This window comes from Streptococcus hyointestinalis (genome assembly GCF_011039275.1).
Lineage (GTDB): Bacteria > Bacillota > Bacilli > Lactobacillales > Streptococcaceae > Streptococcus > Streptococcus hyointestinalis_A.
Genome location: NZ_JAAKGB010000001.1, coordinates 515,612 through 746,297, shown reverse-complemented (window position 1 = coordinate 746,297; position 230,686 = coordinate 515,612). Strand labels below are relative to the sequence as shown.

Sequence of the window (230,686 nt, the reverse complement as noted above, 5' to 3'; positions counted from 1 at the left end):
TGGTAGACACTCGCTGCTGAAAACTCCTCAAAAAGCTCTGTCGGCACACAAAAATACTCTACTTCCGTCATGGCCTGCGCTGAAAAGCGGTTTACCTCATCCTCAAAAAGCCCCTCATAAGGAAAGATATTGTGCGACGTGATAAAGTCTGTGTAGGTTTACGTCCCCTAAGTATCACTGTGCTCGTTACGCACATAACCTGTTACGACGATCTCCAGCCTATCTCTAACATCCCCCTCAAAAATGAGAATGTGCTCCTTGGGCACTTTTCGTTTTTTGATCTGCAAAGCCAGCTCATCAATCTGTTCATTAGGAAGAAGTCTAAAATCATCTAAATTCCGTAAAAAGCGGTAGTCCTCTTTCGTTATCTTGCCTTTATCTTATCAAAAAAAAGCGCTTTTATCAAAAATCTTTCCATTCTCTAGTCCTAAAAAAGCGCTTTTTCACTTTTATGACGTTTTTTGTTATACTAAAGAAAACAAGAGAAAATTCTCTGAATAGAAAAGTATCCAGACAACTACTCATTAGACTTGTTATTTGTGAAAATACCATCCATACCCAACATGAGCCACAAGAAAAGCTCAATGACACCTGCGTTCATGTTACGCAAGCCTCACTCTCTCGTGACATGAAAGAGCTTTATCTGGCTAAAGTTAATGACAACGGCACTCCTTATTATGTGATTCTGAGCGTCTCCCTCTCACACTGGGAAAATCGCTTGCGCCTCTACATGGAAGCTGCCCTGGTCATGCTACAGGTTGTCCAAAATCACATCATCCTCAAAACCCTTCCTGGTCTTGCCCAGTCTTTTGGTTCTTTCCTTGCTTCTATCGAAATCGCTGAACTCGTAGGAACGGTCTGTGGAGTCGACACTTGTCTCATCATCTGCGAAGACCATGAAAAAGCCTAAGCCTGCTTTAACATCCTTTCTCAGTATACCCCGCCCTTCTTTTTCAGTGATAAGAGTGAATCATATAGACTTCCAAAAGGAAGTCTTTTTTGATTATTTTGCGTTTGAGTAATCTGAAACTTGTTTTTTATCACGTCCTTTTCGTTCGATACGCCCTACACCTTCAACTTTTGCAAAAAGTGTATCATCTCCCCCACGACCACCTATTACACCTGGATAGATGTGTGTACCCCGTTGACGGTAAAGGATAGTACCGCCTGTTACAGTTTGACCGTCTGCTGCCTTAGCACCAGGACGTTTGCTCTCAGTGTCACGTCCGTTTGATGTTGAACCTCCACCCTTTTTGTGGGCGAAGTATTGTAAGTTTGAAAGATTAAGTTTAATCTTGAGTTTTTCCTTTCGTTGAACAGTGCCGAATGAGGGGTGTCGCTACATAGTTACTTTCATTTTCAGCGTGATTCTCAGGCCCTCTCACCACTGATTCAAAAAGCGTCTGCCTCACCGTATCATCTGCTCTTGTCAGGTTATGTGGCTTTTGAATAACCAAATAACCACCATCGTCTACCATTTCCACCTGCGGCATCTTCCGCGTCACTGCTTCAACAGAATTAGCAAAGTTATGAGCCAACATGGACACCGAGGCGCATCTCACATCAAAGCCATGCTCACCGCTACCAGCTTGTCCTGTGATAGTCATCTCAGACCAGTCAGAAGCTTCCTCTGTAAATATTGCTTGCATCATTGTTATTATGCGTTGCTAACGTTGATAACAACCTTTGTATTAGGTTGACAATGTCCTTGTTTACGGTGTCTACCTTTTTTAGGTTTGTATTTGTAAGTAACAACTTTCTCTTGTTTGCCTTGTTTTTCAACAGTACCAACTACGCTAGCACCCTCAACGATTGGAGTACCAACTTTTGTTGTTTCACCACCAACCAGAACGACTTGGTCTAATGTTCCCTCTGCTCCTGCTTCAACATCAAGTTTTTCAACGTAGATCGCTTGACCTACTTCAACTTTTACTTGTTTACCACCAGTTTTGATGATTGCGTATGCGCTCATGATGCACCTCCTATAAAAATTTCAGTGATGACTCGCCTAGCACTGTGAGCCTTAGCTACTTAGATACAGTGGTCGTGCGGTTGCACAGGATGCGCATTAGTCAACTTCTCAAGTATACTATATTTTTCTAGCTATGACAAGAGAAAATGTCTAAAAACACTTTCTTTGACAGCTTTTAGCTTCTATCGTTCTATAAAAGCACATCATTGTAAAAACAAGGAGTATATGATGTTTACAGAAAATGCTACCCTAATGCTTTATGTTGAGAATGTCCAGGCAGAGTATGACTTTTGGAAGGATGCTAGTTTTGAGATACTATCTAGGGACACCATCTTGGATTTTGATGCTTTTGATCTGAAACCACATGCAGTTAGCACTTTAACTTTTTAGGTTTACGACAAAGCCTTCATCAAGCACATGTCGCCTGAAGTCGCTGACTTTCAGTCTAGTGTCTTGTTTGAGACACAGGATATTACAATACTGCATGAGCGCATTTCTGGCTTAACTGATAACACCAGTCCGATTACTTCTACTCCCTTTGTATCTTTTTACCTTGCCAGTCCTAGTGGTATCTACTTTGCTGTCAAAGAAAACTAAGACTCTACATGAGAACAAACTACCTACCGCAAGGAAGGTATTTTATGAATAGTCGTTTTCTTTACGCCAGAAGTCTGTTATAGCACCTTTTGCGGAGCTTGAGACAATGTGGGCGTATTTCCCGTGGACTCCACGGGAATCATGTGGTGGTAATGCGGTTTCTGAATGGCGTTTTGCCAGCTCTTCTTCAGAGACTTTCATGGTGCTTTCTTTGGTATCTTGGTAGACAATGACAATATCACCATCTCGTAGATAAGCACTCGGACCGCCATCTTGGGCTTCTGGGGCAATGTGCCAGACAACCAAACCATGAGTACCACCTGAGAAGCGACCATCTGTCATGAGACAGACAGACTCCCCCTGTCCTTTTCCAACAAGGATAGTAGAAAGTGAGAGCTTCTCTGGCATACCTGGACCACCCTTTGGTCCCACATTACGCCCTACAACACCCTCTCCGTCAACAACCTCATCAGCCAGCACGGCATTCACAGCGTCCTCTTCGCTGTTATAGACTTTTGCTGGACCTTCGTGTCTGCGGACTTTAACCCCAGATACCTTGGCAACAGCGCCGTCAGGTGCGAGATTCCCACGAAGGATGATAAGAGGTCCATCCTCCCGTTTTGGCTTATCAAGAGGCATGATGACTTTTTGACCTTCCTTGCGGTCTGGGGCATCTGCTTGATTCTCTGCCTAAGTCTTACCAGTACATGTCAAGCACTCTCCGTGCATTTAGCCGTTTTGCTAGAGGTATTTCTTGACAGCTTGCACACCACCGACATTGTACAAGTCTTGGAAGACATACTGACCACTAGGTTTATGGTCATCTAAATGAGGCACACGGGCTTGAAAAGCATTGAAGTCATCCAAAGTCAACTCCCCATTTGCAGCGTGTGCAATAGCTAAAAGGTGCAAAATAGCATTTGTAGAGCCACCATGTGCCATGACAACGGTGTTAGCATTTTCAAAAGTCTTGCGTGTCATGATGTCTTTAGGCGTGATACCCATCTCAAGCACTTTGACACCTGTACGTCCTGCTTCTTCAACGTCTTTTTTCTTCTCAGCGGATTCTGCTAGGTGAGAAAAGGAACCTGGGATACTCATCCCCATAGCTTCGATAGCGGACGCCATAGTTTTGGCCGTGTACATACCACCACAACCACCAGGGCCTGGGCAGGCGTTGCACTCAATGCGACGGACTTCCTCAGCACTCAAATCACCGTGGCTCCATTGACCAACCCCTTCAAAGACTGAAACAAGGTCAATGTCTTTGCCGTCAAGATTTCCCGGTGCATTGGTACCACCGTAGACAAAGATGGCTGGAATACCAGTGTTTGCTATAGCAACCATAGAGCCTGGCTTGTTCTTGTCCCAGCCACCAATAGCAACCAAGGCGTCACAGTTGTGCCAGCTGATAGCTGCCTCAATAGAGTCTGCGATAATGTCCCGAGACGGATGTGAAAAGCGCTTACCTGGGGTCCCCATAGCGATACCATGCGCAACGGTGTTGGTACCAATCTGAACTGGCCTAGCGCCTTCTGATTTGACACCTTCTTTGGCCAGTTTTCCAAAGTCATGCAGGTGAATGTTACACGGTGTGTTTTCAGCCCAAGTCGAGATTACCCCTACGATTGGCTTTTCCATATTGTCCTCCTGCATACCTGTTGCACGCAGCTTGGCCCTGCTTGGTGAGCGCACCATCCCATCATAGACATGGCTTCTGATACGAAAATCTCTTGTTTCTTCTGTCATTTTTTCCCCTTTCTTGAGTCCGTAGTTAGGACTGATACCTAGTGGGATACGACCTAGACGACTGAGACGTGTCATCTTCCAGACAGGTGTCCAGACAACCTCTACCGACACAGAAGTAAAAGCTTCATTGCTAGTGAGCGCCGTAACTATATCTGCTAGCAAGGTGTCTACCCTAGTACATCCTGCCTCGGTAATGGTACTCACCACTTGACTATGCCCTGCCGCGTCTAAGTTAATCTCATAAACCAATCCCAAATTATAAATATCAAGTTCAATCTCGGGATCATAACCTGCTTGTAATTTTTCTACCAACTGGTCACTTATAGCCAGTGCTCGGTCGTTTATCTTAATGTCCCCTCTTATGGCACCACCTCTTTTTGACTTATTACTATCTGTTATACCACAAATATTTGACTTGTCAGAAAAATCTTAATTCTGTCAACTTGACAGGCACCATATAGCATTTAGCCAGCTTAAACAAGGTCTCTAACTCCCTTTCATCAAGGTGGTCATGTGTTACTAAATCTGTGTAAAATTCTCTACCCTCGTGATAAGTATAGGACGTTTCTTTAAATCCATTACGCTCATAAATAGCACGAAGCTTCAAGCGCTCGTCACAGTTTTTAACGTCGCTCTCTCTAGGCTCAACGGTCCTAACAAGCGCTCGCTAACCTGCTCGCTCCTTGAAACCCTCCAAAATAGCACTGCCGTTGCCTTTTCCTCTCTGAACACCATTCACCGCTAAAAACATGATATTGACTGCTTCTTTGGACTTGACTCTATAAGTAAAGCCTCAAAAAACGTCGCCATCATAGGAAACGTCTAAATGTGTGTGTTTCCGTGTAGCTTATAGCACCAATGGTAAATAAGGAAGGCGCTCATAAGCTGGAAAGGTACTTTCATCATGTTTTTTGACTTTCTTGAATTCTCTTGACAATAGTCTAACTGGTCGTTTTTTCATCTCACCACTTGAGAATGACATGCTCTACCATTTCTTTGCAGGCTGTATCTACTCTTTCTTTCATTGCTGCGTCCTACTCATCCCGGTATTTGCCACCCTCGTTAAAGTCCCCTAAGCTAAATATACGGTAATTATAAAGTTCATAACCTTCTCTACCGTTGGTTCCTTTACTCCAGGCCCTGACACGTGTTGGATGTGCCTTGACCGTCTGATTGGTTGTTTTCTTTCCTTTTTTCCTGAAGGTCACATCCATCAAAAGCCCTCGCTCAATCCACTTGGCATTTTCAACCCCATCCATGGCCTCGTTACGCTGGTTGGACCAGAAATTGCCCATAGTATAAATGATGAACTTCTTATCACCGTCCTCTGTCAGCGTCTCGGCAGGCTCGACCCCGTGCGGATGTCCACCAATGACACCCTCAGCTCCCCAGTCAATCATCTTATTATACTAAGTTCCCTGCTCATCTGTTGGCTTCAATTGGTACTCTACACCCATCTGTGGCTTGACTATGGTAACATCTGCTTCCTTTTCAGCGTTCTGGATTTCTTTTTTCATCTTCCTTTCATCAAGGTCAGACTGATGTTTTTCATAGTCATCAGTGCTGAGACTTTCTTCTAGCCCATTATAGCCATGAGTTTAGCCCAAAATCGCAATTTTAATGCCGTTGACTTCCGTAATTATGATATCCTCTTTTTGGCGATGCTTAGAGTCGAAGCCGATAGTGTCTATACCAAGATTATTAAATATTGACTTGGTATTATGCGCCCCAGCAAGTCCAGTGTCTAGGATCTGATTGTGCGCTAGGTCAACCACACCATAGCCCGGGTCCTTGATAGCCTGCGCAATGCTCTTTGGCGCATTGAACAGCGGATTGCCAGCTTAGTCCTAGTCATCACTAATCGTCACCTCCTAGTCACCGATTGCCATATCAGCTTCCGAAATCCAGTCCGTAACATACTTAAACTAAGGATTGAAACCATAGCTGCCATCTGTCTTTTGCGCACTGGCATAGTGGACTTTATGGATGAAGCTGTCACCATTTGCGACCACTCGTGCTGTCTTGACCGTCTCTCTTGACGTCTGTTTCTGTGAAGAATTAACCACATCTGATGCTGCCCCAACTATCAAAATTGCTGAAAGACTAGCAAGCGAGCTGGCCGTTGTCCACTTGAATTTCATCGTATCTCCTTTCGCTACTCTCATTATAGCATGTGAGACGATAAAGCCTAAGTACAATCCTAGAAATAATCAGAAAAGTAGTGACAAAATAACCTGAGAATTTCTCAGGTTTAAAAGGTATTATTTACCATGTTTTGCCTTAGCTGCGTCAGCAAGAGCTGTAAATGCTGCTGCTTCGTTTACTGCCAAGTCAGCAAGCATTTTACGGTTTACTTCGATTTCAGCTAATTTCCATCCGTGCTTCAATTGTGAGTATGACAATCCATTCATACGAGTGGCCGCATTGAGACGTGGGATCCCCATTTTGCGGAAGTCCCGTTTTTTCTGACGACGGTCCCGGTATGCATAGGAGCAAGAGTTTATTACTTGTTCTTTTGCAGTACGGAACAAGCTGTGTTTTGCACCATAGTTACCTTTAGCTAATTTTATAACACGTTTACGACGTTTGCGTGATACTACGCCACCTTTTACACGAGCCATTTATATATCCTCCGAAAATCTTAATTCAGGAAATGCGTTGCTAATTTCATGTGAGTTAGCATTGACTTGATACGTTTGAAGTCTCCTGAGCTTTCCATAGTAGCGTTACGATGGTGACGACGTTGTTTTTCAGTTTTTCCATAGAAACGGTGTGAAGTGTAAGCACGGATGCGTTTCAATCCACCATAACCTGTACGTTTAAACCGTTTTGCTGATGCGCGGTGTGTTTTTTGTTTTGGCCTGCTAAATTTCTCCTCTTTATAATAGTTAGTGACAATTACTTTTTGTCTGGCATTGGTGCAAGTTGCATGAACATTTGACGTTCATCCATCTTAGCTCTTTGCTCAATAATCGCAATATCTTGCGTTGCTTCAGCAAAGTCCGCCAACCCTTTTGCTCCAATATCTTCGTGAGTATTCATACGTCCTCGCATACGTAGTGAAACTTTTACCTTGTTTCCTTTTTGAAAAAACTTACGACCGTTACAGAGTTTTGTCTCAAAGTCACCTTTATCAATAACAGGACTGAGACGAATTTCCGTAACAGTCACAACGCCTTGTTTCTTGCGTTGTTCTTTACGTTTCTCTTGATACTCTAATTTGAACTTTCCCTAGTCCATAATTTTCGCAACAGGTGACGTAGCTTGCGGTTGGATAAGTACCATATCGACATTAGCTTCATCAGCGATAGCTTGTGCCTCTGACACCTGCTTGATACCTAGCTGTTCACCATCTAGCCCTACTAGACGAACTTCACGAACGCGAATTTCTTCATTAATGTATAGATCTTTTTCAGCTCTGATCTTCACCTCTTCATATTTTATGAGAAAAACGTTAGCGGACTTGCCAACACAAATCCGCACTACGAGTTATATTTCTTGACTGAAACCTGACTTGTAGAGCCTGACACCTATAGTCACAAGGCGAGTAACTCTCACTCCTGCTTTTCTTATTATTAGCATTATAGCATGACTGAGTTAGGCTGTCAATCTTTTTCTGTGCTTTTTCCTGAATAAATTGCACAACGTCTTCGATTGGGATACCGCTAGTGTCTAATGTGATGACGTCCTCAGCTGCTTTTAGCGGAGTAACCTTACGATGGCTGTCTTTGCAGTCCCGCGCAGCACTTTCTTCTTTTATGCGTTCATGATTGGTCTCAATGCCTTTTTCCTGATTCTCCTTATCCCTGCGCTCTGCTCTTTCATCACCTGAGGCAACCAAAATAATCTTGCGTTCCGCATTTGGTATTACGACTGTGCCGATGTCCCGATCATCCATGATAATAGCGCCTTTTTCAGCGATACGGCGCCGTTGAATGACAAGCTCCGTACGTACTTCTGGGATGGCAGCCACCCATGAGACGTTGTTAGTCACATCGTTTTGACGTATAGCAAGTGTCACATCCTCATCACCGACAAAGACTGATTGAGTACCATCTTCCCGTCGTCCAAAAGAACTCGGATACTTCGCTAACAAGTCTAAACTAACGTCTACTTCCTTTTCCGTCAGTTGCTCTTTTATGGCTAACTAAGTTGCCGAGCGATACATAGCCCCAGTGTCTAGGTTAGTATAGCCAAGATTTTATGCAATAATCTTGGCTACTGTACTCTTACCACTAGAAGCTGGACCGTCTATAGCAATACTAATGGATTTCATAAAGACCTCTCTAGTTAATGTTGACTTGGTCACCTGGATTTGCGTACCAGTTACCATGTGTCCTGTGATCAGGATTGAGCTCTTGCAGTTTAGAGACATAGATACCTGCACGAGCAGCGCTAGAGGCTGCCCCTTCTCCGGCCAGGACGGTAATGGTCTCACCGCTACCTTGTGTTAACGATGACTCTTCTGTACTTGATGAACTCTCAGGAGTACTTTCGCTCGTTGTACTCTCACTACCTGCGGTGCTCTCTTGCGTAGCAGACGAAGCTTGGCTAGACCTTTTCCCTACAGATGACGAGCTAGCAAAACCAGCCGTTTCGCTTGCTTAATTGCCACCTCGGTTTGAAGTGTAAATGACACCTAACAAACTAACAACGATAATGATAAAGACGAAGCTTAAACTACCTGTATTCCAGGACGTACTTATAGTATTACGCCTTGAGCGTGCTCCCTCTCTGGCTTCAACGATTTTTTCCTCCCATGGCTCCTTAGCCATGTTATCCCCCTTATTAAATAGGTAAAATCATATTACAATAGGAGTATGAAAGTGAGAATTACTCCAGAAAAATGTATTGCTTGCGGGCTTTACCATACGTATTCAGCGTTACTTGACTGTGATGACGAGGGACTCGTTGTATTAGCAAATACAGACGCTAAAGAATGCCCTATCGCCCCAGATGACAGCGATACTATCACTGCCGTCAAGTCATACCCACCCTAGGCTCTTACGATTTTGTAAGAGCTTTTTTCTTATTTTCATAAATCTTAAAATAGTCTAGCTTGATGAGCTTGTCCACTAGTACAACCTCGCCGTGAAAGGCTGGATCAACCACCAGCGCTTCATTGAAGTATTTTATAGGCCACTTGCGCTTGTAAATAGTGCGCTTGTCTTGATTTTTGACATACAGTGTCCCAGCTGACTTGGTCACTTCCCCTTTGGTGATGTCTTCTAGCGGAATATGAGATTCACTATAGATATTTAAAGAAACAATCCCTAGCTAACCGTTTTCATTGACTAAGTAGCGGTGAATCCCTGCGCCAATCAAAACGATAAATATAGCAAATAAATTCATGACTTGCCTTGATACTGTGAGATTTTCAATAATCAAAGAGGCCCCCAGTTAGATGGGAATAAAGGCGATAGTCCAATAGATTATCACCCTAGACTACTCAGGTTACCATTGGTACCTTTCCTTTCCCAAGAGTTTTATCATGTAACTCTCCTTTAGACCTGTGGCTCTTGGACCATACCGATTATCACATCAACTGCTTTTTGCATGGCTTCATGACTGACAAACTCATTACGTCCGTGCTTGTTCTCACCACCTGCAAATAAGTATGGCGTTGGAATTCCCATGAAAAAATTTTTAGAGCCATCTGTTCCCCCACGAATCGGCTCGTTGATTGGCTTGATCTCCAACTCTTTCTTGACCTTTTCAACGATGGTGCTAGGTGTCCTGTCTTTTTCGATGACTTTTTTCTTGTTATAATATTGGTCATAGTGGTTGTCTTTGACACGCTCTGTATCTTAGTTCGCATTCATCTTGCTAGCAATAGTCTCACCCTACTCTTTTCGTTTTTTGAAGTCCCCGTCCTCAAAATCACGGATGATATAGGCACTTTTTGCCTCTTCGACTGTTCCCTCTAATGAAGCTAAATAGAAATAACCTTGGTAGCCGTCTGGCAGCTCTGGACGGTCAGCGTCTGGCAATTGATTATGAAAAGCAATAGCTAACTGTAAAGCGTTGACCACTTGATTATTAGCTGTTCCTGGGTGGACATTGCGCCCTAAAAATGGCAGCTCTAGCCCTGCAGCACTGTTAGTCTCGTACTGCAACTCACCAAGAGGTCCACCGTCTACAGTGTAGGCAAAGTCGACGTCTTAGTCTTCAACGTCTTACTTATCTGCTCCAACACCTATCTCCTCGTCTGGCCCAAAACCTACACGAATCTCACCGTGCGGAATCTCAGGATGTTCAGCTTAGTAAGCCATAGCTGTCATAATCTCTGCAATCCCTGCCGTGCCGTCAGCTCCTAAAAGCGCTGTGCCGTCAGTTGTTATAAGCGTGCGTCCGACATTACCATCTAGCGCTGGAAAAGCAGTAGGCCTAAGAACAAAACCTGAATCGTCTAAAACGATGTCGCCACCTGTAAAGTCAATTACCTGTGGATTTACACCTCCTGCGTTGATGGCAGCGGTGTCCATATGAGCGATAAAGCCGATTTTGCGGGTCAATGCGGTGCTAGTTGCTAGTAACGTCCCTACCAGATTACCATTTTCACGCAAATAATGCACGTTCTTTAGCCCAATGGCTTCCCTTTCTAGCGTTAGGACATTGAGGGCAAAGTCTACCTGGCTTTGTGTAGTTGGGGTTGTCTCACTCTCTGGATTTCGACGTGGGTTTACTTTGACATAGGTCAAAAAACGTTCTTATAATTGTTGATCTGACATAATTCACCTCATTTTTATTCTCTCCTATTATAGCAGAAATTCTGAAATCTCTGTTATAGATTTAGCAAAATTTTGCGAAGAAATATTATAATCTTCCTCTAAAGCTTTGTTAACAAGAGGTCCGTAGCTGCGATGTAGAATGCGACTATCTGGATTGACTACTGCAGCTTTTTGCTGCGGTCGTCTCTGGGTCCTGCCAATAGCGTGTTTTATTTTTATGACTGCTAAAGGAAGGAAATAGTCCCAAAAAGGCTGTTTGCCTTGCGCTTTTATGTGCGTATCTAATTTTTTGGCTAAGGGGTCTTTTGGATTGTCAAAGGGCATGCGAGTTACTTGCTCAATCATGTGGTCGGCCTGCACAAAATCAACGCCCCCCCAGTTAGCGCCTGTCCCAAGACGAACGGTGCTATCGCCTCTATCTTAGCGCTTTTTAAGCTGATAAGGCGTGCCGTTCTTGATTAGAGTGTGGTGCTTGATGGCCCAAATATCCAACTACTCAGAAACCAAAAACATCATCTGCTTTCGAGTAAATAAATCTAGTACAGACTGATTGAGACTTATTAGCTGCTCGATGCTTTATGCAATCTCAAGGGCATACTGATGTTCGCTAACATCAGACGGCATGGGCATGCTACTGTCCCCATCCAGACGTTGCTAGCGTGCTTTATGTCGGGGAAGAGTGCTAAATGTCCCTGTCTCAAAGTCTAACAACTCAGCAAGATCGACCTTGTCGCTAATCTCATGAGTGGCTGAGATACAGTAGAGTTTCTGCGTCTCAGGCAGTTACTGCTTAAAGTCTAGCAAGTCTTAATTGCCAGCTTTTAAATAGATATGGCGTTTATCACTTTCTGCGTCGTAGATGGTGCTAAGCCAAAAGTCGCTATAATGCGACAATAGCAGCTCTTGAAGCGGTCTTACACAAGCTAGAGACAATTCCGACAACGCCTGCCGTAACAGGGCTAACTCGTTCCCTTCAAGCCGTTTAATGCCTTTATAGCGGTGTTTATCTTAAGCTTGCTCGACCCTACGAATGTGCTCAATGCTAATCTCCTCAAGACGAAGCCTATCAAGTAGCTGCTCTGTTTCAGTCAGCGTTTTTTGAATATCTTGCAAGACATCCTTGCCCTCTAGCTGCTGACGTGAATCAGTATCCAGCTCTTACACTAAACGCTGCGCTCCGTCAAACTCAATGCACTGGCCCTTAGCAAAAGTCTTGTCCTCCTGCACACGCTCTAAATAGTAAGCGTGTTTGATCCCTAGTAGTTTAGAGATTTTCGCTCTACCATAGCGCCGTTGCCAAAAGTCCATAGCCTGAAACATAGAGTCGGCAGTCAGCTGGCCATCGTGCTTTTAACTCTCAAACTAACTCTCAAACCGGCGTTTTTGCTTGTTTTCATCAAGGTCGCCAGTCCCTGTCTCCATGAGCCAGACCAAAAGTTGCATTTTACTACGAATGACAAGAGCGCTGTCAGTCTGAGTCCTCAAGCTCTGATAAATCGCATGCAGCTTGATGTAGCTACCAGGTCCCTTTAGCCTACAAGCCTCTATACCAAACACACGCTGGATGGCCTTGTTTTCTTGTGCCATCATCTGGTCTTGTAAAATCTTCGTCGGCACACAAATGATAAGCTGCTCTAGCTCTTTTTTGGCTAGCAAAGGTTACAGATTACCGTTGGTCTTGCCGCGACCCGCTTGCGCTTCGATAAATGTTGGTAGGGCTTGGTCAAAGGAAGCTGATACTTCCTGTGCAAAGACTTCTTGTGGCTTACGCTCCTCGCGTTCCAAGAGCTGTCTGTTATTCTCAAACTGTTGCGATAGCTGCTTTTCTGCTCCAACTTCCTGTTCACGACGTAAAATCAAGCCATGACGCAAGTGCTATTCCGAGCTTACCATAGGCTTTGCTGTTCTATAAGCATCATCACCCTACTTCCGACTCTCAAACAAAAGAGCATGCGCAAAAGGCAGCATTCTCTCTAGCTGTTCTTTTGGCCAGCTCTCTCTCTTTGCCTTTAACTGTAAAATAAGCTGCGCCGTCGCATAAGCGTCATAGATAGCCGTGGGCACCTGCGACAAATCAAGGTCCAGCACTCCTGCCAAGTAGCCAAGGCCATATTTTTCAAAGCTGGGATAAATAACCTGTGACAGCTCCACCGTATCCACACGAGGTGGGCACAGTCCATAGCCCTCAAAAAACAACTGCTCGGCTAAATGAATGGCGTCTTACTTAACATTGTGCGCTACAATAACACAGTCCTCAATCTGCTCAATAATTTCTCTAGCCACTTGGGATAACTCAAGCGCCGTTCGCAACTGCTCATCAGTGCTACCTGTCAGCTGATTGAAATTATCCTCTAAAGCTTGGTGCGGAATGACATCTGTAGAGTTGGTCTTTTCAATCTCGTCGTTTTCGATGTTGACTATGCCGTCTTGTGTGATGACTGCGTTGCTTCCTGCTGAGGTAGCCTCCAAGTCAACGACAACTCATGCTCGTTTTGCATTCTCGTACATTATACCTCCATTATAGCATGCTTTTATCTTTATGGATAATCTCGTCTCTAAATTGAAGCACTTTTGCGCTTTTTTTGGTAGCCTATGGATATGGAAATAAATAGTACATTATATACTATCGCACGTGAATCCACTTTCGACCTGATCAATGACAGTCCCGTCCTCCTCGTTGACCCAGGGAGTGACTATGCGAGTATCTGTGAAACGCTTGTGTCTATCGGAAAGCCGCTGGCTGCCATTTTACTGACCCACACGCACTACGACCACATCATGAGGATCGACCTGGGGCACAGGGATTATGGCAATCCTCCTGTCTACGTCTCTGAAAAAGAGGCAAGCTGGCTAGGCTCTCCAGTGGATAATCTCTCTGGTCTTCCTCGTCACGATGACATGATCGTTGTTATCTTCAAGCCTGCGGATTACTTTTTTGAGCTTGGCAAAAGTTACCAGCTAAATAGCGTGGCCTTTGATGTGCGTGATACACCTGGGCACTCGTTTGATGGTGGGTCCTTTGTCTCTGAAAGAGAAGAGCTAGTCATATCTGACGATGCGCTTTTTAGAGTGTCTATCGGACGTTATGATTTGCCGCCAAGCATCCGTGTGGTGCTTCTTAAGAGTATCTTAACACAGCTCTTTTCTCTACCAATCCACTACCAGGTCTCCCCTGGGCACAGTTTTGACACCACTATCGGACATGATAAGCATTTCAATCCTTTCTTTGCAGCCTAATCTTCAGCCGTCTTTGTTCGGCTTTTTCAGGATTCTCATTTCATTAAATAATTGACAAACGTCATATCTAAGCATAAATTATGTGTGGTTATTAACTATTAAATACTCATTTTTTGTTTTTATGATTATCATTAGTATAGGAGACTCAATGAACTCAATAACTACCTGTGATTTTCATGGCTAGCCCTACAGCCGTACGCTGATGATTTTGCTTTTATTAGTGGCGTCTTTTGCGGGGGTTCTCAATCTTACGACCTTAGGGACTGCCATTCCGACTTTGATGATAAGTTTTCATAGCAGTATGGCGACCGCTCAAAAGGCAACGACCTGGTTCTTGCTAGCAAATGGGATTATTATTCCTGTTTCTACCTTTTTAGCCACACGCTTTTCCCCCAAATAGCTCTATATCTGGGCTTATGCGCTTCTAATTATCGAGCTGTTGTTGACTACATTAGCCCCTACGTCTAGCTGAACGATTTTATTGTTAGGACGTATCATCCAAGCCTGCGCCGTCGGGATTACCTTGCCCCGTATGCAGGTTATCTTGTCCAATGTCTTTCCCAAAGAGCATCTAAAAACTGCCATGGGACTCATTGGTCTGGTTGTGGGACTAGCCCCTGCTGTTGGACCTACATTAGCGGGTTGGATTTTAAAAGAGGACTTTGTCATCGGACCTACCCATCTCATGTGGCGTGCAATCTTTATCCTTCCGCTTATCATTTTACTCGTTTCCTTGATTTTATCACCTTTTCTTACCTAAGATGTTATTGACATTGAAGCGATAATACTGGATATGTTATCCCTTAGCCTGTCTACTGTAGGATTCGGAAGCTTTCTTTGGGGCTTTTCCAATGTCGCTAGTCATAGCTGGGGCGTTTGAGTTTATGTGCTGGCTCCTATAATTATCGGGATTATCATTATCACTCTCTTTGTCCTCAGGCAGGCGCATACGAAAGAGCCCTTTCTTAACGTTACTCTCTTTAAATACATAGAGTTTTCTGTAACGACTCTTTCTATCGCCCTTTCTGTGATGACGATGATGGGGGTTGAGCTGATGTTGCCACTCTATCTCCAAGATGTCCCCGGCTTATCTACTCTCAACTCAAAGCTAACGCTGCTTCCTGGGGCCTTGTTGATTGGGACTGTCAGTCCCGTTGCTGGATTTATCTGTGATTAGGTCGGCTCCAAGCGCTTGGCTTTGGTTGGATTTTTCATCTTGGGTGGGGGGACTGTTCCCTTTATCTTCCTGTCAGCGTCAACGGCTGACCCCTTCATCACGCTTTTGTCTGCTGTTCGTATGTTTGGGATGGCCCTTATCCCAATGCCGCTTACTGCAAGTGCCATGGGAGCGTGGCCTGCTGAAGCAGCTTCGCACGCTACTGCTACCTACCATACCGTCAGACATATCGCATCTACGGTCGTTGTGGCTTTGTTCTCTAGCGTCACTCAAAATGTCAGCCCATCCAACAATCCTGCAGCCACCCTCAAAACTCAAGACCCCATCGCCGATGCTGCAAAAGTTATCGACGCTAGTCTAAATAGTTTGCACGCTTCCTTTGTTCTTGGCTTTGTCTTTGTGGTTATCGGATTTATAGTCACTCTTTTCCTACGCAAAGGAATGATTGAGGAAACATAGAAGGCGGACAAATGATTATTGCCATTATCGCAACGACTACGATTTTGACCTTTGTGACCTGGACACTGATTAAGTCACCTGTTTGGCGCACTATTTGGGGAATTATGTCGCTTTTAGCCTTCGTCGGCTCCGTTTATATCTTAACAGACCCCTTTATCTATCACACAGGGCTTTCCATTAAAAGTGCGGTCACACGCCAGTCTATCTACACAGCTGATGTGCCTAGCCTGCCGTATGGCATTCTTACCTATTAGCCACTTGGCCCCAACTCAGACCTTAAAGTACTGGTTTTCCACTCTGATTAGAAGGCTAAATAAGCCAACACCCACTTTGTGCCAACTATGAAAAAGTCTATACAGGCAATAAATAAGACTTCTATTTACACCTTTTCTGACGTCACAAAAGTCACACTTGTTACAGCCCCCTAGCGCTACGCTTGGCCCTCAAAGCGTGACGAGATTTTATACGGCTTTGCGGGAGAGGGAGGCAGCCTTGTCTCTCAAAAAAGCACGGTGGAATTGCCAGATATAACATGGCTAGCACTTTCCACCTAACAAGCGCTACCACTGGCACATATCGCCATAACACACAGCCAACGCGCAGCGTCTTCCGATGAAGAAGAAATGGCCAAAAGCGACCCTCTAGCCGATGCTGAACTCCATGTAGTGGCCATAAAGAATATACTCCATCTCACGAATTAAGAAAAATTCCCCTAGTCATATGACCTGTGGAATTTCTTTTTCTGTTCTGAGATACCGGCGCATAGAGAGGGTTAATGCAAAAGCTCCGATTATAATCCCAAAGGAAAAGAGCCCACCGATACCATACGGTAAACAGCCTTGGGGGGTTTAGAACACCACGCCCTTGTAGCTTGATACCAAGTCTTCGTAGACAAACTGATTACCAAAATACAGGATGATAGCTGATAAAATAGCACCAACGAAGCCTATCCTAGCCCCTTCAAAAAAAAATGGACCCCGTACGTCAGAGCTCTTGGCCCCACCCTAGCGCTTGACTTCAATAGCACGCTTACGTGCCCTAATAGTGAGGCGCACGGTGTTTGATGTGCGGAGAATAGCTATGATGATAAAGGCAATCACACCGATTATACCCCAGAGACGAACGCCACGCATGAAACTCAGCATCTGATCAGCGTCATAACCGCCTTAGGTCACATCCTCAACGCCTGAGATTTTCTTACTCGCCTTGGCTACGGACGTGACCTGGCTATCCTTACTCACCTTGATCTAGTAGACGTCTTGAAGCGGAATGGCGTCACCTTCAAGTGACTTATAGATATCTGACGATGTCTTTTGCAGTTTTTTCAACTCTTGGTCCTTACTTGAGTAAGTGCTAGACGTGACACCGTCAATGGCCTTGATTAGATCGTCAATCTTGGGATAGCTGGCATTTGCACTGGTTTGTCCGGCCAGGTCTGTGACTTCTTTTGCGCCATCTGTTGAATCATAATCAAGGTATACACTGATTTGCACCTTGTCCTCAGCGTTTGAAGCGACTTTTTCGACATTGAGCATAACCGCTGATACCACACCCGGCCAGGTCAGCGTAATTAACATGGATGTGCTAGAGGCAAAAGTCATCCAAAAGTTACACTTTAAGTTCTTGATGGATGGCCACACAGGGCTATAGAAATATCTAATTACGGTAACCGTAGCCTCCTTTCTCTCCGTCACGGCCAATACGTCCATCCTCAATCGTCACACCACGATGACGTAGCTGGTTAACGATTTGGCTGTTGTGCGCTGCCATGATAACTGTTATCCCTTGATGATTGATACACTCTAGCCCCTTCATAATCTCCATAGAGATTTCAGGGTCTAGGCTTCCCGTCGGCTCATCGGCAATTAAGAGCGTAGGATTGTTAACGATGGCCCGGGCAATAGCCACACGCTGTTGCTCACCACCAGAGTGTTGATTAGGAAAAGAGCGCTGCTTGTGCTTTAGCCCGACCAGCTCTATGACCTCAAAAACACGCTTTTTGATGTCCCGTCTTCTGCTTCCGATTACCTGCATGGAAAAGGCAACATTTTCATTAACAGTCTTCGTCGGCAGCTACTTAAAGTCCCGAAAGACCCCGCCGATTCTGCGTCGTAATTTTGGAATGTTGCGACATTTGATTATGGTGCGGTCGACATGGCCAACCTTTAACTGTCCATAGGTTACTTCTTCCTCACGGTACAAGAGTTTGATGATACTGGATTCACCTGCCCCAGACGGTCCAACAAGCTAGACAAACTCTCCTTGATTGTCCGTGTGGTTGATACCTCTTACTACGGTTGAAGCGCGACGGTATTTCTTGGTCCCGTCTCGCATTTCAATTAAAGCCATATGTTTTCCTTTATCTGGATTTTATAGTCTTCGCTTATATGCCATTTGAGCTAAGCGTCAATTAAGCCATCAATAGCGCCATCCATGACCTTGTCCACCTGTGCGACTCCATAGCCTGTGCGGTGGTCTTTGACCATGGTAAATGGGGTATAGACATAAGAGCGAATTTGGCTGCCCCATGTGCTTTCTTTTATGTCCCCTTTTAGCGCATCAACTTCTTGTGCTTTCTTTTCTTGCTCGAGTTGCTAGAGTTTGGCTTGGAGCATTTTCATTGCACAGCCACGGTTGCCGTACTGCGTTCTATCAACGGTAGAAGTCACACCTATTCCTGTTGGGATGTGGGTCTAGCGCACACCCGTTGACACCTTGTTAACATTTTGCCCACCGGCCCCACCACTCCGGAAAGTGTCCATCTTGATGTCGTCATCACGAATCTCAACCTCGACAGGATCGTCAAGCTCTGGCATGCCCTCATCAGAGGTATAGAAGGTGTGACGGCTCTCAGCCGAGTCATATAGTGAGCTACGCACGAGCCTATGGACACCCGTTTCTAATTTTAAAAGCCCGTAGGCATTTGGTCCTTCAAAAGCTAGAGTTACAGCCTTGACCCCAGCCTCATCCCCTGCTTGATAGTTAAGCACTTCAACCTTAAATCCTTTGGCATGGCCATAGCGGGTGTACTTGCGATGTAGTATAGCGCCCCAATCCTGAGCTTCTGTCCCACCAGAGCCTGGATGAATCTCTAATATAGCATTGTTGTGGTCGTAAGGCTCAGAGTGCAAAAGCGTCTTCTCGTAGCTTATCTTAAGCTTATCAAGCTTATCAAGCGTCTCCTCAAGCTCTGGCATGAGACTCTCATCCTCATCCAACATCTCTAGCATTAGCTCACTCTCTTCTGAGAGCCCCTGCATGGTGTTATAGATATCTTAGGTCTGTTTGAGCGCGTTGAGCTCTTGAGAGACCTTTTGCGCTGCTTGATTATTACCCCATAACTCAAGCTCGGTCATGTGGTTTTCCAAAAGCGCAATCTCTTCCTCCAGCCGTTCTTAGTCAAAGAGACCTCCTGAAGCTAGTCAACTTCTCTGTGTTTTCTACTATTTTATGGCGTGTTTCTACCATATCCATAAAAAAATACCTCGTTTTTTATATAATCTTCTCTACTTTATCATAGGACGTGCCATTTTACCCTTTCGGGAACTCACGCCTGCTACTCAGCTTTATCGTCAAGAAAAATTAACTCAGATACAAGTTAAACTTTTGTTACATAGATACGACAGCTAAAAAGCTAGGCACTACCTAGCTTTTTCGTGTATCTAAATAATAAGTTGGTTATCTTTTATGTTTAGACCACAGTAGCTTTTTAGCTAACGCTGTTATAACTATAAATGATTTAGCGTTTAAAAGCTTCTACCATAAGGACATATCCTTGATAAATGAAAGCGCTAGCTCCAATGGCGGCTTCGACAATGCTGGCTAATAGCGGATTAAACATCAAGACAATTCCTAAAATAATTACCCCACTAGCTGTCCAAAGAAGATAATTACTTAACTCTGGTATGCTCGTTGATGTGCCACTAGCTTGGAATTAACGCACAATCCCTATAATCAATAGCCATAAACCAATCACAGTCGGCATGAGAATAGGCCAGGTCAAGAAATAACCTGACAGTAAGTAAATCCCAAAAATAGCGGAAACAATGGCGGCACATAAGCCCCCGATTCTGCGACAGCCTCCACTCTCGCTAAAATAGTAAATAATCTCTGCTCAGGCTCCTACTAATAACGCTACAGCTCTTAACCAGCTAAGAGAGAAGAGATTAAGAGACGGTACATATAGGAGATAAATCCCTATAATGGCTCGAATGACACCTGCTACGAAAGAGAGTGCTCGACTTGTTTTCATAAGCGCCCCCTATTTGTCCTCCTTAGTCGCATCGTTAGTTAAGTGGTCTTTTACTTGATTGTGACGTGCTTTCTTCCTAGCTTTTATCTACTCTCTGGCTTCTCTCTGAAAGTCTTCTTGCATTTGGTTGGCTAGAGTCTTCTCGTCTCTGACTCCAGAAGCGTCATAGCGAGTTGCTCTTGACTCACAGCTGGCCATAATATTACCATAACTACGGTCAACCTGCTCTGTTCCAAAAGTCACTAGCGTAACGCCATCAGCTCAGATAATATCTTGCATGACCTGCTCATTGAGAAGCGACTCATTGTCTTCAGCAGTATTACCAATAGCAGCCCCAGTAAGAGCCCCACTCGCTCCACCTAACAAAAGCCCGATAGGACCAGCTAGCATTCCGATGAGTCCTCCGACTATTCCACCTACCATTGTCTCATCATTTGAGGCATTGTCCACCTCGTGAAGAATCTTTACGCGTCCATCTCCCTTGCTCACAAGAGCATCTTGAGAGCTACTAGACTAGGGAGTGACCCTGCTGTTTTTAAGGTCTGATAAGGCTTGCTAAGCCTGACTCTCTACAGCGACAGCTGTCACAATAATGGCTTCCATAAAAATACCTCAGCTCTAACGGTTGCAGTATTACACTTGTCTCAGCTGTTTATAATTTATCTTTCAGCTGTTTATCATTCTTTTAACGACTCACAAGTTTCTGTCTAACCTGTGCCTTTTCAAAATAACGCATACACCTTGTCCACTAGCTTTATGCGACAATAGAGCTATGGCAAAATTAGCGATAATGAGTGCTTTACACATTGCCCTCAATCCCTTTGGACAGTCTGATACAGAGTGCTTAAGAGAGCTGCTCAGAGAAGACCACTTAGAGCCCCTACTTCTAGCTGGCGTTAACGCCATTGACTTTCACCAACCGGCGCTGCCGTTTATCAGAGTACTGCAGAAATATCTCCCGGTTACCTATAATCTGGGTAATCCCGCTATGCGTCTTCTATAGAAGAAGCAAATCGAGCAGTTGGATTATCAGCTCTACGACCTTGGGCAAAAGCTACTGCTTGCTTTCCACGGTTGGTATGATTACTCCTTTAACGATAGCGCTAGCTTAGTGGCGTTTGTCTAGCGCAATAAGATGTTTTGGTTTGTCCGTAAGCTGGAGCGTACTTTTGATGCCCATACGCTTACCGAGCAGCCACTTAAATAACTGGTGCCTAGCTTGCAAGCTCTTGATGGGAAAAATGTCAGTGTCGCTATGCACTTCGTCACTCACGGACGCTTTATCATGACCCATGAGCGCTTCTAGCCGTTTACTAGCTTTCTAGGCAGTCAGCCTTTTCATGAGGGGTTGCAGCGGTATGGGGTTGGTGCCGTGGTCTTTGGACTTGCGTATAGGAGGTTTGGTAGGGTAGCTTTAGACGGAGTGACCTATCACTCCCATCCTCGCGGCTTCAGGCGTGAGTGGCTACTGAGGATCGACTTTGTCCAAAAGCACCCAGAGTACATCCCTCCATCCACTTGGAATTTAGCCATACGCGACAATGCCGTCAAAGACCTAACGAGCTTTAAAGCTTACCCCATCCAGCACTCCAAAGAAGAAATGCGACCAGCTACGACCGTGTTAGTTCTGTAATATCGGACATAAATCATTAAAAATAGTGGTTGATAACGTTTGTCTCAACCTCTTTGTGTTTAGAACTTTCAGCTTGCTCAGCTTTCTTTGGCGCTGTTTTTGAGCTCTTCGACTTTAGCTTTGTGGGCCTCTTTGCGTTCTACTTTGAGCGGTGCTTTGGCTTGGTTTTGATGGTTGACTTAAACCCTGGCTGCCTCTCCAATCTCAGTAGCTACCGTTGCACTATTTCAACGCATGATTTGTGTATCGTGTTTGGCAAAGTACCTGTCTAGAACCTACTCATCTTTTTCCTGCACGAGGGCAACGACTGCTGTCTCTCCTGCTCGGCGTTTTTTAGCTACGACATCAATCTTACCCGCTTCTGCTGGATCGACAGCAACGCCAGTTGCTAGTCAGTAAAGACTGCCTGCGCTATTACCCAAGACCTTACCGAGTGGACCCGCCAAAAGCCCCTCAAGACCACCTATAAGCCCACCTTCTACAGCTTTGTTGGTTGTTAAATCCTCATAATCAAAGAGGTCTTTTTCAACGAAACGCCCAGCTTCAGTTTCCACTAAGGCAATTTGAGCGACTTTTGGGCGCTCGCTTTACTTGATAGACTTTAGCTCAGTTAAGGCTTGCTAGGCGTCGCTTTCGGTTTTAAAAATAGTGACGTTTACATCTTCCAAAAATTCCTCCCCCTTTTTCTAGGCTCTTTGTCCACTTAAAGTGAACTTTTGTTAACGTTTTAGACACCAGACGGCTACATTTCTAGCGGGGCTAGATACCTCTCCAAAGCCGTCCTCATCTATGATGCCCTCGCTACTGTCAGGCTTTATCTAGTCATAATACCTCTGTCCGACGTAGTTCCTGCCTCCGTACTTGCGCTTACTTGGGGTTTGGTGGTTACTGAGGACATCCGCAATTGGAGCGCTTGTTTCATTACCAAGGCGCACCCTAGCAATGCAACTTTTCTTACCAAAATAATCCACCTGCTCACTATAGGCAATGTCCCGTCAGCTACGCTACCAGGTCTTCAATCCAGCCTTGATGCTTGCTTGCCCTTGCGCCCCAGATACACCACGATAATCACCGTATACGTCACAAGGCAGACCATCTTTGTGCACTAATATCGTCGCATAAGCAATCGGCTTAAACCAATCTGCCACAACAGACTCCTAGGCGTGACCCCTTTGTGTATCTTGACTTTCCCCACTAGTCGCCGCCTTATCCAGCTAATGCGTGACCCAGGTCTTACCAAAAAGCTGGCACAGGTCATCCTTTTCCCCCGCTAGCCCCTCTCCAAAAAAGTTGTAATGCAAACGGGTATCTATCAAGGCAAAGCGAATATAGATATTTTCCCGACAATGCCGTTTGTCCTCCAACTCACCGTTCCACTACTCACCAACGAAGTAAAAGTCCTCGCCGTAGCGCTCCTTGATACGGCAGCTAATATAGTTCATGAAAAAGGCATCACTATGCGTGACAGCATGCAGTCGAAAGCCCTCTACACCAGTGCTATCACTATACCTCCGTGCCCAATCCCGTAGATTTTGCACGACCTCTGGGTGTTTGATGTCAAGGTCAGCATTCATGAGCTAATCGTAGCTGCCATTTCCCTTATCCACTAACTCGCCTAGCGCCCAGCCTTCATTGTTCCCTTGGCTTTGGTAATTGCCCCGGCGGATGCGCCTAGCGTTATAGTCCGTTCCTGTAATATGATACCAGTGCCTATCAAAATCATCGTCAGCTTTGTTGCGCCCTGGGACGGTAAACTGTGTCCATCCCTCAAGCTCATAAGGCTCCGTCAAAACCTTGGTGCGATCCTCGCTGTCCACCTCTACGACCGTGAAAGTCTCCAGCGCATCGGCACTCGCTTTATGATTTAGGACAACATCGGCAATTGACGAGATACCACTTTCTTTTAGTGTTTGGATGCGTTTTAGATTCTCGTCTTTAAAGCCGTGTTTGGTGCGGACAGTCCCTTTTTGGTCATACTCACCTAAATCATCCACTTCCTAAATACCATAGCCCACATCGTGGTCGCTCGTTACCTTCTAGGCGGGCGGTAACCACATGCTCGTGACACCTAGCTCAGCAAAATGAAGCGCTTCCTCTGTGAGTCACATCCAATGCTTGCCGTCAGCTTTTAAGTACCACTCAAAGCCCTGCTCCAATGTCTCATTTGTCCTAAATGTCCTCTCTCCTAAATGGCTTTGTCTTCAGTTTCGTTTTATTATTACACATTAAGCTACCGAATGCCCAATATTTGGGAACCTTTTAAATCCACTCGTCTAATGAGTGGTTTTATCTTTATAACTAGTACTCCGCATCACGGACCTGCGCCCCCAGCTCCACATCACGGCTTATGATGCGTACAGCCTTGCCAGCCCCTTTGAGCTGGCTGACTTGAGCTATTAAGGCTTGGAGCTGGTCGCCGTCTAGGATGCTAGTCAGCTCGTCAAAGCTAAAGACCTACGCGTCCGACAAGAGACTGGCTGCAATCATTAGCCGCTGCTGCTCACCGCCTGACAACTCCTGCAGGTGCCGCTCAAGTAACTCAAGCTAGCCTAGACTGACGAGTTGGTCTTCTGGCTGGTCTTTTCTCTTTTGTTTCAAGTTCAATTCCTCTTTCACGCGGGCAGTGATGAGTTTCAGGCGCACGTCTTGCAAAACGCGGCTGACCACCTTTAGCCTGTCTTTTGGCTTCAGAGTGAAACCCTGCCAAGTGCTTTGCCCCTGCCTTTCCCTCCTAGCGCCTGCTAGGCTTTGCGCCAAGGTATACGCGCCTCGTCCGTTATGTCCCATCAAGCCTAGGCCCCTACCTCAAGGGATGGATAAAAATGGCAACCTACGTAAGCCATCTGGATACAGCGCTTAGTCCTTGACTAGTAAATCTGACGACTGGCTAGCTGCCCTGTCCTGACTCTTTTGCTCAAGGTGGGCCTGACTAGCAAACAAGTCTAGCTGACGTAAGCCTAGCTGCTGTCTTTCTTGCGTTGACAGTGCTTGTAGCTGACTCGGTGACCAATCATAGAGCAGTCTACCATTGTTAATTTAGAACACCCTGTCCTCCAAGGCCATAAGATACGCCAGTATAGGCTCGGCGTTGAGAAGGGTCTTGCCAGCTTTTATCAGCTTGGTGCTTTGCGAGCGCAGCTAAGCACTACTAGCAGCTTCTAGCTGACTGGTCGGCTCGTCTAGGATAATTTCAGGCGTATCCTGCATGACAGCCACCGCCATAGCTAGTCGCTGCTGCTCACCACCTGACAACGCCTAGCAATCCCGCTCCAGCACGTGTATCAAATCAAAGGCAGCTGCCACTTCTGTCTGACATTTTTGGATAAGCTCAGCTGGCTAGCCGTGACTTTCCGCTGGAAAGACCAGCTCATGTTTGACTCTTTGGTGGAAAAATTGACGAGCTGGCTCTTGAAAGGTGCTGGCTACTTGACGAGAAAAAACTGCCGTTGTCTCTCGTCCATCCCTACAATTCCCGCCCTCAACAGTCCCTACCTAATGGCTCTCCTCATCTAGCACTAGCCCTCTCAGAAGCCGTGAAAAGGTCTACGCGCCAGCACCAGAGCGTCCAGTCTCCAACACCCACTCACCAGAAGAAATAGTCTCATCTACCACTTGATCAGCAGGCTTTTTCGCACAAGTATAGGTGAGGGCGACATGCTTCAATGAAATCTGAGTATGACCCAGAGACTGCTCAGTAGATAGTATAGGCAATAACTCCAATCTTCAGCATAATACCGCTGAAGCTAGGCGGTGCTGACCTTTTTCTCTAGTGCTAAGCCCTTAGTTATGACAACTGTGGTCAAGTCCTCTTCTTGAGCCAAAAGCGTAATGAGAAAAGGCACGATGAGGTAGCTGCCATAGCGATGAGGGTAGCGCAGATAGTTTCAAGGACTGGTAATCCAGCCCCTCAGGCGCAAATTGCGGTGTAGCTGGCGGCGGGTTTGCCCAATCATGGGCAGATACCGCAGACACCCCGCCAAGGTCAAGAGCAGACTCTCTGGCTGGTGCCATTTCCTATGACCGTGCCCTAGGTCGTAGCTGGTCGTCGTGCTAAGAAGAAGCCCACCCGCCATAAAGCTAGGCAAAAGTCGTCTAGTACCTACCTCCACTATCGCATGACCGTCTGGCATACTCATACTGCCAACGCCCGCATAGCTGAGACTAGCGTGATAACTCAGCAGACAAACCAGCACCTTCTGCCCCGGTCCGTAGCTGCTTTGGAGCAGTAGGAGACTAGCGAGAAGAGTGTATTCTAGCACTCCTGTGACATCGTCGAGAATGAGAAGGTTGCATAAGATACGTCAGAGGATTATGGTTCTGACATCAAGCGCCATTGGCCACCCTTTCTATGAAATGTTTCTTGGTCATACGCGGCCCTAGCCAGCCACCCAGCAAAGCGCAAATAACGAAAAAGCCTGCTAAGTAAAGGCCATTCCCCAGAGTGAAATCCACCATAACTCCCGTGACATAAATCATGTCCTTACCCCGCTCAAGGAGCTTTTGAATATAGGCGTCACGCATTAACCACATGTGATAACTCGGACCGCGACTGCCATAAGATACGTTAACATAGGACCAACGACTGCGCCCCGGGCTCTTGTAATTGCTAGACTTTGCCAAAAGGTCTGCCAGGAATCCGCAGATACGTCGAGGGAAAAAGGCCAAGCTAATATGCCCTGACAAAAAGAATAAGACTGCCATGATAGCGCCCTTGAGAAGCACCGCACAGACCTTTTGCACCCTAGCGATAAGGAGCATTTAGACCACACAGCAAATCTGGGCGGCTACCGCTGGCACTTCGACCATGTTTGCCGAGCGAAAGATACGTACAGCTCAGAGCGTCCCGAGCCCCACACCGAAACTGTAGAGGGCAGACAGGGTGCCTGTAAGAATCATGTCTTTAACAGTGAGTTGTTTCTTGATACCCTCGCTTTAGTGTTTGAGTAGGAGTTGACCAGCTTTGTCCGCATATACGGTCTCTGCTGAGGGGACCGTTGATGCACAGTGACTTACGAGAATGACAGTGCCTGTAAAGTGGGTCTCGATCAGCTGGATAAAGGCAGCTTCGCTAAGGGCATCCCGACTGCTGGGTAGCTCGTCAAAGATATTAACTTGAGCCTCTTTGAGCCGGGCACGCATTAGCTCCTAGCGCTGACGCTCACCCTCTGACTACTGGCTTGGACTTACGACTGTGTCCATCCCACTTTCTGCCTCTTTCAAGCGTCTTGTCCTACCACATGCGTCCGACACCTGCCAGATGTCCTCATCTATGATGGCTGGACTTGCCACTACCCGACTTTCCCTAATAGTTTGGTTGATCATCGGCGCCGTCTGTGGGATATAGGCACTGTGCGCTTGCTTACCCTGTCTATCATGCCTACGAATGTCTGTTTCAGCTTGATTGTGATTACCAGACTCTACATCGTACCAGCTCAGAGTGTGCCTGACTAGCGTCTACGTACCAGCACCAGACTGCCCGCCTATTCCAAAAATGACAGGCTGGTCATAGTCAGCTTATTCCTTATCTGAAACCTGCTGACTGCGCTTGTTATAGGCACTACTGACCTCGTCTCAGGCGATAGGAGTCTCCGCATCCTGCACAGCCGTGGCAGTCGTAGCTGGCTCAGCTTCGTCAAAGTGCCCAATGACATGGCATCCTGCATGCATGGCCCGTTTAAATCCAATCGGCAACCGGCTAAGTTCCAAACAGGGAGCAAAGGAAGCTAAGACTACGACAATCATAGCTACAGCGTCTGACAGCTCTTCTCCACCATCCTGCGCCCTCATCAAGCTGACCACAGCCACCAGCACTATGGACAAACCTACATCCAATAACGTCCTAGCCTGCGGCATGATGTTGACTTGCGCCCCCTCCCGCTCCAGCGGATTGACCTGCTGGCTTTCTGCCTGCTAATGCTCAAATGTTTCTGTTGTTTTATGGTATTGCACCTAGTCAGCTGCTCCACGCAGGCTTTCTGAAAAGTCGCTGGTGTAAGCTTTTCTGACCTGACTTTGCTTAGCCAGTTTTGGCGTCAAAACCTAGGCAATAAGAATAGGAAGGACCACTGCAAGCAGCAGATAAGTCACAAAAGCATGACCAGCATCGAGGAGCGAATATTGCCCCAGATAGACCAGCATAATTTGCGCTGTAATGACAACTGTGCCGATAGGAGCTCAGGTGTAAGCTAAGATACCCTCCAAGGCCTCAATGTCCTCACCCAGCAGCTTAATCAATTGCCCGCTCTCTGTTCTGTGAAGCTTGCTAGGTGCCTAGCGGCGCAATGCGTCAAAGACTTGATTTCTGAAATCCGCCAAGGTAGGAAAAGCTCCCCAGTGTCCAAACTAGTGCTCTCCGTAGCGTAAGAGCCCACACTACAGCGCAACGACTAGAAGAATAACAAGGCTGGTAAGCTCTGGTTTCTCTGCAACTAGCGCTGCTAAGGTCAGTCTGACGTGTAGCACTGGAATAGCCCCGGTCAGGACAAAGCCCAGCACAGCAAAGATACTCGCCGGACCAATGGCTGGTTCACGGGGCTTCAGCTCAGCCAAAAGTCGTGGAATCAGCTGTCTAGTTGACGTTGTTTCCATTAGAATCCGCCCTTTCTAAATTGACTTGCGTATCGACCTAGTCCTTGATGCTCGCCACAGTCTCATCTATAACCTCTGGACTGTCAATACGACTGCCCTGCTCGTCTAGGAAAAACACCCTAGGCTCATTCATGACCTGCGCCATCTTGGGCGTAATGCCTATGACCAGAGCTTCTCTTGCCACCAGCTGGATGCGGTCGTAAATGGCCCGCTCTTTGTCTCTGTCCACATTTGAGGTCATCACGTCCTAAAAGTAAAGACTGCGCTTGGCTCGAACGCCACGTGCACAAAGAATTTGCTGACGCTGACCTTGCGAGAGGCCGCTCCCACTTTCACCGACAAGAGTATCAATACCTTCTGGAAAATCATGGAAGTTCTGAATAACACCGTGCTTGTCCGCCCAAGCCTACACTTCCTTCCTGGTCATGGTACGTCCCAGGACTTGATTGTTATAAATGCTCTGGTTAAAGAGATAACTCACGCTTGAGACATGGACCACTTCTGTTGCGCTGGTCTACGCGTCAAGAATGGAAATGGCCAGGTCTTCTAGGAAAAGCTCACCACCATTTGCCGCTAATCGTCATGTCAACAAACCAGCATGAGTCATTTTCCCTTGCCCAGACTGCCCAGCAACAGCTAGCCCCTGTCCTTTTTCTAGGATCAAATCTAGCCGTGACAGCACTTTTATGTCGTCTGTGTAATTAGAAGAACGACTTTCCACACTCAATCGTGAAAAGGCGGGCAGTGTCTTGCCCTCTTTGTCTTCATCCTCTTTGACACGATCTAGAACGGTAAAAATCCTATCCGCCATCTTGGTGTTCATCATGACCAAGTGCATGCCGTAGCCCAGCTCACGAATAGGCGCAAATAACTCGGTAGCAATGAAGCTAAAGAAAATCATGGTGAAAAGACTAATCTGACCTGAAAGCAGCGGCGTCGCCGACACGAAGCCCGACAAGCCTACACCCCGATTCATGACCGCATCCATCTAGCCCACCGACTGCAGCGGATACCGCAGCAACAATATAGACGCCTGCCTGAAATCCTCTTCCTGTGTGGCACTATCCTTGACGTACTTTTCATCTACCTAATAAGTATAAAGGGTATTAGGACCAAACAAATCGTCCAAAAAGCGATTTCCTACATCCATAAAAGACCCCCTGTAGCAGTTCATGAGATGGCACGAGCGCTTTTGCATGAGAATGATAGAACTCGGAATCAAGGGTAGGCCCAATACTGAAATAGCTCCGCCCAAAGGATATAGTAAAGGGACTATCAGCATAACCGTCGCACAGTTAAAGTACGCCCGCAAGGTCTGATTGCGGTAGGGACCGTAGTAGGCGTCAAGAATGTCAACCCCTCGTGAGGCAACCGTCAGCACGTCCGTTACACTCGTTTGGCCCTCATTCTGAGCGGACTTGACTTGATCAGCTTCAAATAACTGTGTTTTGAGCTGGTTTCTAGCGTATTGTGACGCTAGACCTTGCAAATTTTTAGCGTAACTTGCGACTCCACTACCGAAAAGATTGAGCCCTGAAATAGCTAGGACAAAGAAAATCCAGTTGAGCTGGTCAAAGCCCCTCTCAAAGCCTGTCGCCACATAGTAGGCGATGAGTGCACTACTGGCCACCCGCATTAGTAACTGGATCCAAGATAGGATGGCTGATCTATAAATCAAGCGCTGCTTGGCTAAATCTTGCTCTTTGAGCCGTTTCAAGAGCGCTTTTTTGCGTTCACGTGACATTTTCTTTGGCTGTAAATCCACCACGATAACCCCCTTTAGGACATTGGTACCCTTTACATCGTCACCTTTTTCGACCAAACTGTCTACACAATTTTCTGAAAAGAGACTTTCGTTAAGCAAACGCGAATCACTACAAATAAGAAGCTCAGCATGCTTAACTCCTTTCGTTTGATAATATAGCTTTTATGTCCTGTCCTGTAGCACGTTGGATAGCTTTGTCAATACCACCAAGCACTACCTTGAGGAGACTTCCTACGTTAACAACTCCCCATTGGGTCAGAGAGAGTTGAGACACGTGGAATAACTCGTTAAATCCAAAAATGGCCATGGCTGCCATCACTAGCACAAAGGCGACAAAAATTGCCCAGTTAAAGTGCCTACTCTTAATGAGTCCAACGGTAAAGATAGACTGGTAGTCTGACTTGACGTTAATGGCATGGACTAGCTGGAAAAGACCAAGCGTCGCATAAGCCTTGGTCCATGCATCCTCGTGCAGAGCGTGGTTACTGCCAGCGTGCTCTGGGAAAAGCACTGCCCAGTCGTTCACGCCTAGCACAAGCAAAGTTTGGAATATTCCTTAATAGCTGAGAGCTCCCAGGACACCCCCTGTGAAGAAGCTGGACTTGCGTGCACACGGTTTGGGCTTCAGGACACCAGGCTCAGCTGGCTCTTCCCCTACTGCGCTGGCAGGCAAGGTATCTGTCACACGGTTAATCCAAAGCAAATGCCCAGGCTCTTACACATCCCAGTCAAAGAAGGTAGCAAAGAAGATGGTAATGACCTCTGCCATGTTGGCTGAAAGGAGATATTGGATGGCTTTTTGAATATTTGTGAAGCCCTTACGCCCTCCCTCATCCGCTCCTATGATGGTTGCAAAGTTGTCTTCAGCCAGCACCAGATCAAAAGCCCCTTTAGACACTTCCGTTCCTGGAATTCCCAAACCTATTCCAAGATCAGCTGTCTTAAGAGACGGTGCGTCATTGCCACCGTCGCCGGTCATAGCAACGACCCTACCTTCATTTTGCCTAGCCGTAACGATACGTACCTTGGGCTCTGTAGACACCCGGGCATAGTCTGAGTATTGCTTAATGACTCTTTGGACGTCCTCACCGCTCATCTCATCCAACTCAGCACTGGTAATGACATGTTCCTCAGTGTCAGTAGGGTCAATGAAACCAAGACGCTTAGCACTAGCTGCAGCGGTATCTTGTTGGTCCCCTGTCATCTTGATTGGGCGGAAACCCTCTCCTTTTGCGACTTAAACCTCTCGCGCAGCTTCTGGACGCTCTGGGTCAATCAAACCGACAAGACCTGTAAAGATAAGGTCTTGCTCAACAGTTTCATTTGAGACTTCCTCTGGCTGCTCGTCAATAATCTTGTAAGCACCGGCTAGGACACGCAGTGCTTGGTGCGCCATAGCTGAGTTACTTTCGGCGATAAGGTCTGTAATGTCTTGTGTAATTGGTGCTTTCTCGCCAGCATCGTCCCGTGTTGTACAGCGTTATAGGAGCTGGTCTGTAGCACCCTTTACGGCAACCCGATTTTGTCCGTTTGGCAATTGGTGAATGGATGACATGTGCTTACGCTCTGAATCAAACGGCACCTCTGCTATCCTAGGGTAAGCCTCAATATTAGCCGTAACATCATAGCCCTCGTCAAGCGCCTACTGGATAAAGGCAGTCTCTGTTGGGTCTCCAGTGTGCCTACCTTCTTGGTCAATCTTGGTATCATACGCCAATACATCTGAACGCAGCCGTGGCAAATCAAGTCCGCGAGCTATAGTCTCATCCGCTTCGTGCCATCTACCGTCGTAAAAGACTTTCTGAAATGTCATCTAGTTCATGGTCAATGTTTCAGTCTTGTCTGACGCAATAATCTCTGTGAAACCAAGCGTCTCAACGGCGGGCAGTTTAGAAACGATGGCATTACGCTTAGCAAGGGTCTGTGTACCTAGCGAGAGGACATCCGTCACTATAGCAAAAAGCCCCTCTGGGAGAGCTGCTACCGCAAGGGCAACGGCTGTCTTCAAACCAGCAATCGGCACACCACCACGCAATAACACGCCAACCGCAAAGTTCAGAGCTGCAATTACGATAACCACATAAGTCAGCACTTTTGTGAGCTGGGTACGGTTTTGTTTGAGCAGTATGTCCGTCTCATCAGCGCTCGCTAACCTACCGGCGATATGTCCTACCTCAGTGTACCTACCAGTGTTGGTTACATCCCCAACGCCTCGTCCGTACGCAACGTTTGAGTTTTGGTAAGCCATATTGTGCCTATCCCCAATCCCAGCGTCGGCCGCAACCTCGGCGTCTGCCTCCTTCTCAACAGGAACAAACTCACCCGTCAGCGCTGCTTCTTCGATTTTGTGCGAAGCTGTTTCTAAATGGCTCAGATCAGCTGGGACAACATCCCCCGCCTCAGGTAATCCAATATCTCCGGGCACCTAGTCATTGGAATCCACTTCGACCACATGCCCGTCACGGCACACCCTAGCAAGTGGGCTCGACATGCTTTTCTGGGCTTCAATGGCGGCTGCAGCTTGTCCTTCCTAATAGCCACCAAAGGCAGCGTTTAAAACCACAACAGTCAATACGATCAGAGCGTCTGTCACACCCTCACCCCCTACGATTAGGACAAACAAGACTGCCGCTACCAGCAATACGATCATCTTCAAATCTTTAAACTGGTCCAAAAATACCGCTCCAAGAGAGCGCTTCTCTGCTTCTTCTAGCTCATTATGTCCATAGTCGTCTCAGCATGCCTTGACTTCTTGATTTGTGAGTCCGTCAATACTTGACTCAACAACTTCTAGCACGTCTCTTTGACTCTGAGGATATCAGCTTGCTTTCTTTCGTTCTTTCGCCACTATCCTCTTCCTCCATTTATACTTTCCACCGGGCTCCAAAAAAGAGACCTGTTTTAAACGACTAGTCACGCTGTTTAGGACATAACCGGACATTTCTTTCATTAGGACGACCATGCCACAATGTTTCTCGACTACTGACCCAAAAGTCTAGCAAGCTCCGTCTGCCACCCCCTCGATATGCGGTCTACTAAACCAAATACCACCCCACCAAACACGAACTACGACGCTTCTCTTTGGACACCTTAGCCCCAAGAACGGCTGATACGGTCAGAAGCAAAGCTAGCGCCATTTTCCTGTGTCAGCTTCTAGTGAATGGAGAGTTTGTTCTTGTGCATATCGCGGTGCTCATACTCGGTCGCTGTCGCTCAGCACTGGAAACCAAGAGGTGTTGGAATCATGACCAGCGCTGGCTCTTTGTGGTGAAAGCTCAGGACCGACTTCGGGCTCGAACTACGGGTCATCACCAGGGATTCGGGGTTAAATACCACCACCACCTTTTCCCTTTCATCTTTGTGGTAGGTCCGATAGGCAAAATCACCCCTTTGGATAAAGTCACAACTGTGCACCTCATGGAAAAGCTCTGTCTGGTCTTCCTGATTGTTTTCATTATTCAGTATTAATTGCATGTTTCTTTGTCCCTTCTCTTCCTCTAAACTGTATCAATTTCTGATGAAAGTTGCAATTTTTGCTATAATATCAGCAATGAATGAAAAAGTCTTTCATGTTCCGATTCACAACTATAGCCACGTTAATCACAAAGTCATCTCCTATCTTATCACTACCAGCGAATTACAGCTCTCGCTCCGTATCAAGCAAGTGCCTACATCAGCCTTCACCTTTCACGGGGCAGAGCACAGTCGTTTTTCACATTGCCTAGGCGTCTATGAGATCGCAAGGCAAGTCATTAGCCTTTTTGAGCAAGATAATAGTGACATCTGGAATGCCGCTGAAAGTCTCCTTGTCATGGTGGCTGCGCTCTTATACGATGGGGGGCACAGTACTTACTCGCTCACTTTTGTGCGTCTCTTTGAGTCCGACCACGAGCGCTACACACAGGACATCTTCACTAGCCCGGATACGCTGATCTATAGCTTCTCGCTCCAAGGGGCACTCGATTTCCCAAACAAGGTAGCAAGCGTTATCATCCACACTTACCCAAATATCCAGGGGGTTGAGCTCATCTCAAGTCAAATCTACGGCGACCGCATGGACGATCTGCGGCGAGACTCCTACTACACCGCCGCTCACTACGGGCAGTTTGCCCTTACCCGCATTTAACGTGCCATCCACCCTCTCGAAAACGGCATTGCTTTTGCTAGAAACGGCATGCCCGCTGTTGAGGACTACATCGTCAGTCGTTTTCATTTGTACATGCCGGTCTACTTTCACCCTGCTAGCCGGGCTCTGGAATTACTCTTACAGCAACTGCTAAAGCGTGCCAAGGAGCTCTTTCAATAACAACCTAGCTTTTTTGAGCAAACGTCGCCGAATGTGCGGCCCTTTTTGACGAAAGAAGAGACTTTAGCCGTTTACTTAGCGCTCGATGACAGTATGATGAACACTTACTTTCAGTCTTGGATGCCCTCAAGCGTCGTAATCCTATCCGACCTTGCCAGCCATTTTATCATCCGTAAGGTCTTTAAGTCTGTGACTTTTGATGAAAAGGCTGAAGCCCTACTGGATGGGCTTCGCAAGTACGTTGCTCAAGTGGGCTTTGTTCCCAATTACTACACAGGGATTCATATTAATTTTGATTTGCCCTATGACATTTAGCGCCCTGAAACGGCTGATCCTAGTACGCTGATTGTGATTTTGCAAAAAGACGGCAGTCTAGCTAAGCTATCTCCCCTCACGCCTCTTGGGCGTGCCATTTCTGGGGAGACTGATGGCAGCCGAAGGTTTTACTTTCCAAAGGAAATGCTCTCTGAAGCTGACTTGTTTGCTAATGTCAAAAAGAGCTTTCAAGCGCACCTCATCAACGACCATTTCATAGGAAACTAACTGGCACACCAGGACAAAGTTGCTTTTTTTTAGTAATCTAGTAGTTGAGTGTTTAGAAATATCAGATAGAGAGGTCATTTATGTCTATCATACTCGTAGCTGTTGATATCGCTGGCACCTTGCTCGACTATAAATAAGAATTCACCCCTACGGTTTGTTCAGCCATTCAAAAAGCCAAACGACTAGGGGTGAAGGTAGTGACTGCGACAAAACGTCCTATCGCAGGCGTTGAGGGCTTGCTAGAATAACTCAATCTCAAAGACCACGGCGATTATGTCAGTACCTTAAACAGTAGTTTGGTGCAATATTCCACAAATGGAGAATCTCTTGGATCCGAAGAGCTTAGCAATGACGTCTACCTCGACTTTGAGTTCCTGAGTCGAAAGCTTGGTGTCCACATGCCCGCTATCCCAAAAGAGGGGATCTCCCCGGCTAAGCGCTTTCTCGGTAAGTACACTGTCCTTGAGTCTAGTCTAGTCAATATGTCGATTTTTTAGCGCTCACCTGAAGAGCTGGCAGAAAAAGCCATTATCAATACGATGTGCATCGCTGAACCAAAGACTTTGGACGCTGCTATTGTCCTGATTCCTAAGCACTACCACGAGCGCTTCAATCTAGTCAAATCAACACCATTTAACCGCGAGCTACTCCCTATACCGGTAAGCAAGGGCCATGCCCTTCTCCATCTGGCTGAAACGATGGGCTGAGACATAGAGCAAACGATGGCTCTCGGTGACGTGGAAAATGTCCGGGCTATGTTTGAGGTTGTTGGCTACCCTGTTGTCATGGAAAACGGCAACCCAAAGCTGAAATAACTCGCCAAATACATCCCACTATCAAACGACGAAAGTGGCGTGGCGCACGCTCTTAGTGAGTGGGTGCGGTACTTAGGTATACTTCCACTACTGGACTCTCTGCCATAGAGCACGCCGACTATGTCAAAGCCTCAGACCATACCAATCTTCTCCAATGCTCAAGCTGGGCACACATCAAGGACAATTGGGGTAATTTGCGCCTCGGCTTTTACTAGTACGATGTCCTAGTCGCAAGCGCCAGTATACTCATCAAGTCTCTGCCCCGTGGCTTTACCATGCTCTTCATGCCACGTGGACCTATCATGGACTACCCGGATCAAGTGCCAGTTGCCTTCGTCCTATCGTCTCTAAATGCTTACGGTCAGACCACGAAAGCACTCTTTATCATGGGCGACCCTATGTTGCTTTTGCGTGAAGCTAAGCTCAGTGAGTTTGATTCTGCTAAGGTCAGGGCAGAAACGCTTGAGGCGATTGATACCCTTGAGGCAGCTGGGGTAAGCTGGACAGGGTGTACACCAGCCTTAGCAGAATCTCTTCATCCAGGCTTTGAAGCTAATCTCTATGTTGAAAGCTCCGACGTGAGCAACTTTGCCAATAAACCATGACAATCGCTCAGAACCGCTCGCAATAAAGGCGTTGCGGTACAGTTTGGTGGGAGCGAACTGTTACCTGACTTTGCTAAGCTGATGAAAAAGACCGAAGTACGTAAGGGCATGCATCGGCGAGGCTGAGACTATTATCCTAAAATGCTTGCCGCTGATCCTACTGATTCCTATGTCACTTTGGCGACCCTCAATATCCCAAAGCTCCTAGTGACACTGCAATAACAACTGGAAAAAGCGCGCCGTGAGAGGGTAACCTTCACTGACAATACACGCCAAACTAAGGTCACTTAGAATCAGCCGTCCATTTTGCGCTTGGACCACGAAATCGCCTTTCTCACAAAGAAAAAAGAGACTGCTAAACGAGACATCGTCCCCCGTGCGGCGACCATTTCTCTCGACTTTGGAGATACATCGGGAAATATCTCCTCTGGTATGGATGACGTCTCCAAGACCTATCATCCTGCCCACCTCATATAGTGTGAGACTGGCAGTCACGCCTTTGAACGCCAAAAGACTTGGCACTATATGGGAGGCATGGATACCGGTCTAGACAGTAGGCTCTTTCTGTTCAAATCCTACTTTGAGCCAACCAGAGAGGAGTTCGTCGGAGTGTTCAACCTTCCTGTCACCAAACCACTCTATGTCCTGTCCAACCTCGCCTACACCGTACGTAAATAACTAAGGAGTTCACTCTAATGACTTTGGACATTTTAGGGGACCATGAGTATCAAAATTACTTTGACACTTTGGAGTGCCACCCCACCTTTCAGCCGACGCTGATGGCTGCTCTGTTGCAAAAAAGAGGCAAGGAGCCGACTAACCTAGGCTTGCGTGTAAAGGGAGTGCCTACTGTTGCAGGGCTTGTCTTTACCCAGCCCAGGACAGGCGGGCAGTATAGGGAGCAGTACTTTGGACCCAATGTAAAAGACTACGCCTATCGGCAAGATACCTACCTACATCCAAGTGATTATGCTAAGGCTAATGGCGTGCTTGAGTTGGTCGGTGACCCATATGAGAGCTATCATGAGTTTGCCACCAACGGCAACCCTCTCGGCGAGTCTGATGAAAAGCTGATAAATACACGGACAAATCTTGGCTTTGAGTATGAGGGCTGTAATCCAGGCTAAACCGACGGGCGTTGGCTCTATGTCAAAGACCTATCTGCTTTGACAGCAGACACGCCTCACAAGTCCCTTTCTAAATAAGGGCGTCCGCTAGTCAAAAAAGTCCTCAGTTTTGGTATCAAAGTACGTCCTTTGACCCTAGACGAACTGCCGCTTTTCAAGGACATTTCCTCATCAACATCTGTCCTCCGTAACTACGCTGACAAGCCACTGTCTTACTATGAGTATACCTACTATAGCTTTGGTGAGCAAGCTGAGTTTATGGACGCAACGCTTAATTTCAAAGACTACTTTGAGCACTTATCAGCCGACCAAGACAAGCTGGCTAAGAAAATCTAGTAACCCCAAAAAGCTTTGGAGACAATCCCAAACTCTGAAAAATCACTCTACCAACTCAGTGAGTTTACTAGCCAGTTCTACACCTTCACAGTACGTAAAGTGGAAGCCCAAACCTTAATTGATAAGTACGGTGCTGAAGCCGTCATCCTATCTGGTAGTCTCTTGGTCTACACGCCTGTTGAGGCGATTTCCCTCTTTTCAAGCTCTTATACGGAGTTCAACAAGTTTTATGCTCCTGCTGACTTGCCAGCCTATGTCAGGAGAGAAGCTATCAAGCGCAATATTCCTTTCTACAACTTCTTTGGGATCCTTGGCAACTTTGTTGGCTCTGAGGGCGTTTTGCGCTTTAAGCAAAATACCACCGGCTAAATCATTCTCCGTCCAGGGCTTTTCCGCTACGATCCTTACCCTCCACTATACAAAGTCATCAGCACTATCAAAAAAGTGCTTAGTCGTAACAATACATCCTGCTCATAGCAGGTTGTTTTTTTAGGTTTATTCACGAAAGGCATCATGGATAACTTTAAATTCTTCTTTGGTGAGTGTGCTGCCTTTACCCATCTTGGTGTGGTCAAAACCCCAAGTGCGAATGTAAAATTTTGGTACTGCCCCGTTAAAGCTCACCCGGTTTAGTTCTTTCGTCCATCCCTTGTCATTTTCGGAGAGTACTTAGAATTCTTCTACGTTTTCAAATGTGAATTCTGCCATTTAATTTCCTCCACTGATTTATTCGGACTAATTTTTGATACCGGGACAACTTTTTTAAATATTTGTGCGATCTTCTATAGCACGTGAAAGTGTCACTTCGTCTGTGTACGCGAGGTCAAAGCCGACAGCGAGACCTCTGGGAAGTCGTGTCACCTCGATACCAGCTGGCTATAGGACACGTGATTTGTACATAGCAGTCGCTTCTCCATCGGCATTAGCATGGGCTGCGATGACAACCTCTGAGACCTCGCTATCCATCAAGCGTGTAATCAAGGACTTGAGGTCGATGTCGTCTGGTCCCCCACCATTCCTCGGTGATTTAAGCCCTTGCCGGAGACGGTAAAGTCCTTGGTACACTTGGATCTTTTCCATAACCGAGACATCCGTGCGGTCTTCTACGTCTCAAATCGTTGACTTGTCTCTGGTCTCCTCGGTACAACTACCACCCGGGTCGGCTTCTGTGAGATTGCCACAAATGGAACAATAAGTCAGCTCACGCTTTGCCGTCAGGAGATTTTTCGCCATCTCATTCACATCCTCACCGCTCATGTCAATCGTGTTATAGGCTAAGCGTGTAGGATTTGTTATTCCAGTACCCGGCAGTTTTGACAATCTCTCAATGAGTTTAGAACTCGGTGTTGGATAAAACACATTGCCCTCCTTTTGTGATTAGTTCGTGCGCGAGCTGCTAGAGCCATATTGGTTTAGAATATCCCTAGCAATCTGTTGGTGACTGTAGGTGCGGGTTGAGGCTGCTTGTGGGTACTTGACCACTACAGCGATGGTTTTACTTTCATCATAAGCGACAGCGTTGAGGTTTAGATTTGTTACAGCTGTCGCGTGAGCGTTTTGCGTGTAAGTTTCGGCCGTACTGGTTTTTCCGCTAATGGTAGTGACACTACTTCGCATTTGGCTCCCTGTAGCGTTGGCCGAGCTGCTCTTCACCACATTGTAGAAACCTTCTTGGATCAGCGCCATATCTCCGTCAAAAAGACTTACGGTCTTGAGCGTTGCTCCTGTGCTCTCTTTTGTCTTGTGCCCATTTGCGCCATCTTTGTTACTATATATGCCCTCATCAGGGTAGGTGGCTACCCGGTTACCACTGTTAGCCACTGTAGCGACATATTACGCTAACTGGAAAGGGCTGTAAGCGTCATATTGTCCAAAGGACTCAGACAAAGTTTCACTAACTGTTAAGCTGGGGGGGATCTAGCCTTCTGCTTCTGGCAAATCAAGTCCTGTCGAGGTTCCAAGACCTTACTCTGCATAGGACGCACGCAGTTTTGCCATAGCATCTTTGTAGCCTTTACTTTAGAGCGTTGAGCCTGCGGTGTAGTTTTGCCCCATGAGTGTGTACGCTATTTGCTCCATGTAGGTATTTGTGGAATATTCGAGCGCCTGTTCAGCAGTGATAGGCATGCTCCCTACGGTATACCAAGACTGAATTCCTGAAATACCTTGGTCGGAGAGGACTTCGTTGCCTGAGAGGACTCTGTTTTGCCAAGGCGCTCTGAGCGTTGCCCCCTTGACCACTGACCCTGGGGTGAAGTCGTAATTGATATTGTCTCAAATGTCGGTCGTGGCAGTGCTTGAGCCAACTTCGTGCTTGAGCCCCGCCATAGCCAGCACTTTACCTGTTGCCGGCTCAATCGCTCCTGCGGAGATACCATTTGATTTGTCCTCCTCACCATTTGTGTTCTCGGTACTGTATTCGTGCGGCAAGCTGGAATGAACTTTACTTTGGACATCATGGTTGTTGGTCTGCCTAAGGGAATTACCTGAGGAGCCTTTTTGAGTCACCTAGTCGCTGACAATTTAATTGTTTCGGTCATCCAGAAATGTCCTCACCGTTCACTCACCTTGCAATTCACTCTCGTAAGCTTTTGCGAGTTAAGCCGTTCCCACCCGGTCATTTTGCGACTAGCCTTTTTTGCGGTAGCTTCTAGCATCGTCTTTTGGCAGTCCTGTCTTTTCAAAGGTGATACTCCCCACTAGAATGGCTTTACTCGTATCTGCCACGTCCCGGTCCCAAGTCTTAGAGCTGGCTAAGCCTTTTAGAGCCGACTAGGCAGCCGTAATGGCAGCCATTTGCTCATCTGTAAAGTCCTCTGTAGTGATATTGTCCGGGGCAAAGTCCTGCACAGCATTCATCACGGTAAAGGCATGTACGTCACACTACTCCTCATCCGAGTAGTCACTAGCAGAGTCCGGAACACGAGCAGCCGAATTCCTATATATGGAGGCTTGAGAAAGGGAATTCCCGATAGAATCCACTTTTTTAGACTTTGGCAGCTCCTCATCCACCACTGTATAAGTCTCCGCAACTGCTAACTAGTAGTCCTTTTCGTCCCGGGTGCGGACAAAGGCGTCATCAAGTGTTACATAGTTTGGCAAGTGCGGCGCCAACTCCTCGATGTACTGAGTAGTCTTGGTACTGCTCCGTGTTATGGTAAATACATTTTTTGCGACATTGCAGACTAGGGCTGTCCCGTTGGCATCGTGGATTTGCCCCCGCTGGGTAGCCATTTCAACAGTGTAGGACGTTGCTGCGGTTAGCTTTTTATGGTAAAAAGTAGATTTGTCGAAATGCAACTGGACTAGCCGATAGAGCACTATAGAATCCAACTACGCTACTGCCATAACTAGAGCTTTCAAGCGAAAAAACTGATTAGTCCTGCGCTTAATCGTCTTTTTATGTTGTCGTTTAATCATTCACATCTCCATCTAATTCCATAGATTTTTTATCTCTTCCCAAAATACTCTGCTTACTATTTTATCACAAAAGGGGCAAAGTAGACTGATCCTTAAAGAAAATTCAGACAATACATTTGAACCCTAAAGAGTACCTGTTAAAATTCAGTTATTCACTGGGTTTTACAATTATTTGTCGAAATTTTCCATATCCGCCATGCAGGCTTTTGTAGCGTCATATTTAGTGTGGTAGTCGGCTAGTTCGTCCCGGTCTTTTTGGACGATACCTGGCTAGGCGTTAGCTACGCTACGCTCATTTGAGAGTGTGCTAGCGACCCTATCGAGTTCTTTTTGCTATTTGGCAAGTTCTTTACTAAGTCGTTCTAGCTCTTCTTCGAAATTGAGCAAGTCAGGCAGTGGCCGATAGATTACAGCTCCTGTGCTGACAGCACTCATGGACAGCACTGGTGCGGTCGTGTTGCTTGCAATCTCCAAGGGCTCTGAGGTCGTGAAGCGCTCGATGTAGTCGACATTATCGGCCACGAAAGTCTCAAGCGTTGGGTCTGTAGTTTTCTCCATTTGCGTGATAGGCTTGCTTGGTGCCATATTGACTTCGCTCCTAGCATTACGCCCTACACAACTAAGGTCTTTGAGTGCCTCAACGCCTGCGGCAGCTGCAGCATTTTCAAAGTCAGCACGCACTTCTGAGGAGCTAGCTGTGCCAATGGTGCTCTCAGTGATTTGCTCAAAAATACCCTGAGTCACAAATGGCATAATTGGGTGAAGCAAACGCAAGCTTTGGTCATAGGTGCATAGAATAACAAAGCGGGTCTTGACCCTTTCCGCCACGTTGTCGCTATTGAGCACTTCCTTGGTCTGCTCGACATATCAGTCCGCCATCTCATCCCAAATGAAGTTGGAGAGGATGTATCCTGCCCCACCAAACTCCACCTTGTCAAAGTCCTGAGTCACCTAGGCAATAGTCTAATTGAGGTTGTGGAGAATCCAGCGGTACGTCACGTTACCCGCTTGACTCGCTGCTACTTTCACTACATTTTCACGCGCTGCATCCAGCGTCTAGCCTTCGTTATTCATACGACTGTAGCTAGTAATGTTCCATATTTAATTGATGAAGTTCCAGCTGGCGTCCTTCTCTTCATAGCTGCAGCGCACGTCTTGTCCTGGTGCAGAGCCATTTGTTAGAATCCATCGTAAAGCGACTGCCCCATACTAGTCAATCCCTTCCATCGGATCATTCCCATTACCTAGTGACTTGCACTTCTCGCTCCCTTGTTCGTCCCGGATCAGACCATAACTAAGGACTCTTTCAAATGGACGGCACTCAGTGATCTCTATACTTTGGACAATTATGCGAAACATTCAGTAGAATACGATGTCATAGCCTGTCTCCATGGTTGCCGGTGGGAAGTAGCGCTCGAAGTCCTCTGCTTCTGTGTCAAACCAGCCCAGGGTTGAGATAGGCCACAAGGCTAAGCTATACCAAGGGTCTAGCACATCCTCGTCCTGCGTCCAGCCATCTCCTTCTGGCGCTTCTCCGCCCACGTGAATCTCTCCTGCTGCAGTATAGCAAGCAGGGATTTGGTGTCCCCACCCAAGCTGGCGAGCAATTATTCAGTCGTGGACATTTTCCATTCAGGAGAGTACAGAATCATTGCAGCGTGGTGGGTAGAGGTTGTCCTTGTTGTCTGTCTTTTAGTGTGCGATGGCATTTCTAGCCAACTCGTCCTTCTCGACTATCCATTGAGGAGATAAACGAGTCTCTACGGGCACACCTGTTCACTCAGAGTGTCCCACTCTGTGGACACGCCTTTCAATCTCGTCCAGATTGCCCAGCACTTGCAATCTAGCCACCGCTGCTTGTCGTGCCTCAAAGAGGTCAAGTCCTGCCATCTCACCAGCAAGCAGGTTCATAGAACCGTCGAGGTTCATGCCGGTGACCTGAGGAAGATTATGGCGTTGCCCCACATGGAAGAGGTTTGGACCGTGGGCTGGCTAGATTTTCACGACACCTGTCCCAAACTCTGGAACAGCTTGCTCTTCTGCTACGATTGGGATTGGTTTGTTGAGGATTGGGAGGATGCCGGTCTTGTCAATCAAGTCCTTGTAGCGCTCGTCCGCTGGATTGTCCGCCACTGCGTCATCCCCAAAGACGGTTTCTGCACGAGGGGCTGCTCCTTGCCGGTAGCCTGAGCCATCCTCGAGGGCGTAGTCGATAGGGTAGAGGGCACCTTCGACATCCACATGGACAACCTCGTTCTCTGAAAGCTCCGTGCGAACTGCTGGATTTCAGTCGATGTTGATCTCACCACGGTGAATCCAGCCTTTCTTGGAGAGTGCTACAAAGACCACGCGCACCACCTTTGACAGCCCCTCGTGGAGCGTGAAACGCTCACGTGCATAGTCAAGCGACAGGCCCATCTTACACCACTGTGACTTGAGGGTTGAGGTATACTCGTCCTTCCATTCCCAAACTTCGTCATGGAATACCTCATGTCCATGGTATTAGCGAAAAATGTTCTGCTCACGCAAGCGCGCCTCAACCTAGGCTTGCAACGCATTCCCTGCGTGGTCCATCCCTGGCAACCACTGTGTATCAAAGTCCTGCCTGCGCTTGTTACGCTTGATACTGACTTGCAGCGAGGTGTCCCCTGCGTGCCCCAAGGGGAGTTTACCAGTCATATTTGGTGGTGGAATCCCTATAGAGCAAGGTTTAGCCTTCTTGTCGCCAGACGGCTTTCACTCATCCTCGTCCAAGGACACTGTATAACGCCCGGCTTCAACCTGAGTCGGGTTGTATTTTGGTGAAAGTTCTTTCGTCTTGCAATTGCTCCTTTATTTTAGTTTTGTTTGCAACTGTAGCTAATCAATTATCAAAGTCGATTAGCTATAATGAACAGCTATACCGCTCCCACTCCTCTCTCCTATTCCCCCAAGTCTCATCACGGCACACGCGCCCTGCAGGGACTTGGATCTCCTCGCTGACCCTTTCAAGGGTGAAACCGAGTTTTCTGGCGACAGCTAGGCTTTGCTTGTTGTAGTCGTGGCAACTAAGGATAATTTTACCCAAAGCAAGCAGTTGTAATCCATCCTTGAGCATGGCACGTTCTGCCTGAGGCCCTATATCTTGACCCCAGTAGTCAGGGTGTAGCCGATAGCCCATCTCCAATACCCTATCGCCATGTCGGTGCGGAAAGTCGATTGAGCCAATGTCCTTGTTTGTGCCTTCCAAGGTAATGCCATAGCCACTGGGAATATTTTCCTTAGCCCAATTGCACGGATCAATTTGCTCTTTGTAGTAAAGCTCTTCTGCTACCGTCTCAACAGCTGGATAGCCAGCCGGTATACTCTCCTCTGGCAAACTAGCATAAGCAACGATGTCCACAGCTTCTGCCCTTGTGCGTTGACGTAGGTAGAACCGAGCCGTTTCGTCATCTGGCAAGTGATTAGTACTCATTTGTCCCCTACTCTTTACCATGGGTGTACTCCTCTCTCTAAAGCCCCAAGACCTAGCTATCATGACAACCATCTGTCTTTTTCATTTAAGCCCGTGGCCTTGTCTCTTGGGTAAAACCGAGCTCGTGAGCAAGGGCGAAACGGGCTTGGTTGTCGTCCCCGATGTTGAGGACTTTCTCGCTCAAGCCGAGGCGGTATAAGCCGTGGCGGATAAAGGCACTAGCCGCCACAGTCCCAAAGCCCTGTCCCCAATAGTCAGGGTGCAGCACATAGCCCATCTCTGCCATGTCCTCCTCACCAGACACGTGCGGGTGAAAGTCGATGGCTCCATTCACTTGGGCTCTGTCCTTTAGCTAGATGGCATACCTCCTGTGTATGCTGGATCTAGCGAAATTGTCTCTTATGATACTCTGGAGCTCAGCAGTAGAATGTTTAAACGGAAATCCTGCTAAGTTTGCGACTCGCTCCTGACTGGCATGGGCAAACATGGCAGGAGCGTCTGCCATTTCCACTGCACGTGAGCTTAGCCGCTCGGTTTCATGTACAGGCGAAACGGGCTGTTTAGCCCGTTTTTTCATCCTAGCAGGCTTCTTAAAACTACCCAAAGGCATGCTCCTGTCTGTCAGTTGGCGGTGAATCCGTTCTTTCCCAACTCCCATATAGACAGAGGGCGATAGCTTCCCATAGTCCAAGGGGCCATCCATCAAGTTGTTATCAGCCACCTTGCGGTTGCCAATCTTGGCCACGAAATGCCCGATAGTACCCAAGACGTCCTCCTGCTCCATGTCACTAAATAGAGTGAGGAGACTATCCATCATGATAGGAGCATCAATCTCATCCGACACTGCAGAGTCTTGCTTCGTCTTGGTCTGCCTATCCCAGTACGTACCAAAGCCCGCCTGCTCAACCTCGGCCATTATGGGCTTCGTCGGTGAATTTTGCGTGAACGTACTGTACTATCTGATTTGTGGCATCGCAGTATTCTGAGAAAAAAGCCCAATGCCAATGGTATCTGCCAAACTTTAAGCCGAGGCAGTGGTAGTGATATTACTGCCCCACTGCTCGAGCTGATAGCCCAGCACTACCACTGGATAGCCCTAGGAGAGTGTGTCTGTTTCCTACTCTTGCATCGCCTACTCCTAAATACCATAACTTCCTGCCAAACGACAATGACAAATATTTCTCATCCGCGGTACTACCCAATTTCGGGTGGAAGTCCCACTACTCAACTCTCTTGCTCACCATCTGCAAGGAGCTGTGCGGCATCCTGCAGACTTCTCAACACTACCGCTGTCTGTGAGACTGCGTGCCCCAAAACTCCTCTGAATAGCTTTATTGTAGCATAATTCTTCCCAACTAGCAACTAGTACTATCGTTGATCAAAGAGCCCAACTGGCAGGTCAGGAGAATCTTAAAACTCTAGACGAACATTGTAATCCAATCAACACATTGATTCCTTGACAAAGACTAATTATACTCGGGTTTCTCAAATTCACTATCCATATACTAGAGAGCTGATACTCTTACTAAATAATCAATGTTCGTTTTTCCTAAATAACTGATAAGTTGACTATTGATAATCACTATGAGTAGATGATACGGTCTAAATAGTTTATCTAAAAGCGTTCCTTTATCAATATTGTTAGGGACTAAAATATAGGGGACTAGTTTAATTAGGAGAACACTATACTCTATCTACCAAATTATTGTCCTCAATTTTAGTGTGCGGTATCTTCTTCTCAAAAACCTTAGAAAATTAAAACAGCCGATTATCTTATCAGTAAGCCCAAACAATACGTCAGATAGATGTTAACAAAAATTGTTATCGTTGAACAACAGTGTATTTAAAGCACCTATTAGTAAAACAATTCTTATATAATGAAAGCACTATAAGTCTAGATTATATTGCAACTCACGTTTTGATTCCTCCCATTCATGTTTCCACTGTTATTGCAGGGATGCTACTACTCAATTAGACTTTGAATCAGTTAGATGGCTATTAGAATTAAATAGTTCCCAAATGTATCCATCATTCAATAAAAATATATCAAAACTATCCTTTAATATATCAAAACTATCCTTTTCTGAATTTTTTCCGGATGGTTAAATTAAAAATTTGTGTCCCGATAAAGAATATCTAGAACTTTTTTTAGTTTGAATATCTCCTATAATCTTTTGAATATCCTTTCGCCTAGAATACCTCACGGACACAATATAGTCGATGCTATTCCTCCTAGTACTACTTACACTCCCTTAACTAGCACTTAGAATTGCTCCATTCCCTCCTGTACCCATTATCGTTTCATAGTCGATGATTGTAATCCAACTCTTTGTCCTTTTCTCACTCCTATTTGATACCTAAATTGATACCTGTTTAATCCAACAACTGTCCACTAGTACTATCGTTGACCTTAAAGCCCAACTGGCAGGTCGGGAGAATCTTTTTTGGCAGACTAGTTGGCCACCTTGTCCTGCCAGAAACGGTCTACGTCTTGCTTACTATCGTGGCGGACAGAAGCGTCCGCTGCTCGCTCATCCACATCTTCTTCGACGATTCCTTTCGCCTGAGGCATCGCCACTGCAGTATCCATCACTTGTTTGTTCATCCACTCTTCCTACTCTTTTGATAATGTTTCCTCGTAAATCATGACAACCTCTGTTTTTTATGATACCTCGATTATAGCATATTTTGATAAAGTACGTTTTCGGCAAATAAGCCTTGTCTCAAATAAGGCTTCATGATATTACTGTAAAGTAGCCGCTATAGTTAAATGGTATACTAGAGCTATGGTAATGCTCAGTTCCGAGTTCAATTCTCGGTGGTGGCTTTTTTCAACCCTTACAAAGCCCTATCTAAAGGGCTTTTTTGCGTTTTTTGTAGAACCCTTTCAATGTTAACAGAACCCTATTCATGGTTCTTTTGTTTTATGCTATTTGTTTAAGTGTTTACTCAAAAACTCTGCTCTCTGATTAACTACTGAGTCGACTAACTAGTCTTTACTGTTATGGTATAGGTGCAATGCACCTTTTACATCGACTAAATCTTCGGCTAAATCTCCTGCTAGCTGGACAGCTTGTTCTGCAAAAGGTGGTGCAACTGCTTTACTTCCTGTGAAGTCGAAAAGCTTATGACTCCATATTTCTGAGACCATGTCATAAGCATCGTGGCGTAACAGCTTGTCAAAACATGAACAGCCTATTTGCCCTGTGGAGCATGGATGTTCCTTGACGCCACGGTATTCAGTCCGGGCTTCACGTAACAGCCTATGTTCTGTGAATTGCTTAGTTGTTGCATCAACTGCTGCTCCTGTTTCCATTATTTGCACTACAGCTCCGTTTACTTCTGCGGTCCACCGATTAGCTGCAGCTGTTAACGTAGCACCAAATGTTTCCTTGCTAGGCTGCCTTTCTCGCATGCCAGCACCCATATTAACTGGGACTACAGCTGAGAATGCCGTAAAGCGTTTTTCAGTTTTAGCAGCATCAATCACAGAAGCGCCACCAGCACAACTGCCTTAGCCAGAAATCTCCCCATTATCAAATTCAGCAAGTGTTGTTAACTAATCAAATAATGTCCGAATATCTTGTACACGCTGAAAAAACTCTGTCGTGAAGTGAGGTTCTCCCTCGCTCTCACCCATATAAGCACCATCTAAAGTCAAGACTATATATCCATATGAGGCTAATTTTTCAGCTTAAGTTTCTGGTCCTTGTTCTTTCCCAGCACCTTCTGGATACGCTCTCACAATTGCTGAGGATGATTGATGCCTATCAAAGTCCTCTGGATAGAATAAATCACCAGCCATAGTCATCGTCTAATTTTTAACAGCAACTGATTGTTTCTTAAAATCTTTTCCTTTCTCTTGTTCGTGTTCGTATATATGATTTGACTCACAATAACTAACAGTTAACAATGGTGGTTTACTTTCGTTTATAGTTACTGTTAACTAAGGACTACTAGAACTAGTAACAATTTTCACTCACCTTTCTAATTATTTTTTAGCTACCGCTAGAGAGGGCAATATCACCCGAGGCGCCCAGCAACTTTTCGTCTCTCATCCGACCCTATCAAAGCAAATGCCAGATTTGGCAAAAACGTTAAACAAACTACTCTGCATCCGTGTTAAACGTCAAAATACACTCGCCGAAGATGGGGAATTCTTTAACAGCAAGGCTACGGAAATCCTACAGCTAGTAGAACTAACAGAATCTGCTTCTAGTAAAATAGAATAGATTTTGGCTGGGGATATCTACATCGGGACTGCTGAAGTCCCCTCAATGGAAAAAATAGCTTATCTAATCTAAAGTTTTCATGTAAAACAGGCTCACGTTCGTTTTCATTTTACTAGCGGCGATGCCCTACAGATTTCCGAGGTCATCTAATCGGGTTTGGGAGATTTTGGATTGTTTTTAGATTTAGCGGTTCAATACAGTTTTGACTACTTAAAGCTTCCTTTGCATCAAGGTTTAGTCATTCTCAGACCAGAAGTCCATATACGAACCCAGCAATACAGAATTTCACCCGCTGAGGTCGCCGATTCTGCACTTATTGCCCCACAGCAATTTCAATAGAGTGTAAAGCGAATTGAACTTTTGGGTCCTTTGGCAGATAAACTTCCTGTTGTCGCCACTGATAACCTTTTATATAATGTTCTTTACCTAGCACTATCTAGTGTCGGACTCTTAACAGCTCTTGCAGGTTTGGCGGATCTAATTGAGTCCGATTTGACCCTTCGTCCACTAGAGCCTAGTTTAAATACACAACTTTCTTTGGTCTCCCATAACTACAAACCTCATTCTCCCGCTATATAATCCTTTTTAAAGCAGCTTCCTACTATCGATTGATGATTCGGCCTCATCTAAAGCACGCTAACATTTTATGAGTAAGCTTGTTTTTTTCTTTTTACTACCTTTTTTATCACATTAACTAGACTAGTATTATTTTATCGTTATTTTTTTCATTTTTGCGAGGATTTTGGGTTGACTTTTTCTCATGATAAGAGTCTAGTATCAGTCAGAGGGTAGTTGGACAACCTCAATATTCGCGTTATCATGACTCCTCTCATAATGACAGGATTATTTAAGTCGGTGATCCACCTAAATATACACTATCGTAGACTAGTATCATTTTGACAAACGAGGAATATACTTTGGCCAATTAGTATTATGGACGTGATCATTTTGGAAGTATGGACGACATTTTCATCCAACTCATGGGCATCATGGGAGGCTACATCGCCGAACGTCGAGGTTACTTGTTAAATGGGCGTGAAATCACACCTGAAGAATTTGAAGATTCGCGTAAAACAGGAAAACTTCCTGGGCTAACAGAGCAAGCCGCTCCTGCTGCAAATGCTCCTTAAGGAAACGGTATCCTTGCAAAACTAGGAACAAACCACGCTATTAAAGCACGTAAAAACGAGCTCGACCCCGCCATTGCACGTGACAAAGAAATCCATGATACTGCTGAAATCCTAGCACGTTCTACAAAGAACAACCCTGTTCTTGTCGGGGCCGCTGGGGTTAGGATGTCAGCCATCGTTGGAAGTTTAGCGCAAGCCATTGTGCTCGGTGCCGGGCCTGCTGCTCTCATAATTAAAGAAATCACCTCAATTGATATTTCTGGGCTTGGAACTGGTACACAATATCGTGTTAGCTTTAGAGCTACTATCGTAATCCTCATCAAAGTGGTATAAGGAACTGGTAACATTATCCTCTTCTTTGTTGATAGCCACCCAATTTTAAACGCTGGCTCAACGGGTAGCTAGAGCGGCTCTTAAGGCTAGGCTGATATGATGAATCCTGCCCTTTCTCGTGGTGTAGTATTTGTTATCGGTGCTACATCGCAATACGATTCGCGCAATACCTTTTTGAAAAACGTTGCGCTGGCACTTCGTTTCTACGTAGTCATAGTCATCGCTCCTTCTGCTCATGATACGTTTAACATCTTGAGGGTTATTCGTAATCGGTATGTAAAACAGGACAATGTAGTCCTTCCAGATACTGTCACGATAGCAGCAGTTGACTTCCCTGTTCAATACTTCCCACAGCGTTGCCTTCCCGATAAAGCAGTTGACTTAACCGACTTGTCCGCAGCACACTTGGCCGCTCATCACTCTGTCCCCGATGTCAAAACTATCACAGCTGATAGTATCCAACTAACAGATACGCAATACACTACAGTAGCTGATGAAGATTATGAAGCTGCGCGCAACGTTCAGACACGTATCGCAGAGCTGCAAAAACTAACAGCCAATCACAAAGACGACCTTAAAGTCAATGCAGCCGCCAATGCCGGGGCTAAATCGGTCGAACGTCTAAGTGGTGTCCCTGTCTCTCAAATGGGTGCCAGCGACATCGAACGTCTCAAAGAAATGAACGCAGGTCTTAATGGCCACGCCATCGGGCAATACGCTACGGTCGAAGCGGTCTCTCGTGCTATCCGTCGCAACCATACAAGTTGTTACGCTAGCAACCGCCCATTCGGAAGCTTCCTCTTTGTCGGACCAAGTGGTGTCAGCCTAACAGAGCTGGCTAAACTACTCACTCAAGACATGCTAGGCTCTTAAGGAACCTTCATCAGCTTAGACAAGTCTAAATTGAGCAGCCGTACTGCTGTCTCAAAAAGCATCGGTACATCCGCTGGCTATGTCAGCTCCTATGACAATAGCATCACTCTGAATGTCCGGGTACTTCGTGATCCACGCGCTCTCATCTTGCTTGTTGATAGTATTAAAGCCAGCCCTCAAATCATCACACTTCTTCTTCAAGTGGTAGATACTGGAGGTCTGAGAGAAGGTCATGGTATTCGCGTTGACTTTAAGAACGCCGCCATCATCACTACATCTAAGGCAGGCTTTGGTAACGACCGCTCGACTGGGGATGAAGATAAAGACATGAAGATTATGGACCGTACCGCTCCTTACTACAGTCCTGAGTCCTTGAACCGCTGCAACGTTGTTATTGTGTCCACACATTTGACCAAAGACGACCTTAACGACATTGTTGACCCTATGTTGAATGTAGTCATCCAAAGCACCGCTAAGAAAGGCATGGACTTAGAATTGAATGTTGCGGCTAAGGCACGCCTCATCACAGCTAGCTCCTATGAAGCGATGGGGGTCCGCCCACCGCGTGGTGCAATTTTCCATCAAAACAGTGACCTCATCGCCGATTACTTTCTCGACCACCTGTATAGCACTCCCTTGTTTGCTGTCGTTGTTGATGCCACTATCGTTACTAGCGAACGTCAAGAATTCCATGTAATTAAAGACTAATCGCGTCACACTCCCTTTCTGCTTAAACAAAAAGTGTTTTTTTCTTCTTCTACATCTGAAATATTGTTACTAGCGTCGTGAATAGTTTCACCCACTACTAGAGAGTGAGGCACTGTATATTCTTTATGGAAATTCCCATAGTAATCCCCAGGCGCCAAGATTTCCACCATTGTAATCAAGTCCAGTCCGCTGGTTCCGATTATTTGATCAGCTAGCCAGACACAGTTAGTGCGGAGAACAAAGTAGGTTGTAAAGCGAGATTCGATAAATTGATAAGTTACAGCTTAGAACCGCTCGACCATCAAACCCATATAGCTGGCTTTCTGGGTTTCCGAGGTCAACTCCCTACTGGCCGCCATGTCCTCAAGCTCTTTTAGCTTCTTCTCAAATGCTTCCTGCTGCTGCTTGGGCAAAGGCACTCAATAGCGAAAGAGGGTCTTACTATACTCCAAGCAATAGGTGATATAGTCCTTCTCATCCCGCTTAAAGAAACTACCGTGCGCTCGCGTTATAATCACTCACTCAGAATCCATATCGTATGAGCCATAAGAATAAACTCTACACTGATAACTCAAGTCCCCACGCCCTACAGAACCGAGAATCCCCTCACTCACGTGGATATAATCCTTGAGTACAGGACCGTTCTTGACTTTCTTTCTCACTTGTTATATAAGCGTGCGCGCAACTTCCTCTGGGCTACGCTCGAGGTTTAGCGGGTAGTTGACTTTCGTATAAATATCAGCTGGGATACGCATGTTAAAGACGACAATGACACCGACTCACCAGCGAGGTCTTTTGCGTTGTTTAGTCTTATCCGTCCCGAGGTAGTCCCTAGCGTCATCCAAGCCAGCAATCCTAAGGAGAATCGCGTGAATCCCTACTTAAAGCCAGGTATCTCGTACAGAACGGGTGCTCAGCATAGTTTTAATTTTCCAATAGAATGTAAGGAGACAAACAACCAGCCCTTTGAGGCTCCCCTTAGCACGGTCTTTTTGCAAGAACTAGTAGGTACACTAATTGACCAGTGCCATCATACGCTGATTGAGCCCAACGGGAAAGCTAAGCAGCTTTGCCGCCTCTCCCCTCCAGGTCTTGCCAATCGTCCCTAGGATAATGTGCGCGAACGCACTAGCGAGATTGTTCAAGCGAGCTTTAATGCCTTGCGCTTTATGCTTAAGGATGTAATCCTCAACCGCATGTAACAGTCCAAGCCAGGTCAGCACACTCCCCGGCCACCCAGTAACAGGTACAACTAACTACGTAGTAAAGAATAGTAAGCCAACGCCCAGCACGCACATGAGATTCGCGTTGACCAAATGTCCTCAATTTTGTAATCGTGTCCATATGTTCATGAACCCAATTCCTCCTCAAGTAGCGCCATCACTACCCTATAGCCCGAATAGTTCAAATGCCCTCGGTCTTTTGTATAGTCTGACTTTAATAAGCCCGCTGCTCCGACCAGCCTACTTTAAGCGTCAAAGAAATATGCACCTAGCGTCCACAAATAGAGATTAGCCTCAGCAATCTCATGAGGCAGTGCGGCTCCGGATAACTCAAACGGGCGTCTCGGTTAAAGGCTCTCAAGATAAAGCTGAGCCATGGGAAACTTTTGTCTTAAAAGCTCTTAACTACGGCTGATACGCACCTGTACATCCTCCACCGACTCACCCAACATCAAATCATTTGTCCGAATGTAATGGCCGATGCTTTTAAACTCTCAATTGGGAGTACGAGTATCGCGGTGCTCGAGTACACTACGTGTGTCAAAGCCTCAGATACCGTGATTAACTAACGGAGCTGCAATTGCTAGCTTATTGGTTGGGAGAAACTCAACCCAGGTTTCTCCTAAATTAAGTATGCTGTCAGCCGGTGCTTCGCTCCTCTGATAATCGTCTTATAAATGTCCTTGAATATCTTCTAACGTTTTCATTTCTATCTTTCTTCACGGCAAAAACAGGTCTCCCAAGACGTGCTCTTTCTATCTATCGGTGCTAAGTCTCTCTTTGGCTATACCTTTTCTTTCCCAATATTTGGCTCTCTCGCTTTTGTAACATCCCTTTGGCTAAGCTGTCGAAAGCATCTATCAAATCAGCGAATTTCATCCCCATTTTGTCCGAAAGGAGAAGATACTTAAGCCACTGCGTGAATCCTGGCATGGTATTGTTCTAATTGAGGAAGATGTGACCTCCCTCTGTCAAATTAAAGTCCCTACGTACCAAGCCAAAGCCGCCAATTGCCACGATAGCTTTGCTAGCGAAATGGCGCATTTTTTCGGCCGTTTCTGCTGACACTTCAGCTGCTCGTGCCCTAGTGATTCTACTGTCAAAGAATTTCGCCCTATAATCTTTAAAGGCAAGGTCTTTGTCCACTTCTCCTGGCATGGTGGTCTTACCGCGTGTTTTGCCAAAAATTCCAGCCTCAATCTCACGTGCCACATCCCCTTGCGCGAGGAGGCTTCGACTGTCGTACTGAAGCGCGAGTGTAATCGCTTCAAGGAGGTCGCCGCCATTTTCTGCACGTGAAATTCCAGCACTTGTTCCCATGTTGGCTGGCTTACCAACGACAATATAAGTCGATGTACCATGGACACTAGCCAATGCCTCATCAAGGCTATCGCCCTCCATATAAGTCGCGTTGGCAACCTGAGTCTCATCTATGCTCTCAAGAATGTGTTTAGTGGTACTCTTGTGCACTACACCGCTCGATGAGCGGATATTGGTGCCGCCTTAAGTCATTTTGTAATCCTCAAGATAGCCTTGTAGAGAGCCATCCTCACCCATCGGTCCATGTAGAATTAGAAAAACTACAGCTCCTTCTTCGTAAATAGCACTTGGGCAAATGGCTGTGCTTGCATCTATGGTGCAATTGGGCATCTACCTTTCGCCCTCTGCAGGCGTTTCTGTAAACTCCTGAGTCTCGATAAAGCAGCCGTCCAGAGCGATAAAGTAGGTCTTACCAGCCAACTTATCATAAATCACCGCATGCATGACTCTCTCAGGTGTCCTAACAGTTACTTCAAGCTCTGCAGAACGCCCACTATACACAATTAGTAAGGCTTCTTTAGACATAAAATGTACTATTCCTAACTCTATCGTTTTTCCTAATTATAAGACCAGAAATTGCTTGTACAATCAAAGTGACTTGTTGTTATCAGCACACTACGTCTTAAATCTTTTTAAACGCTTTTTTGTTCGATAGTAAAGACATCAGTCAAGTTTTCGGCCATGGTTGGAGGGTTAAAGACTTGGTTTTTGATGTGAGTGTATGGAATGTAGTTGTGCACCGCCTTTTTGATGCGGTTGATAATCTCTTGTACGCCCTGTCCAAAGTGGGTCGCTCCTTGGATTTCATTGGTTTCTGGGCTCACGTTGACCCTATAACTACCAGGCAGGTCATTGTTGCCGGGTGCTCCAGTCTTAGCAGGCACTCACACTTCATTGGTCTTGTAGGCAATGCCTTTTGCCACGAGTTCGGCATCTTTAGATCCGACGCTAAATAGTGCTGGCTCGCTGAAGGTTGTATTTGGCACGTTTTGACGCTTAGAGAGAAGATAGCCGCAATTTCCAGTACGACGCCCATAGACACTACGGAAATCACCTAGTGAGGTGTAAGGATAATGCAAGCCGCCATTGTCCTCTCCCCCAGCATAGACAGGAGGTACACTAGTCTCACAATAGTCCTCCACCTGAATAGCACGGCGCTCTGTGAAGGCAATGTTTGTGTTTTCAAGACCCATACCTTCGATATGAGGCACGCGTGGAGTAGCGGAGAGTAGGACGCCAACGGTATAGTCCCCATCCTCAGCACTTAGGGCAACCTGATCAGGAGTATTTCTAACAGGAGGCACTCAGGCAATTGTCTTACAAATAATGTTATCTTCTTCGAGGAAGTCTCTCGCTAACTGAGGAACGCCTAGCTCTTCACGTGTTAAAATCTTGTGCGCGGCATCATAGACTGTGACCTTTGTCCCTAGCTTGCTTTAAAGACTAGCAAACTCTAGTCCGATATTACACCCGTCTATGATACGTAGGCTAGCTGGCGGTCTGTCATGGTTTTGGATACCTGTGCTGTCAACGACATGCTAAGTCTCTCGTAGCCCTGGGATAAGTTGGACTTTGGGCCGGGGCGCGGTGTTGATGCCAATGGTTACAGCTGTACGCTGCGCAATGTCACTACCTGATGTGATTTCTACGACTTTGTTTGCGACAAAGAGTGCTTTGGCATTGTAAATATCAACACGTGCGCTTGCTACTGTACCATAGTTCTACTCACGTGAGCGGGTCGTCTCCCCATCTTTTCGCGCCTTGGTCTCAGGTAATCCGAGATTCTGCTCTGCTGCGCCAATCTTGGTCTTGGTTGGATTCGAGGCGAAATTGATACTAGTACCACTGTACATCTTGCTGTCTTGCGCAACAAGCGCAACCTTTTCGCCCAGCTGACTCATCTTGGCCGCCAAGGTTTTCCCTGCCACGCCAAAACAAACAACCAATATATCGTAGGTTCTAACCATCTTTTCCTCCACATAAGTATTTACCCACACAGTCTATCTAGTATACAAAATGTTGTGTTTTGGTTAGTTCTAATTATATCAAGTTCCAAATGACTTTGTCACAAATCTGCTACGGGCTGATTTGTGGTAGCGAAAAACCTCAAATGTTAAGTCATTTGTTGTTATAAGATTAGTCTTAGCCTTTAACGACATTAACGACATTTTCAAATATAAAGCCATAGTTGTCACTACCGGTTTGTGCTGGCGCCGAAGCAATGAAATTACCGACACCGATAACTGCACCGTCAAGTCGAAAATATGAGGACCAGCTTGGTGTTGCTACCATTTCCACAGCTACACGACGGCGGATGTTGTTTAGTTGGATTTCTTCTTTGTGAGCAGCATCTTGTGCGTCAAAGTGGTACGTTGATGGGACAGTTACCACGCGCACTTTAGCACCTTCTTCGGCTAAACCTTTGGCTGTTGTTACGGGGAAATTCTCCTCTGAACTTGACGCAAAATGGATGGTGCGAAAGTCTGCTGCCCTTTCGTAAACGACATAAGCTACTCTAGCCACCTTCTCAAAGTCTGTGCCTTCTTCGACAGTCAAGTTTTGACGCGGGAGGACTACTGCAGATGGTGTAAACGGGCTCCAGAGTACCTAGAACCCAGCTGATTGGGTTTCACGAGCGTACGGTGGGCGAAAGACATTGTTGTTTGGCATTGCACGAAGTCCCGCCAAGGGTCCAATTGGCTCATGGGTAGGTCCATCTTCTCGAAAAGCTAGAGAGTCGGGGTTAAAGACATAAGTCCCTAGTAGACCCTACAACGTTGACTAGCTCTTAGCAGCTTTCACGCAGTCAGTTAAGACATAGAATGTACCACTGTAAACACGAAGTCCCCCATATACAAAAAGTACGTTCTAACTAATTCCCATGGCAAACTCACGCACAGGAAATTGGATGTTGCGGTTAAGTGGATACGCACTGTCTTGGAGACCATCTACCTGTATATAAGTTATGTTTGAGTGGGCAAAATCAGCTGAACCACCCAGGTAGTTTGGCCTCAAGCTAGCCGCCACGTTCAAAGAGTCTCGTGATTAGAAACGAGTAGCTTGTACGTAGCCTGCTTCAAGTGGTGGGAAGTCTTCTGATTTGATTTCTACAGGGTCTTTTCCTTCAAGGATAGCAACTGCTTCTTCGGCCAATTCTGGGTAAGCTCGGTTGTAGTCTTCCACTCATTTGACCCTAGCTTCGTGAGCTGCTTCAGGACGCTGAGGAACGTTGGTCGTAAAGTCTGCCTAGACTTCTTCTGGCACTCCAAATGGTGGGTATCCCCAAGCCAGGTTTTCACGAGTCGCTCGGGCTTCTTCAGCACCCAGAGGAGCCCCGGGAGTAGCATTTGTGCCTCGGTTGTTTAGAGAACCACAACCAATCGCCGCTTTCTCTTCGATAAGAGATGGTATTCCAGTTTCTTTCGCTTCTTCTACAGATACGTTAATAGCGTCAACGTCAGTACCATCTTCTACGAAAGCAATATGCCAACCGGAAGCGTCTTTACGTTCACGTACATTTTCTGTAAAGGCTCCCTCTGTACCACTATCCAAGCAGATTTTGTTTAGATCTTTAATTCCTATGAGATTGTCTAGCTTTTGAAGACGTGCGTATGACGCCGCTTCAGGAGACACACCTTCCACGAGGTCTCCCTCTCCCCCGATGACATACGGATGGTGGCGAAAGATTTTGTAACCTTCACGGTTGTGCTTAGCGGCAAAATTACGCTGAGGTTGCGGTAATCCAGTTGCTGTTGAGATTTCTTGACCCAGAGGTCCAGTTGTTGTGTCTAGTCCAGCTGTGTGACCGAATTCTGGGTGACCTGGGGTTCTAGAACCTCACTAGCGGTAGTCCTTGATTTCTTAGATCGATACGTCTTTATAGCCTGAGAAGTGTAGAATTGCATAAAGCACCATAGATCCGGGTCCAGCTGAGCGGATGCTACGGTCCCGGTTAATCCAGTTAGGCGGTCCAGGATTGATACGCATTTGCTTAGTGAAAAGGCTGTGAACCTTAGCTGCAGCACCCATGACTACACCTGGGTGTCCAGTTTTTGATTAATCAATCGCATCTACACCCCAAAAACGAATCGCATTAACAGATAAATTAGACAAGAATTTCTCCTTTTTTTCGTTTACTTAACATCAGACCATCTTTTTGGCATCTTTCCTACTATCCGCATATCGTGCGATCTGCAGATATCAATCGTTTGGTTTTCAGGACTAGCTTGTCCCCATACACACGGCAAGTTACTTCAATCTCTTTTATAGGCTGGATTGGTCCTACTAGAGGGAGAGTTTCTGATAGAAGAGCTCTGAATTGGATGTGAGAGTCGGGTCCAAAGTCATCGTCAAAACAACGTGGGTGGTGGTATTCTATTCTGTCTTTGTCTCGTGGATAGGTGTACTTGCCACCAACTTCCCAAATGAATGGGTGGAAATCACATTGGAGACTTTCTTTTCTCATCTTCCAAAGACGTAAGATTGCATCTGTTGATGCCTTGTAGTTTGTCCAGATGTCATGGTGTACTGGGATACTGACTTTAGCACGAAGATTCTGAGGCATACGAAGAAGGTCGATTGACGTCATCTTGTCTTGGATACCAAGTGGGTTGTCCCCATAGTTGTTGATAGCCACATCAATATCAAAGTCTTTTCCGGGTCTTGGAAAGTAGTTTGCGAAGTGTGAGTCTGCACCATGGTTGATTGTTCCACTAGTAGAATCATAGACATAGTTAAAAGCCACGCGTACCATTTCTTAGTCTGTTCGAGGTAGACCCTAAAGGTTGTCGTCATTTCCTTTAGCTCCTTCGACTGTTCGTCTTACAAGACAAGGACGGCGAAAGGATTCTACAGCTGTTCCTTTCAGATCTTTTACTTCAAAGATGTCGCCTGGTTTGATGCCGATGATCCGGTCTTCTGGCACACCTCACTATTTCCCAATTTCTCCCCATTCGTATGGTCCCACTAATTTCACGTGGTCAAGTTTTGGATTGTTGCCAATCGCTGCTGCGGTGTTGATGTCAATATGGTCACTGTGGCAGTACGATACTAACTAGTAGTCTACTTCATAGATGGCAAATGGACCGACAACCATTGGTTGTGCACGGAGGTTTGGTTGCAATTTACGCACAGGAGGCATGTTTGCCTTTTGGTGTCCCCAAACTATGTCTTTTACTTCCTTCGTAACTTTTCCCCGGTTTGTCCACAAGTCCATAACAATGCTAGCGCCACCTGGGGTCTTAATCCAAACACCACAGTTACGTAGCCACTACATGGCAAAGTTGCGTTTTGGCACAACTTCTTCTTCGATTTCTTAGTTAAGCGTAGTTTTCCATCCTGGGAAAGTTACCAGAATCCACGATTCTCTTGTAATTTCTTTCACGCTAGCCATTTGCTAAATCCACCTGTAGAATTATTACTTTTTCCTTACACTATTAGTATATCTCTTGGAAGCGCAAAGCAAAAGACCCATACACACACAATGATGTGTGCATAACTAGACTCTATTATAAATCACACATCCTACAAATGTTTAGAAAAATTCCAAGCTTACTTTGAATCGCGTTATAAATCATCTCCAAAACCTTTTTCTATTTGATTGCGCAGAACGTGGCGCTGAGACTCATCCTTCACGTGGTGTCCTTAGAGCTGATCCCAATCCAGAGCGTAGTCCTCGTACGTTCGCTTACCGTTTGATTATACAAAAATTACGAGGCGAATGATGTCCTAATTGGTGAGTACAGGATTGTCCACTAGCACCTGCAGTTTCGTCTCAAGACCATCACTCGTTGCTATCACAACGTCAGCCGCCACAATATCTGGGACACTATTGTACTGCTGAGAAGTGAATAATGCCTCAATCCGTGCCTGTGGCATATAACGTTGGCATTGCCAGAGCAGAAACTTGCGGGATCCGCTTCCCTCGTCACACACTATGCTTACCTTTGGCTGACAACGATTCTGGGCACCGATCTGATTGAGCGCCCCTCCTAGATGAATGGTCAAATAGGCAATGTTATCGTCATTAAGCTGGATAAACCAAGCTTCCTCCACAATGTACGCACAAGAATTGGTCATGGCAAAAAGATTGCCGTACTTGGACTTTACTTGATCTGTCATCGGATCTAGCGAAAAACTACCATAGGTCTTGCGGTACAGCATAGCCTTACAATGCGTCAGCACTTGGTTAATCATCTCGTCCTCGGGGCGAAAGGAGAAGTCATAGCGCTTTTCCACTACGTCTTAGAAAGAATTAATCACCTCCCGCATGGCGTCAAAGTATGAAATGTCGTTGTACCTGTGCCTGACCTGACGAAAAGAAAGGAGCACCATAGCGATGATCCTGATTTCGATATCGTCATAGGCAAGGTACAACTTATCCTAAAAGCCCTGTGCCCTACGCTCGGCGATGTGATCCTCACTACGCTCTTTTGCTAGTCAAAACTCTTTTTCTATACGTTTTCTCTCATCAAGAATGTTGTCCATATTGCGGTAGCGCAGCAATATTTAAGTCAATATGTTAAACATAAACTCGCTATCTTGCGGGTCTAGCTTTTTACCGAGCTCTTTCTAAGTCTCATCTAGCACCTGCGGCAGGTAATCCAGCTTGGCTGGGCCAAAATACGTTTCGTAGTCTGTGTACGCCACGATTCTATCGTACAAGATTTTTTGAAAACTATCAGACTCCGTGGTGTAAATATTGTAGAGCGTGCGGTGTACAAACCGCATTCTAGCCAACGGGTGCGCTTCTAGGTAATTATCTCTTGCGTTTGTACCATGAATTTGGACATTATACTGCTGCCAGGACTAGCTCTCGCGTTGGCTATTGTTGTCCTTAAGCACGGTATTTCTCGATACTTCAGTCAGCTACAAGAGCTGCTCTAGCGTCCCGCGACTATCCGCTACTGCGAGGTAAGCTAGCTTTAGCAGTAGACGCTCATAGCTACTCATGACTTAGCTATAAGCATCCACCTCTTCTAGCACTTGCTTACACACTTCTTTTCGCTCCTCGTTTAGGGCAATTCCAGCCCACGGAAAACTCACTATCTTTTCCACATCACATGGTTTCGCTTCATAGATCTTATCCAAATGATAATAAATCTTTCGTCGTACCTGTGCCAACTGCTCTGAAACCGCCTTGTCCGTCTCAGGTTCATCCAGAGAAATCAAATAAGACAGCAATACAAAACTTTCCTTCTCAAGCCCAATCTTTATGGGTCCACCTGAATCTGAAATCACTTGCTGTATATTATGTTTTTGGTACAAATGTTTACAATATGACTCAGAGAATGAAAAGACTTTTCTCCTAGGTAGCGAAAGATAATCCTGGTACTAGCGCGAAAAGGGCTTATTTTTTGAAGGCTTCCCAGTCTTTCATTACGTAATCAATCCGTTGGTCAGTCAATGGGTGTGAGATTAGAATTGCAAAGACTGTACCTGGGATAGTTGCAATGTGTGCACAACGTTTTGCCACACCTTCCACGTACGGAAGTCCTCAGATACTTGCTACACTGATTTCAAGATCTTTACCGGAGAAGTCAATGACATTGCGGTAGTCCTCGATAAGAGCGGAAGCGCGTGTTCCTATGTCTTCTAGACGTCCGATAAATGGAATGATGTGAGTAGCAGGAGGCTGAACAGCTGAAAGTCCCAGAGAAAATATAAAGATAAGTGTCCCGTTTGTCTCGATACCTTCTTTTGAAAGCACGTTAACCGCCGCCAAGCCTTCTTCTGTCATTGGATTTTTGATGCTTACATTGTCTGCTCACTATGAAATGTTACGAGCTTATTCGATCACTTCTTCACGAGTACGACCAGTCACTACGGCGCTACCAAATCTATGAACGATAGTCCAACTTTCTTCGAGAAGTGAATCAAAGTCACGTCCTTCACGTACGATGATGGTAGGGTTAGTTGTTCCCCCATCTAGTTTCCCAAGTGCTTTGAAGCGCGTGATTGCATCTACATTGGCAGTACCTAAAAAGTATTTCATTTGCAATCCTTTTCACTTTTTGACAATACACTACACGACAATATCCCCATCTCGCAAAGTGGAGATAGTCTTGGTTGCAAAGAGTGTTGTTGAGCGCTTAGAAAGCCACAGCTATCTCACAACAAATTAAAGTTTTCGTGGTTGTCGCCTTTTTGACCCTAGTAAGCTTTTGGTACGTGTTTAGATATATAGTGCTTGTCCACGATGTATTTTGGAGCTGGCTGAAAACGTGGGTTGATTGGTCCAGTGCTACAGTTCACTTTCGCTACTTCTTCAAGAACAACCGCATGGTAAACAGCTCGGGGTGGGTCTTTTCCCCAAGTATATGTACCATGGTTACGCAAAACGATACCAGGAACAGCAAGTGGGTCTTAGCCACGATTTGCAAATTATTCGATGTTGTCCGTACCAGTTTCTGAATCGTGAGCAGAGTTTAGTTCGTCTGCTGTCAATGAGCGTACACATGGCACTGGTCCATAGAAGTAGTCTGCGGGTGTTGTTCCGGAGAATGGCATGTCCCGACCTGATTGGGCCCTACGAAAAGCTTCTGTTGAGTGTGTGTGCACGATACCACCGATTTCGGGCCCTGCTCTGCAAAGCGCAACATGGGTTGGATTGTCCGATGATGGGTTGAGGTCGCCTTCGACGAAATTTCCGTCATGGTACGTTACCACTATGTTTTCCGGTGTGAGATTGTCGTAGTCTACACCTGATGGTATGACAACGATAAGCCCTGATTCGCGGTCATCCTCTGCGACGTTTCCCCAAGTGAATTTTACAAACCCGGGTCCAGGATATAATTTATTGGCATCACAGACACGTTGGCGCCTTTCTGCAAATGATTTTGCCATTTCTATCGTAAACCCGTTTTCTCAATCAATGGGTAAAAATTATCTGGTGTTTTCTTGATTTCTGCACGTGTTACCGCAACCGTTTCAGAATTTTCAAGCCACAAATCAAGGAGGCATGGTACGTTGTAGTTTGTCTCTTTCATTCCATCAAAGCTGGCTTCCCAGTCGACAAAGCCACCGCCAAATGGCACAACACGGAACCGCCCTTGTTTGGTTACAGTACCAGCATAGGTGCCTCGTACGTGTAGAGCTGCGATAGGGCGGTGTCCTTTGTAAAACCCGCTACCATTGTCCTTGCCCCAAGCTGAGACATTTCCTGTACCTGGGTAGACAAATAGATCTGGTGAGTCGATTTCTGAATCAACTACCTAGAATTTCTCAAGAGAGTTCATGAATGGGTCACACATGATTTCTCTAGAAAGAATTATCTGGGCTTCTTCGGCCCTAGTGCAGGCTTCACGTGAGTTTTTGATGCTACACGCACGTGTTACAATATATTTTTCCTCGTAATAAACATCTTTTCCAGCCAACTGGACATTGCTAACACCAATGTCCAGAGCATAGACACTACATTTTTTCATCATGTCCATGGCGCGTACTTCTTTTTCAGGGTCGTTTGCGCCCTTTGGGCTACACCGGTGTCCACTAACGGTAATGGTTGGCACACGGACTCCCGTCTCAAAAACCGCCTTCACGAACCCCTAGCTTTCTTCCTTAAGCCACTCAAGGCGTACCTAGCTCTCGTCTGACTCGTCATTATACAACTCAAGTTAGTCAAAACCTAGTCCTTTGGCAAAATTCTAGCTCTCTAACCACGTGTAGTGCTTAGGCTCTGCCGAATCATAAATTCCGTTTGGGCGTACCTTAGCTGACCCCCTAATACGTTTGATTTCGTCTTCAAATTCACGAGCTGCTGCTGCTGGACCTTCTGCTTCTGTAATTCCACGACCTGCGATTACGTTAAAGACATCTACACCTTCCATTAGAATCAATGTGTCTACAGACAACCCACCTGTTCCAACTGCACGGAAGCCCAAATCAATCAATTTCGTAACCTTGCTCTGGTCTCTTTCTCCCCAAGTTTCAGGAGGTAGAATTGCGTCACGTGTTTGGTGGTAAATAGCTTGTACGATACCAGCGACAAGTCATTGTTGTGTTTGTTCGTATGTCCACTCACCGGAGAGTTCGACTTGGATTTCTCCTTTGTCGCCCCGGGCTTCTTGGATAGCCTAAAGGGCTGTTTTCATGGTTGGGATAGTAGCAGAGCAACTGCATGTCATCCAGTCAGCACAACGCAAAGCTCTGTTTCTAGCGAGTGTACCACTAGCGTACGGTCATTTAGTATCTGCTACGATAACCTTGCGTGGGAAAAGGCTACGAAGCACTTCAACGAGTTCGCTACCTACTTGGAGGAGACAAAGTGTACCTGATTCGATAACATCAACTTCATGTCCGCCAGAAACGGCTGTTTTGATAGCTCCTTACTGGTCTGAGTAGGCTAGTGCAACCTGCAAATTTAGGATTTGTTTTGTCCTTTCTAATCGCTCCGAATCAAATTGCGTTTCTAGCTATTTTAGTCCTTCGTCAAAGTAAAAGCCTTCAAGATCTGGGCTGTTTCTAGATTCGCGAACCAGAGCAAGCCCATCTACAATATCCTGGCAAGCAAGCAAGCGGTCATTAGCTTTGTCCACTTCAAAGTTAGCAATGATTTGTGGGATAGCGAATGATGCGTGATTAGCAGAGCTGGTTGCAGCATTAGGCAATATTCCAACTGCTTCTTCACTATGGGTGAAAGTCCCTAGCTCTGTCAATGCAATCAATGCAAAGTCATCGCGCTGTACACCAGCTCCAGGACGAGCTTGAGGCATTGCCATACCAGGTGTCTAACTGTAGTAAGGACCGGGTTCTTTTGTAGCTACACTGATTGCATCGTAGTATCCTGTAAGAACGGCACCGTTTTCACTCAACGGCTCAACGGATAAATTTACCGCTTCCTGTTGATCTTTTGCTGTCAAACGCTAGCGAATTGCGTTGTTTTCAATAAATGTTGTTTTTAAATCCACGATAACTCCTCTTTTACTTTCTATCTTTCTAATAAATAAGGGAGTGAGTGCTCATCGCCGTATCAGATTACAACTCACTCACCGATTATTGATGCGTCATGGCAAAAGTAAACATCTCACAATGTTTCTATTGTTGTGCCATGTTATCAAAACGCAGCTTCTAGTTTTGTTTTGATTTCTTTATCGTCCACGAGGCTGTCCAGTCCTATCAGTTTGCCATGAGGACGTCCATCCACTTCATGGATACGTTGGTTAGATGCAACCACTATGTCATATCCTACTGCCAACCCCTTGGCTTCACGAACCGCACTAACTGCAGTTTGTACTTTCGATACACCTAAGTGTCGAATTGCGTTTTCGATTTTCACTATGACAACCATTGATGAACCCTTAGCGTTTCGGCCTGCTGTGAGTACTTTGACCATAAAATTTTCCTCCGAAATTGTTTTTTATTACGATTGTACCACTGTTAAGAAATTATTTTCCCAGAGCTTCTCCCCGGTAGTAAGCTTCCTTGCCTCGTGTTTTTGCAAATTGACGTTGTGGAATGATAAGCAAGAACAAACACACTAATTCATCACTAATTACACCGAGTTTTTTGAAGAAGTGAGCAAATGGTACCCATGGCATATCCAAGTCTATGTTTCCATGGTTTCCCCCGACAAGACGTAGCTAGCTACCGGCGATAGCACAAAAGGCAAGTCGAATTACACCTTTGATCAAAACTAGTGTGAGAGCTGTTTTCGTTCCCCCACTTTTGTCTGCGGATAATGCGATTGCCGCTTTGTCAAAGAATACAGGAACTACACATATAATGATGAGAACAGGGTTTTTAAAGACAATTAATATTCCTACTGCAATCAAGTGTCCTATAAGACCCGTTGCAAAACCACAGAGCACGGCACTTGGAGAACCAAAACGAAAGGCTGGTGCAACGTCGACTGGTGGGAATGAACCAGGAAGCAGTTTGTTGGAACTGCGTTGGCTGGCATCTGTCCATTCTCCCACTAACATACGTCCCCCCTGCTTCTAACTGAAGAAGGATAATGAGCAGGTACTGGGTGTTTGAAGCCCATACATGTAGAATGTTTGTTTTACAATACTGCAAAGCGTTCCTGATGTACTGACTTCGGCATTTGACATGATGTGTGGACCTAAGACAAATTGGCTAGCTACCATTAAGACAAACATACGGGTTGCAGACGCTACCGCCGTATCGTGTAAGATGTTCAATACAGTAGGTAAGTCGAGGCTGTCCAGGTTTCCTTCTTTCTTACCAAGTTTTGGTGGGACTTTATCAAGTTACCCAATCGCAAATTGTTGTTGGTGTCCTATGGCAAAACCTCCCCCACCTGTTAAACGTTGGGTTGGCTGAAAAGTCCTGTTTGCGCTGACTGACCCGTAAAGACCACAGACAAGACGAAAAGCAAATGTTGCAACCACTTCATTTACTCGGAAAGCTGCTCTGAGCAGCTCCATAAATATAATTGTCGCCGCTTGCTGTACCATGTTGTGACCTGTACTGAAGAGGGTCTGAAATTTTGTAATCTTACGTAGTGCAACCAGTAAGATGTTAACACAGCTCCCTACCAAGTTAGCCGAGGTAACAACGTTCACAAATTTGGTACATTCTTCGGCAATTTCTTAGTTAGCGGCTGTCAAACGAAAGTAAGGGTCCATCACTGACGGTCCTATGTTAAACTTGTAGTTCAAAGCCGTGAAGATAGGGCGGAAAGTGCTAACCACTCCTCCAGCGGCTGCATCCACAATCATGTTTCCAACCGGTGTTTTTACAATTCCAGCGAAAACATCTTAGCCAGGTTTCTAAAGTAATGCGTATGCCATGACATCCAAGCAAACAACACAGCTAGCCGGTTTCTACAAAATGTTGGGCGAGAACCACTTGAAAATGTCCATACGTACATCCATAAAATTTCTCCTTTTTTCATTTTTTTCGTTGTCGTAAGTCCTTCCTGTTATCGTATACAATAGCATGCGCTTACACAAAAGACCCATACACACACAGATATGTGTGCAAAACTAGACTCACTTTGATCTTTTCTTCATGACATGCAACCTACTAGACTGGACAACCAGTCTTGTATAGGCATATTCTTTCACGTGTTTTCCCATAAGAGCTAACAAAACGATCTGTGAAGCCCAGCTCCACTCACTCTAGCTCATTTGAAAACTCGCGAAAGGATGCTGCATAGTTATTGTCCACCTCCATTAGGCTAAGGGCCTGCTCCATTCTGTGCTGAATGTTAAGCTCCATGCTGCGGTAGCGTTTAGAGCATTGGAGCACTTGATCTGTGAGCAAAGCTCCTGGCACGACCTGATGAGCAGAGCCTTCCAGATTGTGATTAGCTTTGGTGGCGACCTCAGACAGTCAGCTCACCGCCATGATATCAAGACGCTCTCAGCTCTGCTCTTCCATCAGAGCTTCTAATTGTACGCTTGCTGCAAAGAAGAAGCTCCTATTATCTGGAGGCATCCCTGTAAGATTGCGCTTTTCCTTGAAACGCTTGATTACATGTAGACACTCGAGATAGCCGTCTACGTTCTTGCGTGCCACTACTTCGATTTTTTCTAACTCCTTACTCTCATGGTAAAAATCTATGGGTTCATCTTCTACTTCACCCAATTTCTTCCAGGCTTTATCACAGAGCACTTGCTACTCTGCAAATGGCTTTTCTGCTTGGGCCAACGACTCCACAGATGACATACCCTCAAGCTCACTGGCTTCTGACCCACTAACAAAAGGCTGAAAAGTCCATTTGTTATTTTCTGCTAGGATCTAGCGGACAGACAAACGACGGATTTCTTTTTCCAGCTTGGTTGTATTTTCCTTAGCTTGTGCGAGGTAGTTTAGGATAAGTTTAGTGTCCCGCTTAGACACTTTGGGCGCTTCAATTTCAAGCTCACACAGTTGATAGGGCGAGTCAATCTTAGCCTGAATGTTTTCACTATCCTCACGCGCCCGGTCCAGGTCTTAAGTTACTAGCTAAAAGCTATTGGCTGGGACATCACAACGGTCCACTCGGAAGCGTGCCTCAATATCCGAATCAGGTACATGATAAATCGCTTCAAGAAGATGTGTGTAGCCATGATCCCAATCATCGAACCGCTCCGTACAATCATCGTCGAGTTTAGCGAAAATAGCTGGAATCTGACCAGAAATTTGACCCAGAGCACTGGTGCGCTCCTCAGCACGAACTAGGTCCACCGAAGCTTCCATCGGATCTCCAGTCGAGTTCAAAGTCACAAACTGCGAGAACTCCGATTCGATATTGCTCAATTGTTTTTCAATTTCGGGCATAGTTGGGCCAATTTTGCCTCGGTTTTCTTCGAGATTTTTTTGAAGCAAGTCAGCCCAGTCGAGGGCCTGAGTCCCGCGTACACTGTTTTTCTCTTCCTGCTCTTTTAGGCTAGAAAGCGCTTCACGACTAGCTACAATATGCTCTTCACCCAGGTTAAGCTGGCTATCAGCGTTGTCCATTTCATTCTGTGCCTTACTGAAGTTAAACGTATCGTTTAAACTTTCAGCTTCTAAGGTGTGGGCTTCAATTTCTGGAAAGACATTTCTAGAAACGTCTGACCCTTTCTGACTCCACTCTCAGAAAGCCGTCTGACTATGTCCTGTGAGATGACGCTCTTTTAACGAGTCAATTTCGTCCTGTACGGGCAATTCGAGTAGAGCTTGCTTGCGCTCTTCTAGGGTAGCGGTGAGAGTTTGTTTACGCATACGTCTAATCACTCCTGCCAACTAAGCTACTACCACTATCAAGAAAATAGCCAGGAGGTGCAAGATAAGTCCGCTAGACCTGAGTTTCGCCTTCACAACACTGAAGTAGCCTGATGATGCATAGGCTACGTATACTTTCTAATTATCGTTTCCTTCCTAAAATGTAAGTTTAGGTGTATACCATAAATCTGCGGTTTTTTCAAAAAACTTTAGTATCAAATTGCTCGTCTCTTGTACACAGCATGATCCTCGATAAACTCTCAGCGTGGCGCTGCACGATTTCCCATCAGCATATCAAAACTTTTGTCTGCTTCTGCGGCATCATCGCCTGAACCGCGTACCTTCTAGCTGTGATCTGGACCCCTAGTCGTTGCCCAAAGTTGATGGTCACACATCTCACCCAGACCTTTGTAGCTCTGTACAGTTGGTTTTGAGCGTCCACTGGTGTAGCTCTAAATCGCAGCTTGCTACTCTGGTTCTTGGTTGCTACCTGTTTGTATGTACTCTTTGATCTCACTTCCGACCTGAACCCCTTAACTCGGTGGTTGTGCGAGGTAAGCGTTGCCTGCCTCCAGCGCAGGGCGCTTGAAACGATAGAGAAGCGCGAATATTCGTCTCTGTATGTGAGACTCATCGACATCGGCATCGGTCTTGAAGACCAGCTCGGGTTAGCGTGCCTTCACGACATCAAAGGCTGCACAAAAGCCTATTCCCATGGCTGTCCTGAAGCTTCTGACCACATCCTTGGCCAATTTCTTATCGATGCTGGCTTTTTCGACGTTGAAAATTTTCCCGGGAACCTGTAAAACCGCCTGAGACCCACTATTGCGTCCAACCTTGGCTGAACCGCCCGCTGAATTTCCCGCAACACTGAAGAGTTCACTATGTCTTGCATCGGTTGATGAACAGTCTGCTAATTTCCCTGTTAGGTTTGAAAACTCCAGACCTGACTTTGGGCGAGTCACTTCACGAGCACGCTTGGCTGCACTACGAGCTTTTGAAGCAAGAATCCCCGAATCAACGATTTTCTTAGCAATCTGAGGATTTTCAAGGAGAATACGGCCTCTGGCATCGCTCCTGAAGCGGTTAGTAACTTTCTCCCCTTCTGAATTGCGAAGTTTAGGCTCGGTTTGCCCTTCAAATTGTGGAGTTGGGTGTTTGCCTGAACTGACAGCTGACAAGTCCTCACGGACTTCCTCACCGGTCACGTTGTCCTCGTTTTCTTTGAACAGTTTATTTTCCTTCGCGTAGTCATTGATTACACGTGTCCATGCAGTTCGAAAGCCTTGCTGGTGGGTTCCTCGATCACCTGTATGTATGTTATTGGCAATGCTCTTGAAGGTCTCATGCTAGCTAGTCTTGTATTGCACCGCCACTTCCCCTGTGATCCCATACCTCTAGCTATGGGTATAAATAGAGTCTTCAAAGAGAAGACCTGTATTTTCATTGATTACGTACACATAAGAAGCAATCCCACCGTCATCGTGGAAAGATTGCGTTTGATCTTTACCTTCGCGCTTATCGGTAATGGAAAACCTAAGCCCACGGTTCAAAAAGGCAAGACCTGGCACACGTTTGGCTAGCTTATCAAAGTCATAGGTCGCGGTTTCTATGCAAATGGCACTGTCGGGTGTGTAGTGCTCAGTTGTTTCTGGGCGGTCGGTCTCACCGATTACATCTAAGGCTGCTACTACCTGACCTCGCGTATACTCTGGTACATGAAGACGTCCGTTTTTATAAGCCCTTACATCCAGCTGTGTTGAAAGGGCTTTGCCTACGGATGTGCCACCACCGGGTAAGCCACCAGAACCCCTGCAGCCGCCACCGCCCAACTTACCACCGGCGTGAAGCCCGGTAAAGACCGTCTCAACAGCAAGAAGCCCTGTTTTTTCTTGAATATCAACAGGAATCCCACTCCCATCATCACTACCGGTAATGGAATCATCGGGCTCACTAATCACCTCAATATGGGTTGCAATGCCTGCTAGCTCCTCGCGAATGACGTTGTCCACAATCTCCCAATCAAGGTGGTACTGCCCTTCTGACGAGGCTGAGCCAATGTACATCCCAAGAAGCATCTGAAAAGCCACAAGTCCCGCTGATACTTGAATCGGGCTAGCGTTATACTCTTGTGCACGTTCTTCTAACTTTTTTTCTTCGGCCTTTATTTTACTTTCTCCATCAATGCTTTTTTTCCATCAACCACTAAGGTCGCAATGCCTGCGGCTTCTCCAGCTTCACAGTCAATATTGCGGTCCCCAATCGCAATTCCAGTTGTTACGGGTTTTTTGTCCTTCTAATACAGCATACTCTCAGGATCGGGCTTACTAGGTTAGCCACTCTCCAAAGTTTCCCCTTCTGTAAAATAGCCTGAGATACCTGTGTTTTTCATCTAAGAAAGCACTTGCCTGTCCCGGTGTGAGACTCCTAAATGGCGCCCACCAGAAGCTACAATCTTAGCAAGAACTTCCTTTGAAACCGATTCTATTATCGGATGCTCCTAGCTCTGTGCCTCGTCTTCCCTGCAAATTTGTAAAAAATTGTTTTCTTTTTGGGCCAAATGGGAAATCGCTACTGGTGTAGACTGCTGGAACTGATGATACACCACATCCTGAGCAGCTCACAAGCGAAAATGTTCTAGAGCTTTGATTACGGGATGTGTTGACAACTCGCATTTATCGAAAAGCTTACCGCCCTAATCCCAACTATAAGCATCGTGATGCAGATTTACTTGTATACCAGATTTTGCTTAACTCGGGGCTTACGATGCTAATTTCTCCAAAGATGACTGGGCTTTCTAGACTTTTTTCTTGAAAGAATCCTAAAGGGTTGACAGAGTTTGTGTTAAGATGTACAATCCCGTTGTAAACGATTTCATACCCAATGACTTCTGGAAGTTTTGTCCTGAAAGGTGTTGCTGCAAATCCAACTAGCGCGGGTGTTGAAATTGTCGTCCGGGAACTGCCTGAAATTGGCTATAGAGTAGCGTTGGTCACGGTAGAGCATTGTGGGGTTTGCCATACAGAGTTGCACGTGGCGCCCGGTAACTTTGGTACAGTACCTGGGCTTATTTTAGGCCACGAGGGGTTCGGTATTGTGGAACAACTTGGTGACAGATTGACATCACAGAAAGCCGGCGTCCGCGTGTCCATTGCGTAGTTCGTTGAGGGCTGTGGCTACGGCGAATAGTGTACAACAGGACGTGAAAAGCTCTTCCGTTCCGTGAAAAATGTTAGCTACAATGTCGCCGGTGGTGTGAGAGAGCATGCTGTTGTGACTTCCGATTATGCTGTCAAAGTCCCTGATGGCCTAGACCCAGCGAAAGCTTCTTCTATCACTTGTGCAGGTGTCACGACTCAGTTAGCGATCAAAGAAGCTGGTGCAGCTCGAGGCGAATGACTAGCTGTTTATAGATTCGGTGGACTTGGCAATCTAGGTGTACAAGACGCTCCTAAAGCCTCGAATGTTCATGTCGTTGCTGTTGACATCAACCAAGATAACCTTAATTTAGCAATAGCAGTTGGTGGAGATCTTATTGTGCTCGGTCCTGACATCGAAGATGTCCCTGCCTATATGCCAGAACAACCTAGCGGCTGTCCCGGTGTTGTCGTCTCTGCTGTCTCTACAGTGGCTTTCAACCAAGGTGTAGACAGCGTGCGGGCCGACGGAACTGTCGTTTCCGTTGGGCTTCCGTCAGTGTACATGGAACTCAGCATTGTGCTAGCGGCGCTTGATTGCATCCATGGCCTAGGCTCGATCGTTGGTACTCGCAAAGAGCTGGAAGTAGCGTTCGCATTTGGTGGTCCAGGTCTAGTAGTTCCTGTCGATGAAACAGTACCAGTAGACAGCGGTCCCCAAGTCGTTGATGATATGACACAAGGACGTATGCCAGGTCGCAAAGCCCTTAACTTTAGCCTGCAAAGCCCTAATAAGGTAAGTTTTCACCTAGCTTTCTAAATGTTTTCTTCGGGAATAGTTTTGTTTCATTCGGTTTTGATTAGTCAGGTACAGTACCAAGCCGCCACCTCTCATATTGCTAATGAGCGAGCTACCTCCTTGTTTGATCAAAGGATGCTGTATACCCGTCCTTGGCAAGAAGCCCAGGGCAGCTCCGATATTTTCAAAAATGTGATAGCTAAGCATCTTGATTACTCCATGTTTGATCAAGGTGTAAAACCGCTTTTTGGACTTTATAGGACTGAGCAGCTTGTGGTACATGACATGCAGGTAGCGAGGTTAGACACTACTACTTCCCAATTAGCGAAAGTCATCAGCAATCACAGTGATTCTCATATCACTCTCACGGACAGGAACCTCTAAGGCTAGGACATGAAAGCCTTTCCCAAGCTCGCCACAACTCCCGTTAGAAATCATTTTCTGGGTTTGCTGCTAGGCAATTCCTACGGCATACTTAAAGGGGTCAAACCAAGCAACTAATCAGTTGATCTGATAAGTGTCCATACTCATCTTGTAGCGAGACCCTTTACCTCCTGGGACGTCAACAACAATCCAATAAGGAGGTTCCCCCACTACAACCGGGGCAATAACCGGAATCAAAATCCGCCGGTACATACCAGAGAGCAAAACTACACCGGCCAATTTTGCCATAAAGACCCTAGCTATTCCCAAGTCGTTTTGGTTAGCGAGTAAGCTCATAAATAGTAGAGTCACTATGCCATAAAAGTGAAGAAATTGCCTGTCGTCTTTCTAACTATCTACTGCCTGTAAGTTAGGGCGCCACCAGACCGTCCCGATCGCAAGAGCCAAGATCTAGGAGAGTTTCATGAACTCTGAGGGCTGAAACAATAGCGTATTGGCACTGGTCCCGAAGTTTTTGGCACCATGTTTCGCCACAAAAGCCTGACTGTAAAAATTCGAGGAAAGCACCATCAGTACATGTCCCAACACATAGCGATTCAGCGTGGCTTTCCCCTAATAAGAAGTCTTAAACATCTTGTCCAACTAAGGTAAGCCACAACCAAGGAAATTCCAAACGACTCGCTGCGCCAACACGGATATCACTGTCTGCCTGTAATCATTAGCTGTGGAACTATAGATTACAACCAAGCGAATTAAAATCAAAAATCAGACGGGCATGAAAAGACCGTCATCAAGATTTTGCTTAAAAATTTGCTTGAATTTTTTCATTGTTTTCCTCTCTACGTCTTCTAGCAAATTGTATACCGCCATTTCAAAAATTCTTCAACAAATCTTTAGCTTTCCTTCCTAAAAATTCTGCTCCTTTCGAGTTCCAGTTGTAAGTTACGCATCCAATACATGCAGCTCCTACTAGCTACCTTTCGTTTTATTTTCTGTAATATTATTAGTACTGTTTAGGACGTGGGCCAATTAGCGAAATGGCAATCCAGAATGAACCAAGAGCAATAATCACTGCATTTCGTGACTTCCCATCACCTGTAGTTGGCACAATGGGATGTCCTTTCGTTGTTTTATTTACATGTGCTTTCGGCGCCCCTTAAGCCGTGGCGTTACGGGCTGCAGGCTTAGCAACTGTTGGTGGATGTCTGGCGCTTGCTACTTCATCTACGCCAAAAGGTTCCCCTTTACGTTTTTCATTTACAACTGCTACGGCAACCAGGCCCAGAGCTTCACTAGCTGCCGAATGTTTCGCAAGACCAGCTTGGGGTTCTGCTTCCCCTTACCTATCATACGCTTCCGATAAACTGCTGCAAAGAGCTTGTTTTTCATCTTGGGTGTCTGCGAGTTCTGCTAGCAAAGTTTCTTTTTGAGCGAGCACTTCTTCGGAAGCTCTGTGCGCTGCTTGGGCTGGGGCGAGTTTAGCTTGGGGATGTCTGTGCAACTCTGGTGCATTCTTCTAATCAGTAAGAGCTTGTTTTTCTGAAGCCAACTGAACGGTCACGGTTTGTGCTTTAGCTTCCAGATCTGCTACGGCTTGCGTAGCTGCTTCCAGACGGGCTTACAAGTTGGTTAGCTTAGACACTTCAGCATCGTTAGCTGCCGTGGCGCTGTCCAGTACTTCCTGTTTGTCCACAAGCACGTCTTTAGCTGCTTCCAGGTTAGCTTTCTTAGTGTTGAAATCTGCAGTTAGACTCGCTACTACGGCTTGGGCTGCGTCACTGTCTTTAGTAGACTCTGCTAGCTTAGCTTTTGCTTAGGCTAGCTTTTCTTGGGCGCTTGGGGTTTGAACTGCTACTACCTTTGCAGAAGCTAGAGCTACTTTCGCAACGTCACGCGTGTCCTGTGCAGACTGCACTGCCTCTTGCGCTTTAACGTATACGTCTTGCGCTTGAGCATTAGCACTTGTAGCCTGCTCTAAATCTGCTTTAGCTTGATTGTAGCTTGCTGTGATCGCTGCTGCTGTACTGTTATTTTCACTAGGAGTAGTATGTTAGTTATCCTTTGTAGCTTGTTCAACGTCTGTACCATGAAAAGCAATAAAATGTAAGCCACCAAGAAAGCCCTTAGGGCTGGTGAAATCAACACCAAGATAAGTCACCTGAACTTCCTCATCTCTACATGGGACGCCAGCAACTGAGCCGTCATGGTCCCATTCTACGCCACCACCTGCAACACCAGACATTACTTAGACACTAGAACTGTAGACTTCCCTTTACAATTGAGAAAGTGTCGAAGTTTTCCCAATAAAAGTGCCTGCGAAGTTTTCATACAACTGGACATCCATCTCTGTCAATAGTAGCGCGCGGGTGTCTAAAACCTACTTAGCTGCTGCTGCTTTAATCGCTTTGCCATCATGCCCTTTAGTCCATGTATGATGTTTATCTGCAATCTCACTATGGGTTACCAAGTCTGCAAATGGCACGCTAGAGCTTGTACCTACTGTTTCTAGCGTATGAAAGTATGCTCTAATTTGTTTAATCTAATCAGTGGCAAATAAAGAAATCACTGTGATGACTGTACCTGTTAGGTTATGTGTATAGTAAACTGCAGTCACCTCATTTGGATTAGTCTTAAACACATTTGTCTTCGAAACCGGCTGCTCCTGTGCTAGCATCCGATCACCTGCAGCTTGTCTTTCGTCGTCTACTTCGTCGATATGTAACACATAACCGCCAGTTTCATCCACATCATACGAGGTGATGTCTGGGTTGTAAGGCATCTCTAGTGCTGCTGCATACTCATCAGGTAAGGTAAGCATATTGAAAGCCGTGTAGTCTTTTTCATCTTTAGTAAAAACTCCTTACCTAGTGCGTAGTGTATTAGCTGTTTCTGCGGCTTTGGGGTTTGCTGGAACTAGTGCTGCTACTTTCGTGTCCAGGTCGGCTTGGGCTGTGGTTTGTGCTTTTTCTGCTGCGTCACTAGCTTGCGCTTGTTTGACATCGGCTGCCTGAACGTCAGCTAATACGGTTTGCGCTTTCGCAACGACTTCCTTATGGGCATCTCCTTACCTTTGCGGGCTTTCATCTTTATAGTAGTCCGCTTGAGCTTTTGTCCCACACCTACTAGCTTGCGCTTGCTCAACGGATTCCTGTGCGCTATGTACTGCTGTTTGTGCTTTCGAAGCACGGTCTTGCGCTTGATTGCCTGCTGTTTCCTGTGCAGCTCCTGCTTCCTTAGCTGTAGCTTCTGTTTCCTTTGCGTCACTGATGGGATGTCTTTTGTTGGCAATCTCATCTGTCGTTGCTGTGATTGCCGAATCTGCTTGATGAATATCCCCAGGTGTTGGCTTAGCTACATGATCCTCTGCTGTTGCTACTTCTGACTGTAAGCTGTACACTTCGGCTTGCCGAAGAGCAACAACTTCTTGAGCCCTTCCTACTTCAGCTTGAGCTTTGTTCACGGCTTCTGTAGCGTTAGCTGCATCCTCTTTAGCACTAGCCAACGGCTCCTGTGTAAATAGGGTTACTTGCTGTGCTTCTTGACTAGTCGTTTCGTGAGTCTTCACCACATCGGCTTGGGCTTTGGTGGCAAAACCTACCGGTCCCAGCACAAGCGTCGCTCCTCCGATAACTGCAACGGCTTTCGTCATCGAGCCAAAACTCGGCATTTCTTAAATATATCTCCATGATATCCTCACTTTCTGGTGTTTTATAGTTATTTTCGCATACTCTTCCAGTTTTAAGGTTAAAAACTAGACCATCTTGTGTCCGCGCTTATCGTATGTTATTTTGTCCGATGTAATGTTACGCCTCACTGAATCCGTGCTGTACGGGTACACATATCGACGGACTGTATGTAGTCTACGGTGTAGACCTTTCTTAGTTTTGCGAGGGCACGTGCGAGGACGGAAGCGTTACAAGCAAAGTAGTCCAGTTTTACAATTTGGACATCTCAGCTAGTCGCTAGCAACGCGTCATCTTGGCCTGTGCGTAGCGGGTCACCGCTTCTGGCATTGACATGAAAGCCGTCGGCCTACTAGCGAGGGATGATGTCATCAGCTTTTCCTGCTTCGTACACAGCATCGTTTTAGCGAAGGTGTTTGACATTTTTTCTAGCATCTGCACTAGCTTGTGGGAAAATGTCCATGCCCCGCTCTTCAGCCTGCTTGTCCGCTAAGATAAACCCGTTAGTCCCCACACTACAGTAAGAGTCAATAAGTTTGTCGCTTGGTGAGACATCGAGCTCTCTAGCGCCCTCGTTCTCGAAGCGATTGGTTTGATCTGGACAGAGCTGATCAAAATCACTTGGAGACAGCTAATAGCTGTAATTAAGCACTTCTTCTGTGATCGTCTCCTGTTCCCAAAGGATAGTAGTTTTATCGCCATAAATGTCGCTAGTTTTGCTGTTATTGAGATGGACCTCTACCGTTTTTATACGGGTACATTCTCGATTCTACTCGGCAATCGCATGGTGAAATTCTAGCTCCTTGCTGGTGATGATTCTCAGCAATACTTGACTCCTTACCTGTCATTTGGGTATCTTGTCCGGACGCACACTAGCGATGTTACGTTCACTGTAAATAGGATGAAATTAATTATCTAAAAGCTGAATGACTCAGTTGATGATTACCTGCGTCAGCTCATCTTTTAATACACAGTCAGTAAGTGCGTCCGAGCGGTAATTGACCTGCTGATAGGGTCCTGCCTTGTCACTGCCACAAAAATTGCGAGTGCGATACTGCAACTTAGCCCGGTAAGGCCAATGCTTGTCCATGCCAAAATTTGGACGTCTGTCATATGTAGCCTAGCCTTCTAGTTTAAACTTTTTCTGCGCTCGCTTGATTACATCATCGGCCTAGGCAAGCTGCTGGTCCTAGGGCAGGGTCATAATCGGGCAGCCCCCACAAGTCTCATATATGTTGCAGGCAGGCGGCACACACTAAGGTGAGGGGATGTTTATAGGGAGGAAGCGTACCTGCCCTAAATTACGCTTCACTGATACCATGGGACAATAAACTTCCTCACCTGCGAATGTTCCCGCTGCAATAAGGAAAGCCTTTTTATAATAAGGAATGTTCTCGCCATGGAAGCCCATACTCTTTATCTTGAGGGGAAATGGTTGTTTTACCTTTACATTTCTCCTGCTTGTATACCGCAATGCTAGACACTGAGCAAATGGGAAGTTTGTGTTTGAATAAAGGCAAAGTATCATTAAAGGATGAACCATGATTCTCACATCACGGTACAAATAGCAGCGATTTTATACACTAGAGGTAAGCGAAGCTGAACGTCGCTGCATCACAGAGGCCACCGGCGTGCGCTTTCGCCTCTGCATGGCCTAAATCATCAGCCCAGAAGAGTTTGCAGCTATGAAAGACCTTTCTCAGTTTACTTATAGCAATAAGTTGGCACACTAAGCTGGGTCCTACAAGCGACGCACGGAAATAGCAATCCGTGACTATCTTCTCAAGTGTGAGATGGAGGAAGCGGTTATGTGAAAAGTCACAACAAATCTCCAAATAGCCCAATGGGATGTCGTCGCCAAGTATGCTAATACGTATATCTAGGTTAGCGTAGCAACTAGCGACAAATGTGCCTACGTCACACTGCAAAAGACCAAGGTTAAATGCATTTCGCAAGACATCAGCGAAGTAGCGTTGGATTCTCAAGACCTGAACCCTGGGCTTGAACAACCTACGGCCTAGCTAAGCCAAAAATACCAAGCCATTTTGCCTCTAAAAGCTGGCATAAGGAAAGCCAAGGTTAGCGTCCCCACAAAAGGCTTCTCCTGTCCAGAAGCATCACTAGCCGTTGCCTGCCTAGAGCTTGAACGAGACACTGAACAATTGGCCTCACTGATTGTACGAGACTTGGAGAAACTCCATCTTAACTCCTGCAGACGCTATGTAGGCTATGAGCTGTTACAACGCTTCACTCTAGCTCTCATGCGAAATTGCTCTGACTACAGCGACATCAAAAGACACTTTATTGAAGATGAACAGCTTTTGCTATTATTATTCAAGAAATCTGGGACAATCTTACACTTAGGGGTGCGATGTTTTACAAATTGTGATTAACTATAAGGGATAGATTTGAACTGTAAACAGTTGATATGCCTTGTCATAGCCCAATGCTAGCGTTTGTGTTACAAATGTTAGTTATCAACTTGAAGGAAGTTTGAAACACACAAGGAGCGCTACAAAATTAATACAACCTACAGCAAATGCTCTTTTCGGTGTTGATGACCAAGCTCTAGTAAACACAATTGAAGGAAGGTGGCCTGTAACGCGTGAACCTGCGATGGGTTACTTTCCCCAGAAGTATTGGTTCAAGATGGTGGCCACGCTCCGTGACAATCGGATTTCTTACTACTGCAACTTAGCAAGTCCTTATCGGCTTGACGAGGAGGCTCTCAAGTGTATTGTTTATGAGCTTGATGTCTATGTCTTTGCAGATGGTGACAACAAATCGCTTGATGTGGATGAGTATGTAGCGCAGCAGCGTAAGCTTGTATACTCTGCAGACATCGACTACATCTTAAAGGATTCTGTGAAATTCTTGGTAGATTGGATTTGCCACCAAAATCGACCATGATCTTCAGCCGATATCCACATTTGGTACATCCGTTATACTGGACCGCAGCCTCGTTACATGTTTCTAAGAAGCTAGAGCGATATCTCCGTCTCCTTATTAGTCTTAAATCGAGTTTTTTATAGCATTTGTCGTGACTCAGGTAAGCTATGCGGGTTTTTGTATTGCGACATCACTGTCGCAAGAGCTCATCAAGACCATGTGGGAAGTGCTCGATAACTATCTAAAGGGAGTGTTACCGCTGGAGGCAGAGCTGACTTTTGATTTGTTTAGGCGAGTGGCCATTTTCACCATCCAGTATCTTGATCAACAAAACAGCATTAGCATTGTGTTTGTTTATGCGACTTCCGAAGATCCCTTTTTAACTAATCCAGTGTGCCTCATTGAAGAGAGCGGGATGGAAGCGATTTGGTGGCCTTAGGTAGTATACAAAATCAACTTATGTCCCAGCTTTTCGTCTCCTTATATTCACTCCTCAATCAAGTCACACCTAGCGTCGGCGTCTGCTTGAATTTTGATTTCTGTGATGGTGATACCTGCAACAGCTAGCTCCACCTGCGCTTCCGCATGTAAGCGAGCCTCATCCTGCTTGACATGATGAATCTTAAGATTAGGCTTTGGACGGTCTAGCGCTAAGATGTTACAGCACTCCTTAAAAGGCCGAATGGAAATATCCAAAGTATCGATCTTTTGAACGACGTCAAGAATCTCCAGCTTGTCCATGGTCACGACAGGACGGATAAATAGGGTTGTCGTGACGGCATTGAAAGCCGTCATCGACTCGAGGGTCAATGGCGCAAACTGCTCCTAGCTCTCACCGTTGATAATCACAAGTCCTCAGCGTTCTACACGGATACGATGGGCGCTCCGCATCATATAAGGACGTGTCAGTGTCCGGAAGTTAGCTTCTAGCGCATTTGGCTTGATTTCTTCTTGAATATAAGTAAAAGGCACTTCGATCAACTGGACATCGCCGCCAAATTTCGTCAATTTACGTGTCTAATCTTGTGCTTTTTTGTGGGCACCTGTGCTGTTATAAGGTGGGCTAGCAAAGTGCACCGCCTCAATATCCACCCCACTCTTTAGCACAAGATATCCTGGAAAAGGTGAGCCAATTCCTCTCGACAGCAAGAGCATACAAAGCCCTTCCGTTCCTACCGGAAGACCGCCAGCTCCCTTGATATTTTCATACGAGAATTAAGCCGATTCGTTTCGGATTTCAATCTTGGGACTTACATCAGGCGGCTTCATTTGGGCTTTTATTCGTGGCGAGACGGCCAAAACAGCATTTCCCATGACTTGGTAATGCACAGGGCTATCTAGCTGTTAGTTGAATTCACGGGGTTCGCCTGTGATTTTGAAGGTCATGCCGTCCTTTTAACTAGAAGTCAACAAGTCCTGCACTGCCTTTTGAATAGTCGGCACCGGCTTTTCCTGCTTGTAAGCTAGCGAATTAGCTTGAAGCCCAAAAATCGGCTTGAACGACTCTGCTACTAGCTGATAATCCGTGCCATGGAACTAGACGGGCGCCCGGTCCCGGTCAGCCGTTACCGGCACGTCTGGACAATTAGACATAAGGTGCTTCCTGTTTGGTGCGAGTTTGTTACTAAACAGCATCTGTTTTTTACCCTGCGTTGAGAGCTCACCAAGGCATCCAATCATTTGAGAATACTTCCTATTCCCTTCGAACTTTCGGTGTTTTTGCATAAACGGGTGCGATTATCGTTACAAATCGCTCCCCTTTACTCCTGTGGGCGTCATAGTCAAGACCGCTCCGTACTGCTGTTTGTGCTGCTTTTTTGGGCACTCCCATAGCAATCAGAGTCCCAGCAATGGCAGGAGATTTGGAGGCACAAGCAGAGGACGTGGAACTATAGATGTCATGCTCTACAAATGCATGCGCCACCACCACGCGACGCACACTTCGGATACCAAAGGTGATGATATTTGGAGCAAAACCTGCTTCATCTGTGTTAAGGTGCCCACCGGCATAGTCTTCTAGCGCACTGTGGTTGTCCTGCTTCATCTTAGCGATGTTTGACATCACCAAGGCTTCCGTATAAAATGTCATCTGTAACGCACGCGCACTCGCTGCAATACCTGCAACATGATCCGTTGTGTAACGCAAATCGCTTTCTTGCCCGCAAACTGTTTGCAGTGGACCGCTCCGCCTGTTCTCTTTTCTGTAAAGGATACCGCCACCACGCCCACCGTGTAAGTTAAGAGCTGAAATCGACGCTAGGACCACTCGGCAATTCCGCTAGTCGCTAAAAGGAATCTTGCCAATCGCCTGCACCGCATCTACATGAAAGGTGATGGTTGGCTTGTCCGATAGTTTTTCTACTTTTTCTACTATCGATTGCCTATCACCAATATAATTATGTGACGCCATGATAGAGCCCAGAATGGTCTCTGGTTTGAAGAGCTTGGCTAGCGCTGCTGCATCCACATAAGGACGACTATGAAAAGGTGCGTAATCTACTGCAAAACCATGCTCGCTCTGCCTTTTAGTCGATTCTTTAACCGCTGTATGCTCGATAGTCGACACACTGAAGTGCCTGTTCTCCTGCTTTTTTACAAATGCCGTGCCTTTTAGCGGCCAGGCGTCACTCTCTGTTCCTGCTGAATTGAAATCACTCTAGCTTGGCGGAACCCTTAGTAAATCCACCCCTTGCCTCGGGCTCGCGTCCCAGCTACGGGTGTCATCGCTTCCGAGTTTGTGGAGACTTGAGGGATGACCATTCATTGTGGTTGTACATTCTTGATAAGTCCTTATAAGTTCATCATTTTGACTGGTCGTGGCAGCATTGTGAAATTCACTCCTGTTTTTATACCTTCTCCCTTTAAATCTTTGGGCGAGGCATAGTAGTCAATGGCTACTTGTATAACACATCCTACGCGTGCGACCAGCATTTTACAATGTAGTGTTTGATCGGTTTTTAGGTCAGTCACTCCTATAATCAAACCAGTCCATTTTTTTCCTATCAACAGGTAAGGACCAGGTGTTGAGATTAGTTTATCTTAGCCAAATCATCTCAGTCTGTAAGGAGTACCTTCTCCTGTGAGAAAATTATTCCAGACAGGATACAAATGCGAATCACTCCTCGCAATCTCTTTAAATACCTACCTAGCACATCCAGACAAGCTTTTGAGCGCTGCCAAAAACAGTAGCGCTTGTGTGTAGTGTTTTGAGTAACATCGTGGCAAGTATCAGGTTTAGCAATGCCATGAACGGCTCATAGCCCAATGCTTCTAGCGCTACATCCACCTCTAAGACCGTCGTTATCAAAGAAATAGCCTCAAACAGCACTCCTACTACCTCTAGTGATGCCACCTCTAATAACAATCAAACATCCGATGTCGTGGATCAACATCACTATACCAGCAACACAGCGCCCCCGGCTAGCGCTCCTACTGTCAGCTCATCTACGGCTATTGTATTCAGTAGCGCTACAACGACAGTCTTCGACACGCCTACTTCTACTGCTGCTAGCCCTACAGCAGATAGCACGAACCCTTACACCATTTGCAGCTTCACCTGGTTTGATCCGTGTTTGATAGGCCTATACCATGACAACAGAGACTTGTGATCGGATTCATTTTTATCTGGCAAAAATTATACGTCCTTTCTAAGCAGGTTTACTAGCACTGCTAGCAGATCTCGGCAATGGGCAGGATTCATAGCCGTGTATCAATGAATTCGGCACAAATGGTAAAAACTCTCCTACTGCTTACTTACCAGCACACTTACATTCTTGTGACTACCGGGGTGGCACTTTACATTCGCCTTACATACCTTACTTTTAAGAGCGGCTTGCTATCGCCGGCGTGCCTTTTTCTACTGAAGAGCTTGAATTGCTTTGCCAAGCTATGAAGGTGCATTTGGAATCACGGTATTCGCGCTATGGACGCGTTACGGGGTTTGAGCAATTCACGGCGCTACTGTTTTGCTATTTTGCTACAGTAAAGCCGTGACTTGCTATGATTGTAGCGGGTATTGGTGGACTACATGTTGCGACCAACGGCTTTAGCGCGCTGGCTGGCGTCTGCCCCTCTATCAGCTTTGACTCCCCATATACGCTGTGCGACAGTCACAAATCACTCGCAACGCAAACAGTTGATGTTCTTGATCAAGGTGTCAATGTGATGTTTGATGCCTTGGGTTAGGTAGCCCGGGATATTTTTTACGCTTAGGCACATGACATGCGCTCGCGTACTTTTGAGCTGCTTAAAGATTGGGTTCGGAAGCGACAATTGCAGGCTTTTGTTTTGTCTTTTCAAGATTTGGCTTTAGCGAGCATCCAGCTAGCTATGGGAGGAAGGTACCAGCAGGATAACGCTGCGCTTGCTATGATGTCGTCACTAGTCTGTGGCGATTCATTGGGTTAGCCCAATTCCTAGCTCTACCTAGACACGCTGTTAACCGTGCTGTTCGAGGAACGTACGGAGCCGTTGTGCACCAATATAGTCATCGCCGGTGCGCACAATCAAGGTTGTATTAAGGGTCTTCGTGACGGGCTGATAAGCCAATATACAAATAAAGCGGTAGCTAGGCTTTTTGCAAGATTAGGCAGATAGCCCCTTTATTGCTCGCTTGAGCTCCTTGCAAGGTGTGACGTCTCGGTGATAAGATTTGGCTTTTTTGTAGCGGAGCAACTAGACAATGACCCCAATTGCTACCGTCAGGTTGCAGACTGTGAGGCCTGGTTACAAATTGCAAAAGACGACCCTAGCTCCCTTTACATACTGACAAGCTAGCTGTACTTTTGCGGAGAATTGAGCGAGCACTGTTTAGCAGTAAAGAGGCAGCTTTGCAGCTCTTTGGTCACGTTAGCGCATAGCGCCATTTTCTTCTGAACCTGTTAGGTTGAGCTCAACGGTGTTGTGAAATTCTTCCTTAGTGGCGGCCATTTTGATAGCTACTGCAAAACCAGGTATCTTCTCCTCAACGTTCTCGCCGATAGCATTTAGCCCTGCGACTGTTTCTTCCGCGCCTACCGGCAGCAGCTTCATCTGTGCGTAAGGTCAGTGATGGGTTACTTCCGTTTACATCGACGGTTAGCTTGATGTGTAGGCTTTAGCATTGTCCAGGCCATACACTTCATTCGGTTTTAACTTCGACAACCCGTCCGGGCCAATAACAGGGTGCGCGATTATAACATTAGGCACATTAGTGTAGTCCAGTGTTTCTTCCAGTTTGTTGTGTAAGCAAAGCTGGGACAGTCAGCGCCCCGCTGCAATATCCGCGGGTGTCTTGGCAATGGCAGGTTTAGCATCCCCAAAGGCATCAACTGCAGAAACAGAGGAATTTTCATAAGCATCTGTCTCGATCTAGCCAGTGGCTTTTAGCTGAATGTCGGTGTTTACAAGTCCGCTGCTTTGCGTAGCCTCACAAAGACTCCTAGCCCGGCTAAAAAGCTGGGCCTCAATCGTCTCAGCACTTTGCGCTTGTTATACGAGATTACAAAGCTGGGTTTTCGTCAATGTTTTGGGAATGCTTGTGTGGTGCAAATTGATACCTGCAGTCACCATCTCTGCCTTGTCCTGCTCATACTGCATGCTATGTTAGCGACGCAAGATATGGTCACGACGAAAGGCAAGATCTGTCTTTACGGCCAGCTCAGTTAGATCGCGAGCAAGCTCTGCTGCGATCTAGCCAGCTCCTGCGACCAGCACAGAGTTTGAGAGACTTTACGCAGCAAAGAAATCATCAGTTGTCTCAGCCAGCTCACTCCTTGGAGCATGTGGCTCGAGCGGACGCCCATCCGTTGCACTAGTAAGGTGCGGAGCGTTATAAGTCTCACCGTTGCCGCTTACAGTGTGATGACCGACATAAGTCGGTTAGCGATCAATGCGCTCAACGTCGTTACGCTGTTAGTTGTTGGCATAAGACTGGCTCGCACTAGACATCTCGCCGTCTCTGCTTTCTTTAAGTTTACTAAAGTCTAAAGAGCTGGGCTGAATCTCCTAGCCATAGCTACCAGCCTTCTTGTGCCTCGCTTCAGAGACTTGAGCGCCTTACAAAATGTTTTTTTGAGGCACTGCACCCCCGTTGCCACAGGCCCCTCCGTCCGTGACGCCCTCAATCAATTGCACTGTGGCGCCTTACATCGCCGCACTATTGGCAGGCCCGCTTGCGGCACGACCGCAAACACTAACGATATCGTCCTATTGTTTTACCATTTTTATTCCCCAATTCTTTGGGCTTTTGTTCTATTGCAACCCAAAAATAGCGGGTACCCAATTTTTTGCTATGGCAATTTCGTCTACACTAAAACAGCACTTGTGAAATTTTACTGTTTTTCACTGAGCGAAGTTCCTTTAAAGGCACAACAATGTTTTTTTCAATGTCAGCGACATAGACAGACAGACGCTGCTGAACGTCACGTACAGCTTGAAGTGTTGGATTTGCGCTATAGCTCTCAAGTGATGTTTGGTAGTAGTGTCGCTCCTCTTTATTCGTCATTTGACTCGACTGCACAATCATTTGCCAGCGAGTTTGCACTTGTGTATAGTAGTCCCTGAATCTCTTAGCATCGCTAGCATTGTCAATAACAGACTGTGCCTCTAAAACAGCCTCGTACTCTGGCCACTAGCGCAATTCACGCTCCATGTGATCGGCCACACCCTAGATATGATACCTAAATACCTCCTGAGATTTGAGCGAATGGGGTTTGTGTAGCCTGTATGATCGTTGTTGTCCCTTTGCGCAAGAGCTTGGTCTTTAGCATTTTTACATGAAATCGGCACGTACCCGTGCCTATCATCACTGTTTTCTTCATGAATATGCAGATGTGCGTAGGAAGACCCACGGAGCAACTCCAAAAAATTAAGGATAACTTCCTCTTCGTCTGGGACATCGCCATTAATATAGTAATAGCTGTCAACCCCACAAAGTTCGTGGTTTACCATTTCCTTTCGAATGGTCTTAGCATGGTAATAATACTTCCGGCTACAATCATCATCCTACGGCTGAATCTTGTCAGCTCTAGTGTCATAGCTCTCTTTACATGGCTCAATGCGCTCCATAACCGCTTCCTTATTGGTCAATAGGATGCTCGACCACTTGCCTGCCTCACTCTTTGCGCTACGGTTCTTGTCACTAATACTACCAGCCGCACTATGATCGTTCTTCTCCTGTGGCTTAGCCTAGTCGCGAGGTCGCTCCCGGAAGCTCGCCGCAATAACTTGTGGCAAATGCGAAATCGGGCAATTCCCCCGGTCATGCACAGCCGCATCAAGAGTGACAATTGCAGCTTGCATACTCGACAACTCCTCTCTTAGCTCTTCGATGGGGTCACACGTCGTCAATGCAGTGGGCGTAAGGATATCGTTCGTATTTGCCAAAAGTTTAGCATGTGCTGCACTAGCTCCAGACTTGTGACTACCTGCCATCGGACGCGTGCCGACACAGCCTACAGCGTGATCGGCCAGAGACGCTTCAGGTGCTTGAACAAGCTCAAGCTGCGTTGAGCGAGGGTCGGTGACGAGGACGTTTTTCTTTATTGGAAGGTGCGCCAACTCCTCGATAAAGGCACTAGTTCGCTTGCTAGGCCCCGATAGGATAACCACATCTGCCAGTGGCGGCACGCGTGCAAAATCATCTGTCTCCTCGACCAAAAGCCCACTCTCAATTGCGATAGGTCAGGTTTTTTCATTGCGATCATCACCCCAGCTAGTCTAGTCAAGATGGTCACTCTTTATACCCATTGCTCTAGACCCTCCGATAAGTCCCAAACCTGCTACCTAATGGTTTGTGTGAGCCATACCAGGTCGGCCTTTCTGTCACGTGGTAATAAGTTTTTCAGCTAGGTGCGGTAAGCATTGTCCACTTTTTTGAGCTCTTCCATCTGGTCTGACGAAATTTTTTCTGAGATTTCGGTGGCAAGTTAAGGCGCTAAACCAGTCTCAATCACCTCTCCTGCTGCTGTTAGCGCCTTAGGAGGTGAACTCTCGTCCGGGGCTTTATCTGGCTACTGTGTCTCAATATTCCCATACATCAGCGATTTCTAAACAGTGGGAATTGATTTACTGACACTTCGGACGCCAAATGGGCGACCATCGTTCATCCCTGCTTGTTAGCGACCGAGTTTGTTGGTACTGCGAGGCTCGCCGTCCTCTTCATTTCACAAAAACTCGACCATGACTTAATTGACCTTGGGACATCCCACTTTCAAGCCAACTCCAAACTCAACCCCTTTACAAGCATTGAAGGACCCTACTGCTGCGGCGGGTTTGCCATCTAGCTTTTTATACGCTTGCACATATGTGCCTAGACCTGCTGGCACGCCGTCCACCACCGGCTCACCGCCACCACCGCTGGGATGGCGATCTTTTTTGATTTGGTCAATGTAATCCTTTCTTTCTTGCTCACTCTCTTGACTGACAATCGATACCTCTGACGGGCTGGCACGTTTTTTGATGTCTGCGACAGTGAGTTTGACTGGAGCATGCATTGGCTTACCTCCATAGCCTACTACGTTGTTTGCAATATCAATATAAAATTCCACCCAGCTACGCTTAGCGACAGCCACTACTTCCGCTCGCGTGACCAGCTCACTAGGAGAATTGCGCTCATATGAAGTACGCAAATCCAAATCACGCTTCTTCATCCCTGCTTCGAAGGCAGCATACCCAGAACGTTGAGCTGTGCTTTTACGCTGCGTTTGGAAGCGATCCTCTACGTCCTCTAGGGGCATAATATCTATCCGCGTTTGATGGTCACTATTGATGACATGCAGAGTAATATGTGCACCTGCCGTATTACCATGACGCACTGCAGAATTGATTTCGACTTGGTCATACTCGATTTGCCTTCTTCCACCTCGTCAATCACCACCAGGTCAGCGTTACAAGTCTATGTTGATGTCTTCAGGACTCAAGCTCATCCCCGCTGTGACGGCTTCAATAACCGCGTTCGAGCGTAGACCATGTGACTGACCTGCTGTGAACTTTCTCCTATTCTGTCACCAAGTATTCTTTACTCTCTGCTAGAGGCCTTCTATTGCTTCTAGAACGTCCTAACTCAAATATGTTGTCCGGGTTAATGATGGCAGGTCTTGCCTTTTGAGCATGGGTAAGAGCTGGCTCGAGCGGCTCACCATTCCCTGGCTACTGACTAGTGGGCTAGCGAGACTTCTCACGCATGCAGCCTATATCCTATGTGATACTTTGGGACATCTAGCTTGTTTGCTCTGCGGGACGGGCGATTTGCACAATCCCAATGGGACCCGATTCGCCGTGCTTGTCCGTGACGTAACCAGCAGGCGCCTAACCAGCGTGCCCAATCGGGTGCCCAAAGTGGAACTAGAAGCGCTCACAATTATCAAGCTCATCCTCAACAACGACCTTACGCGTTACGTTACAAGAGCGTTAATTGGTACTCTCTGCGTACTTTCAGCTACTTTTTGGGAAACCTTCAATCTGCTGCAACTCATCCCTGAGTTCACCATCATCAATCAAGACGTACTGAATCAGCTCAGCCATACCCTCAATCTACTCACGTTTTCCGAGCGTGTGAAGAGTACCTGGGTCAATCAGCTCACAATCGGGCTGGTTAATTTTACCCCTCATGTTTTGAGCATAGGGAGTATTGCCACCTTTGTTACAAACACTAGAAGAGTCTACTTAGGCAGTCAAGCTAGTTTGGATTTGCAAACAGTGCCTACAAAGCTTATAAGTCGACGCTACAAAGCCTGCGGGACCACCAACTACACCACCTCCATGTGCTACAATGCCATCGCTTCTCGTCATGCCCGCTTTTGCTAACAATTCATAGGCTTTATGTGACGTTGTGAGTTTTTTGCTGGCTGGTCCCTCTATTAAATCAATCACGGCCGCTTGTTAGCGAGGGTCTTCTAGGCTCAGCGTTACTTTTTGAGCCTAGAGACGTCCGAACTGGGCGTCTGTGACGATGACTATGTTTCGTGGTTGTCAAAAACTCTTAAGCCATTGACCTGCCTTGAATAAACTGCCATGCTCGATGTCGTTATCATCGTCATTTCGTGGTAAATCAACGGGTAATAGCTTATCATCTCTCCTCTTCGAAAGGATTCGCGTGTGTCGTAAGTTTTAGTTTGCGCCTGCCAAAACTCCTCTGTTAGCAAATTCCCCCCGGTCGCAGCTTCATAAGCTAGTGCATCAACTTAAAGAAGCATACCTAGTCCATCTAGCTCTGTTAATCCTTTACTTCTCGCATAGGCTAACAACGGTGTCTTAAAAGGCTACTAATGGTCATCCACCTCCATAAGATGTTCGGGGCAGTTAAGATGAGGCTTGATAACCCTAGACTTGCCATCCATACTGACACTTGTGTCATCGCCAAAGAGTGGAAGCTGGGCTGGCTTTTCTTCATTCTTTTCGTGGTCTGCCACTAGCAAGACCTCAAGCTCTGCTTCCGTTTTTTGAGAAATCATCTTAGCATAGGCTTGCGTTCGCTCCCTGACTAGCGTTTGGGCGATTATCGTAATTTTCTTTGCACCGTTTTTGGCAGCTGGTGCGATGATAGCTGTCGCAGCTCCACCTCCACCTAGCCTATTACTGGGTTTGTCCAGGTCATGCAAGTCCACAACAGGCGCTATCCTCCTGAAAATACTCCTACAATCGGTCTGGTGATAAAGCCACTTGCCATCACTGTTGATGACAGTATGTGCGGCATAAAGCCACTACGGTCACTCTGTCTACTCCTCAATCTATGGCTTGTCCGGGTACTTATTTGGCATCGATAATAAGATCCCAAACTTGCCCTAGTGTTGAATATTGTCAAGTCTAGAGTCTACGTCCTCTTCTGGGATATACGCAGCGACATCCCCACCGTTGCCACCAATTTTGTAACTAGCGTCGTTATACATAACTAGCGAAAGCGAATGGTATATCTTTGTCGCATAACCAGCAACTAGACGGGTGTGTCAATCAATCTCCATCTGAGACCTCCTTTAAGAGCTTCATCTGGTTGAACGAAACTTAACTTGGTGCGCTGGCGCCAGCATGACTCACAACATGGCAACTAGTGCCGACCAGTTAAGATTCCGAGCGTAAAATACGTCCCAATTTTTTCTTGGACGTGACCACAAACTCTGGCACTGGATTGGTACTCTTATAAGGACGGGTGTAGTTCAACAAGTCTAGCACTTCCAGCTGGGTCTTTAGCATGGTAGGAAGCTTAACTACACGTGGCGGCAGCGACTTCAACTCTGAAAAGTTTACCATGATGTCCTATAGGATCTTTGCAAAATCGTGGTGAGACAGCACAAGATAACTTAAATCAAGAATCGGTGCAGAGACTTCGGCCTTTGAGTAATACTCAAAATCAAGGTAAGCACTGTGCTAGTTGGCATCAAGCTCACTAATCAAGACGACATATGCCTCACTTGTAAGGACATATTGTCCACCTTCCTTGCTGGTTCTTGTGATTAAGATGATTTACTGACCTGCAAATTTTAAATCACTAGTGGGCGCAACTGTGACGATGTCATCTTTTGGTAAGACATCTGCATTCCGCTCGATAATATCTACTCCGTAAAGGAGAGAGATGGCAAGTACTTGAGCCTCATCTAACCTACGTGGCAGTACTGGTACTACTATTTGCCTTGCTCTACATTTATTGTATAAACTTTTAGAATAAGACTGTGGGGGTCTGTATTATTGCTCGCACTATCGATGGGGCAAGTCTTAAATTGCAATTAGGCATGCTTGACTTCTCCATAACCCTTCTCCGACATCTTTGTGCACTACGCCTTATGGTCATGATCGTCATCGTTCGTGGCAAGCATGACGCCGTTTTCGGTGCGCTTCTCTAAAACCTTTCGCATCAGCGTTTGATAATCCTTTGCGACGTTATCAGATCGCTTTTGAGCAGGAGCATAAGTCGATGGATCAAGTTAGGTCTCCAAATCACGAAAGCCTTTTTTCTTAGCATTTTTACAGTAAGCAGAGACTTCAATCACCACAATAAATTGATTTTCTAAATTAAGACCATTTGCCATCAAATGCGCTTTAGCGAGCTCACTATTGCGCTTTGCCAGTTAACCAGTTGTCGTCTTAAGCAGGCCAGCCATAGGTGCATCCGCTGAAATAGCTGCTGGATCGGAAAACATATGGAGATAGGGTTCGCCTGTCGCAAGACCAGGCACCAAGGTCACTCTCCCATCATGGTGGGCACAGACGTACCCGGTCACAAGACAATCAGTTAGATACATGATACCAGACCCACCGTTTTCTAAAAAATTAAAGGTTTTAGACGCCTACTGGCCTTAGAGATGTTCACTCTCCTAGTCAAGACCCTTACAGCCTATTTGCTCACCAGAGCCGATAAGCTAACTTAAGACCAACTGCAATGCTTCGATAATGATGGGTCTTTGCTCGTAGAAACTAGCCTTGAGCCGTGAAAATAGCTCAGAATCAGCGTAGAGGTCTCTGGGCAAGCCGTCAAAGAGATGGCGATCTCTATTGCAATGGCGATAAGCTGGCGTTCGGCTGGCATTTTTAAAAGCCTGATGATTGTGTCTTGCCTGCTCAAATAGCTCTCTAAAGTTAGTCGCATGCAGCTTCAGGTTTTAAGGCACTAATAAGGAGCCCACACATTTATTTTGCTCATACTAGTCATCCGTGGCTAAAAAAGGAGACTTCCGAGCCTAAACGATAAGTAGTTGTTGTTTCGACTTCGGGGTTGATTTACCTTGTTTGTCAAGTTGTTGGATTCCGCTTGCAAGTTTTTTCTGCAAACTAGCATCGACAACTAGTTTACTCATACCATCCATCATCACAACAATTCAAATATTTTTTCGCTTAAGTTCCAATTTTAAATACTAACTGATCCATAAAGATGTTATACGCAAATGATAGTTTTTGACTTTACGATATTGATAGCATTAGGATGGCTCGATTTTGAAAAAAAGTAAAGACATGATTTGGTGAATTTAAAGCCTACGTCTAGGCTTTGTCCAGACTGTGATGGCCTTTCATCGGCTAAAGACAATGAATTCTTATCTCAGAGCTTTTAGTTTAGAACTGGTTAATATATACCAAGTTCCCTGATCGATCTCCAATTCCATTTCACTAACGCTACTGGTTTTTGGATTGTCTTTGTGTGTTACGAGAACCCAGGAATTTCGTACTCTGGCGCCTGTTAACTTTACCTTACTCAATGTCCTTTTGATTGCTAATGCCATTTACGACCGAGAATTTTTAGCTTTCTTGACGGTCAATGCCATGTTAGCAAGTTCTGAGACTTCAGCAGGGCGCCTGGATTCTGCGCTCAAGGTGATGCGTGTTACAGTTATTAACTTTACCGTCGACTCCATCATCTTGATTGCTTTGTTTGCCTGCAAGTTAATCCACACGTACTAGCTTCCAATTAACAAATGGGGCAGCTTTGCTGGCACTTCACTCTTTGGCATGCTCTTTTTAATCACTCGCTTTTTGATGGAGATGTGCGGTCCAGAGCTTCTCGCCGGAAGATTCTCAAAGTTTTACTTGGTGCGTGGCGCCGTGCTTCCAAGTTTGTCCACCGCATATGGTAAGCATCACTACCTAGCACAATAAGCAGGCAGCCAATCTAGGGGTGAAGAACTCAAGATAGGAATATCCTGTGTTGAAAAACATTACGCCGCACCGCATCCTAAGTCCTGTGATTTTGCTAAGGACCACAATGACATCGTCATCCGCTTAGCGAGCTTCCAGCAATTCTTGACTGACTCCAAACTAAAAATTGAAATTAAAGTGTTCGTGGTCCCACCGTTTATCTACTCACTTTTGCATTCAAACGTTACGCTTGGTTTTAAATCCTCCTGGCACCAAGTTCTGGCACGATAAACTTCGGATGACGCGACCTTGATCGATAAGTCACTCTGTGATGAGTGATATGGTTCTTTACTGGGCAACTACGGTAGTGAGAACCCCCAATTTGCCTGACCAATTACCGTCGCACACAACGGTAGCTACACTAGCTCTGTGATCCACGGAAATGAATTGACTTTCGGAAACCATAACAACGTCTCCAAACAATGTCATTCCTACTACTTATATGACTCAAGCTCTGTCAAATCACGGCACAACGATAAGTCTTTCTCCTACGGTCTTAACGACAAGTCTAGTTTGTTTGACTGTAACAAGTACCTTGAGCATATGCAACAGCCGTTTTACGCTAAGTTTATCACTGTAAATCGCCGCTTGCCATAGACGAGTCTTGAAATTGACTGTCAGGAGCAAGGTTGCCCTCTATCGACAACAAACGACGAAACCATCAACGGCTACCTTGCAACAGCCAACTTTTTGGACTCAACAGAGCGTTCTTTATATGACTATGTAAAGGAATCTGGTCTTTATACTAACTGTAACATCGTCATGTACGGTGGCCCCTGTGATATCAAATCCTGACATAACGCTAGCCTAGCTCCACTTCAACTTAAGAACTCTGAGACTTGGACGGACTATGACAATGCTATGGTGCAGCGGGTGTATTATATGTTTCACATTCCAAGCTACACATTAGGTGGTACCAAGGAAGCTTATGGCTGTGGGACCAATGCTCTGTCAACGCTACTACATCTTCTTGGTACCGCTACCAAGAAGTAAACGCTGGGCGGACAAGACCTGCACTCTACGCAAAACCGTCAGCTTGAGGCGCTGGTGACATCTTGTTACTTTTGCACTGCAGAGTAGACGAGCTACGGTAGACTTCTCTACTACACATTTGACTGTAGAGAAATCATAAAGCCTGATAGCTCATCCGTAGAACAGTTAACAGCTATAAGTGAAGATATTGACGCACACGCAATAGTCTGCGACGCAATTCAAACAGGCGCTTCGATACGCTTGAATATGGACAATGAACTAAAGTGAGTTGCCAGTAGCAAGATTAACTACAAAACAGCCTTGCGTCAGCTGTTAGCGATCGTAAAGTTAATAATTGATCAGTCAACCATCATTTACAGCCAAAATGGCTTCACATCATGGGAAAGTCTTTGCAATGCCCCAAGCTACCTGCAACTGAACGAAACAATCACAAGCTCGAGCACAAGCTCTACATATGCGTCAGCGAGTGCTAGCTTAAGTTCAGCCTACGCAAAAAATATAGTTCATTTAAAGTTACTAGTTTTTTGCTAGCTTTAGAATATCTCTAGTTGAGAATCCCGTCCCATATACTCGGTCTTTAAAGTGTAAGATAAGCGTGCATTAACTAACATATGAACATACTACACTTTTGCTCGTATTGCAATGCCCGCTCGCAGATTTTGATTTATCCTCCAGCATCAAGGTCACATGAAGATGAGCGTCAAGACGAAGTTCCCTCTACACGCTTGCCCGTGACCAAGTATAAATCATGAACTTGAAGTTTCTAAATCCTATGTCATGGCAATTTTAAGGCTCCCTGGCATACTAGTTGGCTTCTTATTAATTAGAAAACAGGACTTTTAGTCTTAAAGATGTCGCAGAGTCTTTGATTCTACTATTACTGTAAACAGTTGCACTGAGTTCCTCAGCCGATAAGGAAATAACATCGTACCCGATAGAATACTCTACATAATATAAGTTTCCCTCATCCAAAGTTTTGCAATAGTATTACTTTTACAGTTACGTAAAAGGGGCCGTGCCAAATGAATATAACGGTTATCTATGTTTATATAGAATTACTTGAAATTTTGATCTTGCAATTTTGAACTCTGTGTCTAACCTGAGGCATCCTACCAGCATATAGTTGTTCGAGACAATCGGCGCTTAGGGGAATTAAGGGACAAACAAACAGAAGGACACAGTCACTCTGTGTCTCCCAAATCAGCTGGTTAATATAGTCGCTTGAGAGGCCTACGAAAGGAAGCAAGTTAAGGAATGCCTCATTGTGGTGCCACAGCCCCTGCCAATAAAATAAAATAAAGTTATTGCTGGCATGATAGTTTACAGACACCAAAATGATGGTATCGCGATAAATCATCCTAATAAGTTCCCTGGCTTCATCGATAGAAGACATACATGATCCAGAAATATCTTGTCCTTATACTGGCATCTTCTTTATTGGTGCGGCACAAAAGGACTGGCCTACGCTCGCAGCGCAAGTCGACACAACCATCTCCTTGAAAAATCGTTAAGCGTTTCGAAGTTTTTTAATAATCTCTGTCAGACGTTTCTTGACTAAATTTCGACTTTCTGGCACGCTTTCTTTAGCATTACCTTGATAATGTTTATCTACATTCTCGAAATCGGCATCATCTCATCCTTTTCTACGACGATCGACTTTCACTTGACTTTTTACACGCAAGGAAAGCCAAGCTCTGAGTGGTACTCCTTTGTAAGCATGATGATGGTCTATCTCATAAGAAGCAATACCCAAGCGATCGGCTCAAATCATGGCTAACAAAAAGATGACTCCAGCAAGAAAACTTTTGATAGAACGATAGGGTACAGGATGTCGTAGGAACATAACAACTTGAGCTAGACTTATTATCAAGTGATGAGCAGGAACGATCGTAGGAAAAATGCCCCAAACAAAACTTAGCAAACAGTTACACGAGCTTCTTTTCTGTAATAAGTTCCGTAGTTAATACAGGGCTAATAAAAATACTATTAGGCCATCAGTCAAACAATCGACAACTTAAAGTTAAAAGGGACGGGGTAAAAAATCTTAGGAGTAAAGTTGCACCAATTGTGCAATTCGCTCCTGCTGCCAATTCTTTTTTGAGAGTTTCCAAATTAGGAAGAGATGAGAAATAGCCATACATAGAACGATCGCGAAGTTAATAGTCTGATTAGTTTGTGCAAAAAAAGCTCAAATGTCACGTTCTTAGGAAGCGCATCCCAATGGTGGAGGGTACTTAGAAAAATAAGCTTCCACTTCGGTAGGACTGCTATTAACTCCTCGGTTAAGTTGGTTTGACCCTTCTGAGACTTCTCTGGCATTCTGTATTAGAACACCAGTTTGATGAAAAATAAGGAATTAGTCGCACACCAAGGACAATAGTGTCCGTATAATAAAGAGATATCTGTATTTTTTTTTTGCGCTAATTGACTGTAGTCCTAATATTAGGATGAAAGCAAAAAAGAAAACGAGAAAAAAAAATTTGGAAGTTCACTGGATGAGCGAGAACTCTGACCCAACCATGGGCCTAATGTCTCGAAAATTTACAGTTGATAAAATCAGCCTATTGAGGACAACAAAAGACAATCCTAAATAAGTTCCTTGCAAACTAAAGTTAAAAAATAGCTTGCCGTACTCCTATAAATATTAGGAAGATTCAAATTGGTCCCATCATTCCTTTTCTTTTCTACCGCAAACAGGAGCAGGAAATCCTCGCATCAACATACACAAAAGACTTACACGAGAAAAAATAACTAGCGTCTAGGCCCTTAAACCTTTAGCGTAGAAATTCGGCACTAGAGCAACGGTCATGCGTGGAGCATCGCCGACATCTCTGAGAATCAGAGCGCTAACTGCCTGCCAATTACCGCTACCTAACATAGAGACTGCTCTGGTGCGAGCGAGAAGTGAGTTGCTATAAATCATCAAAAAATAAAGTTTTTGCGGGAAGCGAAAGGCTTCGGTCACACGTTGATTTTGATACGCAATTACCTTGTGCACACCATTTCTGAGTTTTCTCGTTACCAAACGTTGACTGACGATCGGAAAGCATTCACTAATATAAATCGAGGCTGCTAGGCAAATCCGTTTTCAGAAAGCAAGACCAAAGATAGCTCCTAATATGAGATAGATCTTTGCTAACTCTGGGACGACAAGCATGACTCGATCGTTCTGAAGAACACCCTGTGGTAGCTTAACTACAAAAGATCAGCTTTCTAAATTGGGTTACCTGGTCTTTATCTCGATGGTCACTCGCGCCTATGAGCCTGGAGCAAGTGATTTTGAGAGAGTATCGAAAGGAGAAAGAAAAATACTAACACTATAATCGCTCGCAAGTTTGCCCTCCTTTATGCAAGTTTAGATCTGAGAATATCAAAAAAGTAGGAAAGCCTAAATAATCGATTGCTTTGGCCGACAAGCAAACACCAGCAAAAGTAAAGATCAGCTGTTCTAGTATTTTTGTCGTATTTCCAAATCCTACCAAGCTTCCAATAAAGCAACAATCGGAAAATACTAGTTAGTCTGAGTAGAGGTCTAAGGAGCGCTATGACTAAAGCCAGTTGGCAATGCTATGAAAACGAGAACCGTCATTCCAAACGTCAGCCTTTAGTATTTTTCATCTTTAAGAACCCCACCATCAACATAAATAAAGTTAAGGATTACTGAAATTAACATGAATTGGTCTACGATCTGAGAATGCGCCGTCATAAAACTGGGCAGTCACTCAGTTAACTAGCGGCTATTCGAAGGCCGATCGCGAAAATGGGCACTTTCTAAAAAGCTCTAGTTAGAAAACATTGCTCTAACCCAGTTTAATTCCCCAAGATCAGCAATATAAAAAATTTTATGCAAGCGAAAAATACCCCTCATAAAGCCATAATCGATCTGAAGGAAAATTTTTTGCCTTTTAGTCGATCGAATGCCGTGCACTGCCCAATCTAAATGCTGTGGGTCTGATTTTTGGCGCTTAGCCGTAAAGTATTGCTGCAATTTTTGTTGCATGCTCTTCTCCTTTTCTTCTGGTAAATCCTAAATCTCCGCTCCTTTTGTTGTTAAGCCGTTCTGTCAGGAAACAACAACGGTATCCTAGTTGTTTGGATTGTTGTAATTCGATAAACTTGGCTCGAAAACATAAATAGTAGAATTACAGTCAATATACGCAAAAATCGTCTTCACCAAATCTTGTGTTTTTTTGCCCTTAACATAAAGTGTTAGAGCTTCTACTCCTTTTTATGTAAAGTTGAAAGGAATCTCATCAACAATCCAGTGGGCTATACCTTAACGTTGGAAGTCAGCATGTTACGCGTTATCCACATAAGTAGAATTATCTTTATGAAAACCAAACCAGGAATTCGCACTAGCTCTCGTATTGTTAAATTTCTTAATAACTTGGTCTAAATTAGAATGGTAATTATAAATTTTCTTACAGTGAGCAGACTTTCCATCTGTCACTTTTTTAATAGTAGAATGCTGTGTTGCATGGGTACCAAACGTCTACATAGAAATAAAGAATTGCCTAGTCATGAGTGCGTCTTATTCCAATTGACTTTAGAACACATCACAGCTTTCTTTATCTGCAACGGTACACGTTGTCTTTTCCAGTTTATCAGAGGAAAGTACACGTTCTTATCCAAGTTGGTGAATTTACGTTGTGTTGGTATTGTTAATAGTTTGAGAATGCAAAAAATGTTTCGAATAACTTGATTCACGTTAAATATCTTCTTTAGAACCCAAGCTCTTGGTACCTTGATACTCCAATTGATATACTGAATAATATTGACCCTGGAAACATTTATAAGATGCAATGGTATGTTTACAGTTGTTGTCTAAAGTTACGGACTCATTTTGACTACTCGCAAATTCTGGCCTAATGATCGTATTGTCCGCAATTACCTTTCGTCCCAAACCATCCACGAAGATCAGCCTAACATTTGGCTTATCAGTGAACGTACCTTGTCTACTAACAGGATGGTAAATATCTTATTTATAAAATTGCTGAGGCCGCTTCGGCTGGCCATTTCTACATTGTGGTACTTGATCTGGTGCCTACCATCGCTCTCCAAGCTAAAGTAAATGTTACGTTCGTGAATAACTAACTTGAGTCCGCAATTAGAAACCAATTGAAATAACAACTAGAGTCCGTTTGGGACTTATCGTATGAATATGAGAATAAATGAAAGGAAGATGAACCTTTCGTACTGGTAAAAAATGAAAACATAACAAACTTATTATCGTCACAATTTAGAGTAGAGCATTACCTTATAAGGCGATTTTGGAGACTAACTTGGTTAACATAAGGAAGCTCACATCCGATGATCCGTACTAAAGCATCCACATCTGCCTACTTTAGAGTAGGAATGAGACTGATTTAACACTATTAGGAAAAATGCTGTGTAAAGTTATCCTGCAATTAGTGATAGAAAAGATAATCGATAATTCAAGCATCACAATGTTACTAGATACAAATTGCTGTGTCGTAGAACAGTTTATTCCGTTGAGGACGATAGAAACTAGATACGGAATATAAACCAGGTAAACATTGTAAATATGTTGCAGTCTTTTTCTAGTAGTCAGCCTTTCGAATCTTTCTTCTTTTACGTCTTTTAACGTACTTGATAGCTCTCCTTGAACCTGTAAACAAGTATTGCCGTGACCCTTTCATCCATCAAAAATTCGCAAAAATGTTGTAATGAATTGGAACAGGATGAGGTCTAATGTTCACCCCAACCTGGTCAATAATTTGTGTCATTTACAGTTTAGTTTGACACATCCCATAATAATATACTTCTTTCCAAGCAAGATAAAAATACTTTCTTTAAAGCGAATGGAAACTCGGAGTCTGTCCTAACGGTTCCTTTGGAATCACATCATACCCCAAACTGAGATTCGATAACGGTGGAAACGCCTATTTTTGAAACCAAATAATTTTACCTTAACGCATAATAAATGGACTAACTTGTTTACAGTCAAGGTCTCAGTTAAGGTGCTTTGTTTGCCTGAGTTCATGAATCCAGTGTGAATTCAATTTTTCATGGCATGAAGCAAAACTTTTAGTGTAAGGAATGAAAGCAGTAACGTCGGCAAGCACTAACCCAAGATAATCATTCTTTTCTAAATTGGAAAGAATATTAACTTCTGGTTGAAGCAAACTTTTTTACAGCTTTGGACGACAAGAATACCCTACCAAATACAGAAGTTTAAGAGTTTGTTTGATGGTTATCAGACCGACGTAAACAGAAGAAGATCTTTCTTCTTTCTATTTTAACATTGGAATATTACCGCGCCCCGTATTTGCGGTTTGAAAGCATCGAGATTTTTGAACATTTTTCGCACAGAAGGACTCAAGGTCTGATTTTTGAGCTTCGGTATCTGTTGTCTACTTCACATCCTAGTCTAAATGGAAATTCTCAAATTGTTTCACTAATTCCACTTACAAATCATCGTAAAAATGAAGAAGATGAACTGCTGATTTTTGAGGATTTGACTAGTCTTTTTCTACTACCTTAAGGATTGCAGGAACTTACAAATAAGGTTGTGTAGGAAGGCTATTAACTGGCCTAGGAACTAAAAGTACTTTCGTTGAAGTATTCCAGACTTTGACCCTTTCTTTCTACAAATAAGGTTCAAAGTGTTGTGTCAAAGCAAAAGTTATTGTTTTTATAAAAAGAACATGATTAACTAAATGCACATGAATCTAATGACTCGGCTAATTAGAATTGTACTAATTAACTTCAATTGAGTCTGTATTCAATACAGAAGCATCGCGATAAGGAGCATTCCCTACATGATTAGTAATTTTAGTTTCAGTATTCGCAATTACATTGTGCACATCTTTACATGCTTCAGCAGACTTCCAAAACTTTGGAAAAACTTCAGAAATTTCAACACTTTTCTTAAAAGACAGTAAATATGATTGTTTATGTTCATCAATATACTTATTCCCCGCATAAAGCGCTGTAAGCTTTGTCATTCCCCAAAAGTCCGCTTTTTCATCTGTTTCGTACGTCACATCGACAAGATCAATATACCAAAGTAGACTAAAGCAAGTATCAGTCAGCCGAGGCAGTCAATCTTTTGCTTTTCAGTAGTCAACACCATGAATATCAATCCAGTCATGCCATGGTGAATTATCGTATCAAAATTTTTCACGTTGTATAAAAGCATAAAGTACTTGACTTTGTCGTAATTTATCAATTTGACGCTCATCAAGATGACTATTTGAAATAAAGTTTACTTTCGATAAGCGACTGTGCCTAGGTTTTAGTTTTTACTAGACTTGCTTACTAATATTGTTAATTTTCTTGAAATTAACATCTAAGAACCAGAGTTTCTTTGTTTGCCCCTATAGAAAGTACTACTTTTAGTTAGTATGATCCACCATATTAAGTTAGTCGTAGACCACTAGTTAGATAATTCAGAGTCGTACTCCTTACTTAAGGGATCGAATGCCGGTGTATTTTGTTTACGTGCACTGGCAAGTTGTGTGTGATTCATCTCATAAGGTATTACAGTTTACCAGAGGTTAATTTTTTGCTGGTCAAGCAATTTTCCAACGTAAACTTTCACACCAAGGTCATCGCTAGTCTAGTGTTTATCAGTGAACGCTAGCTTATCACCTTCTGAAAGTGTTTATTGTTAAGCACAGAAAGGATTCACATCCTCAAAAACTACAAATTTTTCATCAGTTAACCCAATTGACATTCTTGGAACTTACTCAGGCCGCTAGTCCTACGATTTCAACCCTACTAATTCCTAGCCGCTTGGAATCTTAGTTGGTCTTTTTCTGTTATCTTTCTTCCCTTTTACGACAAGGATGACCCTTTTACCTTGAACTCGGATTTGTTTCTGTTAAGCCGTAACGTCGGCAAATGCCTCAGTCTCAGAAACATAAATCGAATTTTTTGCGTCTTTACTAGAGTGTTCAATATCTATAGTAGGTTAGCGTTCTAAATGTTAAGCGAATGCTTTTTTTACAGTATTCCGGAATCGTGTCTGATATGACCAAATTACGTTTGCACCCGTTCTGTAATATGACTTTAGATTTTGATGGGCAGTCCTTGACTCAAAGTACATACTCTACTTTAATCCAGTTTCTTTTCACAGAACTACTTTCAAATCCTTGCTTGTCTCACAATTTCGATAGAAGTTGTAGGGCTCTAATTTTTCACGTTTCGACATCTCATCAACTTTAATATGACCAAGCGCTGAGGTTCCTAGTCCGCTTGAAGCTTGCATGAAAGTACCAATAAAACTTTCTTGTTTATCGTCCGCTTTACTAGATACTTCACTCGCACGAGAATGCAATTCCTAGAGTGGAGAATAAAAATTAACTGCTTTTGATTTTTCAGCAGTTTCTACTAATAAATTAACGTAAACATTTTTGAAATGAACATCACTATTCCCTACTTCACAGTGATCTGCTTTAACATGCTCTAAAGCAATATGACTGGTCAGACCACCACATTTATGATCGTGATAAAAACAGTCAGTATGATGAATATAACGGAACCTTTGCGTAGTTGTCCTAACAGGATGAGAATCGTCTAATGTCACATCATTAAACACCAATCAGTGAAATTTTTTCTAGGTTTGCTTTAACGTACTCTCACCCCAATCTTTTACAGTTTATCCATGCTTGAAACAAGTTACTACAATACTAACTAAAGCATACATCATTTCGATGACTAAGTAACATTTCTTTGATTAACACCTGTAGACCTTACTCTACCTTATTTATCACCTAGTTCAAAGTCATTACGATTAAACAGCCTAACATTTGGATTACTTAAGTTAGGATAAGCGTTCTTTTGAACATTTTTGTCTCCTTTAGAGCACCCCAGTAGTCCTTTTAGATTGGTTACATTCTGTAATAAAACAGCCTACGTAGAATTTGTATACCCTTTTCCAGTTGAATGGTATGCCGTATTATTGTAGTTATAAATCAAAATCTTACGGTCAATATCTGTAAGCGAAAATGCTGCCTAGGTTGCTAAATCTACGAGAACCTAATAAGTCACAGTCAACGCAATTGATTTAACTTGTGCAGTTTATCCAGAAGCAAGTGAGTTCCCTTCTATGGTCGAAATAACTAATATTTCTACAGTGTTACCATCGTCATTGATTTCTGTATTAGGAGTCACATCGCTAACTGGATTAGGCAGGTCTTCGGGCTACACTTGAGTTTTGATATACCCATCCTCAAGCATTCTAGTTTGATTTCAACGTTTTTTAAATAGACGCAGGTCATGGGTAAGTCTATTAGTAGTCTTGCCGCTCGGTTTGCCCTCTAGGTATTAAGCATTACATTGAAGTTGCAATGCTTCTTGCCCTACTGCTGAGACTTCTTGCAAAAGCACTACATACCCTTGAGCCTTCATCACACCATATTAAGCGTTTCGTACCTGCATACCAGAGGAGACCTCTTGATACTTTTGTTTCGTAAATCCTCCTAACTCTGAAAATTTCACAAGAACATCATCTAGTCTATTCCCTTCTTCTGTTGTTTATCCAAGCTTGGACACGTTCATATAAAACTTTTCACGTGCGGTTAGTTCGGAATTTTATGCTACGCCACGTGCAATGAAAGTTACCTTTTGAACATTTACATTTACTGGCCCCTTTTTAAGAACATCGATGATATTAATGATTCTGATTTTCATTGTTTTACCTGACCCAATTCGTCATTCACTTCCAAAAATATACACTTTTTGAAGGTTGAATGAAATATCTTTTACCGCTTGGTATGATGTATACCCTTCAAATCCTTTCTATTAGTTAACTAAAGTTGTACGTCAACTTTGTTAGGACTCAATGGGGTGTATATAAGCTTTGCTGAGGTGTGCAAACTTTATTGAATTTTTTTTGTCTGGCCTAGTATACTATCTCCGCAACTTTTGTAGTGCTCTTCCGTAACGTTTAATACCAAATCATAAATATACTATTAGGAAGGAGATATTGTCACATCGCTTACCCCCTAGTACCAAGCATTACCCAATCGCACATACTACCTTAACGTACAATCTAATGTCGTAAGCCTTGACTAATGATAGTCAAAAAATCAAACATCATAACCTTCACACCAGTCTTTGGACGGCTTTGAAAAATAAATGGCAATGAATATTTACTAGAAGTCGCATACATTCCAATCGGCATAACCGCTTGCGAGCTAGAACTTATATTGCTAAATCTTTCAAAAAGCGGTAAAGGAAAGAAGGCGTTTCCAGCAGAAAATAATAAGCGTGCAATTACTATCGAAATTACCGCTAACCATCATTCGGTAAGAGGAACACCATTAACTACTGAAAATCTAAAAACTACAAGCATGGTCCTAGGAGAATCAAATGTTGCTTCAACCTGAGGCGATATGACTATACTGTCCTTTGATACTTTCGACATTCGTCATAAATCTCCGCTCGCACCAATAGACAAGATCCCCATATTTGGCGCTTCGGCAATGAAAGCACAAGTACCAATCCAAATTAGAACACCAATGGGAGAATGAATTGTCACATCATAACAGCCCAAGTTACGTTCACATCCAAAATCTAGTGTGATAAAAAGCATCAGAGGTAGTCCTATATTCGATAAATGCCCTATACCGCTTGCCTGCTAGTGTAATTGAAATTCGGGCTTAACTAATTGGCTTTAGAGCCTACGGTGTGTTGCAGTCAATACTTTCGTCAGATTGGCCTATACCAAAATTTTGTATTAAGCACTAGTCTACTATTAATGATGGTTAAGGAGCAGTTATGTGCTAGTCTGTACGATTTGTTTGACTATTGGAGTTTCCAAAATGGCGCTTCGGTTATCCAGGTAAGGACTTGCACCATTGCTGTAAGCGTTTCATCACAGTGAAAGTCTGTCTGAAGGCTAGCTTGCTTTGGACTAGGGACGATGAGTTACCTGTACTTTGCGACTAAAGCTTGCAGTTAGTGCGCCTCTTGAATGCGCTTGGCTCAGGTGCTAGTACCTAGCACATTCTGGTCATGCTGGCTGTAGAATGAATGAGATTTATTCCTATATTTAAGCCGTCGCAAAGATATTGACTGCAAGGCGTTTTACCTGTCGGGCATGATGACATTATCCGTACTCGACCAGAGCTGTGCTAGGCTGGCGTGAATGCCTGAAACGTCACCTGTGTCTGTATGATGAGGGATCACTATGTAGAGATAATTGTTGGCATGATGCTACGGTGTACTCATCATGTATTCATGAAGGACATTCTACTTTGTATCCGCACACATCAAGACCATATAAACCGTGACAGGCTGGCTATTATCAACTAGAAACAAAGCATCATATTGAGTCACAAGATTATCCTGTATCATAACATACTATAATTCACTATACTATTAAGACTCCGCTTCTACATACTTAACTAAGTAGAAGAACCCCTAGATGACACTGTAGTACTCGGTCTACTCTTCTTTGGTAAGGAAAATCCTCTCATCTTTTTGCGTGTTCGTTTTGATGTTCGAGCGGGTCTCATCTTTCGAAGCGTCAACTCGTATAATGAGTTTCCAGGCCGTGTTGGTCTGATTGGAAATACTCACAATCTACTCCGCTCGTTTGGTCTACACGTTGTAGTTAGACAAGAAGATATTCACTGTTATGTTACTTCACATCCTCGTCCGCTCCTACACTTTTTTTCCACATTTAAGCGTCTTTAACAAGGTCTTTGATATGCTTGCCATTCGTTGTTGGCACTAAAATGCTTACTACTTTTGTAATAGTATCTACTAGATTTCCAGCAGCCTTAGACCAGTAGGGACAGCAGTCTGTCGCATCCGTGAGATTTAGGTCTACGCCACGGCCAAAATCGAGATAATTCGGGCTGAACGCCTCAAGCATCACAGGACTGGTACACTCGCACCCCAGACCATGGATCTAAGAATAAGCTTGCTTCCTTTTATCATCATTCACATCACTCTCGTAAGCCTTGCCGATAAACTGAATATGATTATCCTTTTAACAGCTTGGTTTGTGTGGGAGTACTTGAAAGTAGTTATTACGCCCATGCTTTCAAAGTATACCAAAAGGATGATTAGTGTTAATGGTCGTATAGTACAAATTGTCCGGCTCGTCGATCGCTCGTTGGACTCAACGCTCAACGACTATTTAAGACTTTCCGTCATTGTGACCCCATTGATGGTATTAAGTGCCCAGCCCATCTTACTTTTTTGACTACTTTGATTGTGGCAGGGCCGTCGCACCAGAGGTAAGGACCATCTTCACACCAGGATTCGTTTTTTTGATCTAGTTTGCAATGCGACGGTTATCCGTCACAAGCATTACCCCTTTGTGGTCCATTGACTTCTTGCCGTATGATATTTAAGCCTGCACCGGAAGTGGCCCCATGGCGCGAGTCCCCACATATCCATCAGGACTGACAAAGACTTTTCCGTCGCATTTATGTATCTTTTTCATAAATGGGCTCATAAATGCACTGATGGTCTTGCCCACTATCTATACTATCGATGGTTTCATCGCAGGATGATAAACAAGTGTGAAAGCATAGTTGATGGCCATCATGTCGTAGAGAATGACTGTCGTTGAACTAAGATTCCGACACTTCATCCTAAAGCAATCTACTCCTTTATTCACATCGCGTGTTTCATGTAGTTTTGGACTGAGACTAGTCGCATGGTATGATATGTTTTGATTCTTTTGATGCTCTCACAATGCTGAAACAGAGGTAGGAACCCCACCATACCTTGCAGGCAAGCCACCGCTTCGGATGTTGAATACATGGTGAACAGCCCACTCCACCATACTTAAATTAAGCAATTCCTAATACCGTATATCCCAAGAGCTAGTGACTGTAAATGATAGATTCGTGTCCTTTCTGACTCGAAAATATTCGAATAGATGAGATTTGTTTATCGTTTTTTGATGTCTGGCTTGTTACTTTCTTTTAGAGCATCTTTCTAGCGCCGTATGTCACATCCTGCTGCTTTTCCGTTTGCCAGACTGTTGCTTTTGTTGAGTGGACGTTGAGAATTGGCAGGTACTTGACTAGTGTATACTGGTTTATCATTGTGATTTGTGTCTTGCCAGATTTCTAGGGGAATGTCGTCCCATGTCGTAGTTGCGACAGCGGCGTTTATCAAAGTTTAATACCAAAATCCATTGTGCGTTTCAGCTTGATAAACCGTATAGTCTTCAAGTGTTCGTGCTCAGGTTGGATTATCATGTTACTCCTAAACCTCAGACAGCGGGTCATGGATGAGTGCGCCGATACGCATAGAAGAGAGCGCGATTTGAACGTCGATCCAAAATCTCCACAGTGTACGGATAATGTTTACTTTTGTAGTGTATATTTCTACATATTTTTGACGCACCCGTTCTGTACGACCATACTCAATGTGTGGATGAGGAGAGTCGTCCGCTTGCCACTCCTACACAATGGGTTTTTGACGTTCAAAAAGCTAGGCCGTAGCTAACTAAGCCACGGTTGCGACATACTTAGATATTGACTTTGCGAGCGTTTCAGTACCTGTCACGTTGCTAGTGTAGGGAAGTTCTTAACTCTCGTCTTCAGCAGCGTCTAATATTGTTTAAGCTGCACCGTGTTAGACAAGTTTTGGTTCTATTCGTGTGAAGGCTTAGACCACCATTTCTGCGTTTATTCAGACCATTTCTGCGATATCCGCAGCCGCCTAGTCTTCTTTGCTCTCATCGTGAAAATCGCGCAACTCAATGTCCCTCAGACCATTTGCACCAGGACTTAAAGTCATCTGTGTCTCCTTCAAATTCGTCAACTAGGTTTATGATCGCGTATCAATGGTACTTTTGCATTTCTGTGTTTTTTTGTCTGTTACCTAGCTCATTGTGGGGGTAGAGTCTCATCTTTTCCATCGCACAAGCTTGTGCTCAAACGAGATAAACTAGAACATTTGGCACTTCGGAAATGTCACGCATAACATCGTGAGTTAATTCGGGCAATAGATCCGTCAAAAAACATACCATCGTTGTGCGCGACATATCAAGGTCTGTCTACACATCATAACAGCCTTACTGATAGCACAAGACAAGATTGAAATTACCAATTCCACAGTGAGAGGCAATAACCATCTGTCGCACTTCTAGGTTACGGTCCTTGCTCTTTGCGATCTCTTCTTCTGTATCTAGTTCAGCCATGTTTCACATCTAGAAGCGTACTTAGGCCTCCATTATATATTTGAGTTGTTTGCTGCGGCGCCTGTGGCTCATTTGGCGAAACGCCTTGGGCTCTTCCTGAGGAATACGCACAGGGGTAAGGTAAGAGAGGTTGCCGATAGTTGCTAGTGTACGCATATCAGGACCGGGAAGTCCCTCGCGAAAGCGCTCAACGTGTGTTGCATGTTGAGGGATTGTTTGCCGCACTTCTTTGCGCTAGTGGCGTAAGATCCTACGTGTAGAGCAGTCAGCAGGACTTGCAATGATCTCGTCCAATATTATATACACAAGATGATGGTCAACTGCTGGTCCAATGGGAGTTTCAGGCGACACTGGTTCTGGTGCGACTTGTTTACTTTCACGACACTTGACTTGTGCCCAGACCATACGTGATTCATTTGGCACTTGTGCTGGATGACGCCCTAGCTATTGAATAAGCTTGCGGTATGAATTCACTAGCGCCTTGATAGTTTCCATCATGTGTACTGGTATCCGAATTGTGCGAGATAATTCAGCACTAGTACGTGTAATAGCCTCCCCTTACCCCCATGTCGCATAGGTTGAAAATGATAAGCCTTGTGAGTAGGGAACCTTTTCGAATATTTTCAAAATTTCCCTAGTACCTTCAACTTTAAGTTCAAGTTACTGCATTCCACGTGCCACATCGCGTTTAGAGGTATTAAGGACCAAACGCAAGTTCACTTCAGCGAAGCGGTGATTTATCGGCATATTGCCCGCAGCCGCGGCTGGCGCAAGTTCTTGTGTTGCTTCGTTGATTTAGAGGCTCACTACACTGATGTCTTTAAGGTACACCCGTTCGGACTCCTAAACCTGTGCTGAGTTGTTTCCGTGAAACTTCTCATCTGGCAACTCCTCGGGCTGTGGTGCTTGAATCCGTTCCTATCTATTAGGATGGCCTACTTTGACTATGATAGCTACAGGACCATCTGGCAAACGCTATAGGAAGTCATCAGTTAATTCAGCAGGCATGATAAATTCTAGGACTGGCCTTGCCGTGGCCTCATCTTGCAGGGGAGTACCTTCATTCTTATTGTCTCGATTAATTGATTCATATTGTAGGTAAGAGGTAGGACTTTCTTGTGATTCTTTCATAGTTTCCTCATTCCACGTTTTTCTTTTGAGCAAGCAATTGATGCCGCACTTCTAGCCCAGCGTCAACATACACTTGATGGCTTGCCTGACATATCTGTTCAGTGTGATTTTGGATATTGCTCTCGGTTAGGACTTGCACACGCATACGCACATTCCCCTCCATCTGACCTTAGCCCACCTGTTCTGTCCAGCAGTGCTCTAGCTGACTTTAATACCTCTGCAGGTCAGCAGGATGACTCTCAGCGCAATCACCCCTAGTGATCTGATTCTTCAGCCAACAAAGCATATACCGAGCCTCAAGGTCCGGCGTATCAATGATAACATCCCAGCGATTGCGATACTCTCGGAGTAAATTATCGTTTTGTTAGAGGATATTATATTGCTTTATGTCTTCATTCATAACAGCCTTTAAACTCTTCGTACCCGGCGGAGACAGTACCTGATGTTGCGTGTACTGATGGGTCCTTTGCCGATTGCTGCGGCTGAGGAAGCGCTCGTTGTTAAATATCGGCACGACTGTGAAGTAGGGAACATCCGAACAAAGCATAGGCAGGTTGTGGATCTAGTTATTGTGGTCCTTGATGGATTGGTCTGGTGCAATCAGCTGTGCGCGTTTGTCCACATCGACTATATTAGCGCCGAGATTTACACTATTGACTGGCTTGAAATGCTTTATATTACTTTCAGTGGCAGTCATACGTCCTGGCACGAGAAGTAACTTGAGCGCTTCTTTTGAGTTGTGTCCTAAAAACTGTTCTGTTTCCATCTGGTTAGGTATCCTAACCTGATCAGCAGACAAAGACCCGAATACCTCTGGAAACTTAACTTTCCCTTCAACACCGAACTTGTCTCCATCTTATGTCTGTATCACCTTCTTAGAACACTGCCTGAAATGTCACACTTGCTTAAGTTTCAGCGCCGTCCCCGTATTAGCGCGGGTCATTTCTACAGGAGATTTTTAAGCTGCAATGATATCCGTATAGCCTACTATCCTTTAAAGCACTTGCGGTTTGTGGTCCCCATTCTTATCATTGTCGACAGAATAGACTCTGTAAGGTTTATGTGAAGTGAGGTTTGGTGGGGTATCTTTGTATATAACTTGAATTGGCACTTGATCTTGATGCCTCGCTGTCCTTTCACTTAAAGCAAGCACCCTTTCCTGGTCATCTGGCAAAAGATACAGGTTCGTATTTTTTAGGGCATCGAAGAGCCGACTGGATTCATCATTCCTATGTAAGCACCCATACTGCGCAAGAGGTTCCTCATGTTAGGCGATTTTTTCCCTAACAGCTCTTTAGAGAATATGAGATGGGTTTTGCGCTCATCCGATATTTCAGAGCGTCTGCACCTCGACATCAAGCGTCTTAGCTTCCAAATTATCCGTATCATATTGACCCTCTTTAGTGGTCATCACCATAGAATTATTACTTTGCGCTGGCACACTATTGAAGTCATAATGAATGTGATAGGCGATAACTTTTTTTTCTGTCTCCTACTTGAGTGGATCAAGTTTTAGCCCTGGACGCACAGCCACACCCCCTTCACTGTCCATGAAACTGCTCTGCATGTAGGCCTCTAAAAACTGAAAAACATCCCCATACTGGCCACACCCTCACCAGTGGATCAACTGCTTGTCCGAAATAACATTCACAAATGATGGTTTGTCCTTTTGAATATAACACAGACCTTGGTAGTTATTCCCCGAGCGGGTCAGGCTAACCACCTACACAATGATATCCGCGATATTGACAATATTATTAATATCAGCTGTAGTTTCCCGACTGCTTGCCCGAGCCCTCACATCTTTCAACTCCCCGTATTTTAGGTTGAAGTTTCCTAATCGTGCTTTCTAACCATTGTGTAAGTCGTGCCGGGTACTAATTCAGAGCAGTTTAATGGGACTTTATGAGCCTAATAACTTGAATTCTGTACCTTCTACTGAATAGACTCGGAGTGTCACTAGACTCATGAAGGAGATTCTTATTATGTAAGTACTGTAAGGCTTTTAATTTAGAGGCACTATCCACGATCTTGATGTTGCTTTTAGTTTGAAGGCTGCCTTCAATGCTATTATCACGTGACTCGTCTTTGTGATCATACACCCTCTTCCCTTGACCCCTGCCTTTAGGGCTGCGGGTGTTGAAAAGATTGCTGTCCTTGCTGGGAATTGTGCTGCTTTCGGTAGCTGCATTAGCGTAGTTTATAACTTCGACATCGTTGTAAGCACTGTTTCTTTCAACGTTAACGCTGCTAATTACGTTATGTCACTATGTATCAATGAAGGGGCTGCGGATGAGCCACTTGAACTTCCTGAAGACGAGTAGCACACTGCAATTAGTGGCCTCTTCACACTCAAAGACTAGACACCCCCTTAAAGATTCCAGTTAGCTCTAACCATTCTTATTCATTGTTAGATAGTATCAACTAGGGAGACCCGAGGTTTGTGATTTCATTAGAAGTGTTGAAGTTTGCGAGATATTCGTGTTTTACGTTGAAGTTTTACATGAGGTATTTCATTACTTTCACGTTGAAGTGGGCCTTGACGAGTACCTTCATTCGTAAATAAACACAACAAACGACGAAGTGGATCATCACCTTATTCATGCATTCGTCCAACCCTTTTGGTCATAGTTTTCACATCTAGAAGATATTGTGACAATGATGTCCACGTACTAGGTTACCTTTATCCGTTTCTTTTGGCAATAGACTAAGGCAATATTATTTCTATACTATCGGAAACAGGCTGGTTTGTGTCCGGTAATAACAAAATGTTCAGTTTTTAGACATCCATTTGTCCCTCGCGATCGCCTAGACTAATCGAATCGACATACGAAATTATGTCGTCTTCGTTTGGGCTCACCCTTGCTTAAGCTTTGATATCAACTGGTATAACAGGCTCCTCGGATCTTTATAATAGACCTGTAACTGCTTGCCTCGGGCAATCTACTAGCTCCTCCTCTGAGGCTAGTGGGATTCACTCTACTCGACAACTGTGCTTGTTTTATTGTATTTCTAAATGAAGTTCACTGGTATTTAACCCACAAGCCTAATATCTTTGGTATTTTATGTGCGGCTGTCAGAACAATATCAGACTGGCTCATCATATCCCCAGGCTGTGCGCCGCACTTTATGTGGTCCCTAAACTTTTTGTCTGTCAGTATTTCATGTGGTTTCTTTGCAGTCTGTTTGAAGCCTCTTTGCCTTGGTACGACAATCCAGAGCGCGGATGGGGTTCTTCACCTAATTACTTGGTGTCTGAGAGCGTATTGAGGAAAGGTCTTGCAGGTTGCCTTCTTAAATGAACTTGTCACTTTTGATCTACCCCAACATATCACGCTATACTGCTGTCTAGCTATACTGCCTTTTCCCCTCTTCACTAATTACCCCCCTAGTCAAAAAGCACTGAACACTGTTTTTGTCACTAATGGCAGCAGCCTTTTCTTCTTAGCTGTCTTAACTTTTCTTTGTATCGATGATATGACGGGAACATGCATTTCCCTCGCGTTTATCGTATACTTGCATTTCATGGTTTCTTTCAACTGCATTATTCAAAAGTTTTTGGCTTTTCTCATTGCTCATATGCAACTGTAGGTTGCAAACACACAAGAATATTCCGGGAACTCTTTCAAAACTTAAGGAATGGGAGGGATCATGGTGTTTTGCTTTCGGTTTAATTGTCCACTTGGCCTCTGTGGCAATGAAGGCTGGTATCTTGCCCCTCGCACCAGTGTTCTTTGGAACTTTATCCAGTATCGATGAGTACCCAGTGGCAAAAACATACACATTCACTTGGTGCGCCGACTGGCTCTGACTTTGGCCACAACCCTTTAAGCCGATGGGAATAAGCAGGTGTCTTGAATGGTTAGATTGATAATGTGATCCATTTGCATTCGCTTGATATGCGGAAACTCTCTACATTCTTTGAAGCGCACTTGATAAATGTTACACAGATTGTCCTACACAAGAATATAACAGGGCATAGCCTGTAATATCTTGTCTCCATCTTCGTCCGCGTTTATCAACGCATCTAGAACCTTTCCTAACTACATGGGTCAGAGTTTTGCGATACTCTGATTAACTGCTTCGACACTCAAAGTTTCCCTGATGACGCAGGACTTAACACAGGCTGGCCAGTCAAGGTCTGCAACCCCTACTCTGTGGATTCGTTGGAGACTTTTCTCGCTGTTTTTAGGCACTTTTTGCATTAGAGTGATTCAACATTTGCTGTGGTCACCTAGTTTTTGATGGGAGAGTACTTTGAGGCATACGGTATCACCCCTAGTTTGTGATAGTTGCTTCGACTCTCTTTATACCCAAGATCAACCGCCCCAGGCCGGTTCTAGTAGGGATGACTAGACGGTTGGTAGGGTACTGTGTCGTATTGCTCTTCCTGGCCAGGGTGTTTTAGTGGTTTGAGACTTTTATGTGTTTTATCTTGCATGACTGTGGCAGGTTTTGATACGGCACTAGTGTAAGGGTCTTTATGATCTGACGTGTTGGTCAGTTTTTCTGCAATCGTTTGATGACGGTTCTTATTAACATCGCGTTTCCGGATTGGCCTTGCCAGACCAACCCCGTATACTTGAACGTAATTGCAGTGGCTGAGACTTTCACTGTTTTGAGTGAGTGTCTGCACCTTGGCAGGTTTTAGTGGTTCTTCTGCGGCAGACACTATTAGGACAGGTTTTTGAACTGCCCCTATCTTGTCTTGAAGTGAGCGCCTTTTTGTTTATTTATCTATGTCAGGCTTTTACCCCAAGATCCGTTTGGCAGACACTTAGTAACTATTTTATAATTCATGTGCTTTGTGTCGTTCTTTGATTTTTGAGTTACCTGCGATAGCAATATCTATATCAGGAGATTGCACACTGTTAGGCAGATAGACAAACATGTTAGAAGCAATTGTGTCCTTCGAGCCGCAGTGCTTTCCGTTAGCCTTGGCAATATCTATATCTGCTCTGACACCAGTGTCCTTGCGTTTGGCACGTGCCTTGACCTGAACTAGCGCAAGCTCATTGTTGATTTTTTCTGTAACAGAACGCTTAGTTGCAATTTCTTGTTTTGAGTTGTCCTCGGAACTGAACGACGATTATCCCCCAGCGACTGAGGGCGCGGCTGAAATATTTTGCAACCCACCAGCTACAAGCTGTTACTATTCGATAATCTTATTCTCCTTGCCTTGAGTTATCTTGTTTTATGTGTCTATTCTATTCTTTATTTATTCATTTGGCAAAAATTTATATTCTACTATCTCGCCATTCTAGTACAGGACCAAAATAAGCGAACAGGTGATCGCCTTTTTCTTGTCTTCGCGGCTGGCCCATGTGTCTTCGTTGTACTGTTCCATCCGGCTCTCTTATGAGAAGCATCATATTCTTGCAATATTGTGGATACCTTTTTGGTACCAGCTGTCTTGATCTTCATGGTCTGCAACCCCTATCTCCTTGTATGCAATGTAGTCTTTAAGGTCAAGGAACGGAATTATCCCATGAGCCTTTTTAAGCTCATACAAATGAAGCTTTTGGCGTCCTACATCTCCGATAGGCAGGACTCGGTCACTGACTTTAATTGAAATAGGTTCCTTGTTAGCTTCGTGATCTTGATAGAGGTCCTGAGAAGCGTAATCTTCGACGGCGTAGGGACCAAGTGTGATATCAGGGTCTTCGCCACATGACTAGATATTTTTTTTATCAGTCAACTCAACTATATTAACGGGGAGATCCAGGACTGGGCGGAGTGTGAATGCTCTGTTTAGAATTATCGTCCTGTCAGGAGTACCTTAGCCCTCTTGATAAGCAAGATAAATTTGTTTAAGCACGTCAATGGCAGGTATAATGTGGTCAGCACCAGTGTCGGCGTAGTTTTCAGCCACGTGTAGGTAGCTAACTGGATGAATTTCGGAGTCTGCCTTTTTAAGCTTAAGCAGACATAGAAGACGGTGTATGTAATCTGGTGCGATAATGTTTGCAGGCCCGATATCAGGACCAAAAGTCTCGGGGTGTTGAAGTATTGGTTGGTCAGGACGTCTGATTGCCACGATTCTGTGTATGTCGGTAAGCAGGTTCATTTGGTGTCGTTTATTCGGGGGGAAGCGTCTGATTGGGGTATCTTTGATCCAGTATTCGTCAGGCCCAGCGCCTTTGTTTTCTATGAAGTGCCGGGTTAGCGTAAGGTTGTTATTGTGTCTGATTGCCGCAAGTTTAGGATGATCTGCATTATCGTCGGCGTGATCAAGGACTTTGGCCAGCTGAGAGGCATCTTCTAGAACACCATACACAATCAACTCTATGAAGTGATCAGCGCCGACTCGGTTTCCAAATGCTAGTCAACGAAGTACTATGATAGCGTTTGTTTTGTTGTTGAATGCTCGTGGATCCGTATCGAAGAATGGGTTCAATTCATAGTATTTCTAGAATTCTGTGTGAAGTCCTACTCCCCGTTTGGCAGTTGTTGTGAAGTGGATATTCATGTGTTTCATGTGTACTCGATCATCTTCGTCAGTGGTTTGAACTGCTGGACCTCTGATTCTGCTGCGGTTGCATTTGTCTAGTATTTCTATGCTAGAAACAAGCAGTGGAACGACGTGCTTTTGGTAATGACCCGGCCCTTTGGCCATGACTTCAGCTAGGATCGCGTGGTTTGTGTAGCCACCCTTATTGCCTCCTTAGCTAAATATTCCGGGAACGTCAATGTTATGTGCTCGTTGAAATAAGCCAAGTAGGTCAGGAGTGAGCATGGTGGAGTGCGTGGCATGAGTTAATACATAGGCATGGTCTGCAAGGTCAGGTAGTGTGGAGCCCCGGGCCAGCGCTTCGTCAGTGAGAGATTACGGCGCATTTGCGGCCATGAAGTACTGGTGTGAGATGCGGTGCAACTCACCGTTCTGGTCAGGGTCTGGTACTTACATGAAGGGGGTCAAGTCTTGCCTGATTGCCATGACGTGAACTATGATAGCGTCTTGGATACGAACAGTATCTATAGCGTCTATATCTTTGGGCTTTTGGTAGTCTTGAGTGTCTTAATGGTAGTCAAGGACATTCCTACGATCAAGATTAAATTTCTATGTGAAGTCCTGAAAGGACATATCGTAACTAATATCACCTCTCACTAGTCAAGGGTCTGCTCCAATTCCGCTGTACACTAATATTCCTGGCACTTGACGGCAGACCCCTATGTGGAATATTCCGCCGTGTTATTCGAAGCCACCGCTTTGACGTTTGGCAGGAAGAATTTTCATAGGGTCTATGATACAGGTAGATATACGTCGCCGACCCCCTTCAGGTATTGATGGTTCGGATGAAATAGTTGCAATTTCTGCGATAGATTTGCCCGCAGCCTAGAGTACTTTTTGGTCAACTGTGTAAGTGCTAGGCTTTTTAAGTTTATTAGACAAGACTTTCCGCAGGAAAAATTCATCAGCTAACTAGAACACTTGAAGTATTGCTTTGTTTTTGCCTTTTGGACTGGCTAGTACTGTGTCGTAGTACAACGCAGTGGCGTAGAATTCTTCGTTTGTCATTTGCGCTACTTGATGGCCCTTTTCAGCTAGATCGATCCTATAAGTTGTCATGTTATGCTCCTATTCTCGTCCACGATGATTTACAGTGGTGATTTCCTTGTTTTGGTCGTAACGTTCTGGTTTCAGATCTTCTGCAAGGATGGTCCCTTGCCCACTGCATCTAGGCGATTCTGGCGTTTGCACCCGACAACTTGATGGTTTGTCACGTGCATGACGCATACAATTGATGGCAATGTTACTTACATGTGAGAGGAGTGTCCTTAGCGTAGTTTGCACGATTCGCTCAACTGACCAGCGACATACGTAGTTTTCTGCATAGGGTTGTTGTTCTGTGGTGGCTCTGTAAAACCGACGTTTGGTGAGCCGATAGACATGCGTACCAGCGTGGTCAACGCTGTTTTCTGTTGAGAAAAATGGTAAATGCACACTAGTGCCGTCGGTATCTTTGAAGCCACACTCTATAAACTACATCCTTGAAATGAAGGTGCCGTCAAGGATTTGTAATATTCTTTCAACGGTGTAGCCACGGTTTTCTGCGATAATTGTCAACTCTCCGCAGTCTTTTATAACCCCGTAAAACATGACATATCTTGAACTTGATTTTCATGAACCGGCGGATCCTATCTCGTAATGGCCCCGGATTTGCCCGTGCTCAGAGGCACCTTTGATGTGGTTTAAGCGAAACACATCGTGCATGGTCACACCTGCCTTCATACGCTCAACCCCCCAAGGATCGATCGCCATTCTGTGGTCACTTCTTTTGTAAATTGTATTTTTCCCTAGTGTGCGGTCATACATATACACAACAGCACGCACACCTGCAATCGCTGTTGGATTGGAGTTTGCATCGAGCTGTAAGCAGTGAGATACGGTCGCCACTTGGTCACTGGCCTCAGCCATATAAATTGATACGTTAACTTTAACTTTGACAGGTTGGGTCCTCTCTTATTTTTGGTGTTGACAGGACTGGTGATCTTTTTGGTATTTAAGCACTTGGTTATATTGTATCTTGTCTTCGCAGTGCTTTCGGTAACTTGCAAACGTTGATGGGTCACACAACATGGGTTTGACATCGTTCCACTCGGTGAGTGGTTTCTTGCCCTATTGTTCCTTGAATTTCATGTACACAGCGTGATCAGCTAACCAGCTTATTCTTTTTTCGCTTTGGAATTAGCGTAATTTTTTGTATTCTTCTGGGAGGTTGGTTGTTACTCCGTTTGCCAGGATTCGCTGGCTAGCTGTTGAGATGCGCTCGTAATCCAGTTGTAATGGGTCAGTTCCAAAATCAACTGTCGGATCGACAGCCTACAACAGAACACCCGCTCCTACTCTCAAAGGAACGTTAATTACTTGCGTGTGTCATGCAATGGCCCTTAAAGATTTTTAAGTGAAGGGATCATCGCTGGTCGTTGTCAATGGCAACATTTGCCCGTGCATTTGGACTTGTTTCTCTATACTATCGTCAGCATCATAGGGAGATTTCGGGTCAGTACCCACACCAAATGGGTTTTGTCAAGCTATGATATGCATTAGGACACTGGACGCAAGTATTGCCCTAGTGGTGATCTCCTGACGCTATATGTGGCATCTTGAGTTTCGAGCAACCTATTTTTTATGTCTATTGTTTTTGGTCAGCACATGCATACTATCGCCATTCTTAGCCTCTTTGCTCTTTAAAGATTAGACTAGTGGGGTTTCCAGTTACTGTAAGCATCAAGCGGAACTCTTATTCGTTGGTGGCCTATGCTCCAAGTTGTCAATTCACACGTGGATTCGCCTCTATTCTATCGTCGGAAGTACATTTGTCTGGCTTGGCAATGTGGTCCAGACTCAACTACATCCTGTGTTAGCGATTTCGGTAGCATTTATCAATTGTGCCTTGACCCTTCACATATGCTTCTACTTCTTGCAGGAGGTTAACCTGGTCCTTATGGGTTATGAGGGTTCGATAGATTTGCATATCTTCGGATTGGATATTTGGGATCGCGCCGTGGTCAGCAATTCCAAGCACTAGTATGAGTTTGGGGTTATTCTCGTAAATACCACGAGAAGACTAGTGCTCCTTTGGGTAAGGCACTTAAACATCGTCCTTGTCCACGCCACAGATGACAATATTGTCGACTCGCACTTCGTCCATAATGACGGTATTTGAGGCGTCTATTGTGTTAGGCGACATGGCTCCGGTCAGAATTATCGTCCTGGTGAAAGTACCAGAGGGTTCTTGATAGACCAGCGAGAGTTGTAATGAGACATTAGCTGCTGGTATAATGAGTACAGCCCATCAGCCATGTTATTTTGCTTACATGAACGCTATGAATTGGCCCCCAAACGTTTGGTCCTTATGTGTAAAATTGATTCATGCATGAGTACCCTTGGTGAGGAACTTAACAAAATGTTAGCCTGGCCCGATATTTACTCCAAAAGTCTAGACACGGGAGATCCAGACCTTTTTAAGATTGTCCTGTTTATCCCCATCCAGTATTGTGACATGAAGGACTTTGTGAAGTTGAGGCGTATATGCGTGTAGACACAACACCTGGACTTCTACTATCGGATCTCGCGTGACGTGAAGGCCCGTGGTCTTTAAGATTTACCTGGCAAGATTAGCTTTAGAGTTCGCCTGTGCCCGATCTACGACAGCCTGGCCTGGCACTTTATCCGCAATGAACTTGCGCTTACTACGGTTATGATTATCTGTAGGCCCCTTTTTATCAATCCGCTGGTCGCAGTGATTGTACACCTCCTCATGGGCAATCTGTGTCCCCCGTATTTACACGCTACGATGGGTTCTAGTTGTAAATGCTCGTTGGAGGAGCCGATCTACATCATACATTGTTTCGATTCTCTTTAGGTCAGTCTGGAGATTAGGAAGGCCCTGTGCGGAGTGTCCGTCAAGACTAGTTAAATTCTTCATGTGAATCGGATTGTCCTGAACGACTCGAACCTCTCCAAGCACATTTGAGGCGAGATTCTTGGCCCCATGATGCGCATGATAGTTGGAGTGATTCACTGGCGAAATCGGATATACTCGTTCATGTGCGTACTGTAAGCGTCATGCATCCCCTTTGGCCAGCGCTTTAAGCAATATTCTGCGGTTTCTGTTGCTCTTGGTATTAACCACTGCATGCCCAGCCTTTTCGTCAATTAGCCCAAACTCATGGTAGAGGAACCTTTTATACACAGCACGCGTTACCGGATTAGGACTGTCGTGGTGGTCTCCCGTTACTTTTGGGTAAATATCCTCAAATGGCAAGTTCATCTTTAAGTAAGAGCCAAGTGTGATTTGCCAGCCTGGACTGATGATTAAGTGGCCTTGACTTAAGCGCGGCACACGCACATTAGAGTATGAATCGTCGGGATCCGCTACTCCGGGGTGGTCCACGATGCGTCGGCTCTCAACTATCGCGGGATAGCGCGGCACTTCGATTTCGGAAAGTGAAATAGTCCCTAGGCATGGCTTATGTGCGGAATCAGTCTCTTTTCCGATTCGAAGGACATTCTGAGGGACACTGCTCAAGTTGTGCGCCTCTTTGTCAACAGGGGGGAAGCTGCATGCATCGTCGCCTGTATTTTGAACGGCACCGTAGACCTGTGCGTAGACAATATCTTGGTATTTTTTCGTTTCCCATACTCTGCATGTAGGGTCAAGCCACCGAGCCGGAAACTTCCTTGAGTACCCATGGTCAGCGCCCTGTTGTAAGCGAACAGTGCGATAGCGACCCCCATCGCCACAGCCTGGATCGTCAATAGTTACTATTGTATCCATAATGAACCCGATTGAGCTTCCTAAGCCCCCATCAGGAAGAGCCCTATCGTGGTCAGTCGCCTTGGTGGTATCTTTATCCAAGTTCAATTGAGGAACTATTCGTTGGACCGCGTGTAATATTCCTAATTAAAAAAAATTGATCTTTAGGATGGTCCCCTCGAAAAATTCCATCCAGTTAACATTTGCAATCTTGTGTTGTAATTTCTTTAATTATGATCTACACTCGAGCCAAAAGGGCGTGTAATATTCTCGACCCGTATTTACTAGTGCAATGAACATGACTCGAGGCATTACTTCGCTGCTTTTGAGATCCTACTCCTCAGGTAGTTTGTCCTGATTGTGAGGAATAAATTGTTCTGTAATCAGACGCATTTGCCTATCTCTTCTTCTGTAATCTGGTTACAGTTACGCTGAGAACCAGCACTCCGAGGGCAGGTTGCGCTGTTGTCCACTCTATTAGATGCGCTGTTGGTAGCAAGCCTGGTAGGGTTCAGACGACATAACCCATCTTAATTCTGGTTACATTTCTTGTAATTGGAATTGTTACTAATCTTCATTGTGGTGATAGAGGAGCGCAAATGCTTGTGAAATGGTCTTTGTCAGTCCGCTGCTTTATAATTCTGGGAAGCCACAGCCTGTACACGTTCTTGCGTGGCGATAGAAAAAATTGACGGTAGCTCTATGAACGCGGCCTTCATTCACCATCGGATTGGCAGGAGTGCGGATCGTCATCTTGTGCGATAAGCCTCAAGGCTCAATGAACCTCTTCAGCGAAACATGATGACTGGCAACGTCGAGATCCTAATTCTGGGTCAATTGAACTATGATATTGGCTCTCATGTTGTCTGGTTCATGGTGCGCAAGCCATGAAAAATTATGCTCAAAATTAGAGTAGCCTGGCCCAAGAGGCGAAATCGGACAGACCAGGTTTTTATGCTGCTCCACTTGATGTGCGACAAGCAGAGCACCTTTTGGGTCCGACTGACGGTACACCAACCCAGTCAACGCATGATCATACAACACTGTAGCCCCAGCACGCGCTTGCGGCACAGCCTTGTCCGGTGACTTACTAAGCAAATTAGACGTATTCTAGGGTGGACCGGTAAGCTTGTCAATTTTAAAATTGTAGGGACCGGTGTGCAGTCCACTGGTGATGCATGGGAGCCTGCATGACGCCATGCGCCAGACTGGGTCTAAGCGTTCAGGAAACTCTGGTATTCTGATTGCGCTCTCTTAAGGCGGGGAAGCGGTGGGTACACTGTCAACGTATGAGTTACCAAACTTAATTCTGTGGATACAATAGTACCAGCGACCCGACCCTTGTGCGTAGAGGTGATAGCCACCGCGGCTCAAAGTCCCTAGCATGCATGAGTGGCTCTGCACATTAAAGACGGTATTATGATTGGACAGACCAGCTTTGACAGGACTTTAAACGTTAAGCCCGTGTTACTGCTCCTTGTGAAGGCAGGAGATCATCGCTGTCTGTTATTCATACAGCTCCACATGTTCTGTTTTAAACTTGCTTTTTACCATCACTTCTAGCCCGATTGAGTGTAGCTAAGCTAAGAGGTGATCATCGACCGATTCACCATAAGCAAGTCCTTTCTAGTTAACATTAACATTGTCAGTTTTTTGGATTGTGAGATTCTCCCTGTACTTACACAACATTCCAGCAAACTGGTGAGGCCCAACCACATATGTTGATTAATAAACATGTTCCACGATTGCGCCTCGCCACTGTAAGTCAGTCATATTCTAAACAGGCCCAAGTGCGGTCACCTCCAGACCCTTTGTGTCCCGTGACTTTGGCAAAGCGTCAAGCACAACACCTAATGCTTCTTTCTGGGCTTTTCATGCTCTTTGCGCTGCTACAAACAAGATTGTCAGATCATAATATCCTCAATTACTGCTTACCCTTTGGCAATGACACCACGAGCCTCTGCAGGCCCAATAACAGAGGCTACACGCGCCATCAGGTATTCTTTGTCGCCAGTTTCTTGTGAAATGCTAGCCCCAGCCCCAGTCGTGATCTAGGCGAAGTTCATGCTGTTTTCTACATGTGAGGGTTCCTCAAAATGGCAATTGCCAGATGTGACCGCTTGATTAACGGCACACATTGTGACAGCAGGAGAGGATAGCGTTGCATGGGGTAAGTGACATCTCTTATCTTTTTGGACCTCTCCTACATCTTGAATCATTGTATGTGCTTTTGGGTTAGAATAACGCCGTGAATTACTTTCCGGACTGTCAAGCCAGACCCTGGTGACATCGAAGACTGACGTGTCAGAGCATGTGTTTCTAAGTTAGCCTGTATTCGGAGAGGCAAGAGCAGTCTCCGTTACAATCAACTCTCACAGCATGTAACGGCGTCTCCTAATTTGTAATTCGGTCACTTCTCCTTGCATATGCGCTTGCAACGAGAGTGTATTTACATGATAGATATCTGCTCTCATTTTGTGCAGATCGTCATTGTTCGCAAGAGACGTTCTGTCAATCACACGTTAGTTCTCTTCAATATCCAAGATTGCGCTCGCTTGTGAGATCCGCCTTATTGGCCCCTTTGTATATACAATGTTATTCTGGGTTCTGGTGACTGCGTGACGGTTTATGATCTACTCGAGGGCGATATTGCAGAACACAACACATCTGCTATAGTCTGTGTGATGACTGCATGAGCACAACACATAGGTGAGCATGTGATGATTATCGTCGTTGTCTGGGTCTAATCGGTCAGTCTCCGTAGTTGATTACCCGAGGTTAACATGGCTCAATATTTGGATAAGCGTCCACTCACATACACTTCTAATATGTTCTACTATCGCGCGGATATTCTGCTATGATAAACTAGTCTAGGCTATGCTGACAGGAGCAGTGTTAGGCCGAGGGAGCCGATTGTCAGTCAACCGGTACCTGGCTTGAACTAGCAGACTAAGGTGTGGTTTACAGTCGGTCGCAATTAGCATGTCGTAATAACCAATGTTATTTCGTTACTTTGGCGATTATTTATCATCCTACATCTGGCACCCCCTCTAAGTGATTGTAGCCTAGCACTTGGACTTGTTCCCGCCCAACGGTGAGGTATTCTTCGTCAAGAGCTCGTACCTCACCGTTGATAGCCCGGTGAATCATTGCTCTTGATGTATTGATAGCCCCACTCAAATGTACGGAAGTGTTATTCACAGCCCCTCGTTGGTCTAATACATTTCTGGAGAGGATCCGCTGCGTTAACTTACTTTATACAAAGCCCCTATCCGCGTCGAAGGTGTCCATAACTAACACTTCTGTAACGATGAGGTTCGGTGGGTCGGTGACGTTCTTAGAGTACATCATCCAAGAGAGTTCTTGCCTGTTGTGCGGATTGTCGTGATCAATGTACGCCATGGCTGGTTCCCATAGTTCCTTATTGGCAGGATCGTCGATTCCGCTGCCGTCTAAGTGGTGCGTGTAGACACGTTAGTTCGCTTGCAGGTATGCTGGTATGTCGTTTTCAGGAACGTTAAGCATGTCTGCATGGTACTTTTTGGCAGTGACTAGTACCTCACATAACCGTTTGCAATTCTAGATATAAATTCCCATTGACCGTTGGGTCGCTTGTGAATGTTCGGACTTTACCTGATAATTAACGCTACGATAGTATGAGTCCGTGTGCGTGACAGGAACGAGACTCACTTCTCTTAGAGTAACGAATAACACGGCACCGGTGAGACTGCCCATATTGTCCTGACGGGACTTGAGCCTAGTTTTCTAAACCATCCACTAGATATGTTCTCTTGACAAAATGAAAGCAAACTCTGGGATCATTCGAAATAACTAGAATAACTTGCGGTAAGTGGCCTTCGTAGTACCCTCAAGCCACCAGCTTCGCTCTCTCGGCGATTAGGACAACAAAATCATTACAGCGGACTTGCTAGTCTCAAGCGTCCATCAAGCGTCATTTCGGATCTGATTGGTCCGCGCGTGCGGATCATTCGGACTGATGACACTGACATTATGAAGTCCCAAGTTTACGGCGTTGGGGAGCGGACAGAATAACATGCGGGTGCGAACGCGGCTCTGGACACTGTGTTGTGCGATCCGTAACGTTAAGCTCGCAAACCGAGTAACCAGACCCCCTCGAAGGACTAGAGGAGGCTATACATCCTACATCTCCGTTTGCTTGCCTTTGTGTCGTTCAGGAGCGTCGTTTGCACTTCGCCATGCTGGCACAGACCGATTCGAAGGTAGCAATTAGTGTATTTCTGTTGTCCATCGACAGCCTTCGTTGGGTTCTGGTGCCGTATTGTGTATCCTTCCTAATAACGCGGCAGTCTTTTCATGCGGTAGTCCAAACCTCCTGGTAGCGAACAGCACCACGCAATGTATTGGACAAGTGCTTACGCTCAACTGGTGTGCTATTCTAGACACAAATTCTACATTCTCTTCTGGCAGATTGGGATATACATCAGCTCACAGACTCAACACTATTGTCCGGATCTTTAATCCCAGCGCCATTCTGAATATCTTCAATCGTCCAGAACACATCGTGTGCTGTGTCGCCGTGATTGCGCTGTCCTAGGAAATGCAGGATGGTCTCAAACACATACTTCTCTATGTTACGCCACTTCTTCTCATCATCAAACCGCCACTTTCTACATGTGCGGCAGTCCCTCTCCAATAAGTGCAATTGCCTTCCATTGGGGGCGAGATCATTAGTGTAGACTTTTGGTCGCCATTTGAACTAATTGTAGAGTTCTCTCCCCATCCACTTCAGCGTGCTTTTTATACAACGAATCACCTGGTGGTGAGCAAGTGGAAGGATTATCGCCTCTGAAAAAGCAAACATACATCAGTTGGACTCCATATGAAATGCGTGGCTGGGGTATGCTGGTTCGATTGCGTCGCCGCTCAAGATATCATACATCCAACCCATTTGCCACTTTTTATCTACTTCTAGCATTGCACTGGCACCGGGTTCTGTAATATTTCTGCCATTTGCGCTTACTTCCGCCATCAAGATTAGGCCGTATTGATTCGCTTGAGTGACTCGATTGCGCTTTTACTATTACCCATCAACCTCGTTGACGACATGGCCCCCATGGTATTCTGGCGTCCAAGGACCTTGTTTCTAAACACGTTCATTGCTATAGCTAACCGGATCAACTCGACGGCCGTCAAAATGTGATTAATCCAACCAGGAATTAGGACTGGAAAGGAGCTAAGTCTGGACTGGGTTCTGGCCTAGGTCTTTTTAACCGCCTCTCCCAACCCGATTCTGCGCTGTTCTGAGGTTCTGATTCGGAGAGGTTTCTGCGCCATTCTAAAAGGAGCAGTCAGCGTTCGCGATCGTTACTTGGCCTGGCACCCACTCTACAATGACACTGATGTTATAGGGATGACTAGTCTCTACAAAATGCCTTTACTTCTCTGATTTGCCCTAGTTATGCTCAATGGCATTAACACCCATCTTCTCATTAGTCCATCACATGCCTTTAATATGCGCCATACAAGGAATTATCGGAGCATGCGTGTAGTTCATCCACTCCATTTAAGTTTTAAGTGCTGTGATCTACTTCTTGACTTTTTAAGTTGACCCGACTTCATGTCGTTTGCATAATTCTGGATGGACTTGATTTATTTGCATAGTTCGGTCTTTGAAACCAGGAAGCCTCCTTCGTCGATACATGAGCCCATGCTACCATTACTTTTTAAGCAAATTTCATAAAACATGATCGGAACTAGTTCGTTTTTCAATATCCACCGGAATTGCTTCGCTTTCTTCATCCTCTCGCCATTTCGAAGGGTTCGAGAGTTACCTGAGGAGCTAATTGATTTCTTCTTCGACTTGATTAATCTCCCTAATAACCGTTGCATTACGCTCCATAACAATTGATAGTACTTTTCAATCCTGATTATGATCAATAACATGACCCGCTGTTGCATGGACTGACCAAACTTTCTAGACATGGAGCACTTTACCATACAACGCCTCCTAGTGACTTCTTTAATATTTTTCTTCTTGATGGTCGTGATCAATGCCAAAAATCCAGACCACTTCTTTGATAACCCTAAGCGCACACATACATCTATCGTTAAATTCTTGGAAGAGTTTGAATAAGCAAACAATGTCTGAAATTTGTGCTATACAATTGAGTTTGTGCAGTATCGAGGCTATGTACGGGTTGTGTTGATTAACATTAACATGAAATAGGAGCGCATACATCTTTGAGTTTTACTATCGCGCCATTTAGGCCGCTTTTTCGCTAGAGCACCAAAGGGAACGAAGTGACTAGGCCGCTTTCTTTGATTCTTTTCGGGTCGCGGATCGCGCAAGTAGGACTTGAGGATTTCTGGGAAAGGGCTTGGTGTGTTGAACTTTTGTTTCTTAATCGGAAGCGTCGGTCAGTCTATTTTCTACAATTGCCTCTGAAATGTTAATTAACATGCGATCCGCCTGTACCAAAACGATTTCATAAGCGACTAAGGTTTAGCTTCGTTACGACATTCAAACATAAGCAAGTTACAAAATTTTATGGTTGGCCTGGACTGTACAGGCCCAATGACGGCATTTGCGCTGAATGAGTGTTCGTACCCGATCTAGTTTTGAGTGGGTATGCGTTAACCACTTTCAATCCGCCTGATGTGCGTTGTCTGGTAGATAGAACATTTTCAGGACATACTTTTTAGCCTCCTAATTCGGTGCGCTATGACCGCCTGTCGGATCCGCCTTGATTCTTGAGAACTCCACTCCCCCGTACTTAGCAAGCATCTCTTGAATTAGCTTGGCCATTTCATACGCTAGCTCCAGAGACTGCGTATGAGTCCCAGGCCGCTTGCCGGACTGAAACTTTCATAGTACATCGAACACATTGGTGTGGTCAGTGGTTGCAATCTAAATTAGGACTGGGTTTCGTCTGAGATAGTGAGTCATCACATCCCGCCCGAGGATCCCTTGAGTTACGCTACGCTCTCTCAACGCTCCAGAATGTACGCCATGTTTTACTTGGCCATTTACCACAGCCCCTTGAGTGAGGTCTTTAAGAGGGTCATCGATTTTTCCGATTTCTGGCAGATCATTCAGATAGCCTATTGTCGTTTTAGCCTCTGCAAATCAGCCACTACCCCTAGTCCCAACCTCACCATTTAGGAACATGCTGGGTTCCATCCCGACCCCCTATGTACGGGTTTCTTGCACCGTCCCAGCAAGATTAATGCCGATCAACAGAGCACGTCAACCGGCGATATTGTAGACCCTCACCCACTTTAGGGGGAAGGCGATCATTTACCTGGGGTACTGTACCAAATCACGGGGCGTTGCGCTCCCTATGCGAGCGTCATTCTGAACAGAACGGCCGTATTGCACCCGGTAGTAGTCATCGGACATAAGGAGCTCTAAGTCGGACTTTCGTGATGTCTAGTTGTAATATTATACATGATGCATAATAACCGTACTGCATTTGTCATAATAAGCCTGTATCAACCTCCTTAAGACTAGAATTCCCTGTCGTTGTTTGTCTGGCAAACTCTTAAAAGACGTCTCTGGCACCTTGGCAGTCCCGGACTCCTAGCGTCAAGGGAAAGGGTACGTTTCCTGGTCATCTTTTCTCAAAAGGCGGGCATTACTTGCCTGTACTTACAGCTCGGAGGCGCCCAAGCATTTCCTAGAGTCTAAGCCTGTCTTTTCTTCATTAACATGTGCGGATTCCGCGTGATCGGCACCCACAACCTTACGAGACTGCTCCTTGCTCTCACCATGTGTGTCTGGCAGGAAAAATTATGATATGCGCAAGTGTATAACTAACACTGGGTTTCGTTTATCATGATACGCAGGGTCAGCACCGCCTGCCTGTGCATACAAAGCTCGTTGTGGTTTAAGAGACTCACTGTGGACACCACCGGACTGCCCAGAACATTTCCCTGTACATCGGAACGAGTACAAAATTTGCGTAGCCGTCGGATTTTACAAGTCCCGCCTTTAAGCATGGCGTATGTGGTTACAACCACACCCGATATTTACTACCCAGACACTGGTTTGGATTACTTCATTCTGATGTTTGTCAACAGATTTAAGTCATTGCGCGGAAAAGTTGATTGTGTCAGGTGAGGCGTGCGGTGCTTCGTGATTTAATCGAAACTTTACATTCTTAGAGTTCTGTGCCCACAGGATAGAGACCCTCACTAGTTCAGCACCCCTGGCACCTAACCTGCCGTCTAAGACCCCTAGCTTAAGAGCACGTTCATAATTGATAGCCCTATCATAGGGATGACCGTTAAGTGAACGTTCATAGTGATTCGACACATCAGGATGTAGTTCATAGTAGCAAGTTTCGACCGTCTCTACATTCGAGATTGCGGTGATTGCTTACCCAGAGGAGCGATTAATCATTTACTTCCTGGTCTTTGGCAGCCACTTTCCTTTCTGTGCAAACACATATACATGCTCCACAGAGCAGGAATGTTTCTAAACGAAGCGTCGAGCCAAACCAGGAATATCTTTTTAACAAAACGAGCAATGCACACCCTCGCGATTGTCATTCGATTACCAAGGACAATAATCTTTTTGGCAGCCGTTTGGGTTATGATATTGCACAATTATTTTATTTTTCGGAACTTACGCTCTTTTGCCTGTCACATTGACCGCACTATCTTATTTGACTAATGTACGCCATCGTTTACAGCCATGTTTAGCACCACTTTACCTTTTGCCTCATTCGACAGCCTCAATATAAGCCTATTGTTATCAACGATTTTTGTCTGATTTACTTGCAAAAAGCCGTCGATAGACGTTCTCAAAAGGCGCTGACTTTTTCGAGTCACAGAGAAACTGCTGCGCTTGCCACGTTACGGACATAACAATCGTTCCCATATTTACTTCTCTGTGCAACCGTATCAACTCAAGCCCTCACTGGATACTTGTCCATCCAAGCTGCTCCACGGAGGCTTGAACTATCGTCATTTAAGTTTGCACCATCGAACAAAAAGTAGAATTGTAAAAGTTATTGAGCGCGAGCGTCCCGGACTTATTGACCTCCCGCAGTGATAGATCTTTTTGAACCTGTGCGGACTGACGCTTACTTAATGATGTGACAGGCGTCACGTGCTATAGCCATGTGACTACGGTGACTTTTTCGACAGAACCTTCGAATTATTTACTCATCAAAGCAAGATCAACCTAGGTAAGTCCCAACCGGTTCAGGACATACATCTTACCAATCTTACTTCGTGGTGAGCATGATTGCTACTTAAGATCAGTGCCAAAAGGCGTATTATGATGCTCATACTCGAGGAGATTCGGAGCTCGACGCCTGCCCATCTTCACATTGTGATTGTCAAAATGGGTAAACACATTTTTAACGACATTTAGTGCTTCAATTAGATGTACAGGCCCGTATGTGTGAAATAGATATTGTGCGGTAGGATAGTACTTTTTACAAAAAGGCGAGATTTACCCATGGTATCTATGTAACTACTGAATTAGGTTTTCCAGAACCTCAGGCGCTTGCGCGGGCATCTCTGGTGCGATCCGCACTGTCAAGTCAAACTCTGTGGTTGCATGGGTATGGTCCGATGTGACGGTCGCGATTTTTCAATCGCTCATACGCTTTGAGGTCCCTAGTTGGAGCAACAGAACACTGATCACTGGATTTGACCTGCTAGGAGGCTTGTGCGCACCCTATTCTGGCACCTAGCGTAATTCGACCCTAGCTTTTTACTCTGTTTCTTTGGTCTTTGGAGAATAGGAGCGATTGTTGCTTAGGATCCCGGAGGCGTTTCGAGTGTTGACGGATGTAATTCGGGGATGTTCCATATTGCTTAACATGAATTAGCTCTACCAAATCGTGAGGTACATTACAGGATATTAACATTATTATCAGCATTTGAGAACAATGCTAGGGCTTTTTTTTACAAGATCCAATTATGATGATATTGTTACTTTTCTTCTGGCACCACAACCCAAGCTGTCACGACGGGCTACTGCTTGAGTAAACCTAGTTTTAGCGTATTATACCTTTTTCAATACACTGGCTACCATCGAAATAATTTAAATAATTTTACCAAGGCTGTCCACTCTGTTATAGCAACCAGCTGGATTATCGCCGGGTTTTAACGAAATAATTCCTAAAAGTAGTTCATGTACGGACCTTTAAATGCCTTCAAAGGGCACAAGCCCGTGCTGGTTTCGTGATATTGGCCCGTACTTTTGACGACATAATGACAATGTCGCATTTGTATGCCCGTGCTTAAACTAACCACTACGTGAGTTTGCCGACGTACTCAATGGACGCTTAATAAGTCGTTGTCACGACTTCCTCGCCGCAAACCCAAGCCGATACGAGTTACGTAATGAAGGCGGTAGATGCTTACGCTCCAGAGCACGTCAAAAAGCATCCGAGTAGCAACGCATGTGTTTCGTGATATCCACGGCACTCTCTAATTCGGTGTTTTGACTTTGATAATATCCTTTAAGTAACGAGCACAATTTCAAAAGTCATCAAAGGCACCGACACAGAACAATCGGTTCTTGATTCACAGTAAAAAGTTATAACGAACGCTTTTTCATGTGATAATGAGGCTCGAGTTCTTTTCTATCTCGGTGATACTCATACAGCATGTGACGGCGGTACCTCCTTACCCATGACTACAATCGAAACTTTCTGTGCTTACGTCAAACAATTATACACTGATGCACCACTCCCGTGCTTCCCCTCATGTGTATATGTGCTGCCTGGACTGACTGGTTAAAATGTCCAAGACCCACTCATTTGCACGGAAGCGGGTGTTTCTGCTCTTTATTGGATCCCAGACCAAAAAGGCACCCAAGACTTTGTCACCGTGAGTGGCGATAACCCGCGGTAAGTGAACGAGGGCTGCAATTTCCCGATTGGCAAGCCGTATCTTTTGAATTACACAGCCGCTCCAAGCAACCTCTGTGCTCTCAACCTCTGCGACGACCTTTATCCTACAATCAAGATTGGGATGTACGCCGTGCACCCAAGCAACCGCCTGGGGGTGATAATTAACGCAGGCTTGCCAGCGCCTCTGTGTTGCGGTAGAGCACGTATCCCAGCAAGTTACAACCTCTCATGTTACCTTCCAAGTTTAGATTCGCTTAAACTACAATTTGATACTCGTAATATCGTTTCTGGAAAAAAAGTCATCCTTTAATCAAACACTGTGAAGTCAACCGAATGAACCCAAGCTGCTAGCACATTGCTTAGCTCATTTACTTGTAGTAATGTACGGCCTAGGCTTAGCGCCATGTTTACATTCGGAATGTAAAGTGGTTTTTGCTTGAGCTTTACTTCCAACGGACTGAGCATTGCCAGCGATTTCCTCAAGCGTCCCACTCGGGATCATTAGTACTTAGCGCCAGCATTAACATATGCTCGAATAGGCAGATCGCGTGCGACTCAGTTTGCGCTGTTAGAGTTGTTGCATTGTTAATAACCACACTGGTTCGCGATCAGGTCATGTGTTAACTGCTAAAATCGCGCATACTTAAGATGTGCTCTAAGTCAGCACCACTGTTACATCATTGTACAGCGAACCGTTACGCCGCATATGCCCGAGCCAAGCTTGCTTAATATATCAAGCGGGGTTTCAATTTCTAGAATATACAATTATGATTTTCAATGTAATTCTTTGAAAGTGAGCTTTAATATATCAACACATTGATAAGCCGTATCATACTTTCTATCTTTTCAATCATTGCTGCCTTTTCTCCGATCTAAGGAATTACACCTTACTCATTGGTGGACTTTTACTTGGCAGGGTCCACTGTGGATGACTAATTACGGCTGCGGCTGCGCTGTGGCCCTGGGGTTATGATTTTTTCTTTGAGGTTTGTTTAGCGCGACTGGTGCAGTATCTTTAGTTTAGCCCAACTAAAGGCGCTCCGATCGGTGGACCTCAAGATTTAGACATTGGGGTAAAATGTCAACAGATCGGCAGTTGATAGTATCCACGGCACTAAAAACTTTTTCGTTGTGTTTTCGTTTTTGCGCTTTATCATTCTGCTATTGATTTATATGAGTAACTACAGATATAGCATCCAACTCCGCAATCACCTGTCTCCACAGCTCCATTGTGTTTTCGGTGACTTTGTGACTTCCTTCAAGATCCTTAGAGTGCGTGGCACAATTACTTGCCTCCGATGTGTTTCAGGAATATTGATTTGGGAGTGCGTAACGAAGTGAACTTGCGATTGCTGTGATAATGCTCAGGCGCTTAAGATCAACTCATTTTCAATCGAGTTTTTTAAGGGCTTCGATACATATTTTGTGCGCACAACGGCATTTCCGCGGTTTTTCTTGCTTCTTGGCGCGCTGGTAGAACATATTGACGGATTACCAAGCGGGCCACTTCTTGTGAAGATTGACTGGGGGTGATCCCCAGATCCGCATCCATTGCCCTCATACGATGTCTGGTATAGCTGCCCTCTGCGCTGTGATAACTGGTTCGGTGATAACTAGTGAACAACGCAAGCTGGGACTGGTAGCCTCGCGATCCTCTCATAACAGCAACGGGTCGCCGCTCTCATGGTGGAGGGACATAAATTCCGGTACCTTCCCGCCATGATTTGCCCGCGGTACCTACTGGTTCGGACACGAACGCTCATCTTGCAATATATCTTCAATATCAACTACGTCAACGTGCGCGACCTTGAGGCGTAAGAGGAATCCATTAACTGCATCCATTAACGAGCAAGCCTCACAGACTTTTTGACCACGGCACATTCCACTCATGCTGTACCCGCCGCTGACTACAACATAGTTTCTGCTAGCGGTAGCATGATATTTATTTTCTCAACGATCCTTAAGATACTCACTGATCCATGGCCACTCACTTCCAAGGTAGGGGGTTTTTAATATGGATAGGAAGAGCACGTCTCTTCTTGACGTTTGTTTATATTTTACACATTGTGCGATCAGTGCGCGCACATTTTGCGATCACTGGGTTTGTCCACTCCGGTTCTCGTGGGTAAGACACTGGCGTCGTGAGCTACGTCATACCAAGGCCAGGAATATGTGTCAATGTCGCTAGGCGCTTTATCCTAAGAGCTTTTTCTCTGTTGCACGGTTTTTTTAATAACCACATTGGTGCGACATTTTCATGTCTGCGCAAAACTTTCATTGCTCTGATTGGCACAAACTGATTTGGAGCTATCGAGTTCATACCCGGTACGGTTTTTTTAAAAGAACCACTTTTTCGCTTTGTGTATCCTGGCTTGGTGAGCATAATGACAGTATACAAGATCCTGAGCAACCGTTAACCACTCCGAGCTCCGTTCGGACTGCTCCTTGTTTACACAGCACGGGGTTTTCTAATATTTTACCTCGCGCCATCAGATTGTGTCACCCTGCTTGACGCTTTTAGTGCGCGAGCCATAATGAATGATCCCTATCTTTAAAGCGTCCTCTTCAATATGACGCTGTCTCTCTCAACAGATGTCCTCGTTTAGACCGCTAAAAACAGATATATCCCAACCACAGTGGACTTGATATTTACAAATGTTAACTTCGGATATGCACCCAGCAAATCCAATTTCCCGCTTGAACTCTTTTCAACGCGTCAACTAGATACAAGCGGGCATGGGTGCGCGCCAGTGGGTGTTGTGACTTTTCGCCGTGTACTTTCTGTTACATTACGCTTGGTGTGCGCGCTAATATACAATGTGGTTGGTAGCACAGGAGTGACTGTCAATAGGACTGTGCTTCGTGATCCATAGGAATTTTAATCTTCAAATACATTATGACTAATTAACTATGAGATCATTTCTACAATCATTACACACTTGGCAGGTAGTAATCTCGATAGAATGTCAATCGGAATATCTAAGTCGGTGAATATATCCTTTCCTTTGAAGAATCTGCGTGAGTTCAATCAACTACACTGCGCATAATGACAGGATTGGTGATTAGCACAAGGTGAGAGCTCAACATGCCGTGGGCTCTGATCAAACACCGCTCACCAAAAAGCCGTTACATCCCGCGGTTTTACCAGGAATACGGTCTCTAACTTCATATGACCGTTTACGCCTGCAACAACCGTAGCTATAGAGAATCTCAAAATGCTTAAAGCGACATTGCCCATTTGGATCTGGTAGTTGGCGATATCTTTAGTCAAACAGATTTACTCTAAAGTCATCCTCTGTGCCTGTCTGGTCAGAAATGCCGACGTTTCCCGCGGTGCCGTGCTATGACTCGTGATGCCGAGGTCTTTTTAGTGGACGAACTTTCATTTCTCTAATATGCCGAGTTTCGTTTCTCTATGCGTGCTCTCATGGCCTTTAGACATTAACGTCTGAGCTCAATCACGATCTATGTGACTCATGTCCTCCGGGTCGCCATCTCACGGGGCGGTCGTCTGATTGGGGCGGCAGCGACTATCATCCCTCGAGTGACTGAAACGCTTGAACGTTTCCAGCAACGCGGTAAGTCTCTTTAGCTCTACAACGAGCCAGATCATAAATTTGTCGCGGACTTATACATAATGCCCGCCATCTGCGATTGTGTCGTGTGGACTGTCATGAACAAACAAACAAACGACGATGAGCTATAGTGGGGATATTCCGCCGCACAAGTTACAGAACCACCATCAGTTGGGTATGCCTTTTCAACCGGTATGTGTGATAACTGCCGAGCGGACATTGCCAGCGACACTATCCTACACGAGACTTACCGTGCTGCCTCTGTCGCCGCTGACGTGCTCGCCTCATAACTTCTTGATGGATCCACAACGCGCTTCCTCAACCTCTGTCATGATATATGTGCAACACGTTTCCGAGTTCGTGATATTCATAATCTGGGTGAGTGGACCACACCTCCCTTGTGGACCTCAGTTGGCCATTTCTTTAGCCCATCCACAAGCAACCGATTGGGTTTAGAATATAGCACCAGCACTTACGGTTCATTGTTATATTCCGAGTTGTGCTAACAAAATCAACGTTCTAGGGCTGATTTTAACATTTCTCTTCCGAGTCTACCTTCGCCCTATTACGCATCTCATGAAGCAACGCGTAGTCATGCTCAGGATCATAAAGCTTTAATTCTTCTACCCATCTTGCGTGATCCACATCAGTCGAAGGGAGCTCGTTCGTGACATTTCCTAGCTGATACAAAAGCATAACATCCGAATCGCTTTCTTACGTGTTTTAAAGCGTGTCACCCACGGAGAATCAAAGTTTATTGGACTGAGGCGTCTCTACATACACTTACAAATATATGACTGGGGGGAGGCGCTCACTTTTTACGGTGTGTCGATGTGACGTCTTTAGGGGCACATTAATTTGATCAGCAGGCCATTTCTATCGACACGTGTGCTCTTTCGTAGGCGGGCATGAATTATGCTATTGCCTCATAGATATCAACACCCTATACCAGGGATCAAGCATCTCTACCAGAACCCAGCTCATCTTATATTCGTAGTTCTGAGGTACATTAACGTGCTAGGAATTTGCATTAACCCAGTGTACTTTTCTAGAAGAAACAAAAAGACATTGGGAGGCGATTTTTGCCTCCATTATTCGCGATACGAGGGCTTGGACTCGGTCTTTTCGAATAGGATCATTTAAGTGGAAGCCGGTTTGTCTGCGCAATTTAAAAGGTGCTAGCACCCGCAGTTTATCTAGATCAAAGGGCATGACGCTACCTCGTTTGTTTTTGTGTTATATATTAATAAGATATTTTCCACACACTCGGGCTACCATCAATTTGCGTATCTAGTTTTCTATCATTTCTTGTGATAAATTTAGGCCTGGAAAAACGATGTGTTAGGATAGATGACGTGCTCCTTGAGGTACGCCTCTGCGCTGATATCAACGTAACTTCTTGTCAAACTTATCTTCAGTAATCATACTGTGCTCTTCATTATCCTGAGCACAAGTTAATTTGTGTTCATTGATATTTTTATTATGACTAGTATTTAATTTGTTAGAACTTTTCATACGAGGATTGCATGGATGATTTGTTACCGGTGTTAAGGGCACAAGTTTATTCTTAACTGCTCAACAAGCCATGTCGCTAGCACGATGATTGTTACCATCCGCATAATAGAACTATCCTGTGCCATTATGATTTGTGCACAGTGGAAACCGGTTGGTGTACATCGCACAATCATCCGAGCTTTTTTAGACAGTAGGTGAAGATTATTTAATGTTCTGTGCAGTTTTGCCCATCATCGAACACGTCGAACCATGCAGAACAAGTTTATTCTTTTGCGAGGTCCCATGAGCTTCATAATGACGCGCTATATTTTTCTGTTTTATTTCTGCGTGATTTATGAACTTACGATTAATAGTGGCTCCATTATTAGAAACATCAGTAACCGTTAGGACTTATAAAACAAGAATTTGTCGCCCTGCCCTTCGGGACCAGGGCGTAAAACCGGGATCTGTGATTAGAATTATCGCCTTCTGCTACGAACCTGTGCTAGCATTTGTTTTATTTTGCGCTGGTGCAGAAGCGGGATCTTTCGCCTATAGTGCAACAAATTTTTGATCTCCCCTGCCCGCTTTGTTTTAATAGGTAGTTCTTTTCGAGATTCGCCGAGCCACATCGTGAGTAATTTTCATACCAGGAACATTTGGTACCTATATCTATCCGAGCTCTGATCTTCTAATCATATTCTTGCATGAGCACTGCGCGGGATAGATCAGGTTTGCCTATTCTTCTGCAAGTACCTATACTAGGTAGTTCGCCTAAGTGAACCAAAATGGACCGTGAGTCCGTATTGATAAAATTTGCGGTGGATTGCTGTCATACTGGTTCGCCTAAACAATATAGGGCACACGAACACCAGTTCAAATATTTACCAGGGCATACCTCTAATTAAATTTGTACAACTAGGTACGCGTAGGTACCTATGCTTTAATCCAATTATGCAGGCCTGTTGTGTCATTAGTTATGACTTTCCTTCATACATTGTGTGCTACTCTAATTCCTACAATACCAAGATCAACTAATTCCTATCGCTGAGCACGTCTGATTACAGCTGTATTATCTTTAAGGGCATGAAGCAACGATGACACCATGGGCATAGAAGAACTTACATCCTTACCGGATAGATCAACTGCTATGGTAAAATGATAAGTTAAGATAGACCTCGTTTACACTTGCGATCAAACAGCGAACTATTAATTTGTATCTATCGTGAGCGTCATCCTCAATCCGCGCTTTCATTGCATCTAGTATTACAGCATTCATACGATCTTTGGAGTATATATCTTTAGAAAATCGCCGCCACTCTAATTTGCGGTAGTTTTCTGGAATTTGTCGACCCGCATGCTCCCATGTAGTAATTTGCTATGTAATGGACTCATCCTCAACAAGATATGATTGCTTAAAACCGAGGAAATTTACGCGATCGATTTTACATCAGCAATAATAATTATGTAAGAATTTAATTCCTTGCTGCAACCGAGAAAAGCCCAGTTTATACAGTTTCATTTGACGCGGAAGACCGATCATGTGTTTTACTTCTATAGTTTCGAGTTCCGCCCATTAATATGGAATGGACCGTGCACGCACCAAGTGTACTTTTTGGAATTTCGATATGACGCTATTAAATTTACTTCCCATCATGTGCACTGTCTGGCGATCCGATTCATCTATCGCCTGTATCTATGCAGGACAGTAGTAATAGTGCGATTTAACCTTCGGGATCTCAAAGGAGACACCGCATGGTTTCATTGGAGTAGTTTTGCACCTCGGGTTTATTTATCTGCAGGATCGATGAGGTGCTCCATTTCGTTTCTTCTTACTTCCAATTCTTGGAATACGGGTTTATGAATTATTTACCTCGTAGGCTACGTCATCGCTTAGGACTGCGCGCTCACAGTCTAAGAGGACATTAGGTTGCACTACAAGATGCTGCGTGATTCTCGATGTTCCGAGTTCTCGATGTAGGTTTGATTGTTGAGTCTAGGGCAGCAGTTTTGACTAACACCCTGCTAATTTTGGTCCGGATTCTTTAATTGGGTTTTTTCTTGTGCTTTAAAGGGAACGAATAACAATGTGCGTGTTCGCCTATTAGCGTGAGATTGTTACCATCCGCTTCCCCTATCGCCTATTCTGCAAAATGTCAGTTAGACTAGTTTTGTCTGGTGCATCATCTATACCGGTGTGTCCTTGTCGGATTTGATATCAATCATTAGTATGGTGAGCTAAGTTAACGCTGAACTATCCTTTTCGAAGCACTTCCAGATGAAACTTCGTCACTTTGTTAGAACTATCCTTTGACTATGAGTCTTATGCTAGCTTTATAAATTTAATGTCAAAAAGCTTTATTCGTTCCTAATAAGAATGCGTATTAAATATATCATCGCTAGCGTAGGTAGAAACTGCTGCACCAGTTCAAATTTCGTGAGTCAACCGTCCCCTTACGGTGCAGAATTTACGAACACGTTACAATTATGATCGCCTATTACATTTAATAGTGCCGATTGTTACCTCCTCGATCTTCTTGTGAAATGCTGGTATATTAGAGTTTTTGCATGAGTCTTTCTAAACGGTGCACCCTGTGCGCAGGTTTTAATAATTTGCTACAACAAATGCTCTGATTAGAGTTTTTTCTTCAGCTAGGGACTCTTGCTTAATTCTGCATCCCTCATGCATTACTTCAGATCGTGCGAATTGGAAACGATTTCCATCCGGTGTGCTAACCTTATCACATATTGTGTACACTCGGGTGCGATTGTTAGTACGAAGCTTATGAAATTCCCGCTAGGCTACGATAGAACGTGCGTCAATTATGTTAATGTCCTTGTAGCGATGAAAAGCTTGTGTATGCTCTGGTCGGACATTAACTCGTATTGGATCATATGATGTGAGTGGAGGCCAGCGATTCAGTGGTTGCACACCCTGTGCCGTGCTCTAATTTGCTTAGTATTGCAACAAGTTTAGACATTATCATAAAATGCAGGATTTTCATTGTGATGTGCTCGGATTTCCCTTCGGGAAACACCGCCTCTACAATCTTATTATCTGGCAATAGGACTGGGTTGAGTCTTAGAGGTTCGTCTTGATCGAAGCAACTAATGGACAACAATGTCTAATATACAGGTTTGCACGGTGTTCTCTGGAGATTCTTGAGCACTAACGAATTCTTTTGACAATAACCACATCGGTCGTGGCGATTCATTGTTAACTTTGAGGTAGTTTTTGTGTTGTGAGTTTCCTGTCTTTACTCGATGAGATACCACATGATTAGTTATTAGCGCATGACGCTTAATCGGATATTCATGTAAGCATCGAAGATGTGCTTTATGAACTTACTTCTTGGGAACAGATCTCTGGACGCCCCTTCGCGCCTATGGAACAACAATGACCTTCGCTGACTATCCTTGCCACTTCTTTTTGTATCTTTTTTCAATATTGTTCCGTGGTGCTTCATCATATGGTAGGGCATGATTGTGTTATTGATATTTGCGAATATCTATGGCAGCAACCGTGACGCTGCACTCACTTTTAGGTCACATAGTTTTTGGAGTAATACGAACTTAGATCGAAATGAATTTACATTAGCTCTGATTAGTTATTCTTATCACAAGCTGGATAAATATAGTGGCCTTCTGAGATGCAGGCTAGCTCTGCGATTGATATAAAACAGCGTAGGTTCGTGCTCGCGCTCGTTGTAACTATCGGATTATATACTTGCCCGCCTCAAACTTATCTCAACGAGCACGTTACAATAACCACATAATAACATTATAGTATCTTTTTTCATCTATCATTTCCCTCGCGGGAACAAAGCCGTATCGATTAGGAGTCTAATAAGATATGCCAAGATCAACTAATGGTTGTGCACTATCCATGTGACGGTTTGCAGCATATTCTATTCATAGTGGTCGTGGATTCATTATCGCGATAATTAATAATAAAACACCAAGATCAGGTCATCAGCTTAAATTTAACCCAGCATTCGTGTACCTATGCTCCATATTGGAACATTCGTAGCATATCAATCTAAGAGATAGCTTTTACACTTTTATTATGACCGCATATATCTAATTCTGTGCCCTACAATTAGCGATTTTTGCTAGCTGTTCTCGAACCCACTTATTGAAAATGAAAGTTTGCGCCTAAGTTTTTGATGTGATTCTTTCTTTTACCTTTGAGCGTTCATCTATAATAGGGATGCTTTCAATAATTACTTCTGTTGTTGTCGTATTGGCGATTTTTGTGGGACTATATGAGATCCATATTGCTTGCGCGTGATTAGGGGGCTCTGGAGCTCGTGATCCGCGGTTAACTTTGGTTTCCCGCGTGCACGTCTGGAAGTCTGTTTTTCGTTCGACTATTAATGGTCAGATCGAGGGTCTAGCGATTTGTTAGTGGATAGATATCATGCCTTAGATGGAGTCTGCATTCGTGAACGATACAATAGGAACAGAACGGTCTGGTTTTATTTTATGGTCTAAGGCCACTCGGTGAGATGCTAGGCTTGGTGCAATTTCTTATGGATGAAAGTTTTTTCAATTAAATTTTCATCTCATACCCGGTATCCGCTGTAAAGTATAAATAGAATATATGCCGTCTAATTATTTTTCTTATTTTTTATTTTATCTTAACTTGTATGCGTAGGTGAGAGATCGACGATCTTTCGTCTGTGACTTAACCGATGATCTTCAGGCAATTCTTGTGCACGCTGGTACATGTTACCTGGATCTTAAAGTAAACTATATGACGCTGTGAAGATTTAACTTTAATGATCTTATTGTTCCGATATAAATACAATAGGAGTGATGTCCGATCTACCACTCCCTGCAACAATGATGGGGGCGTTAGCCTATATTTTATTCTTCATATCTTATAGCACCAGCTCGACGCACTATTGTGACTCCTTATAACAGGGAACAACAGGACCTTTGGATTCTTGACTGACGATTTTACGCGGTGCACGCCCGCCATCGCTGTGCGCACCCTAGGTGATTGTTGTTCTAAAAAACAGCATATCCAACATATTCGTAGTCATGCTCGGAATAAAGTACCTTATGTTCTGACCACATCCGATAACAGCTACATTTTCGCCCATTGCATCGCTGAGCAAGGCTAGTATTGCTGAATTATGCACTTCTAGCTGAAGTAGTGGTGCTCTATGGTCCACCGTCTAAGACGCATTGTGGTAATTCGCTCTTACGAAATGAAGAGGCGATTGTGGGTACTTCTCGAGTATCCGATATGCGTCTAGCCTCGGACATGTAACCTGTACAAATTATTTTTCTGGGTTGGATCGTGATCAATCAACCGGATTCGTCGACGTGATGGTCGAAGCAAGCTGGCGCGGTCTTAACTTCGAGCAAATTACGAAAATTCTCGGTGCAATATTCAGCAAAAGAGGTTCGGTGCTCGGATTTAGTAATTCGTTTAGAAGAGGGATCAGATGCGACATGGAGCTCTCTGGTGCTCTATGTTAGATCGCGAGTATTATGAGTCTGCGATGTTGTGCACCCGCGGACTGATCAGCACACATTCAGAACCACCATGGGGGCGGCCTTCTGCACGAGTTTCTACTTAGTTTTGACAATCGGGGCTAAAACTGATTGGTAAAGTGGAAGTATTGCTTGATTCGGGATCGCGGTAGTATAGCGATCATACTTGCTTTTATGTGACTTATTAACGTTAATCGCTATACCCTTAATCGGGACCTTATCATGGGAACGTGGATCTGCTGACGTGCGTGAGGTCACAATGTCACTTTTTAACTTACGAACGTCTGTTCCGCAGACCCAGATAGCATTGTAGACATTAAAGTGATTTGTGTCAGAGGTCCGCTTAAGAGACTGCTTGTAAATACGAGCGTTGTGCCTCGTCGGATCATACAAATGTTAGCCTGCTTGACCACTTTAGCTACACGAGCTAGGGATATGAACTGTTGTGTCACTTTTGATCTTAACGGCCTTCTGTGCTACCAAAGCCAAGACCGAAGCTGTACCATTTACCACTTTAGTGTATCCTGTGAGCAGGTTAGTTTTATGAACTGTTGCTTGACTATTCGTAGTATGATTTGCCACTCTGTTGAGGTCCACATAGTTGGACGACCCGCGGGTGCTGCGGTTCGCCAATCATGGGAACACGATGTCGGTGCAGGTTTCATTCTAAAAAACATATTCTGCTTTTGTGCACTCTAATGACCGCGAACGATAGAAGATAGGGGCCTTCTGTATTTTTACAGGATTTGTGACGAGGTAGTGACGATTTAGTGGCAGTCAGGGGTTAGGTTCCTTCGCTGCAGTAGTGGATTCTGCAGGTACTTCTGTTGAAATTTGAGCGGTAGTTGTTGTGACTCTGTTGTTGGGCAGAATTCCGAGTTTCAGCCTCTCTCTGCCGGTTTCGATCTAAGGGAACACATCAGATGTGCAGGTTTCGTGAATGATGACATAGTGCTCTTTCTGTAGCTTTAATGACCGCGAGCTTATGGACCTCGGTCCATTATGGATTTTTACATTATGAGTAACTATGGATTGACGATTTCCTAGGTTTTATATTGTGTAAATTAGCGATGACGATCGATAGATAGCAGGTAATTCGGGATGAGGTGTTGGTGTTTGGTCCATTTGGTGTTTGGGCAGCGATGATGGTTTTCCCATGTCTCTGCCGCACGCCAATCATGGGAACACGACCGCCGTGCTGACATTATATTCAATCACTGGTAAAACATTTGTGCACTTATTCTTTCGCGAGCTTATTAGTCTGGAGGCCTTCTGTAATTCTTCAGTATGCCTTCAAATCTAGTTTCCAGTAGCAAATGACGGTGTGCGATTGCAACAAATTTGAGTAATTTGTACTGATGTGATTCGTTCCCGGGTCTCATATAGTGGATCTTCATTGACATGTCTCGATATACCACGGGTGCTGCCGCAGGCCAATCATTTAGCATTCTCTAGGTTGAAAAGATTGTTCTAAAAAACAATTGTCGCATGGTTATTCTGGAAAAGGCCATGTCTGGTGCTTCAGGGTGTTGGGATGACAGCGGTCTTCTCTGTGACTATGGTGCGACGATGAACTGGTCTGACTGAAGAAGCGATGGCGATTGTGTCGATTGTCTCTTAAGCGGGTGCTACAGCGGGTGTTCTTGGTAATTCTGCAGTTTCTTTTTGGGAACACGTTACATTTGTCGAACCCGGCGCTCGTTGAGTATTACCAATTTGACATAGACTGGGTTGAGTCGTGCGTGATCTTTTCACTCAAATTTGCGTGGGTTGTGCAAGCTCAACAACCGCCTCATGTGTTCTGGGTTGTGTTCTGGTAGTGGAATTCGCACAAATTTGCGTCTGTGACGCTTTTCCTGCTTGGTATCAGTTGGTTTTGCATTTAGGTAGGATCTCTCTGTTGGATTTAAAAGAGTCAGATGTTTCGTATTTCCATTCGAGTTTCGACTATTTAAGGCCAAATTGTTGCTACTTCTGCGCTAGTATATCCATGGGCAGCCTTCATATAGCTTAAAGTCCAAGAGTTATACGAACTGCTTGATGATGATGCACCGTGCTGGTTACCTCGGTACACGAGCGTGCGGAACTTCCATTCTCTGTACCTGCTGATGTGTGCGACAATCGATAGATGGTAATTTGCGTCGTGCCGTGGACGGGTTGGGCAGCGGTACACGGTTGTGTTTATCTTTGCGTGTTAATGTTAGTAGCAAGCTCAGTTGAAACAACCGTGGTCGAAGCTAATGGATTTTGCGCTAGAATCTTTGATCCCCAAATTTGCGTCGACAATCCCTGGGTTTTAGTGTATGTGGTTCGTGGCCTAGCTGTAGTATTGTGAGACTGGTTTCTAGATGCTCTAGCTTTTCCTCTCGTCGTCTAATTATCAATGACGTTAAAGTGGTTCGGTAAAGTGGATTCGTGAGCCACATTTGTCAGCCTCTTTTCACCTTTCGACGTAACGATAACACATAGATGAACTGTTTAGCGTTGAGACCGAACAACGATAGCATTCGTCTAGTAGTCACATCTTTTCATGATAGGTACTCTACCTAAGACGGATTTGCGCATAGAAGAGGGTTTAGCTCGATGATCATCATTCACTTTCCTCCTGAAGTATTACCCTCTTACCTCGTTCCATGTTAGTCTTTTCCTTATAAATAGTATCATCGCAGCACCAGCTCAAATGGTTATCTTTTTTTGGTCTATCAAACACGTGCATGAGTATAACTTTGGATGAATGGAATATATTGATATGATTTTCTGTGGCCACTAGTCTACCACGGCGCCGGGTTCTCGTGCTAGGATTTGTCGAATTCGATCTTCTCGATAGATGGTAAAAAGGGCAGGTCACAATTTTAGCCGTAGGTAATTAGGTTAGTGATCTCTTACCACTATGACGCATTGCATTCAATTATGTCTGGAATATCTATACGTGCTTTCTTAGAAATTATCGTACGTGAGGTAAGCTCTATACGGTGGTTTCCCTTTTTGCAAAGCTGGGTTTCGTAGATAGCTTAAATTTGTCGTGCTTCAGTAGCTAATGGATAGGTAGTTGGACCTACTGAACTATGAACAGCCACCAAATTTCCTACAATTTCTTCATTTCTCGAGGTGTTACTCGGTTTGCCTTCATTTCTCTTCGTGGAATAATTACGGCACGACTAGGACGTGCAACACGTTTGGGATTTAAAGATTTCCGATCTATTTGTGTTCACATTATGTCTGCCACATCCTTATAAATTCTCAATGGACTATTAACGGTTAAATATAGTTACTATCAATCCTTGATGATTTTTAATGGTTAGCTCGATCATAGGGATCTTCGCGACCATCATGTAACGTGCGTGGTCGGTAATCGGAGTATCATTTTTTCATCCAGGGTCTAGAAACCAGCTCACATTATATTCAGATACCCGGTGATTAGCTTCAATATAACTTTTTAATTCTCTTAACCGCTTATGTTCTGCTTTGGTAGAACCCTGTGCTACAAGAGTCTTTGATCCTTAGCCGTATATCGCCGCACGTATCCCTGCTTTACCCATAGTGGTTCTACCACGTACTGCATCCCTTTTTCCCTCGCTGTGGCCGCAGACCCAGTACAATAAAATGGTCCCTTGTGCATTTGTGTTATGAAGTGATTGTGCTCAAACTTTGGTTTTAAAATTCCCGAAGATAGGTGGATGCTACGAAGTATAGCCTGCTTTTGCATTCTCGGATTAACTACGTGGTGTATTTGCGATTGTGCCATTAATCGATCTCGCCCCGCTGTAAATCATCAAAGCCAAGGTAAGTGTGTGACCTTATTGATTTGTAAAGGCCCGCGATCCAAACGGTACAGCGGTAAGTGATCCCATCGAAGTGGTAGTCGACCCCCTAGCTAATTGTAAACACGTTACTCGGTTGCCTACCATGTTTGTGCTTTCTCAAGAAGAAAGGCCGCAGGCCCGCCATTCATAGGACACTAATACTAAAGTATTATATTCAGATACTTTACTTCCTTTATATTCGTAGTCATAGCCTGGATAAAGTATTTTATGTTGGACTGTGCTATTGTGGGTGTTATTAAAACGCCCATTGCATTCACTTGGATTTTCCCATGTACCTACACGATTGGTAAGTGATCTTTGCACTTAAGTGGTTTCGTTCAGAGGTAGATGATGCCGTGGAATGTTTGTGCGGAGTCAAGAAGAAAGGCCGCACGCCCGCCATCTCTATGTGTCAGATATGACCGTGCTATCATAGGATACTTTTCTTCCTTTGTTCTTTTACGCGGTTTGTGCGCTCGCCCGCTTATGTTGCGATGTAATCTCTTTCGGATTATTAAATCAATAATTGCATTTTCTTTCCAATTAACCACGGGTGTATTATCCTGTGGTTGGTATATTCGCGCGTGATCTGGAAACATTTCCGATTAATACCTATGAATGTCAGAACCCTAATGGATAAAGTATCGACAATCTGTAAGTATATGATGTCTTTTTTCATGATCCCTTTGTTTCGCGGAAAATGGTCTCATCTATAATATGACGACACCCTGCATGAGCTACTCATACAACCTGTGCCTAACCACGGTCAGTCTTTTAACTTACAGCCCTGATAACACGACGGGTGTTAATTCAATAAGTTAAGCTTTGAACAACCGCTCCTAAGATAGCACCAACTCATATCCTTGCCTTCACTTCTTTTCGCGTCACATTCTGCTAGGGAACCTCGCCAACGGTCGACCCATATCCAAACTATGCAGCAAATGAGTTAAGATTATACTTATTCCTTCACCTAGTCGCTGCTTGCAAATTCCCGCCCACTCAACGAGTTCTGAATTAAGTCCAAGCTGATAATTAGATCTCTCGGTTTTGTTTCACGCCCGCTTCGGTAAGCGGTAGGGGGCCTGTGAGCGTTAATTCTTGAGCTACTTGGTTAGTAGCTGTATCGGTGTGTGTGCTAGATGCAAAAGTGGTTCGCCCAGTGTCGATTGCAGCTAACATTACTTCAGTCTTTTGCGTGTTAGGTAATGGTCATTGCTCGCCTATGCCGTGGACATTTGTCAGATTCTTTTGGGATTTTTGTGGTAATGTCTCTGCATAGGGTGCTGATTGAGACCTCGTGGATTGGGGGTGTGCTAGTATTTTTATCGATACAGGAAGTTTGTGTGCACTGTCTGATTTGCCTTTATGAGCGTGCGCTGCGATTGGATTAACAGTTGATCTCTCATACAATGTCGCCCCTGCTTGACTGGAACTGGAACTTCTCCTTCAGATCTCGTAGGGGACGCTTCAATGCAGATCGGAATTCGTTACCTCTTACGTCGTGACCTATGAAGATGCAGTAGTTTTATTCGTGATTCGAATTTTTTACATCTCTATAACTCCCGTAGTTACTGCGATCGCCTCTTTTGCGAGATAGCACCAAAAACTTTGTTTGAGCATGAATAATTATTCTCTAGTTTTGTACTGCATTCTAATTGTGTGCACGAACATATCTGGAGGAATTACAGAAGTATTGATGATGTTACTTTAATTGTGTTTTTTCCACTATTTTTTTATATCACGGGTATGTTTCAAGTGCTGGTCTAAATGAGCATCGATCATCAGCGCAAAGCTCATAGTAATACGTCCATTAATGACTGTATACAATCAATTTGTAAAGTACAGCATCGTAGGGCATTGACGATTTTCATGAGGCGTTAATCATTTATGACCAACCCAGCGTTTGCCTACTGAAGCTGCCAGATTTTGCTAGTGGTACTCTTTCTATAGTAATCTCTACTTAGTCGATACTTGGTTAGCTGCGGTTTATGTCAGCACTGATCAGGTAGTTACGCCTTGTAAAGTGGATTCACGATTCTAATCTGCTCGTACGATTCTTCATTCCCTGCATTCGTGAATTCGACCTCACGAGTATTGCTGTGAATCGCGATTAGTCAGCTCGATATCCATTGCAGCCCTGATTAGATAGCACCTAGACATGTTATGATCTAGGTTAAGATATCTAAGATAAAACACATTCTTTATTACAGCACGAATATCTTTTACTATACGAAACACGTGAGTCTTTTTTATGCCTAGATAGCTGTCTACTAGATCTTCTCTGACCGCCACCAAAAATAATTTTTTTCGTCCAAGATCTACGGTAGTCTCATATGCTATTGCGTAATAGCGCTCATACTTAATCAGCAGTTTAATTTTCTTAATGACGGCAAAATTGTGATATGAAGCTGGCGCATTTGCTAGTCGATATTATCCAACAATTAATATACTAACCGCTGCATGAGCATTGACAGCTTATTTCATTGCTCTATGAATTCATAGCACTGTTGGATTTTCTGAAGCCAATACTCGCTACCTCGTGATACAGATGCCATTAGTCTGACCGTAGTCTCTGCCTAGATAGAAGTTCCAATGAAGCAGGGAACTTCCAACACGTGCTTGACGTAGGCCGCTGTGACCTGTGTCAAAAGAAGCGATTAGATCTAGTGATTTTTATTGTGCTCAAATAATAATCGGTGCGATTTCCCTTTTATATTTTGTAAATCCTATTTCATCTATGACGCAAAGAGGTCTGTCGGTAATTTTTCGAATGCACTTAGTGCTTCTAGAATGTGATTTATGGAATTCGCATCGGTTTTCACTGATGAAAGAATTTTTTTATCGGTATCCTACACGTATTTTTTTATCCCAGATCTTCGGTATCACTGGCTTCCAATGAGCATCGACCATTTCTTTATGCCGATTAGAGTTTTCATGTCTACGATCAGGTTTACTTTTTTCTAACGACCTAATGATGTAGCTTTCCTCATTGATCAGGTCTTGCACTTAAATTCCTTCAGCTCGTACGATTTGTGACCAATGAGCTCCTCCCTCTGTTGCTCTTCTGGGTAAAAGGTAAGCAGTTGCTTGCTGGTCTTGAACGATGGAGTGGCGCGATGACCCATTTTATTTTATTTATCGCGGTTTCGCACTTCTAGGCACATTGTGAATAATTTATTCTCTATGCAGCTCGTGATATATTCCATTATCATTTTGTTCAACCACCTAGTAGCTCTACAATCTTAATATACAATCAACCATGTGACTGTGCCGTGTTACCATGTGACCCTTAGAAAATCGCCCCTCTTATCCACTAATATGGAGCAACAATTCTGACAGCGTAGGCGCGATCTAACATTAGTTTGTGTTAATCTATTGTATCGGCCGGTTAGACATTATTCTTTCACGTCGTTCGGAGTATCGTTTCTTCACTTCATACACGGTTGTAGGTCGAAACGCGGTAATTTCAGAAGAAAAGAAATTACTTATACCCATTGCACTTATCTACAACCACCAAAAATTCATGTAAATTTGTTCTTCCAGCTCATACAGATCTACACGGGAAACTTCCTTCAGTGATCGCTAATACGCTGTCCCTTCCATACAAGTACCAGTGTTTTTATTATTACAGATCTACTTTTAATCAATTTACTTCAGTGGTGCCTAGCGTAATGGGCAGCTAGACCCTTCATCCAGGGATGAATAATATTTGCTATGATCAGAAATCGATAACGGTGTACTCGTGTGCTCGCCCCCTATCTGAGTAGCACTGGATTTTACGCTGTAAGTAGTAGTCATACTTTAATTTTCGCGGTATCATACCCGAATATCTTTCTTATCCACTTCGTTAGCTCGTCCTACGGAACGCAGTTGCTTTGTTGTTAAACTGTGGCTTCCGATAATTAAATTAACTATACCCTCTCTGCGATTTGTGTTAATTACTGTGCACAGTCCCCACAAATAGCCTGTAGCACGCATGTCATTAACCCTAGTAACGGTTTCTTTTGCATTCTCATGATATTATACAGTTGATCTTCCATTGCTGGCAACATTTCCGAATTGAAATAGATGAACATTCTTATCTGAATGTCTGTCTAGAATATTGTAAAATTTCTTTGATCTTAATGACTGTGCTAGCTCGTATTGCGCGGACGGTGTTCGGAAGTAAATTCTACGTTCCCGATCTACCTAACGGTGCGGCTTATTATCTTCATTGGACTTCATTAGATCTACCTCGTAGATCGCCCCTCTCGTGTTTTAATCGACCTTTTTTTGGTACTCTGTTTCTTCCACTTCAGCTAGTGAACCCGGTAATACAATGGACGGTAATTGGGGCAGGGGGGCTTTCTATTGTGTGGAACGAAGCTTTGCAGCACCAAGAATCACTAGATCGGATGAAGTATCGGTGGTTTCAGTCTTTTGCGCGGTTTGAGCTCCTGTTGATGATTATTGAGCACCTTTTTTACCTCTTATCACGTCTCTTCTTTCTTGCATCGCCGCGGAACCCACTAATAACAATTTGATTATTACCTCGCAAATAGGAATGTATTATTACTCTGCTGTCTCTTCTCGTGGCTTCTTTACCATAGGATTTTTCGTCTACGTTAGCCTATATCCAAAATTCAGCGTAATTGAAACCAGCCAATTAATTTATGGTAATTTTCATGGTTGGTATATTTTGGTGATCTAGCGACCCTTCTGTTGCAAAGTCACTAATAGTAATCCTACTGGAGGGAAGTTGACCCTGAAGCTGGCTTGATTTAAAGATATGGACTAGTCCGACACGTCCACTGCCGATGTTACGCTACTTTTAATCACTTATGCGTGTTACTTTGGTAAAAAACGGCTTTCTAGGGAATTGGTATACCCGGAAAAAAGATTCGAAATTCCAAGTAGCTTTTTAATCATCCATGGTAGAACAGTTCGTTGTAAATAATTCTTTAATTGAAATAGGAACCGCTGAACTTTTCTTTTTCTGGATCAGATTTTGACCCCTATACAATCGCTCATCACCAAATTTGTGCTCTAATCAGCGTTAATCTTTTTTCAACCGATAATATTGCGGTATTTTACTCTCACCTAGTTGGCATTCGCATCCGAGCCTATACTTTTTCTCTCATCTCTATGCGTGATTATTTTAAATTTTTAAACATGAAACGCATGGTTTATCCTTGCTTGACGTAGGCGCCAATTGACCCCTTTGTTAAATATGAAGCTCCGGGTGATCATTTTTATTCTTTTTTACCTCCTGATTATTAATGACCAACTGGAGTAGCTTTCGAGTATCGGCCCACTTTGGATTAATGACACCACAACAAAGGAAACTGATCATATCTAGTAAATTTAATGACAGGTCGAATCTCTTAGCTCGTAGGGGCGAAATCGCTTTGGGATGAATTCGGCAGACAGACTCTTATCTGTTAATTTCATGATAATGAGCTAGTCTGTTTTTTCTGTTAGGTAATTTATGATGTCTATATTTAATAGCCTGTGTCATCTATTGCATTAAATCACTTAGCTACTTTCAATTATTTACCTCGTAGCGGAAGACGAATCCCTATGACCAATTGCATCCTAGTTGAAAACACTTAAAGGCCTTGAACATACAATTTGCCTTTATGATGATGCTACCGCGTTAGCAAACACGTATGATATTCGACCCCTTAGGCATTCGTGACCAAGGAACCGTGAAGACACGAGAGAAGTGCTTCTTCCGCTCAATTTTAAGTGAAGACAGTTTGTAATTCGACCATAAAATTTCGTATGATTCAGGCCTTTGGGATTTTAATCTTAACTTATTTCTTAAAGTGGCATCAGTGCAACCCTAGTTGAAAATCATCGAAAATTTTGGGCATAATTTTCCCTGAGCTTGTTTTGGGATAGATATATTCCTCCTACTCTCAAGATTCAAGTAGCACTGCACTTATCAATGCCATTATTCTTCCGAGCTCGTACCTCCTGTCTCTACTAGCGACCAAATAGGAATTATCTTACGTTCTTATCGCTGAACTTTTATACCTGATGAAATTCAGGCTTTTACTTAACTTTTGAGCTACTCATTAGAAAAAACACAGCTCCCCTGATGTTTTTATCATTATTTATCGCCCGCTGAACCACGAATTTAACCTCACGGTATCGGTGACCTCGCAAACACGTTGTGTGATGGAGTGCAAATGACGCATGTTAAGATAATTCGCTACTTCGTTTATCATATTAAGGCGCCACTTCTAAATGGTATTAGATAGTTTTTCGTCCAACTGGAGGATTGTGAAAGTCACTAATATGACCTTAATAATAATGAATTCATCCATGGCTAACCAATGATTTGTGCACTTTGTTGCATCTTTTATTGAACTGCTCCTGGCAAATATAGGCTCAGAAGATAGTTCGGATCCACAACCCACTATCACATGATTATTCCTCCTGTACTCGCTGAACTGGTCGAAGCCACCCCGAGCTTGGAACGAAGTACTCGCCCAGGATTGTCGCAAATGTGATCTTCGTTCGGGTCTGTTCCAAATTTAGGGGGCAGGTTTCTGTAATGTGCTTTACCACGAAGTATCGCCGCTCCCTTCTGGTCAGTCTTTTTTATCACAAGGACCTTCTTGCTTGTATGAAGATCTTCAACGATCTAATTTACCACGAAAAGGAGCTCAAGGGTCTGTAATGTGATCTACTGGAGCACTCATGTAAATTGGCGCTTTAGGCTCTACGCGATCATTTGAAATTCGCAAATGAAAGCGATCTACTCTCCCTAATAACTGATCGAAAGCTTAATCTTTTAACTATGCCGTCGTATGGTAAGTGCCAAGGAACTCGGTTCGCTCATAAAAATTCTCTGCTTAATAAGGAACCCAGAGAATATTGAAACTAGACCCTTAGAAACTAATGATAGAATTGTCGATCCATATATAGGAATTGAAACCACCAATGACCTTTTATGCTAATTTAATATATGCCTACCATAATGCATAACTGGTCCTATGTCAGTAACTCGGTAAAGCTATAAATTAGATCAATTATCCTATGCGTTCAGTGCTTTGTTCTGATTTCTTATTTGTTAGAGAATATCCTTTAACGTTGCGAAGTCCTATTTTATGCGACCAAGCTTAATTCTTCCTTTTTCTAAGATCGAAATCGATTATTTAAATTAGATAATCGATTAACTTGATCTAGCTTTGTTCTTCCTATGGAACAATTAATGACATACCCTTGTAAAGTAAACTTGACATATACGGTCTGAAAAACTTCCACGCATGGTTATGACTCTGCGTTCTCTGGGTGACTGAACAGCGTTAGGCATACTCTCCTGTTGCGATTTCAGATTCGCTCATTTTCGTGCCCACAAACCACCAACACATCAATGGTCTGCTCGTTTAGGTTTATTTGAAACAGTTATGAACTGGAGATTCTTAGTCTACTTAAATAATGAGTATCATGGGCTTTGTGGGGGAGACTAATGGTCCTGTCCAACCAATACTCATTTTCTGGAAAAAGGACGATAACACTATTTTAACGGAATTGCCTTAGCAAAGAGAAACTGTCTCTGATTACGTCATCAATGCACTAGTTTAACTATACCCAAGGACTATATGGTTCGGTATTAGCAAGAGAGGCTAGGGGCTGCCCTTATCTAACGCCCCGCTCCCCTCGCACTGAGGCTTAACGCTATGAAAGGACTTCTTTTAACTTGAAAGGCAGAAATCTTAACGTCCAATACTCTCATACCCTATTTATTTTGGTCATGTCTGGAACTGGCATTGATAATGGCTAATTGTTGCTAGAAATAACAGGACGCTGTGACAGAAGACCTTCATGGAAGACATATATCTACACGGGTGATTCCTTCACGGGTATATCAAATTCCCGCTATTAAGAAGCGGCAGATGGAACGCACTCAGCAGTAAGTCTTCAGAAAAGATAGGCACCTTTACAGAATCGTTTTCATCGAATGCGACCTCTTTAATAATTTGACGCATCCCCTTTTTTACGTAACGACGTAGACGTCGGCCGACCTTTTCTTCAGGATAACAGTAGTCTATGACCACAAAGCTGCACGTCCAGTATCTCTTATCTTACTATTTTTAATTTTAAGTTTATTTTGGGCTAAGCGTAATCTAGAACTAGATCATGGAATACAGTTATTTCTTTTCGAGATAGTAGCTTTCGAAATTTGATCAATGATTCCTTATGGATTTCTTAACTCTCTGTAATCGGTATACGAACATGTTATCCAATTTTTTTCCCTATTTCGCTCATCCACTGTCGCAGCTTGTCCTATTATGAAAATAAATAAAACTCTCATTATTGACGAATTTGTGTTGTCCAATATGAACAACGTATTGATTCCAACTTACGAAAAAATTTGTGCACTATGAGTATCATACGTTCATCAAACGGCATTAAATGGTCGTCGTTCGCTCATCGAAACGGCTGCCCTTATCTATTTCGCATTTGAAATCCACATGGTTAAATGAATGTTACTTGATAATATCTTACGTTAAATTGCTTGAAGTTCTTCCTTGAGTAAATCTATATACGTTCATAATAAAATTGTCACTAAATTTGGGTCAGATATGGTCCTCATCCTCATCACTTATGCAGTATATTCAGGAGATGCAACGCTGTAAGACCCTAGTAGTTCGTTCGCTAATATTTGCGCTAAACTCCCTTTTGAGAATATTTCTTCCACTGCGGTGTTGGATTGCGACCATCTAACTGCTCATAGCTAAACGCCTTAGCAAGGTGAAAGGAACCGTCTCGTGGATTTCACTTGTTGCGCGGAATCTAGATGAACATCGGTAATTTTAACCTTTTTCGAAGCTAGTCTACTTGTTCATGATCTGCTTGTTCAAGATTCTTTAGCGTGTGGCGAGAAACAGTTCTTTAATGACCTTCTCTGCCTTCAACGACCGCCAACTGTAGCTCGTTGTGTGTAGGGTGATAATCTGGCATTATTAGCGTTTTTAGTTCGTATGAAAGCAGCTATTAAAAACAGTTTTAATAAGTACACGCCTTGGTCAGCTATATAGGCCGTGGCACATGGGATTAGGTTAGAGGTATCGGCCGCATTTGAATAGCCGTATGGCTATGTACATCAGATAGCTTTAGGAACTGCACGTCTCATTTTCGCTCCCCTTATACTTTTTGGAGCTAGTCCCATTTGAAGACAACTTCATACCGGAATTTAATGTTGTCCTATGCCGATGCAACAGGACTAATTTACGATTCCTTAGGGTGCGACTGAACTTAAAATTAGAGGTTAGTTCAATGATGTTCTTTCCATTCGACCACAACGAAACGCGGTAATTGGTGACTGTCTAGAATGTGAGGTAGGTTAGTCCAGTGTCTGCCAACTCTGCATGTGGTGAGAGTTTAACGAAAATCAACTTCCTTAATTGAGAAATATTGTAGCACCTTCGAATTGAAGGCTTGAAGTCTAACTTCGTGGTAGCAGATAGATAACACTTCTTCCTCCTTTTCTTCCTTGTCTTCCTTCCACGATCAAACGAGGACTTAATAACTAGAGGCGATCTTCCATTAACATGGTAAAGTAAGGGATTGTCTGTGTCTGACGGAAGACAACTTACACCTAATAATCTTAACGCTAATCAGGAAGTTAAACGGTGAGACTTTCAGAATAAAAATTGCGATAACTTTTTCGTCTGGAATTTTCCCTAATTACAGCTGAGTATCGCTAACGGTAAAAGCTCATTAACACCTTTCGATCCTTCCCTTCAGAAAAGGAACCGGTGGATTTCGTCTTTCCCTTTCGATGTAACGCTGTTCTCCTTATCCAAATTGAGGTCCCCTAACAGTCTAGGGCATACGATGTCTGACTAGGGTAATCAATCCTTTTCCCCTTGAACATAGCATCAATTATTAAAGGTAGGAGCTCATCTTGGTACTTTCTAAGTAAATTCTTTTCTAAATCTACAGCTCATTTCTGGTCATTTTCTAAATTGAGACAGTAATCAATGGAGTACCAGTATATCATTTAAACTTCGTAACACGTTCTTCGCTCCCTATACCCTAAGTCTTGAAGAACACAGGGCCGCATTTAGGCAACGAAAGGAACCATAGCGAAGTCTCCAAATGTAATAGTACCTCGGTAAGCGACCATCACCAATCGTTTATCGTAATCTTAACTTGAAAACAAATTTTTTAAGATTCAGATCCGCTACTTTCGGTAATTGTTGCCCTTAGTTAGTGCTATATCTAGTAGTTTGGTTCGCTCATTAGCGGCGTAATCAATTTCTGGAAAACACAGCAAGCCTCTACTCACACCTACAACGAGGTCACAATGGAATAATTGGCCCATGTACAGTAGTCTATGAAAAACGTGTGCGACCTCATAGCACTGTAAATTTTCAATTCGTTGACCTTCAACGAACGTCGGGATTACGGCTAGCTTTTCGTTCGTCTTTCTAAGCATTTAAATTGCTGATTACATCCCCTTTTATGTTAAACTGGGGGAAGTAATGTGAACGGCTAACAAAACTAGCATTGACCTTCGCTAGTCGTTCACTCACTCGTATCGACACAGTCGGCGATCATGTTTGCTAGGCCCCATTAACACTATGTACTTCCTCGTGTAGGTAATTGTAATTTCCAGTCTAAGTGCTGGTGGCTTGGTTCGCTAACGGTCAACTACCCTAAGGTCTGACACAACGAGTATTGACGGATATCATGCGAACGGCTTGTTGCATATGCGACCTCGCTATCTTCGTGATTACACATCTTCGTCTTCCCGTGCAGGTAGAATTGAACGTTCTCTTCCCCAATGTACCGATACCCGATAATAAAATCCAATCCTTCTATTATATCCAACTGTACTCCAGCAAGCTTTTAATACGTTCGTTCAGGAATGCTTTTTTTTAACGCTCCGGTGTGCTGGTTCGGGCATTCGGTAATCCTTTGTTATTACATTAACAACGGTGAGAAGGTCGATTTGGTCTAAATCTTTATTATATATAGCTATATGAAAATAGAGAAAAGAAACCAGCTAGTACCTAACAGTACTGCGGGTATTCTAACGGGGTTTCGCACTTCATCCTATTTAATGACGTTTGATCGGTCCTGTCTTTACCCGAGTCAACTACGTTTTGGATTAAGGCGGTGACTAGGAAATGGTATATTACGTCGTTTAGTAGGCCACCACATCTAGAGGCAGTTCGCCAATATATGGGGACGCATTCGCACACACGAGGTCATTGATAGTGCTGGAACGTATTTTCAGGTTGTTGTAATCGTTCACGGGTTTCCTCTTGGTTAAAAATCGATTTCCTGTCTCTAGATTAAATAGTAGTACAGTCTTTGGATATCCTTTGCGCGGAGAAAAGAACTGACTTATACTCAAATTTTGGCGCGGAATGCTCCACAAGTGAATTCGCACATCCAAAAATTCTTTCTTTTACCATAGCGGCACTTCATGTCGCACTTCCCTTTTAAGGTCGGCAGTTTCTCCTGTAGTTTTTAATTTGGCCCCAAAGAGAACGGCAGACGATGCGACAGAGCTTGACTATATCGATCCTGTTAACTCCCTACCAACCACTATTCCCCCGTAATGGATCAATCGTTCTCTTAATGGTCGAAACGGCTTTTAGCTTTTAATGACTCTTTAATTTTGCGAGGTTTACATAATTTTGAACTGGTTCGTTCCCGAACCACGCGTCGCGTAGTAGTCTACACATCAAAGTGCTGTAAGTAAATTGTAAATCCTTGTGCGAACGTGCGATCGATACCAATTCGACACAACGCACCCCGCCGACTAGATCAACGGGGGATCTAACTTTCAGCCACTCGGCATTCGGTGTGAGTCATTAATGTTACCAACCTAGGTTGACCTTCGAACCCAATCACCCCACCAAAGAACTTGCTATGGAGCAGGTCTGTTCACATGGCCCGAAATACGGGTGGCAAGCGGCAACCAACCCCGAGCTGTACTCATTAAATCCTGAGTACCTCTCATTTAATGTGCAAAGATCTTCGCACATTAGCTACGTCTCATTTGTCAGTAAGCCAATTTTTTTGGAGTAGAATTCATGGAAGACGCCAACTGTAAATATGACCCTTACTATCGCAAGCACTATAAATAGCGAGAAAAGAGCGTTCCCTCTTGATCAAACGGTAATTAAGACTTCGAATATATCTTAATTGATAAATTTAACGCGCTTGCACCCGAATATTAGGAAGCTGTGCACGTACCCGTGCTACAGCGACACTTGTTCGTGCGAACGGCTTGGTTTCTTTCGAACTTGACACTTAGGTAAAACCCTTATACAATTAAATAGCACCAGCTTGATAATATCTATAGAATAGTTTTTTCGAATGTAATGTATGAATGTTAAACGAGGTAGCACCGTGGAAACGGCGCCAATTACTGTAATGTTTTGTTACGGGTTTCAATGTTGTGGTCATTCTTCGTAATAATTTGGCAAAGGTCGATTTGGGCTTGGAACGTCGAACCACCAAACGCCTTTGGTGAATGTTTTAGTAATAATTGCTCTGTGCCTTTAAGGAACCCTGATCTAACTCATTAGATAGATGAGCTTCCGTCTCAACCTCATTAAAAATTTCTATGGATAAATCCACTTCAGTGGGGGAATTAAGGAAAACCTAAGACCTAACAACTGAACGAGGAATAGGTGAACTATTACACAGTGCCTCATATTAGACGATGATCGACGTAACGATTCTTCTTCGTAACTTACTATCGCCTGTCTGTTCCTAATATAGGTCATACGCAAAGCGGAACACTCCATTTTCTTTCGGAAATTGTCACTCGTTCAATTAGGGTGCGACGATAAGAACGTTCAAGCGACCCGCATACGTAACACTATTCCCCATTTTTGCCTCGGAAGCCAAACGATGTAACCCTTTTTCGTTCTAAATAGCGAACCTCAAACACCATTCTCTTCCCTTCGTGGCACTGTCTCTTTAATTTTTAATCAATGAACTTTGCTCTCTTGTCGAAACGGTCGCCAATGATCAATTAAAAACTTGACCTTTTGTACTCATATTCGTTCTTCAAGATCGATCCTGAATGGGCATTTTGGCCCCACATGCCGAAGACTTCGGAGCATTTATACAACTGACTTTTGATGTATCAGAATTAACGGGGAATTTGGGCTGTTTCGGACACTCTTATCACCAGAATAGCCCTCTGTTTCTTCAGATGCTGATGGATTTTCTCGCATGATCGCTAATCTTAACGCCAACTCCAGCACAGGGAACTCCATCCACCCTAAATAAGTGAATGGGGGACGCAAAAGGTGGATTACATTAGCTCGTTATGCACGCTGTGCGAATCCACGGTCAACGCTCCGATCTTAAGCATAATTATGTTGTAAATCTAAGACAGCAAAGTCATTCTCTGTAAGCGGTGGATTTTCTTATAGCGAACCGTGCTTTTAACCTAATACTATCGCACTCATCGTACCTTCTACAAGCCACCCTTCTCCACGGGGTATTGTGCAAGCGAACCCTAGTCATTTGTCTTGGAATTCTGTATGAAGTCGGCCTGAATAGCGGAACAAACGATTAACTTGCTTTTGATCTTCGTTCAGGCCGCTTATGTTTTGGATTACGAACTAGCTGATTGATTCAGCGTTCAGCTATATACGGTAAGCACTTTTGAATAGAGGGGGACCCAAGGTGAAATGGGACCCAACCGAATAGCTACTGTTTTCCTTAGCTCCCTAGCTACTTTTTTAAATAGTACGAGACAGTCGTTCAGGTATTGAACCGATAATAGCTTTACCCCCTACCTAAGATAAATCTGTTGTTGTTGGTAGTCTACTCATATGGTATATAGTAGAAAAAACGAGAAAGTGACATGGAAGACACCTATGGTATTCTACCCCAATTACAGTTACATGAACTGTGAACGGCTAGCGTGGAAAACTCTCATTTGTCCTATGCCTTGCTTTGTTAGTGCGAAGAACGGGTTTTTATTAAAGGAACCTAACTCCATTCCGATACAGTGTGAACGGTGAACGAGATATATCCTAAGATTAAGTCTAGGGTAATAATTTGGTGAACGGTATGGTAATCCTATACGGAACCATGAACCGAGGTACCTTCAGAAGAAGTAGCACTTCAAGCTTGTTTCCGATCTTATTGTCGAAAGAAAGTCTAGATCACACGTAATAACAGTAAATGACCACCATTACTTAGGCCGTCATGGTCATCTCCAGCAAAAGAATTTCCGTTTCGAAGGGTGAGTACCATAGGAATGTCAACGTCTCTTATCTGTCCATTTTGGATCTACAAATCCACGGGGGACGAGCTGTTTTGTTAAACTCCCTTCCTCGAAATTTGATAGGGTCTTTTTCAATGGATATAGTTTTCTGTTTTCCCAATTGTCACTTATTATCTATACCTTTCCCACGGTAACCAACTCCATAGGAATTTGATAGGCACTCAATCCTTTTTTTAGAGAATTATTCCCGAAATTACGAAGATTACACGACCGTGGATGATGTCACATCTTAATCTGTATCATCATCCCACCACTCATTTTGAAAGGGCTAAGATTACACTTTTACCTTGGTAATTATCAATAACGGTCTTCGTACCTGCAGTTTCTATTTATACTCATGCCCATTTTACGTGATGTGTTAATGTATAGCATTTTATTCCATCAGGCCCTCGCTAGTTTATGCTTTTTTAATTTTCGGCATTGACCTCATTTACGAACGATTTCCAGCAAACGTGAGTAGCACTTTTGAATGTGCACTTAACGATACCCTTTGTTCTCGCTCGCTAGAACGTGTGTGATGATCGCTAATGACAGATATATATACGGCATAATTGGCGTTCAAATTTAACGAATTTTCGCAACGGCATTGTCGCACTTCGTTCGTGAAAATCTTTGCATGCTGACGTTCGATCCTTCCACCTTACATCTCGTTTTAGTTTTAACACCAACTCATGCCCTTATCCAGAAGTTCGCTAACCACCTCTGCTCCTTATTATATCTTAATCACAAAGCTACAGTTCTCTTCTTTGCGCGGAATTCTTCGTCTGTTAAATGGTTTCAGGTTTACCATCAGCTCCACAACCTCAACCTAGCGTTAAATAGCGGTGTGAGAATACTCATAAAATATTCCACGGGCTACAAAGTCGTCGACAGCAAATTTTTTTTGCTACCGAATGTCACTTCAGTGAAATTACCCCTCGGACTGCGAAAAACCCACTTCATGGCTTGGAAGCTAACGTTTTGGATTAATTAAAAGGGCTTTGTTTGTCTTTCTGACAGCGGGGCCTTGTGTGCTGTAAAATCCACAAAGGTCTTAACGCGGAACTTATGCATGCCCATGCCTATCTACCAACTTAGGGGGCAATTAGCTCGCCTTTTTCCGTCTCTTAAAAAGACAACTTTCGTGAGTTTTAATTAACGGTCGCCCCTGAACGGGTTAGGTATAGGCTGTCCTATTACACCAATCCACCACCAATCCATTTTCGCTTATGCGCAATCACCATTAGCTCGACAGTCAACTGCGTTTCCCTCGTTCGCTAACAATTGGATCGGTGAAAATAATATCCTCATAAGTTACCATCCAATCCTTCTGTTTTAATGCATGAAAAGGAACCGGAAGTCTCGCTGTTGCATGTTGTAGCTTGGTAGCAGTGAATACCAGGTCTTACGTTACATCCGAACTTTTCCCTCATTTTAGGCTGTTCCCCATGACAATTCGTCATGGTAATGTGCGATCACCGTCTCTTTATCGTTTATCGCTGCTTATTCGTACGATATGCTTTTTTTAATTGTGTGATCTTCAAGGAACGGGTTTCCCTTGATCTCTTGGGTGCGACCGTGAACCACGTTGCCTACCTTATCATATGTTTTAACTCCAACCAACTTGACAGACATTTAGTTCGTCGCACCATTAGTTGTCAACTTCGTCGCACTCATAAACTCCATAGTCTAGATGAGGAATTCTTTACCCACATGATAATTGAGAAGAATCGCAAACGATAATGAACCAACCTCACAGCCTGTTAAACGCCCCCGAAAGGTCCCTAAGCCTTATCCACATCTTGGTTGATTCAACCCTAGTATCCTCAGGCCTTATTTAACGGAATATTTTATCACAGGGACCCTTTCAGGCCCCAATTGATCTCTGAATGTTGTAAATCCTCGTTTAAATAATCCTTCTACCTACACGCCCCCGCATGAAAGCAAACGCACAAGGTCTTTCCTTTCCCTTAGTCATTAGACTTTACCCTTCACCAACCTCGTAACTTTTACGAACGTAAAAACCACCAGCACGAATTACGTCCGAAGACAGACTTAGTAGAATCCACATCAATAATACCAGAGATGGTAAATACTTGAATTACGCACCTATTAGATTGGAGTGTGTGATCTCTCCAGCAAATAGAGTGCCTATTATACCCGTGCACTCATAGGCTGTTCCCCAATTGAAAGAATACAAGATGTTACAGACTTAATCAAAGGAAGCGAAAAACCTTTCGGAAAAAACGAGCTCATAGGGACCAACCCTTCTATACAGAGACACCACCCTTGCACTCGTGCACAAATACGTTATCACGTCACTGTGTTGCGTTAGGCTGTCCAATCAAGAAACCCAATTGAATATTAATTAATGCCTGTGTATAGTTTGATATAGCTAGATAGGGTATTCGTGGCTTGGACTCTTTACCATTCCACCAACTTTGGTATACCCTAGTAGTCCAGATTTAGTGCACTCGCATTGCCCTAGCTACTTTCAAGCTCCTGTAAAAAGCTACTACTATCACCATTTTGATTCCACAAATCACCACATAACCCTTCGTAACTTCTTGTTGTAGGCACATTATTATTTACCGGAACTAGCGCTGTTCGCTATACAACCCTATCTTGACGTTTCCCTTATGCACAAAGTTCTCTTCGGAGCTTCTGTGTCCTATTTAGTGCTCTAATTACGAACTTACGCTTTGAAAGGACTAGGAAATTAGCCAACCGGTAGCTTGGAATTCAGGTACCGTAGTCTCGCAAACGGTTGCTCATGCGTTCACTCTTACTTGCAGGCACTAAGCCAATTTTCGCTAACAAATCCTTCTTTGATAGGGCGCCCTAACAGTGTTTAGCTCCAGTAGAATCGCTTCCTGTATTTAGTTTGCTTTCGCAAGCGGAAATTTACCATGAATAACCTGTTAAACGAGAGGCTGTCCAGAAAGACTACGCCGCCATCAGCCCAGTGCTTCGAGCAGCTATACCTTCGCTCCCTACCTCTGTTTTATACGTTATTGTCAACTTCACTCTTTAGACTTTCCTACAAGAGATCAAAGTACACCTATTCTGTCAAAAGTACAACCCCGCTACCTACAAAGTACAACGCACAAGTCGGCTGATTCGGCACTAGAATAGCTTCGCTGACATGGCGTGAGTAGCCCAAGGTTAGTCCAGCTTCGAGACATGACATTGGATCTTTGACGCCGCCCATTTTAGGGTATCTCCAGAATTTCCGTGAAATTTTCTACAGTGCCTATTCGTAAAGACCCACAAATAGAGAATCACCCAAAGGTTCTTTCTTATTAAGCTACTCCTTTTGATAGTTATTACGCTGTTAATCCCATTTTTATGCTAAACTGTTGTACGGGTATTCTGCTGTACCTGACAGCACAACGTAGCTCCACAGGACTAAGGCTTTTTCGGATATTACACAAATAACACTCGCCCATGGAAGTCGGCCCTAGCTAACGATCTACGTATTGGCTCCCTTTTTTTGGAACAGACTCCATCTTTGCTCTCTTGGGTGAACCGTGCTTTATTCGAAAACAGTTACGCAAGCGAACAATAGGTGCTAAAAACCCCGCACAAGGTAGGGACATGATGATCTGCTCTGGTCTTTGAATATCTCCAGCCGCGGACTAGAAGAATCCTGTCAGGCGCGAAGTCCTTCTAGTATTGGCGCGGGAAGTTTGTTAAATGGGTCAGGCGCTGTTGCTGTAAATGCAAATAACTGATTTCACCTCTGTTAATGTGCGATCCTTCTATGGAATGTGCAAGGCGGTGGACGTACAAGCAGATCATATATCAATGGTTCTCTGTTGCTATCTGATTTTTAGGGGCGTTAAATAGTACGATTCAGACTATGGAACAGACGACCAGTGCTTTAAAGGCCCTTCGACCGTTTTCCCTTTTTGTCAACTTCGGAGTTCAAGATGTCGTATTTAGCACAGTTGCTATAATAATGAGCCTAGCTGACCCTTTGTGAAAAACCTACTATTCCCCTGTAACGTCAAGCGAAATAAAATAGTATTAAAGGCCAGATATGCTAGCCAAAGGTCCTAGCGGTGTGCTTTTAATTCCCAGTCAATTAAAGGGTCTTGTGGCTTAGGAAATTTTCATCTTTGCTTTACCCTAGCTTCGTACCTTCGTTTTGTCAGTCGGTAATCTAATCGGTTGACCTTGTTGTCACAGTAATAGTTTGCTATCTTGCAGTTTGCTAGGGGCGGGACCAAGGATTAGCCTGCTTTCTAGTTACCCACGGCGCCAAAATTTTCGTGTTAGTGTCTCCGTGACCACAAGGAAGATTGGATGAATGTTAGTCCCTCTTTCTAATTAAAAATTTTTGTTTGCTAAAACATGTTGTCACCCTTAATGGTCGCATATACAGATTAGCTGAATCCAGTTATCATTTCCATCGAGAGGCTAGTCGAAGGGGTCATGCCTGACCGTAGTTTGCAAATAGCTTGCTTTGATCCACAAAGTGAAATAGCAGGCCACCATCTGTCTGTCTAGCCTCTGTTAAATACCCCTCGGAAGCGTCGAGCAGCGTCGCATCCAGTCACCTTGCAAAAAATTTCAAATCAAGTCCCCATGAAATTGAATAAAAAAGCCTACGAGGAAGTCCCACGCCGGTGAATACTTTATTACGAATAGCTGACGTGCTTTCTTTGTTAGCCTTACCATGGTAAATCCGAAGAGACGGCACCCTAACTCCGGTGTTTGTACCGAATTCGTCGCACCGTCTCTTAGTAGCAGCACACGTAACTCCTAATAATTACGAATAGTATACCAACCACATCGGGGGACAGTCATGACTCTGATCTGTGTCTTTATCTACATATATACAGACTAGAATTAGACCCCAATTTGTAGACTAGAAGGGGCCTTTCCTTTTAATTTAGACCAATACCTTTTTTCTCTTCCTATTTAGTTGTTTCCCATGAAAAAAACGGCGTTCAGAAGAGCCCCTTAGATATGCTTCGTCCCCGCTATACCTTCCCGACGTAAAAACCAGCAGGTCTAGGGACACGGAAACTTGAATCAGCCCCCGCTGGGTAGGTTTCTTTGCACTCCACTATCACACATAGGCTATTTAAGTAAATATTATCTACTCCACCCTAGCTACCCCTTTGAAGATTACACTACTTACGAAAGCGAACTTTTACCGCAAATAAAAGGTACAGAGCCGCTTATGCAACGCATCTACAATCGTATTTATTAGTCGGCAACCACAAATACCAATTTAGCTGCAATCCTTGAGGGGGCATTCAGCCATGGAATGCTTTTCTCCAGAGTCGAAGGCTTTTTGAAGAGCAGCAAATAGAGGAGCATGATCCTCCGGGATCCTCATAATCCTATTTAAAAATCACACGGACACTTCATTAAGCACAAGTGTATTTGCATTCCAAAAAATTTTCCACCCTAGTTGGAATCAGACACAAGGTTACCCGACGGGACCCACATCAAACGTACCTGACCACATCGAATCGCAGCAGAAATGATCTAAGTCAGGCCACACTCGTGAGTTCGGGACAGCAAAAAATACGGTTCCTCGAATTTCTATCTTTTACCTAATCGGATGATGTATTAAAATACGTTTCCCGACGTCGGCCCGTCTCGCAGCAGCTTAATTTTCAATAACGCCCGGTGAACGGGTAGGGACATGTGCAAATCCTGTGATCAAATAGGACATAACAATGTGTGATGTTACGAAATAGGGCTTAATCAGGGCTTAGACGCTTTTAATAATTAGTCGGGTTGGGCATAATACCATTACTTAGGCCCTCAGATCCCTGATTTTGATATCTACAATGAAGAATGTCATTTGTTAAATAGGCTACTTGATTCGGCATAATTACACAAACCCTTTGTAAAGGTATAAATATCTTATTCTTCGTTCTTCATGTCGTCGCTAGTGTTACAATGGTCGGAATCACTTATTCCCACGTTTCTTCGTAACTCCTAGGTCACACGGACTTTACCCACGGTCACCTCTAATTCGTATTTTCCAACACTCGGTACTCATTTTGATTCCACGGCCGACTTTAATATTTAGAACGGTGTTCTACATCAATGTGCCATAGACTAGGCTGGGTAAATGAGGAATTACGTCTTTGTTGGCTTTACCCCAACTGTTTAGCCGTGCAAATTCCCGACTTTCCATTTGATTCGAATAGCAGCTTCCACCTCTGTCTAGTTTTACGTTTAGATCCTCGTGCTTTTAGTTGTCCACCCTTTTATTTTTTGATCTCTGTACCAGATAAAAACAAGCAAATCTAAGACAGTCATTTTAGTCCAGCTACTTTTAGTCATTTCGTTCATTCCTTATCCTTGCTTTACCCCCTCGTCTAGTATTTCTTAGGTGCTCATAGATCTCCATCGGTGGAGCAGCTATACGGGTAGCACACGTCAGAATTTAAATCTTAAAAATTAGGAAGCCTAAAAAACCAGCCTAACGGCATAATTGCATCCTAGGTTTGGGCACCATAGGAGAATACCGTAGCTACAATCCACATACAGACTATGGGTCTCCACTGGGTCATACTAGCTTTGGTTGCTTAAAGGTAATCCCCTCACAAAGACTCATGTTGTGGCTACATTATATTTTTAGTATTCCTAATCTGTCTTCCACGGTTATGGATTTATCACAGCGAACAGGCATTTCAAATCTGTCCAGAAGCGAACGGCTACCATCATTTCACGAAGATTCACGACAAATTTTGATTCTTTTTAGCCATCTTATTCGAGAAACCTCCCATGGAACAGCACTGTTGTCCAAAATTAAATCCAGCTGTCTTGCCCTTTTTTTCTCTTTGTATCGAAATAACGGTACCTTCACTATTGATGCCCTTATGGGGCCTTGTTCTTTGTGACGACGATTTGTTAATTCATTAAGCAGATGTGTATAATTCAGCCTACGTTAATTTTATTAAAACGTTGTTGTTTCTTGTTGTTGGACTGACGTGATGTTGTTGACCTTGTGAGGATGTAATAATATTTTAAGTCAGGCTTTAGAAGATATAATACCATTTAGGTTAAAAGACCTAGAATCGCCCTTGAACGTAGCACTGAAATTAAATCAGGTAGTCAGCATGTAGCCTTGGAAACCCAGCCATCTACCTCTGTTTGATTTTCATCTACAATTATACGGCCGCTCTCTTGTGAGGCTTATTTTAACCTAGTCGTCGGGGGATGGTATTTTACCAGAAGAATTGTTGCAGAAGATTACGTCTGCAACTTAGGTTTCCATTTCAAGATACGGCGGGATTTCTTTATACGGCACCGCATTTCAAGAGAGCCGATGTTTTGTGCACGACGACGTAGCTTTCTAACGATGGAACGTAACTTTCCCTCTCGTTTAGCATCGGAGGCCACAGTAACTTGATAAATATCTTTGTTGACAGCATGTCCTCTCGTCAGGTTAGCTGATCTATCAAACCTCAAATCCTCTTAAAGTCTCCACCCCAATCAAGCAGGCCCCCTCATTTGCGCGCTATATTTTTGCTCAGGTAGGTGTTTAAATCCTCTCCAGCTATATTATCCATTAGTCCTCAAATTCCAGACAGTAAGAATCACCACGGGTCTCCACCAATCCGACTTCATGGCCTACAGACTAGGCTGATTTTCCAGCCGTGGAAGCGTCTTTTTTTCCCTCAATTATTTTCTACAAATTGTTAATACCATCCAGGTGCACATGTAAACCATCATTTTAAATTTCCCACACGGACTAACGATGTTTGGGCTTCGTTCCCAGCACGCCCTGGTTGTCACCCAGCCAATGGTCGGCCAGACAACACGGTTGAAAAAGGTTTATCCACGGTTCCAGTCGTCTTTCCGCGAACACGTCGTCGGGATTTCCAGTGAATACCGAAAGATTGAAAAAGACTGCCTATGGAGCAGCATCATTTCAAAATTAGGATCCGTATGGAAATTAAACACTCTCACTATTGACCTTGTTGGCTGATAAATAAATAACTTGATAAAGATGTTTGATAAATAGTTCTCTGTTCAGGCACCCTAGCTAAACGTTTCATTTGGGTCAATCTCCAGCAGTTTTGTCTCGATTCGGTGCTCACTACGTCTAACGTTCTCTGATGCCCTTTTTTCGGCGCGAGAAGATTGCTGATTTTCAGGTAGGTTACCAACGTGCTATACTGTGTCTGTTCAAAACTTACAGCATCTAAAGTGATTTCTTTCTTCTTCACATATACGGTACTGTGTTGCGTTACCCTCTGTAAATTTTCTTACCGTCCACGCCCTTTAGTCGTCGTGTTACTTTCACTTAGTGCACTTAAATACCCCAAAGGTTTCACTATGTGAGTTCGGTGCAATGGTCGGAGATGAAAATTTCCAGACATGATAATTGTCGTCAGCGAACGACTTGTTTATTAAAGGTTAGTCGTCAGGTACACTGAATAGTATTCAGGTCTACTGAGGGTGTACGCGAACGAGAGGGTGTGAATATTCGACGTGCTTCCATGAAAAAGTTGTCTGGGTACTGGCAAAGGGCAATAGTCGCGCTTCCACTCGACAGTGCCTCTGGACGCTGTTACTCCAGTCGGAGGCCTCTCTGTTCAACCCAAAATTAAATCCACAGCTATCCAGATCTATCATAATGCTATGCTTCCAGGATGCGACTTCAGCAGTCAATTTACGTTGCAATAGTCGAATTCAGGCAAAGGAATTTCTTTACATGTAAAAAAATTAGCTTAGTCCGTGGAAAAGAACGATTGTGCGCTTTATTACCGGAAAAAACGTACAAACTTCGTTACTAAATAGACAGAACGATGACCTTGGCGCCGGGATCTTGATGCTTGCGGGTCTCCTATTGTGGTATGTCGACACATGGTGTATTTAAATATTTGAGTTCGGGACCAACCTAGTGACATGAAAGCCAAAGCCAAAGGCCCTTTGTGCCGTCTCTTATGTTGTGGGGTGCTCGACGAACTCCATCGGAGCTTCTATCACGATTGTGCGCTCTCCTCTGATTCAGGCCTACCCGTCTCGAAGGAAAACACTCGTCGCATGTAAACTTATCACACAAGATTTCCCTTCGATCCCTAGGCTGTTGTTTGTCTTTTATTACCGCAATAATGAAGTAATATCTGCCAGAATCGCCCTTTTCAATCCTCTACTATATTTTAGCGGTGAACGCGGAAACTACCCTCATAAGATATCTGCCCTTTGCATGAATTATCTTTCCTAGCACGGAAAACAGCAGAAGATATTGTCAGACGACGATTTGTCAATCCTATTAGGAGCAGGATGATGTTTGAATAAAACTGTATACCTAGTTTGGTTAGCACATCTGAGCCGCGACATGACACTAGGGCCGTGACCCATTTTTTATGTTAAATGCAACAAACGCTTGATTCTTCCAGAAGAGAGCTTCGCGGCTTTCGACTTAGACCCAGCAGTCAAACCAGTTGGCGCGGGATTTAGAAGTTTTGTGTTACGTGGAACGGCGGCACCAATAATTGCAAAGGGGTCAGGCTACGCAATTGATAAAAACAGAGGTCGCCCAGTCGTCGCATTCAGGCAGCAGCTCCTAACGGTAGGACCACAAAAATATGACAAACTAGGGCGTTTAGTAACCATGGGAAATTCTTTGAATAGAGACGAAATCTATGATGAACCCCATCGATTTGTCAGTTCCTCGTACCATTATCCTAGCACCTTCGGCTAATACCCAATTTGACAAACTTCTTACATGACTCATGCTCTTTATTACACGGTTTCCAGTTGTCAGAAGACTAGGACTGTGAGGGCTACATCAACAGAGGCTGCGGTCCCCGGAATAATGTTATCTTTATTCCATCTCTTGAACTACGTAGGGATTAACCCGTGGAAACATGTACAGAGCCTACTGCTTTTAGTATTTTAAAGGTTAATGTTATCCACCCGATGCTAATACGCTTATACCTTAGTCTGTGCGGGTCCGTCTCTGAAAATGTCCCCCTCACCCTAGCAAAAGGTTAGTGCGGTGAATATCAAAGACGACACTTCATTGACGAGATTGGATTAATGAGCAATTGATTCGTACACTTTGTATGGATCTTTGAATGTTACCCCCTCTTATGTGTAGCGTTACATGAATCTTGGTAATGAAAAAATGTTACCTTCACAAGGAAGGAGGAAGTCGAAACTTACGTCAGACACACGGAGCTTCACTATGCTAGGTCGTCCACAATTAGCTACATCAACAGATACGGCACCCTTATCAGGCTACGCAATCGCGGATATCATCGAAGCTGGCTGTTGCGTTTTGTTTTATTACATCCTAAATTTTACCGAATAAAAATGTTACCCTACTATGCTTGTATCCAGATTGTAAGACAAACTAGGGATGACTACGAAGTCTATCTACCATCATCGATTTTCATCTTTGACCAGAAGTGCCATCGACGACTGGGCGAAAACGTTTTCCCCAATACCAGTTTGCAACAGCGGTTCGTGCAGCTATTGCGCAAGGGCGGTCTAGTCTTTCGGCGCCCGCTCTATCGTTTTGAATCATGACAGCTATTGCGTATATAAATACGTAGGGATGCTATTCCTCAATATAGATCCATTAGGGATGGAAAAACATCTTGGTCCATTTTCACAAGTTGTATTTTAAAGGTCTCGACCCGAATTCGTCATAAGCGCTTAAAAAGGGTTGACATCCCTTATATCCTCGTGGAAGTTTCGACACTCAGGCAGAACGACCCTTTGCACGGTAATCCATCTAACTATCCAGTCGTCACGACGCTTTTTAGAGGAGTCCGTACTAGGTTGGGCCCTATTGGAACCGCCCAACCCGTCCACGGTTTTAATTTAGAGGCTAATGACTCCGCTAGGGATTTTCAAGATCCTCAATAGGCTTCGTTTATCCATCTTGCTTTTACTGCTTTTGATTCTGATGCCCTTTTTAGCGGGTGCTATCTGTGCGGTGCTTTTCGACGTTCACGATCAGCCCAAGTTTAAGTCCGTTCTTTCGTGCATTGGTTGTCAGCCCAAGACCCTCATGTTGCGACTTGCTGGGGGTGTAGCCTTAGGGATTGCGCTTTTCGGATTCTTTACGTCCCTTTGCTAGAGCATCGATCCAGGCTGTGCAACCACTGTGCCTTTTCATCAGCCGTATGAACGCTTTTCAAGCTACAGATCTATGAATCTCTACTCCATCTTGTCCCCTAGCGTCTTGCCGAATCGTTTAGCGGGGTACTCATGTCACGATTTGTATACATAGTAACTCCATCTACCTGTGATCTGCTGCGAAAATCCAGGCTGTGTTACCCTTACGTGTGCGCGGGACCTCTTATGATGACAGAACGTCCTGACGTCTAATTCCCCACCCGACCCAGACACTACTGCTATCAAAGCAACGAAATCCCTTGTTAAGTCACCATTGCTAGGACGATTGTACCTCGGTCCTTTTATTAGCCCTAATCTCAAGCAATCAGGAACGCGGCGGTGGTCCACTTGTCTTACACTACGAGGGTGTGACCAGAAGATTAAAGGTTAAATGTTAAGCACTAATGGTATGGTTTCCTATGAATCTGTACCATTTGCGCGGTGAATAGTATCTCCGGTAGAAGAATGTGCGTTCTGTTTGGAGGCTGTTGTACTTAGAACTTTCCTGTTTCTTCTTACGTTGCGTGACCACATAACATAAATGATGTAGGAGCATGTGAGCACAATGGTCAAAAAAGGCCTTATTGCGTTCACCTTCGTTAAAAAACTGTGTTTGGAACTATGCCCCTACTGCGCGAAGTGATTGTAATGTTACCCCCAGCAGCAGGCTTGACAAATGGTCAAGCACTGTTCCAATATTGATCAACCGCAATCCCAACTGTTTCCCACCATTTACCCCTTTGCGCTGCGATACCGTCCATCGTTCTTACGTCTAATCTCTACGCCCTTAACGGACCAATCTGACAAACGGCGGTCCCTCTATGAGCCGCTAGGGAAGCCACGGTACAATAAATCTACAATCGTTTAACTCACCTTTAAGGGAGAGCCGCTGGCTGTCACACGGTCGTGAATGAAGTGGCAGATATCTTTTATTGACTTTCCACGGATATCCTAAATCCGGTAGCAAGTTGATGCTAATGGGGTACGCACTAGCGCTTGTGCAACTAACGCTGTTAGCGCGGTCTTCACCATATACATTTCCAGGTCAGGAATCCAGGAACGACACTTTCCCGGTCGGCACAGAAGATATTGACATCGACACATGTGACCCTTGGGATCCCTAGAGCGGGATATGGCGCCCAATCATCCAGATTACTCTTCCCCAAAAAAGTTGATTTTCGACTTCGGCTCTATCGAAATCCCGTGCTGTACACTCCTAAATCAGACATGAAGAATTTTGATTCTTTTTGATAGCAAAATTTCACTCTAGTGAACGATTAGACAGCATGAATAATCTGTTGTGACTGGGATTTTCGACTTTTGTGTATGTTGTTGACAATGCGGGTCTACCAATCAGCCCTTGATGCTCTTTAATCGCTAGGGTTCGCGTCTTACTTTGTATCCCCTGTAAAGTCGAATAGGGACCACTTGTTAAAGACACTGGAACTTAGGAAGCTAATCTGTGAAAAATGCTTGAATGTAATGTTCCATTTTCAGGTTTACCTATTAGACCTTTTGAGGGCTGGTGAACCTTGATGAGTTCTTGGCAGATAGGGATCTACTCCGCCTACCGCTTCTCCGTCGGGGTCCAAACTCGCCCAAAGGCCATCGACCATCTCTATCATTAGGATGATGGCAGCATGACTATCATAGTCTAGTTACAATGGGTGGAACGATTTTATTCTTGTGAAAGTGATTTCACAAGGAAGTTGTCTTTGCAAGACAGATCCACGCTAACGCATTGTTCTTGGGGGCCATGACGCTTACCTACCTCTATCAAAAATATTGACAACGGTCCCAGCTACTGTTTTGTTCCAGTTGCGGTACACTAGGATCCATATAGATCCTTTAACTTTCAGAAGACCATCTAACGCTTTTAAAATGTTAATGACTCGTCGTTTTATGAAAGAAGTCACAGAAGATTTATGATGATTCTCGCGAATCTGTCTCGAACCGTTGCGATACCATTTTTGTGAGCGGGAACGGCATTGTACTTCTAGCGGCCCGGTCGAAATTTTACACCACGTCTAATTAGTCGAGCAGCTGTTATACGGTACACGGTACTTGAGAGAATGTAGCCTTGACTTTGACTAGAAAAAATAGCTCTAAAGAAAAACTGCAAAGGGTCTACCATTCGCTACCGGCTTTTACCTTAGCATCGAAACGTCATTTGAGTCAAGTTTTGGCCGTCCAACTTTCCAGATCCTCGGTCTTTAATGTGAGCGTCCCAATCATAAGTCCGATCTATGATTGGTTGCCAGTCAGGTTGCGCTCTTTGATGGTAAATCTTGAATGCGTCATCGATGGTAATGACCCCATGGCTGGCTGTTGTACACAAAAAATACGACACTTTTCCAGATAGCACTGCCGCGCACTTAGTCCACTGTGATCGTCGTAATGCTACATCTGTCTACCATTGTGACTATAGATTCTATGAGAAAGTTGTCGTCGGCTTTTCAATTCCAGGTATTCTTCCGGCACCACCCTAGGTTTGGAGTCTAGGAGTCCGGGTGTGAAGGGTTACACGTATCTTTTATGGCTAAGTTGACTTTATGGTCATAAATGTTCTTTGTGCAGGTAATAATTGTCTCCACTTAAAGGCCTTAGAACCGCACCCATATATCCGTGACGCACATCTCTTGACAAACGATCGTTCCACCTCTTGGTTACTTATTAATCCGACCCATTGTTCCCAAGCTTGCTAAGCCCCGTTCGTGACAGCCCATCCAACTGCTAAAAGACCTCTTTCGACTTCGCGTCGTATGAATCTGTGCAAAGATGAAAGTCACCAATGAGTGCCCTTAATTGCCATTCATTCTTAGGGATTCGTCGGTGTGACCGCTAGGATGATCCGCAATCCAGGCTGATTGAAAAAATAGCTTTGAAAAGACACGCGGGTAAAATCTCCGTTTGGAATCAAATAAACGTTTAACTAATGACGTAAGAATCTACTGTAGTCATCAAGCATCTTGTTTGAGCGTGCCATTTTTGAAGACTAGCTTACTTTGAAGACCCTCTGTTCAGATTTTTCAGGTCTTGAGCGTGCTCTTTTGACCCCAAGGCGGGTCTGGATCACTTTACCGTGGCTCGGAATTTAGAGCCCTATGCCGTCACGACGTCCTTGATCCTGACCACTCTTTCTTTGCATTGTGTAGCCTATTTTACCTTTTCTTTATTCTTAGTCTTTTTACGCAACCGTGAAGATTGTAAGAGACCGTGGCTGTGTTACCATTTTTGTCAGACAACGTCCCATTTTTTTGTATTGAAATAAAAATTAGTCTAATTAGTCTAATTAGTCTAATTAGTATTCAAATACCTCCGACTGCCTATTTAATAATACAAAAATTTACGTGAATGCGCTTTAATCAATGTATCCAGTTTCCACAGGTAGACAGATTTCCAGGATGCAAATCTCTACAGCCTTGTGTATGTATCAAATCTGCCTCTGAAAACATACATAGATTGGCATCGCACTGCAATAGATCCTTAAACGTCGGTATGGATCAGGAATCTGCGGTGTATGCCCAACCGGAAGCTTTCTTTGTGTATCTCTGGCGCAAATTCTTAAACGACCAGTCTAATGACAATGCGCAATGTATTCATCCAGGTGCTGTCCACGATTTACGCACGAATAGCGTGAGAGCAGCTAGCGCTCTACCTTATGCCTCAGGCACAGCCCTTGTGTTACCAAATAAAAACAATGTAAACAATTCACGTAGATCCACCCAAAGCCCCGCTAACGTCCTTGTCCGTCCAACCATCCCAGGAGATATCAGTGCGCTATCAGTTTCTCACCTAGCGGTTTTGTTTGCGTTCGCTAAATTGAGAGAATTCGCCAGACATTTCAAAAAGCACTGCAAAGGCCATCACGACTTCGCAAGACCCTCTAGCTATCTGGCTCATAAGGCAGAACGTCCTGAGTATTCAGGCAAATTCGCTAAATCTATGTGCGGGTCACATCAGGAAAACGTGAGACGCTCGACAGCATCTTGGGTCGTCAATGACAATCCTCATAATCATCCGTTCCCAGGAATAGGAGCGTTAAGGCTGAACGAGCATTCAGGTTAGTCAGGCTTCCGAGCCATTAAATGGTTTCCAGAATAGCCTTTAAGGAAAACACTTGTTTTGGTCCACGTCGGCAAAACAGATGACGTTCTGAGAGTCTAGTGTGCTGCAGGCTTACGTAGTAGACAGAAATGATTTAGCTGATATGGTACAAAGAATTGAGTCAGGCTTTACAAGGATCATTTAAAGAATAGAGTTATTTGGGGCTCAAAAAGAGGTCCCCTAGCTCCATCGCCTAACTGGTTTATGACTTGCCTACGTTATTTTGATTGAATTGCCGGTAATATTAGGGACCACAATCATAATGTATTCTTTGAATTGCTGAAAGCTAAGCTTTTTCCAGGAATGCCAATTATGCCAATGAGCAGCAAACATAAGATTTATCAGCGGTGGCAGTAAACCAGTATTGTGTATAAGAGGGTCTACTGTCCACGGAATACAGGCTACCTCTTTCTTAGCCCTTATCACAATGGTGGGCACAGCGGGGGTGTGTTCAGCATAAATTTCCCACCCGGTATTTAGACGAGCCGTCTTTTTTTGGGATGTCGAATGAAACTTTTGAATGCCCGTCCACAGGTTTTCCAGTTTTGTCTGTCCCGGTAGCCTTGGGCTCATCGCCCTTTACGTTTGCAATCTTTACTGTGACTACCTCCTTATGCGATTTTTTACTGTCCACGTCAAAGAGTAAACCATTAGACTAACTATGGATCACATCTTGCTCATCTCTTATCCCCACGTCCCAAAAACACCAGCGCTACATCACACGTATCAGATCCCTTGTGATATGACGTTACTAGAAAGCAATTATCGTAACTCCTCTACCTCCTCGGTCTTGGAAGGGTTCATCAGTTTGCTCGTAGCTTAACCAGCGCGTTGCGTAGGGATTATAATGATGGCGAGCATAATCATCTGTTGTATCTAAGCCGTCCTGACTAATTTTAACTCATCAGTTAACTACGATGAACCAATGCCCAAGTTTTCCCTTATGGATCCTCCATTGTGTATGGGGTTACTAGGTTTCGGAGTCCGTCAGCTTTTAAATGCCCTTTTATGCTTTCAAAGCAGGTAACGGCACCACCTTATGTTGACAAACGATATCTAGCTGGAACTTAGCTGACATTGACTTGCTAATCTGTTATGCTAACGCATCTTAAAAGCTTGGGTTCATCTTGTTAAATCAAGCTTTCTCTTAGCGGGGTCTTGCCGCTAGGATCATTTAAACATCTTTTGCTCAACGTCTGCGTAATGAAGCATCTTTCTTTGGTTTAGCTTAGCGTGGGCATTGAGAGCCTACTGTAGACAGAGGGATTTTTTTATAACATAATCCAGCTTGTGCAAGATTCGTGCAATGCTAGTGTGATGTTAGGAATACAACAGCATCTAAATCATCAAAGACCTCATTTGTGTTGTCTGCCGAAAGAGCAACACATTTTTTAGGAGATGCCCGTCAGACAGGGACCCGTTCCATCTTGTTTAAACCGCCAACCGTCTACCATATAAATAATCTAACGCATGTGATGTTGCGTTGTTATGCCAGACATTTGATACTACCGATGGTTTTAAGCCACGTCCCATTTATCAAACTCGGGGTCGTTGCGGGCTACCTATCTAAATCTCCAGACTACTGTAGAGAGTTCTCAAAAAACTGCAAAGATTTACGCTGACCTCTGGCGGTTTCTCTGATTTCTGCGTTACCGCCAGCATCAATCATTGTGTACCTCAACGCTAGGGATAGGACCTCATTGACCCCAACATCGCCCAAAACAAATCCCTTGTCTTTGTCTGATGACCTAAATAAATTAATTCAGCGATTAATTAGTATGACCCAAATTCGACATTGTGTTAGTCATATCAGTACCCGTGGCAGCCGTCACGAGCATTCACGTAGGACCTAGCTCTTACTATCAGGTAGCTTGGGTCTTTCACTTAGCCTATTTGGTAGAGCGCTGAACCAAGCAAAGTATCTATCTTTAGCTAGTTAATGATATTTACGTTATTATTATAGCAGGTTGCGTTTTCTGTCCGTCACGCTAGGGACCCAGATAGGCTAAAAGACACAAAAGAAAAGGTTACAACATCTACGTTCCACTGTCGGAGCTTCGTTCTCACGTCAGTTGCGAACAGGCATAACGCATTTTTGAACTGACTAACGGCGAGGAGGCTACTATCGTCCGTTGCGATAAACAATGGCGGTTATTAGCTAGTCTTAGCTCTCTAAATCGCCAGAAAACCGCAATGCTTCCGATAACTCCTATGCAGACAATACCTTTGTGGGCTTCATTCTCACCTCTGTTGTCATGACCTCGAAAACTATCTATCTTTGTGGGTGGACCCTGTTAGTCTTTTGAGCCCATCGCATCTGCAAAAGCGTTACAACACTAATTGGTTTGGAACCGACTAAATAGCTTAAATCCAGTAAGAAATCGGATTTATTGAATGCACGAGCAGCCTTAGGATCAATGGCGGCACCCTCGTGCTCAGATGACCGCTATCAGGTCAGAGCTCCGTTAGCGGGTAATCAGCTTGGTAGCTTTTCAAATAATTATTCCACTGACTTAGATTCTCACCCATATAGCCGATATGATGTAGCCTTTTGACTGCCAGAAGTTGCGAATGCAGGCGAAGCTCTTTCATTCTCGTTACAACGTACTATCGATGCCAAGCTTGTCAGGCAGTCGCATCCTTTGTGTAGCGAGACTTAGTAAAAAAATGATGTTTATGATTCTATGCCACACGCTTTTCAAAGAGTATGGTATCTTTTGGTTACAACGACTACCTCTCCCCGCATCGTTCACGGAATTTGACATAATTTTCACACGCTATTTGGTTATCATATTCTTTTCAGGTTTTAATCACGACATCTGCCCCTTGTTATCAACCAGTCAGCGGTACTGCTTCCACAAGTAGACGTAAATCGGTATGGGGTTTGTCTTAGCGGTTTTAGCGGGTCTTTTCAATATAATCAACTTTTCAAATACCGTAAAGTCGTATCGATGGAAGCTGAGCAGCAGTCTGCGGTAGCCCGGTCCCAGCGCTCTACAAAGAGTTGCGAATCACGACACGCTATCACGGCTACAGAAGATTCGTACTCTTGTGCTTTTTATTGTGTCATTTGAGAGCCAAACATTGTCAGATGACCCATAGGAGCTTCGCAAGGGCTGTGATTTGTCTCAACACGTGGCATGACCACTTTTAGAATTTTAGGAATGCCCAGGAAATGATCTTGGTTTGGTTAAAGCTGTGCCAAAATTCGCTAGTACAGAAGGTCACGCTCGTGGCAAATTGTGCAAATGAAAGTCGCTTTTTGTTTTCCTACTATCGTCAAAATTTTCGCAATGCTACCGCTATTAGTATTCCCTTTCCACCCTGTTATGCTGTTGGTTGCCAATATTATAGCAGGCAAAGTAGACCGTTGTCGAACCGTCGTTCTATGTTGTATCGCTGTGTAGACCTCACCATTATTCCACTTTTTAAGGCAGCATTTCAAATGACCTCTATGAATTTAATAATGCTCGCTCAACGCATTATCTGATTGTGTTCTATCATATCAGTGATCACACAAGGAAAATCCCACAATTTTCCAGATAGGAATAATCCGTTAGGATTGCAATCTTGCATGGGGTAGTCCAGACGTGAGAGTCCCCTGTGGTGGAGAAAGTTGACATGTTAATGTATTGCTGCTTTAGCAGTCGAGGATTAATGCCCTTCGGAAAATACGAATGGACCAGAAAACGTTGACCTATTATGCCCTAGCTGTTAGCGAGAAGATTTAAAGGGAACGGGTTAATCATATGGGAGATACATAACTCATGTGACCTAAAATTGTGTCATCGAAAGGAGACAATACCATTGACCTACTAGGGATTAACTACTATCAACCACGTCGTATCAAAGCTAAGGAAAATCCAGCTGACATTGACCCCAACTGTCCTATGCCAGAAGATTACTTTGACTACTACGATATGCCAAATAAAAAGATGAACCCTTACCGTGGCTGGGAAATTTACGAAAAAGGGATTTACGATATCCTCATCAATGTCCGTGACCATTATGGTAATATTCCTTGCTACATCTCTGAAAATGGTATGGGGGTCGAAGGCGAGATGCCCTTATGCCCTTATGCCCTTATGCCCTTATCAATGAAAGGGACCATCTTTATCCCATTCCCCAGTTTCCACTTCATTCTTTTTGATTCTTTTGTATTGATCCTCAAAAGTTGACACTTAGTAAAAAACACGCTTTTCCACGTCCCACCATTTATCACCCGGTGCTCCACTTGTGATGTTTTGATAGCTTAGGATTGAAATTTTCCAGTTGCTAATCATCGAAAGAGCTTGAATGCCTTTTGATCTTGTTTGCGAGTGATAATTTCAGACTCCATCACACAAACAGTAGACAGATGATTTGATAGGTGACACCGCCTGTGCGGATTTTTCTTTGAAGTTGACATCTACTGATCATTTTCGAGGATTTTGTGTTATGCCAATTTACGTAGCTTAGCGGTTGCCAATGCCTTGAGAGAGAGCTTTTCAAGTTCGCAAGTTTTGGCTCATGTGACCTTGGGATGTCGCCACACGGATTGCGTTCAGGCTTTAATGAAGCTCTCGCTAGTAGCCTTGCTATCAAAGCCTATCATGAAAGTCAAGATGGACAGATTGGTATCATTTTGAACCTCACACCTAGCTATCCTCGTGATGAGAAAAACGCTGAGGATGTTAAGGCAGCTCGTATTGCTGACGCATTTTTCAACCGCTCTTTTCTTGACCCAGCGATTAAGGGAGAATATCCAGAAGATTTGATTGCTATCGTAAAAGACCTTGATATGATTCCTCAACATACATCAGAAGACCTTAAAACCATCAAAGACAATACCATTGACCTACTAGGGATTAACTACTATCAACCACGTCGTATCAAAGCTAAGGAAAATCCAGCTGACATTGACCCCAACTGTCCTATGCCAGAAGATTACTTTGACTACTACGATATGCCAAATAAAAAGATGAACCCTTACCGTGGCTGGGAAATTTACGAAAAAGGGATTTACGATATCCTCATCAATGTCCGTGACCATTATGGTAATATTCCTTGCTACATCTCTGAAAATGGTATGGGGGTCGAAGGCGAGATGCCCTTATGCCCTTATGCCCTTATGCCCTTATCAATGAAAGGGACCATCTTTATCCCATTCCCCAGTTTCCACTTCATTCTTTTTGATTCTTTTGTATTGATCCTCAAAAGTTGACACTTAGTAAAAAACACGCTTTTCCACGTCCCACCATTTATCACCCGGTGCTCCACTTGTGATGTTTTGATAGCTTAGGATTGAAATTTTCCAGTTGCTAATCATCGAAAGAGCTTGAATGCCTTTTGATCTTGTTTGCGAGTGATAATTTCAGACTCCATCACACAAACAGTAGACAGATGATTTGATAGGTGACACCGCCTGTGCGGATTTTTCTTTGAAGTTGACATCTACTGATCATTTTCGAGGATTTTGTGTTATGCCAATTTACGTAGCTTAGCGGTTGCCAATGCCTTGAGAGAGAGCTTTTCAAGTTCGCAAGTTTTGGCTCATGTGACCTTGGGATGTCGCCACACGGATTGCGTTCAGGCTTTAATGAAGCTCTCGCTAGTAGCCTTGCTATCAAAGCCTATCATGAAAGTCAAGATGGACAGATTGGTATCATTTTGAACCTCACACCTAGCTATCCTCGTGATGAGAAAAACGCTGAGGATGTTAAGGCAGCTCGTATTGCTGACGCATTTTTCAACCGCTCTTTTCTTGACCCAGCGATTAAGGGAGAATATCCAGAAGATTTGATTGCTATCGTAAAAGACCTTGATATGATTCCTCAACATACATCAGAAGACCTTAAAACCATCAAAGACAATACCATTGACCTACTAGGGATTAACTACTATCAACCACGTCGTATCAAAGCTAAGGAAAATCCAGCTGACATTGACCCCAACTGTCCTATGCCAGAAGATTACTTTGACTACTACGATATGCCAAATAAAAAGATGAACCCTTACCGTGGCTGGGAAATTTACGAAAAAGGGATTTACGATATCCTCATCAATGTCCGTGACCATTATGGTAATATTCCTTGCTACATCTCTGAAAATGGTATGGGGGTCGAAGGCGAGGAACGCTACATCAATGCTAATGGGCAAATCGAAGACGACTACCGTATTGACTTTATCAAAGACCATCTCCGCTATCTCCACCAAGCCATCCAAGAAGGGGCTAACTGCCTAGGCTATCACCTCTGGACTTGCATGGATAACTGGTCTTGGACAAATGCTTATAAAAATCGCTACGGCTTGATTGCTGTTGACCTTGATAAAGAAGGCAAACGCACCATCAAAAAATCCGGCTACTTCTTTAAAACACTAGCTGAGCAAAATGGCTTTTCAGACTAACACAATCCGTTAGGACTCCACTCCTAACGGATTGTGTTAGTATTAGACAAAAAAGAGAGAGTTCCAAAATGATAGCTCTCCCCTCTTCAAAATAATTGTTATGCCAATTTACGTAGCTTAGCGGTTGCCAATGCCTTTTTGTAAAGCACTATTGTCCTTTAGGTTTTGTGCTCATCTTTTGCACCCATTCTTCGCAATCCACTTTATCATTTTTGATTATTTCGGATTGATCCTTACCAGTTGACACAAATCGAAAAACAGTGAATGCCACGTCTTCTTGTTTATCACTGATAATTCTATGTATGGATTTTTTGACTCGCAAAACATCGCCACAATGAACTGTATAGTCTTTTATAACATCCTCCTCTAAGACTTGAATGGTCACACTTCCTTTTGTTGGTACGATGATTTCCTCAATAGCTTGGTGCTTGTGCCAATCCTGAACTGTATTTGCAGGTAAAACATTTTGGTGAATTTCAAATTCTGGATATAAGAAATAATGCACCTTAGTTCCATTGTCTTTTTCAACAAAAATAGCATCTGAAAGCTGACGAATGTCAATAGATTGTACCATAACTCTCTCCTTCAATCCTATTCAAAGAAAACGAAACTGGCACAAACTCAGCTTCGTTTATTGACTTTGTTATCGTGGCAAGCTATTCTAGCGTTTGCTAAAACGGTTACATTTATTGCTAACAAAAATTACTTGACATCAACCTTTTGATACAAATGCATCATTTCAATAGCAACCTCTTTTAGAGTCATAGTTGTCATGAGGTGGTCTTGGGCATGCACCATGATGATTTCCATTTTCATCTCAACGCCTTTAGCATAGTCTTGAAGCAACTTGGTTTGTGCGTGGTGTGCTTCTAAAAGTGAAGCATTCGCCATTTCAAGCTGTTCGGAAGCTTTTTTATAGTCGCCATTACGCATACTAGCAAAAGCGTCATGAACAGCCGTTCTAGCCTCACCACTGTGCAAGATAATTTCAAAAGCAGCAATCTGTAATTCTTCTTTATCCATATGACAACCCCTTTATAGACTGCTTTCAATCAGCTGTGCCATTTTTTCGACACCCATAGGAATTGGAACATAAGCTTGTGGTGGAATTTGTACCACAGGTTTTCCAACTTTTTCACCAGCTTCTTTGAATTGTGCAAAGTACATCTTTGTTTGCGGGCTAATCAAGTAGACATCATACTCTGCATCCGCAATAGCCTGTGCTCCTTCGCTAGAACTAATCGCATCTACTGTAATCGCCTTGCCCTCTTTTTCAAAGAAGGCTGTTGTCTTTTGTGCCATAAGAGATGAGGACATACCAGCTGCACAAATAATCAATGCTTTTGACATAATTTTTCTCCTTTTACTGCTAAAAATCAAATAACTAAAGATATTCGTCGTTTTGACTATCTTTGTTTAGATTATAGCATACAAAAAGATAAATGTCTAGTCTTTTATATTTTAAATCTATTCTTTTCGGCGAGAAAAGAGCAAAAAAAGACCGTCGCCATCACGACAGCCTTCTAAGAGATTATTTAACAGCGTCTTTAAGAGCTTTACCAGCTTTGAATGCTGGAACTTTTGAAGCTGCGATTTCGATTTCTTTACCAGTTTGTGGGTTGCGTCCTTTACGAGCAGCACGTTCACGTACTTCAAAGTTACCAAAACCGATAAGTTGTACTTTTTCACCTTCTGAAAGGAATTCAGTTACTGCTGCAAAAACTGCGTCAACAGCTGCGGCTGAATCTTTCTTTGTTAAGTCTGTAGCTTCTGCTACTTTTGCAATCAAATCTTGTTTGTTAGCCATTTTAACAAATCCTCCAATAATTTATAAGCTTATGCTTTAACAAAAACTATGATACCTAAAAATCGCTGTTACGTCAAGTTATTAACGTTTTGAAGCGCTTTTTTTCTTAAAAATATCAAAGGTAAATTGGTCATTGACCAGATCGATACTGGTGGCTTTGAGATAGATACCAGCATCGTTTTTGAGGTTCTGCAAATTGATAGTAATCGTGGCTTTTTGAGGGTTGACAACGACAATATCAGGCAGTTTGTAGCTGGATTTGATGTATTGCAAGACTTCCTTTTGAGGAAGAGAGAGCGTCCCAACGGAAAAAGACGTCACCTTCAGCTGCACAGCACCATTTGAGAGGCGTAGCGGCTCAAAGTAGACATAAAGCGGCACCTCGTAGCCAAGCAAAGTGTAGGTCCCCTCAAATAAAATGGAAGACGAGGCAGCATAGACCTGATAGGAAAAGTCCTTGCTCTGATAATCGCTCAAAAAAGCTGCAATGGTGTCGTTTAACTCTTCCTTATGCGTGGTAAAGGTGCCGACCTTGACACTGCTTGCTGTTTGGTTAACCGTCTTTTGGCTACTGGACTCTCTTGGCTGTATCAGACGGCTAGTCACCACACCGATAAAGCCGATATTGATGGCAAGAAGCAGCAAAAGCCCCCACTTCCACCAGTTAATCTTTCGTCCAAGAATCTTTTGTTTCACTGATTTTCTCCATTACTTGATCTGACATGATTTGATAGCCGATGTTATTGGGATGGAAATGATCTCCCTCAAAGAGGGCATCGTTCAGGACATTGGTCTGCGTGCCAGAAGTCTGAACGATACCTTCTTTTCCATCAATGCCCTTGTAGAGCGCGTCATTGATAGGGACAAAGTAGACATTTTGGTACTCTTTGACAACCTCTTCTGTCGCTGTATTCCAATTGTCAATGACCTCTTGCATTTGAGTCATATCTGGAAAATTGAGGTAAAAGGGATTGTAAATCCCAAGAACATAGATAGGGAGCGTGCTGTTGTCTTGTCGTGCCACTTCAATGATTGAGCGCAGGCGCTTCTGATAAGCTTTGGCGGGCTGTTTAAAGCTATTAACGCTAAGCTTTGTTAGATTTTTACGGATAACCGCCATGACATCATTGCCTCCAACGGTAAGCGTCATCAAATCAGCTTTTTTGAGGGTAGTCTGGATCTTTGTCTGCTTTTTCATGCGACTCAAAATCTGAGCACTTGTATTGCCCGAAATGCCATAATTCTCACTATGCACTGTGTAGCCATACTTGCTCTCTAGTGCTTGCGCTAAAATGGGCACAAAACCGCCTTGGTCAGTCGTGTCTCCTACCCCTTGCGTCAGCGAGTCACCGATTGCCACATAATTGAGCGTCTTTGTGCTTTGCTTTAAAAAGTCTGCCTTGGTCAGTTTGGGGTCAGACTTTGGGATGAGTAGGTTAAAGAGCAAAATGGATAAAACAAGACTCACTAAAAAGAAAGCAAGTCCTGTTATTACTGATTTTTTACTCATAGCGCACCATAACTGCAAAGGCATTTTCACCCGTGTGGGTCTGGATGATAGAGCCTGTCTCAAGCACAGAAATTGGAGCTCCTAAGACTTTTAATTTTTCCTTGAAGGTATTTGCCAAATCAGCCGTTCCGCAGTAAGAAATCCCAATCTCTGCGATTTTGCGCCCTTTGACATGCTCCATAAACTGGTCGAACCATTTGTTAAATGCTTTAGCACCACGTCCCTTGACAATCGGCACTAGCTCATGGTCTTTCATCTCAACGACGACACGGATGTTTAACAGCGATGTCAAGACACCAGTCACACGTCCGATACGTCCACCTTTGACAAGGTTTTCAAGAGTAGAGACACCCATGAAAAGCTCAGACTTCTCACGCACTTCATTAACACGCTCCACAACAGCAGCTAAATCTGCGCCGGTTCTTGCGAGTTTTGCAGCCTCTACCACTTGGAACTTCTGGCATTGGTCGGTGAAGGTGGAGTCGATGACTGTCACTTCAACACCTGCTAGATTCGCCCCTTGGCGAGCAGCCTCGATGGTCCCCGAGAGGGTGTGTGATAGGTGAATAGAGACGATGTCTGTCGCTCCTTCTTGGTACAAACGCTCATAGACCTCGGCAAAAACACCAACGGGTGGTTGGCTGGTTTTTGGGAGATTTTTGCTATTACGCATTAAGTTAAGGAATTTGCCTTCCTCTTTGAGGTCACTATCTGAATAAAGCACGCCATCAACCATGACAGATAGTGGCACCACCGTAATATCAAGTTCTTTTATAAGTTCGGGTTCGATTGTAAGGGAGGAATCCGTTACAATTTTTACATTTGCCATAATCTTTTCCTGTCTAATATAATAATTCTCCTCTCTATTATACCAAATTTTAAGGAAAACCGTATTGACAAAATCAAAAAGATTGGAAACCCAATCTTTCTACGCTTTTTTGAGCAATTCTCTGGCTTGTGTGCGAGCGGCTTCTGTAACGTCGCTGCCTGCTAGCATTTTAGCAATTTCTTCGACACGCTCATCTTCATTCAGCAAACGTACCGTTGAGACCGTTGAGTTGTCGTCAGAGACTTTCTCGATGAAAAACTGATAATCGGCAATAGCAATGACCTGCGGTAAATGCGATATGGCAAGCACCTGCGAGTGACTACCGATCTTGTAAATCTTTTGAGCAATAGCCTGTGCCACACGCCCAGATACACCTGTGTCCACCTCGTCAAAGACAATGCTAGTCTTGTCCTCCTTGCGGGAAAAGGCGGACTTGATGGCTAACATCAAACGTGAGATTTCACCGCCAGACGCTACCTTGACCAGCGGTTTAAAGCCTTCACCGGGGTTGGTTGAGATGTAAAACTCGATGACTTCATTGCCGTCCTTGCCAAACTTGCCTTTCGTAAAGTTGACCTTAAAGTCTGCTTTTTCCATGTATAACTCGGTCAGCTCCTGCTTAATCTCGGCTTCTAAGACTTTAGCGAGCTCATGACGCTTGTTGCTCAATAGCTTAGCGGACTGGATGAGTTCTTTTTCCAATTTTTTCAGTTCCAACTCTAAGTCATTGCTAGCGCTGGTATTGCCTGTGAGGAGGTTGTACTCTTTGACACTATTGTCAAAATACTCTAGCACATCGTCTACGCTGCCGCCGTACTTGCGCGTAATGGCGTTGATAGTGTCTAGTCTGCTCTCGATTTTTTGCAGGTAGCCTGCGTCAAAGTCCAGATTGTCAATTATGTCCTCTAGGCGTTTAGCCACCTCCTCAAGGACATAATAGCTGTCTGTCAGGCTGGTTGAGAGCTCCTTGTAGTCAGGGTCAAACTCCTCAAGCGTTATCAGCTCGTTCATGGCAGAGCGGACGTTTGAGAGGCTAGAAAACTCTTCATTGTCCAGCATGACAAAGGCATTGTTTAGCGTGTCTGCGATGTTTTTGTAGTTCATGAGCTTGTCACGCTCTTGGGTGAGTTTTTTGTCCTCACCAGACTTGAGATTAGCCGCCTCAATCTCTGCAATCTGAAACTCCAACATCTCAATGCGCTCTTTGTGCTCTTTTTCGTTTTTTTGCTTGAGCGCAACCTGCTTGCGTAGTTCACGATAAGCCTCAAAGGTCTTGCGATAGCTGGACTTGATGGTTTTAAAGTCTCTGTCGCCAAACTCATCAAGCATATGGATATGGAGCTGTGGGCGCATAAGCTCTTCTTGGTCGTGTTGCCCGTGAATGTCAACTAGGTGCTGTCCAACGGCACGTAGCGTGGTCAGATTGACCATGCGTCCATTGATACGGCTGACGCTACGTCCATTGTGGAAGATTTCTCTGCGGATAATCAGCTCATCTGAAAAAGCAATGCCATTTTCCTCCAAGATATGAGCCAGTACAGGATTGTCATTGACCGAAAAGAAGCCTTCAATCTCAGCCTTGTCCGCACCGTGACGAATGACCTCAACGCTGGCACGTGCCCCAAGCATCATATTCATAGCGTCAATGATGATGGACTTTCCAGCACCAGTCTCTCCAGTAAGCACAGTCATGCCATTATCAAAAGTCAAGGAAATCTCCTCAATGATGGCAAAGTTTTTGATGGAAATTTCTAATAACATGCCTGCTCCTTTCTAGGACTCCGTAAACATCCACTCTGTCAAGGTCTTTTGCACCTGCTCTGCTACTTTTTCTTCTCTCACTAGAACCAGCAGGCTATCATCATCTGCGATAATGCCCAATAAATCAGACGTAAAGCGGTTTTTCAGACGTGTTTTGAGCACACGGCTGTTGCCTGGGATGACATCAACCGACAAAAAGAAAACCTCACCAAAAATAGGCTGTGACACTGTCAAAATAGGACTCGGCTTTTTCTTGACCACATCAGGTCTAGCTGGCATTTCGACTTCCTTAGAAAAGCCGTAAATGTAGTGACCTGAGCCAGACGGCACCTTGATAATGCCGATTTCATTCATATCTCGGGAAATAGTCGCCTGCGTCAAGTGCATGCCACGCTCATCTAGCAAGTCTAACAGTTCTTGCTGGGTCTCGATAGCTTCTGTCGTTACCAGCTCCTTAATCACTTCTAAGCGCTCTTTTTTTTTCATCATTTCTTAAACTCCTCATGTGCTTTTTCGATAATGGTATCTATCTGGTTAATCACCAGATTTTGCGGATTGCCCTCTTTTTTCAAATGCGCTAAAAATTCGATATTGCCATGTCCGCCTTGGATCGGTGAAAAATCAAGCCCACAGACGGTATAGCCAGACTCTAGCGCAAACTGACACACTTGCTGGATGACCATCTCATGAACTTTTTTGTCCTTGACAATGCCATTTTTGCCGATGTATTCTCGCCCTGCTTCAAACTGCGGCTTGATAAGAGCCACCACCTCGCCACCATCAGCTAGAACCTTTGCAAGAGCTGGCAAGATCAAACCCAGCGAGATAAAACTCACATCAATGGAAGCAAAGGTCGGCTGACCATGTGTAAAATCACTAGGTTCAGCATAGCGAAAATTGTACTGCTCCATGCTGATGACCCGCTCATCTTGGCGGAGTTTCCAGACCAGCTGGTTGGTCCCCACATCTACGGCGTAGACCAGTTTTGCCCCAGACTGCAGCATGACATCTGTGAAGCCACCTGTTGAGGCTCCAATATCAAGCGTGGTCGCTCCCTCAACAGAAATGCCAAACACGTCCAGTGCTTTTTCTAACTTTAGCCCACCACGGCTGACGTAGCGCAGTTTTTCGCCCTTTAGCTTAAGCTCGGTGCTACTGTCAATCTTCTCACCTGGTTTATCAAAGCGCTCACCGTTTAAAACAGCGATGACAAGACCTGCCATGACACCACGCTTGGCTTGCTCTCTGGTTTCAAAAAGCCCTTGTTTGTAGGCAAGAACATCTACTCTTTCCTTAGCCATCTAGTCGTAACCTTTCTAATAACGTTCTTAGTTTTACAAAGTTTCTTGCTTGCTTGGCTTCTAGTTTTTGGACAAGCGCTAGCGCTTGGTTAAGACTGTCCTCAAGGATGTGATAAGACTGGTCTAAGCCTAGTAAGCTCGGATACGTAGCTTTCTGTGCAGTCACATCTTTCTTTGGCGTCTTGCCCAAGGTCTCAAAGTCCGCCGTCACATCTAAAATATCATCTCGCACCTGAAAGGCTAGACCAACCAGCTGACCTACCTCCTCTAAAAGTGCCTGCTCATCCTGCGACACTTCTGCTAATAACCCAGCTGCTAAGAAAGGATAAGTCAGAAGACAGCCTGTCTTGTGCTGGTGAATAGCTGCCAAATCAGCTAGAGAAGGCTGCGTATGCTCAGCTGCCATATCCAGCATTTGCCCAGCCACCATCCCAAACGTTCCTGATGCTTGCGAGAGAGCCTGTATCAGCTTAATCTTGACACTATCAGCCAAGTCTGCTTCGGCAATCAAGCCAAAAGGGTCTAAAAAGAGACTGTCCCCTGCTAGAATAGCCGTCGCCTCATCAAACTGCTTGTGATTGGTCAAGCGCCCACGGCGATAGTCGTCATCGTCCATGGCAGGCAAATCGTCATGAATCAAGCTGGCGGTGTGAATCATCTCAAGAGCAGCCGCCACATCATAGTGACTAGACTCAAGACTCACGCCAAAGTCCTCCAGCAAATCCAGTAAAATCAGCGGTCGTAAGCGTTTACCTCCACCATCAACCGAGTACAAAATCGCATCAATCAGTCTCTCTGAAACAGCGCCATGTCGCTCATAGTAGGCATGAATCGCCTTGTCTACGTATTGCTTTTTATCCATTAGCTGTCCATCTCTACTTCTGTGCCGTCGTCTTGCATGACTGTGACTAGGGTCTTTTCAGCTTCTTTGAGCGTTTGTTGCAACTCTTTTGAAAGAGCCATGCCCTTTTGAAACTCGCTGATAGCATCCTCTAGCGCCACGTCCCCTGTCTCAAGCTTGGTGACGATGGCTTCTAGTGCCTGTAAATTTTCCTCAAATGTGTGTTCTTTTGACATCTTCTACCTCAACTTCTAGCTGACCATCTCGCATGATAATCTGCAAGTGGTCGCCCTTTTCTAGCGCTTTAGCACTGGATAGTGCTGTATCGTTTTGTTTGACAATAGCATAGCCCCGTGCCACAATGCGTGAGGTATCTAGTGACAAAAGCGCATCCTGTGCTCGCTCAAAGCGTGCTAACTTGCTGTCGTATTGATTGGTCATGGTCGTTAGCAACAGACGCTTGAGATGAGCTAGATTTTCTTTGTTTCTCTCTATTCTCTTTGATAAATCAAGCCCCAGTAAGCGTTGCGTGAGCAGTGCTTCTTGCTGCTGATTGTGGCTATAAATCTGGCGCATGCTGTTTGAAAGCCCCATGCTCAAGCGGTCGAGCTTTTGCATGTAGCCGTCATACAAGCGCTCTGGCTGACGAAATATAACCGACTGACGAGACTTGGCTAAGCGCTCCTCAAGACGCTTAATGGTCGCAAGGGTAGCTTGATAGCTGCGTTGCCTGCGCTCAGCTACAAAGGCGAGTACATCTGCCTTGGTCACAGGCGTGGCAAGCTCAGCCGCAGCTGTAGGCGTTGCTGCACGTTTGTCTGCGACAAAGTCTGATAAGGTCGTGTCTGTCTCATGTCCGACACTGGAGATGATAGGCAGACGAGACTCAAAAATCGCCTCCACAACCGCTTCTTCATTGAAAGCCCAGAGGTCCTCAATCGTCCCGCCGCCACGTCCAACAATCAAAACATCCAAGTCCTCACGTTGATTGGCTTTTCGAATATTGTCCACAATCTCTTGAGCGCTGCCTTCACCTTGCACCTTGGTGGGAAAGAGTACAATGTCCACACCAGCAAAACGGCGTGAAACCGTGGTGATAATGTCTCTAATCACCGCTCCACTAGGACTGGTAACCACACCGATTTTCTTTGGAAAGCGTGGGAGTGCCTGCTTGTGCTTATCGTCAAAATAGCCAGCCTTAGTCAGCTTTGCCTTTAACTGCTCAAACTGCACCGCTAAAGCTCCTATCCCGTCTGGCTCTGCCTTTTCGATGATAATCGAGTAAGACCCACTTGGCTCATAGAGCTCAATTCGTCCGATGACGTTGATTTTCATGCCCTCTTCAAGCTCAAAGCCCAGCTCTTTAAACTGCCTTGCCCACATGGTCGCTTTGATAACCGCTTTTTCATCCTTGAGGGAAAAATACTGGTGACCAGCTCGAGGACGAAAGTTTGAGACCTGCCCTGTCAGATAAACCCGCTCTAGGTAAGGGTCTTTACTAAACTTCAAACTCAGATACTTGGTCAAGCTAGATACCGATAAATAATCTGTCACGAGGCTCTCCTTTCTAACATGAATACTTGCATACTGCTATTATTATACCAAATTTTGGCAGGCTTTTGCTAATCAAGACGCTAAAAAAGAGGGACAGCCCTCTTTTAGCTTTGGTCGCAAGAGTCCTTAGTAGACAGGCTCGAAAACTCTTTCATTACTTTGGGTATCACTTGAGAGATACTTGTCGGAAGCACGACATAAGCGTCCTTACTCAGTTTATCAGCGATATAGGAGTGCAGGTAAGCCGCAGCCACAACCGTCTCAAAGAGATTGTCCCTAAACTGGGCACAAAAGCCTGCAATCATCCCAACTAGCGTATCTCCCATGCCTCCTGTCGCTTGATAAGGACCACCCACACCAAGTGGACAAGCACTATCAACCGTATAAACTGCCGTTGCTTGGCTCTTTGCCACCAAAATGGTTCCTAGTGGAAAGTCTGCTAGCGCTGACTGACTATTTGCCGCACTTTGCTCCTCTATCCTAAGCCCAGACAAGCGTTCCCACTCTTTTTGGTGTGGGGTAAGAATGACCTTGTTCGTCTTTAGCGCCAGCTTATACCTAGCTAGTAGATTCAGAGCAGAGCCATCAATGATGAGCATTTGGGAAGCGTTGATATTTTCCAGAGTCGTCTCAAAAACCTTCTTTGCTAGCGTGTCCTCGCTCAAGCCAGAGCCGATAAGGATGACATCCGCCTGTCCGATAGCAGTCGTCAAGCGTTCTTTATCACTCATTTCAAACGCCATTGCCTCTGGCAGATGGGTATGCAGAGCTGTGATATTGTCTCTATCTGTAGCGACACTGACTAAGCCCGCTCCGCTATTGACACAGGCAAGAGCCGCCATGATGATAGCGCCACCATAAGGGTAGTGCCCTCCTATCAAAAGCACACGCCCAAAACTGCCCTTGTGGCTATCTCTAGGACGAGGCGTGATGACTTTTTGAGCTATCTCGTTCGCTCTAAGCATACTCTAAACTCCTAAGAGCTGCTTGATAGGTTTGCTCAAGGAGCATGGTAATGGTCATGGGACCCACGCCACCTGGCACTGGCGTGATGTAGCTTGCCAGCTCCTTGACCTCATCAAAGGCGACATCACCAATGAGCTTACCATCAGTGTCACGGTTCATACCGACATCAATCACGACTGCACCTTCTTTGACAAAATCCTTGGTCACAAAGTGTCCTTGACCGATGGCTACAATCAAGACATCCGCTGATTTGGCAACGTCAGCGAGATTTTGCGTACGAGAGTGGGTGAGTGTTACCGTTGCATTTTTAGCCAGCAAGAGCTGCGCCATGGGTTTTCCAACGATATTACTACGCCCAATGATAACAGCGTGCTTACCCTCAAGGTCAATATCATAGGCTGTTAGCATTTCCATGATACCAGCTGGCGTGCAAGGCACCATGATAGGGCGTCCGCTCCAGAGGTGCCCAGTATTGATAGGGTGAAAGCCATCCACATCCTTGTGTGGGTCAATTGCCATGATGACCTTTTTGTCATTGATATGCTCTGGAAGGGGCAACTGCACCAAGATACCGTGGATAGTGTCGTCTTGATTGTAGTCCTCAATCAAAGCAATCAAGTCCTCTTCGCTAATGCTACTTGGTACACGCTTGGTTTCGCTCTTAAAGCCTGCCTTTAGCGCTGAGCGCTCTTTATTGCGCACATAGACTTGGCTGGCTGGGTTGTCACCTACTAAAATCACCGCTAAGCCCGGTACTATGCCGTAGTCGTCCTTCATCTGTTGCACCTTGCTTGCTAGTTTGTCCTGCATTTGAGTAGCGAGTGCTTTTCCATCTATAAGTGTCATATCTTCTCCTTATCATCTCTTTTCTTTCTTATCATTATATCGAAAAGCCTTGCAAAACGCTATCATAATCACAAAAAATACCGCTTTCTAGCGGTATTTCTCTTATTTGACGGTTGTCATCAAGTAATCTCCAATATTGACACGCACCTCTTGGGTCAATAGGACATCGTCATAGTCAGCTGAGTTGGTCACAATGACGGGTGTGATGACTGGAAGCCCTGCGTCACGGATGGTTGCTAGGTCAAACTCTAGCAGTTTGTCGCCTGCTGTGACTTTTTGTCCCACCTCAACAAAGCTCTTAAAGCCCTTACCAGCCAGAGAAACAGTATCCATACCGACATGGATGAGGATTTCAGCGCCGTTTTCAGTGCGCATGCCGACAGCGTGCCCAGTCGGAAAGACTAGCGTAATCTCACCGTTGCTTGGTGCGACAACGGTTCCATCTGACGGATTGATAGCCAGACCTTTACCCATAGCGCCTGAGGCGAACACTTCGTCAGGGACATTGTCAAGAGCGACAACCTCACCAATCATAGGACTTGCAATAAGCTCTTGTTGCAGTTCTTTGAGCTCTGGCGTTGTTTCTTCTTGTGGCTGACTTTCTTTTGGCTCACCGTAAAGGTTTGGAATGGTGATGAATTGTGTGAGCACAAATCCAATGATAAGGTTAAGAGCCATAGCAATGACAAAGTGAACAGCGTTCATAGCGTTTGCTGAAGAGTAGAATGATGGAATCGCAAAGAGTCCCATACCGCCCCAGACATACATTTTGACATCAAATAAACCAAGATAAGCACCTGTGATTGCACCTGAAATACAGGTCATGATAAACGGTGTGCGCATAGGAAGGGTAATCCCGTAAATAGCTGGCTCAGTTACACCAAAGAGAGCTGAGATAAAAGCTGGAATGGCAAGCTCACGAACTTTTTTCTCCTTGGTACGAATCATGATGTTCAGAAGAGAGCCTGCTTGCGCAAAGCAGATAGTAAATGACGCTACCAAAATAACACTTTGATGTCCTTGTGATAGTTCTAAAAATACAAGTGGCACCAAGCCCCAGTGAAGACCAAACATAACAAGCACTTGCCAAGCCCCACCAAGGATAAGACCGTACAAGATTGGACTGACCTTGTAAAGGGAGGTAAAGATAAGTCCGACAAGGTCACTGGCGTAGTTCATGACTGGACCAATAGCTAGAAAAGCGAGTGGCACTGTAATCAAAAGCACACAAAACGGAACCAGAAAGACCTTGACCACATCAGGGATGATTTTCTTAAAGAAATGCTCCAGCTTAGCACCTACCCAAACCGTAAGGATAATCGGAAGCACTGTTTGCAGATAGCTAGAAGCAGGAAAGACAACGGGAATACCTAGAAAGTCAACACTGCCTTTTGAAAAGCTGGCTGCGATATTAGGATAGACAAGCGCAAAAGCCATCGCCATCGCTGTAAAAGGCTCCATCTTGAAACGCTTAGCTGAGGTAATGGCTAGAACGATTGGCAAGAACTGAAAGAGCCCGTCACCAGCGGCATTGAGGATGATGTAGGCACCTGCTGTATCCTTGACCCCACATGCTGCTAGGATAGCGACCAGCCCTTTTATCATACCTGACGCACACAGCACACCAAGCATAGGCTGGAAGATACCTGACACCAAGGAGATGAATTGGTCGAGAAGATTGCCTTTAGGGACATCCCCCTCATCCACATCGACACCACCATCGCCAGAGATACCAGCGACCTTGAGCACTGCCGCATAAACATCTGGGACGTGATTGCCAATAACAACTTGATACTGACCACCTGCTTTGACCACTGTCACGATACCATCACGCTGTTTGAGATAGTCGTCGTCAGCCTTGCTTTCATCTTTTAGGGTAAAGCGCAAGCGTGTCACGCAGTGAACGAGTTTTGCGATATTATCCTTACCGCCGACATGAGCCACAATATCTTGTGCTAAATCTGTGTAATCCTTAGCCATAAGAGCCTCCAAATAAAACTATTTTGCCTAAAAAGCAAACGAAAAAACCTAAACAAATATCAAATAAGACACTCCACCCCACGGTAAAAAGTCACTTATTTCATATTTATCTAGGTTTTGCCTGCTTATCAGTAACAATCCTTTTTGATGGTTCCATTATAGCAAACGCTTACACATAATGCAAGCGTTTTTTTGAAAAAAATTTTAAAAAAAGAGAAGACCTGCCCAGCCTTCTCTAAATAGTCTTTATGACGAACATTTCGTCTGCTAGTCCTTAACCCCGAGGGCTTTTTTGACCTCACCAACGGTTGCGGCTTCATCTGGATTGTCAAAGTGCATGACCTTAGTCCCGCCACCTGGGACATAAACGGTGACAGGGCTCATAGGATAGCCTTCTCTTGTAGTAAAGAATCCACCACCCTTATCAGCGATAATAATGGTATTGTCATTGACCTGTCGCATAGCAAAATACTCTCTAATCTCGGCTTTGCTATAGTTTGCCATGACTCTCTTGTAGACACTAATGGTGTAGTTTTCTTTGTGGCGTGGTTTGGTGCAGGTCGGCGCAGCCGCCTTAACTGCAAAAGACGAGCTGACTAGAAAAACAGACACAACAGCTAGCGTCGATAGACCTAAGATAACCTTTTTCTTCATCCTTTCCTCCTGTGACTTTAGAAATTTACTAATTTGTACTATAACAACTACATCACTATTAAACCAAAGGCTGTCTATCCTATCGTTTCCGTCTTTTTCCCTTTCTAACAGACGCCCCTTCAATTTTATTATATAACAAAACTCCCTCAAAAGCTAGATGTTACCAGCCTTTGAGGGAGTTTCTTTTATTTTTTAGCGTGTTTCATTTCTTCTTTGACAGGGCAGGCGCAGTTGCAATCTCCGCAAGACCCTTTTTGCTTGATGTATTGGCGAATGCCTAAAACAGCTGCCGATGCAATCAAGAGCGCAATGATAATCGTTGACATAAGACCTCCTATTCATTGACCAAGCCCAAAGTATCAAGGCTAATCACGGTTTCGTTTTGTTTTGGTTTTCTTACGACAAAGTAAGTCATGACAAGGACTAAAGCTAGCGCAACCACTGTCCAAGCCGTCACTGGTTTGCCATAAAAGAGCACCAAGCCAAACTGATAGATGACGAGACTGACTACATAGGCAAGCCCTGTCTGAAAACCAATCGCAGCTAGCGTCCAGCGCAGATCATTCATCTCACGCTTGATAGCTCCCATAGCCGCAAAACATGGCGCACAAAGCAGGTTAAAGGTCATGAAAGAGTAAGCAGCAAGCGCTGTGTAGTCCGCCTGCAGGCTGTGCCAGAGCGCCTTGCTGGTTTCTGTAGCGTCAGGATTGTGATAGAGGATACCAAAGGTCGCAACCACCGTTTCCTTGGCAGCTAGACCTGTAATAGCAGCCACGGTCGCCTTCCAATTGCCAAAACCAAGTGGGGTAAAGAGCCAAGCCAGTGAACGCCCTAGACTGGCTAGGATACTTTGGTCCGTCTCAACCGCCTGCAAGCTGAAATTATAAGAGCTTGTAAACCAAATCAAAATGGTCAGACTGAAAATGACCGTCCCAGCTCGCTTGGTAAAGCTGACGACCTTACTAAAAGCGTAGCGCAAAACCGCCATAGCCTTAGGCAGGTGATAACTTGGCAACTCCATGACAAAAGGACTAGCGTAGCCACCTAAGAAACTGGTCTTTTTCAGCGCAATCCCTGACAGCACAATGGCTACCATACCAAGGAAATAGGTACTTGGTGCCACTAGCGGATTGTGCGGGAAAAAGGCACCTGCAATCAAAGCGATAATGGATAGTTTTGCCGAGCAGGGCATGAAAGTGGCTGTCATGATGGTGATTCTTCTGTCACGTTCATTTTCAATGGTACGGCTGGACATGATACCTGGCACCCCACATCCTGTTGAAATCAACATGGGGATGAAGGATTTTCCAGAAAGACCAAAACGTCTAAAAATCCTATCCATGACAAAGGCGATACGGCTCATGTAGCCGATGTCCTCCAAAATGCCGAGACAGACAAAGAGCACAAAAATCTGTGGCAAGAAACCAAGAACGGTCCCCACCCCAGCGATAATCCCATCCACAATCAAGGACTGCAACCAAGGCGCTACCTTGAGCGCTTCTAAAAACTGATTGGCAGCATTTGGGATGTACTCGCCAAAGAGGACGTCATTGACCCAATCTGTCCCCATAGTCCCCACAGTCTGGATAGACAGGTAGTAAACCAAAAACATGACCATACCAAAAATCGGAAGCGCCAGCACACGATTGGTGACGACTTTGTCAATCTTATCAGACAAGGTCAGCTGAAATGCACCTTTTTGGCTCATTGCCATCTGACAGACACGCTCGATAAAGGCATAGCGCTCATTGATGACGATAGACTCGGCGTCCTCGGTGAAAATCTCCTCTGTGATAGCGATAATCTCATCAATATCAGAACGCTGAAAAGCTGAGAGATTGACTTCCTCTTGGATGAGTGGGTCACGCTCAAACAGCTTTATGGCATAAAAACGCTGTGAGCGCTCAGGCACACTGTTGCCAAGTACCTCGATGATTTGCGAGAGTGCTGCCTCAAGCTTGTCATCATAGGTCGGCATTACCACTTCATCCACACTGGCTTTTGTCGTTTGCTTCGCTTTAGCAAGCGCCTTGGTGACACCAGTTCCCTGCGTAGCACTGGTGAGCACAACAGGCACACCCAGCTGATAGGACAGTTTATCCACTGAAATGCTCTTGCCTTGGTGCTTGAGCACATCTGCCATGTTGAGCGCCAGCGTCACAGGTATACCTGTCTCGATGAGCTGAGTGGTCAGATAGAGATTGCGCTCCAGATTGGTGCTGTCGACCACGTTTAAGATACTGTCTGCATGCTGGCTAAGCAGATAGTCTCTCGCCACCTTTTCTTCTGGCGTATAGGGCGACATGGAGTAAATCCCTGGCAAATCCTGCACGAGGACATCCGCCTGCTTTTTAACTGTACCGCTTTTACGCTCAACGGTAACCCCTGGCCAATTTCCCACACGCTGATTAGAGCCTGTTAGGAGATTGAAAAGGGTCGTTTTACCACTATTTGGATTTCCAATTAAGGCAATTTCTGTCACTGTTCTTCTCCTTTTTCACTTGGTAGAACTGCAATGAGCTGGGCTTCAGACTTTCTAAGGGTCAGCTCGTAACCACGAAGCGTTAACTCCAGTGGGTCGCCTAGTGGTGCCACTTTTCTCAGATAAATCTTGGTGTGGCGTGTCAATCCCATATCCATCAAACGTCGCTTGGTCTCGCTGCTCGCATAAATCCCTTCGACATAAGCATAAGAGCCCACGCTCAAGTCCGACAATGGAATGGACTGCTGCTTGTCATCTTTACAAACAGCAACATCTATATGACTTGTAATCGAGCTATCAAAGGCTAGGCGACTCCCTTTTAACATCATAATGGCGCTGCTTTTTGTCTTTGCCACAAGGCGCAGACGGCTCCCCACAGTCAGCCCCAAATGCGAGAGGTGCTTGACACTCTCTTTTGGAAGGTCAATGCCTAGAACTTCGTAGTCAATCCCAAGTTTGGCATCTTGTAAAATCAACTTCTTGTCCTCCATAAACATAGACTATCAACTACTTTGACTATTATATCACAAAGAAACCCTCAATTTACTGAAAATTCAATATTATAATCATTATAAAAAGCCGAACCAAGGTTCGGCTACAGTCATTAGAGCACTTTGCTGAGGAAATCTTTTGTCCGTTCTTCTTTAGTATGCTCAAAGACCTCTTCTGGTGTGCCTTCTTCGATGATGTGTCCACCATCCATGAAAATCACACGGTCAGCCACCTCACGAGCAAAGCCCATCTCGTGCGTGACAATAACCATGGTCATCCCAGACTTGGCAAGATCCTGCATAACTCCTAGCACCTCACCGACCATCTCTGGGTCAAGCGCTGAGGTTGGCTCGTCAAACAAGAGCACATCAGGATCCATAGCTAATCCACGTGCGATAGCAATACGCTGCTGCTGACCACCTGATAAACTCTGCGGATTGGCGTCTGCCTTGTCACGAAGCCCGACCTTCTCAAGCAACTCATAAGCTTTCTTTTGAGCGCTTGCCTTATCAATACCCTTTGTCTTGATAGGAGAGAGCGTGATGTTATCTAAAACAGACATGTTCAAAAAGAGGTTAAACTGCTGAAAGACCATACCCATCTTTTCACGCATTTTAAAGATGTCGTTTAACTTATCGGTGATGTCCACACCTTCAAAGTGAATCGTCCCTTTTGTTGGCACCTCAAGCAAATTCATGGTGCGCAAAAAAGTGGATTTCCCAGAACCAGATGGTCCGATAATAGCAATAACCTCGCCCTTATGCACATCAAGGTCAATGCCTTTTAGCACTTCATTTTTGCCAAAAGACTTGTGTAAATCTTTGATTGAAAGAATGGTTTCTGTCATGCCTTGCTTTCTCCTTTACCTAAGCGATTCTCCATGAGTTTTAACAACCAAGTAAGCACCGTCGTCACAATCAAATAGTAAAAGGCAGCAAACAAGTAAGGTGTCAAAGGAATGTAAGTTTTAGCTTGAATGGTTGTTGCACCACCCCAAAGTTCCATGATACCAATCGTTTGTAAAAGCGAGCTGTCTTTAACAATTGTGATAAATTCATTCCCCAAAGCAGGCAAAATATTTTTCAGCGCTTGCGGTAAAATGACATAACGCATAGCTTTTAGCGGGCGAATACCAAGAGAGTAAGCTGCTTCTAGCTGCCCTTTTGGCACAGCGTCAATCCCAGCTCGAACAATCTCAGAAACGTAAGCCCCGCTGTTCAGTGACAAGATGACAATCCCTGGCATAATCCGTGAGAAGTCCATATCAATCACACCAAAGCCAACGGTTGGCAAGCCATTGAAGAAACTCATCCAGGCAAAGGCGATGGCGATTTGCACCAACATCGGTGTCCCACGAAAGACCCAGACATAGAAACTCACAAGCCATTTAAAGATTTTAATTTCATGTCCATTGATGACCCAGTGGCTGCGCTTGATAAGAGCGGCTAAAACCCCGATAATCGTCCCAAAAAAGACCACGCAGACTGAAATCATAATCGTGACAAGCACGCCATAGTTAAAATAATCAAGATATTGCGGTATGAATGAAAAATCCATAAAGCTTTCTTCTCCTTTTTGATGATATGGAGAATATTATACTACATCTTGAATAAAAATACAATACCTAACTTTCATTTTTCTTTTATTTTTTATTATCACAACGAGGCTTGTTGATTTTATAAGCGAAACATCCTACAAATCCCCCCCGATAACAGAACAAGCCAGTACTTTTAGGTCATACATAGCACAACTTCCTCTATCGCATAAAATTGCAAAAAAAGCAAGTCAAACGTTTCTATCTCTAATAAAAAATCCTGAGCACTGCTCAGGACATCATGATTTAATACAACAAATCGTAAATTTCCATCGCAATCAAATCAATGCTATCAAATGAATAGGTCTCACGTGCATTGACGTCACGAAGTGTGAAAACAGGTCCGTTTTCAGCATCGTTGCTAAAAGATACCTCTGCCACAACAACACCATCACGCTCAAAATTACGTTTAAGATTACCACCATCTGTTGCCATCAATTCTAAACGATTGATGATTCTCACCAAATGTGATTCCATTTTAGTTCTCCTCTAAGTTTTTAATCACTCTTATTTTACCATAAAAAGCGCTCTTACGACAAGAAAAAGTGTCATTCTCTTGTTTGACAGCCGAATTAGCACTCTTATCTTTGAGTGCTAATTTTACAATCTTTTCACTTGCATTCTACAAAAGGGGTGCTATAATAAGATTATGAAGTTTGACCAACTTTGACTAATAACTAGGTCAAGTGTGGTAGAGCACGTCTAGCTTTACTGCTAATAGTGATTAAGAGAAGAAAGGGGTATTCTATGCTCTGTCAAAATTGTAACTTAAACGAAGCAACTATTCACCTCTATACTAATGTTAATGGTCAACAAAAGCAGGTTGACCTTTGCCAAAACTGCTATCAAATTATCAAAACAGATCCTAACAACGCCTTTTTTGCAGGCTTAAATGACGCAAACAACAATCGCCAACAAAATCAAGCCAGTGGTATCAATCCTTTCTTTGACGATTTCTTTGGCGACCTCAATAACTTCCGTGCCTTTGGCGGTCAAGATTTGCCAAATACACCTCCGACACAGTCTGGTGGTAATCGTGGTGGCAACGGCAACAACAACCGTCCAAATGGTCAGCAAGCAAACAATCAACCACAAGGTCTCCTAGAAGAGTTTGGTATTAACGTCACTGACCTTGCTCGCCGTGGCGATATTGACCCTGTCATCGGACGTGACAGCGAGATTGTGCGTGTCATTGAGATTTTGAACCGCAGAACCAAAAACAATCCTGTCCTCATCGGTGAACCTGGTGTTGGTAAGACTGCCGTTGTGGAAGGCTTAGCGCAAAAGATTGTGGACGGAGATGTCCCTCAAAAACTCCAAGCCAAGCAAGTTATCCGCCTTGATGTGGTGAGTCTCGTGCAAGGTACCGGCATTCGTGGGCAATTTGAAGAGCGTATGCAAAAACTCATGGAAGAAATCCGTGAGCGAAAAGACGTTATCCTCTTCATCGATGAAATTCACGAGATTGTCGGAGCAGGCTCAGCAGGCGATGGCAATATGGACGCTGGAAATATCCTAAAACCAGCACTTGCTCGTGGCGAATTGCAACTAGTCGGTGCAACCACGCTCAATGAATACCGTATCATCGAAAAAGACGCTGCGCTTGAGCGTCGTATGCAACCTGTCAAGGTCGATGAGCCAAGCGTTGATGAGACCATCACCATCCTAAAAGGTATCCAAAAGAAATACGAAGATTACCACCACGTCAAGTACAGCGACGAAGCTATCAAGGCTTCTGCTATCCTATCTAACCGCTATATCCAAGACCGTTTCTTGCCCGACAAGGCGATTGACCTCTTGGACGAGGCGGGCTCTAAGATGAACTTGACCCTTAACTTTGTCGATCCTAAGGAAATTGACCAGCGCTTAATTGAGGCAGAAAATCTCAAAGCGCAAGCCACACGTGACGAAGACTTCGAGCGTGCTGCTTACTTCCGTGACCAGATCGCCAAATATAAGGAAATGCAAAAGCAAAAAATCGATGACCAAGACACACCCATCATCACCGAAAAAACAATCGAGCATATCATCGAAGAAAAAACCAACATCCCTGTTGGTGATTTGAAAGAAAAAGAACAGTCTCAATTGATTAACCTAGCTGATGACCTGAAAAAACACGTCATCGGACAAGACGACGCTGTTGATAAAATTGCTAAAGCCATCCGCAGAAATCGTGTAGGACTTGGCTCACCAAACCGCCCAATCGGAAGCTTCCTCTTTGTCGGACCGACAGGTGTCGGAAAGACTGAGCTGTCTAAACAACTAGCAATTGAGCTCTTTGGTTCAGCAGACAGCATGATTCGCTTTGACATGAGTGAATACATGGAAAAACACGCTGTCGCAAAACTGGTCGGAGCGCCTCCAGGATATGTCGGCTACGACGAAGCGGGGCAATTGACCGAAAAAGTCCGCAGAAATCCTTACTCGCTCATCTTACTAGATGAGGTCGAAAAAGCACATCCAGATGTAATGCACATGTTCCTTCAAGTGCTCGATGATGGACGTCTCACAGACGGTCAAGGACGCACGGTCAGCTTTAAGGACACCATCATCATCATGACCTCAAACGCAGGGACTGGCAAGACCGAAGCCAGCGTTGGTTTTGGCGCTAGTCGTGAAGGACGCACGCACTCTGTGCTTGGTGAGCTTGGCAACTTCTTTAGCCCTGAGTTTATGAACCGTTTTGATGGTATCATCGAGTTTAAGGCACTTAGCAAGGACAATCTCCTTCATATCGTTGATCTTATGCTTGATACCGTCAATAGCCGCCTTGCGGTTAATGACATCCATCTCGATGTCACAGACAAGGTCAAGGAAAAACTGGTTGACCTTGGATACGATCCAAAAATGGGTGCTCGTCCACTACGTCGTACCATCCAAGACTACATCGAAGACGCTATCACTGACTTCTATCTTGAACATCCTAGCGAAAAACACTTGAAAGCTGTCCTCAACAGCAAGGGCGACATCTTTATCAAGTCTGCTAAAAAACACGAAAAAGCCAGCGAAGAAGTCGCAGCTAACTAAATCACCAAAAGCAATCTTCTTAGGAAGATTGCTTTTTTAAGACAAAATTACAGAATTTTCTTTCAAAATTTAGTATAATACCACTAAGGATTATTTTGAATCAGAAGGAGACCCTATGAGCATTCCGACCTTTGGAGAAAAAAAAGACGACGTCACTTACTCAGCCCGCTATGGTGTCTATGCCATCATCCCAAATGAAGACAAAACACAGCTTGTCCTCGTCCAAGCTCCTAACGGCTCTTGGTTTTTACCAGGTGGTGAGATTGAAGCTGGGGAAAATCAGCTCAAAGCGCTCGAGCGTGAGTTGATTGAGGAGCTGGGCTTTACAGCGACTGTTGGCTACTACTACGGTCAGGCTGATGAGTATTTTTACTCTAGCCACCGTGACACCTACTTCTATAACCCAGCCTACCTCTATGAGGTGACAAACTACGCCGTAGCAGGTAAGCCTTTAGAGGATTTCAACCATATCGCTTGGTTTGACATTGAGGAAGCCAAAAGAAAATTAAAACGTGGCAGTCACCGCTACGGGGTCGAAGAATGGCAAAAAAAACATCATTAAAACCGCAATTTTACGGATTTTCCATCCAATAAGTGCTATAATAGAACAAAGAAAACGATAGGAGGTTCCCTATGAGGCTCATCAATACAACCAGTAGCCATGCCGAGTTGGTTCAAGGGCAACTCACAAATACCGATGCTACTCTGGTCGAAACTTACTCAGCTGGCAATACCGACGTGGTCTTTACCCAAGCCCCTTACCACTATGAAATCTTGATTTCAAACAAATACCGTGCTATCAAGGACAGTGAGCTTGAGGCTATCCGTGAGTTTTTCCTCAAGCGAAAAATTGACCATAACATTGCGCTTTTAGACAAGATAAAAACCTTGCACACAGCCAATTTGATTGAAATCTCCATCCCTGCTACAAGTTAAAAAGCTGATTTTCAGCTTTTTTATTTTATGACAACATAAAAAACACTTGAGTAACTCAAGTGTTTTTTGATGTATTATTTGACGAAGTCAAGAAGAGCAAGGAAGCTTTCTGCTTCAAGAGAAGCTCCACCAACCAAAGCACCATCAACGTCTGGGCAAGCCATGTAAGCTGCAACATTTTCAGGTTTCACAGAACCACCGTATTGGATACGTACTTTGTCAGCAACGTCTTGACCGAAGTCTTTAGCGACAACATCACGAACTGTTTTACACATGTTTTGAGCGTCGTCTTGAGTCGCTGATTTACCAGTACCGATAGCCCAGATTGGCTCGTATGCGATAACTGTAGCAGCGACTTGTTCAGCGCTCAATCCTGCAAGAGCTGCTGATACTTGGCTACCAACGAACTCAGCTGCTTTACCAGCTTCATAAGTTTCAAGAGATTCACCACAGCAGATGATTGGAGTCATACCGTTTGCAAAGATAGCTTTTGCTTTTTTGTTGATGTCTTCGTCTGTTTCATGGAAGTAATCGCGGCGCTCTGAATGACCGATTACCACATAGTGAACACCCATTTCAGACAATACTTTTGGAGATGTTTCACCGGTGAAGGCACCAGCATCTTCAAAGTAGCAGTTTTGGGCAGCCACTTTTAGGTCAGAGTCTTTTGCGAACCACAATAAGGCATTCAAATCAACGGCTGGCGCTGCAATAGCTGCCTCTACTTGATCAGCCGCAGGCAATTTACCTGCAATCGCCTCAACAAAGGCTTGTGCCTCCTGAGGGTTTTTGTTCATTTTCCAGTTACCAGCGATAAATGGTTTACGTGACATTTCACATACCTCTTCTTTTTTTATTTACTTGTTTATTTTATCACATTTCAGCGACAATTTAAAGAAATAGTCGCTTTTTTCTTGCTATTCTTCCTTGTTTATCAGAACTTTGCGTGGTTTAGTCCCTTCGGCTGGACCAATGACACCAGCTGCTTCCAGCTCTTCCATGAGGCGTGTTGCCCGTGGAAAACCGACAGAGAGTCTACGTTGTAGCATCGAAGCGCTCGCTTTTTGGCTTTCTATGACAAGTTTTTTTGCCTCTTCAAACAAGCCATCTCCGTCAGACGCACCTTTTTGCCCAGAGGCAAAGTCTTGCTCAGAAACCTCACCAGGGTCAAAGCTCTCGTCATAATCAGCTTCTGCTTGGTCTTTGATGAAGCTGACAATCCGCTCCACATCGTCATCAGAGATGAAGGAACCTTGCAGGCGCACTGGGTGATTTTCATCAATAGGCTTAAAGAGCATATCGCCTCGACCAAGGAGCTTTTCAGCGCCATTCTCATCTAAAATGGTACGGCTATCTGTCCCGCTAGAAACCGCAAAGGCGACACGAGAAGGGACATTTGCCTTGATGAGCCCAGAGATAACATCCACAGACGGACGCTGCGTCGCTAAGATCATGTGAATCCCTGCAGCACGCGCCTTTTGCCCTAGACGGATAATGGCGTCTTCGACTTCCTTGCTAGCCACCATCATCAAGTCCGCCAACTCATCGACAATAACGACAATGAGCGGAAGCGGGATGTGCTTTTGCTCGGACTGCTGGTTAAAAGCTTCAACCTTGGCATTGTAGCCAGCGATATTGCGCACACCAAAGTGGCTAAAGAGCTCATAGCGCTTCTCCATCTCATCGACAACCTTCTGCAGTGCTCGGCTGGCTTTTCTAGGATTGGTAACGACAGGAATCAAAAGGTGCGGAATATCATTGTAGACCGACAGCTCCACCATCTTGGGGTCAATCATCAAAAACTTGACCTGATCAGGACGAGCTTTCATCAGGATACTGGCAATCATGCCATTAACCGCCACAGATTTCCCAGAACCCGTTGAGCCGGCAACGAGAAGATGGGGCATTTTCGCCAAATCAAAACTACGAGCAGTACCATTGACCGCCTTACCAAGCGGCACTTCTAGGAGGTGGTTGGGATTGGTCTTTGCCTGCTCCCACAATTCACGAAAGGAAACGGTGGCAATCTCAGAGTTTGGCACTTCAATACCGACCAAGGACTTACCAGGGATAGGGGCTTCTATGCGAACATCCTTGGCTGCAAGAGCCAAAGCAAGGTCGTCTGCTAGGTTTGAGATACGATTGACCCGAACACCAACGGCAGGCTTGACCTCGTACTTGGTCACAGATGGACCAATCTCAGCACGCTCAACCTTGACATCAATCCCAAAACTCTTGAAAGTATCCTCCAAAACAGCGATGTTCTTGCGGACGATATTTTTTTCCTTGGATTGGTTTTTGGGCTTGTCTGGCGCAAAGAGGTCGATGGTCGGCAGTTTATACTGGAGCAAAGTCTTAGGGCTAAAGTCGACAGCGAGTGTCTCCTCGTCCTCCAAGTCGTCCATATCATAGATGACCTCTTCCTCACTAGAAGCCTTTTCAGGCTCGTCCACAGATCCCTCTAGCTCTTGATGGTCTAGGATTTCTGGGAAAGTTTGCGGCGTCTCCTCTTTTTCGGTGCTATCTGCTAAAATCTCGCCTGTCTCAGGGTCTACGTCCAATTCACTGAGGCGTTTTTCAGCTTCCTGCGCTGCTTTTTCTTCTTTTAAGCGTTTTTCTTCCTCTTTTTTAGCAGCCTTTTCTTCTTTTTTGACAAAGCGTTTTTGCTTGTTTGCTTCGTGCTTTTGCGCCAATTTTTGGTAGCTAGCCTGCGCAAAGTCTACCACATCATAGACATCCCAAGGTCCCATCAAAAAAGCACCTAGGAGGATAAACAGAGCTCCAATCATAAAGGAGCCGACATTGGAGAAGAGAAAGGCAGTCGGCTTATAGATAAGCGCCCCAAGCATGCCACCACCAACGAAATGCGTCACTTTAAATGCTAGAAGGTCACTAGTCAAGAGCTGTGCGGTTTGGACAAAGACATCCTTACCACGATTGGCTGGAAGGGCAAATAAATACGCCTGCCATTCAATCAAAAGCCCTATCATCAGCACCACAAAACCGCTGACAATGCCCTCGTGCTTTTTGACCCAGCGAAAGGCAAAAAGGTAAACCAAGACCGCAAACATCACCAGATAAGCGAGACTCCCCACCGCAAATCGGATGACATTATACACCGTGACCCCAAAAGCTCCCAAGCGAATAATCGCAAAAAAGAGGACAAAAGCTGTCCCAAATGCTATCAACATCCGCCGAAATGCTTTTTGCTTTTCCTGCTCTGCCTTTGTTGGACGCCGTGTTTTACGCCCTTTTTTTCCAGACTTTCTTGCTTTTGCCATATAACCTTCCTACGTTAATCTAAATAATCGTAACTTTTATTATACCATATTTTGGACACTTAGAAAAATGGCAAAAAAGAAGTCTTTAATGGGATTTTCATAGAGAAATCCTGCTTTCTGTGTTACAATTAAGAAAAAAGCTCTTGGAGGAAATAACGTTTATGAAAAAATGGGGAGTGCTATCCTTACTGCTAGTTGGTCTGCTCACTCTAGCAGGTTGTGAAAGTGTTGAGCGTGCCTTAAAAGGAGATGATTACGTGGATCAAAAAATCGCTGCAAGCTCCAGCCAAGCGGCTGAAGAAAAAGACCAAAAAGAATTGCAAAAAGCGCTTAAAGCCAAGGCTTCTGCTTTTCCACAATTAAGCGATACCGTCGCAAAAGACGAAGCCGAAGTCATCATGACAACGTCGCTAGGAGACATTACCATCAAGCTCTTTCCAAAATATGCTCCGCTTGCTGTGGAAAACTTCCTCACCCATGCCAAGGAAGGCTACTATGACAATCTGACTTTCCACCGTGTTATCAACAACTTCATCGTCCAATCTGGTGACCCAAATGGGGACGGCAGCGGTGGTAAGTCCATCTGGAAAGGCAAAGACAAGAGCATTGACTCTGGCAATGGCTTTAAAAACGAGATTAGCCCTTATCTCTACAACATCCGTGGCAGCCTTGCTATGGCAAATAAAGGCGAGGATACTAACGGTAGCCAGTTCTACATCAATCAAAACAGCACGGATAACGCTAGTTCTCTAAGCACCAGCAAGTATCCCAAAGCGATTATTGACGCCTATAAAAAAGGCGGAAACCCTGATCTTGACGGGCAATACACTGTCTTTGGACAAGTCATCAGCGGTATGGACGTTGTGGATAAAATCGCCCAAGTCGAAACAGACGACAGCAATAAACCCAAAACCGACGTCACCATCAAATCCATCAAAATCGTCAAAGATTATCAGTTTGATTAAAGGATGATATATAAAAAAACGGCAAGAGCCGTTTTTTATTATTTTTTGAGTAAATCAGACAAAAAGTTTTCTTTTAACATGTGAAGATTAAAGATATTAGTCATGTGACCAAAAGCTTCAGATAGGGGCAAATGCGCTGTTTTCCACCCTTGACCATCAGTTACCCAAATAAATGCAACATTATCTTTTGAAGTTGTGACAAACTGACTGAGTTCTGTAAACTCACCCGCTACTGCCTTTAGCTTACTGCCGCCACCTCCGTAGTAGTTGGTTTCAATCAACCAGACCTTATGCTGTTTCTTAGAATAAATGGCCACATCAAAACGTCGCTTCGACTTATCAACAGGAACTTCTATCTGCCAGTTTTCTTTTATAAATTGCGCTGTCGCTTGTGCTTTCCACTCTAGTTGATATTGCTTAGCTAGTTTAGCAACATGTTGTTCTAAAATCATTTCCATTGTAGTTCCACTACGATTTTTGCGAGCATTACTATCTAAACCAGTCTCTACCCCGTAGACGTAGTCCACTAATGAACGTTGAGCTTGATTTTGAAGAAAATGAAGTAAACCAGCTTGTTCCATAAAGTCCACATAATCTACAATACGATTAGTATCAACCTTTGAAAAATTGATCTGTTCAAAACGCATTGTATCTTCTTCGTCAATCGTCAGAATATCAAGCGCTTTCTCACGGCTAGCAATAAGACTAGGTACCGCTTTTAGCAATTCTGGTTGCTTTTGAAATAGAGCAAGTGCTTCATCGTATATATTTTCTTTCCCAACGAGATAATTAAGCGTATTGAGCTCTAGTTCAAAGCGTTTTGTTTCACGCTCAACCTTTTCCCAGTTGACATAGTAGGATGGCGTTCGATTGGTAACAGACAAAGTTGATAAAAAATAGTCAAGTCTTTCTTCTGAAAATAATTGTAAGTATTTATCTAATTTCATATCGTTTCCTTATTGTTTAGTATAAACCAAAGTATACCATATCATACTCATCAAGCATAATTTTAATACCATCTCCGCGTAACATTTCAAAGCTATCCCGATACTTATCCTTGCCAAAAAAGCTACTATTCCCCACAAATATAAATTGAACTGCAAAAGGATTTTCAGCTTTATCTAATAATCTTTGATAAAGTCTGCGTTTATTTCCAAATCCTAATAATTTTTCATCAACGCTTCCTTCTGTCTCTTGCCATTTCTTTTCGACAATATAAACAGTATTGTTCTCAAAGTTTATAAATGCTTCATCTGGCTTCCATTGTTTAGAATTAAAATTATCTAAGCCAATCTCAGCTAAGAAATCATAAAATCGGTATTGTGACATAATTTTTCCAACTAAATCATTTCCTCTACGTACTTCAAAACCTCGAGTAATCTTTTTGTCATTAAAGTTTATTTCTACAACCTTATAACCAGGTAATTTATCTACAAGCTCTGAAAAATCTGTATCTTTTTCAAATTTTAAGCCTGTTTTATTAGTATTAGCTCCTCCAATACCACCTTTTTTCATTCTTCTCTCTCCAATCTTGTTTTTGCTATTTTTAAATAGTCTTCTTCGCTATCAATACCTATAAACCTGCGTCCTAATCGTTTTGCGACCACCCCAGTTGTACCGCTGCCTACAAAAGGATCTAAGATGTAATCTCCCTCCTGCGTTGAAGCTAAGATAATACGCTCTAGTAAATATTCAGGCTTTTGCGTTGGGTGCTTACCCGCCCACTTTTCAGACGGCTTCGTTAGTGCTCCTGTCCAGACATCTTTCATCTGCTTGCCGCCATTTAAAGATTTCATCAAGTCATAATTATAGTAATGACGGGCTTTTTTGTCATCTTTTCTTGCCCATAGAATAGTTTCTGTCGAGTGAGTAAAATAGCGACAAGATAAGTTTGGCGCTGGATTTGTCTTTTGCCAAGTGATATTGTTAAGAATTTTGAATCCTTCTTGCTCCAAAGCCATACCCACTGAGTAAATGTTATGAAAACTCCCCGAAATCCAAATAGTACCGTTTGGTTTTAGCACTTTTTTAGCCAATCTTATCCAGCGACGGTTAAAATCATGTTTTTCTTCAAGTGACGAAATTTTATCCCAATCACCTTTATCAACGGACACGACCTGTCCACCAGAATTGGATATACCGCCATTACTCAAAAAATAAGGGGGATCAGCAAAAATCATATCCATACTTTCTGGCTTTACTTTTTCTAAAAAGTCAAAAGTGTCTGCGTGAACTAATATTGCTTTATCTTTTTGATAGTATGGTTTTGTCATTAAAACACCTCCATACTTATATTCGTTATTTGACATCATTCGTTACAATAACCTCTGATACTTTACCACGACTAGAAGCCTTTGCGCCGTTCGCTCTTGTAACTTCTATACTGTGGATAGTAAAATCTTTATACAATTCATAGACCAAAGAACTAGAAGAATTTGACAACATCACGTGTACACCTCTTTCTGACAATTTTTTAAATGTATCTCTGAGACGTACCTGATCGTCATAAGAAAATCCCTCGTGTGTATAAGAAGTAAAGGCACTTGTCTCTGAAATAGGGATATAAGGAGGATCAAAATAGACAAAATCACCTTCCTTAGCTCTCTCAACTGCTTTTTCAAAATCACCAGATACTATCTGAATACTATTTTTATTGAGGTAGTTTGAAATAGCATAAATAAGTTCACTATCTACAATCTTAGGATTTTTATAACGACCGTAAGGTACATTAAATTGATTTTTGGCATTGACACGATAAAGTCCATTAAAATCAACCCTTAGCATATACATGATACGTGCTGCTTTTTCAACGTCTGTCATTTGCTCAATACGACCATCTCGATCGACTGAACGCAGGTCTAAATAATAGTCTTTCGTATTCTTCTCTTGATGATGTTGTAAGAGCGTTATAAGCTGGTCTGGGTTTTCTTTTATCTGCTGATAACAATTGATCAGCTCTGTATTAAAATCATTGATGAGAGCTTGTTTAGGGGCAAGTTCAAAAAATAAAGCTCCCCCACCAACAAACGGTTCAAAATAATTATTATAATTATCTGGCATTAGCGATTTGATAATTGGTAATAATTTGCGTTTGCCGCCTGTCCACTTTGTGAAAGGTTGTAGCTCTTTATTTACAATCTTTGTTTCCATAAACATATTATATCACAAGTCGTATGTTATCATTGCAAAACAAATAGCAAGCTAACTTTTCTAGCTTGCTATTTATTTTATACTCGTTTTTTATAATTTCTCCAAAAAGGCGATTAGCGTCTTTGCAGAGCGTTTGCCGGCTTCTATGATGAACTCATCGAAGGTGATGTTGGCATCGTGGCTTGCGGTGTCGCTCATGGCTCTGATAACGATGAAGGGGCAGTTTGTAGCGTGCGCAGCTTGCGCAATAGCAGCTCCCTCCATCTCAACGGCTAGCACCTCTGGAAAAGCTGTTTTAATGCGGTCAATCTTGTCCTGACCAGCGATAAAGCTATCTCCCGTTGCGATTAAGCCGATATGGCTTGCGACTTTCTGCTCTCTTAGCGTCTCCTCAAAGACCGCCACAAAGCGCTCATCTGACTCAAAATAGAGCGGCTGCATAGACATTTGCCCGTAAGCGTAGCCAAAGGCAGTCAAGTCCACGTCGTGGTAAACCAAGCGACTAGCAACAACGACATCACCAATGGCAATGCCCTCTGCCACCGCACCAGCAGAGCCCGTGTTGATAACAGCTTCCACCTCAAAATCACCCACCAAAACAGCCACACTCATGGCTGACATGACCTTGCCGACACCAGACTGCACTAGCACCACATCATGCTTACCCAACGTTCCGCTATAGTAAGTATTTCCTAAGCGGGTCGTTGTTTTTATGTCTTCTAATCTATCTACCAATAGGCGCAGTTCCTGCTCCATGGCAGCAATAATTCCAATCTTCATCTTACCTCACAAATAAAAAACAGCATAGACTAGGGCGGCAATCAAGAGCAGCACAATCCCTAGTATCACATTTAACTTTCGCCTAAAAGCTTTGCGCTTCTCCTGCTCGATTCTTCGGCTCTTGTAAATATGAGGAACACCATCATCAGACTGAAAATCCTCTCCATACAAGTCCTCATCACGCAGCTCGCCACGCTTTGCTTTTTCAATGATGTCATCTGTAAGAAGGGGCTTTCCCACTAGGCATCACCTCCGTAATTCAGCGCATAATATTGTAGAGCAATCAGAGTCTTGGCATCACAGATCTGCCCAGACGCAACCAGCTCCATACACTCCTCATAGCTAAGCTCAAACAGCTCAATGACCTCATCCTCATCTTGTGGGCGAGGATTGTCCACTTTTTGGAGCTTGTCCGCTAGATAGAGCGTGATTTTTTCATTGGAAAAACCAATGGCTGTGTAAAAAGTATAGAGGGGCGTGAGCTGACCTTGATAGCCTGTCTCCTCCTCGAGTTCACGGCTTGCTGCTTCTTGCTCAAGACCTGCTTCTCCCTCTTCAAGCTTTCCAGCTGGAATCTCGTAGGACACGCTCTCAATAGCCTTGCGATATTGTTTGACAAGGATAATCTTGCCCTCATCTGTCACAGCTAGAACAGCGACAGCACCCTTGTGAAAGACCAGCTCACGCTTTGAGGTACCAAGGTTGTTTGGCAGCTCGACCTCATCCAGGCAAACCTTAAAAATCTGACCGTCAAAAATCTCTGTACGCTTCAGTGTTTTTTCTTCAAAGTCCATAGCTTACCTCACTTTTGAGATGGATGGTGGGGTTTGTTTTTAGCGTAGCCTTCTTTGTTGACCTGACGGGCACGTCCAATAGCGATACTATCTGCTGGCACGTCCTCAACGATACTAGAGCCCGCAGCTGTCAGCGCATTGTCTCCAATGGTCACAGGGGCAATCAAGGTTGAGTTGCTGCCGACAAAGACATTGTCTCCGATAACGGTCTTGTACTTAGACTTGCCGTCGTAATTGACCGTGATAGTGCCTGCACCAAAGTTTACTTTGCTCCCCACTTGGGCATTGCCGATATAAGTGAGGTGCCCTGCCTTGGTATCCGCACCGATATGAGAACCCTTGACCTCGACAAAGTTTCCGATGTGGACGTCTGCCTCAAGAGTGGAGTCTGGTCTGATATGAGCGTAAGGACCCACCGTTACGCTATCAGCGAGCGTAGAGTGCTCAATGGTTGAGTTGGTAATGACGCTTTTAGCTCCAACAATTGAGTCGATAATAGCAGTGCCGTTAGTGAGTGTGACCTCCTCACCAATCTTAGTGTGCCCTTTGAGGGTGACATTAGCTTCGATGAGGGCGTCTGCGCCAATCTCCACGTCAATGTCAATGTAAGTCGCTTTAGGATTGGTAAAGGTGACGCCATTTAGCATGTGCCTGCGATTGATACGCTCTCTCATGACCTCTTCAGCAACAGACAGGGCTGCTCGGTCATTGACACCCAGACTTTCATTGAAATCACGCAGTTTGTAAGCTCCCACCTTTTCACCAGCTGCTTTAAAGATACCGATAACGTCTGTCAAGTAATACTCGCCTTGGGCATTGTTGGTATTGATATTTTTGAGCGCTTCAAAGAGGCGTTTATTGTCAAAGACGTAAGTACCTGTGTTGATTTCAGTGACTTGCTTTTCAAAGTCTGTGGCGTCTTTTTCTTCGACAATCTTGGTCACTTCCTCATCAGAGTTACGGATGATACGCCCGTAGCCAAATGGATTTTTGGCATCAGCAGTGAGGATAGTTGCGATATTTTTGTGATTGACATGGTAATCAATCAAGTTCTTCAAGCTCTCACCAGTAATCAAAGGCGTGTCGCCAGCGATAACCAAGGTCTGTCCGTCAAGATTAGCTAAATCTTTTTCTGCCATCATGACCGCATGCCCAGTGCCAAGTTGTTCCTCTTGGAGGACAAAGCTCGTCGCATCGCCTAGCACCTGACGCACAAGCTCTGCCTTGTGTCCGATAACGGTCACCGTCTTTTTAGGGTTAATCGCCTGAACACTGCGAAAAACGTGCTCGAGCATGGTGATACCAGCAACCTTGTGCATGACCTTAGGCAAATCTGACTTCATACGAGTACCCTTACCCGCAGCTAAAATAATTGCATAATTCGACATAATACCAATCCTTCATTTTCTATAAATAAACTGCTACTATTATAGCATAAAATCACACATGAGACCTAGTCTCGTCTGTGGACTGAGCCGCACGCTCCAACACGTCCATCACATCTAGGCTATGCTCTAGTGCTTTTTGGGCTGCCTTGGTATCTTTAGTAGCTAAGATACGCTCAAACGCTTCAAACTCAGCCTGCATGCGGTGTCTGCCAGCATTGACATCAATGACTTGAGCCTTTTCTCCATCCAAAGTCACTTGGACAGTTGGCAGACTATTTGTCGGACCTAATATAGCGATAGAGCCTTTATTGCCCTGAATAGTCGAGCGCACCTCGGCAGCACAGTCTTTGGCGGCGATACAAACGCACTTAAAGGCTCCAAAGTCCATGACCAAAATCCCCGAGGTATCCACGCCACGCTCTTTATTTGCCAGATAAGTCACTGACTTTGGCTTGCCAAAGAGCCCCACCACAAGGTGGATATTGTAGATATTGAGGTCATAGAGCGCCCCACCGCCCATCTTGGGATCAAAGGCTGGCGCAATCTCACCACGCTTAAAGGCGTCATAGCGTGAGGAATATTGCGAGTAGTTGCACTCTACAATCTTGACCTCCCCTATATGTGCCAGCTCTTCCTTGATAACAGCAAAGTTTGGCAGGTATTGGTTGGTGATAGCTTCTAGTAAAAAGACCTTTTCTTTTTTAGCGGTAGCAACCAAATCTTCTAAGTCTGCTTTTTTTAGCGTAAAGGGCTTTTCACAGATGACATTCTTGCCGGCAAGCAGGGCTTTCTTGGCATAATCATAGTGAGTGTTATTGGGTATCCCGATGTAAATCGTATCAATAGCATCGCTCTTTAACAAGTCCTCATAGTTGCTCGTCGCTATCATCATAGCGTAGCGCTGGGCTAGCTTCTCTGCTTTTTCTAGGCTACGTGGTGTGGACAAAATCCCCACCAGTTCAATGCCAGTAACTCTTTCTAAAACAGGCAAGACTTCCTCAACGATTTTTCCCGTCCCTAACAAGGCTAACTTCATTTTGCGTCCTCTTTCTCTGGATAAACCACTTCAAACTCTTCTAGGACAATGACACTATCCTGACTAAAGGTCAATCCGCACTCATCAAACCACTTACTGAAAATATTTTCATGCACCTTTTGCCAGTAGGCAAGGCTTCTATCGCCTTCGCCCTCCTTGTAAGCATGCTGGGCTGATACTTGAGAAAAAGGTACCAGGCTGACTTTTGTGATTTCAATGATACAAACCGCCTCGTCCTTGCTATCCAAAACGACATCATAAGTCCCCTCTTGGGGCAGAGCTTCCTTATCTAGCTCGTACAGGTCATAGGCGGAAGCGGTCGCTGTTTTGACGCCTTTTAAAACCAAGTCCGCTAGTGTATCTGCCTCCACACCAAAAGCCCAAGCATCCATGCCTTGAGTGATGTCAGGACGAGTGGCAAGAAAATCTTGCCACATACTTTCTGCTTTTACCATGCTTACCACCTCTTTCCTCAATTATCCCCGAAAAAGAGGGAAGCAACAGCGATGACGATGATGGCACCGAGTATGGAGGGAAAGACAGCCATACCAGCTAGGTGCGTTCCCCACGCACCAAACAGACGTTGTCCGACAAAGGCACCGAGTAATCCTGCCACGGTATTCCAGATACAGCCCATTGAGCGGTCTTTACCTGTCACAAGACTCGCTAACCATCCGATAAATGCACCGACTATTAGTGACCAAATCATAGATATTCTCCTTTTTCCTGTGTACTAGTCTGATTATAGCATGATTAAAAGACTTTGACAAAACTTGACCAAGTTTAAAGCACTAAAAAGAGAGTGGAACAAAAATCGGTCATTTCGCAGAAATGCGATTTTGTCGTTCCACCTCCGCATAGCTCAAAAGGTTATCAAAACCTTTTGAGGTTGGAAATAAAGTCAAGTGAAACTTGATGTCAAAAAGGCTTCTAAAAGTTGATTTATAGCGTCCTAGAGCCCACTAGCAGGGATTGATTGGCACCAAAGTGCCTAATCAATTGTGCATGGGAAACTCTAAAGCGACTAAAGTCACTAGAGTTTCTCCAAACCACTGCGTCTCGTACATAAATCTATACAAAAAAAGAAGTTGAGATTTTTCCCAACTCCTTTTAGTCTATTACAAGCCCCACGCACCAAAACCTGATGATTGGTAAGCACGGATAGCGGCTTGGATTTGTGCGTCAACGGTTGATGTGTCACCCCAGATTGGCATTGTTTGGAAAAGACCAGACGCACCTGATGGGTTGTAGGCGTTGACGTTACCGTTTGATTCTTTAGCGATGATGTATTCCCATGTGCTTGCGCTTGTACCTGTTGCAGCAGCTACTTGAGCAGCGGCGTAAGCACCGACGCTACCAGCTGTGTTACCGTTTGACAAGACAACGCTTGATTGGTAGCTTGATGTATCAGCAGTAGTTGCTGCTGAAGCTGTTGTTGTCGCTTCTGTTGTAGTTGCTGTAGTTGCAGCAGCACTTGCTTCGTCAAGTTCCAACACTTGACCAGCGTAGATAAGGTGGCTGTTTGCAATGTTGTTTAGGCTCACCAATTTATCAACAGTTGTGTTGTGGTTTGCTGCGATAGCTGACAATGTATCTCCAGATTGAACAGTGTAGCTATCTGCGCTTGCTGCAACACCCGCTGTAGCCAAACCAAGTACACCTGCAACTGTCAATAATTGTAATTTCATTTTGTTTGTCATGTATCTTCTCCTTAAGAATATGATATTACTCTACTTACCTCAAAATAAGTAAGTGCACTACTTGTTGACTCAATCAACAACGTTATCTATCATACACGCTTAAGGTGACAAACGTATTGGCTTTGTGTAACATTATTAACAAAGAGATTGACTTTTACAGACGAAAGCTTAAACAAACCTTAAAAAATACATCTTTTTCCCATTTTTTAAATATTGTTTTATTTCAGACTCCAACCACCGTCTATTTTGACAATTTCGCCCTGCATAGAGCTTGCCTTTCCAGACGCTAAAAAGAGAGTCAGCTCTGCGATTTCCTCTGGCAAACTCCAGCGCTTAATAGGTGTTTCTTGCGCCACCCAGTCAGCTAATCCTCCAGGCTCAAAGTCGCTAGCTGTCATGCCGGTCTTGACCGCCCCAGGCGCAATCCCAAATACCTGAATGCCCTTGTCAGCGTAATCAAGCGCCACCTGCTTGGTCAGACCAGCCAGAGCGTGCTTACTAGCAGTGTAGCTTGCGCCACCACCGCCCGCTAAGAAAGAAGCGATAGAGCACATATTGATGATAATGCCTTCTTGGCGTAAAAGCATTTTTGGCAGATAATGGCGCATAATCTGAGCAGGCGCATAGAGATTGATCGCAAAGAGTTGCTCCATCTCCTCCATAGTTTGCTCAAGGAGTGGCTTGTAGCCATCTAGGATACCTGCGGTGTTGCAGATGATGTCCACATCCGAAACCTCCCTAAATAGAGTCTCTAAGTCAGACGTCACATCCAGCTGCAAAGTCGTGAGATTGTCCTGCTGATTGTAAATAGCAGCCTTGTCCACTGCAAAGACCTCATAGCCGGCACGACAAAAGGCACGCATTTGCGCCTGTCCGATACCGCTAGCCGCACCTGTCACCAGCACACGCTTAGTCATCGACAGCCACCCAGTCCGAAGCTAAAACGTCACAAGGCGTTGGGCTCCACATGGAAAAGCCCTCGCCCTCACTAGAGACATTGATGAGAAAGTAAGGCGTCACCTCTAACATCTCGCCATTTACCTCTAGGGTATCAAAGAGCTGTACATAATTTTCAGCGCCACCCCAACCCGTGCGCACGTATTTTTTCTTGGCTTTTAAGCCCGGTAGGATTTCTTCGAATGTCATTTTGTTCTCCTTAGTTTATTTTTTCTATCTATTATATTGTTAGTTCATCATCCCTGCTTGCAGGCTATACATGCGGTAGTAGGTGCCTTTTTGAGCGAGGAGTTCTTCGTGGCGTCCTTGCTCGATGATACGCCCCTTATCTAGCACGTAGATACAGTCAGCGTCTTGGATAGTGGATAGCCTGTGGGCAATGGCGATAGTAGTGCGCCCTTTTCGCATTTTCTCAAGCGAGGCTTGCACCGTCGCTTCGGTCTCTGAGTCGATGTTAGCAGTCGCCTCATCAAGGATGAGAATCTTTGGCTTGCTAGCGACGGTTCTAGCAAAGGCTAGGAGCTGGCGTTGCCCTGTTGAAAAGCTACCGCCACGCTCGCTAACGGGTTGGCCATAGCCCTTCTCTAGCTTATCAATAAAGTGGCTAGCATCCACAAACTCAGCTGCTGCTCTCACCTCTTCCTCATTGATATCCTGATACATCTTGATATTGGAGCTAATGGTACCGTGATAGAGAAAAGGCTCTTGCAGGACTAAACCGATGTTCTTGCGCAGCTCATCCTTACTGTAGCGTCTGATATCTACACCGTCAATGAGAATCTCGCCAGCTTGAAACTCGTAAAAACGCATAAAGACATTGATAATAGAGGACTTACCAGAGCCTGTTGAGCCGACAAAGGCAATGGTTTCGCCTTTTTTCACCTCAAAGGAGATATTATCCAAAATCTGACGCTTACCATCATAGCTAAAGCTGACGTTTTTAAAGGCGATATTACCCTGACTAATCGTGTCTGTGCCCTCTTCTTGCTCAGGCTCATAGCCACGCTCATCAATCAAATCAAAAACACGACTAGCCGACACCATGGAGGTCTGCAAGGTTGAAAAGTTCTGCGTCACCTCAATCAAAGGGTCAAAGAGACGGTTGATATACTGGATAAAAGCGTACATGACCCCAGCAGAAATCCCTAACTGCATGCCACGAAAGCCAAAGTAAGCCATGAGTACCGCATAAGCTAGCAGTTTTAAAAGCGACATAGCTGGGCGCAAAAAGAGAGAGTCCAGCTGCATGGAGCGATTGGCATAGACGACATGCTCGGCGTTGATGTCCTCAAACTCCTCTTGCAGGCGCTTCTCCTGCCCAAATGCCTGTATAATCTTAATCCCCTCGATACTCTCAGATAGCTTGCTATTGATGTCACTGAGCAGACTTCTAGTCTTTTCAATCACGCTCACTGACAGCTTGCGATAGAGATTAACTAAGATAAAGATAAAGGGCAAAAAGAGGATAATCAAAAGCGTCACCCGCCAATCCAAAAGCAGCATGGTGTAGAGTGTCACAGAAAAGATAAAAATCGCCGTGATAAAGCTTGAGAGAATACCTGAAAACATATCACTGATAGCCTCGGTATCATTGGTGATACGAGAGACGATAGAGCCTGCAGGTGTCTTGTCAAAGTAAGCCATGCCTAGGCGCTCCATATTGGCAAAGGCATCATAGCGAATATCACGCACGATACGGTAAGACACCTTAGCAAAAAAGAGATTACCAAAATACTGGATGATACTCTGCAGGACATAAAGCCCATAATAGCCCAGTAAAAGCAGCATAGCGGGCTGATTGAGGGCGTGCAGATAGTGGTCGATAAAGTGCGAGGCTAAAAGCGGGATGACACTTTTGATAACGGTCGTTAGCAGCAATAAAGCCAGCGCCAGTGCGGTCAACCATTTGTAGCGTTTGAGGTAGGTCATCAAGCGCTTAAAAACAGCCCATTGACTAGTATTTATCATAGCGTCTCCTCCATTTCTAACTGCTGAGAGGCGTAGGTCTTGGCATACCAGCCGTCTGCTTTTAGCAAGTCCTCATGACGCCCCTGCTCGATAATAGTGCCATCCTGTAAGACCAAGATAAGGTCAGCATGCACTACAGCTGACAGGCGGTGCGCTGTGATAATCGTGGTTTGATGTTGCCGTGTCTCTCGCAGATTATCGATAATAGCATGCTCGGTCTTTGCGTCCACAGCTGACAGAGAGTCATCCAGCAGTAAAATCTCTGGGTCTAAAATCATAGCACGGCTCATGGCAATCCTTTGCTTTTGCCCACCTGACAGGCTGACACCTTTTTCACCGACAACCGTGTCAAAACCCTCTGGCATTGCCATGATATCCTCGTAGACCTGCGAGAGCTTGGTCGCTTCTGCAACAGCATTTCTGCTGAGTTCAGGATTACCAAAGCGGACATTTTCTAGGATAGTTGTGGCAAAGAGAAATTGGTCTTGGGGCACATAGCCGATGAGTTTGCGCAAATCCTCTAGGCGATAATCTTTGAGATTGTGTCCATTGAGGGTAATGCTGCCTTGTGTGACATCGTGCTGACGCAACAGCAAGCGCAGCAAGGTAGTCTTACCAGATCCAGTCTGCCCGACAATTCCCAAGGTCTGTCCTTTTTTCAACGTGAAGTGGATGTTATTGAGCGTTGCCTCGTGGTCATAGTGAAAGGCGTCGATATGATAAACAAGGTCACCATTTTCAGCAGGCACAATAGGGTGTTCTGGATCTTTGACATCAGACTCTTGACTGAGCAGCTCCTCAATCCGACTGTAAGACACGCTACCACGCTGTATCATATTAAACAAAAAGCCAATCGCCATCAAAGGCCACACCAGCATATCAAGATAAGTCACAAAAGTCACAAGACTCCCCACTGTGACTTGACCTTTGACCACCATAACAGACCCCATTAGAAGCGTCAAGACATAAGACGCTCCGATAAAGAGCAAGACCAAGGGGTCAAACATGACATCGTACTTCATGGTTGTCATGTTTTTCTGATAAGTCATGGCATTTACCCGCTGAAAATCCGCTAGTTCCGCTTCTTGGTAGCCAAAGGACTTGGTGACTTTGATACCTGAGACACTTTCTTGAACCTTGTTATTGAGCTCTGAAAAGGCGGCTTGCGAGTACTTGAAGCTCTCGTGGGTCTTGCGCCCAAGACGACTGGTCGCATACGCCATAAAAGGCAAAGGCAGCACTGCTATCAGAGTCATCTGCCATGAGATGGTAAAAAACATGGTAAACAGTGTCACCAGCGCTGTGATAGAAGCATCGACAGCCGACATAACCCCACCACCAGCCAAGCGTGTCAGTGAGTTGATGTCATTGGTTGCATGCGCCATCAAATCACCCGTACGGTATTTTTCGTAAAAGCTGGGTGGCATTTTGGTAAAATGCTCAAACAAACGGTAGCGCATGATTTGCCCTAAGCGGTAGGACGTGCCTAGGATATACATGCGCCAAATGTAGCGCAGCACATACATAGCAAGCGCGGCCAGTACCAGCCAAAGCAGGCTGAGCAGCAGTTTATCTGTCGTCAGTTTTTTCTCTGTGATACTGTCAATCACAGCTCCCATAATTTTTGGTGGAATGAGATTGAGCACGGCAACGAGACTGAGTGAGAAAATCCCAATCAGATAGCGCCGTTTTTCCAGTCTGAAAAACCACCACAGTCTCCTAATAATAGACATGTTTTCCTCCTCATTTTCATCTATCCTATCATACAGGTTTCAAGGGCATTTGACAATTATTTTATTTCTCAACACGACAAAAACAGCCGTTTGAAAAACAAGCTGTTTGACATTTAAGAGTGGCTGAGCCATTTCACTAAAAAACGATAAGTCCATAGAGCAAAGAGCCCTCCTAGACTATTGGTCCAGAGGTCATCAACCTCAAAGACACGATTGGCGTCAAAGAGAGCGTCGATAAGAAGCTGTGTGCACTCGATAAAGAGGCTACAGCCAAAAGTGACAAGAAGACTGCGCTTTGGGGTGCGAAGCTCCTCAAAGAGCGCTAGCAAGCCCAACATCAAGGGATAGAGCAAAAAGCAGTTGACCACATTTTGCCCAATCACCCAAAACAACTGCCAAGCGCTCTCTATCTCGCCTAGACTGACCAGCGAGTTGAAGGGAACCAGCAAAAAGACCAGACGTCCCACATGCTGGATGTTTGGTGTCTCCACGCCAGCAACAACATGCTGAGGACCAAAGCACATGTAGGCAATCATCAAGCTGTATAGCCCAATCAAAATCCAAACCAAGCGTCTGCCCTTTGTAGTTAGTGTCAGTGTATCATCCCACAAGCCGAGCTGTTTAAAGAAGCGACTCACTTCTTAGCTCCTAGCGCTGCCGCTGCCTTTTGACGGTCACGCTTCATGGTGTTTGAGCGTAATTGTCCACAAGCTGCATCAATATCTGTTCCGTGCTCTTGACGCACGACGCAGTTGACGCCATTTTTCTTGAGCACGTCGTAGAAAGCTGCCACACGTTCCTTAGGACTACGGCTGTACTGGTCGTGCTCACTGACAGGGTTATACGGAATGAGGTTGACATAAGACAGCTTTCTGATGTTTTTGGTCAAGTCAGCGAGTTCTTGTGCCTGCTCCACGCCGTCATTGACTTCGTTGAGCATGATGTACTCAAAGGTCACACGACGGTTGGTTTTTTCGATGTAATATTCAATAGCGTCAAAGAGTTTTTCCAGCGGGAAAGAGCGGTTGATACGCATGATACTTGAGCGCAGGTCGTTGTTTGGTGCGTGTAGAGAGACTGCCAAGTTGACTTGAACGCCTTCGTTGGCGAAGTCACGAATCTTGTGAGCAAGTCCTGATGTTGAGACGGTGATGTGACGAGCACCGATAGCCAGTCCATTGTCGTCGTTGATCGTGCGCAAGAACTTCATGACATTGTCGTAATTATCAAAAGGCTCACCAATTCCCATGACCACGACGTGGCTGACACGCTCATCCTGTCCACGCTCGTCAAAATACTTTTGCACCAGCATGATTTGGGCAGTGATTTCACCGCTGTTTAGGTCACGTTGCTTTTTAATCAAACCACTGGCACAGAAAGTACAGCCGATGTTACAGCCAACTTGGGTCGTCACACAGACAGAAAGCCCGTAGTGCTGACGCATCAAGACAGTCTCAATCAACATCCCATCTGGCAATTCAAAGAGATACTTGACCGTGCCGTCTGCTGACTCTTGAACGATACGTTGCTTGAGCGGATTGACACAGAAGTTTTCATTTAAAAGGGCGATAAAATCTTTTGAGATGTTGGTCATCTCCTCAAACGATTGGACACGCTTGCGGTAGAGCCAATCCCAGATCTGCGTTGCTCTAAATTTCTTCTCCCCGTGCGCTATCGCCCACTCAATCAGCTCATCTCGGGTTAAACTATAAATCGATGGTTTCATATCACTCTCAAACAGCTTCTTGCTGCCTTCCTCCTCTGTTATTTTTCTTTCTTTCTGATGACAAACTGCGCTCTAGCATCCTTAATCGCACGTTCTTCTTGGCGACGTCTACGCTTGTTGTCTCGGCGCACGCTATCTTTTCGTTTTTTGTCTTTGAATGGATAGTTTTGGCGCTCTTTTTTGTTACTTTTTTTCTTTCTTTTGGTGACAAGCTCTTCCTCAAAGAAGATTTCCTCTGGCTCATGGTTCTCAAGTACAAAGTAAGCACAGCCAAAGTTACAATATTCATTGAGGTAGTCTTCTAGTCTTGTGATGTTTTTGTTTTCCTTGCCTTTAGGTGTTTTTTTGTAAAAACCTCTTAGGCGCAGCTGTTCATTGCCCCAATCACCGACGATATAGTCATACTTGAGGAGCACTTCTGAAAAGCGTTGCGTAAAGGCAGTGGCATCAAAAGCTGATTTTTCATTGTCAATCAAGCTAAACTCATAACTGTCACTTTTTACCTTGTCACCGACAAGCACAAACTGCGGTCCAGGAAACTTGTTGTAGTTATACATCTCTTCTGAGATTTCCTTACGCATAAGACTCCTCTCTAGTCACTAGATTTTAAAACGTTTTGACGATGTATTTTTCGATGACCTCTCGTAGCAAGTCGGGAAAAAGGAGCTGTGCTGGATAGGCTTTGAGTGCCTCAAAGTAGCGTGCAAAGACATACTGATCCACAAGCACCAAGCGCAGCTTCTCCTTTTTGGCAATATGACTATTATACACTATTTCATGATTTTTGTAAGTAAAACCTTTTTGGACAATATCGCCAAAAACACGCCCTCGAAAGCCCATGCCACGGATTTTTTCATTTTTGAGAAAAAGGGCTTCGCTGTAAATATCCTGACAAATCTCTAAAAGAGCTGCCTTGTCGATCTCGACAACAGCGAGTCTCATCTGGTGAGGCAGGCTCTTTTGCAAGCTATCTCGACTCAACTCCTTGACAAAAGGTGTCACCACCAAGCCAGAATTGATAATCACCACATCAGCCTTAGCATAGTCAAGCATAGCAGCCATAACCAGCTGACAACTCTTCTCAAGGTCAAAATCCTCTGTAAAGGTCTTTATCGGATATTTTTGCAGCAGTCGGTGCCCTTCATCCTCTAAGTGAGAAACAAATGCGTCATCTCCAGTCTGACTAGACAAACACCTAGTCTCATGCGCTGTGATGTCGATATCCTCTAGTTTGTGGTCGTCAAAAAAGAGGTTAATCTCACCGACATACTGCCCGTACTTGCCAGCCGCAGCTAGATAAGTCGTACCCAGCTGTTTGCCCTCTTCAAAAACATGGTGCGTATGAGCACCAATGATAAGGTCAACCGCCCCAAAGCTCTCAGCAATCTTCTCATCATAGCGAATGCCCAAATGACTCATGACAATGCGAAAATCAGCTGCCTTTACCTCAGGACGTTCGAGGTCTTGTGCCAAACAAGCCAGCGGGTCAAGCACCTGCCAGCCATTTGGCTCATAAGTCGCCGTGTAGGGAAAGGTGTAAGCGAGAAAAGCAATAGTCGTGCTCTTCTTGGTCTTGTAAAGATGATAAGGCTGCGCCCAACTAGGTCTTTGCCCTTGACTTTCTAGGTTTCCTAAAATGAGCTGAAACTGCGCTGTGTCATAGACATGGTTGAGTACATCTTTAGATAAGCCGATGCCTTCATTGTTGCCGATAGTCGCTAGTTGAATGCCAAGGTCATTCATCAAACTGACATTTGCTCTACCTAGCGTCGCGTCTGTCAGCGGATGGCTTCTGTCGATATTGTCCCCAAGGTCCAGCGTTAGGGTCTCTACTTGCTCACTAGAGCGCTTCTCCTCAAAAAAGCGCTTGATTTTCGGGTAAGCCTCAAAATGGGAATGCAAATCATTGATATGTAATAAACGGATATGCTCGCTCATGACGCCTCCCTTCCTCTAGCACTGCTGTAAAAGCTAGACTTCTTTTCCTTTATAAACAAAACGAATATGTGAAAAATCGCTATCCTCCTGCTTGTCCGCCATAAAGGCTGCCGCTTCTTTTTTGACCTGGACAAGGTCAATGCCTTGCGCTGTCGCACCGTAGACGCAGCCACAGTAGCACTGGCGGTAGATGTCATACTCTTCACACATCTCAACTGAGCGCAGATAGCCCTTGTTTTTCTTAAAATCGCTGGGCAAGTACTTCGTCGCATAGACTTTTTGGACATCAATACCAATCGAGTTGATGGTCTGCGCATTTTTGTGCGGGCTGATGGTCAGTGCTGAGCCAAAGTAGTCAAAACTAAGCTCCACCGCTTTTTGCGCCGTTTTATCTAAACGATAGTCAAAGCAGACCTTACAACGGTCGCCCCCTTCTGGCTCAGCCTCTAGCCCACGCACAATCTTGACAAATTCATTTGGCTGATAGCTCTCCGCTAAAAACTGCACGTGATTGCCTGTGCGCTCATTAAAATCACTGACAAACTTCTTAGTGACATACTCACGCTTTTCATACTCTGCTTTTGGATGAATATTTGAGTTGGCAAAGTAAATGGTCACATCCGCATACTGCGTCAAATACTCTAAAGTATAGGTCGAGCAAGGAGCACAGCAGACATGCATCAAAATCTTTGGTCGTACGGTCTCTCTTTGCCAGACCTTAACCATCTGCTGCATGACACGGTCGTAGTTTATCTTTTGATTGGGGTTCATCTTTGACAGAACCTCAGTCACGTTAATCATGGCTGAACCTTCTAGCCCACTTAGTCCTTTCATCATCTCTCGTCCTTATTTTGTATTTTTTAGATAATCAATTGCTTCTTGAAGCGTTGTGACAGGGACAATCTTCATGTCTGTTCCAATCTTTTTGGCTGCTTCTTTGGCTTCTTCGTAGTTAGTTTTAGCGCTTGGGTCTTTCTTTTTGACTGCTTTGTCTACTGGATTATTTGGCACAAAGAAAATCTCCGCACCAGCCTGCGCCGCTGAGATGACCTTGAGCCCTGCTCCGCCGATATCACCAACAGAACCATCAGACTCAATAGTTCCCGTTCCTGCAATCACACGTCCATTGCGCAGATTTTCCCCAGACACCTGGTCATAAATGGCTAAAGTAAACATCAAGCCAGCGCTAGGTCCTCCGACACCTTCTGTTGAAAAGGCGACTTTGACAGGAGAGTTGACCTCTGTGTGGTCCGTTAGCCCAATACCAATCCCGTTTTTACCGTTGCTGAGTTTGACGATTTTACCTTCTGCGGTCTTACTCTTGCCGTCTGATGTATAGCTGACGCTCACTTTATCGCCCAGCTTCAAGCCACCCACATAGTCAATCAACTCTTTTGAACTCTCAAAGATCTTACCATTGACACCTGTCACTGTATCTGCAATCTGCAAGACATCTTTAAAGGTCGAGTTGTCTGCGACATTGAGCACATAAACGCCCTTGTAGTCCATGGTGACTTCTTTACCAGCGAGTTTTAGAGCTTGGTAAATAGCTGTGTTTTGCGAGCTCTCCATGTAAAACTGGTTGATACGGATATAGTCCTCGTTGCTGTAGCCGCCTGTCGTGTCCTGCTCTGTCTCGATAACCGTATCTGGTGTCGCTAGAGCGTAGAGGAGCTGGGCTAGAGTGGCTTGACTGACACCAACTGCCACAAAGTTATAAGACCCTTTTTGGCTATCTTCTTTGCCATTGACGGTCAAGACGGACTTGATGTCAAAAGCACCACCAGGCATTTCAACATAATAAGGAAGTGGCACAAAAAGGCTAAAGAGGACAAAAACGACTGCGATAATACCAACTAGCCACCACTTAAATCGCTGCCAAAAGGACTTCTTTTTTTCTTGCTTACTTGTCATAGCTTTTATTATTCTCCATTTCTACTAGGACACTCTTTGGCACAAAGGGCGTAATATCCGCACCAAAATGTATCAACTCCCGAACACGACTAGAACTCACATGAGAAAGCTCTGGCTTTGCCAATAAAAAAACACTCTCAATGCTGTCTTCTAAGTGATGGTTGAAAAAAGCGAGCTCAGCCTCATAATCCAAGTCCTTGCTGCTACGTAAACCACGCACCAGATGTGTCACACCTAGCCTTCTTGCCACATCAACAGCCAGCTCATCTCGTGCCATAATCACCTCGACATTTGGCAAAGGCGCTAGCGCTTCTTTGAGCATGTGCATACGCTCCTCCATGGTAAAAAGACCGGTCTTTGCCAGATTAGCAAAAAGCCCAACATAGAGCTTGTCAAACAGCTTACTGCTGCGTGTCAGCAGATCGATGTGCCCCAGAGTCACAGGGTCAAAAGACCCTGTAAAGAGACCTATTTTTTCAGTCATTTATCATCTCCACTAAAGTAAAACCATAACACCATGACAATGATGAAAAGACCAGTCAACTGACTAGGCTTCAAACCATTGGCTACAAAGTCCAAGAAAAAAGGTAAGCTTAAAAGCACAGCCATCAATAGATAGATCGGGTCTTTGCTACGAGACAGAGCACCTGTTCCCTCTTGATTTTTCAAATGAAAATGTTTTAGATATTGCTCCAAGCGATTGAGCCGATACAAAAGGTAAATCAGCACTATCACCATCACAATCACTATAAAAACAAGCCCCCTCATATCCATAACGCTCTCCTAGCTCACATAGACACTGACTTTACTGATACCGTAGGTCTTTTGCTTCCATAGCTCAACTGAAGCAATCGTCTTTGGAAGCTCAACCGCCTTATCCGTCTCACAGACAATCATAGCCTCTTTGGCAAGAAGTCCTCTCTCCTCTAAGTGTTCAATGGTCTTTACAATTTCTTCCTTGGCATAGGGTGGGTCAAGTAAGACCAAGTCAAACACTCCATCCAACAAATCCAAGGCTTTATTTGCCTCCATTTTCAGAAACTGAAACTGACTGGACGCTTTTGTCATCTTGATATTTTCCAGGATAATAGCTTGCGCTTTGCGATTACGCTCTACAAGTACAGCCTCTGTCATGCCCCGAGAAATCGCCTCTATGGCAAGGCTGCCACTGCCTGCGTACAAATCCAAAACACGACCCCCCTCAAAGTAAGGACCAATCATATTAAAAATAGCGCCCTTGACCTTATCCGTCGTTGGGCGTGTCGTCTGACCCGCCAAGGTCTTTAGCGGACGACCACCAAATGTTCCTGCTACTACTCTCATGCTATCTATTATAACACAATGTTAGAGCGTTTCCTATCTCAAGTGAGATTTATCCTGTGGAAACAAAATGCAAAAAACAGCAAATCGTTTTGACTTACTGTTTGATAACTTTTAATAATCCGTAATCTCTGCTCGGTCGTGGATACAGCTTTGCTTGCCCTGACGGCTCTTGAGGACATCTGCGACGTCTTCTGGTGTAACGTCAGTCTCAACTAGCATGACCGCCAAATGATAGAGCAGGTCAGCAGTTTCATTTGCAATCTCATCCTTGTCGGCATTTTTAGCAGCGATGATAACCTCGCTACTTTCTTCGCCCACTTTTTTTAAAATCTTGTCCAAGCCCTTGTCAAACAAATAGTTGGTGTAAGAGCCTTCCTTGGGCTTGTTTTTGCGATTTTTAGCTTCTTGATAAAGATTTTCTAGCATAATCTCTCCTTATAAAATCTGGTTGAAAAAGCATGAAGTAGCACCAGTATGGCAGGCAGAACCGCCCACCTGCTCCACCTCAATCAACAAGGTGTCACAATCACAGTCGGTCTTGATAGACTTGACATTTTGGAAATGCCCGCTGGTCGCCCCCTTGTGCCAAAGCTCATCACGACTGCGACTGTAGTACCACATTTGCCCAGTCTCTAGGGTCTTTTGGTAACTCTCCTCATTGAGATAAGCCAACATCAAAACGTCCTTGGTCTCATGGTCAAGGATAATAGCTGGAATCAAGCCAGCTTGCTTATCAAAGTCAAGTTTTATCATCGTCTCACCTCCACACCTGCCTGCGCTAGAGCTTCTTTGAGACGTGGAATCTCAATCTCTCCGTAATGAAAGACAGAGGCAGCAAGCGCACCTGTCACACTGGTCTTTTCAAAAACATCCGTGAAGTCGGCAACGCTCCCGACGCCACCTGAGGCGATAATAGGCAGTTGTGTGACTTTACTTACTGCTTGGTAGAGCTCTAAGTCAAATCCTGACTTGGTGCCGTCCTTGTCCATGGAGGTGATGAGAAGCTCACCCGCTCCTAGAGCAGTCACTTCTTTGACCCAGTCAATCAGATCTAGCCCTGTGTCCTTGCGACCGCCAGCCACATAGACATGCCAAGTGCCATCTGGCTGACGTTTGCCGTCAATA

137 protein-coding genes, 1 tRNA gene, 44 pseudogenes and 1 other annotated feature (2 of these 183 cut by a window edge) are annotated in these 230,686 nt (G+C 44.5%); of the genes and pseudogenes, 29 read left to right on the top strand and 153 right to left on the bottom strand.

Features of this window, described 5'->3' with window-relative positions:
* Positions 1 to 71 carry the beginning of a hypothetical protein gene (locus tag G5B60_RS11390; protein WP_241154488.1) on the bottom strand. 100 nt of this gene lie to the left of the window's left edge, so 71 of the gene's 171 nt are visible here — the first part of the coding sequence; it begins with the start codon at positions 69 to 71; the stop codon falls past the left edge of the window.
* Between the two features lie 422 nt (positions 72 to 493).
* Between G5B60_RS11390 and G5B60_RS03605 the strand changes: the two genes are divergently transcribed.
* Positions 494 to 910, top strand: a complete 417-nt coding sequence (locus G5B60_RS03605) for an arginine repressor (RefSeq protein ID WP_164684146.1) — start codon at positions 494 to 496, stop codon at positions 908 to 910.
* Between the two features lie 93 nt (positions 911 to 1,003).
* On the opposite strand, the gene rpmA is transcribed toward G5B60_RS03605, so the two are convergent.
* Genes rpmA through rplU form a run of 3 tightly spaced genes read right to left on the bottom strand, consistent with a single transcriptional unit; the run spans position 1,004 to position 1,972 of the window.
* On the bottom strand, positions 1,004 to 1,294 hold the full coding sequence (rpmA, locus tag G5B60_RS03600) for a 50S ribosomal protein L27 (protein WP_164684144.1): 291 nt from the start codon (positions 1,292 to 1,294) through the stop codon (positions 1,004 to 1,006).
* Positions 1,290 to 1,652, bottom strand: a complete 363-nt coding sequence (locus G5B60_RS03595) for a ribosomal-processing cysteine protease Prp (protein WP_164682714.1) — start codon at positions 1,650 to 1,652, stop codon at positions 1,290 to 1,292. The genes rpmA and G5B60_RS03595 overlap by 5 nt, the downstream gene beginning before the upstream one ends.
* Positions 1,653 to 1,657: 5 nt before the next feature.
* Complete coding sequence (gene rplU, locus G5B60_RS03590) at positions 1,658 to 1,972, bottom strand: 50S ribosomal protein L21 (protein ID WP_164682712.1); 315 nt, start codon at positions 1,970 to 1,972, stop codon at positions 1,658 to 1,660.
* Positions 1,973 to 1,990: 18 nt separating this feature from the next.
* Positions 1,991 to 2,064, bottom strand: a sequence feature (ribosomal protein L21 leader region).
* 133 nt (positions 2,065 to 2,197) lie between these two features.
* Between rplU and G5B60_RS11385 the strand changes: the two genes are divergently transcribed.
* The gene (locus G5B60_RS11385) at positions 2,198 to 2,362 is read left to right on the top strand and encodes a hypothetical protein (RefSeq protein WP_241154487.1); all 165 of its coding nucleotides are present in this window, start codon (positions 2,198 to 2,200) and stop codon (positions 2,360 to 2,362) included.
* A gap of 27 nt (positions 2,363 to 2,389) precedes the next feature.
* Complete coding sequence (locus G5B60_RS11380) at positions 2,390 to 2,569, top strand: hypothetical protein (RefSeq protein ID WP_241154486.1); 180 nt, start codon at positions 2,390 to 2,392, stop codon at positions 2,567 to 2,569.
* A gap of 42 nt (positions 2,570 to 2,611) precedes the next feature.
* Here the strand turns inward: G5B60_RS11380 and G5B60_RS03580 are convergent.
* The 8 genes and pseudogenes from G5B60_RS03580 to G5B60_RS03545 form a co-directional block, all read right to left on the bottom strand.
* Positions 2,612 to 4,318, bottom strand: a pseudogene (locus G5B60_RS03580) (dihydroxy-acid dehydratase).
* 108 nt (positions 4,319 to 4,426) lie between these two features.
* Positions 4,427 to 4,630, bottom strand: a pseudogene (locus G5B60_RS11565) (metal-sulfur cluster assembly factor); the annotation flags it as partial.
* Positions 4,631 to 5,280: 650 nt separating this feature from the next.
* Positions 5,281 to 6,459: pseudogene (locus tag G5B60_RS03570) on the bottom strand (CapA family protein).
* Positions 6,460 to 6,579: 120 nt separating this feature from the next.
* On the bottom strand, positions 6,580 to 6,939 hold the full coding sequence (gene rplT, locus G5B60_RS03565; RefSeq protein ID WP_164682710.1) for a 50S ribosomal protein L20: 360 nt from the start codon (positions 6,937 to 6,939) through the stop codon (positions 6,580 to 6,582).
* Between the two features lie 20 nt (positions 6,940 to 6,959).
* The gene (rpmI, locus tag G5B60_RS03560) at positions 6,960 to 7,217 is read right to left on the bottom strand and encodes a 50S ribosomal protein L35 (protein WP_164684142.1); all 258 of its coding nucleotides are present in this window, start codon (positions 7,215 to 7,217) and stop codon (positions 6,960 to 6,962) included.
* A pseudogene (infC, locus tag G5B60_RS03555) lies at positions 7,217 to 7,747 on the bottom strand (translation initiation factor IF-3). The gene rpmI and the pseudogene infC overlap by 1 nt, the downstream one beginning before the upstream one ends.
* A 175-nt stretch (positions 7,748 to 7,922) precedes the next feature.
* A pseudogene (gene cmk, locus G5B60_RS03550) lies at positions 7,923 to 8,594 on the bottom strand ((d)CMP kinase); the annotation flags it as partial.
* A gap of 10 nt (positions 8,595 to 8,604) precedes the next feature.
* Positions 8,605 to 9,093 (bottom strand): annotated as a pseudogene (locus G5B60_RS03545) (SAG1386/EF1546 family surface-associated protein).
* Between the two features lie 45 nt (positions 9,094 to 9,138).
* On the opposite strand from G5B60_RS03545, the gene G5B60_RS03540 reads away from it, so the two are divergent.
* Positions 9,139 to 9,318, top strand: coding sequence for a ferredoxin (locus G5B60_RS03540; RefSeq protein WP_164682708.1), 180 nt, complete (start codon positions 9,139 to 9,141; stop codon positions 9,316 to 9,318).
* A 4-nt stretch (positions 9,319 to 9,322) separates the two neighbouring features.
* Here the strand turns inward: G5B60_RS03540 and G5B60_RS03535 are convergent.
* The 8 genes and pseudogenes from G5B60_RS03535 to G5B60_RS11345 all read right to left on the bottom strand — a co-directional run bounded on the left by G5B60_RS03535 (position 9,323) and on the right by G5B60_RS11345 (position 13,518).
* Positions 9,323 to 9,757 (bottom strand): annotated as a pseudogene (locus tag G5B60_RS03535) (EbsA family protein).
* A 65-nt stretch (positions 9,758 to 9,822) separates the two neighbouring features.
* Positions 9,823 to 11,019, bottom strand: a pseudogene (pepT, locus tag G5B60_RS03530) (peptidase T).
* Between the two features lie 57 nt (positions 11,020 to 11,076).
* A pseudogene (locus G5B60_RS11370) lies at positions 11,077 to 11,433 on the bottom strand (helicase C-terminal domain-containing protein); the annotation flags it as partial.
* Between the two features lie 774 nt (positions 11,434 to 12,207).
* A complete protein-coding gene (locus G5B60_RS11365) occupies positions 12,208 to 12,369 on the bottom strand; it encodes a hypothetical protein (protein WP_241154484.1) in 162 nt (53 codons plus the stop codon).
* 42 nt (positions 12,370 to 12,411) lie between these two features.
* Positions 12,412 to 12,705 carry a hypothetical protein gene (locus G5B60_RS11360; RefSeq protein ID WP_241154483.1) on the bottom strand — a complete coding sequence of 98 codons (294 nt, stop codon included), beginning with the start codon at positions 12,703 to 12,705 and terminating at the stop codon, positions 12,412 to 12,414.
* 3 nt (positions 12,706 to 12,708) lie between these two features.
* Positions 12,709 to 12,921 (bottom strand): hypothetical protein, encoded by a 213-nt coding sequence (locus G5B60_RS11355; protein ID WP_241154482.1) that lies wholly within the window; start codon positions 12,919 to 12,921, stop codon positions 12,709 to 12,711.
* A gap of 51 nt (positions 12,922 to 12,972) precedes the next feature.
* Complete coding sequence (locus G5B60_RS11350; protein WP_241154481.1) at positions 12,973 to 13,245, bottom strand: hypothetical protein; 273 nt, start codon at positions 13,243 to 13,245, stop codon at positions 12,973 to 12,975.
* Between the two features lie 24 nt (positions 13,246 to 13,269).
* The gene (locus G5B60_RS11345; protein ID WP_241154480.1) at positions 13,270 to 13,518 is read right to left on the bottom strand and encodes an exonuclease domain-containing protein; all 249 of its coding nucleotides are present in this window, start codon (positions 13,516 to 13,518) and stop codon (positions 13,270 to 13,272) included.
* Positions 13,519 to 13,647: 129 nt separating this feature from the next.
* Between G5B60_RS11345 and G5B60_RS03520 the strand changes: the two genes are divergently transcribed.
* The 3 genes and pseudogenes from G5B60_RS03520 to G5B60_RS03510 all read left to right on the top strand — a co-directional run bounded on the left by G5B60_RS03520 (position 13,648) and on the right by G5B60_RS03510 (position 16,176).
* Positions 13,648 to 14,286: an MBL fold metallo-hydrolase gene (locus tag G5B60_RS03520; protein ID WP_164682706.1), complete on the top strand. Its 639-nt coding sequence runs from the start codon at positions 13,648 to 13,650 to the stop codon at positions 14,284 to 14,286.
* A 202-nt stretch (positions 14,287 to 14,488) separates the two neighbouring features.
* Positions 14,489 to 15,922 (top strand): annotated as a pseudogene (locus G5B60_RS03515) (DHA2 family efflux MFS transporter permease subunit).
* An 11-nt stretch (positions 15,923 to 15,933) separates the two neighbouring features.
* On the top strand, positions 15,934 to 16,176 hold the full coding sequence (locus G5B60_RS03510; RefSeq protein WP_164682704.1) for a DUF4811 domain-containing protein: 243 nt from the start codon (positions 15,934 to 15,936) through the stop codon (positions 16,174 to 16,176).
* Between the two features lie 750 nt (positions 16,177 to 16,926).
* Here G5B60_RS03510 and G5B60_RS03505 read toward each other — a convergent pair.
* From G5B60_RS03505 to G5B60_RS03480, 6 genes and pseudogenes are all read right to left on the bottom strand, one after another.
* Positions 16,927 to 17,067 carry a hypothetical protein gene (locus G5B60_RS03505; RefSeq protein WP_164682702.1) on the bottom strand — a complete coding sequence of 47 codons (141 nt, stop codon included), beginning with the start codon at positions 17,065 to 17,067 and terminating at the stop codon, positions 16,927 to 16,929.
* Between the two features lie 102 nt (positions 17,068 to 17,169).
* Positions 17,170 to 17,523 (bottom strand): permease-like cell division protein FtsX, encoded by a 354-nt coding sequence (locus tag G5B60_RS03500; protein WP_164682700.1) that lies wholly within the window; start codon positions 17,521 to 17,523, stop codon positions 17,170 to 17,172.
* Positions 17,524 to 17,578: 55 nt separating this feature from the next.
* Positions 17,579 to 18,271, bottom strand: a pseudogene (locus G5B60_RS03495) (cell division ATP-binding protein FtsE).
* A 50-nt stretch (positions 18,272 to 18,321) separates the two neighbouring features.
* Positions 18,322 to 19,396, bottom strand: a pseudogene (gene prfB / locus G5B60_RS03490) (peptide chain release factor 2).
* Positions 19,397 to 20,261: 865 nt separating this feature from the next.
* Positions 20,262 to 20,417, bottom strand: coding sequence for a hypothetical protein (locus G5B60_RS03485; protein ID WP_164682698.1), 156 nt, complete (start codon positions 20,415 to 20,417; stop codon positions 20,262 to 20,264).
* A gap of 18 nt (positions 20,418 to 20,435) precedes the next feature.
* Complete coding sequence (locus G5B60_RS03480; RefSeq protein ID WP_164682696.1) at positions 20,436 to 20,597, bottom strand: hypothetical protein; 162 nt, start codon at positions 20,595 to 20,597, stop codon at positions 20,436 to 20,438.
* 349 nt (positions 20,598 to 20,946) lie between these two features.
* On the opposite strand from G5B60_RS03480, the gene G5B60_RS11340 reads away from it, so the two are divergent.
* On the top strand, positions 20,947 to 21,177 hold the full coding sequence (locus G5B60_RS11340; protein WP_241154479.1) for a hypothetical protein: 231 nt from the start codon (positions 20,947 to 20,949) through the stop codon (positions 21,175 to 21,177).
* A gap of 1,022 nt (positions 21,178 to 22,199) precedes the next feature.
* Here the strand turns inward: G5B60_RS11340 and G5B60_RS11335 are convergent.
* The 14 genes and pseudogenes from G5B60_RS11335 to G5B60_RS03410 form a co-directional block, all read right to left on the bottom strand.
* Positions 22,200 to 22,361, bottom strand: a complete 162-nt coding sequence (locus tag G5B60_RS11335; RefSeq protein ID WP_241154478.1) for a hypothetical protein — start codon at positions 22,359 to 22,361, stop codon at positions 22,200 to 22,202.
* Positions 22,362 to 22,526: 165 nt separating this feature from the next.
* A pseudogene (locus G5B60_RS03465) lies at positions 22,527 to 23,915 on the bottom strand (alpha-amylase).
* Positions 23,916 to 24,351: 436 nt separating this feature from the next.
* Positions 24,352 to 24,597 carry a hypothetical protein gene (locus G5B60_RS11765; RefSeq protein WP_430523644.1) on the bottom strand — a complete coding sequence of 82 codons (246 nt, stop codon included), beginning with the start codon at positions 24,595 to 24,597 and terminating at the stop codon, positions 24,352 to 24,354.
* Positions 24,598 to 24,945: 348 nt separating this feature from the next.
* Complete coding sequence (locus G5B60_RS03460; RefSeq protein ID WP_206225083.1) at positions 24,946 to 25,059, bottom strand: ATP-binding cassette domain-containing protein; 114 nt, start codon at positions 25,057 to 25,059, stop codon at positions 24,946 to 24,948.
* A gap of 632 nt (positions 25,060 to 25,691) precedes the next feature.
* Positions 25,692 to 26,066 carry an energy-coupling factor transporter transmembrane component T gene (locus G5B60_RS03455; protein WP_164682694.1) on the bottom strand — a complete coding sequence of 125 codons (375 nt, stop codon included), beginning with the start codon at positions 26,064 to 26,066 and terminating at the stop codon, positions 25,692 to 25,694.
* A 64-nt stretch (positions 26,067 to 26,130) separates the two neighbouring features.
* A complete protein-coding gene (locus G5B60_RS11760; protein WP_430523643.1) occupies positions 26,131 to 26,565 on the bottom strand; it encodes an MptD family putative ECF transporter S component in 435 nt (144 codons plus the stop codon).
* A gap of 174 nt (positions 26,566 to 26,739) precedes the next feature.
* The gene (locus G5B60_RS03445) at positions 26,740 to 26,946 is read right to left on the bottom strand and encodes a hypothetical protein (protein WP_164682690.1); all 207 of its coding nucleotides are present in this window, start codon (positions 26,944 to 26,946) and stop codon (positions 26,740 to 26,742) included.
* 432 nt (positions 26,947 to 27,378) lie between these two features.
* Positions 27,379 to 27,660 (bottom strand): hypothetical protein, encoded by a 282-nt coding sequence (locus G5B60_RS03440; RefSeq protein ID WP_164682689.1) that lies wholly within the window; start codon positions 27,658 to 27,660, stop codon positions 27,379 to 27,381.
* 519 nt (positions 27,661 to 28,179) lie between these two features.
* On the bottom strand, positions 28,180 to 28,395 hold the full coding sequence (locus G5B60_RS03435) for a hypothetical protein (protein ID WP_164682687.1): 216 nt from the start codon (positions 28,393 to 28,395) through the stop codon (positions 28,180 to 28,182).
* Between the two features lie 37 nt (positions 28,396 to 28,432).
* The gene (locus tag G5B60_RS03430; protein WP_164682685.1) at positions 28,433 to 28,636 is read right to left on the bottom strand and encodes a hypothetical protein; all 204 of its coding nucleotides are present in this window, start codon (positions 28,634 to 28,636) and stop codon (positions 28,433 to 28,435) included.
* Between the two features lie 339 nt (positions 28,637 to 28,975).
* On the bottom strand, positions 28,976 to 29,371 hold the full coding sequence (locus G5B60_RS03425; RefSeq protein WP_164682684.1) for a hypothetical protein: 396 nt from the start codon (positions 29,369 to 29,371) through the stop codon (positions 28,976 to 28,978).
* A 111-nt stretch (positions 29,372 to 29,482) separates the two neighbouring features.
* Positions 29,483 to 30,259, bottom strand: a complete 777-nt coding sequence (locus tag G5B60_RS03420; protein WP_164682682.1) for a hypothetical protein — start codon at positions 30,257 to 30,259, stop codon at positions 29,483 to 29,485.
* Positions 30,260 to 30,293: 34 nt separating this feature from the next.
* Positions 30,294 to 32,957, bottom strand: a pseudogene (locus tag G5B60_RS03415) (cation-translocating P-type ATPase).
* Positions 32,958 to 33,373: 416 nt separating this feature from the next.
* Complete coding sequence (locus G5B60_RS03410) at positions 33,374 to 33,634, bottom strand: DUF1934 domain-containing protein (RefSeq protein WP_164682680.1); 261 nt, start codon at positions 33,632 to 33,634, stop codon at positions 33,374 to 33,376.
* A gap of 76 nt (positions 33,635 to 33,710) precedes the next feature.
* Between G5B60_RS03410 and G5B60_RS03405 the strand changes: the two are divergent.
* The 5 pseudogenes from G5B60_RS03405 to G5B60_RS11320 all read left to right on the top strand — a co-directional run bounded on the left by G5B60_RS03405 (position 33,711) and on the right by G5B60_RS11320 (position 38,261).
* Positions 33,711 to 35,009, top strand: a pseudogene (locus G5B60_RS03405) (HD domain-containing protein).
* An 80-nt stretch (positions 35,010 to 35,089) separates the two neighbouring features.
* Positions 35,090 to 35,932: pseudogene (locus tag G5B60_RS03400) on the top strand (HAD-IIB family hydrolase).
* Between the two features lie 128 nt (positions 35,933 to 36,060).
* A pseudogene (locus tag G5B60_RS11330) lies at positions 36,061 to 36,555 on the top strand (peptidoglycan bridge formation glycyltransferase FemA/FemB family protein); the annotation flags it as partial.
* 375 nt (positions 36,556 to 36,930) lie between these two features.
* Positions 36,931 to 37,107, top strand: a pseudogene (locus G5B60_RS11325) (peptidoglycan bridge formation glycyltransferase FemA/FemB family protein); the annotation flags it as partial.
* Positions 37,108 to 37,124: 17 nt separating this feature from the next.
* A pseudogene (locus G5B60_RS11320) lies at positions 37,125 to 38,261 on the top strand (peptidoglycan bridge formation glycyltransferase FemA/FemB family protein).
* A gap of 126 nt (positions 38,262 to 38,387) precedes the next feature.
* On the opposite strand, the pseudogene G5B60_RS03375 reads toward G5B60_RS11320, so the two are convergent.
* The 11 genes and pseudogenes from G5B60_RS03375 to G5B60_RS03325 all read right to left on the bottom strand — a co-directional run bounded on the left by G5B60_RS03375 (position 38,388) and on the right by G5B60_RS03325 (position 47,371).
* Positions 38,388 to 38,600, bottom strand: a pseudogene (locus tag G5B60_RS03375) (YdbC family protein).
* Positions 38,601 to 38,654: 54 nt separating this feature from the next.
* Positions 38,655 to 39,251, bottom strand: a pseudogene (gene recR / locus G5B60_RS03370) (recombination mediator RecR).
* An 18-nt stretch (positions 39,252 to 39,269) separates the two neighbouring features.
* Positions 39,270 to 39,713 (bottom strand): penicillin-binding transpeptidase domain-containing protein, encoded by a 444-nt coding sequence (locus G5B60_RS03365; RefSeq protein WP_164682674.1) that lies wholly within the window; start codon positions 39,711 to 39,713, stop codon positions 39,270 to 39,272.
* 198 nt (positions 39,714 to 39,911) lie between these two features.
* Positions 39,912 to 40,160: a penicillin-binding transpeptidase domain-containing protein gene (locus G5B60_RS11755; protein WP_430523655.1), complete on the bottom strand. Its 249-nt coding sequence runs from the start codon at positions 40,158 to 40,160 to the stop codon at positions 39,912 to 39,914.
* A 6-nt stretch (positions 40,161 to 40,166) separates the two neighbouring features.
* Positions 40,167 to 40,400, bottom strand: coding sequence for a hypothetical protein (locus G5B60_RS03355; RefSeq protein ID WP_164682670.1), 234 nt, complete (start codon positions 40,398 to 40,400; stop codon positions 40,167 to 40,169).
* A 531-nt stretch (positions 40,401 to 40,931) separates the two neighbouring features.
* Entirely contained in the window at positions 40,932 to 41,225 is a 294-nt protein-coding gene (locus G5B60_RS03350; protein WP_164682668.1) for a hypothetical protein, read from the bottom strand.
* Between the two features lie 255 nt (positions 41,226 to 41,480).
* Positions 41,481 to 44,072: pseudogene (locus G5B60_RS03345) on the bottom strand (valine--tRNA ligase).
* A 124-nt stretch (positions 44,073 to 44,196) separates the two neighbouring features.
* Entirely contained in the window at positions 44,197 to 44,787 is a 591-nt protein-coding gene (locus G5B60_RS03340) for a GNAT family N-acetyltransferase (RefSeq protein WP_164682666.1), read from the bottom strand.
* A gap of 64 nt (positions 44,788 to 44,851) precedes the next feature.
* A complete protein-coding gene (locus tag G5B60_RS03335; RefSeq protein ID WP_164682664.1) occupies positions 44,852 to 45,100 on the bottom strand; it encodes a GNAT family N-acetyltransferase in 249 nt (82 codons plus the stop codon).
* An 18-nt stretch (positions 45,101 to 45,118) separates the two neighbouring features.
* Complete coding sequence (locus tag G5B60_RS03330) at positions 45,119 to 45,682, bottom strand: hypothetical protein (RefSeq protein ID WP_164682662.1); 564 nt, start codon at positions 45,680 to 45,682, stop codon at positions 45,119 to 45,121.
* Between the two features lie 1,536 nt (positions 45,683 to 47,218).
* Complete coding sequence (locus G5B60_RS03325; RefSeq protein WP_277423782.1) at positions 47,219 to 47,371, bottom strand: DUF1912 family protein; 153 nt, start codon at positions 47,369 to 47,371, stop codon at positions 47,219 to 47,221.
* A 151-nt stretch (positions 47,372 to 47,522) separates the two neighbouring features.
* Between G5B60_RS03325 and G5B60_RS03320 the strand changes: the two genes are divergently transcribed.
* Positions 47,523 to 47,593, top strand: a tRNA-Thr gene (locus tag G5B60_RS03320).
* Between the two features lie 162 nt (positions 47,594 to 47,755).
* On the opposite strand, the gene G5B60_RS03315 is transcribed toward G5B60_RS03320, so the two are convergent.
* Positions 47,756 to 48,256 (bottom strand): hypothetical protein, encoded by a 501-nt coding sequence (locus G5B60_RS03315; RefSeq protein WP_164682658.1) that lies wholly within the window; start codon positions 48,254 to 48,256, stop codon positions 47,756 to 47,758.
* 481 nt (positions 48,257 to 48,737) lie between these two features.
* Between G5B60_RS03315 and G5B60_RS11750 the strand changes: the two genes are divergently transcribed.
* The gene (locus G5B60_RS11750; protein ID WP_164684136.1) at positions 48,738 to 48,998 is read left to right on the top strand and encodes a LysR family transcriptional regulator; all 261 of its coding nucleotides are present in this window, start codon (positions 48,738 to 48,740) and stop codon (positions 48,996 to 48,998) included.
* Positions 48,999 to 49,954: 956 nt separating this feature from the next.
* A pseudogene (locus tag G5B60_RS03305) lies at positions 49,955 to 52,042 on the top strand (AAA family ATPase).
* A 1,013-nt stretch (positions 52,043 to 53,055) separates the two neighbouring features.
* Here G5B60_RS03305 and G5B60_RS03300 read toward each other — a convergent pair.
* The 19 genes and pseudogenes from G5B60_RS03300 to G5B60_RS03215 form a co-directional block, all read right to left on the bottom strand.
* Complete coding sequence (locus tag G5B60_RS03300) at positions 53,056 to 53,265, bottom strand: hypothetical protein (protein ID WP_164682656.1); 210 nt, start codon at positions 53,263 to 53,265, stop codon at positions 53,056 to 53,058.
* 768 nt (positions 53,266 to 54,033) lie between these two features.
* A pseudogene (locus G5B60_RS03295) lies at positions 54,034 to 55,110 on the bottom strand (D-alanine--D-alanine ligase).
* 107 nt (positions 55,111 to 55,217) lie between these two features.
* A complete protein-coding gene (locus G5B60_RS11670; protein WP_346773325.1) occupies positions 55,218 to 55,469 on the bottom strand; it encodes a hypothetical protein in 252 nt (83 codons plus the stop codon).
* Positions 55,470 to 55,889, bottom strand: coding sequence for a hypothetical protein (locus G5B60_RS11665; RefSeq protein ID WP_346773324.1), 420 nt, complete (start codon positions 55,887 to 55,889; stop codon positions 55,470 to 55,472).
* A 417-nt stretch (positions 55,890 to 56,306) separates the two neighbouring features.
* Positions 56,307 to 56,552 (bottom strand): hypothetical protein, encoded by a 246-nt coding sequence (locus G5B60_RS11660; RefSeq protein ID WP_346773323.1) that lies wholly within the window; start codon positions 56,550 to 56,552, stop codon positions 56,307 to 56,309.
* A 175-nt stretch (positions 56,553 to 56,727) separates the two neighbouring features.
* Positions 56,728 to 58,698 (bottom strand): annotated as a pseudogene (locus G5B60_RS03285) (transketolase-like TK C-terminal-containing protein).
* 190 nt (positions 58,699 to 58,888) lie between these two features.
* Positions 58,889 to 59,977: pseudogene (gene ulaG, locus G5B60_RS03280) on the bottom strand (L-ascorbate 6-phosphate lactonase); the annotation flags it as partial.
* A gap of 335 nt (positions 59,978 to 60,312) precedes the next feature.
* Positions 60,313 to 60,822, bottom strand: coding sequence for a PRD domain-containing protein (locus tag G5B60_RS03275; protein ID WP_164682654.1), 510 nt, complete (start codon positions 60,820 to 60,822; stop codon positions 60,313 to 60,315).
* A 333-nt stretch (positions 60,823 to 61,155) separates the two neighbouring features.
* Positions 61,156 to 61,323 carry a hypothetical protein gene (locus tag G5B60_RS03270; RefSeq protein WP_164682652.1) on the bottom strand — a complete coding sequence of 56 codons (168 nt, stop codon included), beginning with the start codon at positions 61,321 to 61,323 and terminating at the stop codon, positions 61,156 to 61,158.
* A 216-nt stretch (positions 61,324 to 61,539) separates the two neighbouring features.
* The gene (locus tag G5B60_RS03265; RefSeq protein WP_164682650.1) at positions 61,540 to 61,824 is read right to left on the bottom strand and encodes a hypothetical protein; all 285 of its coding nucleotides are present in this window, start codon (positions 61,822 to 61,824) and stop codon (positions 61,540 to 61,542) included.
* Positions 61,825 to 61,933: 109 nt separating this feature from the next.
* A pseudogene (locus G5B60_RS03260) lies at positions 61,934 to 62,578 on the bottom strand (transaldolase family protein).
* Between the two features lie 158 nt (positions 62,579 to 62,736).
* Positions 62,737 to 63,429, bottom strand: a pseudogene (locus G5B60_RS03255) (class II aldolase/adducin family protein).
* Positions 63,430 to 63,431: 2 nt separating this feature from the next.
* Positions 63,432 to 64,310 (bottom strand): annotated as a pseudogene (locus G5B60_RS11275) (L-ribulose-5-phosphate 3-epimerase).
* Positions 64,302 to 64,904, bottom strand: a pseudogene (locus tag G5B60_RS03240) (orotidine 5'-phosphate decarboxylase / HUMPS family protein); the annotation flags it as partial. The pseudogenes G5B60_RS11275 and G5B60_RS03240, both read right to left, overlap by 9 nt.
* Before the next feature lie 93 nt (positions 64,905 to 64,997).
* A pseudogene (locus tag G5B60_RS03235) lies at positions 64,998 to 65,444 on the bottom strand (PTS sugar transporter subunit IIA).
* 194 nt (positions 65,445 to 65,638) lie between these two features.
* The gene (locus tag G5B60_RS03230; RefSeq protein WP_164682648.1) at positions 65,639 to 65,917 is read right to left on the bottom strand and encodes a PTS ascorbate transporter subunit IIB; all 279 of its coding nucleotides are present in this window, start codon (positions 65,915 to 65,917) and stop codon (positions 65,639 to 65,641) included.
* A gap of 52 nt (positions 65,918 to 65,969) precedes the next feature.
* Positions 65,970 to 67,421: pseudogene (locus tag G5B60_RS03225) on the bottom strand (PTS ascorbate transporter subunit IIC).
* A gap of 151 nt (positions 67,422 to 67,572) precedes the next feature.
* Positions 67,573 to 69,258: pseudogene (locus G5B60_RS03220) on the bottom strand (septation ring formation regulator EzrA).
* Between the two features lie 239 nt (positions 69,259 to 69,497).
* Positions 69,498 to 71,405 (bottom strand): annotated as a pseudogene (locus tag G5B60_RS03215) (DNA topoisomerase IV subunit B).
* 736 nt (positions 71,406 to 72,141) lie between these two features.
* On the opposite strand from G5B60_RS03215, the pseudogene adhP reads away from it, so the two are divergent.
* Positions 72,142 to 73,194: pseudogene (adhP, locus tag G5B60_RS03210) on the top strand (alcohol dehydrogenase AdhP).
* Here the strand turns inward: adhP and G5B60_RS11745 are convergent.
* The 6 genes from G5B60_RS11745 to G5B60_RS03180 form a co-directional block, all read right to left on the bottom strand.
* A complete protein-coding gene (locus G5B60_RS11745; RefSeq protein WP_164682646.1) occupies positions 73,183 to 73,455 on the bottom strand; it encodes an FtsW/RodA/SpoVE family cell cycle protein in 273 nt (90 codons plus the stop codon). The pseudogene adhP and the gene G5B60_RS11745 sit on opposite strands and share 12 nt — an antisense overlap.
* Before the next feature lie 219 nt (positions 73,456 to 73,674).
* On the bottom strand, positions 73,675 to 73,893 hold the full coding sequence (locus G5B60_RS03200) for a hypothetical protein (protein WP_164682644.1): 219 nt from the start codon (positions 73,891 to 73,893) through the stop codon (positions 73,675 to 73,677).
* Between the two features lie 1,714 nt (positions 73,894 to 75,607).
* Entirely contained in the window at positions 75,608 to 75,799 is a 192-nt protein-coding gene (locus tag G5B60_RS03195; protein ID WP_164682642.1) for a hypothetical protein, read from the bottom strand.
* 297 nt (positions 75,800 to 76,096) lie between these two features.
* Positions 76,097 to 76,375 carry a hypothetical protein gene (locus G5B60_RS03190; protein ID WP_164682640.1) on the bottom strand — a complete coding sequence of 93 codons (279 nt, stop codon included), beginning with the start codon at positions 76,373 to 76,375 and terminating at the stop codon, positions 76,097 to 76,099.
* A gap of 246 nt (positions 76,376 to 76,621) precedes the next feature.
* On the bottom strand, positions 76,622 to 77,224 hold the full coding sequence (locus G5B60_RS03185; RefSeq protein ID WP_164682639.1) for a hypothetical protein: 603 nt from the start codon (positions 77,222 to 77,224) through the stop codon (positions 76,622 to 76,624).
* Between the two features lie 947 nt (positions 77,225 to 78,171).
* Positions 78,172 to 78,330, bottom strand: a complete 159-nt coding sequence (locus G5B60_RS03180) for a hypothetical protein (protein WP_164682637.1) — start codon at positions 78,328 to 78,330, stop codon at positions 78,172 to 78,174.
* Between the two features lie 1,403 nt (positions 78,331 to 79,733).
* Between G5B60_RS03180 and G5B60_RS03175 the strand changes: the two genes are divergently transcribed.
* Positions 79,734 to 80,150, top strand: coding sequence for a DUF402 domain-containing protein (locus tag G5B60_RS03175; protein ID WP_164682634.1), 417 nt, complete (start codon positions 79,734 to 79,736; stop codon positions 80,148 to 80,150).
* 130 nt (positions 80,151 to 80,280) lie between these two features.
* Positions 80,281 to 80,568 carry a DUF960 family protein gene (locus tag G5B60_RS03170; RefSeq protein WP_241154475.1) on the top strand — a complete coding sequence of 96 codons (288 nt, stop codon included), beginning with the start codon at positions 80,281 to 80,283 and terminating at the stop codon, positions 80,566 to 80,568.
* A gap of 47 nt (positions 80,569 to 80,615) precedes the next feature.
* Here the strand turns inward: G5B60_RS03170 and G5B60_RS03165 are convergent.
* Positions 80,616 to 81,854, bottom strand: a pseudogene (locus tag G5B60_RS03165) (tRNA sulfurtransferase).
* Positions 81,823 to 82,923, bottom strand: a pseudogene (locus tag G5B60_RS03160) (aminotransferase class V-fold PLP-dependent enzyme). Before G5B60_RS03160 ends, G5B60_RS03165 begins: the two co-directional pseudogenes overlap by 32 nt.
* 379 nt (positions 82,924 to 83,302) lie before the next feature.
* Between G5B60_RS03160 and G5B60_RS11740 the strand changes: the two are divergent.
* Positions 83,303 to 83,389: a hypothetical protein gene (locus G5B60_RS11740; RefSeq protein WP_430523654.1), complete on the top strand. Its 87-nt coding sequence runs from the start codon at positions 83,303 to 83,305 to the stop codon at positions 83,387 to 83,389.
* A 1,588-nt stretch (positions 83,390 to 84,977) separates the two neighbouring features.
* Here G5B60_RS11740 and G5B60_RS03155 read toward each other — a convergent pair.
* From G5B60_RS03155 to G5B60_RS03125, 7 genes and pseudogenes are all read right to left on the bottom strand, one after another.
* The gene (locus tag G5B60_RS03155) at positions 84,978 to 85,160 is read right to left on the bottom strand and encodes a hypothetical protein (RefSeq protein ID WP_164682631.1); all 183 of its coding nucleotides are present in this window, start codon (positions 85,158 to 85,160) and stop codon (positions 84,978 to 84,980) included.
* Between the two features lie 1,258 nt (positions 85,161 to 86,418).
* Positions 86,419 to 86,724, bottom strand: a pseudogene (locus tag G5B60_RS03150) (YlbF family regulator); the annotation flags it as partial.
* A gap of 572 nt (positions 86,725 to 87,296) precedes the next feature.
* Complete coding sequence (locus tag G5B60_RS03145; RefSeq protein WP_277423802.1) at positions 87,297 to 87,782, bottom strand: prephenate dehydrogenase/arogenate dehydrogenase family protein; 486 nt, start codon at positions 87,780 to 87,782, stop codon at positions 87,297 to 87,299.
* Between the two features lie 173 nt (positions 87,783 to 87,955).
* A pseudogene (locus G5B60_RS03140) lies at positions 87,956 to 89,056 on the bottom strand (chorismate synthase).
* A 49-nt stretch (positions 89,057 to 89,105) separates the two neighbouring features.
* Positions 89,106 to 90,200 (bottom strand): annotated as a pseudogene (locus G5B60_RS03135) (3-dehydroquinate synthase family protein).
* 173 nt (positions 90,201 to 90,373) lie between these two features.
* Positions 90,374 to 90,715, bottom strand: coding sequence for a hypothetical protein (locus G5B60_RS03130; RefSeq protein WP_164682627.1), 342 nt, complete (start codon positions 90,713 to 90,715; stop codon positions 90,374 to 90,376).
* A gap of 451 nt (positions 90,716 to 91,166) precedes the next feature.
* Positions 91,167 to 91,355 (bottom strand): hypothetical protein, encoded by a 189-nt coding sequence (locus G5B60_RS03125; protein WP_164682625.1) that lies wholly within the window; start codon positions 91,353 to 91,355, stop codon positions 91,167 to 91,169.
* A 1,875-nt stretch (positions 91,356 to 93,230) separates the two neighbouring features.
* Here G5B60_RS03125 and G5B60_RS03120 point away from each other — a divergent pair.
* On the top strand, positions 93,231 to 93,494 hold the full coding sequence (locus G5B60_RS03120) for a hypothetical protein (protein WP_164682623.1): 264 nt from the start codon (positions 93,231 to 93,233) through the stop codon (positions 93,492 to 93,494).
* Positions 93,495 to 97,479: 3,985 nt separating this feature from the next.
* Here G5B60_RS03120 and G5B60_RS03115 read toward each other — a convergent pair.
* The 14 genes and pseudogenes from G5B60_RS03115 to G5B60_RS03045 all read right to left on the bottom strand — a co-directional run bounded on the left by G5B60_RS03115 (position 97,480) and on the right by G5B60_RS03045 (position 124,454).
* Positions 97,480 to 97,719, bottom strand: coding sequence for a hypothetical protein (locus G5B60_RS03115; RefSeq protein ID WP_164682621.1), 240 nt, complete (start codon positions 97,717 to 97,719; stop codon positions 97,480 to 97,482).
* Positions 97,720 to 98,502: 783 nt separating this feature from the next.
* Positions 98,503 to 98,721: a hypothetical protein gene (locus G5B60_RS03110; RefSeq protein WP_164682619.1), complete on the bottom strand. Its 219-nt coding sequence runs from the start codon at positions 98,719 to 98,721 to the stop codon at positions 98,503 to 98,505.
* Positions 98,722 to 101,440: 2,719 nt separating this feature from the next.
* The gene (locus G5B60_RS03105) at positions 101,441 to 101,776 is read right to left on the bottom strand and encodes a rhamnan synthesis F family protein (protein ID WP_277423801.1); all 336 of its coding nucleotides are present in this window, start codon (positions 101,774 to 101,776) and stop codon (positions 101,441 to 101,443) included.
* A gap of 1,250 nt (positions 101,777 to 103,026) precedes the next feature.
* The gene (locus G5B60_RS11315) at positions 103,027 to 103,272 is read right to left on the bottom strand and encodes a hypothetical protein (protein WP_241154473.1); all 246 of its coding nucleotides are present in this window, start codon (positions 103,270 to 103,272) and stop codon (positions 103,027 to 103,029) included.
* A 3,102-nt stretch (positions 103,273 to 106,374) separates the two neighbouring features.
* Complete coding sequence (locus tag G5B60_RS03095; protein ID WP_164682617.1) at positions 106,375 to 106,569, bottom strand: hypothetical protein; 195 nt, start codon at positions 106,567 to 106,569, stop codon at positions 106,375 to 106,377.
* Between the two features lie 480 nt (positions 106,570 to 107,049).
* Positions 107,050 to 107,382 (bottom strand): annotated as a pseudogene (locus G5B60_RS11735) (DUF1972 domain-containing protein); the annotation flags it as partial.
* Positions 107,383 to 109,833: 2,451 nt separating this feature from the next.
* A complete protein-coding gene (locus tag G5B60_RS03080) occupies positions 109,834 to 109,989 on the bottom strand; it encodes a hypothetical protein (RefSeq protein WP_164682613.1) in 156 nt (51 codons plus the stop codon).
* Positions 109,990 to 109,996: 7 nt separating this feature from the next.
* Entirely contained in the window at positions 109,997 to 110,140 is a 144-nt protein-coding gene (locus tag G5B60_RS03075; RefSeq protein WP_164682611.1) for a hypothetical protein, read from the bottom strand.
* A 411-nt stretch (positions 110,141 to 110,551) separates the two neighbouring features.
* Positions 110,552 to 110,755, bottom strand: coding sequence for a hypothetical protein (locus G5B60_RS03070; RefSeq protein ID WP_164682609.1), 204 nt, complete (start codon positions 110,753 to 110,755; stop codon positions 110,552 to 110,554).
* Between the two features lie 5,013 nt (positions 110,756 to 115,768).
* Positions 115,769 to 116,272, bottom strand: coding sequence for a glycogen/starch/alpha-glucan phosphorylase (locus G5B60_RS03065; protein WP_346773322.1), 504 nt, complete (start codon positions 116,270 to 116,272; stop codon positions 115,769 to 115,771).
* A 1,839-nt stretch (positions 116,273 to 118,111) separates the two neighbouring features.
* Complete coding sequence (locus G5B60_RS03060; protein WP_164682605.1) at positions 118,112 to 118,408, bottom strand: hypothetical protein; 297 nt, start codon at positions 118,406 to 118,408, stop codon at positions 118,112 to 118,114.
* A 1,177-nt stretch (positions 118,409 to 119,585) separates the two neighbouring features.
* On the bottom strand, positions 119,586 to 119,774 hold the full coding sequence (locus tag G5B60_RS11730; RefSeq protein ID WP_430523653.1) for a glycogen/starch/alpha-glucan phosphorylase: 189 nt from the start codon (positions 119,772 to 119,774) through the stop codon (positions 119,586 to 119,588).
* A 786-nt stretch (positions 119,775 to 120,560) separates the two neighbouring features.
* The gene (locus G5B60_RS11725; protein WP_164682603.1) at positions 120,561 to 121,355 is read right to left on the bottom strand and encodes a glycogen/starch/alpha-glucan phosphorylase; all 795 of its coding nucleotides are present in this window, start codon (positions 121,353 to 121,355) and stop codon (positions 120,561 to 120,563) included.
* Between the two features lie 2,925 nt (positions 121,356 to 124,280).
* The gene (locus G5B60_RS03045) at positions 124,281 to 124,454 is read right to left on the bottom strand and encodes a hypothetical protein (protein ID WP_164682601.1); all 174 of its coding nucleotides are present in this window, start codon (positions 124,452 to 124,454) and stop codon (positions 124,281 to 124,283) included.
* A 7,695-nt stretch (positions 124,455 to 132,149) separates the two neighbouring features.
* Here G5B60_RS03045 and G5B60_RS03040 point away from each other — a divergent pair.
* The 4 genes and pseudogenes from G5B60_RS03040 to G5B60_RS03025 all read left to right on the top strand — a co-directional run.
* On the top strand, positions 132,150 to 132,416 hold the full coding sequence (locus tag G5B60_RS03040; protein ID WP_164682598.1) for a hypothetical protein: 267 nt from the start codon (positions 132,150 to 132,152) through the stop codon (positions 132,414 to 132,416).
* A gap of 47,322 nt (positions 132,417 to 179,738) precedes the next feature.
* A pseudogene (locus tag G5B60_RS03035) lies at positions 179,739 to 180,002 on the top strand (family 1 glycosylhydrolase); the annotation flags it as partial.
* 488 nt (positions 180,003 to 180,490) lie between these two features.
* A pseudogene (locus G5B60_RS03030) lies at positions 180,491 to 181,027 on the top strand (family 1 glycosylhydrolase); the annotation flags it as partial.
* Positions 181,028 to 181,515: 488 nt separating this feature from the next.
* Positions 181,516 to 182,328 (top strand): annotated as a pseudogene (locus G5B60_RS03025) (glycoside hydrolase family 1 protein); the annotation flags it as partial.
* Between the two features lie 148 nt (positions 182,329 to 182,476).
* Here the strand turns inward: G5B60_RS03025 and G5B60_RS03020 are convergent.
* The 23 genes from G5B60_RS03020 to G5B60_RS02910 all read right to left on the bottom strand — a co-directional run bounded on the left by G5B60_RS03020 (position 182,477) and on the right by G5B60_RS02910 (position 201,422).
* Positions 182,477 to 182,902, bottom strand: coding sequence for a cupin domain-containing protein (locus G5B60_RS03020; protein WP_164682597.1), 426 nt, complete (start codon positions 182,900 to 182,902; stop codon positions 182,477 to 182,479).
* 128 nt (positions 182,903 to 183,030) lie between these two features.
* Complete coding sequence (locus G5B60_RS03015; protein ID WP_164682595.1) at positions 183,031 to 183,351, bottom strand: PTS cellobiose transporter subunit IIA; 321 nt, start codon at positions 183,349 to 183,351, stop codon at positions 183,031 to 183,033.
* Positions 183,352 to 183,363: 12 nt separating this feature from the next.
* On the bottom strand, positions 183,364 to 183,678 hold the full coding sequence (locus G5B60_RS03010; protein WP_115270470.1) for a PTS cellobiose transporter subunit IIB: 315 nt from the start codon (positions 183,676 to 183,678) through the stop codon (positions 183,364 to 183,366).
* Between the two features lie 181 nt (positions 183,679 to 183,859).
* Positions 183,860 to 184,135, bottom strand: coding sequence for an HU family DNA-binding protein (locus tag G5B60_RS03005; RefSeq protein WP_115270472.1), 276 nt, complete (start codon positions 184,133 to 184,135; stop codon positions 183,860 to 183,862).
* A gap of 81 nt (positions 184,136 to 184,216) precedes the next feature.
* Positions 184,217 to 184,831 (bottom strand): YpmS family protein, encoded by a 615-nt coding sequence (locus tag G5B60_RS03000; RefSeq protein WP_115270474.1) that lies wholly within the window; start codon positions 184,829 to 184,831, stop codon positions 184,217 to 184,219.
* Entirely contained in the window at positions 184,800 to 185,645 is an 846-nt protein-coding gene (locus G5B60_RS02995; RefSeq protein WP_164682593.1) for an SGNH/GDSL hydrolase family protein, read from the bottom strand. The genes G5B60_RS03000 and G5B60_RS02995 overlap by 32 nt, the downstream gene beginning before the upstream one ends.
* The gene (locus G5B60_RS02990; protein WP_164682591.1) at positions 185,638 to 186,474 is read right to left on the bottom strand and encodes a DegV family protein; all 837 of its coding nucleotides are present in this window, start codon (positions 186,472 to 186,474) and stop codon (positions 185,638 to 185,640) included. The genes G5B60_RS02995 and G5B60_RS02990 overlap by 8 nt, the downstream gene beginning before the upstream one ends.
* A gap of 99 nt (positions 186,475 to 186,573) precedes the next feature.
* Complete coding sequence (gene recN, locus G5B60_RS02985) at positions 186,574 to 188,235, bottom strand: DNA repair protein RecN (protein WP_164682589.1); 1,662 nt, start codon at positions 188,233 to 188,235, stop codon at positions 186,574 to 186,576.
* Between the two features lie 12 nt (positions 188,236 to 188,247).
* Positions 188,248 to 188,724: an arginine repressor gene (locus G5B60_RS02980; protein WP_241154472.1), complete on the bottom strand. Its 477-nt coding sequence runs from the start codon at positions 188,722 to 188,724 to the stop codon at positions 188,248 to 188,250.
* On the bottom strand, positions 188,721 to 189,536 hold the full coding sequence (locus tag G5B60_RS02975) for a TlyA family RNA methyltransferase (RefSeq protein ID WP_164682587.1): 816 nt from the start codon (positions 189,534 to 189,536) through the stop codon (positions 188,721 to 188,723). Before G5B60_RS02975 ends, G5B60_RS02980 begins: the two co-directional genes overlap by 4 nt.
* The gene (locus G5B60_RS02970) at positions 189,529 to 190,398 is read right to left on the bottom strand and encodes a polyprenyl synthetase family protein (RefSeq protein ID WP_164682585.1); all 870 of its coding nucleotides are present in this window, start codon (positions 190,396 to 190,398) and stop codon (positions 189,529 to 189,531) included. Before G5B60_RS02970 ends, G5B60_RS02975 begins: the two co-directional genes overlap by 8 nt.
* Positions 190,398 to 190,613 (bottom strand): exodeoxyribonuclease VII small subunit, encoded by a 216-nt coding sequence (locus G5B60_RS02965; RefSeq protein ID WP_115270488.1) that lies wholly within the window; start codon positions 190,611 to 190,613, stop codon positions 190,398 to 190,400. The genes G5B60_RS02970 and G5B60_RS02965 overlap by 1 nt, the downstream gene beginning before the upstream one ends.
* Positions 190,591 to 191,931 carry an exodeoxyribonuclease VII large subunit gene (gene xseA / locus G5B60_RS02960; protein ID WP_164682583.1) on the bottom strand — a complete coding sequence of 447 codons (1,341 nt, stop codon included), beginning with the start codon at positions 191,929 to 191,931 and terminating at the stop codon, positions 190,591 to 190,593. The genes G5B60_RS02965 and xseA overlap by 23 nt, the downstream gene beginning before the upstream one ends.
* Before the next feature lie 104 nt (positions 191,932 to 192,035).
* On the bottom strand, positions 192,036 to 192,896 hold the full coding sequence (locus tag G5B60_RS02955) for an NAD(P)H-hydrate dehydratase (RefSeq protein WP_164682581.1): 861 nt from the start codon (positions 192,894 to 192,896) through the stop codon (positions 192,036 to 192,038).
* On the bottom strand, positions 192,889 to 193,743 hold the full coding sequence (locus G5B60_RS02950; RefSeq protein WP_164682579.1) for a bifunctional methylenetetrahydrofolate dehydrogenase/methenyltetrahydrofolate cyclohydrolase: 855 nt from the start codon (positions 193,741 to 193,743) through the stop codon (positions 192,889 to 192,891). The genes G5B60_RS02955 and G5B60_RS02950 overlap by 8 nt, the downstream gene beginning before the upstream one ends.
* A 102-nt stretch (positions 193,744 to 193,845) precedes the next feature.
* Positions 193,846 to 195,723: a beta-glucoside-specific PTS transporter subunit IIABC gene (locus tag G5B60_RS02945; protein ID WP_164682578.1), complete on the bottom strand. Its 1,878-nt coding sequence runs from the start codon at positions 195,721 to 195,723 to the stop codon at positions 193,846 to 193,848.
* Between the two features lie 267 nt (positions 195,724 to 195,990).
* Positions 195,991 to 196,377 carry a hypothetical protein gene (locus G5B60_RS02940; protein WP_164682576.1) on the bottom strand — a complete coding sequence of 129 codons (387 nt, stop codon included), beginning with the start codon at positions 196,375 to 196,377 and terminating at the stop codon, positions 195,991 to 195,993.
* A gap of 185 nt (positions 196,378 to 196,562) precedes the next feature.
* The gene (locus tag G5B60_RS02935) at positions 196,563 to 196,703 is read right to left on the bottom strand and encodes a FeoB-associated Cys-rich membrane protein (RefSeq protein WP_164682574.1); all 141 of its coding nucleotides are present in this window, start codon (positions 196,701 to 196,703) and stop codon (positions 196,563 to 196,565) included.
* Between the two features lie 8 nt (positions 196,704 to 196,711).
* Complete coding sequence (feoB, locus tag G5B60_RS02930) at positions 196,712 to 198,859, bottom strand: ferrous iron transport protein B (RefSeq protein ID WP_164682572.1); 2,148 nt, start codon at positions 198,857 to 198,859, stop codon at positions 196,712 to 196,714.
* Complete coding sequence (locus G5B60_RS02925; protein ID WP_164682570.1) at positions 198,856 to 199,335, bottom strand: ferrous iron transport protein A; 480 nt, start codon at positions 199,333 to 199,335, stop codon at positions 198,856 to 198,858. The genes feoB and G5B60_RS02925 overlap by 4 nt, the downstream gene beginning before the upstream one ends.
* A 128-nt stretch (positions 199,336 to 199,463) precedes the next feature.
* The gene (locus G5B60_RS02920; RefSeq protein WP_164682568.1) at positions 199,464 to 200,198 is read right to left on the bottom strand and encodes an amino acid ABC transporter ATP-binding protein; all 735 of its coding nucleotides are present in this window, start codon (positions 200,196 to 200,198) and stop codon (positions 199,464 to 199,466) included.
* Positions 200,195 to 200,908: an amino acid ABC transporter permease gene (locus G5B60_RS02915; RefSeq protein ID WP_164682565.1), complete on the bottom strand. Its 714-nt coding sequence runs from the start codon at positions 200,906 to 200,908 to the stop codon at positions 200,195 to 200,197. Before G5B60_RS02915 ends, G5B60_RS02920 begins: the two co-directional genes overlap by 4 nt.
* 283 nt (positions 200,909 to 201,191) lie before the next feature.
* A complete protein-coding gene (locus tag G5B60_RS02910) occupies positions 201,192 to 201,422 on the bottom strand; it encodes a DUF1797 family protein (protein WP_115270511.1) in 231 nt (76 codons plus the stop codon).
* 270 nt (positions 201,423 to 201,692) lie between these two features.
* On the opposite strand from G5B60_RS02910, the gene G5B60_RS02905 reads away from it, so the two are divergent.
* From G5B60_RS02905 to G5B60_RS02895, 3 genes are all read left to right on the top strand, one after another.
* A complete protein-coding gene (locus tag G5B60_RS02905) occupies positions 201,693 to 203,972 on the top strand; it encodes an ATP-dependent Clp protease ATP-binding subunit (protein ID WP_164682563.1) in 2,280 nt (759 codons plus the stop codon).
* Between the two features lie 115 nt (positions 203,973 to 204,087).
* Complete coding sequence (locus G5B60_RS02900; RefSeq protein ID WP_164682561.1) at positions 204,088 to 204,534, top strand: NUDIX hydrolase; 447 nt, start codon at positions 204,088 to 204,090, stop codon at positions 204,532 to 204,534.
* A 71-nt stretch (positions 204,535 to 204,605) separates the two neighbouring features.
* Positions 204,606 to 204,908 (top strand): DUF1827 family protein, encoded by a 303-nt coding sequence (locus tag G5B60_RS02895; RefSeq protein WP_164682559.1) that lies wholly within the window; start codon positions 204,606 to 204,608, stop codon positions 204,906 to 204,908.
* Positions 204,909 to 204,982: 74 nt separating this feature from the next.
* Here G5B60_RS02895 and tpiA read toward each other — a convergent pair whose 3' ends face one another.
* Together tpiA and G5B60_RS02885 are read right to left on the bottom strand one after the other, a co-directional pair.
* Entirely contained in the window at positions 204,983 to 205,741 is a 759-nt protein-coding gene (gene tpiA / locus G5B60_RS02890; RefSeq protein WP_164682557.1) for a triose-phosphate isomerase, read from the bottom strand.
* Between the two features lie 84 nt (positions 205,742 to 205,825).
* A complete protein-coding gene (locus tag G5B60_RS02885; RefSeq protein WP_164682554.1) occupies positions 205,826 to 208,189 on the bottom strand; it encodes a DNA translocase FtsK in 2,364 nt (787 codons plus the stop codon).
* A gap of 161 nt (positions 208,190 to 208,350) precedes the next feature.
* Here G5B60_RS02885 and G5B60_RS02880 point away from each other — a divergent pair, with 161 nt between their 5' ends.
* Positions 208,351 to 209,154, top strand: coding sequence for a peptidylprolyl isomerase (locus tag G5B60_RS02880; RefSeq protein ID WP_164682552.1), 804 nt, complete (start codon positions 208,351 to 208,353; stop codon positions 209,152 to 209,154).
* 38 nt (positions 209,155 to 209,192) lie between these two features.
* Here the strand turns inward: G5B60_RS02880 and G5B60_RS02875 are convergent, their stop codons facing one another.
* The 28 genes from G5B60_RS02875 to hisF form a co-directional block, all read right to left on the bottom strand.
* Positions 209,193 to 210,101: a type II restriction endonuclease gene (locus G5B60_RS02875; protein WP_164682550.1), complete on the bottom strand. Its 909-nt coding sequence runs from the start codon at positions 210,099 to 210,101 to the stop codon at positions 209,193 to 209,195.
* 16 nt (positions 210,102 to 210,117) lie between these two features.
* Complete coding sequence (locus G5B60_RS02870) at positions 210,118 to 210,669, bottom strand: PD-(D/E)XK nuclease superfamily protein (protein WP_164682548.1); 552 nt, start codon at positions 210,667 to 210,669, stop codon at positions 210,118 to 210,120.
* Positions 210,666 to 211,463, bottom strand: a complete 798-nt coding sequence (locus tag G5B60_RS02865; RefSeq protein ID WP_164684123.1) for a DNA-methyltransferase — start codon at positions 211,461 to 211,463, stop codon at positions 210,666 to 210,668. The genes G5B60_RS02870 and G5B60_RS02865 overlap by 4 nt, the downstream gene beginning before the upstream one ends.
* Positions 211,453 to 212,304 (bottom strand): DNA adenine methylase, encoded by an 852-nt coding sequence (locus G5B60_RS02860; protein ID WP_164682546.1) that lies wholly within the window; start codon positions 212,302 to 212,304, stop codon positions 211,453 to 211,455. Before G5B60_RS02860 ends, G5B60_RS02865 begins: the two co-directional genes overlap by 11 nt.
* 90 nt (positions 212,305 to 212,394) lie before the next feature.
* A complete protein-coding gene (locus tag G5B60_RS02855) occupies positions 212,395 to 213,084 on the bottom strand; it encodes a 5'-methylthioadenosine/adenosylhomocysteine nucleosidase (RefSeq protein ID WP_164682544.1) in 690 nt (229 codons plus the stop codon).
* Positions 213,085 to 213,090: 6 nt separating this feature from the next.
* A complete protein-coding gene (gene macP, locus G5B60_RS02850; RefSeq protein WP_115270527.1) occupies positions 213,091 to 213,324 on the bottom strand; it encodes a cell wall synthase accessory phosphoprotein MacP in 234 nt (77 codons plus the stop codon).
* Positions 213,324 to 213,878 carry an NUDIX hydrolase gene (locus tag G5B60_RS02845; RefSeq protein WP_164682542.1) on the bottom strand — a complete coding sequence of 185 codons (555 nt, stop codon included), beginning with the start codon at positions 213,876 to 213,878 and terminating at the stop codon, positions 213,324 to 213,326. The genes macP and G5B60_RS02845 overlap by 1 nt, the downstream gene beginning before the upstream one ends.
* 8 nt (positions 213,879 to 213,886) lie before the next feature.
* The gene (gene glmU, locus G5B60_RS02840) at positions 213,887 to 215,266 is read right to left on the bottom strand and encodes a bifunctional UDP-N-acetylglucosamine diphosphorylase/glucosamine-1-phosphate N-acetyltransferase GlmU (RefSeq protein WP_164682540.1); all 1,380 of its coding nucleotides are present in this window, start codon (positions 215,264 to 215,266) and stop codon (positions 213,887 to 213,889) included.
* Between the two features lie 52 nt (positions 215,267 to 215,318).
* Positions 215,319 to 216,302 (bottom strand): Gfo/Idh/MocA family protein, encoded by a 984-nt coding sequence (locus G5B60_RS02835; RefSeq protein ID WP_164682538.1) that lies wholly within the window; start codon positions 216,300 to 216,302, stop codon positions 215,319 to 215,321.
* Positions 216,299 to 216,757 (bottom strand): ASCH domain-containing protein, encoded by a 459-nt coding sequence (locus G5B60_RS02830; RefSeq protein WP_164682536.1) that lies wholly within the window; start codon positions 216,755 to 216,757, stop codon positions 216,299 to 216,301. The genes G5B60_RS02835 and G5B60_RS02830 overlap by 4 nt, the downstream gene beginning before the upstream one ends.
* 17 nt (positions 216,758 to 216,774) lie before the next feature.
* The gene (locus G5B60_RS02825) at positions 216,775 to 217,011 is read right to left on the bottom strand and encodes a GlsB/YeaQ/YmgE family stress response membrane protein (protein ID WP_164682534.1); all 237 of its coding nucleotides are present in this window, start codon (positions 217,009 to 217,011) and stop codon (positions 216,775 to 216,777) included.
* A gap of 409 nt (positions 217,012 to 217,420) precedes the next feature.
* Entirely contained in the window at positions 217,421 to 217,990 is a 570-nt protein-coding gene (locus tag G5B60_RS02820; RefSeq protein ID WP_164684121.1) for a LysM peptidoglycan-binding domain-containing protein, read from the bottom strand.
* Between the two features lie 230 nt (positions 217,991 to 218,220).
* On the bottom strand, positions 218,221 to 218,919 hold the full coding sequence (locus tag G5B60_RS02815; RefSeq protein ID WP_164682532.1) for a 3-oxoacyl-ACP reductase: 699 nt from the start codon (positions 218,917 to 218,919) through the stop codon (positions 218,221 to 218,223).
* A complete protein-coding gene (locus G5B60_RS02810) occupies positions 218,912 to 219,148 on the bottom strand; it encodes a DUF2829 domain-containing protein (protein ID WP_164682530.1) in 237 nt (78 codons plus the stop codon). The genes G5B60_RS02815 and G5B60_RS02810 overlap by 8 nt, the downstream gene beginning before the upstream one ends.
* A gap of 39 nt (positions 219,149 to 219,187) precedes the next feature.
* Entirely contained in the window at positions 219,188 to 220,927 is a 1,740-nt protein-coding gene (locus tag G5B60_RS02805) for an ABC transporter ATP-binding protein (protein ID WP_164682528.1), read from the bottom strand.
* Positions 220,924 to 222,660, bottom strand: coding sequence for an ABC transporter ATP-binding protein (locus G5B60_RS02800; protein ID WP_164682526.1), 1,737 nt, complete (start codon positions 222,658 to 222,660; stop codon positions 220,924 to 220,926). Before G5B60_RS02800 ends, G5B60_RS02805 begins: the two co-directional genes overlap by 4 nt.
* Positions 222,661 to 222,773: 113 nt before the next feature.
* The gene (locus G5B60_RS02795) at positions 222,774 to 223,271 is read right to left on the bottom strand and encodes a VanZ family protein (protein WP_241154546.1); all 498 of its coding nucleotides are present in this window, start codon (positions 223,269 to 223,271) and stop codon (positions 222,774 to 222,776) included.
* 23 nt (positions 223,272 to 223,294) lie between these two features.
* On the bottom strand, positions 223,295 to 224,386 hold the full coding sequence (rlmN, locus tag G5B60_RS02790) for a 23S rRNA (adenine(2503)-C(2))-methyltransferase RlmN (RefSeq protein ID WP_164682525.1): 1,092 nt from the start codon (positions 224,384 to 224,386) through the stop codon (positions 223,295 to 223,297).
* A gap of 38 nt (positions 224,387 to 224,424) precedes the next feature.
* On the bottom strand, positions 224,425 to 224,967 hold the full coding sequence (locus G5B60_RS02785) for a YutD family protein (protein ID WP_164682523.1): 543 nt from the start codon (positions 224,965 to 224,967) through the stop codon (positions 224,425 to 224,427).
* A gap of 25 nt (positions 224,968 to 224,992) precedes the next feature.
* The gene (locus G5B60_RS02780; protein ID WP_164682521.1) at positions 224,993 to 226,324 is read right to left on the bottom strand and encodes a bifunctional metallophosphatase/5'-nucleotidase; all 1,332 of its coding nucleotides are present in this window, start codon (positions 226,322 to 226,324) and stop codon (positions 224,993 to 224,995) included.
* A 33-nt stretch (positions 226,325 to 226,357) separates the two neighbouring features.
* Entirely contained in the window at positions 226,358 to 227,125 is a 768-nt protein-coding gene (locus G5B60_RS02775; protein ID WP_164684119.1) for an epoxyqueuosine reductase QueH, read from the bottom strand.
* A gap of 45 nt (positions 227,126 to 227,170) precedes the next feature.
* Positions 227,171 to 228,238 (bottom strand): SepM family pheromone-processing serine protease, encoded by a 1,068-nt coding sequence (locus G5B60_RS02770; RefSeq protein ID WP_164682519.1) that lies wholly within the window; start codon positions 228,236 to 228,238, stop codon positions 227,171 to 227,173.
* Positions 228,228 to 228,722: a pantetheine-phosphate adenylyltransferase gene (gene coaD / locus G5B60_RS02765; protein WP_164682517.1), complete on the bottom strand. Its 495-nt coding sequence runs from the start codon at positions 228,720 to 228,722 to the stop codon at positions 228,228 to 228,230. Before coaD ends, G5B60_RS02770 begins: the two co-directional genes overlap by 11 nt.
* Entirely contained in the window at positions 228,719 to 229,012 is a 294-nt protein-coding gene (locus G5B60_RS02760) for a hypothetical protein (protein ID WP_164682515.1), read from the bottom strand. Before G5B60_RS02760 ends, coaD begins: the two co-directional genes overlap by 4 nt.
* 9 nt (positions 229,013 to 229,021) lie before the next feature.
* A complete protein-coding gene (gene rsmD / locus G5B60_RS02755) occupies positions 229,022 to 229,561 on the bottom strand; it encodes a 16S rRNA (guanine(966)-N(2))-methyltransferase RsmD (RefSeq protein ID WP_164682513.1) in 540 nt (179 codons plus the stop codon).
* A gap of 111 nt (positions 229,562 to 229,672) precedes the next feature.
* Positions 229,673 to 229,987: a phosphoribosyl-ATP diphosphatase gene (gene hisE, locus G5B60_RS02750; RefSeq protein ID WP_164682511.1), complete on the bottom strand. Its 315-nt coding sequence runs from the start codon at positions 229,985 to 229,987 to the stop codon at positions 229,673 to 229,675.
* Positions 229,988 to 229,996: 9 nt separating this feature from the next.
* Positions 229,997 to 230,314 (bottom strand): phosphoribosyl-AMP cyclohydrolase, encoded by a 318-nt coding sequence (gene hisI, locus G5B60_RS02745; RefSeq protein WP_164682509.1) that lies wholly within the window; start codon positions 230,312 to 230,314, stop codon positions 229,997 to 229,999.
* Positions 230,311 to 230,686, bottom strand: partial view of an imidazole glycerol phosphate synthase subunit HisF gene (gene hisF, locus G5B60_RS02740; protein WP_164682507.1) — the end only. The gene runs 383 nt beyond the window's last position; the window shows 376 of its 759 coding nt (coding positions 384-759); the start codon falls outside the window, past its right edge; the stop codon is at positions 230,311 to 230,313. The genes hisI and hisF overlap by 4 nt, the downstream gene beginning before the upstream one ends.

Coding starts and splice junctions, on each gene's coding strand:
- G5B60_RS03595 (WP_164682714.1), bottom strand. CDS start 1,652: ATGATGCAAGCAATATTTACAGAGGAAGCTTCTGACTGGTCTGAGATG.
- rplU (WP_164682712.1), bottom strand. CDS start 1,972: ATGAGCGCATACGCAATCATCAAAACTGGTGGTAAACAAGTAAAAGTT.
- G5B60_RS11385 (WP_241154487.1), top strand. CDS start 2,198: ATGATGTTTACAGAAAATGCTACCCTAATGCTTTATGTTGAGAATGTC.
- G5B60_RS11380 (WP_241154486.1), top strand. CDS start 2,390: ATGTCGCCTGAAGTCGCTGACTTTCAGTCTAGTGTCTTGTTTGAGACA.
- rplT (WP_164682710.1), bottom strand. CDS start 6,939: ATGGCTCGTGTAAAAGGTGGCGTAGTATCACGCAAACGTCGTAAACGT.
- G5B60_RS03540 (WP_164682708.1), top strand. CDS start 9,139: ATGAAAGTGAGAATTACTCCAGAAAAATGTATTGCTTGCGGGCTTTAC.
- G5B60_RS11365 (WP_241154484.1), bottom strand. CDS start 12,369: ATGTTTCAGGCTATGGACTTTTGGCAACGGCGCTATGGTAGAGCGAAA.
- G5B60_RS03520 (WP_164682706.1), top strand. CDS start 13,648: ATGGAAATAAATAGTACATTATATACTATCGCACGTGAATCCACTTTC.
- G5B60_RS03510 (WP_164682704.1), top strand. CDS start 15,934: ATGATTATTGCCATTATCGCAACGACTACGATTTTGACCTTTGTGACC.
- G5B60_RS03505 (WP_164682702.1), bottom strand. CDS start 17,067: ATGCTGAGTTTCATGCGTGGCGTTCGTCTCTGGGGTATAATCGGTGTG.
- G5B60_RS03500 (WP_164682700.1), bottom strand. CDS start 17,523: ATGACTTTTGCCTCTAGCACATCCATGTTAATTACGCTGACCTGGCCG.
- G5B60_RS03480 (WP_164682696.1), bottom strand. CDS start 20,597: ATGGTAGGTGGAATAGTCGGAGGACTCATCGGAATGCTAGCTGGTCCT.
- G5B60_RS11340 (WP_241154479.1), top strand. CDS start 20,947: ATGGCAAAATTAGCGATAATGAGTGCTTTACACATTGCCCTCAATCCC.
- G5B60_RS11760 (WP_430523643.1), bottom strand. CDS start 26,565: ATGCTCCTTATCGCTAGGGTGCAAAAGGTCTGTGCGGTGCTTCTCAAG.
- G5B60_RS03445 (WP_164682690.1), bottom strand. CDS start 26,946: ATGCGTGCCCGGCTCAAAGAGGCTCAAGTTAATATCTTTGACGAGCTA.
- G5B60_RS03440 (WP_164682689.1), bottom strand. CDS start 27,660: ATGCCGCAGGCTAGGACGTTATTGGATGTAGGTTTGTCCATAGTGCTG.
- G5B60_RS03435 (WP_164682687.1), bottom strand. CDS start 28,395: ATGGAAACAACGTCAACTAGACAGCTGATTCCACGACTTTTGGCTGAG.
- G5B60_RS03430 (WP_164682685.1), bottom strand. CDS start 28,636: ATGACCTCAAATGTGGACAGAGACAAAGAGCGGGCCATTTACGACCGC.
- G5B60_RS03425 (WP_164682684.1), bottom strand. CDS start 29,371: ATGAATCGGGGTGTAGGCTTGTCGGGCTTCGTGTCGGCGACGCCGCTG.
- G5B60_RS03410 (WP_164682680.1), bottom strand. CDS start 33,634: ATGCAATTAATACTGAATAATGAAAACAATCAGGAAGACCAGACAGAG.
- G5B60_RS03340 (WP_164682666.1), bottom strand. CDS start 44,787: ATGGTAAAGAGTAGGGGACAAATGAGTACTAATCACTTGCCAGATGAC.
- G5B60_RS03330 (WP_164682662.1), bottom strand. CDS start 45,682: ATGGCCGAGGTTGAGCAGGCGGGCTTTGGTACGTACTGGGATAGGCAG.
- G5B60_RS03325 (WP_277423782.1), bottom strand. CDS start 47,371: ATGAACAAACAAGTGATGGATACTGCAGTGGCGATGCCTCAGGCGAAA.
- G5B60_RS11660 (WP_346773323.1), bottom strand. CDS start 56,552: ATGGTTAGAACCTACGATATATTGGTTGTTTGTTTTGGCGTGGCAGGG.
- G5B60_RS03230 (WP_164682648.1), bottom strand. CDS start 65,917: ATGGTCAAAGTACTCACAGCAGGCCGAAACGCTAAGGGTTCATCAATG.
- G5B60_RS11745 (WP_164682646.1), bottom strand. CDS start 73,455: ATGTACCACAAGCTGCTCAGTCCTATAAAGTCCAAAAAGCGGTTTTAC.
- G5B60_RS03200 (WP_164682644.1), bottom strand. CDS start 73,893: ATGAGCTTACTCGCTAACCAAAACGACTTGGGAATAGCTAGGGTCTTT.
- G5B60_RS03195 (WP_164682642.1), bottom strand. CDS start 75,799: ATGTCTGGTGTTGCAGGTGGTGGCGTAGAATGGGACCATGACGGCTCA.
- G5B60_RS03190 (WP_164682640.1), bottom strand. CDS start 76,375: ATGCTTACCTTACCTGATGAGTATGCAGCAGCACTAGAGATGCCTTAC.
- G5B60_RS03185 (WP_164682639.1), bottom strand. CDS start 77,224: ATGCCGAGTTTTGGCTCGATGACGAAAGCCGTTGCAGTTATCGGAGGA.
- G5B60_RS03180 (WP_164682637.1), bottom strand. CDS start 78,330: ATGGACAAGCATTGGCCTTACCGGGCTAAGTTGCAGTATCGCACTCGC.
- G5B60_RS03155 (WP_164682631.1), bottom strand. CDS start 85,160: ATGAAGCTGCTGCCGGTAGGCGCGGAAGAAACAGTCGCAGGGCTAAAT.
- G5B60_RS03125 (WP_164682625.1), bottom strand. CDS start 91,355: ATGGTAAACTTTTCAGAGTTGAAGTCGCTGCCGCCACGTGTAGTTAAG.
- G5B60_RS03110 (WP_164682619.1), bottom strand. CDS start 98,721: ATGCAACAAAAATTGCAGCAATACTTTACGGCTAAGCGCCAAAAATCA.
- G5B60_RS03095 (WP_164682617.1), bottom strand. CDS start 106,569: ATGCTTGAGGCGTTCAGCCCGAATTATCTCGATTTTGGCCGTGGCGTA.
- G5B60_RS03080 (WP_164682613.1), bottom strand. CDS start 109,989: ATGAAAGAATCACAAGAAAGTCCTACCTCTTACCTACAATATGAATCA.
- G5B60_RS03070 (WP_164682609.1), bottom strand. CDS start 110,755: ATGGAAACAGAACAGTTTTTAGGACACAACTCAAAAGAAGCGCTCAAG.
- G5B60_RS03060 (WP_164682605.1), bottom strand. CDS start 118,408: ATGGCTGAGGCCAGTGACCAAGTGGCGACCGTATCTCACTGCTTACAG.
- G5B60_RS03020 (WP_164682597.1), bottom strand. CDS start 182,902: ATGGTACAATCTATTGACATTCGTCAGCTTTCAGATGCTATTTTTGTT.
- G5B60_RS03015 (WP_164682595.1), bottom strand. CDS start 183,351: ATGGATAAAGAAGAATTACAGATTGCTGCTTTTGAAATTATCTTGCAC.
- G5B60_RS03010 (WP_115270470.1), bottom strand. CDS start 183,678: ATGTCAAAAGCATTGATTATTTGTGCAGCTGGTATGTCCTCATCTCTT.
- G5B60_RS03005 (WP_115270472.1), bottom strand. CDS start 184,135: ATGGCTAACAAACAAGATTTGATTGCAAAAGTAGCAGAAGCTACAGAC.
- G5B60_RS02995 (WP_164682593.1), bottom strand. CDS start 185,645: ATGAGTAAAAAATCAGTAATAACAGGACTTGCTTTCTTTTTAGTGAGT.
- G5B60_RS02990 (WP_164682591.1), bottom strand. CDS start 186,474: ATGGCAAATGTAAAAATTGTAACGGATTCCTCCCTTACAATCGAACCC.
- recN (WP_164682589.1), bottom strand. CDS start 188,235: ATGTTATTAGAAATTTCCATCAAAAACTTTGCCATCATTGAGGAGATT.
- G5B60_RS02980 (WP_241154472.1), bottom strand. CDS start 188,724: ATGATGAAAAAAAAAGAGCGCTTAGAAGTGATTAAGGAGCTGGTAACG.
- G5B60_RS02975 (WP_164682587.1), bottom strand. CDS start 189,536: ATGGCTAAGGAAAGAGTAGATGTTCTTGCCTACAAACAAGGGCTTTTT.
- G5B60_RS02970 (WP_164682585.1), bottom strand. CDS start 190,398: ATGGATAAAAAGCAATACGTAGACAAGGCGATTCATGCCTACTATGAG.
- G5B60_RS02965 (WP_115270488.1), bottom strand. CDS start 190,613: ATGTCAAAAGAACACACATTTGAGGAAAATTTACAGGCACTAGAAGCC.
- G5B60_RS02955 (WP_164682581.1), bottom strand. CDS start 192,896: ATGCTTAGAGCGAACGAGATAGCTCAAAAAGTCATCACGCCTCGTCCT.
- G5B60_RS02950 (WP_164682579.1), bottom strand. CDS start 193,743: ATGACACTTATAGATGGAAAAGCACTCGCTACTCAAATGCAGGACAAA.
- G5B60_RS02945 (WP_164682578.1), bottom strand. CDS start 195,723: ATGGCTAAGGATTACACAGATTTAGCACAAGATATTGTGGCTCATGTC.
- G5B60_RS02940 (WP_164682576.1), bottom strand. CDS start 196,377: ATGAAGAAAAAGGTTATCTTAGGTCTATCGACGCTAGCTGTTGTGTCT.
- G5B60_RS02935 (WP_164682574.1), bottom strand. CDS start 196,703: ATGTCAACGATTATCATTGCGCTCTTGATTGCATCGGCAGCTGTTTTA.
- G5B60_RS02920 (WP_164682568.1), bottom strand. CDS start 200,198: ATGACAGAAACCATTCTTTCAATCAAAGATTTACACAAGTCTTTTGGC.
- G5B60_RS02915 (WP_164682565.1), bottom strand. CDS start 200,908: ATGGATTTTTCATTCATACCGCAATATCTTGATTATTTTAACTATGGC.
- G5B60_RS02910 (WP_115270511.1), bottom strand. CDS start 201,422: ATGGAATCACATTTGGTGAGAATCATCAATCGTTTAGAATTGATGGCA.
- G5B60_RS02905 (WP_164682563.1), top strand. CDS start 201,693: ATGCTCTGTCAAAATTGTAACTTAAACGAAGCAACTATTCACCTCTAT.
- G5B60_RS02900 (WP_164682561.1), top strand. CDS start 204,088: ATGAGCATTCCGACCTTTGGAGAAAAAAAAGACGACGTCACTTACTCA.
- G5B60_RS02895 (WP_164682559.1), top strand. CDS start 204,606: ATGAGGCTCATCAATACAACCAGTAGCCATGCCGAGTTGGTTCAAGGG.
- tpiA (WP_164682557.1), bottom strand. CDS start 205,741: ATGTCACGTAAACCATTTATCGCTGGTAACTGGAAAATGAACAAAAAC.
- G5B60_RS02885 (WP_164682554.1), bottom strand. CDS start 208,189: ATGGCAAAAGCAAGAAAGTCTGGAAAAAAAGGGCGTAAAACACGGCGT.
- G5B60_RS02880 (WP_164682552.1), top strand. CDS start 208,351: ATGAAAAAATGGGGAGTGCTATCCTTACTGCTAGTTGGTCTGCTCACT.
- G5B60_RS02875 (WP_164682550.1), bottom strand. CDS start 210,101: ATGAAATTAGATAAATACTTACAATTATTTTCAGAAGAAAGACTTGAC.
- G5B60_RS02870 (WP_164682548.1), bottom strand. CDS start 210,669: ATGAAAAAAGGTGGTATTGGAGGAGCTAATACTAATAAAACAGGCTTA.
- G5B60_RS02865 (WP_164684123.1), bottom strand. CDS start 211,463: ATGTCAAATAACGAATATAAGTATGGAGGTGTTTTAATGACAAAACCA.
- G5B60_RS02860 (WP_164682546.1), bottom strand. CDS start 212,304: ATGGAAACAAAGATTGTAAATAAAGAGCTACAACCTTTCACAAAGTGG.
- G5B60_RS02855 (WP_164682544.1), bottom strand. CDS start 213,084: ATGAAGATTGGAATTATTGCTGCCATGGAGCAGGAACTGCGCCTATTG.
- G5B60_RS02845 (WP_164682542.1), bottom strand. CDS start 213,878: ATGGACTTTGAAGAAAAAACACTGAAGCGTACAGAGATTTTTGACGGT.
- glmU (WP_164682540.1), bottom strand. CDS start 215,266: ATGTCGAATTATGCAATTATTTTAGCTGCGGGTAAGGGTACTCGTATG.
- G5B60_RS02835 (WP_164682538.1), bottom strand. CDS start 216,302: ATGAAGTTAGCCTTGTTAGGGACGGGAAAAATCGTTGAGGAAGTCTTG.
- G5B60_RS02830 (WP_164682536.1), bottom strand. CDS start 216,757: ATGGTAAAAGCAGAAAGTATGTGGCAAGATTTTCTTGCCACTCGTCCT.
- G5B60_RS02825 (WP_164682534.1), bottom strand. CDS start 217,011: ATGATTTGGTCACTAATAGTCGGTGCATTTATCGGATGGTTAGCGAGT.
- G5B60_RS02820 (WP_164684121.1), bottom strand. CDS start 217,990: ATGAAATTACAATTATTGACAGTTGCAGGTGTACTTGGTTTGGCTACA.
- G5B60_RS02815 (WP_164682532.1), bottom strand. CDS start 218,919: ATGACTAAGCGTGTGCTGGTGACAGGTGCGGCTAGCGGTATCGGACAG.
- G5B60_RS02810 (WP_164682530.1), bottom strand. CDS start 219,148: ATGACATTCGAAGAAATCCTACCGGGCTTAAAAGCCAAGAAAAAATAC.
- G5B60_RS02805 (WP_164682528.1), bottom strand. CDS start 220,927: ATGATAAATACTAGTCAATGGGCTGTTTTTAAGCGCTTGATGACCTAC.
- G5B60_RS02800 (WP_164682526.1), bottom strand. CDS start 222,660: ATGTCTATTATTAGGAGACTGTGGTGGTTTTTCAGACTGGAAAAACGG.
- rlmN (WP_164682525.1), bottom strand. CDS start 224,386: ATGAAACCATCGATTTATAGTTTAACCCGAGATGAGCTGATTGAGTGG.
- G5B60_RS02785 (WP_164682523.1), bottom strand. CDS start 224,967: ATGCGTAAGGAAATCTCAGAAGAGATGTATAACTACAACAAGTTTCCT.
- G5B60_RS02780 (WP_164682521.1), bottom strand. CDS start 226,324: ATGAGCGAGCATATCCGTTTATTACATATCAATGATTTGCATTCCCAT.
- G5B60_RS02775 (WP_164684119.1), bottom strand. CDS start 227,125: ATGATTAACGTGACTGAGGTTCTGTCAAAGATGAACCCCAATCAAAAG.
- G5B60_RS02770 (WP_164682519.1), bottom strand. CDS start 228,238: ATGACAAGTAAGCAAGAAAAAAAGAAGTCCTTTTGGCAGCGATTTAAG.
- coaD (WP_164682517.1), bottom strand. CDS start 228,722: ATGACTGAAAAAATAGGTCTCTTTACAGGGTCTTTTGACCCTGTGACT.
- G5B60_RS02760 (WP_164682515.1), bottom strand. CDS start 229,012: ATGGATATGAGGGGGCTTGTTTTTATAGTGATTGTGATGGTGATAGTG.
- rsmD (WP_164682513.1), bottom strand. CDS start 229,561: ATGAGAGTAGTAGCAGGAACATTTGGTGGTCGTCCGCTAAAGACCTTG.
- hisE (WP_164682511.1), bottom strand. CDS start 229,987: ATGCTAGAAAATCTTTATCAAGAAGCTAAAAATCGCAAAAACAAGCCC.
- hisI (WP_164682509.1), bottom strand. CDS start 230,314: ATGATAAAACTTGACTTTGATAAGCAAGCTGGCTTGATTCCAGCTATT.